Annotated in this window: 229 protein-coding genes, 1 tRNA gene and 5 pseudogenes (2 of these 235 cut by a window edge); 101 read left to right on the top strand and 134 right to left on the bottom strand. The window is 63.1% G+C overall.

Annotated elements, in window-relative coordinates:
- The 5 genes and pseudogenes from rsmA to V1286_RS13090 form a co-directional block, all read left to right on the top strand.
- Positions 1-207: the final stretch of a 16S rRNA (adenine(1518)-N(6)/adenine(1519)-N(6))-dimethyltransferase RsmA gene (gene rsmA, locus V1286_RS13110; RefSeq protein WP_334480119.1), read on the top strand. It extends 660 nt beyond the left edge of the window; only the last 207 of its 867 coding nucleotides appear in the window; the start codon falls outside the window, past its left edge; the stop codon is at positions 205-207.
- Between the two features lie 29 nt (positions 208-236).
- The gene (locus V1286_RS13105) at positions 237-1,295 is read left to right on the top strand and encodes an alcohol dehydrogenase (RefSeq protein ID WP_334480118.1); all 1,059 of its coding nucleotides are present in this window, start codon (positions 237-239) and stop codon (positions 1,293-1,295) included.
- Position 1,296: 1 nt separating this feature from the next.
- A complete protein-coding gene (locus tag V1286_RS13100; RefSeq protein ID WP_334480117.1) occupies positions 1,297-1,788 on the top strand; it encodes a DUF5958 family protein in 492 nt (163 codons plus the stop codon).
- Positions 1,789-2,256: 468 nt separating this feature from the next.
- Positions 2,257-2,670 (top strand): hypothetical protein, encoded by a 414-nt coding sequence (locus tag V1286_RS13095; RefSeq protein WP_334480115.1) that lies wholly within the window; start codon positions 2,257-2,259, stop codon positions 2,668-2,670.
- Positions 2,671-2,888: 218 nt separating this feature from the next.
- Positions 2,889-3,052: pseudogene (locus tag V1286_RS13090) on the top strand (alcohol dehydrogenase); the annotation flags it as partial.
- A 141-nt stretch (positions 3,053-3,193) separates the two neighbouring features.
- Here V1286_RS13090 and V1286_RS13085 read toward each other — a convergent pair.
- Positions 3,194-3,569 (bottom strand): annotated as a pseudogene (locus V1286_RS13085) (hypothetical protein).
- Positions 3,570-3,836: 267 nt separating this feature from the next.
- Complete coding sequence (locus tag V1286_RS13080; protein WP_334480113.1) at positions 3,837-4,085, bottom strand: hypothetical protein; 249 nt, start codon at positions 4,083-4,085, stop codon at positions 3,837-3,839.
- A gap of 290 nt (positions 4,086-4,375) precedes the next feature.
- Between V1286_RS13080 and V1286_RS13075 the strand changes: the two genes are divergently transcribed.
- The gene (locus V1286_RS13075; protein WP_334480110.1) at positions 4,376-4,603 is read left to right on the top strand and encodes a hypothetical protein; all 228 of its coding nucleotides are present in this window, start codon (positions 4,376-4,378) and stop codon (positions 4,601-4,603) included.
- A gap of 166 nt (positions 4,604-4,769) precedes the next feature.
- On the opposite strand, the pseudogene V1286_RS13070 reads toward V1286_RS13075, so the two are convergent.
- Positions 4,770-5,009: pseudogene (locus V1286_RS13070) on the bottom strand (HigA family addiction module antitoxin); the annotation flags it as partial.
- Positions 5,010-5,082: 73 nt separating this feature from the next.
- On the bottom strand, positions 5,083-5,556 hold the full coding sequence (locus tag V1286_RS13065) for an Lrp/AsnC family transcriptional regulator (protein WP_334480108.1): 474 nt from the start codon (positions 5,554-5,556) through the stop codon (positions 5,083-5,085).
- A 39-nt stretch (positions 5,557-5,595) separates the two neighbouring features.
- On the opposite strand from V1286_RS13065, the gene V1286_RS13060 reads away from it, so the two are divergent.
- Both V1286_RS13060 and V1286_RS13055 read left to right on the top strand, forming a co-directional pair.
- Positions 5,596-6,204, top strand: a complete 609-nt coding sequence (locus tag V1286_RS13060; RefSeq protein ID WP_417021135.1) for an RBBP9/YdeN family alpha/beta hydrolase — start codon at positions 5,596-5,598, stop codon at positions 6,202-6,204.
- 341 nt (positions 6,205-6,545) lie between these two features.
- The gene (locus V1286_RS13055) at positions 6,546-7,655 is read left to right on the top strand and encodes a hypothetical protein (protein WP_334480103.1); all 1,110 of its coding nucleotides are present in this window, start codon (positions 6,546-6,548) and stop codon (positions 7,653-7,655) included.
- Positions 7,656-7,673: 18 nt separating this feature from the next.
- Here V1286_RS13055 and gmk read toward each other — a convergent pair whose 3' ends face one another.
- The 10 genes from gmk to V1286_RS13005 form a co-directional block, all read right to left on the bottom strand.
- A complete protein-coding gene (gene gmk, locus V1286_RS13050; protein WP_334480101.1) occupies positions 7,674-8,327 on the bottom strand; it encodes a guanylate kinase in 654 nt (217 codons plus the stop codon).
- Positions 8,328-8,330: 3 nt separating this feature from the next.
- Complete coding sequence (locus tag V1286_RS13045; RefSeq protein ID WP_334480099.1) at positions 8,331-9,218, bottom strand: YicC/YloC family endoribonuclease; 888 nt, start codon at positions 9,216-9,218, stop codon at positions 8,331-8,333.
- A 127-nt stretch (positions 9,219-9,345) separates the two neighbouring features.
- Complete coding sequence (gene mltG / locus V1286_RS13040; RefSeq protein WP_108519336.1) at positions 9,346-10,626, bottom strand: endolytic transglycosylase MltG; 1,281 nt, start codon at positions 10,624-10,626, stop codon at positions 9,346-9,348.
- Positions 10,627-10,752: 126 nt separating this feature from the next.
- Positions 10,753-12,018 (bottom strand): beta-ketoacyl-ACP synthase II, encoded by a 1,266-nt coding sequence (fabF, locus tag V1286_RS13035; RefSeq protein ID WP_334480095.1) that lies wholly within the window; start codon positions 12,016-12,018, stop codon positions 10,753-10,755.
- Between the two features lie 103 nt (positions 12,019-12,121).
- A complete protein-coding gene (locus V1286_RS13030) occupies positions 12,122-12,361 on the bottom strand; it encodes an acyl carrier protein (RefSeq protein WP_008969609.1) in 240 nt (79 codons plus the stop codon).
- A 304-nt stretch (positions 12,362-12,665) separates the two neighbouring features.
- Positions 12,666-13,403 carry a 3-oxoacyl-[acyl-carrier-protein] reductase gene (fabG, locus tag V1286_RS13025; protein ID WP_334480093.1) on the bottom strand — a complete coding sequence of 246 codons (738 nt, stop codon included), beginning with the start codon at positions 13,401-13,403 and terminating at the stop codon, positions 12,666-12,668.
- A gap of 21 nt (positions 13,404-13,424) precedes the next feature.
- A complete protein-coding gene (gene fabD, locus V1286_RS13020; protein ID WP_334480091.1) occupies positions 13,425-14,378 on the bottom strand; it encodes an ACP S-malonyltransferase in 954 nt (317 codons plus the stop codon).
- A gap of 112 nt (positions 14,379-14,490) precedes the next feature.
- Positions 14,491-15,117 (bottom strand): LysE family translocator, encoded by a 627-nt coding sequence (locus tag V1286_RS13015; RefSeq protein ID WP_334480089.1) that lies wholly within the window; start codon positions 15,115-15,117, stop codon positions 14,491-14,493.
- 72 nt (positions 15,118-15,189) lie between these two features.
- Positions 15,190-16,215: a fatty acid desaturase family protein gene (locus V1286_RS13010; protein ID WP_334480087.1), complete on the bottom strand. Its 1,026-nt coding sequence runs from the start codon at positions 16,213-16,215 to the stop codon at positions 15,190-15,192.
- A complete protein-coding gene (locus V1286_RS13005; protein WP_334480085.1) occupies positions 16,212-16,922 on the bottom strand; it encodes a TetR/AcrR family transcriptional regulator C-terminal domain-containing protein in 711 nt (236 codons plus the stop codon). Before V1286_RS13005 ends, V1286_RS13010 begins: the two co-directional genes overlap by 4 nt.
- Positions 16,923-17,259: 337 nt before the next feature.
- Between V1286_RS13005 and rpsF the strand changes: the two genes are divergently transcribed.
- The 4 genes from rpsF to rplI all read left to right on the top strand — a co-directional run bounded on the left by rpsF (position 17,260) and on the right by rplI (position 19,711).
- Positions 17,260-17,736, top strand: coding sequence for a 30S ribosomal protein S6 (gene rpsF / locus V1286_RS13000; RefSeq protein ID WP_334489649.1), 477 nt, complete (start codon positions 17,260-17,262; stop codon positions 17,734-17,736).
- 5 nt (positions 17,737-17,741) lie between these two features.
- Positions 17,742-17,981 carry a 30S ribosomal protein S18 gene (gene rpsR / locus V1286_RS12995; protein ID WP_002711478.1) on the top strand — a complete coding sequence of 80 codons (240 nt, stop codon included), beginning with the start codon at positions 17,742-17,744 and terminating at the stop codon, positions 17,979-17,981.
- Positions 17,982-18,111: 130 nt separating this feature from the next.
- A complete protein-coding gene (locus V1286_RS12990) occupies positions 18,112-19,059 on the top strand; it encodes a hypothetical protein (RefSeq protein ID WP_334480082.1) in 948 nt (315 codons plus the stop codon).
- 52 nt (positions 19,060-19,111) lie between these two features.
- The gene (gene rplI / locus V1286_RS12985; RefSeq protein ID WP_334480080.1) at positions 19,112-19,711 is read left to right on the top strand and encodes a 50S ribosomal protein L9; all 600 of its coding nucleotides are present in this window, start codon (positions 19,112-19,114) and stop codon (positions 19,709-19,711) included.
- Between the two features lie 40 nt (positions 19,712-19,751).
- Here rplI and V1286_RS12980 read toward each other — a convergent pair whose 3' ends face one another.
- The 3 genes from V1286_RS12980 to V1286_RS12970 form a co-directional block, all read right to left on the bottom strand.
- Entirely contained in the window at positions 19,752-20,216 is a 465-nt protein-coding gene (locus tag V1286_RS12980) for a PaaI family thioesterase (RefSeq protein ID WP_334480078.1), read from the bottom strand.
- On the bottom strand, positions 20,213-20,818 hold the full coding sequence (locus V1286_RS12975) for a TetR/AcrR family transcriptional regulator (protein WP_334480075.1): 606 nt from the start codon (positions 20,816-20,818) through the stop codon (positions 20,213-20,215). The genes V1286_RS12980 and V1286_RS12975 overlap by 4 nt, the downstream gene beginning before the upstream one ends.
- A gap of 104 nt (positions 20,819-20,922) precedes the next feature.
- Positions 20,923-21,951, bottom strand: a complete 1,029-nt coding sequence (locus V1286_RS12970; RefSeq protein ID WP_334480073.1) for a hypothetical protein — start codon at positions 21,949-21,951, stop codon at positions 20,923-20,925.
- A gap of 251 nt (positions 21,952-22,202) precedes the next feature.
- On the opposite strand from V1286_RS12970, the gene V1286_RS12965 reads away from it, so the two are divergent.
- Positions 22,203-23,453, top strand: coding sequence for a cyclopropane-fatty-acyl-phospholipid synthase family protein (locus V1286_RS12965; RefSeq protein WP_334480071.1), 1,251 nt, complete (start codon positions 22,203-22,205; stop codon positions 23,451-23,453).
- 21 nt (positions 23,454-23,474) lie between these two features.
- Here the strand turns inward: V1286_RS12965 and V1286_RS12960 are convergent, their stop codons facing one another.
- Positions 23,475-23,681 carry a transcriptional regulator gene (locus V1286_RS12960; RefSeq protein WP_334480069.1) on the bottom strand — a complete coding sequence of 69 codons (207 nt, stop codon included), beginning with the start codon at positions 23,679-23,681 and terminating at the stop codon, positions 23,475-23,477.
- 589 nt (positions 23,682-24,270) lie between these two features.
- Between V1286_RS12960 and V1286_RS12955 the strand changes: the two genes are divergently transcribed.
- A complete protein-coding gene (locus V1286_RS12955) occupies positions 24,271-25,773 on the top strand; it encodes a replicative DNA helicase (RefSeq protein ID WP_334480067.1) in 1,503 nt (500 codons plus the stop codon).
- A 52-nt stretch (positions 25,774-25,825) separates the two neighbouring features.
- Positions 25,826-27,061 carry an alanine racemase gene (alr, locus tag V1286_RS12950; protein ID WP_334480065.1) on the top strand — a complete coding sequence of 412 codons (1,236 nt, stop codon included), beginning with the start codon at positions 25,826-25,828 and terminating at the stop codon, positions 27,059-27,061.
- A gap of 161 nt (positions 27,062-27,222) precedes the next feature.
- Here alr and V1286_RS12945 read toward each other — a convergent pair whose 3' ends face one another.
- Positions 27,223-27,444, bottom strand: coding sequence for a cysteine rich repeat-containing protein (locus tag V1286_RS12945; protein WP_334480063.1), 222 nt, complete (start codon positions 27,442-27,444; stop codon positions 27,223-27,225).
- 47 nt (positions 27,445-27,491) lie between these two features.
- On the opposite strand from V1286_RS12945, the gene V1286_RS12940 reads away from it, so the two are divergent.
- Positions 27,492-28,262, top strand: a complete 771-nt coding sequence (locus tag V1286_RS12940; RefSeq protein ID WP_334480061.1) for an exodeoxyribonuclease III — start codon at positions 27,492-27,494, stop codon at positions 28,260-28,262.
- A gap of 13 nt (positions 28,263-28,275) precedes the next feature.
- On the opposite strand, the gene V1286_RS12935 is transcribed toward V1286_RS12940, so the two are convergent.
- Both V1286_RS12935 and V1286_RS12930 read right to left on the bottom strand, forming a co-directional pair.
- Positions 28,276-30,540, bottom strand: a complete 2,265-nt coding sequence (locus V1286_RS12935; RefSeq protein ID WP_334480059.1) for a fused MFS/spermidine synthase — start codon at positions 30,538-30,540, stop codon at positions 28,276-28,278.
- 137 nt (positions 30,541-30,677) lie between these two features.
- The gene (locus V1286_RS12930) at positions 30,678-31,127 is read right to left on the bottom strand and encodes a cupin domain-containing protein (RefSeq protein ID WP_334480057.1); all 450 of its coding nucleotides are present in this window, start codon (positions 31,125-31,127) and stop codon (positions 30,678-30,680) included.
- Positions 31,128-31,292: 165 nt separating this feature from the next.
- Between V1286_RS12930 and V1286_RS12925 the strand changes: the two genes are divergently transcribed.
- Positions 31,293-32,021, top strand: a complete 729-nt coding sequence (locus V1286_RS12925) for an adenylate/guanylate cyclase domain-containing protein (RefSeq protein WP_334489648.1) — start codon at positions 31,293-31,295, stop codon at positions 32,019-32,021.
- A gap of 21 nt (positions 32,022-32,042) precedes the next feature.
- Here the strand turns inward: V1286_RS12925 and V1286_RS12920 are convergent, their stop codons facing one another.
- The gene (locus V1286_RS12920) at positions 32,043-32,411 is read right to left on the bottom strand and encodes a GFA family protein (protein ID WP_334480055.1); all 369 of its coding nucleotides are present in this window, start codon (positions 32,409-32,411) and stop codon (positions 32,043-32,045) included.
- 93 nt (positions 32,412-32,504) lie between these two features.
- Between V1286_RS12920 and V1286_RS12915 the strand changes: the two genes are divergently transcribed.
- The 9 genes from V1286_RS12915 (at position 32,505) to V1286_RS12875 (ending at position 43,298) form a co-directional block, all read left to right on the top strand.
- A complete protein-coding gene (locus V1286_RS12915) occupies positions 32,505-33,227 on the top strand; it encodes a sulfite exporter TauE/SafE family protein (RefSeq protein ID WP_334480052.1) in 723 nt (240 codons plus the stop codon).
- 137 nt (positions 33,228-33,364) lie between these two features.
- A complete protein-coding gene (locus V1286_RS12910) occupies positions 33,365-34,249 on the top strand; it encodes a prohibitin family protein (protein ID WP_334480050.1) in 885 nt (294 codons plus the stop codon).
- A gap of 213 nt (positions 34,250-34,462) precedes the next feature.
- Positions 34,463-35,866, top strand: a complete 1,404-nt coding sequence (locus V1286_RS12905; RefSeq protein ID WP_334480049.1) for an adenylate/guanylate cyclase domain-containing protein — start codon at positions 34,463-34,465, stop codon at positions 35,864-35,866.
- A 108-nt stretch (positions 35,867-35,974) separates the two neighbouring features.
- Complete coding sequence (gene radA, locus V1286_RS12900) at positions 35,975-37,450, top strand: DNA repair protein RadA (RefSeq protein ID WP_334480047.1); 1,476 nt, start codon at positions 35,975-35,977, stop codon at positions 37,448-37,450.
- Between the two features lie 164 nt (positions 37,451-37,614).
- Positions 37,615-38,244: a CvpA family protein gene (locus V1286_RS12895; protein WP_247778316.1), complete on the top strand. Its 630-nt coding sequence runs from the start codon at positions 37,615-37,617 to the stop codon at positions 38,242-38,244.
- 31 nt (positions 38,245-38,275) lie between these two features.
- Positions 38,276-39,781 (top strand): amidophosphoribosyltransferase, encoded by a 1,506-nt coding sequence (gene purF / locus V1286_RS12890; RefSeq protein ID WP_417021252.1) that lies wholly within the window; start codon positions 38,276-38,278, stop codon positions 39,779-39,781.
- A 133-nt stretch (positions 39,782-39,914) separates the two neighbouring features.
- Positions 39,915-40,655, top strand: a complete 741-nt coding sequence (locus V1286_RS12885) for an SDR family NAD(P)-dependent oxidoreductase (RefSeq protein ID WP_334480043.1) — start codon at positions 39,915-39,917, stop codon at positions 40,653-40,655.
- Between the two features lie 243 nt (positions 40,656-40,898).
- On the top strand, positions 40,899-41,966 hold the full coding sequence (locus V1286_RS12880) for an NHL repeat-containing protein (protein ID WP_417021251.1): 1,068 nt from the start codon (positions 40,899-40,901) through the stop codon (positions 41,964-41,966).
- Between the two features lie 93 nt (positions 41,967-42,059).
- The gene (locus V1286_RS12875) at positions 42,060-43,298 is read left to right on the top strand and encodes an ABC transporter substrate-binding protein (RefSeq protein ID WP_334480041.1); all 1,239 of its coding nucleotides are present in this window, start codon (positions 42,060-42,062) and stop codon (positions 43,296-43,298) included.
- 171 nt (positions 43,299-43,469) lie between these two features.
- On the opposite strand, the gene V1286_RS12870 is transcribed toward V1286_RS12875, so the two are convergent.
- Genes V1286_RS12870 through V1286_RS12855 form a run of 4 tightly spaced genes read right to left on the bottom strand, consistent with a single transcriptional unit; the run spans position 43,470 to position 47,369 of the window.
- Positions 43,470-44,729, bottom strand: a complete 1,260-nt coding sequence (locus V1286_RS12870; RefSeq protein WP_334480040.1) for a TCR/Tet family MFS transporter — start codon at positions 44,727-44,729, stop codon at positions 43,470-43,472.
- Complete coding sequence (gene der / locus V1286_RS12865) at positions 44,726-46,111, bottom strand: ribosome biogenesis GTPase Der (RefSeq protein ID WP_334480038.1); 1,386 nt, start codon at positions 46,109-46,111, stop codon at positions 44,726-44,728. Before der ends, V1286_RS12870 begins: the two co-directional genes overlap by 4 nt.
- A gap of 55 nt (positions 46,112-46,166) precedes the next feature.
- Positions 46,167-46,682: a hypothetical protein gene (locus V1286_RS12860; protein ID WP_334480036.1), complete on the bottom strand. Its 516-nt coding sequence runs from the start codon at positions 46,680-46,682 to the stop codon at positions 46,167-46,169.
- A 33-nt stretch (positions 46,683-46,715) separates the two neighbouring features.
- Positions 46,716-47,369 carry a tetratricopeptide repeat protein gene (locus V1286_RS12855; RefSeq protein ID WP_334480034.1) on the bottom strand — a complete coding sequence of 218 codons (654 nt, stop codon included), beginning with the start codon at positions 47,367-47,369 and terminating at the stop codon, positions 46,716-46,718.
- A 243-nt stretch (positions 47,370-47,612) separates the two neighbouring features.
- Between V1286_RS12855 and V1286_RS12850 the strand changes: the two genes are divergently transcribed.
- Positions 47,613-48,479, top strand: a complete 867-nt coding sequence (locus tag V1286_RS12850) for a hypothetical protein (RefSeq protein ID WP_334480033.1) — start codon at positions 47,613-47,615, stop codon at positions 48,477-48,479.
- 28 nt (positions 48,480-48,507) lie between these two features.
- Here the strand turns inward: V1286_RS12850 and V1286_RS12845 are convergent, their stop codons facing one another.
- The 7 genes from V1286_RS12845 to V1286_RS12815 all read right to left on the bottom strand — a co-directional run bounded on the left by V1286_RS12845 (position 48,508) and on the right by V1286_RS12815 (position 55,378).
- Complete coding sequence (locus V1286_RS12845; RefSeq protein WP_334480032.1) at positions 48,508-50,103, bottom strand: class I adenylate-forming enzyme family protein; 1,596 nt, start codon at positions 50,101-50,103, stop codon at positions 48,508-48,510.
- Between the two features lie 12 nt (positions 50,104-50,115).
- Entirely contained in the window at positions 50,116-50,937 is an 822-nt protein-coding gene (gene panB / locus V1286_RS12840; RefSeq protein ID WP_334480030.1) for a 3-methyl-2-oxobutanoate hydroxymethyltransferase, read from the bottom strand.
- 1 nt (position 50,938) lies between these two features.
- On the bottom strand, positions 50,939-51,523 hold the full coding sequence (locus V1286_RS12835; RefSeq protein ID WP_334480028.1) for an NnrU family protein: 585 nt from the start codon (positions 51,521-51,523) through the stop codon (positions 50,939-50,941).
- 86 nt (positions 51,524-51,609) lie between these two features.
- Positions 51,610-52,212 (bottom strand): hypothetical protein, encoded by a 603-nt coding sequence (locus V1286_RS12830; protein WP_334480026.1) that lies wholly within the window; start codon positions 52,210-52,212, stop codon positions 51,610-51,612.
- Between the two features lie 70 nt (positions 52,213-52,282).
- Positions 52,283-52,840 carry a TetR/AcrR family transcriptional regulator gene (locus tag V1286_RS12825; protein WP_334480024.1) on the bottom strand — a complete coding sequence of 186 codons (558 nt, stop codon included), beginning with the start codon at positions 52,838-52,840 and terminating at the stop codon, positions 52,283-52,285.
- Between the two features lie 61 nt (positions 52,841-52,901).
- Positions 52,902-53,462 (bottom strand): enoyl-CoA hydratase-related protein, encoded by a 561-nt coding sequence (locus tag V1286_RS12820; RefSeq protein ID WP_334480023.1) that lies wholly within the window; start codon positions 53,460-53,462, stop codon positions 52,902-52,904.
- Positions 53,463-53,758: 296 nt separating this feature from the next.
- Entirely contained in the window at positions 53,759-55,378 is a 1,620-nt protein-coding gene (locus tag V1286_RS12815) for a peptide chain release factor 3 (RefSeq protein WP_334480022.1), read from the bottom strand.
- A gap of 155 nt (positions 55,379-55,533) precedes the next feature.
- Here V1286_RS12815 and sugE point away from each other — a divergent pair, with 155 nt between their 5' ends.
- Positions 55,534-55,857: a quaternary ammonium compound efflux SMR transporter SugE gene (gene sugE, locus V1286_RS12810; RefSeq protein ID WP_334480021.1), complete on the top strand. Its 324-nt coding sequence runs from the start codon at positions 55,534-55,536 to the stop codon at positions 55,855-55,857.
- Here sugE and V1286_RS12805 read toward each other — a convergent pair.
- From V1286_RS12805 to V1286_RS12775, 7 genes are all read right to left on the bottom strand, one after another.
- A complete protein-coding gene (locus V1286_RS12805) occupies positions 55,849-56,853 on the bottom strand; it encodes an inorganic phosphate transporter (RefSeq protein ID WP_334480019.1) in 1,005 nt (334 codons plus the stop codon). The two genes, sugE and V1286_RS12805, sit on opposite strands and share 9 nt — an antisense overlap.
- A 14-nt stretch (positions 56,854-56,867) precedes the next feature.
- Positions 56,868-57,512 (bottom strand): DUF47 domain-containing protein, encoded by a 645-nt coding sequence (locus V1286_RS12800; protein WP_334480017.1) that lies wholly within the window; start codon positions 57,510-57,512, stop codon positions 56,868-56,870.
- Positions 57,513-57,653: 141 nt separating this feature from the next.
- Positions 57,654-58,622 carry a branched-chain amino acid ABC transporter permease gene (locus V1286_RS12795; protein WP_334480015.1) on the bottom strand — a complete coding sequence of 323 codons (969 nt, stop codon included), beginning with the start codon at positions 58,620-58,622 and terminating at the stop codon, positions 57,654-57,656.
- A gap of 1 nt (position 58,623) precedes the next feature.
- Complete coding sequence (locus tag V1286_RS12790; RefSeq protein WP_334480013.1) at positions 58,624-59,511, bottom strand: branched-chain amino acid ABC transporter permease; 888 nt, start codon at positions 59,509-59,511, stop codon at positions 58,624-58,626.
- Between the two features lie 89 nt (positions 59,512-59,600).
- On the bottom strand, positions 59,601-60,821 hold the full coding sequence (locus V1286_RS12785; RefSeq protein ID WP_334480011.1) for an ABC transporter substrate-binding protein: 1,221 nt from the start codon (positions 60,819-60,821) through the stop codon (positions 59,601-59,603).
- A 39-nt stretch (positions 60,822-60,860) separates the two neighbouring features.
- On the bottom strand, positions 60,861-61,604 hold the full coding sequence (locus tag V1286_RS12780) for an ABC transporter ATP-binding protein (protein WP_108517527.1): 744 nt from the start codon (positions 61,602-61,604) through the stop codon (positions 60,861-60,863).
- A complete protein-coding gene (locus tag V1286_RS12775; RefSeq protein ID WP_108517529.1) occupies positions 61,597-62,352 on the bottom strand; it encodes an ABC transporter ATP-binding protein in 756 nt (251 codons plus the stop codon). Before V1286_RS12775 ends, V1286_RS12780 begins: the two co-directional genes overlap by 8 nt.
- A gap of 373 nt (positions 62,353-62,725) precedes the next feature.
- Here V1286_RS12775 and V1286_RS12770 point away from each other — a divergent pair, with 373 nt between their 5' ends.
- Positions 62,726-63,328, top strand: a complete 603-nt coding sequence (locus tag V1286_RS12770) for a PAS domain-containing protein (protein ID WP_334480009.1) — start codon at positions 62,726-62,728, stop codon at positions 63,326-63,328.
- A 27-nt stretch (positions 63,329-63,355) separates the two neighbouring features.
- Here the strand turns inward: V1286_RS12770 and V1286_RS12765 are convergent, their stop codons facing one another.
- Positions 63,356-63,727, bottom strand: coding sequence for an ArsC family reductase (locus tag V1286_RS12765; protein WP_334480008.1), 372 nt, complete (start codon positions 63,725-63,727; stop codon positions 63,356-63,358).
- Between the two features lie 114 nt (positions 63,728-63,841).
- Between V1286_RS12765 and V1286_RS12760 the strand changes: the two genes are divergently transcribed.
- Together V1286_RS12760 and V1286_RS12755 are read left to right on the top strand one after the other, a co-directional pair.
- A complete protein-coding gene (locus V1286_RS12760; RefSeq protein WP_190241895.1) occupies positions 63,842-64,000 on the top strand; it encodes a DUF5993 family protein in 159 nt (52 codons plus the stop codon).
- 7 nt (positions 64,001-64,007) lie between these two features.
- Positions 64,008-64,565 (top strand): disulfide bond formation protein B, encoded by a 558-nt coding sequence (locus V1286_RS12755; protein WP_334480005.1) that lies wholly within the window; start codon positions 64,008-64,010, stop codon positions 64,563-64,565.
- On the opposite strand, the gene V1286_RS12750 is transcribed toward V1286_RS12755, so the two are convergent.
- Positions 64,562-65,266: a glutathione S-transferase N-terminal domain-containing protein gene (locus V1286_RS12750; RefSeq protein WP_334480003.1), complete on the bottom strand. Its 705-nt coding sequence runs from the start codon at positions 65,264-65,266 to the stop codon at positions 64,562-64,564. The genes V1286_RS12755 and V1286_RS12750 overlap by 4 nt on opposite strands.
- A gap of 78 nt (positions 65,267-65,344) precedes the next feature.
- Here V1286_RS12750 and V1286_RS12745 point away from each other — a divergent pair, with 78 nt between their 5' ends.
- From V1286_RS12745 to V1286_RS12735, 3 genes are all read left to right on the top strand, one after another.
- Positions 65,345-66,211, top strand: a complete 867-nt coding sequence (locus tag V1286_RS12745; protein ID WP_334480002.1) for an SDR family oxidoreductase — start codon at positions 65,345-65,347, stop codon at positions 66,209-66,211.
- Positions 66,212-66,232: 21 nt separating this feature from the next.
- The gene (locus V1286_RS12740; protein WP_334480000.1) at positions 66,233-66,868 is read left to right on the top strand and encodes an HAD hydrolase-like protein; all 636 of its coding nucleotides are present in this window, start codon (positions 66,233-66,235) and stop codon (positions 66,866-66,868) included.
- Between the two features lie 651 nt (positions 66,869-67,519).
- Positions 67,520-68,872 carry a S41 family peptidase gene (locus V1286_RS12735; protein ID WP_334479998.1) on the top strand — a complete coding sequence of 451 codons (1,353 nt, stop codon included), beginning with the start codon at positions 67,520-67,522 and terminating at the stop codon, positions 68,870-68,872.
- Between the two features lie 310 nt (positions 68,873-69,182).
- Here the strand turns inward: V1286_RS12735 and V1286_RS12730 are convergent, their stop codons facing one another.
- From V1286_RS12730 to V1286_RS12685, 9 genes and pseudogenes are all read right to left on the bottom strand, one after another.
- Positions 69,183-70,061, bottom strand: coding sequence for a 2'-5' RNA ligase family protein (locus V1286_RS12730; RefSeq protein ID WP_334479996.1), 879 nt, complete (start codon positions 70,059-70,061; stop codon positions 69,183-69,185).
- 93 nt (positions 70,062-70,154) lie between these two features.
- The gene (ilvD, locus tag V1286_RS12725) at positions 70,155-71,876 is read right to left on the bottom strand and encodes a dihydroxy-acid dehydratase (protein ID WP_334479994.1); all 1,722 of its coding nucleotides are present in this window, start codon (positions 71,874-71,876) and stop codon (positions 70,155-70,157) included.
- 90 nt (positions 71,877-71,966) lie between these two features.
- On the bottom strand, positions 71,967-72,317 hold the full coding sequence (locus tag V1286_RS12720) for a Lin0512 family protein (protein WP_334479992.1): 351 nt from the start codon (positions 72,315-72,317) through the stop codon (positions 71,967-71,969).
- Positions 72,318-72,444: 127 nt separating this feature from the next.
- A complete protein-coding gene (locus V1286_RS12715) occupies positions 72,445-72,648 on the bottom strand; it encodes a hypothetical protein (protein WP_334479990.1) in 204 nt (67 codons plus the stop codon).
- Positions 72,645-73,571 carry a DUF2167 domain-containing protein gene (locus V1286_RS12710; RefSeq protein ID WP_334479988.1) on the bottom strand — a complete coding sequence of 309 codons (927 nt, stop codon included), beginning with the start codon at positions 73,569-73,571 and terminating at the stop codon, positions 72,645-72,647. The genes V1286_RS12715 and V1286_RS12710 overlap by 4 nt, the downstream gene beginning before the upstream one ends.
- 219 nt (positions 73,572-73,790) lie before the next feature.
- Positions 73,791-74,653: pseudogene (locus V1286_RS12705) on the bottom strand (NAD(P)H-dependent oxidoreductase).
- Positions 74,654-74,776: 123 nt separating this feature from the next.
- Positions 74,777-75,493: an IclR family transcriptional regulator gene (locus V1286_RS12695; RefSeq protein WP_334479982.1), complete on the bottom strand. Its 717-nt coding sequence runs from the start codon at positions 75,491-75,493 to the stop codon at positions 74,777-74,779.
- Positions 75,494-75,738: 245 nt separating this feature from the next.
- Positions 75,739-76,689 (bottom strand): 5-dehydro-4-deoxyglucarate dehydratase, encoded by a 951-nt coding sequence (gene kdgD, locus V1286_RS12690; protein ID WP_334479980.1) that lies wholly within the window; start codon positions 76,687-76,689, stop codon positions 75,739-75,741.
- A gap of 95 nt (positions 76,690-76,784) precedes the next feature.
- Positions 76,785-77,678: a LysR family transcriptional regulator gene (locus tag V1286_RS12685; protein ID WP_334479978.1), complete on the bottom strand. Its 894-nt coding sequence runs from the start codon at positions 77,676-77,678 to the stop codon at positions 76,785-76,787.
- Between the two features lie 207 nt (positions 77,679-77,885).
- Between V1286_RS12685 and V1286_RS12680 the strand changes: the two genes are divergently transcribed.
- From V1286_RS12680 to V1286_RS38890, 4 genes are read left to right on the top strand one after another with little or no spacing between them, the layout of a single operon-like run.
- Positions 77,886-78,869 (top strand): Bug family tripartite tricarboxylate transporter substrate binding protein, encoded by a 984-nt coding sequence (locus V1286_RS12680; RefSeq protein WP_334479976.1) that lies wholly within the window; start codon positions 77,886-77,888, stop codon positions 78,867-78,869.
- Positions 78,870-78,906: 37 nt separating this feature from the next.
- On the top strand, positions 78,907-79,365 hold the full coding sequence (locus tag V1286_RS12675) for a tripartite tricarboxylate transporter TctB family protein (protein ID WP_334479974.1): 459 nt from the start codon (positions 78,907-78,909) through the stop codon (positions 79,363-79,365).
- Position 79,366: 1 nt separating this feature from the next.
- The gene (locus V1286_RS12670) at positions 79,367-80,866 is read left to right on the top strand and encodes a tripartite tricarboxylate transporter permease (protein ID WP_334479973.1); all 1,500 of its coding nucleotides are present in this window, start codon (positions 79,367-79,369) and stop codon (positions 80,864-80,866) included.
- The gene (locus V1286_RS38890) at positions 80,863-81,039 is read left to right on the top strand and encodes a hypothetical protein (RefSeq protein WP_417021134.1); all 177 of its coding nucleotides are present in this window, start codon (positions 80,863-80,865) and stop codon (positions 81,037-81,039) included. Before V1286_RS12670 ends, V1286_RS38890 begins: the two co-directional genes overlap by 4 nt.
- A 76-nt stretch (positions 81,040-81,115) precedes the next feature.
- On the opposite strand, the gene V1286_RS12660 is transcribed toward V1286_RS38890, so the two are convergent.
- The 4 genes from V1286_RS12660 to V1286_RS12645 all read right to left on the bottom strand — a co-directional run bounded on the left by V1286_RS12660 (position 81,116) and on the right by V1286_RS12645 (position 83,967).
- A complete protein-coding gene (locus V1286_RS12660) occupies positions 81,116-81,865 on the bottom strand; it encodes a DUF899 domain-containing protein (RefSeq protein WP_334479972.1) in 750 nt (249 codons plus the stop codon).
- Positions 81,866-81,905: 40 nt separating this feature from the next.
- The gene (locus V1286_RS12655; RefSeq protein WP_334479970.1) at positions 81,906-82,439 is read right to left on the bottom strand and encodes an SRPBCC family protein; all 534 of its coding nucleotides are present in this window, start codon (positions 82,437-82,439) and stop codon (positions 81,906-81,908) included.
- Positions 82,440-82,442: 3 nt separating this feature from the next.
- Entirely contained in the window at positions 82,443-82,796 is a 354-nt protein-coding gene (locus V1286_RS12650; protein ID WP_334489647.1) for an ArsR/SmtB family transcription factor, read from the bottom strand.
- An 85-nt stretch (positions 82,797-82,881) separates the two neighbouring features.
- Positions 82,882-83,967, bottom strand: a complete 1,086-nt coding sequence (locus tag V1286_RS12645; protein ID WP_334479968.1) for an adenylate/guanylate cyclase domain-containing protein — start codon at positions 83,965-83,967, stop codon at positions 82,882-82,884.
- Between the two features lie 118 nt (positions 83,968-84,085).
- On the opposite strand from V1286_RS12645, the gene V1286_RS12640 reads away from it, so the two are divergent.
- Complete coding sequence (locus V1286_RS12640) at positions 84,086-84,541, top strand: SRPBCC family protein (RefSeq protein WP_334479966.1); 456 nt, start codon at positions 84,086-84,088, stop codon at positions 84,539-84,541.
- Positions 84,542-84,576: 35 nt separating this feature from the next.
- Here V1286_RS12640 and V1286_RS12635 read toward each other — a convergent pair whose 3' ends face one another.
- The 3 genes from V1286_RS12635 to V1286_RS12625 form a co-directional block, all read right to left on the bottom strand.
- A complete protein-coding gene (locus V1286_RS12635) occupies positions 84,577-85,269 on the bottom strand; it encodes a GNAT family N-acetyltransferase (RefSeq protein ID WP_334479964.1) in 693 nt (230 codons plus the stop codon).
- A 40-nt stretch (positions 85,270-85,309) separates the two neighbouring features.
- Positions 85,310-86,287 (bottom strand): SDR family oxidoreductase, encoded by a 978-nt coding sequence (locus V1286_RS12630; protein ID WP_334479962.1) that lies wholly within the window; start codon positions 86,285-86,287, stop codon positions 85,310-85,312.
- Positions 86,288-86,350: 63 nt separating this feature from the next.
- Entirely contained in the window at positions 86,351-86,896 is a 546-nt protein-coding gene (locus V1286_RS12625) for a MarR family winged helix-turn-helix transcriptional regulator (protein WP_334479959.1), read from the bottom strand.
- A gap of 151 nt (positions 86,897-87,047) precedes the next feature.
- On the opposite strand from V1286_RS12625, the gene V1286_RS12620 reads away from it, so the two are divergent.
- The 4 genes from V1286_RS12620 (at position 87,048) to V1286_RS12605 (ending at position 89,352) form a co-directional block, all read left to right on the top strand.
- On the top strand, positions 87,048-87,725 hold the full coding sequence (locus V1286_RS12620) for a VOC family protein (protein ID WP_334479957.1): 678 nt from the start codon (positions 87,048-87,050) through the stop codon (positions 87,723-87,725).
- Between the two features lie 85 nt (positions 87,726-87,810).
- Positions 87,811-88,302 carry a cupin domain-containing protein gene (locus V1286_RS12615; RefSeq protein ID WP_202975787.1) on the top strand — a complete coding sequence of 164 codons (492 nt, stop codon included), beginning with the start codon at positions 87,811-87,813 and terminating at the stop codon, positions 88,300-88,302.
- Positions 88,303-88,753: 451 nt separating this feature from the next.
- On the top strand, positions 88,754-88,969 hold the full coding sequence (locus V1286_RS12610; RefSeq protein ID WP_334479954.1) for a hypothetical protein: 216 nt from the start codon (positions 88,754-88,756) through the stop codon (positions 88,967-88,969).
- Between the two features lie 50 nt (positions 88,970-89,019).
- Positions 89,020-89,352, top strand: coding sequence for a hypothetical protein (locus tag V1286_RS12605; RefSeq protein WP_334479952.1), 333 nt, complete (start codon positions 89,020-89,022; stop codon positions 89,350-89,352).
- Positions 89,353-89,365: 13 nt separating this feature from the next.
- Here V1286_RS12605 and V1286_RS12600 read toward each other — a convergent pair whose 3' ends face one another.
- The 11 genes from V1286_RS12600 to V1286_RS12550 all read right to left on the bottom strand — a co-directional run bounded on the left by V1286_RS12600 (position 89,366) and on the right by V1286_RS12550 (position 97,601).
- Positions 89,366-89,953 carry a histidine phosphatase family protein gene (locus V1286_RS12600; protein WP_334479951.1) on the bottom strand — a complete coding sequence of 196 codons (588 nt, stop codon included), beginning with the start codon at positions 89,951-89,953 and terminating at the stop codon, positions 89,366-89,368.
- Entirely contained in the window at positions 89,953-90,441 is a 489-nt protein-coding gene (locus V1286_RS12595; RefSeq protein WP_334479949.1) for a hypothetical protein, read from the bottom strand. Before V1286_RS12595 ends, V1286_RS12600 begins: the two co-directional genes overlap by 1 nt.
- 6 nt (positions 90,442-90,447) lie before the next feature.
- On the bottom strand, positions 90,448-90,804 hold the full coding sequence (locus tag V1286_RS12590) for a DUF6152 family protein (RefSeq protein WP_334479947.1): 357 nt from the start codon (positions 90,802-90,804) through the stop codon (positions 90,448-90,450).
- A 97-nt stretch (positions 90,805-90,901) separates the two neighbouring features.
- Entirely contained in the window at positions 90,902-91,123 is a 222-nt protein-coding gene (locus tag V1286_RS12585) for a hypothetical protein (RefSeq protein ID WP_334479945.1), read from the bottom strand.
- Between the two features lie 36 nt (positions 91,124-91,159).
- On the bottom strand, positions 91,160-91,384 hold the full coding sequence (locus V1286_RS12580) for a hypothetical protein (RefSeq protein WP_334479943.1): 225 nt from the start codon (positions 91,382-91,384) through the stop codon (positions 91,160-91,162).
- Between the two features lie 109 nt (positions 91,385-91,493).
- The gene (locus V1286_RS12575) at positions 91,494-92,591 is read right to left on the bottom strand and encodes an ABC transporter ATP-binding protein (RefSeq protein WP_334479940.1); all 1,098 of its coding nucleotides are present in this window, start codon (positions 92,589-92,591) and stop codon (positions 91,494-91,496) included.
- A gap of 80 nt (positions 92,592-92,671) precedes the next feature.
- Positions 92,672-93,958, bottom strand: a complete 1,287-nt coding sequence (locus V1286_RS12570) for an extracellular solute-binding protein (protein ID WP_334479938.1) — start codon at positions 93,956-93,958, stop codon at positions 92,672-92,674.
- Positions 93,959-94,003: 45 nt separating this feature from the next.
- Positions 94,004-94,840 (bottom strand): carbohydrate ABC transporter permease, encoded by an 837-nt coding sequence (locus V1286_RS12565; protein ID WP_334479935.1) that lies wholly within the window; start codon positions 94,838-94,840, stop codon positions 94,004-94,006.
- Between the two features lie 4 nt (positions 94,841-94,844).
- On the bottom strand, positions 94,845-95,738 hold the full coding sequence (locus tag V1286_RS12560; protein ID WP_334479933.1) for a carbohydrate ABC transporter permease: 894 nt from the start codon (positions 95,736-95,738) through the stop codon (positions 94,845-94,847).
- A 375-nt stretch (positions 95,739-96,113) separates the two neighbouring features.
- Positions 96,114-96,629 (bottom strand): transcriptional regulator LdtR, encoded by a 516-nt coding sequence (gene ldtR, locus V1286_RS12555; RefSeq protein WP_028345688.1) that lies wholly within the window; start codon positions 96,627-96,629, stop codon positions 96,114-96,116.
- Between the two features lie 498 nt (positions 96,630-97,127).
- On the bottom strand, positions 97,128-97,601 hold the full coding sequence (locus V1286_RS12550) for a DUF6163 family protein (protein WP_334479931.1): 474 nt from the start codon (positions 97,599-97,601) through the stop codon (positions 97,128-97,130).
- 195 nt (positions 97,602-97,796) lie between these two features.
- Between V1286_RS12550 and hemB the strand changes: the two genes are divergently transcribed.
- From hemB to V1286_RS12535, 3 genes are all read left to right on the top strand, one after another.
- The gene (gene hemB / locus V1286_RS12545) at positions 97,797-98,858 is read left to right on the top strand and encodes a porphobilinogen synthase (protein WP_334479929.1); all 1,062 of its coding nucleotides are present in this window, start codon (positions 97,797-97,799) and stop codon (positions 98,856-98,858) included.
- A gap of 339 nt (positions 98,859-99,197) precedes the next feature.
- A complete protein-coding gene (locus V1286_RS12540; RefSeq protein WP_334479927.1) occupies positions 99,198-99,788 on the top strand; it encodes an RDD family protein in 591 nt (196 codons plus the stop codon).
- Positions 99,789-99,948: 160 nt separating this feature from the next.
- Positions 99,949-100,725, top strand: coding sequence for an arginyltransferase (locus V1286_RS12535; protein ID WP_247786093.1), 777 nt, complete (start codon positions 99,949-99,951; stop codon positions 100,723-100,725).
- A 94-nt stretch (positions 100,726-100,819) separates the two neighbouring features.
- On the opposite strand, the gene V1286_RS12530 is transcribed toward V1286_RS12535, so the two are convergent.
- Positions 100,820-102,214: an Nramp family divalent metal transporter gene (locus tag V1286_RS12530; protein ID WP_417021133.1), complete on the bottom strand. Its 1,395-nt coding sequence runs from the start codon at positions 102,212-102,214 to the stop codon at positions 100,820-100,822.
- 122 nt (positions 102,215-102,336) lie between these two features.
- On the opposite strand from V1286_RS12530, the gene V1286_RS12525 reads away from it, so the two are divergent.
- The 6 genes from V1286_RS12525 to V1286_RS12500 all read left to right on the top strand — a co-directional run bounded on the left by V1286_RS12525 (position 102,337) and on the right by V1286_RS12500 (position 110,994).
- On the top strand, positions 102,337-103,467 hold the full coding sequence (locus tag V1286_RS12525; protein ID WP_334479925.1) for a PspA/IM30 family protein: 1,131 nt from the start codon (positions 102,337-102,339) through the stop codon (positions 103,465-103,467).
- On the top strand, positions 103,464-104,123 hold the full coding sequence (locus tag V1286_RS12520; protein WP_334479924.1) for an OB-fold-containig protein: 660 nt from the start codon (positions 103,464-103,466) through the stop codon (positions 104,121-104,123). Before V1286_RS12525 ends, V1286_RS12520 begins: the two co-directional genes overlap by 4 nt.
- 3 nt (positions 104,124-104,126) lie before the next feature.
- Positions 104,127-105,893, top strand: coding sequence for a flotillin family protein (locus tag V1286_RS12515; RefSeq protein WP_334479922.1), 1,767 nt, complete (start codon positions 104,127-104,129; stop codon positions 105,891-105,893).
- Between the two features lie 212 nt (positions 105,894-106,105).
- Positions 106,106-108,124, top strand: coding sequence for a peroxidase family protein (locus tag V1286_RS12510; RefSeq protein ID WP_334479920.1), 2,019 nt, complete (start codon positions 106,106-106,108; stop codon positions 108,122-108,124).
- A gap of 156 nt (positions 108,125-108,280) precedes the next feature.
- The gene (locus tag V1286_RS12505) at positions 108,281-109,525 is read left to right on the top strand and encodes an MFS transporter (RefSeq protein WP_334479919.1); all 1,245 of its coding nucleotides are present in this window, start codon (positions 108,281-108,283) and stop codon (positions 109,523-109,525) included.
- A gap of 245 nt (positions 109,526-109,770) precedes the next feature.
- The gene (locus tag V1286_RS12500) at positions 109,771-110,994 is read left to right on the top strand and encodes a multidrug effflux MFS transporter (protein ID WP_334479917.1); all 1,224 of its coding nucleotides are present in this window, start codon (positions 109,771-109,773) and stop codon (positions 110,992-110,994) included.
- Here V1286_RS12500 and V1286_RS12495 read toward each other — a convergent pair.
- From V1286_RS12495 to V1286_RS12475, 5 genes are read right to left on the bottom strand one after another with little or no spacing between them, the layout of a single operon-like run.
- Positions 110,991-112,250 (bottom strand): adenylate/guanylate cyclase domain-containing protein, encoded by a 1,260-nt coding sequence (locus V1286_RS12495; RefSeq protein WP_334479915.1) that lies wholly within the window; start codon positions 112,248-112,250, stop codon positions 110,991-110,993. The two genes, V1286_RS12500 and V1286_RS12495, sit on opposite strands and share 4 nt — an antisense overlap.
- 47 nt (positions 112,251-112,297) lie before the next feature.
- Positions 112,298-112,705, bottom strand: coding sequence for an arsenate reductase (glutaredoxin) (arsC, locus tag V1286_RS12490; protein WP_334479913.1), 408 nt, complete (start codon positions 112,703-112,705; stop codon positions 112,298-112,300).
- The gene (locus V1286_RS12485; protein ID WP_334479912.1) at positions 112,702-113,397 is read right to left on the bottom strand and encodes an MIP/aquaporin family protein; all 696 of its coding nucleotides are present in this window, start codon (positions 113,395-113,397) and stop codon (positions 112,702-112,704) included. Before V1286_RS12485 ends, arsC begins: the two co-directional genes overlap by 4 nt.
- Positions 113,397-113,924, bottom strand: a complete 528-nt coding sequence (locus V1286_RS12480) for an arsenate reductase ArsC (RefSeq protein WP_334479911.1) — start codon at positions 113,922-113,924, stop codon at positions 113,397-113,399. The genes V1286_RS12485 and V1286_RS12480 overlap by 1 nt, the downstream gene beginning before the upstream one ends.
- A complete protein-coding gene (locus V1286_RS12475; RefSeq protein WP_334479910.1) occupies positions 113,917-114,279 on the bottom strand; it encodes an ArsR/SmtB family transcription factor in 363 nt (120 codons plus the stop codon). Before V1286_RS12475 ends, V1286_RS12480 begins: the two co-directional genes overlap by 8 nt.
- A gap of 120 nt (positions 114,280-114,399) precedes the next feature.
- On the opposite strand from V1286_RS12475, the gene V1286_RS12470 reads away from it, so the two are divergent.
- From V1286_RS12470 to V1286_RS12450, 5 genes are read left to right on the top strand one after another with little or no spacing between them, the layout of a single operon-like run.
- Positions 114,400-114,717 (top strand): ArsR/SmtB family transcription factor, encoded by a 318-nt coding sequence (locus tag V1286_RS12470; RefSeq protein WP_334479909.1) that lies wholly within the window; start codon positions 114,400-114,402, stop codon positions 114,715-114,717.
- Positions 114,718-114,771: 54 nt separating this feature from the next.
- Positions 114,772-116,136: an NAD(P)-binding domain-containing protein gene (locus V1286_RS12465; RefSeq protein WP_334479908.1), complete on the top strand. Its 1,365-nt coding sequence runs from the start codon at positions 114,772-114,774 to the stop codon at positions 116,134-116,136.
- A gap of 52 nt (positions 116,137-116,188) precedes the next feature.
- The gene (locus V1286_RS12460; RefSeq protein ID WP_334489646.1) at positions 116,189-117,358 is read left to right on the top strand and encodes an MFS transporter; all 1,170 of its coding nucleotides are present in this window, start codon (positions 116,189-116,191) and stop codon (positions 117,356-117,358) included.
- On the top strand, positions 117,355-118,533 hold the full coding sequence (locus V1286_RS12455) for an MFS transporter (RefSeq protein WP_334479906.1): 1,179 nt from the start codon (positions 117,355-117,357) through the stop codon (positions 118,531-118,533). The genes V1286_RS12460 and V1286_RS12455 overlap by 4 nt, the downstream gene beginning before the upstream one ends.
- The gene (locus tag V1286_RS12450) at positions 118,534-118,929 is read left to right on the top strand and encodes a RidA family protein (protein WP_334479904.1); all 396 of its coding nucleotides are present in this window, start codon (positions 118,534-118,536) and stop codon (positions 118,927-118,929) included.
- Between the two features lie 3 nt (positions 118,930-118,932).
- Here the strand turns inward: V1286_RS12450 and V1286_RS12445 are convergent, their stop codons facing one another.
- On the bottom strand, positions 118,933-119,814 hold the full coding sequence (locus V1286_RS12445; protein ID WP_334479903.1) for a DMT family transporter: 882 nt from the start codon (positions 119,812-119,814) through the stop codon (positions 118,933-118,935).
- Between the two features lie 290 nt (positions 119,815-120,104).
- On the opposite strand from V1286_RS12445, the gene V1286_RS12440 reads away from it, so the two are divergent.
- The 4 genes from V1286_RS12440 (at position 120,105) to V1286_RS12425 (ending at position 122,573) form a co-directional block, all read left to right on the top strand.
- Positions 120,105-120,476 (top strand): sulfite exporter TauE/SafE family protein, encoded by a 372-nt coding sequence (locus V1286_RS12440; protein WP_334479901.1) that lies wholly within the window; start codon positions 120,105-120,107, stop codon positions 120,474-120,476.
- A 135-nt stretch (positions 120,477-120,611) separates the two neighbouring features.
- Positions 120,612-120,836, top strand: a complete 225-nt coding sequence (locus V1286_RS12435) for a hypothetical protein (RefSeq protein ID WP_334479899.1) — start codon at positions 120,612-120,614, stop codon at positions 120,834-120,836.
- A 211-nt stretch (positions 120,837-121,047) separates the two neighbouring features.
- Positions 121,048-121,302 carry a hypothetical protein gene (locus tag V1286_RS12430; protein ID WP_334479898.1) on the top strand — a complete coding sequence of 85 codons (255 nt, stop codon included), beginning with the start codon at positions 121,048-121,050 and terminating at the stop codon, positions 121,300-121,302.
- Positions 121,303-121,682: 380 nt separating this feature from the next.
- Positions 121,683-122,573, top strand: a complete 891-nt coding sequence (locus V1286_RS12425) for a DUF1259 domain-containing protein (RefSeq protein WP_334479897.1) — start codon at positions 121,683-121,685, stop codon at positions 122,571-122,573.
- Positions 122,574-122,588: 15 nt separating this feature from the next.
- Here the strand turns inward: V1286_RS12425 and V1286_RS12420 are convergent, their stop codons facing one another.
- Positions 122,589-123,815 (bottom strand): MFS transporter, encoded by a 1,227-nt coding sequence (locus V1286_RS12420; protein ID WP_334489644.1) that lies wholly within the window; start codon positions 123,813-123,815, stop codon positions 122,589-122,591.
- Positions 123,816-124,164: 349 nt separating this feature from the next.
- On the opposite strand from V1286_RS12420, the gene V1286_RS12415 reads away from it, so the two are divergent.
- Both V1286_RS12415 and chrA read left to right on the top strand, forming a co-directional pair.
- Positions 124,165-124,983 carry a chromate resistance protein ChrB domain-containing protein gene (locus V1286_RS12415; protein ID WP_334479895.1) on the top strand — a complete coding sequence of 273 codons (819 nt, stop codon included), beginning with the start codon at positions 124,165-124,167 and terminating at the stop codon, positions 124,981-124,983.
- A complete protein-coding gene (gene chrA, locus V1286_RS12410; protein ID WP_334479894.1) occupies positions 124,983-126,386 on the top strand; it encodes a chromate efflux transporter in 1,404 nt (467 codons plus the stop codon). The genes V1286_RS12415 and chrA overlap by 1 nt, the downstream gene beginning before the upstream one ends.
- A gap of 26 nt (positions 126,387-126,412) precedes the next feature.
- On the opposite strand, the gene V1286_RS12405 is transcribed toward chrA, so the two are convergent.
- The 12 genes from V1286_RS12405 to rpoZ form a co-directional block, all read right to left on the bottom strand.
- The gene (locus V1286_RS12405; protein WP_334479893.1) at positions 126,413-127,360 is read right to left on the bottom strand and encodes a cation diffusion facilitator family transporter; all 948 of its coding nucleotides are present in this window, start codon (positions 127,358-127,360) and stop codon (positions 126,413-126,415) included.
- 65 nt (positions 127,361-127,425) lie between these two features.
- Positions 127,426-129,363, bottom strand: a complete 1,938-nt coding sequence (locus V1286_RS12400; RefSeq protein WP_334479891.1) for a pyrroloquinoline quinone-dependent dehydrogenase — start codon at positions 129,361-129,363, stop codon at positions 127,426-127,428.
- A gap of 173 nt (positions 129,364-129,536) precedes the next feature.
- Complete coding sequence (gene parC / locus V1286_RS12395; RefSeq protein ID WP_334479889.1) at positions 129,537-131,792, bottom strand: DNA topoisomerase IV subunit A; 2,256 nt, start codon at positions 131,790-131,792, stop codon at positions 129,537-129,539.
- Positions 131,793-131,998: 206 nt separating this feature from the next.
- Positions 131,999-132,751 (bottom strand): DNA repair protein RecO, encoded by a 753-nt coding sequence (gene recO, locus V1286_RS12390; protein ID WP_334479888.1) that lies wholly within the window; start codon positions 132,749-132,751, stop codon positions 131,999-132,001.
- A 177-nt stretch (positions 132,752-132,928) separates the two neighbouring features.
- Positions 132,929-133,309, bottom strand: coding sequence for a hypothetical protein (locus tag V1286_RS12385; protein ID WP_334479887.1), 381 nt, complete (start codon positions 133,307-133,309; stop codon positions 132,929-132,931).
- Between the two features lie 26 nt (positions 133,310-133,335).
- Positions 133,336-134,262 carry a GTPase Era gene (gene era, locus V1286_RS12380; protein ID WP_334479885.1) on the bottom strand — a complete coding sequence of 309 codons (927 nt, stop codon included), beginning with the start codon at positions 134,260-134,262 and terminating at the stop codon, positions 133,336-133,338.
- Positions 134,252-135,070: a ribonuclease III gene (rnc, locus tag V1286_RS12375; protein ID WP_334479883.1), complete on the bottom strand. Its 819-nt coding sequence runs from the start codon at positions 135,068-135,070 to the stop codon at positions 134,252-134,254. Before rnc ends, era begins: the two co-directional genes overlap by 11 nt.
- A complete protein-coding gene (lepB, locus tag V1286_RS12370) occupies positions 135,067-135,825 on the bottom strand; it encodes a signal peptidase I (protein WP_108517686.1) in 759 nt (252 codons plus the stop codon). The genes rnc and lepB overlap by 4 nt, the downstream gene beginning before the upstream one ends.
- Positions 135,826-136,108: 283 nt before the next feature.
- Positions 136,109-136,528, bottom strand: coding sequence for a holo-ACP synthase (acpS, locus tag V1286_RS12365; RefSeq protein ID WP_334479881.1), 420 nt, complete (start codon positions 136,526-136,528; stop codon positions 136,109-136,111).
- On the bottom strand, positions 136,525-137,289 hold the full coding sequence (locus V1286_RS12360) for a pyridoxine 5'-phosphate synthase (protein WP_334479879.1): 765 nt from the start codon (positions 137,287-137,289) through the stop codon (positions 136,525-136,527). Before V1286_RS12360 ends, acpS begins: the two co-directional genes overlap by 4 nt.
- A gap of 88 nt (positions 137,290-137,377) precedes the next feature.
- Positions 137,378-139,666 carry a RelA/SpoT family protein gene (locus V1286_RS12355; protein ID WP_334479877.1) on the bottom strand — a complete coding sequence of 763 codons (2,289 nt, stop codon included), beginning with the start codon at positions 139,664-139,666 and terminating at the stop codon, positions 137,378-137,380.
- 294 nt (positions 139,667-139,960) lie between these two features.
- Entirely contained in the window at positions 139,961-140,353 is a 393-nt protein-coding gene (gene rpoZ, locus V1286_RS12350; protein ID WP_024512695.1) for a DNA-directed RNA polymerase subunit omega, read from the bottom strand.
- A 354-nt stretch (positions 140,354-140,707) separates the two neighbouring features.
- Between rpoZ and V1286_RS12345 the strand changes: the two genes are divergently transcribed.
- Together V1286_RS12345 and V1286_RS12340 are read left to right on the top strand one after the other, a co-directional pair.
- Positions 140,708-141,337 (top strand): LabA-like NYN domain-containing protein, encoded by a 630-nt coding sequence (locus V1286_RS12345; protein ID WP_108517696.1) that lies wholly within the window; start codon positions 140,708-140,710, stop codon positions 141,335-141,337.
- Positions 141,338-141,468: 131 nt separating this feature from the next.
- Positions 141,469-142,116, top strand: a complete 648-nt coding sequence (locus V1286_RS12340; protein ID WP_334479875.1) for a uracil-DNA glycosylase — start codon at positions 141,469-141,471, stop codon at positions 142,114-142,116.
- An 89-nt stretch (positions 142,117-142,205) separates the two neighbouring features.
- On the opposite strand, the gene V1286_RS12335 is transcribed toward V1286_RS12340, so the two are convergent.
- A complete protein-coding gene (locus V1286_RS12335) occupies positions 142,206-143,192 on the bottom strand; it encodes a GlxA family transcriptional regulator (protein ID WP_334479874.1) in 987 nt (328 codons plus the stop codon).
- A gap of 106 nt (positions 143,193-143,298) precedes the next feature.
- Here V1286_RS12335 and V1286_RS12330 point away from each other — a divergent pair, with 106 nt between their 5' ends.
- Both V1286_RS12330 and V1286_RS12325 read left to right on the top strand, forming a co-directional pair.
- Positions 143,299-144,006 (top strand): DJ-1/PfpI family protein, encoded by a 708-nt coding sequence (locus tag V1286_RS12330; RefSeq protein WP_334479873.1) that lies wholly within the window; start codon positions 143,299-143,301, stop codon positions 144,004-144,006.
- A gap of 52 nt (positions 144,007-144,058) precedes the next feature.
- Positions 144,059-145,312 (top strand): ABC transporter substrate-binding protein, encoded by a 1,254-nt coding sequence (locus V1286_RS12325; protein WP_334479872.1) that lies wholly within the window; start codon positions 144,059-144,061, stop codon positions 145,310-145,312.
- Between the two features lie 57 nt (positions 145,313-145,369).
- Here the strand turns inward: V1286_RS12325 and V1286_RS12320 are convergent, their stop codons facing one another.
- The 4 genes from V1286_RS12320 to dapA form a co-directional block, all read right to left on the bottom strand.
- On the bottom strand, positions 145,370-145,945 hold the full coding sequence (locus tag V1286_RS12320; protein ID WP_334479871.1) for a peroxiredoxin: 576 nt from the start codon (positions 145,943-145,945) through the stop codon (positions 145,370-145,372).
- A gap of 73 nt (positions 145,946-146,018) precedes the next feature.
- On the bottom strand, positions 146,019-146,492 hold the full coding sequence (smpB, locus tag V1286_RS12315; RefSeq protein WP_247786057.1) for an SsrA-binding protein SmpB: 474 nt from the start codon (positions 146,490-146,492) through the stop codon (positions 146,019-146,021).
- Between the two features lies 1 nt (position 146,493).
- Complete coding sequence (gene mscL / locus V1286_RS12310; RefSeq protein ID WP_334479869.1) at positions 146,494-146,904, bottom strand: large conductance mechanosensitive channel protein MscL; 411 nt, start codon at positions 146,902-146,904, stop codon at positions 146,494-146,496.
- A gap of 44 nt (positions 146,905-146,948) precedes the next feature.
- Positions 146,949-147,839 carry a 4-hydroxy-tetrahydrodipicolinate synthase gene (gene dapA, locus V1286_RS12305; RefSeq protein WP_334479867.1) on the bottom strand — a complete coding sequence of 297 codons (891 nt, stop codon included), beginning with the start codon at positions 147,837-147,839 and terminating at the stop codon, positions 146,949-146,951.
- A gap of 294 nt (positions 147,840-148,133) precedes the next feature.
- On the opposite strand from dapA, the gene V1286_RS12300 reads away from it, so the two are divergent.
- Positions 148,134-150,389 carry a lytic transglycosylase domain-containing protein gene (locus V1286_RS12300; protein ID WP_334489642.1) on the top strand — a complete coding sequence of 752 codons (2,256 nt, stop codon included), beginning with the start codon at positions 148,134-148,136 and terminating at the stop codon, positions 150,387-150,389.
- A 308-nt stretch (positions 150,390-150,697) separates the two neighbouring features.
- Positions 150,698-151,774 (top strand): SphA family protein, encoded by a 1,077-nt coding sequence (locus tag V1286_RS12295; RefSeq protein WP_334479865.1) that lies wholly within the window; start codon positions 150,698-150,700, stop codon positions 151,772-151,774.
- On the opposite strand, the gene V1286_RS12290 is transcribed toward V1286_RS12295, so the two are convergent.
- The 8 genes from V1286_RS12290 to V1286_RS12255 all read right to left on the bottom strand — a co-directional run bounded on the left by V1286_RS12290 (position 151,771) and on the right by V1286_RS12255 (position 163,675).
- On the bottom strand, positions 151,771-153,003 hold the full coding sequence (locus V1286_RS12290) for a cation:proton antiporter (RefSeq protein WP_334479864.1): 1,233 nt from the start codon (positions 153,001-153,003) through the stop codon (positions 151,771-151,773). The genes V1286_RS12295 and V1286_RS12290 overlap by 4 nt on opposite strands.
- Positions 153,004-153,088: 85 nt before the next feature.
- On the bottom strand, positions 153,089-154,063 hold the full coding sequence (locus V1286_RS12285) for an HAD family hydrolase (RefSeq protein WP_334489639.1): 975 nt from the start codon (positions 154,061-154,063) through the stop codon (positions 153,089-153,091).
- 144 nt (positions 154,064-154,207) lie between these two features.
- A complete protein-coding gene (locus V1286_RS12280) occupies positions 154,208-154,987 on the bottom strand; it encodes a hypothetical protein (protein WP_334479863.1) in 780 nt (259 codons plus the stop codon).
- A 52-nt stretch (positions 154,988-155,039) separates the two neighbouring features.
- The gene (locus tag V1286_RS12275) at positions 155,040-156,638 is read right to left on the bottom strand and encodes an arylsulfatase (protein WP_334479861.1); all 1,599 of its coding nucleotides are present in this window, start codon (positions 156,636-156,638) and stop codon (positions 155,040-155,042) included.
- Positions 156,639-156,741: 103 nt separating this feature from the next.
- Positions 156,742-158,337 (bottom strand): arylsulfatase, encoded by a 1,596-nt coding sequence (locus tag V1286_RS12270; RefSeq protein ID WP_417021250.1) that lies wholly within the window; start codon positions 158,335-158,337, stop codon positions 156,742-156,744.
- A 240-nt stretch (positions 158,338-158,577) separates the two neighbouring features.
- The gene (locus V1286_RS12265; protein ID WP_334479858.1) at positions 158,578-159,633 is read right to left on the bottom strand and encodes a formylglycine-generating enzyme family protein; all 1,056 of its coding nucleotides are present in this window, start codon (positions 159,631-159,633) and stop codon (positions 158,578-158,580) included.
- A gap of 519 nt (positions 159,634-160,152) precedes the next feature.
- Complete coding sequence (locus V1286_RS12260) at positions 160,153-161,733, bottom strand: porin (protein WP_334479857.1); 1,581 nt, start codon at positions 161,731-161,733, stop codon at positions 160,153-160,155.
- Positions 161,734-162,133: 400 nt separating this feature from the next.
- Positions 162,134-163,675, bottom strand: coding sequence for a porin (locus V1286_RS12255; RefSeq protein ID WP_334479856.1), 1,542 nt, complete (start codon positions 163,673-163,675; stop codon positions 162,134-162,136).
- A gap of 975 nt (positions 163,676-164,650) precedes the next feature.
- Here V1286_RS12255 and V1286_RS12250 point away from each other — a divergent pair.
- Positions 164,651-164,744 (top strand) — tRNA-Ser (locus tag V1286_RS12250).
- Positions 164,745-165,057: 313 nt separating this feature from the next.
- On the opposite strand, the pseudogene V1286_RS12245 reads toward V1286_RS12250, so the two are convergent.
- Both V1286_RS12245 and V1286_RS12240 read right to left on the bottom strand, forming a co-directional pair.
- A pseudogene (locus tag V1286_RS12245) lies at positions 165,058-165,895 on the bottom strand (alpha/beta fold hydrolase).
- A gap of 211 nt (positions 165,896-166,106) precedes the next feature.
- Entirely contained in the window at positions 166,107-166,388 is a 282-nt protein-coding gene (locus tag V1286_RS12240; RefSeq protein ID WP_334489637.1) for a nuclear transport factor 2 family protein, read from the bottom strand.
- Positions 166,389-166,480: 92 nt separating this feature from the next.
- Here V1286_RS12240 and V1286_RS12235 point away from each other — a divergent pair, with 92 nt between their 5' ends.
- On the top strand, positions 166,481-167,416 hold the full coding sequence (locus V1286_RS12235; RefSeq protein WP_334479853.1) for a pirin family protein: 936 nt from the start codon (positions 166,481-166,483) through the stop codon (positions 167,414-167,416).
- 3 nt (positions 167,417-167,419) lie between these two features.
- Positions 167,420-168,580, top strand: a complete 1,161-nt coding sequence (locus tag V1286_RS12230; RefSeq protein ID WP_334479851.1) for a DUF1186 domain-containing protein — start codon at positions 167,420-167,422, stop codon at positions 168,578-168,580.
- An 18-nt stretch (positions 168,581-168,598) separates the two neighbouring features.
- Here V1286_RS12230 and V1286_RS12225 read toward each other — a convergent pair whose 3' ends face one another.
- A complete protein-coding gene (locus V1286_RS12225; RefSeq protein WP_334479849.1) occupies positions 168,599-168,832 on the bottom strand; it encodes a hypothetical protein in 234 nt (77 codons plus the stop codon).
- A gap of 201 nt (positions 168,833-169,033) precedes the next feature.
- On the opposite strand from V1286_RS12225, the gene V1286_RS12220 reads away from it, so the two are divergent.
- Entirely contained in the window at positions 169,034-169,618 is a 585-nt protein-coding gene (locus V1286_RS12220; RefSeq protein WP_334479847.1) for a TetR/AcrR family transcriptional regulator, read from the top strand.
- A gap of 32 nt (positions 169,619-169,650) precedes the next feature.
- Entirely contained in the window at positions 169,651-169,935 is a 285-nt protein-coding gene (locus tag V1286_RS12215; RefSeq protein ID WP_334489635.1) for a YciI family protein, read from the top strand.
- A 138-nt stretch (positions 169,936-170,073) separates the two neighbouring features.
- Here V1286_RS12215 and V1286_RS12210 read toward each other — a convergent pair whose 3' ends face one another.
- The 6 genes from V1286_RS12210 to gatC form a co-directional block, all read right to left on the bottom strand.
- Entirely contained in the window at positions 170,074-170,340 is a 267-nt protein-coding gene (locus V1286_RS12210; protein ID WP_108517746.1) for a hypothetical protein, read from the bottom strand.
- 1,523 nt (positions 170,341-171,863) lie between these two features.
- Positions 171,864-173,348: an Asp-tRNA(Asn)/Glu-tRNA(Gln) amidotransferase subunit GatB gene (gatB, locus tag V1286_RS12205; protein ID WP_334479843.1), complete on the bottom strand. Its 1,485-nt coding sequence runs from the start codon at positions 173,346-173,348 to the stop codon at positions 171,864-171,866.
- Complete coding sequence (locus tag V1286_RS12200) at positions 173,345-173,638, bottom strand: hypothetical protein (RefSeq protein ID WP_334479841.1); 294 nt, start codon at positions 173,636-173,638, stop codon at positions 173,345-173,347. The genes gatB and V1286_RS12200 overlap by 4 nt, the downstream gene beginning before the upstream one ends.
- 1 nt (position 173,639) lies before the next feature.
- Positions 173,640-175,115 (bottom strand): Asp-tRNA(Asn)/Glu-tRNA(Gln) amidotransferase subunit GatA, encoded by a 1,476-nt coding sequence (gene gatA / locus V1286_RS12195; RefSeq protein WP_334479838.1) that lies wholly within the window; start codon positions 175,113-175,115, stop codon positions 173,640-173,642.
- Entirely contained in the window at positions 175,112-175,324 is a 213-nt protein-coding gene (locus V1286_RS12190; protein ID WP_334479835.1) for a hypothetical protein, read from the bottom strand. Before V1286_RS12190 ends, gatA begins: the two co-directional genes overlap by 4 nt.
- Before the next feature lie 24 nt (positions 175,325-175,348).
- Positions 175,349-175,636 (bottom strand): Asp-tRNA(Asn)/Glu-tRNA(Gln) amidotransferase subunit GatC, encoded by a 288-nt coding sequence (gatC, locus tag V1286_RS12185; protein WP_334479832.1) that lies wholly within the window; start codon positions 175,634-175,636, stop codon positions 175,349-175,351.
- Between the two features lie 401 nt (positions 175,637-176,037).
- Between gatC and V1286_RS12180 the strand changes: the two genes are divergently transcribed.
- The 3 genes from V1286_RS12180 (at position 176,038) to V1286_RS12170 (ending at position 178,099) form a co-directional block, all read left to right on the top strand.
- Complete coding sequence (locus tag V1286_RS12180; RefSeq protein ID WP_334360600.1) at positions 176,038-176,202, top strand: hypothetical protein; 165 nt, start codon at positions 176,038-176,040, stop codon at positions 176,200-176,202.
- 184 nt (positions 176,203-176,386) lie between these two features.
- Positions 176,387-177,178 (top strand): alpha/beta fold hydrolase, encoded by a 792-nt coding sequence (locus V1286_RS12175; protein ID WP_334479830.1) that lies wholly within the window; start codon positions 176,387-176,389, stop codon positions 177,176-177,178.
- 42 nt (positions 177,179-177,220) lie between these two features.
- Positions 177,221-178,099: an MBL fold metallo-hydrolase gene (locus tag V1286_RS12170; protein WP_334479827.1), complete on the top strand. Its 879-nt coding sequence runs from the start codon at positions 177,221-177,223 to the stop codon at positions 178,097-178,099.
- Between the two features lie 25 nt (positions 178,100-178,124).
- Here the strand turns inward: V1286_RS12170 and V1286_RS12165 are convergent, their stop codons facing one another.
- Positions 178,125-179,201 carry an NAD(P)H-dependent flavin oxidoreductase gene (locus V1286_RS12165; RefSeq protein WP_334479825.1) on the bottom strand — a complete coding sequence of 359 codons (1,077 nt, stop codon included), beginning with the start codon at positions 179,199-179,201 and terminating at the stop codon, positions 178,125-178,127.
- A gap of 38 nt (positions 179,202-179,239) precedes the next feature.
- On the bottom strand, positions 179,240-180,214 hold the full coding sequence (locus V1286_RS12160; protein ID WP_334479822.1) for an NAD(P)H-dependent flavin oxidoreductase: 975 nt from the start codon (positions 180,212-180,214) through the stop codon (positions 179,240-179,242).
- A gap of 104 nt (positions 180,215-180,318) precedes the next feature.
- On the opposite strand from V1286_RS12160, the gene V1286_RS12155 reads away from it, so the two are divergent.
- On the top strand, positions 180,319-181,200 hold the full coding sequence (locus V1286_RS12155; RefSeq protein WP_334479820.1) for a LysR family transcriptional regulator: 882 nt from the start codon (positions 180,319-180,321) through the stop codon (positions 181,198-181,200).
- Here the strand turns inward: V1286_RS12155 and V1286_RS12150 are convergent.
- Complete coding sequence (locus tag V1286_RS12150) at positions 181,187-181,402, bottom strand: hypothetical protein (protein ID WP_334479817.1); 216 nt, start codon at positions 181,400-181,402, stop codon at positions 181,187-181,189. The genes V1286_RS12155 and V1286_RS12150 overlap by 14 nt on opposite strands.
- 192 nt (positions 181,403-181,594) lie before the next feature.
- On the opposite strand from V1286_RS12150, the gene V1286_RS12145 reads away from it, so the two are divergent.
- The 3 genes from V1286_RS12145 (at position 181,595) to V1286_RS12135 (ending at position 184,035) form a co-directional block, all read left to right on the top strand.
- Positions 181,595-182,530, top strand: coding sequence for a cyclase family protein (locus V1286_RS12145; protein ID WP_334479815.1), 936 nt, complete (start codon positions 181,595-181,597; stop codon positions 182,528-182,530).
- Positions 182,531-182,620: 90 nt separating this feature from the next.
- Positions 182,621-183,103 (top strand): Holliday junction resolvase RuvX, encoded by a 483-nt coding sequence (gene ruvX, locus V1286_RS12140; RefSeq protein ID WP_334479813.1) that lies wholly within the window; start codon positions 182,621-182,623, stop codon positions 183,101-183,103.
- Positions 183,104-183,105: 2 nt separating this feature from the next.
- A complete protein-coding gene (locus V1286_RS12135; RefSeq protein ID WP_334479810.1) occupies positions 183,106-184,035 on the top strand; it encodes an AEC family transporter in 930 nt (309 codons plus the stop codon).
- On the opposite strand, the gene V1286_RS12130 is transcribed toward V1286_RS12135, so the two are convergent.
- The 3 genes from V1286_RS12130 to V1286_RS12120 all read right to left on the bottom strand — a co-directional run bounded on the left by V1286_RS12130 (position 184,032) and on the right by V1286_RS12120 (position 187,339).
- Complete coding sequence (locus V1286_RS12130) at positions 184,032-184,814, bottom strand: CPBP family intramembrane glutamic endopeptidase (protein ID WP_334479808.1); 783 nt, start codon at positions 184,812-184,814, stop codon at positions 184,032-184,034. The two genes, V1286_RS12135 and V1286_RS12130, sit on opposite strands and share 4 nt — an antisense overlap.
- A gap of 100 nt (positions 184,815-184,914) precedes the next feature.
- Positions 184,915-186,558, bottom strand: coding sequence for an acyl-CoA dehydrogenase family protein (locus V1286_RS12125; protein WP_334479806.1), 1,644 nt, complete (start codon positions 186,556-186,558; stop codon positions 184,915-184,917).
- Between the two features lie 22 nt (positions 186,559-186,580).
- On the bottom strand, positions 186,581-187,339 hold the full coding sequence (locus V1286_RS12120; protein WP_334479804.1) for a M15 family metallopeptidase: 759 nt from the start codon (positions 187,337-187,339) through the stop codon (positions 186,581-186,583).
- Positions 187,340-187,691: 352 nt separating this feature from the next.
- Here V1286_RS12120 and V1286_RS12115 point away from each other — a divergent pair, with 352 nt between their 5' ends.
- Genes V1286_RS12115 through plsY form a run of 3 tightly spaced genes read left to right on the top strand, consistent with a single transcriptional unit; the run spans position 187,692 to position 190,577 of the window.
- Entirely contained in the window at positions 187,692-188,645 is a 954-nt protein-coding gene (locus V1286_RS12115) for an aspartate carbamoyltransferase catalytic subunit (protein WP_214493129.1), read from the top strand.
- A gap of 4 nt (positions 188,646-188,649) precedes the next feature.
- Positions 188,650-189,951 carry a dihydroorotase gene (locus V1286_RS12110; RefSeq protein ID WP_334479802.1) on the top strand — a complete coding sequence of 434 codons (1,302 nt, stop codon included), beginning with the start codon at positions 188,650-188,652 and terminating at the stop codon, positions 189,949-189,951.
- A 35-nt stretch (positions 189,952-189,986) separates the two neighbouring features.
- Positions 189,987-190,577, top strand: a complete 591-nt coding sequence (gene plsY / locus V1286_RS12105) for a glycerol-3-phosphate 1-O-acyltransferase PlsY (RefSeq protein WP_334479800.1) — start codon at positions 189,987-189,989, stop codon at positions 190,575-190,577.
- Here the strand turns inward: plsY and V1286_RS12100 are convergent.
- Positions 190,574-191,821, bottom strand: coding sequence for an amidase (locus V1286_RS12100; RefSeq protein ID WP_334479798.1), 1,248 nt, complete (start codon positions 191,819-191,821; stop codon positions 190,574-190,576). The genes plsY and V1286_RS12100 overlap by 4 nt on opposite strands.
- A gap of 119 nt (positions 191,822-191,940) precedes the next feature.
- On the opposite strand from V1286_RS12100, the gene dprA reads away from it, so the two are divergent.
- Positions 191,941-193,065, top strand: coding sequence for a DNA-processing protein DprA (dprA, locus tag V1286_RS12095; protein ID WP_334479796.1), 1,125 nt, complete (start codon positions 191,941-191,943; stop codon positions 193,063-193,065).
- Here the strand turns inward: dprA and V1286_RS12090 are convergent, their stop codons facing one another.
- The gene (locus tag V1286_RS12090) at positions 193,066-193,467 is read right to left on the bottom strand and encodes a winged helix-turn-helix transcriptional regulator (protein ID WP_334479794.1); all 402 of its coding nucleotides are present in this window, start codon (positions 193,465-193,467) and stop codon (positions 193,066-193,068) included.
- A 100-nt stretch (positions 193,468-193,567) separates the two neighbouring features.
- Between V1286_RS12090 and V1286_RS12085 the strand changes: the two genes are divergently transcribed.
- Positions 193,568-194,176, top strand: a complete 609-nt coding sequence (locus tag V1286_RS12085) for an FMN-dependent NADH-azoreductase (protein ID WP_334479793.1) — start codon at positions 193,568-193,570, stop codon at positions 194,174-194,176.
- 48 nt (positions 194,177-194,224) lie between these two features.
- Here V1286_RS12085 and V1286_RS12080 read toward each other — a convergent pair whose 3' ends face one another.
- Both V1286_RS12080 and V1286_RS12075 read right to left on the bottom strand, forming a co-directional pair.
- A complete protein-coding gene (locus V1286_RS12080; RefSeq protein WP_190241909.1) occupies positions 194,225-194,365 on the bottom strand; it encodes a hypothetical protein in 141 nt (46 codons plus the stop codon).
- Between the two features lie 173 nt (positions 194,366-194,538).
- Complete coding sequence (locus tag V1286_RS12075; protein ID WP_334479790.1) at positions 194,539-195,312, bottom strand: glucose 1-dehydrogenase; 774 nt, start codon at positions 195,310-195,312, stop codon at positions 194,539-194,541.
- Positions 195,313-195,427: 115 nt separating this feature from the next.
- On the opposite strand from V1286_RS12075, the gene V1286_RS12070 reads away from it, so the two are divergent.
- A complete protein-coding gene (locus V1286_RS12070; RefSeq protein ID WP_334479789.1) occupies positions 195,428-195,904 on the top strand; it encodes a winged helix-turn-helix transcriptional regulator in 477 nt (158 codons plus the stop codon).
- A 169-nt stretch (positions 195,905-196,073) separates the two neighbouring features.
- On the opposite strand, the gene V1286_RS12065 is transcribed toward V1286_RS12070, so the two are convergent.
- Positions 196,074-196,328: a hypothetical protein gene (locus V1286_RS12065; protein WP_334479787.1), complete on the bottom strand. Its 255-nt coding sequence runs from the start codon at positions 196,326-196,328 to the stop codon at positions 196,074-196,076.
- Positions 196,329-196,560: 232 nt separating this feature from the next.
- On the opposite strand from V1286_RS12065, the gene topA reads away from it, so the two are divergent.
- From topA to rpmG, 6 genes are all read left to right on the top strand, one after another.
- On the top strand, positions 196,561-199,314 hold the full coding sequence (topA, locus tag V1286_RS12060; protein ID WP_334479786.1) for a type I DNA topoisomerase: 2,754 nt from the start codon (positions 196,561-196,563) through the stop codon (positions 199,312-199,314).
- The gene (rnr, locus tag V1286_RS12055; RefSeq protein WP_334479783.1) at positions 199,315-201,648 is read left to right on the top strand and encodes a ribonuclease R; all 2,334 of its coding nucleotides are present in this window, start codon (positions 199,315-199,317) and stop codon (positions 201,646-201,648) included. It begins immediately after the preceding gene.
- Positions 201,636-202,070, top strand: a complete 435-nt coding sequence (locus V1286_RS12050) for a DUF983 domain-containing protein (protein WP_334479781.1) — start codon at positions 201,636-201,638, stop codon at positions 202,068-202,070. The genes rnr and V1286_RS12050 overlap by 13 nt, the downstream gene beginning before the upstream one ends.
- A 40-nt stretch (positions 202,071-202,110) precedes the next feature.
- Complete coding sequence (locus tag V1286_RS12045; RefSeq protein WP_334479779.1) at positions 202,111-202,848, top strand: NUDIX hydrolase; 738 nt, start codon at positions 202,111-202,113, stop codon at positions 202,846-202,848.
- A 230-nt stretch (positions 202,849-203,078) separates the two neighbouring features.
- Positions 203,079-204,404: an LLM class flavin-dependent oxidoreductase gene (locus V1286_RS12040; RefSeq protein ID WP_334479777.1), complete on the top strand. Its 1,326-nt coding sequence runs from the start codon at positions 203,079-203,081 to the stop codon at positions 204,402-204,404.
- 123 nt (positions 204,405-204,527) lie between these two features.
- Positions 204,528-204,695 carry a 50S ribosomal protein L33 gene (gene rpmG, locus V1286_RS12035; protein ID WP_027537094.1) on the top strand — a complete coding sequence of 56 codons (168 nt, stop codon included), beginning with the start codon at positions 204,528-204,530 and terminating at the stop codon, positions 204,693-204,695.
- Between the two features lie 58 nt (positions 204,696-204,753).
- Here rpmG and V1286_RS12030 read toward each other — a convergent pair whose 3' ends face one another.
- Positions 204,754-205,986, bottom strand: coding sequence for an MFS transporter (locus tag V1286_RS12030; protein ID WP_334479775.1), 1,233 nt, complete (start codon positions 205,984-205,986; stop codon positions 204,754-204,756).
- Positions 205,987-206,119: 133 nt separating this feature from the next.
- Between V1286_RS12030 and V1286_RS12025 the strand changes: the two genes are divergently transcribed.
- Together V1286_RS12025 and V1286_RS12020 are read left to right on the top strand one after the other, a co-directional pair.
- Positions 206,120-206,728 carry a TetR/AcrR family transcriptional regulator gene (locus V1286_RS12025; RefSeq protein WP_417021132.1) on the top strand — a complete coding sequence of 203 codons (609 nt, stop codon included), beginning with the start codon at positions 206,120-206,122 and terminating at the stop codon, positions 206,726-206,728.
- A gap of 140 nt (positions 206,729-206,868) precedes the next feature.
- Complete coding sequence (locus tag V1286_RS12020; RefSeq protein ID WP_334479773.1) at positions 206,869-208,212, top strand: serine hydrolase domain-containing protein; 1,344 nt, start codon at positions 206,869-206,871, stop codon at positions 208,210-208,212.
- On the opposite strand, the gene V1286_RS12015 is transcribed toward V1286_RS12020, so the two are convergent.
- Both V1286_RS12015 and V1286_RS12010 read right to left on the bottom strand, forming a co-directional pair.
- A complete protein-coding gene (locus V1286_RS12015; protein ID WP_108517832.1) occupies positions 208,139-209,512 on the bottom strand; it encodes a PleD family two-component system response regulator in 1,374 nt (457 codons plus the stop codon). The two genes, V1286_RS12020 and V1286_RS12015, sit on opposite strands and share 74 nt — an antisense overlap.
- Positions 209,513-209,530: 18 nt before the next feature.
- Positions 209,531-209,896, bottom strand: a complete 366-nt coding sequence (locus V1286_RS12010; RefSeq protein ID WP_027538546.1) for a response regulator — start codon at positions 209,894-209,896, stop codon at positions 209,531-209,533.
- Between the two features lie 229 nt (positions 209,897-210,125).
- Between V1286_RS12010 and V1286_RS12005 the strand changes: the two genes are divergently transcribed.
- The gene (locus V1286_RS12005) at positions 210,126-210,425 is read left to right on the top strand and encodes a DUF3572 domain-containing protein (protein ID WP_247829494.1); all 300 of its coding nucleotides are present in this window, start codon (positions 210,126-210,128) and stop codon (positions 210,423-210,425) included.
- Positions 210,422-211,729, top strand: a complete 1,308-nt coding sequence (locus tag V1286_RS12000) for a DNA polymerase IV (protein ID WP_334479768.1) — start codon at positions 210,422-210,424, stop codon at positions 211,727-211,729. The genes V1286_RS12005 and V1286_RS12000 overlap by 4 nt, the downstream gene beginning before the upstream one ends.
- Positions 211,730-211,761: 32 nt before the next feature.
- On the opposite strand, the gene V1286_RS11995 is transcribed toward V1286_RS12000, so the two are convergent.
- The 8 genes from V1286_RS11995 to pdhA form a co-directional block, all read right to left on the bottom strand.
- Complete coding sequence (locus V1286_RS11995) at positions 211,762-212,163, bottom strand: RidA family protein (protein ID WP_334479766.1); 402 nt, start codon at positions 212,161-212,163, stop codon at positions 211,762-211,764.
- A 143-nt stretch (positions 212,164-212,306) separates the two neighbouring features.
- On the bottom strand, positions 212,307-212,600 hold the full coding sequence (locus V1286_RS11990; protein ID WP_334479764.1) for a GYD domain-containing protein: 294 nt from the start codon (positions 212,598-212,600) through the stop codon (positions 212,307-212,309).
- 129 nt (positions 212,601-212,729) lie between these two features.
- Positions 212,730-213,494, bottom strand: a complete 765-nt coding sequence (locus V1286_RS11985; RefSeq protein ID WP_334479762.1) for a slipin family protein — start codon at positions 213,492-213,494, stop codon at positions 212,730-212,732.
- Complete coding sequence (locus V1286_RS11980) at positions 213,484-214,893, bottom strand: NfeD family protein (RefSeq protein ID WP_334479760.1); 1,410 nt, start codon at positions 214,891-214,893, stop codon at positions 213,484-213,486. The genes V1286_RS11985 and V1286_RS11980 overlap by 11 nt, the downstream gene beginning before the upstream one ends.
- Before the next feature lie 115 nt (positions 214,894-215,008).
- Complete coding sequence (amaB, locus tag V1286_RS11975) at positions 215,009-216,526, bottom strand: L-piperidine-6-carboxylate dehydrogenase (protein ID WP_334479759.1); 1,518 nt, start codon at positions 216,524-216,526, stop codon at positions 215,009-215,011.
- 24 nt (positions 216,527-216,550) lie between these two features.
- A complete protein-coding gene (locus V1286_RS11970) occupies positions 216,551-217,651 on the bottom strand; it encodes a dihydrolipoamide acetyltransferase family protein (RefSeq protein WP_247785996.1) in 1,101 nt (366 codons plus the stop codon).
- A gap of 19 nt (positions 217,652-217,670) precedes the next feature.
- The gene (locus V1286_RS11965; protein ID WP_334479758.1) at positions 217,671-218,651 is read right to left on the bottom strand and encodes an alpha-ketoacid dehydrogenase subunit beta; all 981 of its coding nucleotides are present in this window, start codon (positions 218,649-218,651) and stop codon (positions 217,671-217,673) included.
- Entirely contained in the window at positions 218,644-219,729 is a 1,086-nt protein-coding gene (pdhA, locus tag V1286_RS11960; protein ID WP_417021249.1) for a pyruvate dehydrogenase (acetyl-transferring) E1 component subunit alpha, read from the bottom strand. Before pdhA ends, V1286_RS11965 begins: the two co-directional genes overlap by 8 nt.
- Positions 219,730-219,911: 182 nt before the next feature.
- Here pdhA and V1286_RS11955 point away from each other — a divergent pair, with 182 nt between their 5' ends.
- Positions 219,912-220,130, top strand: a complete 219-nt coding sequence (locus tag V1286_RS11955) for a hypothetical protein (protein ID WP_334479757.1) — start codon at positions 219,912-219,914, stop codon at positions 220,128-220,130.
- 30 nt (positions 220,131-220,160) lie between these two features.
- Here V1286_RS11955 and V1286_RS11950 read toward each other — a convergent pair whose 3' ends face one another.
- On the bottom strand, positions 220,161-221,027 hold the full coding sequence (locus V1286_RS11950; protein WP_334479756.1) for a cell envelope integrity EipB family protein: 867 nt from the start codon (positions 221,025-221,027) through the stop codon (positions 220,161-220,163).
- A 252-nt stretch (positions 221,028-221,279) separates the two neighbouring features.
- Between V1286_RS11950 and V1286_RS11945 the strand changes: the two genes are divergently transcribed.
- The 3 genes from V1286_RS11945 to V1286_RS11935 form a co-directional block, all read left to right on the top strand.
- Positions 221,280-221,747, top strand: a complete 468-nt coding sequence (locus V1286_RS11945) for a RidA family protein (protein WP_247785992.1) — start codon at positions 221,280-221,282, stop codon at positions 221,745-221,747.
- A gap of 14 nt (positions 221,748-221,761) precedes the next feature.
- A complete protein-coding gene (locus V1286_RS11940) occupies positions 221,762-222,514 on the top strand; it encodes a glycerophosphodiester phosphodiesterase family protein (protein ID WP_334479755.1) in 753 nt (250 codons plus the stop codon).
- Positions 222,515-222,620: 106 nt separating this feature from the next.
- Positions 222,621-223,270 carry the 5' portion of a GNAT family N-acetyltransferase gene (locus tag V1286_RS11935; protein ID WP_334479754.1) on the top strand. It continues 589 nt past the right edge of the window, so 650 of the gene's 1,239 nt are visible here — the first part of the coding sequence; its start codon is at positions 222,621-222,623; the stop codon falls past the right edge of the window.

The raw sequence follows: 223,270 nt of genomic DNA, 5'->3' as shown, positions 1-223,270 counted from the left end.
CTCGAACAGGTGGCGGCCGCAGCCTTCGGCCAGCGCCGGAAAATGCTGCGGCAGAGCCTTAAATCGCTGTCGGTCGATCCGGCCCGGCTGGCCGAGGCCGCCTCGGTCGATGCGACCCGGCGGGCCGAAACAATCCCCGTATCCGGCTTTGTTGCCATGGCCCGTGAATTGACCGATATACGAAGCACAAAAGCTCAAACGCTCTGAAGAAACTTCTGCTCAAGGGAGATATTGCCATGGCGCTGATGCGTCGCCAGTCGCTGGTCAAGTTCGATGCGCCATTGTGCGAAACCATTGTCGACACGCCGAAGCCGCAAGGTCGCGAAGTCCTCGTTCGCATCGAGCGCTGTGGTCTCTGCCATTCCGACCTGCACATCCAGGACGGCTATGCTGATTTGGGCGGCGGCAAGCGGCTCGACACCACGCGCGGCATGACGCTGCCGTTCACGCTAGGCCACGAGATCGCCGGCGTGGTCGATGAGGTCGGTCCCGATACCTCGAAGGAGCTGATCGGAAAGAAGCAGGCGGTATTCCCCTGGATCGGCTGCGGCCAGTGCCGCGACTGCGCCAATGGCGACGAGAACCTCTGCGTCAAGCAGCGCTTCCTCGGCGTCTCCATCGATGGCGGTTTTGCTACCCATGTGCTGGTGCCCGACGCAAAGTACCTGCTCGATTACGATCCGCTGCCGGTCAACCAGGCGGCGACGCTGATGTGCTCGGGCGTCACCGCCTATGGCGCGTTGAAGCGGCTGGTCGACCGTCCGCGGCAGCGCAATCTCCTGCTGATCGGGCTCGGTGGCGTCGGCATGATGGGGCTTTCATTCGCGCAAGCCATGTTCAAGCAGAACATCACGGTGGCCGATCTCAGCCCCGCCGCGCGCGAGACCGCGCTGAAGAACGGCGCCGCGGCCGCCTACGATCCGTCCGAGCCCGAAATCATCAGGCGCATCCTGAAAGAAACCGAGGGCGGCTTCGACGGCGTTGTCGATTTTGCCGGCAACGAGAAATCGATGGCGTTCGCGGTTGCGACGGTGGCGCGCGGCGGCAAGGTCGTGGTCTCCGGCCTGATGGGCGGCAATTTCAGCCTGCCGATGGTGCAATGGGTCTACAAGCGCATGACCATCGAAGGCTTCATGGTCGGCACTCTCGCCGAGGCGAAGGAGCTGATGGCGCTCGCCCGCGCCGGCAAGATCAAGCCGACGCCGATGAAGGAAGAGCCGATGGCCGACGTCCAGAAATGGATCGATGAGCTGCGGGCGGGCAAGGTCGTGGGGCGGATCGTGCTGAAGAACTGAGGTGGCGCGTTCGCGTCGTTGCCATGAATTTGCGGCGGCAGCGACGCTGAGGTTCCCGATGCTAAGCGTAGACGAAGAGATCTTGCTGAATCAGTTGGCGCAGGGGATCGTTAGTGATTCAGAGGGCGACGCATGGTTCCAGGCGCAGAACGAAGACGGCAAACGCAGGCTGCTGCTTGGTTTAAATGGTTTCATCTTGCAGGCTAGTCCGCGACAGGAAGACGCCGCCGTTGCGATTTCCGAAGCGGGGCTAAAGCCGACGCTCACCCCGAGCGTATTGATCACAAAGCCAGACCTCAAGGTTCAGTTAGCGAAGCTTGTGCGACTTCCGGAGTCTGAGCTACCCCGAGTTTTTAAACTCCTCATCAAGTTACTGGCAGTCGCAGACAATCGGCGGCGCAGGGAAAAGCCGTTGGATCTCGTGAACCATTGGTGGCACCGAGACTTGAGGGACCCAGAGGTCGTGAACGACATCAAGCGAACTAAAGCTTGAGAGATAGGGATACGCAGGGACAGTGCACTTAACTGCATGCGATGCTCGACGCGTCTGGAGCGCTTTATCATCTGGCGTTGGATCGCTCAAATGCAAAGCGGTGATCTAGATCAAGACGACTGACGTTGGCGCGAGTCGAAGGCGTTGCCTTTGCCGACCAATTCATTGAAGCGGCCGAGCGCCATTACATTGATCGTTTGTCGGTGAACGTCATTGAAATGCGGCTGCACCCTGCAGAAAAGCGGTAACGCGAATTGCGACAGCACGTAGGGTGGAGCGACCGGGACTGACCGCTAAGGGCCGGGCGGGCGGCGAGCGCATAAGGGCATTGCAACTACCGCCGATCACATTTGGATCGCGCGAAATCGCGGGAAGTTCATTCTGATCACCCGCGTCGATTGGACGCAGCCGGTGTTGTTCAGGTGGTCCGACAATGATGCCGGATTGCAAAGCAAAAAGGGAAGAACAATGCTCAGGAAGGTGCTAGGTGCAGCCGCAATAGCTGCAACGGCCTATGCTTTTGTGCCCGCCGCACATGCCAGGCACATCCATCACACCGCGCATGTCGGTGTCGGATGTAGCGGCGACCACTTCGCTAAAGCTGAAGGCGAGGTCGAGGCTATGGCCGACGGCCCCGCCAAGTTCATGGCGGAAAGGGAGATTGCTCAGGCGCAGGACGCGATGCTCAGCGGAAAGATGAGTGGATGCGCAATGCATCTTGGCCGAGCGTTGCGCGCTGAAAGCGTGGCCCAAACCCCTTATCCGGGGACGATGGCCCCCGCTCCGCTCGCAAGTACAGCCGCGCGAGCCCCGGCCGAAACCACACAAGAAGCGCTGCCGCAGCCGCATTGGAATTGGGCCCCGCTGCAAGGCGCGTATTAAGCCTCAGTAGAAGGGCCTGACCGCGCAGCGATCGGCCCAGCTAAACACACTCTCAGAGCGGCGCTCCTCGTTGCAAGCTTGTGGGCATCGTCCCAAGACAAGCGTCGCGCGCCGCTCCTTCTAGATCTGTGCATGGCAACCGCACTGTCACGGAAGTCAGCGTGTCTCATTCCAAGGGTGCAGTCCAGCACTGTCACCGAAATTCTTCACCGTAATTCTTCATGGTCGGGACCCTCGCCGAGGCGAAGGAATTGATGGCCCTCGCCCGCGCCGGCAAGATCAAGCCGACGCCGATGAAGAAAGAGCCGATGACCGGCGTCCAGGAATGGATCGACGAGTTGCGCGCCGGGAAGTCGTCGGGCGGATTGTGCTGAAAAACTGAGGTGGTGCGCTCGCGTCACTGCAACGATGGAGCCTTCGGCCCGCTCCGTCCTTTTGATTCCGATAGCTTCCCGTCGAGCTGCTTTCGTCGAAATGGCCTGAGAGGTGGGCACGGCGCGAAGTGCCGTGCCCACGCTTGAAACTACCTGCTGTACACCACGGGCGCGCGGCGGAACGCCACGCGCGGCGGCGGGCCGATATCGCGCTGCCAGACGCGGCCATCATCGAACTGAATGCGCATGCCGTCGGGCGAATAGACGGCGCCCTCGTCGCGCGCATCGATCCAGATTCGGCTGAAGGGCGCCGGTCCAGTCGGGCCAGGCCCGGTAGGATTCACCCGTTTCCGTCGTGAGGTTCACGGCGTCCCCGTTCTGCGTGACGAAGGTGGGAGCGCCGACCATGCCGTTCCGGCACATTTGGATGCACCGGTAGGTGCCGGTCAGGTTGACCGTTTCGGCTGACGCGGCAGTGGCGGCGCATGCAGCCAGGAGGCCCAGGGCCAGCGGCAATCGTCTCATAAGGATTACTCCATTGCTTGTATGAAGATGAGCCCGACCAAGCGGACAAGGAACAAGCGCTGATGAAAGCAGCTCGTTCCCCCTGTTCCCTGCAGTTCCAACACCTCTGCGTGAGATGGAACGAGAGGCGCCGCGGGTCAATTCACGAGGAACAGTGCACTTAACTTCATGATGATCGCAGGCGCGACGCGTCGATTTCCAGCACTATCACAGTAATGACGGAAACCACACGACATAGCGCGGCGCCCTTCCTCGACAGGTCAGCCCTCAGCGTCTGCCTGAGCGAAGGGTGCGCCCGGGTGCGGAAGGCGAAGTCGTCTTATCAATTGCCGCCGAGTCTGAGCGGCCGTCATGATCCTCGGCCATGTCGCTGGGCGCAGGCTCCAGTGAGCTCAACGCCGCATCGACCTTCTCCATAAGGCGTTCCAGTTCGGCGCGCTCATTGGGCCCCGGGTCCTCCTCCAACCTGCCCAGCAGTTGTTGCTTTTGAGTGAGAAGTTTCGCAAGTGAAGTCATGGTGTCCTCGTCCGAGTACGGAGCGGGAGGGCGCGGAGAACAAATCGATCAACCATTCAGAACGGCGTCAGGTTCCTCCGCTCGCAACCACGTGCGTGAAACCTGCGTCGAGTACGACAATAGCAGCGGGGTTCTGCCGGTACCGCAACGAGCGTTCGGAGATCGAAACCGAGACGGTTCGCTGCAATGTTCTTTGGCGGAACCTAAGATGACGGCGCCATCAAAATCTCCGCCAGGCGGAACGAATGCCTTTCGAAGCCTTTGATTCTGGTCGACAAGAGGAGGTATCTATGAAGCTATCTGCCTTGACGATTGCGACACTGCTTACGGTCGGAACCATCGCTTCGGCCAACGCTGTTGAGTTTGGCGTCGGTCCGGGCGGCGTCTACGTTGGTCCCGGCTATGATCGCCACTACTACCGCGATCGTGATTACAGAGATGACTGCCGGATCGTAATCCGCGAACGCACCAACCGCTTTGGTGAACGTGTCAGGATTCGCGAGCGCATCTGCGACTAAACACGCGCTCGACGGTAGCGACGATCAGCTCAGGGTCCGGCGGGGATGCTGGACCGATCGGTAGGTCAGGAATTGCAGGTGAGTGCACTTAACTTCATGATGATCGCAGGCGCGACGCGTCTGTTGGATACACACTGTAATTCCGAGGCGGATCATTCTCATCCGATCACGCGAGCGCCGGGCCCGGATCTCCAACCTTGCGAAACCGCGCAACCTTGATCTTCCCGGCACGGCGACGCGCCTGCGCAATGTCGTAGCTATTTTGCATGCGCATCAACGTATCCATGGATATGCCGAACGCCTTCTCGATGCGCAGCGCCATTTCAGACGATAGTGCCGCGCGCTCATTGAGCAGCGCCGAGAGCGCGGGACGGGTCACACCCAGCGCCTTGGCGGCGTCGGTCACGACATGTGTATGATCAGGGATGACTTGGAATTGCGGTGACGGTCTGGACTGCCGCTTGGGAGCATCTTCCTGGCTAGCGTTGGATCAACGCCCGCCCGATCGGCTTTGACGGCTCACTGCGCAGCACCAGCGACGTCGTGACCGAGCCGTGCCGCGCGACTGCATCCACGATCGTTTCAAGCTCCTGTGGCGACGGCACGAAAACCTTGAGAATGAAACAATCCTCGCCGGTCAGTCGCAGCACCTCCATGACGTGAGGCATTTCGGAAAATTGCTTCAGGCAGGACTGAATATATTCGTGGGTCGTGCGCAGGCGGATGACGGCCATCATCCTCAACCCGAGCGCGGTCGGATTGATCTTCGCGGTATAGCCCGTAATGATTCCGCGCTCCTCCAGTCGCTTGACCCGCTCCGAGGTCGCTGGCTGTGAGAGTCCGACCCGGCGGCCAAGTTCGGATATCGCGATACGCCCATCCTCCTGCAGGACTTCGATGATCGCGACATCAGTCGGGTCCGGCGCTGGGATGGAGCTTTCTCGAAATGACATGAAGACCTTGAATCCATCGGTAAGAGGACGTCTTTTCCGATGATTGCCCATTCCAGATCGCAGCGGAAGACGTCAATTTCGTCCGGTTACAAAATCAACGGAGCTGATATGACCGACATCGTTATTCTGCCGGGGATCGGAGGATCGGGTGAGTTGCACTGGCAAACCCGATGGGAAAGGAGCAACCCTCGCTATCGGCGCTTCCAGCCTGCCGACTGGAATCGACCTGAACTCAAGGACTGGATCTCAGCGCTGGATCGCGCAGTCGGCGCCGCTTCGAAGCCGCCGCTCCTCCTCGCTCATAGCCTGGCATGTCTTCTGGTTGCGCACTGGCAGCAGGTTTCCGCGGCGCCGGTCGCCGGCGCATTCCTCGTTGCCGTTCCGAATCCGGAAGCCCAGGCCTTCCCCGTCGAGGCCGCCAGTTTCGCCAATCCGCCACTCGGCCGGTTCAGGTTTCCCTCACTCATCATCGCAAGCGCGAACGATCCCTATGGCACGATCGAGCATGCCCGCGGGAGAGCGAGTCAGTGGAGAAGCGGCATTGTAGAAGTGGGAGAGCTTGGCCACATCAATGAGGCAAGCGGGCTGGAGGACTGGCCGCAGGGAAAGGCATTGCTCACGGCTTTTGCAGCCGGAGTCGCGAATTGACAGCCAGTCCGTGGAATGGAGTTCCGGTCAGGTCAGCCCAAATGGCTCCTTGAGGGGACACGGATCCGCCGGGGGTGTGAGCTGGACCAGTTCGGGCCGCATGTCGGCCCACAGCGGCTCCGGTTCATTCGTGCGATCCGACGGCTGTACCGGACGCTGGACCGCCCCCAGACAGTAGAAAAAACGCCGGTTTTCCACAGGTTTAGCCCGCCTCAATTGAGGCAGCGCGCAAGCCCCAATTAAACCCCATCCGCTCCGAAATTGCGGCTCATTGCCACCCAAGTCTCTGACCAGATTGGGGGCATTAAGCGTCGTGTTGCGTGCGTTGCCGGGGATACAGAATGTCGAACCGTTCCGTGAAATTCGTCCCGGCTCTCCTTGCCGGTGTGGTGGCAGGCGCCAGTCTGGCCGCCACGACGGATCTCCGGGCCCAGGTATTAACAACAGCCGCGGAAGCCGCCCCATCACAAGCGACCCAGGCCGCCGCGGACAGTTGCCTGTCCGCGCCGAAGGGCGCGAACCCCTCGGGCAGCCACTGGTACTATCGCATCGATCGCGTCACCAAACGCCAGTGCTGGTATCTCCGGGAGGAAAGCGACACGGCTGACGACAAGTTCGCACGCGCCGCGCCGCCAGCTTCAGCCCCTTCGGCAGCAGAGGAGCCGACGCAGCAACGAACGATCACGCGCAAGTCGATCTCCGACGCGCGTGCCGAATGGGTTTCCCAGCAACCCCGCGCCGAGCCAAATTCGCCCGCCAAAGTCGAGCGAACGGTTGCGGCAGCTCCCGCACCGGCCGTGCAGAATAGCCCGCGCGCAACCATGCCGAATGTGCTGGCGCCAGCGCCACTGTCGTCGGTGCGATGGAATGACGCTCCCACCACAAGATCTTTGACCACGCCAACCAATCTCCAGACGGCGGCAGCCGCGCCCGCAGCCCAGCCGCCACAGGCCGAGGAAGTGCAGCAGCCCGCGGCGGCGGATCAGGTTGCGCCCACGGCTGCGGACGCGGCGACGGCAAAGCCGACCGCATCGCTGCAGAAACTGCTTCTGGTGATGGCCGCCGCGCTTGCGCTGGCCGGCCTCACGGTAAGCGCGATCGTCAGGATCGGCCGCATGCGGGCGCGCCGCGCCATGCGCCGCAAGCGGCGCGCGATGTGGGATTCCGCAAAGACAAGGCGGCGTTCGCCGCAACCGATGTTCCATGACGAGGACGCCGGGCTGCGGCGCACCGGCGGCGTGCACAATCCGCGGATGCCCCAGGACCGGACACGCGTACCCCAGGAGCGAACGCGCGTACCCCAGGAGCGAACAACGCGCATGCCACAGGAGCGGCCACGCCCGCCGCAGGAACGACGACACGTGCCCCAGGGACACGCGCCCCAGGATCGGGAGCGGGAGCGGCAGGTTACGGAAATGCTGTCCCGGCTCGCCCGCAGCGCGCAGACCTGACCGAAATGGAAGCGGCGGCTATTTCTCCAGCTGGCGCTGTAGCTTGCGAACGAACTCGGTCAGGCCGGTGCGGCGCTCACGCTTGAGCCGCTCGGCCTTGAGAATCGACTGCACCTCGGCGAACGCGTCATCGACGTTGTGGTTGACGACGATATAGTCGTATTCCGCCCAGTGACTGAGTTCATGGGTGGCGCGGCTCATGCGCCCGCGAATAACCTCGTCGGAATCCTGCGCACGCGTGTGCAGCCGTTTCTCCAGATCGGCGGCCGATGGCGGCAGGATGAATACCCGAACGACATCGACGCTCGCCTTCTGATGCAGCTGTTGGGTGCCCTGCCAGTCGATGTCGAACAAGACATCCTGTCCCGCCGACAATGCCGCTTCGACCGGCGCACGCGGCGTACCGTAGAGATTGTCGAATACGGTCGCCCATTCGAGCAGTTCGCCCTGCTCCACCATCGTCTCGAACTTCTGCTTGTCGACGAAGAAATAATCGCGTCCCTCGACCTCGCCCGGTCGCATCGAGCGCGTCGTTGCTGAAACGGACATCTTCAGGCCCGGCTCGCGCTCAAGCAGCATGCGCGACAGCGTGGTCTTGCCCGCGCCCGAGGGCGACGACAGCACGAACATCAACCCTCGCCGTTCAACCCCGTCGAAACCTCCAGCCGTCATCGGTTACTCCAGGTTCTGGACCTGCTCGCGGAATTGCTCGACCACGTTCTTCATCTCGAGCCCGGTCTGGGTCAATTCCAGATCATTCGATTTGGAGCAGCAGGTGTTGACCTCGCGGTTGAATTCCTGGGCGAGGAAGTCGAGCCGCCGGCCGACCGGTCCGCCCTTGCCGATCATCTCGCGGGCCTGCGCGACGTGCGAGGCGATGCGGTCGAGCTCTTCGCGGATGTCGGCCTTGGTCGCGATCATGATCGCTTCCTGATTGAGCCTGTCAGCGTCGAAGCGTTCGGAAGTTTCCAAGAGTGCCGCCACCTGCTCGGCCAGGCGCGCCCTGATCGCCTCCGGCTTGCGGCCGGGCGCAGCCTCGGCCTTCTTCGCCAGCCTCTCGATCTCATCCATGCGCTGGATCAGAATTTGTCCCAGCGTCACGCCCTCGCGGCGGCGCATCTCGACGAGTTGGGCGAGCGCGTGCTCGAAGGCTGTGGCCGCGGCATCCCTCGCCGCCTTGTCTTCCGCCTCGTCGCTTTCGGGTTCGACGACCTCGATGACGCCCTTGATGCCAAGCAGACCGTCGATGCTGGGCGCCACGGCGTCGATCCGGCCGGCGAGTTCGCCCGCGACCTTCACGATCGAGGCGAGCACGTCTTCATTGATGCGCACGGTGGAGACCGCGTTGGCGCGCTTGACGCTGAGGTTGGCGTAGACCGTGCCCCGCGACAGCACCTCGCCGGCGCGTTTCTTGGCCAAGGCCTCCAGTTCGTCCCAGCCCGGCGGCAGGCGCAAGCGCAGGTCAAACCCCTTGGCGTTGACCGACTTCAGTTCCCATTCGAACGTATAGGGACCGCTGGCGCCGTGACTCCGGGCAAAACCGGTCATGCTCGATAGCGCCATCGCGTAACACTCTCCGAAAAACAGGGATTTCAAGACTCGAAAGGGACGGCGCGACCTTAAGCCGATTTCCGCCAAAGTGGAATTGCGTTCCGGCCGTAGCGGAAATGCCGACTTAACCGGCCGGGCGTCAGCGCTGAACCACCGGCGGCGTCGTGGTCGACTGCGCGGCGCCCTGGCGGGCAGGCGCCGTCGCAGGCGCCGCAGGACGGGCGGGCGGCTTCTTCGGCCCCGCCGGCCGCGGAGTGGTCGCGGTTGGATTGGTATCGGCCGGCCCTCCGGCCGACGTTGGCGGCGGCGCATCCTCTGATGGTTCGACGGTGTCGTTCTGAATCTGTTTTTCGAGCGCCCGCAGCTTGGCGACGTTCTTCTGGTGCTGGTCGTAGGTCTCGGTAAAGGCGTGCCCGCCGGTCCCGTCGGCCACGAAGAACAGGTCGCGTGTGCGCGCCGGGTTGGCGGCGGCTTCGAGCGAGGCGCGGCCCGGATTGGCGATCGGTCCGGGCGGCAGGCCTTCGATCACGTAGGTGTTGTAGGGCGAAGGCTGTGTAATCTCGGAGCGCTTGATCGGCCGGCCCAGCGTTCCCTTGCCGCCGACCAGGCCGTAGATGATGGTCGGATCGGACTGCAGCTTGATCCTCTGCCGCAGGCGATTGGTGAATACGGCAGCCACGCGGCTGCGCTCGTCGGCCCGGCCGGTTTCCTTCTCGATGATCGAGGCCAGCGTGATGAGCTGCTCCGGCGACTTGACCAGAACATCCGGATTGCGGCGTTCCCAGATCTCCGCGAGCACCCGCTTCTGGCTCTGTTGCAAGCGGTGGATCACCTGCTCGCGCGTGGTGCCACGCGGGAATTTGTAGGTTTCCGGCAGCAGCGTGCCTTCGCGCGGCATTTCCCGCACGCTCCCAGCGAAGATGTCGTTGTCGATGAGCCGCGCCACGATCTGTTCGGACGTCAGGCCCTCAGGGATAGTGACGGCGTGCTGCACCACCTTGCCCTCGACGATGGTGGCGATGACATCGCGCAGGCTGGCATTTTTCTGGAAGGAATATTCGCCCGGCTTGAGGTCGGAACTCGCCTTGAGCGCAAACACGCCGCCGATGAATACCCAGGGATTGACGTTGATCACGCCCTCACGCAGCAGCGCGTCGGCGATGTCGCGCTTGCCGGCACGTGAGGGAATGTTGACGATCTTGTCTTCCCGCAGCGGGCCCGGCGTCTCCAGCATTTGTCTGCCGTAGTAGTACACCGTTCCCGCCCCGATCATCAGAATGATCAGGATGGTGATGATGGCATTGCCGACTACCACGAAGGGATTGCGGGCGCGCTCCGACCGCTTCGGCGGCGGCGGCACCTGCTCGGGCTCCAGCGCAGCGCGCGGGCTTCGTGGTGAAATGGGCGGCCTCTCACTCATCGATGCAACCTGAATCCTGTCGGTTCAATCGCGGCCGGGCAATCCTATGCCCAGCCGATAGCATACGCCCACATGTAGAAGTCATCGCCGAATGCGGCAAAACGGTGGAGTAGTTATAAACACTTGCTAGTCAGCCACGCGCCGCACGATCACGGAAGCATTGGTGCCCCCGAAACCGAAGGAATTCGACAGCGCGACGTTAATCTCGCGCTTGCGCGCCGTCTGCGGCACCAGATCGATCGCGGTTTCCACCGACGGATTTTCCAAATTGATGGTGGGCGGAGCAATATTGTCGCGAATCGCAAGGATACTAAAAATGGCCTCGATCGCACCGGCAGCACCGAGCAGGTGACCGGTCGACGATTTCGTCGACGACATCGACACCTTGGAGGCGGCGTTGCCGAGTAGCCGCTCCACCGCGCCGAGTTCGATCTCGTCGCCGATCTGCGTCGAAGTTCCGTGGGCGTTGATGTAGTCGATATCGGCTACCGCAATGCCGGCGCGCTTGATCGCCGCGGTCATGCTGCGGAAGCCGCCATCGCCATCCGGCGACGGCGAGGTGATGTGATAGGCGTCGCCCGACAGGCCGTAGCCCACCACTTCGGCATAGATTCGCGCACCGCGCTTTTTCGCGTGCTCATATTCCTCAAGCACGACGACGCCGGCGCCCTCGCCCATCACGAATCCATCGCGGTCCTTGTCGTAGGGCCGCGAGGCCCTGTGCGGCGTCTCGTTGAAGCCGGTCGAGAGCGCGCGCGCCGCGCAGAATCCCGCCATCGCCAGCCGGCAGATCGGCGATTCGGTGCCGCCCGCCACCATGACGTCGGCGTCGCCGAGCGCAATCAGCCTGGCACCATCGCCGATTGCATGCGCACCGGTCGAACACGCGGTCACCACGGAATGGTTGGGGCCCTTGAGGCCGTGCTCGATCGAGACATAGCCGGAAGCGAGATTGATCAGCCGCCCCGGGATGAAGAACGGCGATACCCTGCGCGGCCCGCGTTCCTTCAGCAGCAACGCCGTATCGGCGATGCCGGACAGTCCGCCGATTCCCGAACCGATCAGGGTGCCGGTGGCGCATTTGTCTTCTTCGGTCGAGGGATGCCAGTCGGCGTCGTCGAGCGCCTGGCGCGCCGCGGCCATCGCAAAGATGATGAAGTCGTCGACCTTGCGCTGTTCCTTTGGCTCCATCCAGTGGTCGGGATTGAACGTGCCGTCACTGCCGTCGCCGCGTGGAATCACGCAGGCGATCTGGCTCGCCAGATCGGCAACTTCGAATGTATCGATCTTTTTGGCGCCGCTCTGACCGTTGAGGATACGCGCCCACGTTGTGTCAACGCCGCAGCCGAGCGGCGTAACCATGCCCAGCCCCGTGACGACAACCCGCCTCATGTCAAAAACTCCAACCCGAAACCAGTGGCGCAAAACAAGAAACCGGGGGACCGTTCGACAACGGCCCGTCCGGCTCTGTCTCTACCCGCCCGGGACGTCGACGTCAGCTTTTCGCGTTCTTCTCGAGAAACTTCGTGGCGTCGCCGACTGTCAAAATCGTCTCGGCGGCGTCATCGGGAATTTCGCAGCCGAACTCTTCTTCAAATGCCATCACAAGCTCGACGGTGTCGAGACTGTCGGCGCCGAGGTCGTCGATGAAACTTGCGTTGTCGACAACCTTATCGGGTTCAACACCGAGGTGTTCGACCACAATCTTCTTAACCCGCTCGCCAATCTCACTCATCGTTCAACCTCGTGCTTGTTCCATTGGACCCGACCCCAAGACGCTATAGAGACGCTACGAGCTATCGTGGTCGTTAAACTTCCTTCGCTATCGCGCATAGTCTTGATTCGGCCCGGTGGTAGCCGACAAAGCCCCGGCGAACGGCAGGCGTCGCCACGCCAATATACAGGGTTTCAAAATCCTGCAATGGCCTTGTTTGCCCATCCGTCGGGGGTTCGGTTACCATACTTCCCAAGTCCTGACTACAACCTCCACCACCCCGGCGAAACGGCCTTTGGCCGCATCGATCGGGGCAATAACTCGCTCAAAACATGGCCATTCCGCCGTTGACGTGAATCGTCTGGCCGGTGACGTAGGCGGCCTCGTTCGAGGCTAGATAGACAGCCGCCGCGGCGATGTCCTCCGGCGTCCCCAGCCGCGCCGCAGGAACCTTCGTCAGGATGGTTTCGCGCTGCTTGTCGTTGAGCGCGTCCGTCATCGGCGTCTTGATGAACCCCGGCGCGATGCAATTGGCGGTCACGTTGCGCTTGGCATATTCCGCACCCAGCGTCTTGATCAGGCCGATAATTCCGGCCTTCGACGCGGTGTAGTTGGCCTGGCCGGGGTTGCCGGTCACTCCGACAATCGAGGTGATCGCAATGATCCGGCCGAAGCGCTTGCGCATCATCAGCTTGGTTGCGGCGCGGGCGAGACGGAAGGTCGCGGTCAGATTGACCTGGATGACGTCGTCCCAATCCTCGTCACGCAACTGCACAAAAAGGTTGTCGCGCGTGATGCCGGCATTGGCGATCAGGATGTCGACCTGCCCCATCGCAGCTTCCGCCGCGGGCACCAGCGCCTCGACATCAGCGCTATCGGAAAGGTTGCACGGCAGCACGTGGACGCGATCGCCTAGCTTGCCGGCAAACGAATCCAACACCTCGCGGCGCGTTCCGGAAATAGCCACGGTCGCGCCCTGGCCATGCAACGCCTGCGCGATCGCCCCGCCAATGCCGCCGGTCGCACCGGTCACCAGCGCCGTCCTGCCCGTCAAATCGAACATCAATCTCTCCTTCCGGGAGCTTTAGGCCGAAGCCGCCAATGCGTCCTTGGCCGCGGCAATATCGTTGGGTCCCCCGATCGACACGCCGACGGCGCCGTCGGCGATGCGCTTGACCAGACCGCTCAGCACCTTGCCGGCGCCGATTTCGAAGAACCGCGTGGCGCCGTGCGCGGCCATGTAAGCCACCGACTCGCGCCAGCGCACGGTGCCGGTGACCTGCTCGATCAGGCGGCGGCGAATCTCGTCGGGATCGGTGATCGGCGCCGCCAGCACGTTCGACACCAGCGGCGAAGCCGGCGTCCTGATCGTCACGCCGGCCAGTGCCTCCGCCATCGCATCGGCCGCGGGCTGCATCAGCTTGCAATGGAACGGCGCGGACACCGGCAGCAGCATCGCGCGCTTGGCGCCCTTGGCCCTGGCGATTTCGAGCGCGCGCTCGACCGCGGCCTTGTCGCCGGACACCACCACCTGCCCGCCGCCATTGTCGTTGGCCGCCTGGCAGACCTGACCCTGCGCGGCTTCGCCGGCGACGGCCATCGCGGCCTCATAATCAAGCCCGAGCAGTGCCGCCATGGCCCCGGCGCCGACCGGCACCGCTTTTTGCATCGCAAGGCCACGGGTACGCAGCAGGCGCGCGGTATCGCTGACGCTGAGGCTGCCGGCCGCAGCCAGCGCGGAATATTCGCCGAGCGAATGGCCGGCGACGAAGGCCGCATCCCGCCCCACGGAAAAGCCCGCCTCGGTCTCCAGAACGCGCAGCGTGGCAATCGAGACCGCCATCAGGGCCGGCTGGGCATTTTCGGTGAGCTGGAGGGTTTCGGCCGGGCCGTCCCAGATGATCGCGGTCAGCTTCTCACCGAGCGCCGAATCGACCTCGTCGAATACCGCCCGCGCGGCCGGAAAGGCTTCCGCCAGGGCTTTGCCCATACCGACCGCCTGGGAACCCTGCCCCGGAAAAGTAAATGCAGCCGTCATCGGCGCTCCCTTATTTGATTGGGGCCGTAAGACACTGACCGAGGCCGGGATGTCAAGCCGCGGTGGGGGATGACGCATTCCGCAGGGAAGGCCGGGAATTGGGCGGACAGGCTCAGCGTTCCTGCAGCGCCAACCGGACGCCCAGAGCGCAATAGATGCCGCCAACCGCCTTGCCCTGCCACTTCAGCACGGTGGGATTTCGACGGAGAAAATTGCCCAATCCTCCCGCGCAGACCGCAAAAACCACCGTACTGACGAGCCCCAACAGCACAAAAAGGATCCCCAGGATCGTCAATTGAAGCACGACCGATCCGTTTTCGGGCACCACGAACTGGGGGAGGAACGCGAGAAAAAAGAGTGCGGTTTTCGGGTTCAGCACCTCGGCCAAAACAGCTTGCCTGAATGCTTTGCCGGCCGAGATTGGTAGTCCGCCGGGCGTCAGATTTGCCGGTGTTCTCTCAAGGATTGCGCGAATGCCGAGGTAAACGAGATACGCGGCGCCAATGTATTTGATGATGCTGAACAGCAGCGCCGAAGTGGCAATGATCGCTGAGATGCCGACGATCGCCATAAAGGTATGAATCATGTCGCCGGCCGCGATCCCGACGCCGGTCGCGATTCCCACCCTGGTGCCCGAACTCGTTGCCCGTGCAACGGTGAGGAGCGTGGCGGGACCCGGAATGAATACAAAGCCGAGCACAACCGCCGCATAAGCAGCCAAGGTGGTCAGATCGATCATACGCTCGCTCCTTCGCGGCTATTGTCGCCCAGGGAAGTTACCCTATGAGCGAAAGGGGATGTCCACCTCTAGCTAGAAGCCACCTGCGGCCTGATCACCGCCAACCTCCTTCCCGGCCCGGGCGCGGCGTGCGCTGCTCACGACGTTACCAGGCCGGTCCTCGTGGTCCGGCCTGGCAGTCGCGAGCCGCAGCACGGCGGCGTAATTCGGCTGCACCTCCATTCGGTCCGCATACCGGCTCGCGGAGAGAATGCGGTGGACACGCGGCAGGTTGTAGCAGGGCACGTAAAACAGCAGGTGATGCTCAAGGTGGTAGTTCACGTAATACGGCGCGATGAACAGCCGCTCAAGGAAATTGGTGTGCGTGGTGCGCGTATTGCGCAGGGGATCGTTCGAGTCGGGGACCACCGCATGCTCGGCGATGTTGCGGATGCGGGTGATGACCATCTGCCAGGTGAGCAGCGGCAGCAGCCACAACAGCGGATAGGCCCACCACACGCCGGCGGCGGCAAGGCCTGCGAACAGCACGGCATTGACGGCACACTGCGGACCGAGCTTTTCCCAAAAATGCGCGGCGCGCCGCGCGAGCGGCCATTCCTTGGGCCCAAGTGCATTTAGCAATTGCGCTTTGCGCTGCTGATAGCCGGTCTGCCCGGTGATATCGCGCACGAACTTGCGGCGGTAGCTCATCCCCGTGATCGGAAACGGCGCTGATAGCACCAGATCCGGATCGTCTTCCTGCTGCGTGCGCGCATGGTGCTGCAGGTGATAGCGGCGATAGGCGCGGGTCTCGGCGAAGATCGGATAGGCGCAGAACCACTGGCTCAGCGTCAGGTTGACCTTCTCGTCCGCCGACAGACATCCATGTGCGCCGTCATGCATCAGGATCGCGAGCCCGAGCTGGCGCGAGCCGATGATGCCGACCGCGAGCAAAAAGGTCAGCGGGTTGGGCCACCAGGCGGCCAGCGCGATCGATCCCAGGATCAGCGCCCATGCATGTGCGATCAGGGCGATGCCTTTCCACGTCACGCGCTGGCGCACGGCGATCAATTGGTCCTCGTTCAGAAAGTCACGGGCACGCATGCGTAGCGCGGTCATGATGAGGTCTCCCTGTCGGGCTTGTCGCTGTCGTCAACCACGCGCAGTCTGGCGCTGTCGACGCCAGGCGGTGTCGTGGCCTGATCGCCCAGCACGCGCAGCATCTCGTGGCACAAATCCTCTGCCGATCGTCCCATCGCATGACCCTCGACCATGACGCCGATCGCGACTGCCCAGAACCGGCGCGAGCTTTCCTCGGGCGCTCGGAGTGAGCGCCAGCCGTGCCGCTCGACCTGGCTCGCATAAGCGCGGGCGCCTTCGCTGTGCAGACGTTCGATGGTGCGTTCAACCAACGGAGCGAGATCCTGACGGCGTCTGGTCAGGGTCAAAGCCTCGGCAAAGAAGGCCACCGAATCCGTCGCCGTCACCGTCTCCGCCAGCGCGTGCGTATATTCCCGCGGCGTGTGCGCCCGAAGCGCCGCCTGCTCGGTCGCGCGCGCCAGATAGAGCATCTCGCGGCAGGCGGCCTCGACGAACAGCGCCTCCTTGGTGCGGAAGTAATAGGTGATCTGGCTCGGAAAGGCGTCCGCGGCCGCCGCAATGTCCGAAATCGAGGTTCCGGCGAGGCCCCGCTCCCTGAACAGGCGGCTGGCGCCGTCGAGGAGGCGCGAGCGCATCTGGCGTCCGGCTGTACGCGTGGCGCGGGCGGCATGCTTGGGATCGCCGGCTGGAGCTTCGGGAGCTGTCTGGACGAACTTGGGAGCCATTTTGCCCTCTCGTCCATTGTTTGTATGATATACAAACAAATATGTCAACCCGGCCCGGTGGCCTCACGGCCCTCGTTGGAGAGGCCAGGAACCCTTTCAAGTCCCCCCAAGAAGCCTTGCCAGCGCGCTGAAAATCCTTATAAACCGCGCCATCCGTGGATCCCGGCCGGGAGCTGAACGGACGGTCTCAGCAATCTCACCTTTTTGGCGATGTTGATGTGGCAGGGCCAGTTGGTCCGTCGTCCCGTGCTTCCGCCTTCTGAGCATTATCGAGTCCTTTCCGGAGGTCTCGAAGGGCTTGCCGCCGGGAATCGCGCCAACACAGGAAAGGACACCCATGCCTCTTTATGAGCATGTTTTTCTCGCGCGTCAGGATGCGAGCACCCAGCAGGTTGAAGAGCTGACCACCCAGATGACGGGCATCGTCGAAGGGCTCGGCGGCAAGGTCACCAAGACCGAGAACTGGGGCGTGCGTTCGCTCACCTACCGCATGAACAAGAATCGCAAAGCGCACTTCGTGCTGATGAACATCGACGCGCCCTCCTCCGCGGTCACCGAGATCGAGCGGCAGGAGCGGATCTCTGAAGACGTCATCCGCTATCTCACCGTCCGCGTCGAAGAGCACGAGGAAGGTCCCTCGGCGATGATGCGCAAGGCCGATCGTGACCGCGAGCGCGACGATCGCGGCGGCGGTTTCCGTGGTGACCGCGAAGGCGGCTTCCGTGGCGATCGTGAAGGCGGTGGCTTCCGCGGCGACCGCGGCCCGCGCCGTCCGCGCGAAGACGTCGCTGTTGAAGCGACGGAAGAGGAGTAAGAATCATGGCTGAAGCTGGTGCACGCCGTCCGTTTTTCCGTCGCCGCAAGACCTGCCCGTTCACGGGTCCGAATGCGCCGAAGATCGACTACAAGGATTCCAAGCTGTTGATGCGTTACGTCTCCGAGCGCGGCAAGATCGTGCCGAGCCGCATCACCGCCGTCTCCGCCAAGAAGCAGCGTGAACTCGCGCGCGCCATCAAGCGCTCGCGTTTCCTTGGCCTGCTGCCCTACGTCATTCGCTAAGACATGTTCGGCCGGCGGCGCTCGCGCCGCCGGTCGTTATTCATAAGATTCATAAGGCTTCCGGGTCGTCCGGTCGCCGATGGTTGGGGTCGAGACGACCTCTAACCGCTCGAAAGGGGCGGGACAGCTGATGATCGCGATCGTCCTCATTGGTATCGCTGCCGGCGCTGCATCGGGCCTGATGTTCGCGTCTGTAATTTCGCGCGCGCTGATTTCAGCGTTGTTGCTCTATCTGGCGTCGATGCCCCTGATGGTCGCGGCGATGGGATGGGGCCCCCTCAGTGCAACGATTGGCGGCATCGCTGCTGCCGTCAGCATTGGCGCGCTCTTCGGCCTGCATCATTGCATCGCCTATGCCCTTAGCGTGGCAGTTCCTGCGTGGTGGCTTGGCCACCTTGCAATGCTGGGCCGGCCGGTAAACGACGGCACGGAACAAACGCCCCCCTCGATGGAATGGTACCCGGTCGGTCGCATCCTGCTGTGGATCGCAGGCTTCGCCGCGCTCATCACGCTTACGACGCTCTTCGCATTCACCACCGATCCGGACGCGATCACGGCCGCCTTGAAGCGCGGTGTGACCCGGGTTTTTGCAATGCACCGAATCGAGACCAATGAGCGTGTGATCGACGCCGCGGCAACATTGGCGCCGGCGGCGATCGTCATCGGGCCGCTGATCATGCTGACGATCAATCTGTGGCTTGCGGCCAAGATCACCGCCACCTCCGGCCGCCTCCAGCGCCCGTGGCCCGATCTGAAGGCCACGACCCTGCCGCCGATGACACTCGTCGGCCTGTGCGTCGCCATTGCATTCTGTTTTACCGGGGGGCTGCTTGGCCTCGTCGCGAAGATTGCCGCCGGCGCGCTGTTGATGGCCTACGCGCTGACGGGATTTGCCGTCATGCATACGCTGACGTTGGCGCTGAAGAGTCGCGCGCTGTGGCTGAGCTGCATCTACGTCGTCACGATCGTTCTGGTCTGGCCCGGGCTCGCGATGGTCGCGCTCGGGCTCGCCGACGCCGTGTTCGGACTTCGCCAACGCTATCTGCGCGGCAAGCCTCCACCCCTGCCCGCATCCTGAAACTGCAACATCCAACCCAATCGAATACGAACGCTCAAAAAGGAGAACGAAAATGGAAATCATCTTGCTGGAACGCGTCGCCAAGCTCGGTCAGATGGGCGAAGTCGTCCGCGTCAAGGACGGGTTTGCCCGCAACTTTCTGCTCAAGCGCGGCAAGGCGCTGCGCGCCACCGCCGACAACCGCGCCAAGTTCGACGGCATGAAGGCCGAGCTCGAAGCCAACAATCTCAAGGCAAAGGGCGAAGCGACCAAGGTCGCGGAGAAGATCAACGGCCGCAACGTGGTCGTGCTGCGCCAGGCTTCCGAAACCGGTCAGTTGTTCGGCTCGGTCAGCGTGCGCGACATCATCACCTCCTTCGAGGCCGACGGCGTCACGATCAGCCGCAGCCAGGTCCTGCTCGATGCGCCGATCAAGACCATCGGCAAGCACGCGATCGCCATCGCCGTGCATCCGGAAGTCGAAGTCAGCGTCAGCGTCACCGTGGCGCGCAGCGCCGATGAGGCCGAGCGCATCAACCGCGGCGAGGACATCTCGACCCGTCAGGAAGACCAGGACGCCGCCGCCGAGGCGCTCGCCGCCGCTGGCGAGTTCTTCGATCCGGAAGCCCAGCACGAGGACGAGGCGCCTGCGCCTGCTGCAACCGAGAAGTAACGCCTCTATCGCGCTGCAACGAGTTTCAAGCCCGGCCCCTTCAGGTCGGGCTTGGGATTCTGGCAGCCGCTTTTTCGTCGAGCATGGCAATCGACGCCAACGCGGTCGCGGTGTGCTTCTCTTTGCCGTCGATCACGCAGAACACGTCGGCCGCAACCACGGCGACCTGACGTCCGGGCTTGATCACGCGCGCCCGGCAGATCAGGCGCTCGCCGGTCGCCGGCGACAGCAGGTTCAATTTGTATTCCGCCGTCAGCGCCGACTGCCCCCGCGATGTCGCGGCCGCGATCGTGGTAGCGTTGTCGACCAGGAAGGCGGTGACGCCGCCGTGGAACAGGCCGTGCTGCTGCAACAGTTCCGGCCGGCGGTCGACCTCAAGCGTACACGTGCCGCGTGTCAGCTCGGACAGCTCCGCCCCGATATGGGTCATGAAGCCTTGGCGGCCGACATTGTCGCGGATACGGGTCGCGATCGGCGCGAAGTCGGGATCGTTATTCGCACTCATGCGGTTTCTCCCGGTTTGTGGATCGCATCGGGCGCGACCACCGCGCGGATGGCGCAGGCGATCAGGATGTCGGCTTGCTCTCTCGGATCGGCGCGGTCGCGACCCGACAGCCATGCGCGGCAAAAAATCTGCGCCGGGCCGATGATCTGGCTGAAGAACACCGACGATGTCATCGGCAGCAATTCGCCGCGCTCAACCAGCGGCGCGCGCCATCGCTGGACGGCTTCCGCAAGACGCGAATTTTGCGCGCGCTGCGCGCCGCGGATCTCCTCGGTCCATTCGCTGCGGGAAATTTCGAACAGATAGCGTGCCTCGCGCCTGGAGCTGACGACCCATTCCAGATGCGCGCGGATCAGCCGCGCCACGCCTTCCCGCGCCCCGCAGGATTCATCGACCGCCGCGATGACGGCAGCGTGGTAACGGGCGAGAATTTCCAGGAACAGCGTACCGGCCAGCTCCTTCTTCGAGCCGAAGAAATGGAAGAAGCTGCCATTGGACGCTCGCGCGCGGGTTCTGATGGAGGCCACGGTAGCGCCCTCGAAACCGTCGCGGTCGAATACCGCCAATCCCGCCGCCAGCAGATCTTCGCGCGCCGTGGTCATTCGCGTCCGTCTTTCGAGGCCGTTGGATCTATACTCTAGAGCAACGCTCTAGAACTGGTCAAGCGATGTCGCACCGTCGACCGGCATTCGGAAATCTGAAAATCCTAGCGAGAGATGGGCGGCACGGGCGGGCCGGCGGGCGCTACCGGCGGCGATGCGGGCGCCGTAGCCGTTACCGGTGGAGGCGCCGCTGCGGAAGAACCTGCGGCCGGCTCAGACGCGGTGGCAGCGGAAGCTGGCGGCGCCGGCGCGACCGGCGGCACCGGATCTGGCCTGAGCGGCGCCGGCTCGCTACCGGTGCTCTCCTTGGGAGTATCGACTTTGGCGGTCTCGGACGCGCCGTCGCGTGCCGGCTTTTCCGTTTCGCCTACGGGCTTCGCTGCCTCGCTGGCCGGCTTGTCACCCTCGCCCTTGATCGCATCGGTCTTGATCGCATCGGTCTTGGCGGGATCGGTCGCGGCAGTTTCAGCCTTGGCGGCATCCCGCGACGCATCTTCTTCCTTTGCGGGTTCGCCGGGGGCTGCCTGCTCGGTTTTCGGCGGCTCTTCGACGGCGGGCTTGCCACGTCTGCCCTGTTTCTGCCTGACGCCCGATTTGCTGTCGGTCGCGGCCTGCAGCGGGGCCTGGCCATCTGCAGGCTTCGAGGCATCGGGCGCCGCTTGCGGACGCGCGAACCGCTTCGCGTCTCGGCCTGGACGCGCGCCCTCGCCTTGCGGCGGTGCTCCGTCGGCGTCCGGCCGGGAAACTTCCCGCGCAGGTGCCGCCGGTGGCTGCCGGCGACCGAGCCGGTCGGGCTGATCTGGTTTTCCGTCCTGCTTGGCGTCCTTCTGCTTCGGCTGATCCTTGCCCTGATACCGGGGGTCGGCGGCCCCGTTGGAGATCAGGTAGGACGAGAGCACCGAGGCCATGTCGGTGCCGGTCGTATAGTGCTGGCGCAGAAAACCCGGCAACGATGAAGCCGACACGTTCTTCAACAGGCCACGCGGGCTCTTGTGGCAGGCGTTGCACGTGTTCGAGAATATCTGGGAGGGGCTCTTGCCGGCGTCGAGATTTTCAGCCGCCCGTGCCGCGCCTGCTGTGAGGCAGCCGATCAGGAGCGTCACCGTCGCTAAACTGAGCGCTCGGCTCAACATTCCCTGCATCTCCAGAATCGCCGCGGCATCGCATCACGTGGCCGGCGGCGGGTCACCTTTTAGCCGATTGTGACGCGAATGGAAGCGCGCTTATTGCGCATCTGCGTGATTGCCGCATTTGAGAATATCCGCTTTGACTCCAACGCAATAGCGCCACGGCATCATCATACTTATGATAATTTGATCCAACCCTGGAACCAACCTTTCCTGGATGCGTCGGTATAAGGGTAGCTCGTTCCATTGGTGCTTCGATGGATCGGTTGTTGCGTTATTTCTTGGGTCAATTCATTCGCCGCGGCACGATGAATTTCACGGCCGCGAGTGGGACGAAGTTTACCTGCGGTGACGGAACCGGCCGTCCGGTGTCGGTGAAGTTCCTGACCGAGCGGACCCAGCGCCGCATTCTGCTCAATCCCGAACTGGCGCTTGGCGAGGCCTATATGGACGGCACCTTCGTGGTCGAGGACGGCTCGATCGCGGATACGCTCGAAATACTGCTCGGCCAGCCCGAAATGCTCCCACGTTGGGCCAAGCTGCAATGGTGGCTGCGCTATTTCAGCCGGCACGCCAGGCAATTCAATTGGCGCGGCCGGGCAAGAGACAATGTCGCCCATCACTACGACCTCGACGGGCGGCTCTATTCCCTCTTCCTCGACGCCGACAAGCAATATAGTTGCGCCTATTTCGAGACGCCGGATACGACGCTCGACGATGCCCAGCTCGCCAAGAAACGCCACCTTGCCGCCAAGCTCCTGATCGGGCACGGCAACCGCGTGCTCGACATCGGCTCGGGCTGGGGCGGTCTTGGCCTCTATCTAGCCGAAATGACCGGCGCCGACGTCACCGGCATCACGCTGTCGTCGGAGCAATTGCTGGCCTCGAATGCCCGTGCCGTCGAAAAGAACCTGACGGGGTCGGCAAGATTCCTGCCGAGCGATTACCGCGATGTTGCCGGGCCGTTCGACCGCATCGTGTCGGTCGGCATGTTCGAACATGTCGGCATCGATTTCTATGAGACCTTCTTCCGGCGCTGTGCCGAACTTCTCAGGGACGACGGCGTCATGGTGCTGCATTCGATCGGCCGTTCCACAGGTCCCGATGTGACGAGCCCGTGGATCACCAAGTACATCTTCCCGGGCGGCTATATCCCCGCCCTCTCCGAGGTCCTCCCCGCGATCGAGAAGGCGGGCCTCTTGGTCTGCGACATCGAAATCCTGCGGCTGCATTATGCCGAAACGCTGAAGGCCTGGCGGGACCGCTTCATGGCGCGACGCGAAGAGGCGGTGCGCCTCTATGACGAACGGTTTGCCCGCATGTGGGAATTTTACCTGGCGGCGTCGGAAATGTCGTTCCGGAAGCAAAACCTGATGAACTTCCAGATCCAGCTCACCAAGCGTCAGGGAATCGTGCCGATGACGCGGAATTATATTACCCGGGAAGAAGCAAGATTGCGCGCAATGGAACCCGGAAGGCAGCCACAGCTGCAGCTGGCGGGCGAATAGGCTCCGTCAAGCGCGGTGGCGTCAGTTCCGCAGGCTGTACGCCGAGGCATAAGGCGTACGAGCCAATGCCGGACGGGCGAGTTGGGCGCGCACCGTAGCAAGCAACTGCTCGTCACAGGGTACCGCACGCAGTTCCGGGCGCGAAATCGCTTCCATCGTGTCGATCAGCATCGACAGCCACAAACGCTGCGCGCTTGCCGATCGCCATCCCTGGATTTGCTGACCCATCGCCAGTCCTTCTGGTCCGTTATAACCGGCAACTCGAAAATCGCCGGCCCGTTCCGAATTTCGTAACCAATCCATACTGAGGTGAAGAAAATCACATCCGATGTGATCTACTTCACAGAAGCCCGTGGCGGCCCGTCGTAGATCTCCGCCATGAGCCGGCAGACCTACCCAGCCCCGTTCGATTCCGACATCAGGATCGACTACGCCTTGATCGCAATCGGTGTGGGCGCCGCTGTGTTCGCGTTCATCTACCTGATGCTGGTTTGATCAACGCTTAAGACGCTGCTCGAAAACACCCCGCGCGTCCGGATATGTCCGTCCAAGTCGTGGTAAGGTTCAGGCTCTCCTAAGATTTTACCTGGCATTTTCGGTGAAGCGTTCCCGCCTCGCCTGGCTTTGGTCGCCCCCGTCAAGGGGAGACGTCGACCGGCGGGGATTCATTCACACCTCACATGTGTGAATCGTGCATAAGGCAGCTTCACACTTCCACCGGGCCCGCGAGTGGCGCTTTATCGCCCCCCACCTCGGAGGATCGCGACCTTCCGGCGGAATCCCAACAACGCCAAGAATCTGAAGCATAATCCGACCCATGGCTCTGACTGATTCGAACGTCCTCAAACTCGCTCCCGACGCAGGAACTCCGGTCTATCGGAGCGCGCCGCACAATATCGAGGCGGAGCAGAGTCTGCTGGGCGCGATCCTGGTCAACAACGACGCGTTCTACCGGGTTTCCGACTTCCTGGAGCCGAAGCACTTCTTCGAGCCGCTCCACCAGACCATTTTCGAGACCGCCGGCAGCCTGATCCGGATGGGCAAGGTGGCTACCCCCGTCACGATGAAGACGTTCCTGCCCGCCGATACCGATATCGGTGGCATGACGGTTGGCCAATACCTCGCCCGCGTGGCGGCCGAGGCCACCACAATCATCAACGCGCAGGACTACGGCCGCACCATCTACGATATGGCGCTACGACGCGACCTGATCCGGATCGGCGAGGACATGGTCAACGTCGCCTTCGACGCGCCGGTGGACTTTGCACCCCGCGCGCAGATCGAGGATGCCGAGCGACAGCTCTATGAACTCGCCGAGTCCGGCCGCTATGACGGCGGCTTCCAGCGTTTCTCGCAGGCGATGAAGGTCGCCCTCGATATGGCGGCCAACGCCTATCAGCGCGACGGAAAATTGTCCGGCATCTCTACCGGCTTGCGCGATCTCGACTCAAAGATGGGCGGCCTGCAGCGATCCGACTTGATCATCGTCGCCGGACGCCCCGGCATGGGCAAAACCGCGTTCGCAACCAATATCGCCTATAACATTGCCGAAGCGCACCAGGCGGAAGTTCAGGCCGACGGCACCATGAAGTCTGTCAATGGCGGCATTGTCGGCTTCTTCTCCTGCGAAATGTCGGCCGAGCAGCTTGCCACGCGTATTCTCGCCGAGCAAACCGGCATTGCGTCCAGCATGATCCGTCGCGGCGGGATCAAACAGGACGAGTTTGAAAGGATACGCGACTACACGATCAAGCTCGAGCATTTGCCGCTATATGTCGACGAGACGGGCGGCCTTTCGATTTCGCAACTGACGGCGCGCGCGCGGCGACTGAAGCGGCAGAAGGGCCTCGACATGATCGTGGTCGACTACATCCAGCTGCTGCAGGGCTCGGGCAAGCGCGGCAACGACAACCGCGTGCAGGAAGTCACCGAGATCACGACCAACCTGAAGGCGCTCGCCAAGGAGCTGAATATTCCGGTGATCGCGCTGTCGCAGCTGTCGCGGCAGGTCGAAAACCGCGACGACAAGCATCCGCAATTGGCTGATTTGCGTGAATCCGGTTCGATCGAGCAGGATGCCGACGTCGTGCTGTTCGTGTATCGCGAAGAATATTATCTGCAGAACAAGGAACCCAAGCCCGGTACACCCGAGCACGAGAAGTGGAAACTCGACATGGAGCTCGCTCACGGCAAGGCCGAGGTCATCATCGCCAAGCAGCGCCACGGACCAACGGGTACGGTCCCACTGCAATTCGAAGGGCAATTCACGCGGTTTAGTGATTTTGTCGAAGGAGATAATCTACCCTACCGTGTGCCCTAGTCCGGCCTTCAGCGCGGTTGAACCATGGCGTTTCCCCGCGTAATACTGCGGCATGAACGTCGCCCCCGATCCCAAATCCATTCCGCAAGGCGCCCTGCTCTCGCCGGAGGCGAACCAGGCGGCTGCGCTCGTGACGGCCACCGGCGTGCTGACGGTCGATCTCGACGCCATCGTCGCCAACTGGCGCAAGCTCGAGAAGACGGCGGTGCCGGCCGAATGCTCCGGTGTCGTCAAGGCGGATGCCTATGGCTGCGGCGCCGAACAGGTGGCCCGCGCGCTTGCTGGCGCCGGCTGCAAGACGTTTTTCGTCGCCACCCTCGATGAGGCCCGCGTGGTTCGCGCCGCGGCGCCCGCGGCCGCCATCTACGTGCTCGACGGCTTCTTCCAGAACACCGGCGAGGCCTACGCCAAGATCGACTGCAAGCCCGTGATCGGCGACCTCAACGAACTCGCCGAATGGGACGTGTTCTGCCGCCGCTCGGGTTGGTCGGGCGGCGCCGCCATTCACATCGATACCGGCATGAACCGGCTCGGCCTGACGGTCACCGAGGCGCAGGGCATCATCCCGCGGATCAACGCCGGCGATCACGGCATTACGCTCGTGATGAGCCACCTCGCCTCCGCCGAACTGCTCAACAATCCCGCCAACGCCAGGCAGCTCACGGCTTTCCGCGAGATCGCGAGCCTGTTCTCCGGCGTACCGGCATCGCTGGCGAATTCGTCCGGCGTTTTCCTGGGCGGTCAATTCCAGTTCGACCTGGTGCGGCCGGGCTGTGCGATTTACGGCATCAATCCGACGCCTGAAGCCGACAATCCGATGCAGCCGGTCGTCGAATTGAAGGCGCGCATCGTGCAGATCCGCAATGTCGAGCGCGGCGATACCGTCGGCTATGGCGGCACCTGGACGGCGCGGCGTCCGACCAGACTAGCGATCGTTGCCGCAGGCTATGCCGACGGCTATTTCCGCGCCGCCAGCGCCAATGACGGCACCCGCGGCGCCGAGGTGGTGGTTGCCGGCAAGCGCTGCCCGATCGCGGGGCGGATTTCGATGGACCTGACGGCCGTCGACGTCACCGATCTGGACAAGAATGCCGTGCGGCGCGGCCATATGGTGACCCTGATCGGCGAAGGCATCACGGTCGACGAACTCGCCCACCATTTCGGCACCATCGGCTACGAAGTGCTGACCAGCCTCGGCAAGCGCTACGCGCGAATCTATAAGGGCGGCAATGCCACTGCAGAGCCCCCTGCTCCGCCCCCAGCGGAGGCGGCGGCTGCTTCCACCTAGACGGTGCATCGCAGGGCCTAGTTACAAAATCTGGAAAACAACCCCATGCAAAGTAGAATGAGCCCGGCTCGCAGCGCTCAGGCCGCTTGCGCACGGGGCACGAGAGGGTCCGTCGTCACGGCCCAACCTGATCTTATCCTGCTTTAGTGCGTTCGCTGCGCTTACTGCGCCTTCCGGCTGGCCAATACCTTCTTGCAGGCGTCGCTGAGCTGGTTCTGCTGCTTGGTCAGACATGCGACGACGCGACCGCCGCCGGGCGGCGTGCCGGCGCAATATTTGTCATAGTCCGCCTTGCAGGCGCCGCGCCCGTCGGCGGTTTGCGCAACTGCGGATCCGGAGCAACCCATGGCGAGCACAAGAACGGCGAAGCGCAGTTTCGACATGGAATCTCCAGATGTCCGCAAAGCACAGTGATGCCGGTTAGCTCTACATGAAGATCGCGACCTTCAACATTAATAATGTCAACCGCCGCCTGCCGAACCTGTTGCGCTGGCTGCGCGCGGCCAAACCCGACGTCGTCTGTCTGCAGGAACTGAAATCGACCGATGCCGAGTTCCCGATTCCGGCGATCGAGAAGGCAGGCTACGGCGCGGTGTGGCGCGGACAGAAGGCCTGGAACGGCGTCGCTATCCTGGCGCGCAATGCCGAGCCGGTATTGACCCGGACCGCGCTGCCCGGCGATCGCAGTGATGACGAGGCGCGCTATATCGAGGCCGCCGTCAACGGCGTCATCGTCACCAGCATCTATCTTCCGAACGGCAATCCGCAGCCCGGGCCGAAATTCGATTACAAGCTCGACTGGTTCAAACGGTTGCGATCGCATGCTGGCAAATTGCTCAAGCAGGACATCCCGGTCGTGCTGGCCGGCGACTACAATGTCGCGCCGACGCCGTCAGATATCTATACGACGAAATCCTGGGACAAGGACGCGCTGATCCAGCCGAAGAGCCGCGCGGCGTTCAAGGCGCTGGTGGACCAGGGCTGGACGGACGCGATCCGCACGCTGCATCCGGAAAAGCCGATGTTCACGTTCTGGGATTACAAGCGCAACCGCTGGCCGCGCGATGCCGGATTGCGGCTCGATCATCTGCTGCTCAGCCCGCAGATAGCGCCGCGCCTGCTCAAGGCCGGCGTCGATCGCAGGGTGCGCGGCGAGGAAGGCGCCAGCGACCATGCGCCGGCGTGGATTGTGCTGAACTAGCTGCCGCAAGCCGCTACCCGCCAAATTTCTTGCGCAGCATGATGCCGAGAATGTTGGAATAGTCGTCCGTCCACAGCGCGCTTGCCCGGTCCGGATGCAGCGGCGTCCAGTTTTCTGCGACGCTTCCGGCATCGGCGGCGTCGCGCGCCATTACCACAAGGCGGGCATTGGCCTTCAACGTCACCATGAGATCACCGGCACTGTTGTCTTCGCGGATGAAGGCGACCAGCCCGTGGGAATGAGCAACGTTCGCCACCACCGGCGCCAGATCGAGGTAGCGATTGGAGATGTGCGCGATGATAACACCGTGCGGCGAAAGCCTCGAAAGATAACCTGCAAGCGCGTCACGCGTGAGCAGATGCACCGGAATGGAATCGGACGAGAAGGCATCCAGCACGATCAGGTCGTAACGGTCATGCGATGCTTCCAATGTCAGGCGCGCGTCTCCGGCCACCACGGGCGCATCGGGCGCGCAGCGTGACAGGAACTCGAAGCGACGCGGATCACGTGCAATGCGAATTACTTCCGGATCGATCTCGAAGAACGTCCAGAGTTCGCCGCCCTTGCGATGGCAAGCAAGCGTACCGGTGCCCAGGCCTACGACGGCAACGTGGTCCAGATTGCCGCGAACAGCGCGCGCGGCGCCGATGGCCTCCGAGTACGGACCTCCCGGATAGTAATACGTCTGCGGCAACAGTGGACCGCTGATCGGCGTGCCGTCCTCGTTCCGCAAGCGCTGGGCACCATGAATCGTGGTGCCGTGATAAAGGACGCGGGCTCTGCCGTCGCCGACCTCGGCGACCTTATGGACGCCAAAGAAACTGCGTGCCGTTTCGATCGGCGCTAATCCAGGTCGCCACAGGGCGGTCACTGTAAAACTCAGGACGACCAGGCCGAAGAAGCGCATCGGCCGCTGCCGTTGAAACAGCATCGCGGCCGCCAGCAGCGCGAGCAGCACTTGAAACGGCAGCTCCAGCGTCGCTGGCGGCTGCAAGAGGGTGGCGTACCAGATCACCGCAAGCACCGCACTGAGCAGAAGCCACGGCGTCGTGTCTGTCAGCGCCTTGCGTAGCCCGCCGGCGAAGAAGCCGGGCATGCACAGCAGCGCCAGCGCGATCAGGATCGGATATTCGTAATTGCCGTTGAAAATCAGCGGCGCCACCAAGCCCGCGAAGGCGCCACCGATCACCCCGCCAAACGAGGTGCAGAGGTAGAATTCGGTCAATCGTCGAGGGTTTGGACGCCGGGCATAGAGTTCGCCGTGGCACATCAGCGTCAGCAGCGCGAAGGCGACGAGATTGAGGGCAATCGTGGTCAGCCAAAAGACCTTCTCCCCGCCGATCAGGCTCACCGCGAGCGGCGCCACCGCGAACGGAACAGACCGGACCACGCTGGCATGTGCGATCCATGGCCGCTCGCTAAACACCGCGACGAAAGTCAACAGGAAGATCGCAAGCGGAACCACCCAGAGGAATGGAGCGGCAGCAATATCGGTCGTCATGTACGCCGTAACGGCGATGACTAGACCCGACGGAATGGCGGCCAGCGCAATCCAGCGCAGCCGCTCCCCTGCACTCGTGCGAACATCATCCGCAACTTCGGCCTGGGCCGTGGCAGGCACCGCGCGTGTGGCAAACAATCCGACGACACTCAAGAGAATGGCCAGCAGCGCAAACCCGATGGACCAGGCCGCCGTCTGCGTTTTCAGCGTCAGGAACGGTTCGATGACGACGGGATAGGCGAACAGCGCGGCGAACGAGCCAAGATTGGATGCAGCGTAGAGCACATATGGATTGCTCGCCTGTCGATGTCCGCTCGCGGCAAACCAGCTTTGCAGCAGCGGCGCACTGGCTGACAAGGTAAAGAACGGAAGGCCGATGGAAGCCGCGAACAGGCCGAACAGCCAAAGCGCCGTTCCATCCAGCGGCGGAGCACCCCATTCGGGCGCAATCGCGATCGGAAGCATCATCGCGGTTACACCGACCAGCAGAAGATGGAACATGACCGCCCGCCCGGGTAGCAACAGACGGTTCAACAGATGGGCGTAGGCGTAACCTCCCAGCAGCACCGTCTGAAAAAACACCATAGCGACCGACCAGACCGCCGGCGCGCCTCCGAGTTTCGGCAGCACCATCTTCGCAAACATCGGCTGGATCGAGAACAGAAGCAGCGCCGAGACGAATAACGTCGCGGCATAGAGCCATGACGTCAGTCGAGTTGTCGCAGCCTGCCGATCAACGACAGGCGAGATCCGATCCAAAGCATTGAAGAGCGACATCGATATCCCCAGCACCGGCAATTTTGAGTTGCACGGTAGCCAGTGACTCCTGAGAAAGGCTTAATCCGATCGCCGGGAAGCGGCCTCCGCCATGGTAAACGCCGCCTTGACCGCCGCCCGGTTTCGACCAGCGGAAATCAGCCCTTTTTGGTGTGCCCCCAGGCCGCGTCCCAATCTTCGCCGGCGGCATCGATGACGCGGCCGTCGGCCTCGAAGAACTTGTTCGGCACCTGGAAAATCGCGAGCATCAGCCCGCCTTCGGGGCACCAGGCGACGTGGCGGCTGCCCTCCTCGCGCCAGATGAATTCGCCGGCCTTGCATTCGATGCCCTTCGCCGGCCCTTCCTTGTCGACGAGCGAACCTTCCAGAACATAGGTCTGCTCGATGTTGACATGCTCGTGGTCGGGCAGCACCGCACCCGGCGCGAACCGCATCAGCGCGGTCATCAGGCCGGTCTTGCGATCGAACAGCAGCGTCTTGGCTTCGCAGCCGGGGAAACGGGTCTTCTGCCATTCCATGCTGTCGGGGCGGACGAGATGGGAATGCGTGTCTGCGGTCTGCGCGCCCTTCGGTGTCACGGCGTCCATGGCGATCCTCCGTTCCCGGTTATTTTGACGCGATCCTAGCAGCTTTGCCTTAAGCCGCCAGCCGGCAGGTGTGCGCTGCGGCGCTGCTGCCTTGCTCGCGCCTGTTCCGGACTGTAGGATCAGCCGATCTGCCGCTCGCGTGGATCACGGTCGAAAATGGCAGCTTTGCAACATTCGCGAATTTGTAAGGGGTGCTGGGAGCAGATGCATCTGCCGGTGCCGATTCGCGGCGTGATCTCGGCGCCCTTCCGCGCGTTCGGCGTTCGTCCGAGCCGGATGAACCCCAACACCTGCACCATCTGCGAGCTGATGTTCACGAAGGTGATGCGGGCCCGCAAGATCACCATCGACGCGACCATCATGTTTGCCGATCTGCGGGGCTATACCAGCCTGTCGCAATCACAGTCGCCGGATGCCGTCTCAGGCCTGCTCGACGCATTCTATGACGAATGTGCGAGCGCGATCTGGGAGCATGACGGGCTCCTCAACAAAACGATCGGCGACGCCGTGATGGCGGTCTTCAATTTTCCCCTGAAGCGGGAGGCGCATGCCAGAAACGCCGTGCTCGCCGCACGCGACATTCAGAAGAACTGGCGCAACCGCCGGGAAGCTCTCGTTGCCGCGCACGGGCTCACTGTGAGCGAACTCGGGATCGGCATCGGCATCCACTCCGGCGAACTGAGTTTTGGCGAGTTCGGTCGATCGCACCGCGACCTGACGGCGATCGGCACGGTTGTGAACACCGCTTCCCGAGCCCAGTCGGTCGCCGAAGCCGACCAGATCCTCGTGACCAAGGCCGTCTTTGAGCGCGCCCAACCGGATTTGAAGGAGAGTCGTTCGAAGGCGTTCCAGCTCAAGGGATTCGACGTCCCGGTCGAGCTTTACGCCGCCTGACGCGAACGCGGCGGCCGCCTGTCACCACAGATTCTTGCCATCGATGACCGTCACCGGCACCGCATCGAGGTCGAAATCGTCGAACAGCCGCGCATTGACGCCGACCTTGGGGCTGTCGAAGTCCGGCTTGCCGGTCGACCAGTCCGGCGACTCCGAATAGGTGCCGCAGCCGCAGCCGGCGCAGAAATGATGTTTGACGGTGCGGCTGCCCCACAGGTAGGTCGCGACATTTTCCGGCGCCGACGTCAGGCGAAATTGCGCCGGCGTGTAATAGGCCCACAACGCGCCACGCTTGGAACACAGCGAGCAGGTGCAGCGTGTCACATCAGACGGCGCTTCGCTCACCTCGAATTGTGTGTTGCCGCAATGGCAGCTTCCCTTGATTGACACGACCGGCTCCTTTCCGAGTGATATTTAGACCTCGTAACCTGAGCCTGCTGCCACCATGATGTCAGCATCAGGGAATCGCGAAGGACAGCAACCTTGGGCTTCCTCTTCGTCCTCATCGTCGGCCTGCTCGCCGGCACCATCTCGGGCATTGTCGGCACCGGTTCGTCGATCATGCTGATGCCGGTATTGGTCTATCAATACGGGCCGAAGGAGGCCGTTCCGATCATGGCGGTCGCGGCCGTGATGGCGAACTTCTCGCGCATTCTCGCCTGGTGGCGCGAGGTTGACTGGCGGGCCTGCCTTGCCTATTCGGCCACGGGAATTCCGGCCGCTGCGCTGGGCGCGCGGACGCTGCTGGCGCTGCCGTCGCATGCCGTCGATATTGCGATCGGCCTGTTTCTGATCGCGATGGTGCCGGTGCGGCATTGGCTGGACCGTCACCAGATCAAGGCGCAGCTCTGGCACCTGGCGGTCGGCGGCGCCATCATCGGCTATATCACGGGCATCGTAGTGTCGACCGGGCCGCTTAGCGTGCCGTTGTTTCTGTTTTACGGGCTGAACAAAGGTGCCTTCCTCGCCACCGAAGCCGCAAGCTCGCTCGGGCTTTATCTGAGCAAGTCGGTCACTTTCGAACGCTTCGGCGCGCTGACCCCGGACGTTGCGCTAAAGGGCCTGATCGCCGGCTCCTCCCTCATGTTCGGCGCTTTCATCGCCAAACGTTTCGTGCTGCGGCTTAAGCCCGACGTCTTCCGCCTCCTGATGGACGGCATCATGCTCGTCGCCGGCATCTCCCTGCTGTGGACGGCCTTTTCATAAGATCCCGCCGAAGCAGGCGCGTGATCTGAACCAATCGCGGTGAACAACCGACCAAGTGACGCGTGTCACATCCGTCAGGCAAATGACCATAGATCAATGCCGCACGGATAGCATCACCTACGTCTGGAGAGACCGAAATGCCCAGGGGAATCATCGGCGCCATCGCAGCCGTCATTGTCATCGTCATCATCGCGGCGGGAAGCTGGTACACCGTCGATCAGACCGAGCGCGGGGTGAGACTGCGTTACGGCGCGGTCATCGGCACCGCGCAGCCGGGCCTGGGCTTCAAGGTTCCGCTGATCGACAGCGTCGAGAAGGTCAGCGTCAAGACCTTTACCTATGCCTGGGACAAGATGAACTCCTACTCCTACGACCAACAGCCCGCGGACCTCAAGATCAGCGTCACCTTGCGCGCCTCGCCCGACAAGGTCGCCGATCTCTATGCAAAATTCGGCGGACTGGACACCGCGGTCAAACAGGTGGTCAGCCCGGCCGTCAATCAGCAGGTCAAGATCGTGTTCGGCCGCTACACGGCGGTGAAGGCGATCCAGGAGCGCGGAATGCTCAACGCCGCGATCAAGGACGCCATCGCGGCGTCGCTGAAGGACGACCCGATGATCATGATCGAGAGCGTCCAGCTCGAAAACATCGAGTTCAGCGCGAACTATCTGCACTCGATCGAGCAGCGCATGCTGGCGGAAGTCGAGGTGCAGAAGCTGCAGCAGAACGCCGAGCGCGAAAAGGTGCAGGCGCAGATCACCGTCACCCAGGCCACCGCCAAGGCCAATGCCGTCCGCGCCGAGGCGCAGGCTGCCGCTGATGCCTTGCGGCTGAACGGTGAAGCCCGTGCCACCAACATCAAGCTGACCGGTGAAGCCGAAGCCGCCGCCATCGAGGCGCGCGCCAAGGCGCTCGGCACCAATCCGAACCTCGTTACCCTGGTGCAGGCCGAACGCTGGAACGGCGTGCTGCCGACCACCATGGTGCCTGGCTCGGCGGTGCCGTTCGTTTCGGTGAAGTGAGTCGAATAGTCGAGCGGACGATGCCGCACGAGCGCGGTATCGCTCTCGCCGGCCCAGACCGGCACCAAAGACCAACTTCCCGACCGCCTGACCACCGCCGCGTTTATCAGATATGACTCCGTTGATCGGTGGCCGCCGGTTCTCGGACGTGCCACCTTGATCGATGACTCCGTGCAAGTTGCACGATCTGATGCTCGACCGGGGAGAAGTGTCTTGAGCGTAGTAGCAGAAGCGGCTGATGTCCCCCATCCCGGTGGCCAACGGGCCGGGCGAACCGACGCCCAGCAAGACACCCAAAAGTTCGCCGAGGCGGCCATTGCGGACAGCAAGCGCGAGGGTCTGTTGCTCGCTGTCAGGGCCCGCTGGGTCGCGCTGGCGGTGATTGCCGTCAGCTTGCCGATCATCAACCCGAACTGGGACGTGATTTACTACATCATGATGCTCGGCCTGTTTGCCCTGATCGGCTGGGCCCAACTGAAGATCGGCAAGGTGGGGCGGTCGCAGCCGGAGCTTTTCCTGATCTTTTGCGATCTGGCGTTGATTACCCTCCTCACCGTCGTGCCCAATCCGCTGAGTGCCGAAAGCTGGCCGATCGGCATGCAATTCCGGTTTGATACTTTCATCTATTTCTTTGTCTTCCTGGCAACCGCGACCCTTGCCTATTCGTGGCGAACGGTCGTCGCTATGGGCTTCTGGACCTCGGCCGTGTGGGCGATCGGCGTCGGCTGGGCCTACCTGCAGCCCGAAACCCACGCCGAGCTGTCGGAACGCGTGCGGGCCGCAATCGGCTCCGACGTCAGAATGTTCGACATCATCAACCCCACGGCGATCGACATTCGGGCGCGATTCCAGGAAATCATGGTGTTCCTGATCGTCGCCATGACGTTGGCGCTGGCGGTGCGCCGCTCCAACGCCCTGCTGATCAGCCACGCCGGAATCGAGCGCGAACGAGCCAACCTGGCGCGGTATTTTTCTCCCAATGTCGTCGAGCAATTGTCTGGAAATGACGAACCTCTCAAGCAGGTCCGAACGCAGAATGTTGCCGTGCTGTTCGCCGACATCGTCGACTTCACCGCCTATACGGATGGCCGGAGCCCGATGGAGGTGATCGGGACGCTGCGACTTTTCCACGAGCGGATGGAACGGGAGGTGTTCCGGCATGGCGGAACGCTGGACAAGTATCTGGGCGATGGATTGATGGCGACGTTCGGCACGCCCTCCGCCAGCGATTCGGACGCCGGAAACGCGCTGCGCTGCGCGCAGGCCATGATCGCGTCGATCGGCGAGTTCAATCTCGAACGAGAAAATCGCGGCGAGCCGCCGATCAGGATCAGCGTCGGCCTGCATTACGGCCAGGTCGTACTTGGCGATATCGGCTTGAACCGGCTCGAATTCGCAGTCATCGGCACCACAGTGAATGCGGCAAGCCGGCTTGAATCGCTTACCCGCGAGCTTGGCTGCGCCATGATAGCCAGCGACGACCTGGTGCGGCAGGCGCGCGCGGAGGCCGCCAGTTTGGACTCCGACTTCGCGCTTCTCGCCGCCCAGCCGCCACGGACGATTCGCGGTCTCGAGCAGCCGGTTGGCATTTGGACGTGTGCCGACATCAATGCCTGACGCCCCGAAGACGATGGAGGCGTTTGCAAAGCGCTCTATCGCGTGGTGCTGCTTTTTTCGTGCTATGAAGTCCCGCCCGTTCCACCGAGACTGCGACTCACTCCCTCCATGGCCAAGTCCACCCTCTCCTTTGTCTGCCAGAACTGCGGCGCGGCGTATAATCGCTGGCAGGGCAAGTGCGATTCCTGCAACAAGTGGAATACGCTGGCCGAGGAGGATACGACCGGTGCCACCTCGATGCCGGTGTCGGTCCGCTCCCGCCGCAAGGGCCGGACGTTCGCACTGGAATCGCTGACGGGAAAAAGCAACGACGCCCCGCGACTGTCCTCCGGCATGACCGAGCTCGATCGCGTCACCGGCGGCGGATTTGTCCGCGGCTCGGTCTTGCTGGTCGGCGGCGATCCCGGCATCGGCAAATCGACGCTGCTCACGCAAGCGACCAGCATGCTGGCGCGCGCCGGGCATCGCGCGGTCTATATTTCGGGCGAAGAAGCCGTGGCGCAGGTGCGGCTGCGCGCCGAGCGGCTGGGATTGGCGGACGCACCAGTGCAGCTCGCCGCCGAAACCTCGGTCGAGGACATCGTCTCGACCCTGTCGGAGGGCGCGGTGCCGCGCCTGATCGTGATCGATTCGATCCAGACCATGTGGACCGATACGGTGGAATCGGCGCCGGGAACGGTGACGCAGGTCCGCGCCTCCGCGCAGGCGCTCATTCGCTTCGCCAAGAAATCGGGTGCAGCGATCATTCTGGTCGGGCACGTGACCAAGGACGGCCAGATCGCGGGCCCCCGCGTGGTCGAGCACATGGTCGACGCCGTACTGTCGTTCGAGGGCGAAGGCTCGCAACATTTCCGGATTTTGCGCGCGATGAAGAATCGTTTTGGCCCGACCGATGAAATCGGCGTGTTCGAGATGACGGGCCTGGGCCTTCGCGAGGTCTCCAACCCTTCCGAACTGTTCCTTTCTGAACGCGATCTGGGCAGCCCGGGCACGGCGGTCTTTGCCGGGATCGAAGGCACCCGCCCGGTGCTGGTGGAATTACAGGCATTGGTGGCACCGACCACGCTCGGCACCCCCAGGCGGGCCGTGGTGGGCTGGGACCCGAGCCGGCTGTCGATGGTGCTGGCGGTGCTGGAGGCCCATTGCGGGGTCAAATTGTCCGGCTACGACGTCTATCTGAACGTGGCGGGGGGCTTGCGGATCCAGGAGCCCGCGGCCGACCTCGCAGCAGCAGCCGCCCTGGTGTCATCCTTGGTGAACGCACCGTTACCGACAGATGCGGTCTATTTCGGCGAGATTTCGCTCTCGGGCGCGGTCCGGCCGGTGGCGCAGACCTCCGCCCGATTGAAGGAGGCCGCAAAACTGGGATTTGGCCGCGCCATTCTGCCCGAATCGGCTCGCGGCGAGATCGGCTCCGACGGCGGCCTGGTACTGAACAGCGTTGGTGGATTGACCAGCCTGGTCGCCGAAATCGCCGCGCGTGGGAGCCCAAGAAATGCCGGGGCCGGCAACCGGGAAGCCAATCGCGAGGGTGTGACGGAGAAAAATGCCACACCGGCGCGATTCCGTCGTGAAAACAGCTAAAGCGGCGTGACGCGCCCCGCCCTCGCCGCTATACAACGCGCGCGAAAGGCGGGCGGGATGGTACAATATCCGGCCTTGCGGGATGCGCCTTCTGCCCCTCACTTGGGGTGACCCTGACCCGTCGATTCGCTGCTTGAGAACTTACGAGCGGACCTGACCAGCCGATGCCGATAACGATACTCGATCTCGTCCTGCTCGGAGTGATGCTGATTTCGGGGCTGCTCGCCATGGTGCGCGGCTTCATGCGCGAAATCCTGTCAATCGCGGCATGGGGCGCGGCGGCGCTGGTCACGCTGTATGCCTTCTCGAAGCTGCTACCGACCGCCAAGGCCTATTTCAACAACGACACGGTGGCGTCCGTGGTGGTGGTGGCCGGCACCTTCATCGGCACCTTGATCGTGGTCTCCGTCATCACGGTGCGGATTTCGGACATGATCCTGGATTCCCGGATCGGCGCGCTGGATCGCACGCTCGGCTTCCTGTTCGGGCTCGGCCGCGGCCTCCTGATCGTGGTGGTCGCCTTCCTGTTCTTCAGCTGGCTGGTCCCGGACAAGCAGCGGCCGGACTGGATCACCGGTGCGAAATCCCGGGTGGTCCTGCAGGGAACCGGGGATTGGTTAATGTCGCTCTTGCCGGACGACCCCGAGAACACCATCTTAAAGAGATTCAAGAAGAATAAACCGGAAGACGACCAAACTGACGCCGACCAGGCAGCCCCTGCGTCCGGCGATGGCTACAGTAAACCTGCCCGCGACAGCCTCAAAAAGCTGATCGAGAAACCCGCGGCACGCTAATTCTGGCCAAGATAGAGAGGCGATGGACGCGATGCAAAACCCTTCCGATCCCGCCGGCCAACTCGATGTAAATGCTGGCATCGAGTTGCAGGACGATCTCGAAGGCGACACGCTACGCGAGGAATGCGGCGTGTTCGGCATTTTCGGCCACCCCGAGGCCGCCGCCATCACAGCGCTCGGGCTCCACGCCCTTCAGCATCGCGGCCAGGAGGCCGCCGGCATCGTCTCCTTCGACGGCAGCCGTTTCCATTCCGAACGCCGCCTCGGTCTCGTCGGCGACACCTTCTCCCGCCGCGAAGTGATCGAACGCCTGCCCGGCATCATGGCCGTCGGCCATGTCCGCTATTCCACGACAGGCGCGAACATCCTGCGTAACGTCCAGCCGCTGTTCGCCGAACTCAACGCCGGCGGTTTCGCGGTCGGCCACAACGGCAACCTCACCAACGGGCTGACGCTGCGCCGCGAACTGGTCAAGAACGGCGCCATGATGCAGTCGAGCAACGACACCGAAGTGATCCTGCATCTGGTCGCGCAATCCAGGCGTGGCCGTTTCATCGACCGCTTCATCGAATCGCTGCGCGCGATCGAAGGCGCTTACGCGCTGGTCGCGCTCACCAACAAGAAGCTGATCGGCGCGCGTGATCCGCTCGGCATCCGCCCGCTGGTGCTCGGCGACCTCGACGGCCGCCCGATCCTGACCTCGGAAACCTGCGCGCTGGACATGATCGGCGCCAAATATGTCCGCGACATCGAGCCCGGCGAAATCATCGTGTTCGACGAAACCGGCGCCAACAGCCACAAGCCGTTTCCGCCGAAGCCGCCGCGGCCCTGCATCTTCGAATACATCTACTTCTCGCGGCCGGACTCGATTGTCGGCGGCCGCTCGGTCTACGACGTCCGAAAAGCCTTCGGCGCGCAGCTCGCCCGCGAAAGCCATGTCGAAGTCGACGTCGTGGTGCCGGTGCCGGATTCCGGCGTGCCTGCCGCGCTCGGTTACAGCCAGCATTCCGGCGTGCCGTTCGAACTCGGCATCGTCCGAAACCACTATGTCGGCCGCACCTTCATCCAGCCGACCCAGAGCGTGCGCGAACTCGGCGTGCGCATGAAGCATTCGGCCAACCGCGCCGCCATCGAAGGCAAGCGCATCATCCTGATCGACGACTCGCTGGTGCGCGGCACCACGTCGAAGAAGATCGTCCGCATGATGCGCGACGCCGGCGCCCGCGAGGTGCACTTCCGGCTCGCTTCGCCGCCGATCCTGTATCCCGACTATTACGGCATCGATCTGCCGGACCGCGGCGGACTTCTCGCCGCGACCCACTCGCTGGAAGAGATGCGCGACATCATCGGCGCGGATTCGCTGGCGTTCCTGTCGATCGACGGCATGTACCGCGCCATGGGCGAGCCGGGCCGCGATCCCGCCAATCCGAAGTTCTCCGACCACTGCTTCACCGGCGCCTATCCGACCCACCTCACCGACCAGACCCAGGTCGAACCGCAGCCCCGGCAGTTGTCGCTGCTGGCGGAAGCGAGCTGAGGGCTCGCATACGGCGAATAGTCCAGTAATTTTCCGTCATGGCCGGGCTTGTCCCGGCCATCCACGTCTGTAATACCCGCCGCAAAGACGTGGATGCCCGGAACAAGTCCGGGCATGACGAAAGTGGCACGACATGACCAACCCCCTCGCCTCCCGCATCGCCCTCGTCACCGGCGCCTCGCGCGGCATCGGCTATGCCACGGCCCGCGCGCTCGCCCGCGCCGGTGCGCACATCGTTGCCGTCGCGCGGACGCAAGGCGGGTTGGAGGAGCTCGATGACGAGATCCGGAAAGACGGCGGCAGCGCTACGCTGGTGCCCCTCAACCTCACCGATTTCGACGGCATCGCGCGGCTCGGCGCAGCACTGCATGAGCGCCACGGCAAGCTCGACATTCTCGTCGGCAATGCCGGTATCGCCGGCCCCTCCTCGCCGCTCGGGCACATCGAACTGAAGCCCTGGAACGACGTAATGGCGGTGAACGTCACCGCCAACTTCCAGCTCATCCGCTGCATGGATCCGCTGCTCAGGGTCTCGGACGCCGGCCGCGCCGTGTTCGTGACCTCCGGCGCCGCCAGCAAGGCGAACGCCTATCAGGGGCCCTATGCAGCCTCGAAGGCCGCGCTGGACACGCTGGTGCGCTCCTGGGCCAACGAGACCGTGAGCACCAAACTGCGCGTCAACCTGTTCAGCCCCGGCCCGATCCGCACGCGCATGCGCGCCAGCGTCTTTCCCGGCGAAGACCCGATGACGCTGGATACGCCGGAGCAGGCGGCAGAATTCATCGTGCCGATGTGCGCGCCTGAGTGGGACGAGACCGGCAAGCTCTATGACTACAGGACGCGTAAGCTGATGAGCTTCCGCGCACCGGAGTGAGCGTTTCCGTCATTGCGAGCGCAGCGAAGCAATCCATTTCTCCGCTTGTTGAGGCATGGATTGCTTCGCTTCGCTCGCAATGACGATTTCCAACCGTTGACTCCTATTCCTCCCGACGATTGACTGCTCTCCCAAGCGGGATAACCCGCCAAGAAAAAACATCGGGAGGCACCTATGACGCCGACGCAGAATCGCGCCCGCCAAAATCTTTCCAATACCATCGCTGCCTGCTTCACCGCTGCAATGCTGATTGCGACGCCCGCGCCGTCACACGCCGGCGACATTCCGACCTTCGCGGTCGATGCGTCCTGGCCAAAACCGCTGCCGAACAATTGGATCCTTGGCCAGGTCGGCGGTATCACGGTGGACTCGCAGGGCCACATCTGGGTGATCCATCGTCCGCGCTCGCTCACCGACGATGAAAAGGGCGCTGCGCTGAATCCGCCGCGCTCGAAATGCTGCGTGTCGGCGCCGCCGGTGCTCGAGTTCGATACCGACGGCAATCTGCTGCGCTCCTGGGGCGGCCCCGGCGAAGATTACGAATGGGTCGGCCGCGAGCATGGCATCGAAGTCGATGACAAAGGTTTCGTGTGGGTCGGCGGCAATGCCGACAACGACAACGCGATCCTGAAATTCACCGGCGACGGCAAGTTCGTAATGCAGATCGGCAAGATCGCGCCGAGCAAAGGCTCTGGCGATACCACGCAGCTCGGCAAGCCCGCCGAGACCGCAATCGACAAGGACGCCAACGAAATCTTCGTCGCCGACGGCTACGGCAATCGTCGCGTCATCGTGTTCGATGCGACCACCGGCGCCTACAAGCGGCACTGGGGCGCCTACGGCAAGCCGCCGAGCGACGAAAAGCAGCCGCCCTACGATCCCAATGGACCGGCCCCGCAGCAATTCGCCAATCCCGTGCATTGCGTAAAACTCGCCAACGACGGGTTGCTCTATGTCTGCGATCGCATCAACAACCGCATCCAGGTGTTCAGGAAAGATGGAACCTTCGTTAAGGAATGGTTTTACGAAAAGAACACGCGCGGCAATGGCGCGGTGTGGGATATCGCGATCTGGCCCGACCCGAAGCAGACCTATTTGCTGAGTGCCGACGGCGAGAACAACGAAATCCGCGTGCTGAAACGGGAGGATGGTACCGTAGTCGGCAGTTTTGGCCGCAGCGGCCGCAATGCCGGCCAGTTCCACTGGATTCACGCTATGGCGGTGGACGCCAAGGGCAACGTCTACACGGCCGAGGTCGATACCGGTAAACGGATCCAGAAGTTCAAGCTGACCTCGGATGCGCTACGATAGGTGCATTGCCCGTCCCGGCGAGAAGGATTATCGCAAGATCGCTGGCAGGTTCCGCAAAGAGAGCCGGCGAACAACTATTTCCGGAGGAATACTATGACAAATAGAATTGCGCGGCGCTTCGCCGCCTCTGTGGCGCTTGCCGCACTCGGCCTTGCGACGCCAGCTTTGGCCCAAGACAAAATCTTGGAAAAGACCGTCAAGATTGGCGTGCTGAACGACATGTCGAGCCTCTACGCCGACATCGGCGGCCCCAATTCGGTGGTTGCGGTCAAGATGGCCGTTGAGGATTCCGGCCTGACCAAGAAGGGCTGGAAGATCGACGTTGTCAGCGGCGATCACCAGAACAAGCCCGACGTCGGCACCAATATTGCGCGGCAGTGGATCGACACCGAGAAGGTCGATGCGATCGCCGATACGCCGAACTCCGGCGTCGCGCTGGCCGTCAGCAATCTCGTCAAGGAAAAGAACGCGGTGCTGCTCAACTCGGGTGCCGCGACCGCCGATCTCACCGGCAAGGCCTGCACGCCGAATACGATCTCCTTTACCTATGACACCTATATGCTGGCGACGGGCACCGGCAAGGCACTGACCAAGGCCGGCGGCGATAGCTGGTTCTTCCTCACGGCCGACTATGCCTTCGGCCATGCGTTGGAGCGCGACACGTCGGCGGTCGTGACCGCCAATGGCGGCAAGGTGCTCGGCGGCGTGAAACATCCGCTCAATACATCCGACTTCTCGTCCTTCCTGCTGCAGGCGCAGGCTTCCAAGGCGAAAGTTGTCGGCTTGGCCAATGCCGGTGGCGACACCACCAATGCGATCAAACAGGCATCGGAATTCGGCATCGTCGCGGCCGGCCAGAAGCTCGCCGCGCTGCTGCTGTTTATCAATGACGTACACTCGTTGGGCCTGAAGACCGCGCAGGGCCTGACGTTCACGGAATCCTTCTACTGGGACCTGAACGATCAGACGCGCGCCTGGTCGAAGCGGTTCTCCGCGCTCGCCAACAAGAACGCGATGCCCTCGATGACGCAGGCCGGCAACTACGCCATGGTGCTGCATTATCTGAAGGCAATGGAAGCGCTCGGCGGCAATCCGCATGACGGCGCCAAGGTCGTCGCCAAGATGAAGGAACTCCCGACCGACGATCCCTTGTTCGGCAAGGGCCCGCTGCGCGCCGACGGCCGCCGTCTCATCCCGGCGTATCTGTTCGAAGTGAAGAAGCCGGACGAGTCGAAGGGACCGTGGGACTACTACAAGCAGATCGCCACGATCTCGGCGGAAGACGCCGCGAAACCGCTCGAAGCCAGCGAGTGTCCGCTGGTGAAGAAGTGACGGCGTAACAGGGAGCGCAGGGTGGGCAAGCAATCGCTTTGCCCACCCATTCTGTCAGACCTCATCCTGAGGAGCTTGCGCAGCAAGCGTCTCGAAGGATGAATGGCACGAGCGGGGCCTCGTGGTTCGAGACGGCGCTGCGCGCCTCCTCACCATGAGGGTTTAAGGTTGCTACGGCTTAGCGCCTTTACTCGGCGCCAGCGTGCGCCACGCGATCAAGAGCCCCAGCCCCAACAACGCGGCCGCTAGCAGGAACGGTGCGCCCGGCATTTTGAACGGCGCTCCATCGCTAATGAAGTAAGCAAAGGTCAGCGTAAACAGAAACGGTCCCGCCATCTGGGCGATGCTGTTGACGCTGTTGGTCGCACCCTGCAACTGGCCCTGCTGATCGGGTGCTACGAGCTGCGTCGTCAGCGCCTGGATCGCCGCGCCCGCCACGCCCCACAGCGCCATCACGGGAATGCCGATCCAGAACAACGGCCCGGTCGGGGCCGCGCCATAGATGAAAAAGCCCAACGCGCCGCACGCAAGCCCCAGCAGCAGCGCCCGGCGCTCGCCGAGGCGCTTGACGATCGGCCCGACGCCCGCGCCCTGCACCACCATGGCGCAGACGCCAACCAACGCCAGAGTGAGCCCGACCGTCGCCGTATCCCAGCCATAGCGGTACGTCGCATAGAGAACGAAGGTGGACGGCAGCACCACATGCGCGACCTGCCCGAAGAAATTCGCCAGCGACAGCCCGGCCAGAATCCGGTTGGAACGCAGCAGATGCAGCGCGCCGAGCGGGCTGGCGCTTTTCCAATGGAATGGTGCGCGGCGTTCCAGCGGCAGAGACTCGGGGAGGATCAGCCAGCCGTAGAGCGTATTCGCAAAGCTCAAGCCTGCCGCGATCCAGAACGGCAGGCGCGGATCCATGCCGCCGAGCAGGCCGCCGATGGCGGGACCGAGAATGAACCCGGCGCCGAAGGCCGCGCCGATCTTGCCGAACACCGCGGCTCGCCGTTCCGGCGGCGTCACATCGGCGATATAGGCAAAGGCCGTCGAGATGCTCGCCGACGTAATGCCTGAGATCACCCGGCCGATGAACAGCCAGGTCAGCGACGGCGCCAGCGCCATCAGCACATAGTCCAGCGCCAATCCGAAATTCGACAGCAGCACCACCGGTCGCCGGCCGAAGCGGTCCGAGAGCGCGCCGAGGATCGGCGAGAACAGGAACTGCATCAGCGCCCAGGCGGTGCCGAACAGGCCGAAGATCCGCGCCGCCGTCGCGGTGTCGTTGTCGACAAAACTTTCCACGAGTTTTGGCAGGATCGGCAGGATCAGGCCGAGCGCCAACATGTCGAGCAGGATGGTGACGAAGATGAAGGCCGCCGCGCCGCTGCGCACCGGCGGCTTGTCGTCGGCAACAGCGGTGGACGCGTGTTCGCTCATGACGGCCGTTTGCGCTTGTGGGCGAACGGATTGGCCTTTTCGCGCAGCGTGATCCGGATCGGCGTGCCCGGCAGGTCGAAGGCTTCGCGCATGCTGTTGGTGAGATAGCGCAGATAGGATTGCGGCACGGCGTCAGCCCGCGAGCAGAACAAGATAAAACTCGGCGGCCGCGCTTTGGCCTGGGTAATGTAGTTCAGCTTCAGCCGCCGGCCCGACACCGCGGGCGGCGGATTGGCGTCGACCGCCTGCTCGAACCAGCGATTGAGCGCAGCCGTGGGCACGCGCTTGTTCCACACCGCATAGGCGTCCTGGATCGCGGTCATCAGGCGATCGATGCCCTCGCCCATCAGGCCGGACACGGCGACGATGGGGGCGCCCTTGACCTGCGGCAGCCAGTGATCGGCATCGCTGCGCAGCGCCGAAATCAGATGGGTCTTGCGCTCCATCAGATCCCATTTGTTGACCGCGAGCACGATCGCCCGCCCCTCGCGCTCGATCAGATCGGCGATGCGCAGGTCCTGTTCCTCGAACCGGTTCTGCGCGTCCATCGTCATCACGACGACTTCGGCAAAGCGCACCGCGCGCAGCGCGTCCGCCACCGACAGTTTTTCCAATTTCTCCTCGATCCGCGAGCGCCGCCGAAGCCCTGCGGTGTCGAACACGCGGAACTCGCGGCCCTGCCAGGTGATCTCGACCGAGATGGAATCGCGGGTGGTGCCAGCCTCGGCGCTGGTCAACAGCCGCTCCTCGCCGAGCAGATGATTGATCAGCGTGGATTTTCCGGCATTGGGGCGGCCGACGATGGCGACGCGGATCGGACGCTGCGCGAGTTCCTCATCCGATACGATGATATCGTCGTCGTCGAACTCTTCACCCTCCTCGGCCGGCTCCGGCATCAGCGCGGCGAGCGCGTCGTAGAGATCGCTCAGGCCCTCGCCATGCTCGGCTGAAATCTGGATGGGATCGCCGAGGCCGAGCGCGTAGGATTCCATCGCGCCGACTTCGCCGTGCCTGCCCTCGCTCTTGTTGGCGACCAGCACCACCGGCTTGTTGGCGCGGCGCGCGAAATCGGCAAAGGCGCGATCGTTCGGCGTCAGCCCTGCGCGCGCGTCGATCACGAACATCAGCGCATCGGCCAGTTCGATCGCGGTTTCCGTCTGCTCCTGCATCCGTGCCGTGAGCGAGCCCTTGGCGCCCTCGTCGAGGCCGGCGGTGTCGATCACGGTGAATTCGAGATCGCCGAGACGTGCATTGCCCTCGCGGCGGTCGCGGGTAACGCCGGGCTCGTCATCCACCAGCGCAAGCTTCTGCCCAACCAGCCGGTTGAACAGCGTCGATTTGCCGACATTGGGTCGGCCGATGATGGCAATCGTAAAGGACATAAATGATCCAAACGCCCTTTTTTGAAGGGCGTGTCAATCGAACGAAAAGAAAGAATCAACGCGTGAACGTACCGCTCGGCATCGGCGCCGGGAACGCGGATTGTTGCGGGGACTGTGCAGGCGCCGTCGATTGATCGGGCGGCGGCGCGGTGGTCCGCTTGCGCGTGATCTTGGCCGGCTTGGGCGCCGGCGGCGCGGCGGCGGTGCTGCCTTCCTCCTCGGGTGCGGCGTCGGGGTCCGCAGCCGCAGGGGCGGCAGCCTGTTTGCCCTTGGATTTCGCGCCGCGCTTCGATTTCGGTTCTTCCGCTGGCGGAGGAGCTGTAGCGGCCTGCGCGTTCGGGTCGTCGACCTGCTGACGGGAGCCCTTGTAGAGATCCTTCGGCACGCCCTGCTCAAGGCCCGGCACGCCTTCGGGGAATACCGGCTTGCGGTCACCCGGCAGCTTCTTCTTGGTATCGAGGAAGTCGAGCAGATCGGACGGGTCGAAATTGCCCGTGCTGCCACAGCCTGCCAGCGCGCCCGAAAGCGCGATGAGGACGGCGGTTGCGATCAAACGTTGCGGGCGGCGCATACTGGGTTTCCCAATCAACTCGGTTTGTACGCGTCAGCTCTTGGCGACCGGCGGAAGCAAGGCCTGCAGCGCTTCGGCACGCGAGCGCAGGCTCGGCGGCGTTTCGCCGTCATTGGCGATCAGATCCAGCCATTGCCGCGTCGCCGCAGCGTCGTTGGCGCGCCATGCCGACAGCGCCAGCAATTCGCGCGCGGTATGGCGGAAGGTGGCGCCGGCCGCAGCAGCGGCCTCGAGGCGCTCTTTCATGTTGGGATAGCTCGTGCTTTCCAGCAGCAACTGGGCGGCGCGAATCCGCGCCAGATCCTGCTCGGCAACGCCGACGCTGCGATCGGCGGTGATCTCATCGAACAGCTTTGCCGCGGCCTGCGGATCGCGGTTGGCGACTTCCGCCGCCATGCGCAACCGCGCCAACACGCGATAGCCGAACGGCGCCTTCGCCGCGAGATCGGCGAAGGCCGCTTCGGCCTCGGCGTGCTTGTTGGCTTCTGAAAGCTCCACGGCCTTGTCGAACGCAGCCCCCGCCTCGACCGCCTTCTTGGCCTCCAGATACTGGTAGCCACGCCAGCCGCCCACGGCGGCGATGATCAAAATCATGCCGGCAATGATATAAAGCGAGTATCGGTCCCACAGCTTTTTGAGCTGATCGCGACGGACCTCCTCGTCTACTTCATCAAATAATTCAGACACTTAAAGGTATCCCATCCCCGAGGAACCGCGCCTTGGGCGGCAGCATCGTGCGCCCGATCCCCGCATCGCCGCGACGTAGCCTATCGATATGGCGGTGGCAAGGCAAAGTGAGGTGGATCAAAGCGTTAACAACGGCGCCGCCGCCCCGCGAAATCGCCTGGCAGCGTTGACATCGCGGTTCAAAGTTTGGCGTAATCCCGCCCGCTTCCATTTCGAATCTTATCCCAATTTCCTGGGTGTTTCATGCCTCGCCATGCGCTGGTTTCGATGCTTGCCATGGGGCTGGTCATGGGACTGGCATCCCTGTCCGCGGCCTCACTGGCCGACGATATCAGGCCGAAGGCGATCGAGACGGCATTCTCCGGCAAACTCCGCCCCGACATTTTGGGTATCTCGACCGAATCGAACGCCGAATCCGCGCGCGGCGTCTTTGATTCCCTGTTCAAGGGCCGTACCGACACCAAGACCGACATCCAGCAGCAGAAATTCGGCGGTGCCAGCTATGTCGCCGCGCTGAATTTCAGCCTCCCCGCCGGTTCGAAACAGAACGGCGAGATGCTCTCGACCAGCTTCTCCTCGCCTGCGAGCGCCAACCGCGCCTATTTCGTGGCGCGCAATCTGACCTTCGCGCAGGACCAGCAGCCGTCAAAGGCCGACATGATCAAGGAAGTCATGGGCAAATACGGCGTGCCTACCATCGTCGGCGATCAGCATCTGTATTACATCTACCGCAAGGGCTCGATCATGTCCGTCGGCGGCAAGTACAAGGAAGCGACCGCGCTGGAAGCGATCGACAAGCCGCTTGACCCCAGGGCCGCCGTCAAGCTCAACGGCGACACCGTCCGCGGCAGTTGCGTGGCGGTCGTCAAGCGCGCACAGACCAAGGCCAAGGAACCGAGCGCCATGCTGGCCGAGGCCAAGGGCGCGAATTGCGACGGCGTGTTGAGCGTGCAGCTCGTCCCGGGCACGCCGGCCGACCGCGTCGGCATCGCGCAATTCACCCTGCTGGACGTCAAGCAGTTCGTCAGTGCCGCCGCGATCGACAGTGCGGCGCTTGCCGCCGGGCCGAGCGAAGGCTCGATGCCCAAGGGCAGCGCGCCGAAACTCTAGCCGCCGGGTTTCAGCCCTGTGTCGCCGTTCAGGCCGCTGGCAAAGCCTCGCGGAGCTGCCGTTTCATCACCTTGCCATTGGCGTTGCGCGGCAACGGGTCTGTCCGCACATCCATGGTTTCCGGCACTTTGTAATCGGACAGCCGCTCGGCGCACCAGGCGCGCAGCGCCTCGGCCCCGACCGTGCCACGGGTGACGACGACCGCATGAACGCGCTCGCCCAGCACCGGGCACGGCTTGGCGATGATCGCGCTCTCCACCACGTCGGGATGGCCCGCCAGCACGGATTCGACCTCGGCTGAATAGATCTTCAAGCCGCCGCGGTTGATCATGTCCTTCTGGCGATCGAATACCCGAACGAAATTCTCTTCGTCGATCGAGCCGAGATCGCCGGAATGCCAGAAGCCGGCCGTAAAGCTCTCTGCGGTAGCTTTCGGATTGTTCCAGTAGCCTTTGATGACCGAGCCGCCATGAATCCAGATTTCGCCGATCTCGCCGCGCGGCAGTTCGCGGCCCTCGGCATCCACCACGATGATCTGCGCGCCCGGACAGGGCAAGCCGACACTGTCGATATGGCCTGCGGTCAGTTCGCCGGGCATCATGGTTGACGGCGACGTGGTCTCGGTCGCGCCGTAGCAATTCATCAGCTTCAGCCCGGGAATCTTGGCATCGAGCTTTTCGATCGTGGCGATCGGCATCGGGGCGCCGCCAAAGCCGCCGATCCGCCAGCTCGACAGGTCGTAGCTGTCGAAATCCGGCTGCAGCAGGCAGAGATTGTACATCGCCGGCACCATCACGGTGTAGGTGACACGCTCGCGCGCCGCCATCTTCAGATATTCCGCCGCCTTGAACTCCGCCATGATGATCAGCGCGCCGGCGCAGCGGACCATGGTCATGATGTTGGCGACCACGCCCGTGACGTGGCCGAGCGGCACTGCGGCGATCGATCGATCGGCAGCCGTCAGCTTCAGGCACGATACGAACACCATCGCCGAATGAATGATGTTGCAATGGGCGAGCATCGCGCCCTTGGGCTTGCCCGTGGTGCCCGATGTGTAGAGAATCATCGCGGTATCTTCTTCGCCGACCTCGACCGGCCCTGCGAGCTCCGCGTTATCGGCCAACTCCGAAAAGCGTGAAAGCCGCGGATCACCGTCGACCGCGATCCGGTGCACCACATCGGGAATGTCGCCCGCATCAGGCACACGGTCGGCCAGCGCCGCTTCGTGGATCAGAAGCCGCGCGCCGCAATCGGTGAGCACATAGGCGATCTCGGGCTTTTGCTGACGGGTCGAAAGCAGCACCGTCACCAGCCCGGCATGGGCCGCGCCCAGCATCGTCAGCACGAATTCGATCCGGTTGCCGAGCAGCACCGCGACGCGGTCGCCGCGCTTGAGGCCGAACTTCCCGAAACCTGCCGCGATTTGCGCAGACTGCTGCGCGACTTCGCGCCATGTCATTCGCGTGGCGCCGCAGACCAGCGCTTCGCCATCGGGATTTATAGCAACCGCATCGGCTACCATCGCCGGGATGCTTTTAGGCCGTTCGCAAAAAGCCGGAATGATACGATCGCCGAAGCGCGGTTCTAGCCGCATCGCCGGAATGGAATGCTGCGACCAGTCCATGGCGCGCGCCCGTCAGCTCTTTTTCATCTCGTAGACGTGCTCAGGCCCCGGGAAAGCGCGCGAACGCACGTCTTTGGCATAGCCCTGGATCGCCGCTTCGATCGCGGCGCCGAGATCGCCATAGCGGCGAACGAATTTCGGCGTCCGCGGCGACAGGCCCAGCATGTCCTCCAGCACCAGCACCTGGCCGTCGCAGGCCGCGCTGGCGCCGATGCCGATGGTCGGAATGGCAATGGTCTGCGTGATCTTTCGCGCCAGCGGCTCGGCAACCGCCTCGATCACGACCGAGAAGGCCCCGGCATCCGAGATCGCCTGGGCGTCCCTCAGGATCGGGTCCCAACTGCCTTCGTCGCGGCCCTGCGCGCGAAACGAGCCGAGCGTGTTGATCGATTGCGGCGTCAATCCGATATGGCCCATGACAGGCACGCCGCGTTCGACGAGGAACGCGACGGTTTCCGCCATGCGCGCGCCGCCTTCCAGCTTCACCGCGCCGCAATGGGTTTCCTTCAATATCCGCACTGCGGAATGAAATGCCTGCTCCTTCGAGGCCTCATAGGAGCCGAACGGCATATCCACCACGACCAAAGCGTGCTTCGAACCGCGCATCACCGCATGTCCCTGCAGGATCATCATGTCGAGCGTCACCGGCACGGTGGTCTCGAAACCGTGCATGACATTGCCCAGGGAATCGCCGACCAGAATGACGTCGCAGTGGCGATCCACCAGGGCTGCGGTATGCGCATGGTAGGACGTCAGCATCACGATCGGCTCGCCGTTCTTGCGCGCGCGGATATCCGGCGCAGTTTTGCGCTTGATGGCAGACTGAACCGACATGCTAGGCTCCAACCACGGGCACGCCGATCACGACCGGATGGAACGCGAATGCGAGCGCCAGATAGGCGACGAGGCCGACCGCGATCGCGATCAGGTCGTTGCCGGGACCACCGACGGGGATCGGCGGCGCGCCGGCGTCGGAACGAGATTTCAGCGAAATGCGGTCATATACCGCCCATGCGAGAAACGAGCCGAACAGGATGATCGAGCCGAGATCGCCGTTGGCGAGCAGATGCGCCGCAGCCCACAGCTTAATGCCCGTCAGCATCGGATGCTTCAGCGTCGTATAGATCCGGCCGCGGATGTAGGAAGCCACCACCATGATCACCGCGGGCAGCATCAGCGCCGACGTGATGTGCTTGAGCGCCGTCGGCGGGTTCCAGACGTTGTACCATCCCGTCGCGCGATAAAGCGCAAAGCCCCAGATAATCAGCGCCAGCCCTGCGAACGAGGCCAGCGCATAGCCGATCTTGTAGCCGCCCTCGCCGGTCGCGGCGATGACCTGCGCGCGCAGCTTGCGCTGGATGGTGAGCGTATGGACGCCGAAGAACAGGATCAAGCCCAGGATCAGCACCAGCAGTCCCATGATGTCCTCCCGCTGCGCGGCTGGTTTTGCCTGTTATCCGCGTATCATTTTAGGGGCTTGGTGCGCAATGCGCCACGCGGACGTGGTCACGGCTTCTCCGCCTGCTTTGCCGAATCGCGGTTATCGACGTAGCGGATCGCGATCGGCCGCCCGGCCAGCGCGCCGCCGAGCCCACTGGTGAATTTCAGAGGCTGGCATGCCTGCAGCGACGCATTGATCGCCTTCAGGTAGGTCGCGCGGGTATCCGCCGGGGCGCCGGCCGTGGCATAGGTCACGCGCGGGGTGGCGATGATCTCGCCCGAGCGCTTGAAGCTGAAGCGAACCGACATCTGCATGCCCGGCCGCGCGATGTCGGAAGGCGGCGGTGACCAGCAGGACCGCAACGCCGCGAACAGGTCGCCGATCGTATCGAGATCGTGGTCCGGCCTGCGGTATTTCGCGGCCTGGTCCTGCGGCGGTACACTTTCGATCGTGAGTTGCAGGTTCTGGCCGTACGGATAGTCGATCTCGGGAATGCACGGTCCGTCGTTGAACACGCTGCAAAACGACGGCGTGCAGGGCTGGCCGTCGAGCACGCTGCAGGGCGCATGCGAAAACGGCGTCGCGTCGATCTGGCGCCGCGACTGGGCATCGGCGGCACCCATCCCGACGAAGAGTGCGGTCAGACAAACGATGGCGAGCCGGAACATATAGTGGGGTCCTCACGGTCGACCCGACTAAGCTGATGCGCGCTAGAGGCGCTATCAAGGCTGACGGCGTTCACATCCCCGCGTTCATGGCCGACAGTTCCGCAATAAGGGCCTTCTCGCTGGGCTGGTCGAGGACGCCGGCCGTATAGAGCGAGATGCCGCCATAAAGCGTGATGTAGACCTTCATCACTGCGCGGCGGCGTTCGGCCGGGCTCTCGATATCCTGGCAGAATATCCGCATGGCCTGGGTGATGACCTTGTGGACCGCAGCCTGCAGCGGCGGGTTGTGCTTCATGGTCGCGTGCGGGCGGCTGGTCATCAGGGCGTAGAGCGCGCGATTGGCCAGGGCGAAGCGGACATATTTCGCGGTGTAGTCCTGTGGCGTGTCCGCCTTGACGAGGATGGCGGCGAGCCGGGTATAGGCCTCGGTCGCCACCGCATCAAGCAGCGCCTCGCGGTCCGCGAAATGATTGTACAGCGAGCGATGCGCGACGCCGACGGCCTCCGCGACCTCGCGCAGGCTTAACTGCTCGTGGCCGGCCGCCGCCACGAGGCGTGTGGCAGCCTTCAGTGCTGCGGATTTCAGATTGCCATGGCGATAGGTCGCCCGGCGTGGCTTCACCGTCATGCCTCCTTCATACAAAGGCACGGGACGCAACACCACCACCGGACGGGTCGAAGTTTGCGTCTCAGGCCGACGCCCGCCGGGCAATGCGGTCCTCGCCATATTGCGGCGTGATATCCTCGTCGATCATGTCGCGGATCATTTTGATCACGGCGCCCCTCGCCCGCGCCTTGGTGGCGGCGTGGGCCGCCATGTTGAGCGTGGCGAGCTTTTGCGCAGCCTCCTCGGCGCTGCGCTCCAGCGCATCCGCCGGGTAGTCGCCCTCGGCGGCGATGCGGTGGTCGCCGGACATGATGAGGAAGGCGCCCATCGGATAGGCGTTACCCTGGCAGGCCGCCACGACAGGTGTCGGGAACGAGAGAATACGTAGCGCCAGTTCGGCACCCGCTTTGAGCATCAGATACTGATCCTCGGCGCTGCCCTTGGCAAATACGTTGAGGTCGAAGCCGCCGGAAAAATGCTTGCCGCGGGCTTTCAGGATCACAACGGTTTTGTCTTTTTCCGCCTGGTCGAACGCCCCGTGCAGGGCGTTGAGCATCGCAAGCGACATTACATTGGCCTTGCCGTCGTCGATTACGATGGTGCCGACCGGGCCGGAACGGAAATAGGTCGCGAGATCAGTCATGGCTTGTTGCCTCCCTGTTTCCATAAGCATCCAGTGGATACTTTTACGGATGCCGATCCGGCGCAAGGGGTTTCACGCTCGCTAACGGTGCATGCAGGCATCCACTGGATGCATGAGCGGGATAGGCCGAGGCGAAACCCCACCCGTCATCGCCTGCCCTGTGCACAATTGCGCACTGGGGCGGGCGATCCAGTATTCCAGAGACCATAGTGATTTTACCGAGAAGCCGCGGCGTACTGGGTCCCCCGCTTTCGCGGAGGACGACAGCGGAGGTTGGCGCGAAAGGCGAGCCCGTCTTACGCTTTCTTCTTCACGTCCTTGACGTTGGAGAAGGTAATCCCCTCGGCCCGTTCGCGGGTATAGCCGAGATAGAATTCGTTCTTGGCCATGAACACGGGGTCGCCATCGACGTCATCGGCGATGCCGGAGCCGTTGGCGGCGATGAAGGCGTCGAGTTTCTTGCGGTCGTCGGATGAGACCCAGCGCGCGAGCTGGAACTCCGAGACCTCGAATTCCACCGGCAGCGAATATTCCGCGTCGAGCCGCGCTTTCAGTACGTCGAGCTGCAGCGGCCCGACGACACCGACCAGCGCCGGTGCGCCGTCGCGCGGCCGGAACACCTGCACCACGCCCTCTTCCGACATCTGCTGCAGCGCTTCTTTCAGCTTCTTCGCCTTCATCGCATCCGTCAGCCGCACGCGGCGGACGATTTCCGGCGCAAAACTGGGAACGCCGACGAAGGTGATGTCTTCGCCTTCGGTCAGCGTATCGCCGATCCTTAAAGTGCCGTGATTGGGAATGCCGACAACGTCGCCGGCAAACGCCTCATCAGCCACCGAACGGTCCTGGGCGAAGAAGAATTGCGGGCTGGACAGGCTCATGTTCTTGCCGGTGCGCACCAGCTTCGCCTTCATGCCGCGGCTGAGCTTGCCAGAGCAAAGCCGCGCGAACGCGATGCGGTCGCGGTGGTTCGGATCCATGTTGGCCTGGATCTTGAACACGAAGGCGCTCATGCGCGGCTCGGCCGCCTCGACCTTGCGCAGGTTCGAATCCTGCGCGCGCGGCGCAGGCGCAAACTTGCCGAGACCTTCCAGCAGGTCGCCAACGCCGAAATTGCGCAGCGCGCTGCCGAAATAGACCGGCGTCAGGTGGCCTTCGCGAAATGCCTCAAGTTCGAACGGCTTGCAGGCTTCGGATACCAGCGCGAGCTCATCCTTGATCTCGGCGACGTCGAGATTGGCGTTGCGGCCGGCGAGATCGGCGATGTCGATCTGCTCGGTCGCGCCGGTTTTGGCACCGCCGCCTTCGAGCAGGCGCACGCCGCCATTGACGACGTCGTAGGTGCCGAGGAAATCGCGGCCGCGGCCGACCGGCCAGGTCATTGGCGTGGTATCGAGCGCCAGCGTCTTTTCGATCTCGTCCAGAAGTTCGAACGTATCGCGGCTCTCACGGTCCATCTTGTTGATGAAGGTGATGATCGGAATGTCGCGCAGCCGGCACACCTCGAACAGCTTTCGCGTCCGCGCCTCGATGCCCTTGGCGGCGTCGATCACCATGACGGCGGAATCGACCGCGGTCAGCGTCCGGTAGGTGTCTTCGGAAAAGTCCTCGTGGCCCGGCGTGTCCAGCAGGTTGAACACCAAGCCTTCGAACTCGAACGTCATCACCGACGTCACGACCGAGATGCCGCGCTCGCGCTCGATCTTCATCCAGTCGGAACGGGTATTGCGCCGCTCGCCCTTGGCCTTGACCTGTCCCGCCAGATTGATGGCGCCGCCGAACAGCAGGAGCTTTTCGGTCAGCGTGGTCTTGCCGGCGTCCGGGTGGGAGATGATCGCAAACGTACGGCGGCGCGCCACTTCATCTGACAGTGGCGAGCGGGACGGCGATTCGGCTGAAACGGCAATGTCGGACATGAGGCTCGAGCGTTTGGCAGGGAAAACCGGGCTAATCAAGCCTCATTTGGTGGTTGCAGAGGCCGAGGGCCAGTCCCATATCGGCAGCGGAAGGACGGCCTTCCAATTTCACAGCTCATCCGCGGGGACGGCCCTGCCTGGTTCGGAGGGTCGTGATGGCCTGGATCGTGTTGTTCGTCGCCGGCCTCATGGAAATAGGCTGGGCGATCGGCCTCAAATATACCGAAGGTTTCACACGGCTCATTCCGTCCGTCCTGACGCTCGCATGCATGGCAGGCAGCATCCTCCTGCTCGGCCTTGCCCTGAAATCACTGCCGATCGGAACCGCCTATGCGGTATGGACCGGCATCGGCGCGGTCGGAACGGCAATCCTGGGCATCGCACTGTTCGGCGAGCCTGCCACCGCCGCCCGCCTCGCCTGCATCGCGCTGATCGTGGCCGGCATCGTCGGGCTCAAACTCGTCACCGGATCAGCGTAGCAACAGCACCGCCCAATAGGTCAGCGCCGCCACGATTCCGGAAGCCGGAATGGTGATCACCCAGGCATAGACGATCGAACTCGCCACGTTCCAACGCACCGCCGAAACCCGCCGTGCCGCGCCGACGCCGACGATCGAGCCGGTAATGGTGTGGGTCGTGGATACGGGAACCCCGAGAAAGGTCGCCATGAACAGGGTCGCCGCCCCGCCGGTTTCGGCGCAAAAACCCTGCATCGGCGTCAGCTTCGTAATCCGCAGCCCCATGGTGCGGACGATCCGCCAGCCTCCCATCAGGGTGCCGAGGCCCATGGCCGCCTGGCAGGAAATCACGACCCAGAACGGGATGTTAAAGTCCGCGCCGAGATGACCCTGCGAATAGAGCAGCACCGCGATGATACCCATGGTCTTTTGCGCGTCGTTGCCGCCATGGCCGAGCGAATAGAGCGACGCCGAGACGAATTGCAGGATGCGGAAGGCGCGGTCGACCGCAAACGGCGTCGAGCGCACCGATAGCCAGGACACGATCGCGACCAGCACCAGCGCCAGCAGGAACCCGACCAGTGGCGACAGCACGATCGCCAGCAGCGTTTTCGACAGACCGGTCCAGACCGCCGCCGAAATTCCGGCTTTTGCGACCCCCGCGCCGACCAGCCCGCCGATCAGCGCGTGTGAACTGGACGAGGGAATTCCGAGCGCCCAGGTAATCAGGTTCCAGACGATGGCGCCTACAAGTGCCGCGAATATCACGGTGGCATCGACGATATCAGGTTCGATGATGCCGGTGCCGATCGTATTGGCGACGTGGAGCCCGAACACCAGGAAGGCGATGAAATTGAAGAAGGCGGCCCAGAGCACCGCATATTGCGGGCGCAGCACGCGGGTCGATACGATCGTTGCGATCGAATTGGCGGCGTCGTGCAAGCCGTTGAGGAAGTCGAACAGCAGCGCGACCGCGATCAGGAAGACCAGAACCGGAAGAGCGAGGGTGGCATCCACGTGATGGCCCTGCCCTATACCTGTTCGATCACGATGGAGTTGATCTCATTGGCGACGTCGTCGAAGCGGTCGGATACTTTCTCAAGATGCTTGTAGATCTCGGCGCCCACGATGAAATCCATCGAGTTGCCGCTGCGATGCTTGAGAAACAGTTCCTTCAATCCAATATCGTGGAGATCGTCGATGCGGCCCTCCAGCTTTCCGATTTCCTCGGTAATGGCGGTGAGCATCGCGACGTTGTTGCCGATCGACTGCATCAGCGGCAGCGCGCGACCGACCAGATTGGCGCACTCGACCAGCAGCGTCCCGATCTCGCGCATCGGCGGCTCGAACGTGCGGACCTCGAACAGCACCACCGCCTTCGCGGTCTGCTGCATCTGATCGATCGCATCGTCCATCGCCGTGATCAGGTTCTTGATGTCGCCGCGGTCGAACGGGGTAATGAAAGTGCGCCGGACCGCCGTCAGCACCTCGCGGGTAATGCCGTCGGCGTCATTTTCGAACTGGTTGACGCGCTGGCAGAACACCGGTGTTTCGTCGCCGCCGCGCAGCATGTCCTGAAGCGCCAGCGCGCCCTGCACGACCGTCTGGCCGTGGCGGGCAAACAGTTCAAAAAACCGCTCCTCCTTGGGCAAAAAGGCACGAAACCAGCGCAGCATGGGCATTTTTCCGTCTTCAGAAACGGCCGCCCGGGCGGCCTGTCACAAAACTGTCATAGACCATTCGAGGGAAAAGCGCGCCACGAGGCGACCCGGCAACCGGGTCATCCACTGCTTTGTGAGGCGCCAAAACCGGCCGTTTTACAGGGATCGGCGGAAATAATGCGCGATCTCGCCGATCACGCCGCGGCGGAAGGTCAGCACGCAGGCGACGAAGATGACGCCCTGGATCACCGTCACCCACTGCCCGAACCCGGCCAGATATTGCTGCATGGCGATGATGACGAAGGCGCCGACGACCGGCCCAAAAATGGTGCCGAGGCCGCCGACCAGCGTCATCAGCACGATTTCACCCGACATCGTCCAGTGCACGTCGGTGAGCGAGGCGTTCTGCGCCACGAACACCTTCAGCGAACCGGCAAAGCCCGCAATGGTCCCGGAAAGGATGAAGGCGAGCAGCTTGTATTGGTCGGTCTTGTAGCCCAGCGAGATCGCGCGCGGCTCGTTCTCGCGGATCGCCTTCAGCACCTCGCCGAACGGCGAGTTGATGGTGCGGTAGATCAGGAGGAAGCCACCGAGGAAACCGGCCAGCACGACGTAGTAAAGCACCGTGGGCTTGGCGAGATTGAATATCCCGAACAGATAGCCCTGCGGAATGCCCTGGATGCCGTCTTCGCCATGGGTGAACGGCGCCTGCAGGTAGATGAAGTAAAGGAGCTGCGACAGCGCGAGCGTGATCATCGAGAAGTAGATGCCCTGCCGGCGGATCGAGATGAAGCCGGTCACGACCGAAAGCGCGGCAGCGCCGGCGACGCCGACCAGAATTCCGATTTCCGGCGTCACACCCCAGACCTTGAGCGCATGCGCCGTGCAGTAGCCCGCAGTTCCCAGAAACATCGCGTGGCCAAATGACAGCAGGCCGCCATAGCCAATCAACAGGTTGAACGCGCAGGCGAGCAGCGCGAAGCACAGGGCCTGCATCACGAAGAACGGATAGATGCCGGTCAGCGGCACCAGCCCCAGCAGCACCGCCATCGCCGCGAATACCATCATCTCGTCGCGCATCGCGCGCGGCGTTACCGGCAGTGTGTCGTCAGTCAATGCGCTCATGTCAGGCCGCCCGTCCGGTCAGTCCCGCAGGCTTCACCAGCAACACCAGCACCATCAGGACGAACACCACGGTGTTGGAAGCCTCGGGATAAAAATACTTGGTCAATCCTTCGATCACGCCGAGTGCAAATCCGGTGATGATCGATCCCATGATCGATCCCATGCCGCCGATCACCACCACCGCGAACACGACGATGATCAGGTCGGCGCCCATCAGCGGCCGCACCTGGTTGATCGGCGCCGACAGCACGCCGGCGAGCGCGGCCAGGCCGACGCCGAGCCCGTAGGTCAGCGTGATCATCCTGGGCACGTTGATGCCGAACGCCCGCACCAGGGTCGGATTTTCGGTCGCAGCGCGCAGATTGGCGCCAAGCCGCGTCTTTTCGATCAGGTACCAGGTAGCGATGCAGACGACGAGCGAGAAAATGACCACCCAGCCACGATAGACCGGCAGGAACATGAAGCCGAGATTCATGCCGCCCTGCAGACCGCGCCATTCGCCGATCTGCGGGTAATCGGGAATCGCGTAGGGCAGCCCGGATGAGCCGAAATAGTTCTGGAACACGCCCTGCACGATCAGCGCGATGCCGAAGGTCAGCAACAGGCCATAGAGGTGGTCGAGGCCGGCCAGCCATTGCAGCATGGTCCGCTCCAGGATCATGCCGAAGATGCCGACCACGATGGGAGCGATCAACAGCGCCCACCAATATCCGATGCCGGTCAGATGCAGGAGGAAATATGCGCAGAACGCGCCCATCATGTAGAGCGCGCCATGGGCGAAATTGATGATGTTGAGCATGCCGAAGATCACGGCGAGCCCGAGACTGAGCAGCGCGTAGAACGATCCGTTGATCAATCCCACCAAAAGCTGGGCGTATAGAGCTTGCATCGGTTTCGCACTCAATCTCGTTTAAGACGCGGAATCGCGCAGGGACGCGAGAGGAAGCCCGCCGGCACGGCGCCGGCGGGCTGTCGTTGTTACTTCTTTACCAGCGGACAAACGCTTTCCGAAAGCGGCCGGAAGGCCTGGTCTGCCGGGGTCGTTCCGACCAGCTTGTAATAGTCCCACGGTCCCTTGGATTCGGAAGGCTTCTTGACCTCGAACAGGTAGGCCGGATGAAGCTTGCGGCCGTCGGCGCGGATCGTGCCCTTCCCGAACAGCGGGTCGTCGGTCGGCGCCTCTTTCATTTTCGCCACCACCTTGGCGCCGTCATGCGGATTGCCACCCATCGCATCGATCGTCTTGAAATAGTGGATCAGGCCAGAATACACGCCAGCCTGCACCATGGACGGCATCGCCTTGTTCTTCATGCGCTCGGAGAAGCGCTTGGAAAACGCACGGGTGCCGTCGTTCAAATCCCAGTAGAAGGTTTCCGTGAAGTTCAGGCCCTGCGCCACCTTGAGGCCGAGCGAGTGAACGTCATTGATGAACAGCAGCAATCCCGCGAGCTTCTGGCCGCCCGCGACGATGCCGAACTCCGCGGCCTGCTTGATGGTGTTGGTGGTGTCACCGCCGGCGTTCGCCATGCCGACGATCTTGGCCTTGGAAGCCTGTGCCTGCAGCAGGAACGAGGAGAAATCCGACGAATTCAGGGGATGCCTGACGGTGCCGATAACCTTGCCGCCCGACTTGACCACGACTGCGGCAGTGTCGCGTTCCAGCGCGTGGCCGAACGCGTAATCCGCGGTCAGGAAGTACCAGGTGTCGCCGCCGGCTTTCACCAGCGCCTGTCCGGTGCTGTTGGCGAGCATGTAGGTGTCGTAGACCCAGTGAATTGTGTTCGGCGAGCACTGGGCATTGGTGAGGTCCGACGTCGCCGCGCCGGTATTGATCATGAGGGAGTTCTTTTCCTTCACCAGATTGTTGACCGCCAGCGCAACGCCGGAGTTCAACACGTCCACGAAAATATCGACCTTCTCGACGTCGATCCATTGGCGCGCGATGGTGGTGCCGATGTCGGGCTTGTTCTGGTGGTCGGCGGAGACGATGTCGATTTTCCAGCCCTTGCCCGCCAGTCCGGAATCCTCGACCGCCATCTGGGCGGCAAGCGTGGAGCCTGCGCCGCCGAGGTCGGAGTAAAGTCCGGAATTGTCGGTAAGCACGCCGATCTTGACGGTCTTGTCCTGCGCCATGGCGCCACCGCCTGCGGCAAGTGCGAGCGCGGTTCCGAGGAAGAGAGATGAAATGCGATGTTTCATAGTATCTCCATAAATCCAGAGTGCAGCGGGTAGTACTGATTAAACGCCGAGATAGGTGTGGAGCTTGTCCATGTTGGCCGACAGCTCCGAATTCGCAAAACCGTCGATGACCTTGCCGTGCTCGACGATGTAGTAGCGGTCGGCCACCGTCGAGGCGAAGCGGAAATTCTGCTCCACCAGCAGGATGGTGAAGCCTTCCGACTTCAGCCGCGCGATGGTGTGGCCGATCTGCTGGATGATGACGGGCGCGAGACCCTCGGTCGGCTCGTCCAGCATCAGGAAGCGCGCCCCGGTGCGCAGGATTCGCGCGATCGCGAGCATCTGCTGCTCGCCGCCCGAAAGCTTGGTGCCCTGGCTGTTGAGGCGCTCCTTCAGGTTCGGAAACAATTCGAAGATCTGGTCGAGCGACAGGCCGCCACCGCGCACGATCGGCGGCAGCAGCAGGTTTTCGCGCACGTCGAGGCTGGCGAAAATGCCCCGCTCCTCGGGACAGAACGCGATGCCCTGGCGTGCGATCCTGTCGGACGGGGCACGCGTGATGTCCTGACCGTTGAAACGGATCGAACCTGTACGCTTGCCGATAATTCCCATCACCGACTTCAGCGTCGTGGTCTTGCCGGCGCCGTTGCGGCCGAGCAGCGTGACCACCTCGCCGGCCTTCACATTGAAGTTGATGCCGTGAAGGATGTGGGATTCGCCGTACCAGGCCTGCAGGTCGGAGACGGAAAGAATTTCCGCGCCCGCCGGTTTGGCGGCGGCTTCGGCCATTTTCAACTCAGGCATGACCGGCCCCCAGGTAGGCTTCCTTGACGCGTTCGTCCTTGGACAGTTCAGAATAATTGCCTTCGGCCAGCACCTGCCCGCGCGTCAGCACCGTAATGATGTCGGACAGGTTGGCGACCACCGAGAGATTATGTTCGACCATCAGGATGGTGTATTTGGCCGAGATGCGCTTGATCAGCGCTGCGATCTTGTCGATGTCTTCATGACCCATGCCGGCCATCGGCTCGTCGAGAAGCATCATCTCCGGGTCGAGCGCCAGCGTCGTCGCAATTTCGAGCGCGCGCTTGCGACCGTAGGGCATCTCGACCGCCGGCGTGTTGGCAAATTCGCTCAGGCCCACATCATTGAGAAGCTCATGCGCACGGCCGTTGAAGCGGTCGAGCACGCTTTTGGAGCGCCAGAAATCGAACGAAGAGCCGTGCTGGCGCTGCAGGGCGACGCGGACGTTCTCCAGCGCCGTCAGGTGTGGAAACACAGCTGAAATCTGGAACGAACGCACCAGCCCGAGGCGGGCCACATCGGCCGGCGCCATCGCGGTGATGTCCTGCCCCTTGTAGAGGATCTGGCCGGCCGACGGCCGCAAGAACTTGGTCAGAAGGTTGAAGCAGGTCGTCTTGCCAGCGCCGTTCGGCCCGATCAACGCATGAATACTACCGCGACGCACTTTCAGAGCAACGTCGCGAACGGCGAAGAAACCCGCGAATTCCTTGGTCAATCCGTGGGTTTCGAGAATGAACTCATCAGCCAAACAAAACTCCCCCGTCAGCCGTCTCCGCGAGTTTGCTCGCGCGCGGCCAATTTTTCCCTGTTCGGGCAGGCTCTGCGGGACGTCCTGGAAACCGTCCCGAGCCCGCCGCCTCCGGGCCGGAATATGCCGTCAACGGTATGGGTTAGGCAAGGTGGAAAGCTGCCGCGGGGAAAACGCGCGTGCCGGTTCCGGATGCGCCATAGGTCGAATTGCGCCGACCGCCCGGCCCGGCCGGCTCGTCGTCCGCGCTCAAACGCGATCTTCGCTCCGGCAAGCCACCGTTAACGGTGTTTTGCTGCAATCAAGCCCTTTCACACAATATTTCTGCCTCCGGCGCATCATGACGCGATTTAGATAGCCAGGAATTGCCGCCTTGGAATTTCAAAGCGCCGGACCGTCGGTCGTCAAATCCATCAAGCAGCGCGACCTGCTGAACACCTGGCTGCGGCTATACGCCCGCGACCAGTCGATACCGCGCATGCCGGAATACCAGCCGACGCGGATCGAGGACGAACTTCCTGACCTGGTATTGTACACCGTCGATACCAGCACACAGCCGCCGCGCCTGACCATCCAGAGCGACGGCACACGGATGTCGAGCGCTTATGGGAATACCGGCAAGGGCCGCTATCTCAACGAGTATCTCGGCGCAAGGCTCGCTCCGATCGTGATGCCGGTCTATCATGAATGCATCGCGCGCCGCCTCCCCGCCTACACCATCGCCAATATCGATGACATCTACGGACGAATCGTCGCCTACGAGCGGCTGTTGTTGCCGTTCTCCGATGGCGGCAGCGTCACCCACATCATCGCATCGCTGAAGACCATCAGCGAGGATGGCGGCTTCGAGATCAAGAACCTGATGCGCGGAAACGACCAGCTTCCGGTGCCGAAGCTTCGCACCATCATCGACCGCGATCTCTTCCATCGCGCACCCGGCCGCATTCCGTCCGGCGACGTGCTGGAATTCGAATAGCCGTCCCGGCGAGCCTGTCGAGTTCGATCAGGCCTTACGTGCGCGCGACTTCGGTGCCACTTCCTTGCCGTAGACATCCGGCTTGAACCCGACCAGCAATTTGCCGCCGAGATCGAGCACCGGGCGCTTGATCATCGAGGGCTGCTCCAGCATCAGCGCCAGCGCCTTGCGCTCGTTCAGGCCTTCCTTGTCGCCATCCGGCAGCTTCTTGAACGTCGTGCCTGCGCGGTTGAGCAGCGTTTCCCAGCCGATTTCGTCGGACCATTGCTTGAGCTTGTCCTTGGCGATGCCCGCAAGCTTGTAGTCGTGGAAATCGTAGGCCACGCCGTGATCGTCAAGCCAGGCGCGCGCCTTCTTCATGGTGTCACATTTCTTGATGCCGTAGATGGTAATGGGCATTTTCGTTGCATTCCGGAAATAGCGTTACTGGTCCTGTCGGACCGTTTTTTATACAAAGCGGAACGGCGAATCTATCATAGACTCGCATACCACTCGCGAAGTTAGGACCAGCCGATGGAATTCACCCTTTTGTTTCTGGCCACGGCCATCGTGATGCTGGTCGCCTGGCGCGGTCAGCGTCCACTGGCGCTCGGCCTGTTTGGGGCTGTCCTGATCGCGTGCGTCGCCACCTATCTGCACCACGCGACCGATACGCTGAAACTGTCGTTCTGAGATACGCATGACCCAGACGCGCGCCATCACGCTGAATGCACTCAGCCTCTACGCGGTGGCGCTGGTGCTGGCGGCGGCCTATGCGGCGCAATTCATCCTTCGTGAATTGCCCTGCCCACTCTGCCTGCTGCAGCGCATCCTGTTCGCCGCGCTGGCCGTCGGACCGATCCTCAATATCCGCTTCGGTCCCCGCCCCAGCCATTATGCGATGTCGCTGCTGGCGGCGGTCGCAGGCGCGGTTGCGTCGACCCGGCAGGTGCTGCTGCACATCATGCCCGGCGACGCGGGCTATGGTTCCGCGTTGCTCGGCTATCACTATTATACTTGGGCGCTGCTCGGCTTCATTGCCGCCATCGTCCTGCTTGCCGTGATCCTGCTGTTCGACCGCCAGTTCGAAGAAGACAAAGCCGTGCTGCCGGCCACCGGCGGCGCCTTCGCGCAAATCGCGGTGTGGCTCGTGATCACGCTGACAGCAGCCAACGTGGTGACGACACTGCTCGAATGCGGCTTCAGCGCCTGCGCCGACAATCCTCTTGTTTATGAGCTGCTCAAGCGCGCCGCTTAGGGCCGCTTCGGTATGTCGAGCCCGCGCTGCACCGCCGGCCGGGCGAGCCCGCGTTCCAGCCATGTCGGCACCTGCTTCAGCGTATCGAATGCGACGAGATCGCGCGCACCGTAGAAGCCGATCAGGTTGCGGACCCAGCCGAGCATGGAGATGTCGGCGATGGAATATTCGTCGTCCATGATCCATTGCCGTCCGGCAAGCCGCGTCTCCATCATGTCCAGCAGGCGCTTCGACTCGGCGACGTAACGCTCGAGCGGCCGCTTGTCGGCAAATTCCTTGCCGGCGAATTTGTGGAAGAAGCCGACCTGCCCGAACATCGGTCCGATCCCGCCCATCTGAAAGTGCAGCCACTGGATGGTCTGGTATCGCCGCGCCGGATCGGCTGGCAGGAGCTTGCCGGTCTTTTCCGCAAGGTATTGCAGGATCGCCCCGGACTCGAACAGCGGCAGCGGCTTGCCGCCGGGCCCGTCCGGATCGAGGATCGCCGGGATCTTGCCGTTCGGGTTCAGCGACAGGAATTCCGACGTCTTCTGGTCGTCCTTGTTGAAGTCGACCAGATGCACCTCGTAGGGCAATCCGATCTCTTCCAGCATGATCGAGACCTTGACGCCGTTCGGTGTCGGCAGCGAGTAGAGCTGAAGGCGGTCGGGATGTTTGGCGGGCCAGCGTTTGGTGATCGGGAAGGCAGAGAGATCGGGCATCGAAACTCGTTTTGCATGGTTATTGTTGCGCGGCTAATGTACGGCTGATGCCGCATATAACAAGGGTCCGCGCCGTTCATGACCGATCAACCGTCTCCGCTCGGCCTCACCGATGAGGAGCTTGCGGCTCATCCGACCACATTCGCGACCGATGCGCTGAAGGATCAGGTCGTCGTCGTAACGGGCGGCGCCGGCGGCATCGGGCGGGCAATCGCCTGGCTGTTCGCACGGCTGGGCGCGCATGTCGCCGTGGTCGGGCGCGATGGGGCCAAGCTCGAAGCGCTCGTGGCCCAATTGGCCGGCCGCGGCCTCAAGGCATCCGCGCACGTCGCCGACATCAGGGAGCCCGATGCGGTCAGCACCCTGTTCGACACGATCTGGGCCGCGCAAGGCCGCGTCGACGGCCTCATCAACAGCGCCGGCGGACAATTTCCGCAAGCCGCAATCGATTTTTCCGTGAAGGGCTGGAACGCGGTCATCAACACCAATCTGAACGGCACCTGGTGCACGATGCAGGCCGCCGCGCAGCGCTGGCGCGACCACAAGCATCCCGGCAGTATCGTCAACATCGTGGTCGTGACGACGCACGGCCTGTACGGCATCGCGCACACCATCGCCGCGCGAAGCGGCGTGATCGGGCTCTCGCGCGCCGTCGCGGTCGAATGGGCGCCCTTGAACATCCGGGTCAATTGCGTGGCGCCCGGCGCGATCGAAACCGAAGGCTGGAACGTCTACTCGCCGGAAGCCCGCGCCGCCTACCCGCGCTCGAACCCGATGATGCGCGTCGGCTCGCCATGGGACGTCGCCGAGGCCAGCGTCTTCCTCGCCGGACCATCCGCGAAATTCGTGACCGGTGAGACGCTGACGGTCGACGGCGGCGGCCAGCTCTGGGGCGAAACCTGGACCACGGGCAAGCCCGCCTATTTCGGCGGCGATGACACGTGACACGCTGATGGTCCTTTTCTCATGACGCGTTACCGCCTCGCCATTTTCGACTTCGACGGCACGCTGGCGGATTCCCTTCCCTGGTTTCGTGCCTCCTTCCAGGACATGATTACGCGGTTCGATCTTGCGCCCGTCCGCGACGACGAGGTGGAAGGGCTGCGCGGAATGTCCGCACGTGAAATCATGGCGCGGCTCAACGTATCCATGTGGCAACTGCCGGCCATCGTCAGCGACATGCGAAAGCGCAAGCTCGCGGCAGCGAGCGAGATATCGCTATTCGCCGGCATCCCGGCGATACTGACCGACCTGCAACGCCTCGGCATCAAGACCGCCATCGTCAGTTCCGACAGCGAAGCATCCGTCCGGCAGGTACTCGGACCCGCCACCGCCCGGATCGCTCGCTTCGACTGCGGCGCTGCGGTGTTCGGCAAGCACAGGAAATTTCGACGCGTCGCACGCAAGCTTGGCGCGAAGCCTTCGGAGACGATCTGCATCGGCGACGAGATCCGCGACATTGAAGCCGCGAAAGCCGCCGGCATGGATTCCGGTGCGGTAGCGTGGGGCTACGCACTTCCGAGCGCGCTGCAGGCGGCGGGACCGACGCATCTGTTCAATTCGATCGAGGAGATGATCGAGCGGCTTGCCGTGGCGAAATAGTGCAGCCGAAAGCTTCCCCGCATTCTTTGTCAGCGCCGCGATCCAGGCATCAGGCATAAAGCAAAGCTGGAAGACGCGCGCTTCGAGCGTGGCAAAGATTTTGCCAGGATGATTGTGGGAGGGCGTGCCGCTCGCAAGAACCGAAGCCGTGGTAGCAACTCGATCTTGCGTTCGACCAAAAGCACCATATTCGTAAACGCTTCTGACAAAGAACCGCCCGGCCGACTGCTGGCAGTTCTTGTGTGTCAGGAGCAGGGCTTCTCGCCGCGGATAATCCACCTTGCGACTTTCAGCTGATCCCGCAACTCACTGAAATAGTGAAGGAAGCTTGTTTTTCGGAAATATCTGCGATCCTGCGGAATCCATCAGTGTCCTCCGCCCGCGACCCAGTAGATGACAACAGATTCTAGCGCCTCAGGCCTTTCTCAGGAATCTCTTCATCCGATTATCCTGTCTCCGATGCCTTGAAGCTAGCGTTGCAAACTGGTAACGAATGAACTTATAGTAGTGGCGCTGTGTATGCGGAGCTAGTCGCTACTATCGGGACTACACCCAAGGCAAACGCGAACGGCTTTCCCGGCATCGCGTTCCGTAAAATGACGTTCCGATTGATCCGGGCCCATGGCGGGCCGCAAATGAGGGCGGAAGAGCATGGGCAGGTTTCCGATAATTCTTCTCGGCGCCACCACCGGTGCGGCATTGACACTTTTCATAACCCAGCCGCGCGCCGTTCTGATGGGGGCAAGTGCGCATGCTGGAGCGTCGGATACCTATCGCCAACTCAATCTGTTTGGCGATGCGTTCGAGCGGGTCCGTAGAGACTATGTCGAGAAGCCCAATGATGGCAAGCTGGTCGAATCCGCGATCGGCGGCATGCTGTCCGGCCTCGATCCGCATTCGAGCTACATGGACGCCGCGAGTTTTCGCGACATGCAGGTCCAGACCCGCGGCGAATTCGGCGGGCTCGGCATCGAAGTGACGATGGAAGACGGGTTGATTAAGATCGTCAAGTTGATGAAGGACACGATAGAGGAAACCCCAGCGTCAAAGGCCGGCATCGTCGCCAATGACCTAATCTCCACAATTAACGACGAGCCGGTAAAGGATCTCACGCTCAGTGAAGCTGTCGATAGAATGCGTGGCCTTGTTAACACCAAGATCAGGCTGAAGATCATTCGGAAGGGGCAGGACAATCCGATCGACGTGACGCTGGTGCGCGCAAACATCCGCGTCAGTTCGGTGCGCTCCAGCATCGAAGGCGATGACATTGCCTACATCCGTATTATTACGTTCAACGAGCAGACTACCCAGGGGTTGAAACGGGCAATCAGCGACCTGACCTCGCGGATCGGCGCCGAAAGACTGAAAGGCGTGATCGTTGACCTGCGCAACAACCCCGGCGGATTGCTGGACGAAGCGGTGACGGTGTCTGAAACATTTCTTTCGCGAGGTGAGATTGTCTCGACTCGTGGCCGCAGCGCCGAGGAAACCCAACGCCGCGCTGCCCATGGTGGTGATCTGACCAAGGGCAAGCCGGTGATCGTTCTGATCAACGGCGGCTCGGCCTCGGCTTCCGAGATCGTCGCCGGCGCGCTGCAGGACCACAAGCGTGCGACCGTGGTCGGCACTCGTTCGTTCGGCAAGGGCTCGGTGCAGACGATTATTCCTCTCGGCGCCGGCAGCGGCGCGTTGCGTCTCACTACCGCACGCTATTTTACGCCGTCGGGCAAGTCGATCCAGGCCAGGGGCATAGTTCCCGACATTGAGGTGCTGCAGGACGTGCCTGACGAATTAAAGGAGCGCGCCGATACCAAAGGGGAAGCCGCGCTGCGCGGCCACCTGAAATCGGCAGGCGACGAGAAGACCGGTTCGCAGTCCTACGTGCCGCCGGACCCCAAGGACGACAAGGCCTTGAAGACAGCGACCGACTTGCTCCACGGCCTAAAGGTCAATGCAACTGGCGAAACCGCCACAATCGACAAACCCGGCGTCAGGCTGCGATAAGCTGATCGATCTAGATTAGAATAGCTGGGAGATAGACCAGCCCTTTCCGGTCTATGCACTATTTGCGTCGAACCGTATTGAAGCTGTCGAACCATAGGGAACCAACGTCGGAAGCTGGCTGCGCCGATGCCTCTTCATTGCGTCGAAGGACGAGATCAATGAGCAGGCGCCCCAGTACGATCCGTTGCCGCACTGAGAAGGCAGAGACCATATGGATCGCCTCTTTCGGGCCCTCGGTCTGACACGACCGCCGCGAGGTTTGCGATCGACCGCGATGACCACTGCAGGCTTCCAGCTGTGCCAATTCCCGTCATGCCCGCAACGGCCAGCGACCGTGATAAGCGTGGCCCTTCATGCTGTGGATGAGCACGAACTCCGTCACTGTCCAGAAGATCGGCTGAATCGGATGCTCGTCCACGCTACGCGCATCGTACAACAGCGTCACATGCGGCGTAAAATTCGTATTCGCCACCCGCTTCAATCCGCTTCGCGTCAGCGCGGCGCCGAGCATCCGCTGAAATGACTCCAATCGGCGCAATCCACTCTCTCCAATCAGAACGAACGGACGATTGCCCGGCCTGCCCCGGAAGCTCGCGGTGCGGTCGAACGAAACCTCGAACGGCTCGGTCCGCACCTCGGTGGCAGCCTCGCAAGCCGCCCGAATATGGCGCTCGGGCAAGCCGCCGAGGAAGAACAACGAAACGTGCAGGCGCTCGGGCGCGATGAGTTTGCCGTCGAATTTATGGGCGCGTTTCAGCACACCCGCCACGTCCAGCCTGCCCAACAAGGCCGGATCCCGCTCTGCCAGTTCCATGATCATTCCGGCGAGCGCATCGACGCTTTTTTGTTTCAGATGGTCGCGGATGCGCGCCAGCACACCCGCGCCTTCCGCCTCCGCATCGGGGCCCAAGGCATTGGCCGTCAGCGCCACGGCGACCATGTGCTTGCAGACTCCCCAATCCCCGAATGCGGGGCAGGAGCAATGGCCACCGATATTGCTGCCGCGTCCGGTGAGCTCGGTACGGTAATCCTCGGTGCCCGCGACTTGCGCCAACACGCGCTTCGGTTCGATCGTAAGAATCTGCACCTGACCGTCGCGATGATAGGTCTCTCCGCGCGCAAACACCTTGTCGCCCGCAAGGCCTCGCAATGCATCGATACTGAAGCGGGATTGATCCTTGGTTTTCATATGCGTCGTTGCAGCAAATGGCCGGGTCTCGGCCAAAGGACGGGTTGAAAGTCTAGCGAATTAGTTCTGATGCCGCCACTGTACCAAGCCCCCTCACAGCACGCAGCCATAGTGCGCCGACGACACCAGCCGGATGTATTTGTCATGCACGGATCCCGGCTGTACCGCCGCAACAGAAGCCGGCACGCGCCAGTCGGCCATGCGGCGCGCGATCTCTTCCGTGGACACTTCGAGGGTAACGGTGCGGGCGCCGGGATCGATGACAATGGCATCGCCGTCACGCACCGCGGCGATCGGGCCGCCGCGCGCGGCTTCGGGTGAGACGTGGCCGATCAGGATGCCGTGCGAGACGCCGGAAAAGCGGCCGTCGGTAATCAGCGCGACGTCCTCGCCAAGGCCACGCCCCTGCAACTGGATCGTCAACATCACCATTTCCGGCATGCCGGGCCCGCCGACCGGGCCGACATTGCGCACCACGATCACGTTGCCCGCCACGATCTCGCCGGCGCGGATCGCAGCCATTGTGTCCGCTTCGGACTCGAACACGCGCGCAGTGCCGCGGAACTGGCCCTTCTCCAGCGCCTTGCCCGAGAGCTTCAGCAAGCAGCTCTCCGGCGCGAGGTTGCCCTTCAAGACGCTGATGTGATTGTTCGCCGGCGCGATCGGCTTCGACACCGGAAGGACGATCTCCTGCGGCGGCATCTGTTCGAGCGTCGGAACATCGGCGAGGTTTTCCGCCAGCGTCCTGCCGGTCACCGTCATGACGTCGCCATGCAGAAGGCCCGCGCGCAGCAGTTCCTTCATCACGACCGGCACGCCGCCGATCGCATGCAGGCTGCCCATCGCGAACGGGCCATGCGGCTGCAGATCGGCCAGCAGCGGGACGCGCTCGCCGACCGCCTGAATGCGCTCGATCGTGATCGGCACCTGGGCCTCGCGCGCGACTGCCAGCAGATGCAGATACATGTTGGTCGAACCGCCCATCGCGTAGACGGTGGTAATCGCGTTCTCGAAGGCGCGCTCGGTCATGATGTCGCGCGGCCGGATGCCAGCTTCCATCAGCCGGTACAGGGCCTCGACCGAAGCGCGGGCCTGCGCGCGGACGTCGGCGTGGATGTCGCTGCCGGCGTTGTAATCGGCCGGATGCGAGGCGCCGCGCGGCAGCATCATGCCGATTGATTCCGCGATCGTGCTCATGGTGTTGGCCGTGAACATCGCGCCGCAGGTGCCGCTGCCCGGCATCACGTTGCGCTCGACTTCCAGCAGCTCCTCGCCGGAGATGCGGCCGGACTCGTTTGCGGCGCGCGCCTCGGCATAATCGAGGATCGTGATGTTGTTGCCCTTGCTGGCCCATGCCCCGAACGAGACGCGCCCCGGCGTGCCGGTGCCGGGATAGAGCACGAGGCCAAAGGCGTTGGTGCGCGCGAGCGGCATCAGCGCGGCGGCGCCGGTTTTGTCGCAGCCGGAAATCACGATCATGGCGTCGCCATGATGCGCGTAGTGGCCGATCTCAAAACAGTCGGCGACGACGTCGCGCGAGGCAAGGCTATATCCCGCCGTCGGCGTGCCCTGCGTCAGCGCATCCGACACCGCCGGCGCGCCGACGATCAGCCCCTGCCCGCCGCGCTCCGCCAGGATCTCGACCAGGAGATCGGTAATGGCGCGCACGCGGTTGTTGCAGCGATGGGCATTGGTGTAGGCGCTGGCAATCGTCACCACCGCGCTGGTCTGCGCGGCGCGGTCCGGATCGAATCCGGCGGCGCGCAACTCCACCCGCCCTCGCTTCCAATAAATGCTGCTGTCCTGCGTCGTCATGGGGCTCCAGGTCTTCCGGTTGATCGCGGACCAGGCGTCCGGCCTGCTTGGCACTGAACGAATTTAGCAAGTCTTGTTGGCCGGGCTTGTTTAACCAGTCTTGCCGTCGTCGAAACTCACTATCACGGCGGCGTTCGCGATAATGATGGAGTCGCTTCCGCTCTCGGCAGGCACTTCCAGCCCGCCCTTGACGGCCGTCACGTTCACGGTGCCGTACGGCAGCTCCTTGGCAACTGCCGCGGTGTCGACGCCGCTCGGGTCCGGCACCGCGACGGTGACCTCGACGAACATGTCGCTGGCGGTCTTGCCCAGCATCCGGAAGAAACCGAGGCTGGAGTGGCGGATGGCGTCGGAGACGGCGCGCTTGGCGGCCTTGGTGGCATCGCGCCCGTGAACGTCGACGCCCATGCCCATTTCGGTGATACAGCGCACGCGTGCCATCGGGTTTCCTCTTGTCGTTTATGCGTTTGATATTGCTCGGTGAAGACCTTGTTCTCAATCGTCGCTTGCGGTGGCGGCGTCAAGTCACAGCAGACATGCGTTCGCTAGACGGGCCGCGCGAACCGGCTCAGCATCCATAATAAGCGACGTTCTCAGGAGCCTTGGGATCGTACCGCCACGCCTTCACGAGTTCCGGGGCGGCGAGGATCGCGACGATCAAAAGCATCGGGCTCCGGCGGTAAAGCATCAACGCCAGCAGCATGCTTCCGCCGCCGGTGGCGAGCTTGCCCCATTTGAGGCCGGAGAAGAGAGGGAGAAAGAGCGCCTTCATGCCGAGCCGTCGGCCGAATCCCTGCGCGGCCTGCGACGGAAGAAATTCAGCACGCCCGCGCCCACGACCGCCAGGCCGATGAGGATGACCTTGGCGAATTTGAGCACGAACGCGGCCACGAGCGCAAACAGACCGAACTTCTTGGCCGCAACGCCCCCGACCAGCGCCATCAGGCCATATTCCGCGATGCGATCGGTCGAGGCGCTGAAGTCTTCGTAGCGCTTGCCGGCATTGTAGGCCAGATCGCCGAGCAGCTCATGGGCCACCGCCTTGTCGCCGGCGATGCGTTCCGAGTTCGACAGCAGATTGAGGCTGAAATAGCCGTCGCGCCCCAGCGCGTAGGTATTGTAATTGATGCTCTTCGCCGCGTTGTCCGCCTCGCCCTTGTCCTTGGCGAGCAGCGACCAGACCAGGCGATGGCTGCCGGCATCGTAACTCGGCGGCTGCACCCATCCGATCACCTGCATCTCGGGAAACCCACGCGCGATGCGGTCCTTGTTGGTCTCCTCCACTCCGTCCTTCAGATTTTTCAGGAGCTCGTCGGCATTCCAGTTCTTGGCATCATCATCCTTGATGTAGCCTTCCTTGACGTAGCGGACCACCACGATCCACTCGTCATTCGGCCCCGTGCCGACCACAAGGCCGACGAAGCCTGCATCGTTGACGACGTTGCCGAGCGCCCGCAAGACACGGGCGCCTTCAGCCTGCGGCACGAAGAAACGACCTGCCACAAGCTTCAGCGTGGCCTGGTCGATCAGGGAAACATCCTTGGGCCCGCCGACGCCAGCCTCGCTGGCGGCTTTCCACGCGGCAACCAATTCCGCCTTTCGCGAGGCCTCGCTCGGCGGGGACGCCTGAGCAAAGACCGGCAGCGACCCAAGCACGACAAGCAACATGACGACGGCGGAAATCACTTTTTGCACCGAACTCTCCTGGAACATTGCCTTCGACGGATCGGATGACACCAACAACCGTAAATAGCAATACTGAACGACATATCATTCAGCCCGTTCGATAACAAAAATTGCCGCGGATTGGATGAAGTGCCTCGTAAGGAAAGTGCACATTTCCGTCGTCACGGTTACGCCGGAAAAACACCAAGCTTTCTCCGCACAAGTGTCTTGCGGCTTATACCGCGCTCATCACGAGTCCGGACAAGCCGCCATTTCGCGCGTCGCGGCGGTGCTATCCGGACCATTGCCATCAAGAACCTCCTTCGGATCGCCCGGTTGGACGAGATGGATGCGCGCGCCGCTCTCGCCTAAACCCAGACCTGGTTTCAAAACCTGCTGGCCGTCATAGTGTCCACCATTCTGGGTGCGGTAGGCGATCGGCCGATCGCTGAAAAGTCCTGCGATGCGGCGCCGATAGGCCTCGGCAACGGCGGGCCATTCGGCCTCGGTCAGCCGGTCGCTCTGATAGACGGCGAAAGGCGGCAGGATCTGCATGCCCGGATAAAAGAGCATGCCATGCTGGATCGGCCACAGCAGATCGTCGAGCCGCCCATTCACGCCGCGCTCGCCATAGTGCGGCGCGCGTCCACCGATCGTGACCGACAGCATCGCGCGGCGACCGCTCAAGGTACCTTCGCCATACCGGTCGCCCCATCTTTCGCCACCATGAGTCCCGACGCCATATGCAAAACCGTAGGCGAAGACCCGGTCGACCCAGCCCTTCAGGATGGCCGGCATGCCGAACCACCACATCGGAAAACTCAGGAGAACGGCGCCAGCCCACAAGAGCTTCTGCTGTTCGGCCTCGACGTCGGCCGATTGGGTGCCGGTGGCGAATGCATGACGCGACTCGGCGGCATAGCTGAGGCGATCCGGTTGGCCTGACCGAGAAAATCTCCGCGATCGGCGACCGCCTTCCACTTGGCCGCATAGAGATCGGAGACCTGCACCGTGTGGCCCTGCGCGGTGAGGGTTTCGACCGCCAGATTCTTCAAGGCGCTGGTGAGTGATTTCGGTTCCGGATGCGCGTGAACGACAAGGACGTTGCTCAAAGACGTTGCTCCTGTTGAGGCTTGCGAAACGCGCGCGTGGCGCGACGGCCTCAACATGGTGCGCAAAATCGCAAAGGCGAACGATCGAAACCTGGAAACGCCATATGTTCAGCAATGCTGAACTCAGGCGCGCTCGACCTCCCTCATCATCATCCAGGCCATGTCCGTCAATGCCTGCGGCGACAAGCGCGCCGATGGCCCGCTCAGCCCGACGCTCGCACGAACCTCGCCACCCTCGCGCCAGGGAATGGCGACGCAGTGGAGGCCCGGCTGGTAATTCTCGAGATCGAGCGCGAAGCCGCGCGTGGCCACCGTCTTGATCTCGGATAGAATCTGCGGACCAAGCGCGTCGGCACGGCTGGCAAGGACACGCTTGCCGAGCCCGGGCATGAAGGCGAGGAACACGAGGCCGACCGCTGATCCTTCCAGAGGCTCGCGTATGCCGATAGGGCATGCGCCCGCTTTCACTGCGTGGGACGGTTCGATCGCATCGAGATAATAGACTTCATCACCGCTCGGCACGGCGAGATAGACCATCTCTCCGGTGCGCCTTGCGACGGCTTCGAGCGCCGGGCGCAGGCGGCTGCGAAGCGCGCCGTCGTCTCCGGCGATCCGCGCCAGATTGAGAATGCGGCCGCCGAGATGATAGCGCGTGTCTCCGGCGCGGCGGTGCACGTAGCCAAGCTCGTCCAGCGTCTTCAGAAGATTGTGCGCGGTCGTCTTGCCGAGCTTGGTGTGCTCGGCAATATGCTGCAGCCGCGCAGCACCACCCTCTTGTGCGATGATTTCGAGGATCGCGGTTGCGCGCTCGATGGATTGAATCAGCCTGACTTCCGACATTACGCGTTCATTGATGACAGATACTGCCCGCTAACATTGGCGTGGCGCCCCCGGACAACAAGTCCATCCATGCTGAATATTTGTGCTCCGATCGCACCTGTCGAAGCGTGTCTCGTTGCGCGAAAACGACGCGACAAGAGGCGTGAACGAGGTCGCAAGTTGAGTAATGTCGCCGGCTGTTGCCGAATTATCGTGCTTATCGGGTTGATGCGTGCCCGGACCAATTTTCAAGCACAGGATTGCCGTCAGGCGGCTGCGAACGATCGGCTGGCAAACTCGCTTGCTTTCAGCCGGCTGACCAGAACAGACAGTTCCTCGACTTCCCCTGATGTCAGGTCGGTCAGCGGCGACCGCACCGGGCCGGAATCGCGGCCAATCACCTTCATCCCGGCCTTGATCATCGACACTGCGTAACCGCGCTTGCGGTTGCGGATCGCGAGCAGCGGCATGATGAAGTCGCGCAGGCCCGCCTGGACGGTTTCGCGGTCGCGCCGCCGCACCGCCGCGTAGAATTTGGTTGAGAACTCCGGCACGAAGTTGAACACGGCGGAGGAGTAGGTCGTCACGCCCATTTCGAGATAGGGCAACGCGAAGGTTTCGGCGGTGGGCAATCCGCCGACATAGGTCAACCGGTCGCCCATGCGCAGATGGATGCGCGTCATCTGTTCGATGTCGCCGACGCCGTCCTTGAAGCCGACAAGGTTCGGGCAGCGTTCGCAAAGTTTTGCGATCGTATCCTCGGTGAGGATGGCGTTGTCGCGGTTGTAGACGATGACGCCGAGGCTGGTCGCCTTGCAGACCGCCTCGACATGCGCCGCCAGTCCCGCCTGCTCGGAGAACACCAGATAGGGCGGCAGCAGCAGGATGCCGTCGGCGCCGGCGCGCTCGACGGCGCCGGCAAGTTCGGTCGCCATCGCCGTGCCGTAGCCGACGCCGGCCAGCACCGGCACGCGGCCGGCGGTCTGCTGCACGGCAGTGGTCACGACCTCGACGACTTCCGCCGGCGTCAGCGAGAAGAATTCTCCGGTGCCGCCGGCCGCGAACAGACCGGCCACTTCATAGCTGCACAGCCAGTCGAGATTGGAGCGATAGCGCACGGCGTCGAATTTGTTGGAGGCGTCGAACGGCGTGACGGGAAACGACAACAGCCCGTTGCCGATCGTCAGCGCCATCTCCTTCGGGGTCAATCTGCTCATCGTGGCGGTCCTCGCTGTGGAAGCCACAGGATTAGACCAGGCTCGATGCCGCGGCAGACCAATTGCTGGATCGAATGATCCATTGATTGGATGACTCAGGCGCCGCCCACGAGGTTGCGGGCGATCGCCGCGATCACCGGCAACAGCGGATTGTCATTGTCGTCCCGCCAGACGAAGTAGAGTTCGGCCGCGCGTTGCTGCGGATCGGCCAGTGGCCGCAGCGCGACGCCGCTGAACTGCAGATTCTCCGCCGCTTCCGGCACCAGTGCGACGCCGACGCCGGAATGCACGATGGCCAGGATCGAGTGGATCTGCGCGAGGTGCTGGATATAGACCGGCGCCAGTGCGGCGCGCGAAAACAGCTCCACCAGCAGGTCGTGGAAGTAACGGGCCTCATAGGGCGCGTACATGATGAAGGGTTCGGCCGCGAGGTCCGGAAGGCCGATCGTCGCGGCCCGGGCCAGCCTGTGCCCGGCCGGCACGGCCGCGACCATCGGCTCGGCCTTCACCCGGAAGAATTGCAGACCGGTGCGCGGGATCGGCGGCCGCAGCAGGCCGATATCGATTTCGCCGGCGCCAAGCCGCTTGAGCTGGTCGCCGCTGACCATCTCCTTGAGGATCAATTCGACATCCGGCAGCTGCTGGCGGCAGGCCGCCACCAGTTCGGGCACATAACTGTAGGAAGATGCGGCGGTGAAGCCGATATTGACCGAGCCGGCCTTGCCCTCGGCGACGCGCCTTGCCAGCAAGGCCGCGCTCTCCGTGAGCGTCAAGATCAGCCGCGCCTCGGTGAGGAAGCTTTGGCCGGCCGGCGTCAGCCTGACCAGGCGATTGCCGCGCTGAAGCAGTTTTACGCCCAAGATCCGTTCGAGAATCTGGATCTGCCGGCTGAGCGGCGGCTGCGTCATGTTCAATCGCGCGGCGGCGCGGCCGAAATGCAGCTCCTCCGCCACGGCCACGAAACAGCGCACCTGGCTCAGTTCGAACATACCGCTCCCTTTTTCTCAATCGCACCGACGGTTTCCGCCCTCGCTACCCTATCGCATCCCACGATTTGATCCAAAATTGGTATCGGACCATCCTCATTCTAGTTCGCTATTGGATCGATGATCGCTTATCGTGCCACCAGCGCGGCCAAAGACCGCGATGCGCGACGCCGCAGAGCGCTTGTGCAATTTCGATCGGAGGAAAAATAAATGCTTCCACGTTTCGGGCGCCGCGCCGCCCTTGCCGCCGCCGCAGCCATCCTGCTCAGCCAACTGCCCGGTGTCGTTCACGCCCAAAACTTCGACCGGCCGGTGCGCATCATCGTGCCCTATGCACCCGGTGGCACATCAGACATCCTGGCGCGGCTGATCAGCCCGAAATTGTCGGCGGCGATCGGCCAGTCGGTGGTGGTCGAGAACAAGCCCGGCGCGGCCGGCAATCTCGGCGCGGACGCCGTCGCCAAGGCGACGCCCGACGGCACGACGTTGCTGCTGACGGATGTCGGTTCGGTGGCGACGGCGCCCAGCCTGTTTTCGAACCTGACCTATAATCTCGAAAAGGACCTCGCCCCCGTAACGATGGTGATGTTCGGCCCCTATGTGCTGGCCGTGCATGAATCGATCCCGGTCAAAACGGTGGCGGAACTGATTGCCTATGCCAAGGCCAATCCCGGCAAGCTCGCGGTGGCGAATTCCGGAGTCGGCGGCGCCAATCACATCACCGCCGTGGTGATGCAGAAGGAGCTCGGCATCCAGTTCAAGCATGTGCCCTACAAGGGCGGCGCGGCGGCGACCCGCGCCGTGGTCGCCGGCGAGAGCGGCGCCCTCATCAACGGCGCGTCGGCAACCCTTCCCTTCGTGACCAACAAGCAACTGGTCGGTCTCGCGGTGACCGGCGAGCACCGCGTCCCCTCCGCGCCCGACCTGCCGACCTTCAAGGAGGCCAAGCTGCCCGGTGGCGACGCCGGCACCTGGCAGGGCATCCTGGTGGCCAGCGGCACGCCGCCGGCGGTGATTGCGCGGCTCAATACCGAGATCGGCAAGATTCTGGAGTCACCGGAGATCAAGGCCAAGATCGCCGAACAGGGCGGCGAAGTCCGCGCCGGCACCCCGGACGCGATGGCTACCTGGCTGAAGGACGCCACCAAACGCTGGGGCGAAGTCATCCGCGAAGCCGGCATCAAGGGCGAATGACGGGACCCGAACTTGGGCTTGCGATGCGAGGCTTGCGATGAACGCCCGTCGAACGGACTGGCAGGATGTGCTCTTCGGGCTGTTCCTGATCGCGGTCGCCGGCATCGCGCTGGCGGCGACGCGCACTTTGTCGGGCGGCACTGCCGCCGACATGGGGCCGGGCTACATGCCGCGCGCCATCGCCATCATGCTGCTGGCCTTCGGACTCTGGTTCAGCATCCGCGGAATCCGCCGCCCGTTTGTCGGGATCGCGCCGGTCCGCCTGCAGCCCCTGCTCGCGATCACGGCGTCGGTTGCCGTGTTCGCGCTTACCGCCACGCGCTTCGGCCTTGCGCTGTCGTCGTTCGCCGCGATCCTGATCGCAAGCCTCGCGACGCGGGAAGCGCGGCCGATCGAAACCTTACTCTTCGCACTGGGGCTCTCGGCGGCGGCGGTGCTGCTCTTCGTCAAGGCGCTGGCCTTGCCGGTGCCGATCTGGCCTGGAGCATGGTTCTGATATGGAGCTTTTCGACAATCTCCTGATGGGGCTGACGACCGCCCTGCAGCTCAATAATTTGCTGTTCTGCCTGATCGGCGTCGTCATCGGCACCGCGATTGGCGTGCTGCCCGGCATCGGACCGATCCCGGCGATCGCGCTGCTGCTGCCCTTCACCTTCGGCCTGTCGCCTCCATCAGCCATGATCATGCTGGCCGGCATCTTCTACGGCGCACAGTATGGCGGCTCGACCACGGCCATCCTCGTCAACGTGCCCGGCGAAACCTCCTCGGTCGTCACCTGCCTCGACGGCCACGAGATGGCCAGGCAGGGCAAGGCCGGGACAGCGCTCGCGATCGCCGCGATCGCCTCGTTCTTTGCCGGCACCGTCGCTACGGTGGTGATCGCCGTGCTCAGCCTGCCGCTGGCCGCGCTGGCGCTGAAATTCACCGCGGTCGAATATTTCAGCCTGCTCGTGCTCGGATTGATCGCGGCCGTCGTGCTCGCCCACGGCTCCGTCGCCAAGTCGCTTGCGATGGTACTGCTCGGCATCCTGCTTGGCCTCGTCGGCATCGACGTCAATTCGGGCGCGCCGCGGATGACCTTCGGGATCGCCGAGATCTCCGACGGGCTCGACTTCGTGCCGGTCGCGATGGGCATGTTCGGCCTTGGCGAGATCATTGCCAATCTTGAACGTCCGGCGGTGATGCGCGTCGTCAGCCAGTCGATCCGCAGCCTGATCCCGAGCGGCGCCGATCTTCGCGCCGCCTTCCCGGCGATGGTTCGCGGCACCGTGTTGGGCTCCGTCCTCGGCGTGTTGCCGGGCGGCGGCGCCGCGCTGCCACCCTTCTCCTCCTATGCGCTGGAGAAGAAACTCGCCCGCGATCCCTCCCGTTTCGGCAAGGGCGCGATCGAAGGCGTCGCCGGACCGGAGGCCGCCAACAATGCGGGCGCGCAGACGAGCTTCATCCCGCTGCTGACGCTCGGCATCCCCGCCAATGCCCTGATGGCGCTGATGATCGGCGCGCTGATGATGCAGGGTATCCAGCCCGGCCCGCAGATCATGCGCGAGCAACCGCAGCTGGTCTGGGGCGTCATCGCCAGCATGTGGGTCGGAAACCTGATGCTGATCATCATCAACCTGCCGCTGATCGGCGTGTGGGTCTCGATGCTGAAAATTCCCTACCGGCTGCTGTTTCCGGCGATCGTGCTGTTCTGCTGCATCGGCACGTTCGGCCTCGCCAACAATTTGTTCAATGTCTGGCTGATGCTCGGCTGCGCGCTGATCGGATACTTCTTCATCAAGGTCGGCGTCGAGCCGGCGCCGTTGCTGCTCGGCCTCGTGCTCGGGCCGCAACTGGAAGAAAACTTCCGTCGCGCGATGCTGCTGGCGGACGGCGATTTCTCGGTCTTTCTGCGCCGCCCGATCAGCGCCACGCTGCTCGCGCTCGTCGCGGTGCTGTTTCTGCTGATGGTATTCCCGGCGATCCGGCGCAGCCGCCAGGAGGCGCTGGCCGAGTGAGCGCCAGCTTCAGCCAGGGCGCCGAATGGAAGACGCTCATCAGCAAGTACATCGGGACCATTCCGCCGAGCGGCGACGCGCCCGCGATCGAACACAACGCGTCCGACGGGCCGCCGCCAAGGACGCCCGTCAGGAGCGCCATCATCGCAAAGGTCGGCGCGGCCGCGAGATAGAGCCCATTGGCCACCCGATGCGCGGCGGCGTTCCGGCGGCGCGCGCCGCCGCCGGATCCGCCTGAGCAAGCATGGCTCATCGCTTTGCTCTCGCGGACTGCTCCCGGAACGCGGCCTCTCCGGCGTCCGACACCTCGACCCACCTCTTGTCGGGCGCGGCGCCTTCGACGTAGCTGTCGTGCCAGTTCCACCACTTGTAGGTTTGGGTTTGCGGATAGCCTTCGGGCGAATCCTCCCACTCCTCCTGGCGTCCTAGCGGCGTGATGTCGAGATAATTCCAGGTGCCCCCCATCTGCTCGTCGCCCCGGTTGTTGATGAAGTAGGTCCGGTAGATTTTGTCGCCGTCGCGGAAGAACACGTTGGTGCCGTGCCACTCGTCGACGCCGAAGTCGGCATCGAAGCTGTCCGTGACGGTGTACCAGGGGATCATCTCCCATCCCATTCGCGCCTTCAGGCGCGCAATGTCCGTTTGCGGCGCTCGCGAAACGAACACGAGCGTGGTGTCACGGGCGTTGAGATGGGCGATGTGGGCGACCTGGTCGGCCACCATCGAGCAGCCGCGGCAGGCATGCTCGGGCCAGCCAAACACCCCGGGCTCGTAGAAGGCGCGGTAGACGATGAGCTGATGGCGGCCTTCGAACAGATCGCGCAGGCTCGCTTCGCCTTTAGGTCCCTCGAACTTGTATTCCTTCTCCACGGCCAGCCACGGCATCCGCCGACGCTCGGCGGCCATGGCGTCCCGGGCGTGGGTCAATTCCTTTTCCTTCACGAGCAACTTCTGGCGGGCGGCTTCCCACTCTTGCGCTGACACGACGTTGGTCTGCATGGCTAGTCTCCTGTTTGTTGAGATGCTTGTTGCGTGCTCGTCAGGCCGGCAGCCGGCGATCGTATTCCTGCTGCAGGCGGGCCCAGCCATCCCAGAATGGCGCCGGTTCCTTGTCGTTGGCGCGGGCGACCAGGATATCGAGATGCATGTGCCAGCCGGCGCTGACCTTGAGCATGGTCGAGCGATCGGGCAGACGGCGATGGGTCACGGTGAGCAGCACGCCCGTGCCCTTCGGCTCCAGCTCGAACGTCACGTCGCCGCTGTTGTTCCAGGCGATCGAGAGCTTGCGGAGCGGTTCGAGTTCGGTGATCCGGCTTTGCATCCGGTGCTCTTCCGGGAACCCCTCCGGCCGCTTGCCTGGGGGATCGTTGAGTTCGTCGTTGCGCCAGACGAACTCAACGGGCGCGCCGACCTTCATCTCCATCGCGCCCGCTGCGAGCCATTTGCGGCGCAGCTCGCTGTCGGTGAGATAGGCCCAGATGCGTTCGATCGGGCCGGGCAGAAGCCTTTGGATCTTGAGCGTGGTCGGCTCGATCAACTCGCCATAGGCATCGGGCTTTGTCGTTGCATTCATTGTCTACTCCTTCACCTGCTTTGCTTTCGCCTCGTCCTCTGCACGCAGCAGGGCTTCCAGCGAGTCGAGTTTTGCGCTCCAGAAACGTTCGTAGCGCTTCAGCCACGCATCGGCTTCCGCGAGCCGTGCCGCCTCGAGTCGGCATAGATGGGTGCGGCCGCGGATCGTGCGCTTCACCAGCCCGGCATTCTCCAGCACCCGCACATGTTTCGACGCGCCGGCGAAGCTCATGTGGAATGGCGTCGCCAGTTCCCCGATCGTGAGCTCCCGCTCGGCCAGATGACCAAGCATCGCGCGGCGCGTCGGGTCCGCCAGCGCGTGAAAAACAGCATCGAGATGTGTCGAATACTCAACCATGTGGTTTAGTATAGGCACGCGGCATCGATAGTCAACCGATCGGTTTAACGTTTTCGTGATGGACCCGGCGGTTCCAGAACTGCGCCTAGTAGTCCGGCGCGGTGTAAACGGCGCAGGGAGATGCGATGCCGCGCAGCGCATGCGTTCCCAGCGGCATCAGCGTTGCGCTTGTCTCAGTGGCGACCGCGCCCGAGATCAGGACGGTTCGGCCAAGCGGCCGGCAGAGCCCTTCGAGCCGGCTGACCAGATTCACCGCAGGACCGATCGCAGTGAAATCCAGCCGGTCGGCCGCGCCGACATTGCCCCACAGAATTTCGCCAAGATGCAACGCCACGCCGAACGCCAGCGGCGGCAGCCCCTGCTCTCGCCGGCTCGTATCGAGATGCGCCATGCCGGCTTTCGCGGAAGCAACCGCGCGCAGCGCCGCGTCGCAGGCGTCGCGCGGCTTGTCGCCGACCGGGAAGATCGCGAGCACGCCGTCGCCGATGAATTTCAACACTTCGCCGCCAAAGGCGTGGACGGCGCCGCCGATGCAGTCGAACCAGCCGCCAAGGGCGGCGATGACGGCAGCAGGAGGCTCGGATTCAGACAGCGCCGTGAAGCCGCGCAGATCGCCATAGAGCAACACCGCCCGAATGGTCTCGCCGACTTCGCGCCGCAGCGGCCCCGCCAGCACGCGCGCGGCGCTGCGCCGGCCGAGATAGGCCTCGAGCGCGGCCGACAGCGTCGCGCGCGCCGAGAGCGCGGCGAGCGGCGCTGCGGCAAAGCGGGCGGCCTCGCGCAATCGATTGGCTTCCGTTTCCGTGAACCGGCGCGGCCCGATCCAGCCAAGCACCGGCCCGCCTTCTCCCGCGCCAACGCTGTTTTCATGCACCGCTCCGCCCGCGAGCCCGGCCAGCCAGCTCCGGCCTGCATCGCCCGACGAACTCGCCGCGCCGCCAAATCCCACTGGCGCAAATCCCACCGCCTCGATCACCTCACCGTTCCCGGCCCGCCACAACCAGGTGCGGCGGGCGATGATCGGGTGCGGCACGGCGAGCGTCAGCGCGCCGCCGGCGAGTGGCATGTCGTCCGCGATCAAGCGCGTGCCGAGTTCGGCGAGAAACCGGTCAGCGCCCGGCGACACGCCGGCCGCATCGACCAGCCATGTCAGCGTCGAACTCAGTTGCATGGTCCGATCCTATGGCAGGGGCAATTCATTATCGTCATCGGCACTTGGTAAATTCCCGCGCCGGCATATGTTGGCACGGTTGCAGCGCCCCTGATGCCAATAAGTAGCGAGGTTTTTGATGCCTGAATCGTTTGTGGTCCAGCGCGAGACCCAGATCGCCGCACCGCGCGCCAGCGTGTTCGCCTTCCTGACAGACCCAGAGAAGATCGTGCAATGGATGGGCAGCGAGGCCGTGACGGAGATGCATCCGGGCGGACTGTACCTTCTGAAAGGCGTCGGCAGCGCGACGGCGCGCGGCACGTTCCGCGAGGTGGTGCCGGTGCATCGCCTCGCCTACAGTTTTGGCTGGGAAGGCAATGAGGAGGTGCCGCCGGGATCGGGCCTGATCGAAATCGACCTGATCGAGCACGATGGCGGCACATTGCTGCGCATGACCCATAGCGGGCTTCCCAGCGCCGCTCACCAGGCGAGCCACGCCAAGGGCTGGATCCATTATATCGACAGGCTGACCAAGGCGGCCGCCGGCCAGGATCCCGGCCCGGATCGGGGGCCGAACGGCACCCGCAACGCGTGAGGATGATATCGGTCAGGGCGGGCATCGCTGGACCATCAATCCTCTTTCTTCAACACCGTCACGTGGAGACGGCGGCGGATTTCCATCCCCTGCCGCCGGTAGAGCGCGATGGCCGAGTGATTGCTGGTGAAGACGTGCAGGAAGGGAGTTTCGCCGCGCGCCACGATCTGGCGGGAGACGGCGGATAGCAGCATCTGCCCGTAGCCGCGGCCGCGGTGGGATGGATGCACGCAGACGGCGGTCATCTCGGTGTAGTGAGCGGGCTTCATCCGCTCACCGGCCATCGCGACAAGCTGGCCATCGACGCGGATGCCGAGGAACGTGCCGAGTTCATGGGTCCGCGCGCTGAACGGCCCGGGCTTGGTGAGCGCGGTCAGTTCGATCATTGCTGGAACGTCCTCGACACCGAGGGTGACGATATCGACACCGTTGGCCGGCGTTTCAACCGGCGTCCCGATCATCTGCTCGCCGGTGTCCGCCAGCGCGACCTTGAATCCGGCAGGCGGGTTCACGGCATCCGGCGTGAACAGCACGGCGATGTCCTGCGGCGACATCAGCGCACGAAGCGCTGCAAAGCTTTCGGGCGACATGTCCGCCGTCGCGGCGAACGGCGTGATCTCTGTCGGATAGCGCCACGCGCGGGCATCGCCTTCGGCCAACGCCTGCTGCGTGGTCGTCAGTGCGGTCCAGATCGGATAATCGAGGGGATGGCCAGGGCTGTCGGACATCAGGCTGCTACTTTCATTCTCACTCAAGTGCACGACAACTCTAGCGGTAGTCGCCAGGGTCTGCCACCTTGCCGCCCTCCCGGACTTCGGCGGTGTAGCGCCAGATGTCGGGCCGCGAGCCATCGATATCGGTAAAACCATAGTGGCGGGCGAGCTCGCCGGAGCTTACCGACTTCTGATTCCACTTGCCACGATCAGGATCGGCGGCAAGCGCAGCCACGGCGCGGCCGACATAGCGCGGCGATTCCGACAGCGCGAAATCGGGCGGCGCCGGTGGCCGGCCGCCTCCCCGCTCCGTTAGCGCCTCGCGCCAGTTGGTTTCGGTGACGCCGAAATTCTCCAGCATCATCTCGGAGCGCAGCCAGCCTGGCGTGATTGCAACCGCCGTCGCGCCGTGCGGCGCGAGTTCACGACCTTGCGAGAAGGCGAGACGATTCACGCTCTGCTTGACGAGGTCATAGAACACCGAGATCCGGTAATGCTGCGCGTTGTAGTCGGCGGTGCCGTCGGTGACTTCGATGAGCAGGCCGCCGGGCTGCGCGACCAATAGCGGCAACAGATAATGCGACGTCACCAGATGCGTCTCGATGCCGAGCCGCAGGATCCGCAAGCCCTTCTGCAGGTCCAGCTTCCAGATCGGGGTGTTCCATTGCGGCGGGGCACCTTTCAGCACTTCGGCACCCCAGATGTCGTTGACGAGCACGTCGATGCGGCCGTGCTCGGCGCGGATGCGTTCGGCCAGCGCCGCGACCTGCGCCGGTTCGAGATGGTCGACGGCGATGGCGACGCCCTTGCCGCCGAGTGTGGTCACAAGCTCGGCTGTCTCCTCGATCGTCTCGGGCCGGTCATAGTCGGATCGCGTCGGGGCATCGGCGCGCGTGCTGCTGCGGCCGGTGCAGATCACCGTCGCGCCGGCCTCGCCGAGCGCTGTAGCGATGCCGCGGCCGGCGCCGCGCGTCGCGCCTGCCACGACGGCGATACGTCCACGAAGCGAGCCCTCGTGTGGCGCAACATTCATCGCAAATTCCCCTTTATGCGTCGCCGACGGCCGATCACATCGAAGCGCCGATCGAGCGCACCGTCACGCCTCCTCCGCCGTTGCCTTGATCAGATTGTCGCGCAGCGTGACGACAGTTTCCTGCAGCCGCGCGAACTCGTCCGGCTTCAATCCGGTCGAGGCGACGAGGTTCATGTGCATGCCCTTCTCGCGCAGAAGCCGACCGGCCTCGGTGAGGCTGATGCGCACCTGCCGCTCGTCTGCAGGATCGCGCTGGCGGTGCACATAGCCCATGACCTCGAGCTTTTTCAGGACCGGCGTCAGCGTGTTGGATTCCAGGAACATCTTTTCGCCAAGCTCGCTCACTGTCTGGCCGTCCTGCTCCCACAAGGCCACGATCGCGATCCATTGCGGATAGGTCAGGCCGAGATCCTCAAGGCCCTTCCGGTAAGCCCGGCCGAAGGCGAGGTTGGCCGAGTAGATCGCAAAGCACAGGAAATCGCCAAGGCGCCGGTCGGCCCCCGGCGGTTTCGCCCTCTGGGGAGCCTTTGAATTGTCTTTGGAATTATCTCGGGAATTCTCCCTGGAACCGGCCGCCTGACCGGATTTGGGACCATCATTCGGTTTCATCGAGGTCGTCCTTTTCGACACGAACATGTGAAGTCTCGCATCCATATATATCGCATCCGATTAAATCGGAAGGGTTGACAGTCGGGTCCCCGGGGTATTTATAGACCGCACGCGAATATATCGCACACGATCTAATCAGAGGAGAAAAGCCATGACCACCACATCTGCAAGCCAGACCTCGAATGCGCCGGCGGTCGACCTGAAGCTCGAAATCGTCGTCATCCCGGTCTCCGACGTCGAACGCGCCAAGCAGTTTTATGCAAAACTCGGCTGGCGGCTCGACGCCGATTTCGCCGGCCCCGACGATTACCGCGTGATCCAGTTCACCCCGCCCGGCTCCAACACCTCGGTGATCTTCGGCAAGAACGTCACCTCCGCCGCGCCCGGCTCCGCGCAAGGCCTCTATTTGGTCGTCTCCGACATCGAGGCCGCCCGCAACGCGTTGCTGGGCCGTGGCGTTGCGATCAGTGAAGCGTTTCACGCCGGCGGCGATGTGCACGTTGGTACGGACGAGCCCTATCTGTTCGGGCGGGTCCGGCTGAGCGGCCCGGATCCGGCACGCGGCAGCTATCGTTCGTATGCCTCGTTCAGCGATCCCGACGGCAATGGCTGGCTGCTGCAGGAAGTCACCGCGCGATTGCCCGGCCGCATCGACGGCAACGGCACCTCGTTCACCTCGTCGGCCGATCTCGCCGCCGCGTTCCGCCGGGCGGCCGCCGCCCATGGCGAGTACGAGAAGCAGAACGGCGGCAAGCACGACGAGAACTGGCCGGACTGGTATGCCGACTACATCGTCAACGAACAGCACGGCCAGCAGCAGGCCGCATGAACAGCACTTGTGCGACAGGCATCGGCGGCAGGTCCTGGCGATTTCGCCGCCGATGCATCCAACCAACCCATCATGGAGATTTGCAATGCGTACGCTATCCAAGAGCTTCTCCCTTATTCCGGTAACCGCGCTCGCGCTGGCCTTAATGCTTTCAGCCGCACCGGCATCGGCTCAGACGACACAGGGCGCCGCGAGTGATCGAACCTCGGCGGCATCCGAGCGGCCGCGCGACGACCTGGCCGGCAAACTTGTCCGGCGGATCATCCAGCGCGCGCCGTCGTCGATCCCGGGCCGCGAGATCGTGCAGGTGGAGACGGAGATTCCCGCAGGCGTCGAATCCGGATGGCACGTCCATCCCGGCGAAGAGGTCGGCTACATCATCGCCGGCGAGGTCGAGATGAAGGTCGAGGGACGTCCCACCGTCATCCTGCGCGCCGGCGACGGTTTCCTCATCCCGCCGCGGACTCCGCACAATGCGCGTGACCTCGGTCCGGAAACGGGACGGATGCTATCGACCTATATCGTCGAGCAAGGCCAGCCGCTGGCGTCGTTCGTCGGGCAGCATGTGGAGAAGTAGGCGGCATTTCCGATTCAGTTTTCAAACAGCCCTGTCATCGGCCGGCTCGACCGGGCGATCCGGTACGTCGCAGCCTCTCCGCGTCATTGCGAGCGAAGCGAAGCAATCCATTCTTCTTTGTGCCGGGACATGGATTGCTTCGCTTCGCTCGCAATGACGGTGGATACATTTTTGCGTTCTCGCGGCCTGTCGGGCACCGCTTTCGATCTCTCACCCGATGAACGGCTCTTCCAGACGATCCGCGATCACTGCCTCGAACAAGCGCGGCTCCCGAATGTGTCCCGCTTGCCGCACAGTGTGGCATGCTTACCCGCATCAAGCGTACGCCAGGTCCTGTTACCTCGGCCGCAATTTTCGACACCGATCCTGCCCTTCATTTTATCGGCCTGACGTTGAACCACGCCGTTGTTCCCTTGACGTACAGTCATGGGCTGGGGAACGGAGATTTCCCATGACGAAACATCGAACGATCACCAGTTTCGTAGCTGTCGCTCTGCTCGCGGTCGTCGCGACAGCCGCCACGACGCGAGCGCCACTTCCTGCAAAGAATCATCCAAACGTCGTCGGCGGCATCATGTCGCTCAAGGAGCTTGCGGGTGACGTGAACAAGCTTGCGACGGATGACTACGACGACCAATCATTTGTTTATTCGGCGAAGCGCAATTAGCCGCATGCCCTGCAGCCTGCGCCGGCCGCGTAGCGCGGCGTCGTTGAAATATGCCCTTCGTGATCCAGTTCACAGCGCAATGCTTCGGGTGGGTCCATAAACGCCCGGGGCTGACAGATGGATTTCCCAACATGGAAAGCTCATTCCCACAGAAAGAGCGCCGGACCAATTCACGGTGCTGGCTGACAACGGCCTTCCTGATCTACGGGACGATGGTCGTCGGTCTGCTCGGATACTTTATCGTTTTTCCAGATACGAAGACCCATGGGACGCAAGGCGAAGGCGCGCCCACCCAGACTGCAGCGAAGGCGCTCAGATATGAGGCCGTGATCGCCAACTGGAACCGTTACCGCAACAAAGATGCGAGGGCGGACGCGCGATAATTCTCGCCAGCCATCAATCGAGAAGCAGGCGACCGACAGGTTCGGCGCGGTCGTTGCCGCCTTTGATAACGACGATCTCGCCGCTGGCGGGCGAGATACCGGTCAGCGCCTGAATGTTCGCGCCATGCGTCGCGACCAGCAGGTTTCCGCGCCCGGCCCATTTGGCGATGAGCGCGCGAGCGCCGGTGGTGAGCGCCTCTCTTTGATCTCGCAGCACCACGACATTGCCGAACGTCGCCGCGGTCTCGACTGTGCCCAGGTTCAGCAACCTGGCGGTGTCGATGCATCGGCACCACGGCGAACTCAGGATTTTCTCGAATGCAATCCCTTCCCTTTTGAGCTGCACACCAATTTTTGCCGCATCCGCCCGCCCCTTTTCGCTGAGGTTGCGCTGCGTGGCACAATCATCGACGCGGAATCCCGGCGGATCGCCGAAGCCACCCGGCGCATCGGCGTGACGCATCAGGGCGACGTGGCCGCCTGCCCGCAAGGCCTTCCAGGCATCGGCCGCGTCGTCGGCGTCGGCGACCTCTGCGGCGCTACAGAAGCCGAGAAGGAGCGCGAAGGTGGCAAAACGCATGCGACGCATGGCGGCCTCCATCAGAAATACGCGATCAGGCGGCCGGCGCAGATCGCACCGAGCCACAGCACAAGCGAGATCAGCGCCGTGGCTTTGGCGCCGCCGGAGGCTTTGTCATGCCAGCTCTCAACATGACGCCATGGGCCTGAATGCGCGATCACGACGTTGACCAGCGCCGCCGCAATCAGCAGCAGCTTGCTTTGGAACGCCGGGTTTTTCACGACATGCGATGCATCGGCGGAGAACAGCAAAAATCCCATGCTGATCGCGAGCACAAAGCCGGCGCGCGACAACGGCAACAGCAATCGCGCCATCGGTGGGATCGCAATCGCGCGCCCGAGCCCCAGCATCCTCAAATCGAGCGCCAGGATCGACCCCACCAGCACCACGAAGCCGATGATGTGCAGGATCTCGACCGCGGGATAGAGCGCGGGTGAAGAGCGCATCGCATGGCCCAGCGCGCTTTCCTGCAAAGTCAGGAAAATCGATGGGGCTGCCTGATGCTCCACGCCGCCCTACCGCAATTCGATGCGCTTGCCTTCGAGCACGATGTACTCGATCCGCGCCTCGTCCGGCTTGCTGGTATGGGGATAGCCGAACACGGTGCAGGTCTTGCCGACGGCGATCAGGTCAGCAGTCGCGCCCCGCGCCTGCATGCGCGCCGGCGGCGCCAGGACGAAGTGCCAGTGCTTGCCGTCGACCTCCATCTCGATCTCGCAATGCGGGTTCGCGAAGGTCGATTTCAGGATCTTGCCAGTGACGGTGAACGATTTCGACGTATCGTATCCACCCCAGCCGTGATGGGCGATGGCGGAAGCCGGTGCGAGGGCGGCTGCCAGCGACAGGAACAAGCGACGGGTGATTGAGATCATGGCGAGCCTCCATCGAGAGGATCAGCAAATCTATGGCGGAGCGCAAATGCCAGCAAGGCTCTCTCCGGCCCTCGTCCCGGTCAAGCTCGCCCAACCTTCACAGCCCCGTATACCCCGACTTCACCGGATCGTTGCTGCCGTCGAGCTGGCGCAAATAGGTCAGCCCGCACACGGTAAGCCGGTGCGGATCCTTCTCGCCCGCTTCCACCAGCGTGGTGAGATATTCGGTCACCTTGACGCGCGCCTCGTTGTTGGCCGCGGCGGAGCGGTTCACAAGCAGGTCATAGGTCTGCATGATGCGGTCGATCGCGGCTTCCATGGATTCCTCCTGAGTTGCGTGATGCGGGTGATGCGGTCAGGCCGGTATGTACGCTTCGAATTCGGCGATTGCCTTGTTGGCGAGCCTAAGCCTGTTGAATTCGCCGTGCTGGTACATCTTCACTATGATTTGGAGCAATCGCTCGTCGGTGACGAGGCTATCGGCAATGGCGCCGGTCTTGCGCAGGTAGTTCGACGCGATGGCGTAGGCATCGCCCACCACCTCGAAGTTCATGACCTGAATTCCGCGCTCGACCAGCATGCCTCACCTGTTCCGTGACAGGCCCGACAATGCGCGAGGGGCGCGATGGTTCCATCTTTTTTGGGGAGCCCTGCCTTTTGACAGCAAAAACAGCGCGTTTCGGCTTGATTCATCTCGAAATCGGCAACTCGGTCTCGGGATCGAAGAAATGCAGACGGCCGGCCTGTGCCGAAAGACGGACCTGATCGCCGCGCGCGATGACGGTTTCCGCAGGGACGCGGGCGGCGGTGACGCTGGCGCTGCCTACCCTCGTCTCCAGCAAGATCTCGGAGCCGAGCTGTTCGACGACCTCGACGCGGGCGTCGAAACCAAGGCCCGGCGCGCCCCCACCAAGCATGAGGTGCTCCGGCCGCACGCCCAGGATCACGCGGCGGCCGCTGTAGGCCGCGAGCGCAGACGCGTCCGCAGGCCCGACCGTGAGCCGCAGGCCTTCTGCCTCGACTGACGTCACACCCGCTGCGCTGCGGACGCCGACGTCGATGAAGTTCATCGCGGGCGCGCCGATGAAGCCCGCGACGAACTTGTTGGAGGGCTTGCCATACACCTGCAGCGGCGTACCGATCTGCTGAATCCTGCCATCGCGCATGATCACGACGCGATCGCCGAGCGTCATGGCCTCGACCTGGTCGTGGGTCACGAACACCGACGTGGTCGGAATCTCCGCATGCAGGCGCTTGATCTCGATGCGCATCTGCGCGCGCAGCTTGGCATCGAGGTTCGACAGCGGCTCGTCGAACAAAAACACCTGCGGATTGCGCACAATGCAGCGGCCGAGCGCGACGCGCTGCTGCTGTCCTCCAGATAATTGCCTGGGCTTGCGCTGGAGCAAATCATGCAGCCCGAGCATGCCGGCGGCGCGGTCGATCGCCGCCTTGATCTCGGCTTCCGCCGTCTTCTTGTTGCGCAGGCCGAACGCCAGATTGTCGTAGACGCTCATGTGCTGGTAGAGCGCGTAGTTCTGGAACACCATGGCGACGTCGCGGTCGCGCGGCGGCAGATGATTGACCACCTTGTTGCCGATGCGGATATCGCCGCTGGTGATGTCCTCCAGGCCTGCGATCATGCGCAGCGTCGTCGACTTGCCGCATCCGGACGGGCCGACCAGCGCCACGAATTCCTTGTCGGCAATCTCGAGATCGACGTCCTTCACGGCGTGGAACAGCGTGCCATAATGCTTGTTGAGCTTTTGGAGTGTGATCGCCGCCATTGCCCCGCCGTGACCTAACCTGATGATGCCTGTTTCAAAAAGCCCGCCGCGAGTTTGCGCGGCGGGCCTCGCGTTCGTGATTATTGCGCAGCCTTGCTGACCAGCGGCGCGCCCTCGGCAAGCACTCTTGCGATGTCCTCGCGCTTGCCGGTGACGGCCCTGGTGACGGTGTCGTTGAACGCCTTGTGCACGGCCGGCCATTGCGGGAAGTAATAGGCGCCGCGCACCTTATCCGGGGAATCCAGCACCGATTCCTTCAAGAGCTTCATGAAGGAGTCTTCGGCGGCAATCTTCGGCCAGAACGTCGTGTTGGGCGGCGGCGCGCCGGTCATCTTGAAGAGCCTTGTCTGGCCTTCCTCGTCGAGCATCATCGCTTCCAGCATCTGCTTGGCCAGCTTCTTGCGCTCCGGCGCAATCGACTTCGGGATCGCCCAGCCCCAGATATCGTCCCAGGCGAAGGGTTTGGCCCGCTTGGGACCGAGCGGGAAGCGCGCGGCTGCGACCTTGCCGGCCACCTTGGATTTGGCCGGGTCGTTGAACGTCCCCCACCACAGCGAGTCGGCGACGGTGAACGCGGCGTCGCCGGACATGAAGATGGCATTAGCCTCGTTACGGTCATAGGCCGGCATGCCGCGCGGCGAGATCTTGTGGGTGTTGATGGCGTCCCACCAATATTCGACGGTCTGCTGCATGCATGGCTCGGTCAGGCCGGACTTCCATCCGTTGGCTGCGAGTACCTTGTTGTCGCGCTCATAGGCCGGCATCAGCACGTCGCAATTGTTGCCCCACATCGACCAGAACCAGCTGAACCAGCTATGGTTCATCGACATGCCGCCGACATAGCCGAACTTGACCTTGCCGTCGGCCTGCAGCTTCTTGCTTGTTGTGATCAGTTCTTCCAGCGTCTTCGGCACTTCCTCTGGCTTGACCAGATCGGAGCGATAGAAGAACACGCTGAAGGTCTGGCCCATCGGCACGACGGTGTTCTTGCCTTCCGCATTGGCGAACACGACCGGTGCCATGCTCCATTTGTCGGCGTATTTATTGGCTTCGACGTCGTCGGTCGGCTCCAGCAGATGCGCCCAGGTCTGTCCCCAGTCGTCATTGTGCCAGATGACGTCGTACTGGTCGGCGTTCGACGTCAGCGACGCCGTCATTTTCTCGACATAGACGCCGTAGGAATTCGGCACCTTGACGATCTTGACGCCGTTCTTGGCGCCCCAGGCCTCGAACATCGCAATCGAGGCGTCCTGGATCGGGCTCGGCTGGTAGCCGATCCGCAGCTCCTTTACCTGTGCGGCGGCACCGCCGGTCGCAGCCGCCAAGGCCGCGGTCGCCGCAACGAACCATCTCGCCAGTCCCTGCATCGCCTCTCCTCCTCGTTTTTGTCGTTGTGTCGTGACTTCCCTCGGCTAAATCCTTAAACCCCGTATTACGTATTTCTGGCCGAACAGCGCGATCAAAAACGCCGGCACCAGCGCCATGACCGCGGTCGCCGCCATCAGGTTCCAGCGCAATCCCATCTCGGTGACGAACTGCGCCATCACAACCGTAATCATCGGCACGCGGTTGCCGGTCAGGATCAGCGCGAACAGAAACTCGTTCCAGGTGAACAGCCAGCACAACACGGCGAGCGCCGAAATCGCCGGCAGCGCCGACGGCACCGCGACGCGGATGAAGGCTCCCCATCGCGTGCAGCCGTCGATCATGGCGGCGTATTCCATCGACGGGTCGATGCCGTCGAAAAAGCCCTTCATCAGCCATGAGAAGAAGCAGATATGCACGGCGACGTGCGGCAGCAGCAGCCCGGTATAGGTGTCGTAGATGCCCCAGCTTTGCGTCACGAAGTACAGCGGCAGCACCCAGGAAATATAGGGCACGCAGCGGAACACATAGATCGTTCCGAACCAGATCCGCGAGGCCGGCCCGGTGAAGCGCGACAGCATGTAGCCGCTCGATACGGTGACCAAAAGCGAGAACACGGTCGCCAGCGTCGAGATCAGCGCGCTGTTGAGGAAGGCTGCGACGATCCGCTCGTCGCTCAGCACCTCGGCGAAGCTGAGAAGCGTAAATTCAGTGCCGCGATGGACGTAATAGACGCCGGATTCCGGCCGCAGCGAGGTCAGGATCAGCCACAGCACCGGAAAGGCGAACGCAAAGCAGATGAAAGCGACGACCAGCGCGAACAGCGTCTTGCGGCCGATCGGCGGCAGCCACGGCAGGAATTCGGAGCGACGTACCATGGCCATCGGGTCAGGCCTTTGCGATGCGATCGACGAGGCGGTAGAGCACCACGCCGATCACGAGGATGATGAGCCCGCCGACGATGGCGGCCGCCGAACCGCGGCCGAGATCGAGGTTGAGGAAGGCGTGCACATAGGCATAGAGGCTGAACAATTCCGTCGAGCGCCCGGGCCCGCCGCCGGTCAGCGTCCACACGATGTCAAACGTGCGGAAGGCGTCGATGGCGCGGATCACCACGCACACCACGATCACCGGGCGCAGCATCGGCAGCGTCAGGAAGCGAAACACGCGCCAAGTGGTGGTGCCGTCGATGGCCGCGGCCTCGAACGGCTCCTTCGGCAGGCTCTGCAGGCCCGCCAACAGCAGCAGCGTGAACCACGGCGTCCACAGCCAGATGTCGGTCAGAAGGATGATGCCGAACGCGCTCCAGCGCTGCACCAGCCAGGGCTGCCCCTCGAGCCCGATAGCCTCAAGCACCACATTCACGATGCCGAACTGGTCGTTGAAGATCCAGCGGATCATAATCGCGGCGATGACGGGCGCCACCATCAGCGGCACCAGCAGGATCGTCTGCACCAGCTTCTGTCCGCGGAATGGACGGTTGAGCAAGAGCGCCAGCATTAGTCCCGCCACCAGCGCACCGGCGACGCTGAGGACCATGAACAGGAAGGTGTTCGGCAGCACCACGTAGAGGAACGCCGGATCCGTTATCACGGCGACATAGTGGTCGAAGCCGATCCAGGTCTTTTTGGGATTATAGAGCGCCCAGTCGCGAAAGCTGGCGTTGGCGCCGATCACGATCGGCACGACCTGAAACAGCAGCAACAACAGCGCAGCCGGCGCGATCAGAAGCAGCACGAACCGCTGTTGCTCGCCGAACATGGGACGCCGCGATGCCGACAAGCCGGTTTCCCCTTTGGGCATCAAGCCGTCACGACTCTTCTGGCCGGTACGCGCGTGAAGCCTGCATTTTCGGGGGAGTATGGGCGGGGCGTCGAAGGCTAGTCAATCCGGATTGTGGCACGCGGTACAATCGGATTGTGCGAGCGGCACAATCGGATTGTGCGAGAGCACAATCGGATCGGCGAAGGCAAGCGATCGGGCAGACGCTGATTGAAAACGTCAACCAGAGGTACGCCAAAAAGCAAAACGCACCGGACCCGGAGAACCGGTGCCGATGCGCTTTCGGCAGGGCTTACTGCTTTGCCAGTTCATTGTCCGCTGTTGGCTGCCGGTCTTCTCGGATGGCCGGCTTGACCGCGAGTGGAAAAGAAATTCTCAGAGCCGGTACAGGATCTGGTCGGTCCAGAACCGCTCGAGCCGGTGCAGCGACTTGTTCAGCGTCGCGAACTCCTCGTTGGAGATGCCGCCGACCTGCTCCACGGTCTTGACGTGCTTCTGGTAGAGCGCGTCGACGATCTTGCGGATTTCCTGGCCCTGCGCGGTCAAGCGGATGCGGACCGAACGGCGATCGACGCGGGAGCGCTGATGATCGAGGAAGCCGAGCTCGACGAGCTTCTTGAGGTTATAGGAGACGTTGGAGCCGAGGTAGTAACCGCGCGTGCGCAGCTCGCCCGCGGTCAGCTCCTTGTCGCCGATGTTATAGAGCAGCAAAGCCTGCACCGAATTGATGTCGGCGCGGCCGCGGCGATCGAATTCGTCCTTGATGACGTCGAGCAGCCGGCGGTGAAGCCGCTCCACCAAAGTCAACGCTTCCAGATAGAGCGGCTGCACCGGAGTTTGACCGGCAGAGCGTTCAGCGGTTTCCACCGCCGTTGCAACGGCTTTGATCATGACACTTCCCCTGTCGTCGTTTTTGTCGACTTATTCGACGAAACTTTTGTCCCGCCTGATAGCCTCAACTTAAGGGGGCGGTTTGAAGATCCGCTTAAATAAGAGAATAAAGAGATCATGAATTTAACAGAGTGAATTGTCGATTAAGCCCGGTGGATCAAGGCTTTTTGCAATATTTCATTGACGGTGACAGCGCGATGTTCACGCTTCGTCTGCAGGCCCTGTCGCATTCGGAAACAGGTGCGTCTGAAATCGAAACGCTCGCGTAAGGTGTGTGGTGGAACCCTTTACGCCCCTTAACGGTGACTGAAGCGTTACCGGCAAAATATTTGAAAATTTTAGCGGATGGCGTCGCGGTTTCTGCACCCGGATGAATTATGGCGGGAAACTGACACACTCGGATTCGCGGTGACGCCCCTCACCCAACCCTCTAAGAGCAAGCTTCGCTTGTCTCGACACCGCAAGAGCGGGGCGAGGAAGCGCATCGGAGCAAGCCTCCTACGGCGGCCGTTCGCGCGCGGCCATCCAGGCGAGCGCCAGATACGCCGCCAGCATCACGGCTTCCAATCCCACCACTGTCAGGCTGCCGCCGTAGATGCCCGGAAACATCAGCTCGATCACCGCCATCGACACCACGGTGGTGAGCCACACCACCGCGCCCCAAGGCGTCGCGAGCCACAGGCCGACGGCCGCGACGAGTTCGATCACGGCGAAATAGACGGTCGCGGTCTGCCAGGCCATTGACTGGTTCTCGAACGCCTCTTCCTCGCCGCCGATGAATCCCGTTACCTGCGCCCAGTGGTACAGGCCCTTCAGGATCGAGATAACAGCCATGATGCGCAAGAACAGCACCAGGCGGCGCGTCCACACGTTCTCGTCGGGCTCGATCCGCTCCGACGACATCGCGGCCATCGACATCGCATTGTCCCTGGACTTGTCCCGCCCCTGATCGCGCGCCGAAGTATCAGACATGGGAGTTGACTTGGTCGCTGACCTCGGAATCGGGGCTCAACGCGTGCTGGAATGTCCTCATAGCCATGTCTTGGCCCGCCGGGACGGTAAAATCAATTGCCGATGAGATGGATCAAGCCTCGGTGACGGGCGACCTTCAAGGTGCTAGAACTGGAACAAATCAAAACTGACCGCGCCTTCAGGAGTACCCATCACATGGCGATCAAATTCGGGCGTCCGATCGAAATGCGCGACGCGCCGCGGCGGCCGACCGCCCTCGCCTCCACCCCGCTTGACCTCGCAATCCGCCCTCGCCGCAACCGCAAGGCGGAATGGGCGCGGCGGCTGGTGCGCGAAAACGTGCTGACCACAAATGATCTGATCTGGCCGATGTTCGTGGTCGACGGAAACAACATGCGCACGCCCATCACCTCGATGCCCGGCGTCGACCGCCTCACCGTCGATCAGGCGGTGCGCGACGCCGAGCGCGCGATGAAGCTCGACATCCCCTGCATCGCGCTGTTCCCCTATACCGAGCCGTCCTTGCGCGACGAGAACGGTTCCGAAGCGCTCAACCCGAACAATCTGGTCTGCCAGTCGGTGCGCGCGATCAAGAAGGAATTTCCTGAACTCGGCGTGCTCTGCGACGTCGCGCTGGATCCCTTCACCAGCCACGGCCATGACGGGTTGATCGAGGACGGCAAAATCCTCAACGACGAGACGGTGGCGGTGCTGGTGCGGCAGGCGCTGGTGCAGGCCGAAGCCGGCTGCGACATCATCGCGCCCTCCGACATGATGGACGGCCGCGTCGGCGCGATCCGCGAGGCGCTGGATGAGGCCGGCTTCCTCGACGTGCAGATCATGTCCTACGCGGCGAAATACGCGTCCGCCTTCTACGGCCCGTTCCGCGACGCCATTGGTTCCGCAAAAACGCTGACCGGCGACAAGCGCACCTACCAGATGGACAGCGCCAATTCCGACGAAGCGCTGCGCGAGGTCGAACTCGACATCACCGAGGGCGCCGACATGGTGATGGTGAAGCCCGGCATGCCCTATCTCGATATCGTGCGGCGGGTGAAGGACACGTTTTCGATGCCGACCTTCGTCTACCAGGTGTCCGGCGAATACGCGATGATCGCAGCCGCCGCCAACAATGGCTGGATCGACGGCGACCGCGCGATGATGGAAAGCCTGCTCGGCTTCAAGCGCGCCGGCGCTGATGGGATTTTGACGTACTTTGCGCTGAAGGCCGCGGAGAAGATCAAGGCGAATTCGTAGGTGGGCTAGGCGAAGCCATAACACACCAAGGTCTCGATACCGGACGGTCCCGCGGTGGACTACGCCTTCGGCTAATCCACCGGTACCATCGTGCGCGAGGCCCCTCCGCGTCTTTGCGAGCGCAGCGAAGCAATCCATGGCGCGGCATAACGGATAGATGGATTGCTTCGCGGAGCCGGTCATCGGGCGCGCATTCGCGCGACCCGTTGGCTCGCAGGGACGGGGTGGGAGTGACGTTCCTCACCCCCAGTATTGAACGCTGTTAATGGTCGCAGGCCCTTGGCGAGCGCTTGGCCGGTTCCCATGTTTCGTTCGGTAAATTCGGCCTGGAGGACGACCATGTCTTATAGCGGCTCTGGCGATACCGGTGGCGGCGCTTCAAATGCTGGCGGCCCTTCAAGTGCTGGCGCCGCCTGGCGGAACGACGGCGGGGTGCCGCCGCATGCGTTCGATCCGGATCTGCAGCCGGAACTGTTTCGCGGCCTGCTGACGCGGCGAGTATTTGCGTTCCTGATCGACCTCGTGGTGCTGTCGGTGCCCGTCATCCTCGGCTACATCTTCATCTTCGTGTTCGGCATCGTGACGCTGGGACTGGGCTTTATGCTGTTCTGGCTGGCGTGGCCGGCTACCATCGTGTGGGCGATCGTCTATTACGGCGCCTCGATCGGCGGCCCGCATTCGGCCACCATGGGCATGCGCGCGATGGATCTGGAGGTGCGCACCTGGTACGGCGCCCCGGGCTATTTCGTGCTCGGCGCCTGCCATGCCGTGCTGTACTGGGTCTCGATCTCGTTCCTGACGCCGCTGGTGCTGCTGGTCGGCCTGTTCAACGGCCGGCGCCGGCTGCTGCACGATATCATCCTGGGAACCGTGGTCATCAACAGCTCGGTTCGTACTCAGGTAGCGCCATCGGCACGCAGCAGCTACTGAGCGAGCAGCAAACCAATTGACCGTCAGCCCTCGGGGCGCGATGTTAGAGCCGGTCCGGCCTGGAATGAATCGGGGCCGGCCCGGCACTTTTTCGTTTTGACGCGTTTTCTTAACGGGAAAGCGCTATGGTTGATTTGTTTCGGAGGCCTGACGATCCGACGTGACCCAGCACTCGCGTGACACCCCGCAATTCTACCTGACGGCGCCCTCGCCCTGCCCCTATCTGCCGGGCCGGCACGAGCGCAAGGTGTTCACGCATCTGGTCGGCGACAAGGCCGGCGACCTCAACGACCTCCTGACCCACGGCGGCTTCCGCCGCAGCCAGTCGATCGCCTACCGCCCGGCCTGTGACCAGTGCCGCGCCTGCGTTTCCGTGCGCGTGATCGCCAACGAATTCCGCCCCTCGCGCAACTTCAAGAAGGTGCTGGCGCGCAATGCCGACATCGTCGGCGAGCAGCGCAGCGCCGTGCCGACGTCGGAGCAGTATTCCGTATTCCGCGCCTATCTCGACAGGCGGCACCGCCATGGCGGCATGGCCGACATGACCGTGCTCGATTACGCGATGATGGTGGAAGACAGCCATGTCGAGACCCGCATCATCGAATACCGCAAGCGCGGCGTCGATACCGGCATCACCGGCCGCGGCGAGGAGCTGATCGCAGTGGCGCTGACGGATGTGCTCAGCGACGGGCTGTCGATGGTATACTCGTTCTTCGAACCGTCGCAGCAGAGCCGCTCGCTCGGCACCTTCATGATCCTCGACCACATCACCCGCGCCCGCAGGCTCGGGCTGCCTTACGTCTATCTCGGCTACTGGATCGAGGGCTCCAAGAAGATGGACTACAAGGGCCGCTTCCTGCCGCAGCAGCGGCTGGCGCCGTCCGGCTGGCTGCGGGTCGACGCATCGGGCGAAATGCTGTCCGAGCCGCAGGATTAGCTCGCGCTTGTAGCCCGGATGTAGCGCAGCGAAATCCGGGGCCGTAATTCAAGATTCGCGGATTGCGCTTCGCTCCATCCGGGCTACGAACTCCTCAGCCGAAGAACGCCTCGAACAAGAGCTTCACGTTCAGCGCGACGATCACGCCGGCGACGACCCACGCCACCGCGGCGACCGAACGGGAGATGGCGAATTTGCCCATCTTGCGACGGTCGGAAACGAACTTCACCAGCGGGATCACCGCGAACGGCAATTGCATCGACAGCACCACCTGGCTGAAAACCAAAAGCTGGCTGGTGCCGCGCTCGCCATAGAGCGCGGTGACGATCACGACCGGAACGATGGCGATGCCGCGCGTCAGCAGCCGCCGCGCCCAGCTCGGCAGGCGCAGATGCAGAAAGCCCTCCATCACAATCTGGCCGGCCAAAGTCGCCGTGACCGTCGAATTCAGGCCGGAGGCGAGCAGCGCCACCGCGAACAAAGTCGAGGCGATGCCCAGCCCGAGTAGCGGCGATAGCAGTTCATATGCCTGGCCGATCTCGGCGACCTCGGTGCGGCCGGTCGCATGGAAGGTGGCGGCGGCGACGATCAGGATCGCGGCGTTGATGAACAGCGCCAGCATCAAGGCGATGGTCGAATCCGTCGTCGCCCATTTGATCGCCTCGCGGCGGCCCTTGTCGTTACGTTCATAGGCGCGGGTCTGCACGATCGAGGAGTGCAAATAGAGGTTATGCGGCATCACGGTAGCGCCGATGATGCCGATGGCGATGTAGAGCATTTCAGGATTGGTGACGATCTCGGTCGAGGGCATAAAGCCCTTCAGCACCCCGGCCACCGGCGGGGCGGCAGCCACGATCTGGATCGCAAAGCAGACACCAATCACGATCAGCAGCGAGATGACAAAGGCTTCGAGGAAACGAAAACCCTTGTTCATCAACAGCAGCAGCAGGAAGGCGTCGAGCGCCGTGATCAGCGCGCCGCTGATCAGGGGGATGCCGAACAGAAGTTTCAACGCAATCGCGGTGCCGATCACTTCAGCAAGGTCGCAGGCGATGATCGCGGCCTCGCAGGCCACCCAGAGCAGGAAGTTCACCGGTCGGGAAAAGCTGGCGCGGCAGGCCTGCGCGAGGTCGCGGTCGGTGACGATGCCAAGCCGCGCGGCGAGCGCTTGCAATAGGATCGCCATCAGGTTCGACAGCAGGATCACCGCGAGCAGCGTGTAGCCGAACTTGGATCCGCCCGCGAGATCGGTCGCCCAGTTGCCCGGGTCCATATAACCGACGGAGACCAGATAGCCGGGGCCGAGGAAGGCCAGCAGCCGGCGCGACCAATGCCCGCCAAAGGGCACCGAGATGGTCGAATTGACCTCGGGCAGGCTGCGCTGAGTGCCAGCGGCGGCATCAGCGCGCCAGCCGGCAGCAGTCGTGTCGGACATCGATACACTCTCAATCGGGGTCTTCGGGCCTACTGCGGGCGTTCGGGCGTCCATCTAAGCAAGATGGCCGATATCAACCTTTATTGCAACTCATTTGCAACTGCATCTAGCAATCACGAAAATGATACCTACTGAACTGATTGTAAAGCACTGAGGAAGTGCTTTAGGATGATCCTATGATCAAACTGCCGCTTGAAACCCCAACCGCTACGCTGCGCTACGCGCTTGCCCCTGACGAGGCTGGCATCGCCGCGATCGAAGAAACCTTCGCCGCGTATGAGCGGATGATGGCGATCCTCGCGGAAGTCGCCCCCGTCGGCGCAAACCTCGTCTCGCTGCACGCCCAGGCCTACGAGAAGATCCGCACCGAGACCGGCCTGCCGGCTCGCCTGGTGACGCTCGGCTTGCGCGACCGCGCCAATTACGCAGCGGGCACCGCAACGCGCCGCATCCCGCTCGACGACAAGTTGTTCGCGATCAAGGGACCAACTTCACTAACGATTAGCACTGTCCGCGGACGCATCTTGGTGCCGTTCGAAGTGCCGGGCTACCTTCCCGGCTGGGAAAGTCCCTTCCCGGCTCACCTGGTCTCGGACGGCCGTGCTTACGAAATCCACATCGCCGTCAAATCGAAATCCACAGCACCGGAGGAGAAGACCATGGTTCACGAGGGTATCCTTGCACGTATGGGTAGACTTCTTGCTGCGATTGCCAGCGAGACCATCGATAATGCCGAGAACAGCAACAAGGTCGCGCTGGTCAAGCAGGCGATCCGTGAAATCGACGCCGGCGCCGACGAAGCGCGTCATGCGCTCGGCAAGTCGCGCGCCGAGGAGTTTCGCCTGAAGCGTCGGCGCGAGGAACTGGACGTCGAAATTGGCGGGCTGACGGACAAGATTCGTCTTGCGGTTGCAGAAAGCCGTGAGGATCTCGCGCGCGCCGGCGTCGCACGGCAAATTGATCTGGAATCCCAGGGAACGGCGCTCGAACGCGCGATGGATTTCATCGAACTCGAAATCGACGAGCAGACCAAGGCCTTACAGGCAATGCTTGGCGCGCGGCGTGAAGCCGAAACCCGCCTTGCCGATCTCGAAGCAAGCCTTGCACAGCATTCGCCGCAGGAAACCGGACGCGGGGCTGGCGCGACTAAAACAGTAAGCCCTGATCGGGCAATGGCGGCGATCGCACGCGTCACCGGCGTGCCGGCGTCCGGCGTGCCCGGCGACAAGGAGCTCGACGAACTCGACCGGTTGCACCGCGAAAAGGAAATCGCGGCCCGCCTTGAAAGGATCAAATCACAGCAATGAGTGCCCTGACCGACATCCTGCTGGCGCCGGACGTGCGGCCCTTTGCCGTGGCCGCAGCAATCATGCTGGCGCTCGGCGGCATCGAATTGCTGGCAACGCTGGTCGGCTTCTCGATCAGCGAACTTGTCGGCAAGGAAGTCACCGTCGAGGCCGACCACGGCAACGGACTCGGCGGCCTGTTCCTGTGGATCAATGCGGGACGTCTGCCGCTTTTGATCCTGATCATCCTCGCGCTCGGTGTGTTCTCGATCGCGGGATTCTTCCTGCAAAGCCTCGCGCACGGTGTGGGACTCTCGGCACCTGTCTCGATCGCCGCGCTTGCTGCCGCAGCCTTGAGCCTCCCTGTCATCCGGGTCACCAGCCGCGGCATCGCCCGCATCATCCCGCGCGACGAGACCTATGCCGTGGAGGAGGCCGATTTCATCGGTCACGTCGCCGAAGTTTCGATCGGGCCGCTCGACCAGGGATTGCCCGGCCGCGTCCGTCTCAAGGATGTCTTCGGCAACTGGCACTCTCTCGTCGCACGCGCCAGTCCCGAGTCCACCCCGCTTCCGGTCGGCGCCAGCGTGTTGCTGGTCGACCGTGACGCCAAGAGCTTTATCGCCATTTCCGCTCCAACCGACCTCATTGCACAACAACGTTCAGACAGGGCTTAAAACATGTGGGAACTTGCAGTACCCGTCGCTATTGGCGTCATTGTCGTTCTTGTTATCGGTCTCCTGCTTGCAAAACTCTACCGCCGCTCGACGCGTGACGAGGCCTATGTCCGCACCGGCCTCGGCGGCCAGAAAGTCGTCCTCGACGGCGGCTCGATCGTCCTTCCGGTCTTCCATTCGACGGCCGCGGTCAATTTGAAGACGCTGCGGCTCGAGGTCGCCCGCGGCGGACCGGACTCGCTGATCACCAAGGACCGCATGCGCGTCGACATCGGCGCCGAATTCTATTTGCGCGTCAAACCCGACAGCTCGTCGATCGCGCTCGCCGCGCAGACGCTGGGCAGCCGCACCAACAACGCAGGCGAACTGCGCGAGCTGATCGAGGCCAAATTCGTCGACGGCCTGCGTTCGGTCGCCGCCACCATGAACCTCGAAGAGCTGCAGGAGCAGCGCGCGACCTTCGTAAAATCAGTGCAGGAAGCGGTCGGCGCCGACATCCAGAACAACGGCCTCGAGCTCGAGTCAGTGTCGCTGACGCGCCTCGACCAGAGCGACATCAAGCATTTCAACCCGAGCAATTTCTTCGACGCGCACGGCCTGACGACGCTGACCAAGATCACAAGGGAACGCGAACAGGAGCGCAACCAGATCGTCCGCACCACGGAGGTGAATATCGCGCAGCAGGACCTCGTCGCCCGCCAAACCACGCTGACGATCGAGGCTACCAAGCGCGAGGCGGAACTGGCGCAGCAGCGCGACATCGCCAACAAGACCGCCGCGATGCGTGCGCAGACCGCACAGGTCGAGCAGACCGCGGTGCAGAACGAAGCGGAATACCGCATCCAGCAGGAACTGGCGGTCGCCAACAAGCAGACCGAAGCCAATCAGTTGCGCGACACCAGAAAGATCGAGGCCGATCTGGCGGTGAAGCGCCGCAACACCGAAATGGAGCGTGACTTGCAGATCGTCGCGCAGGAAAGCGCCATCGCGGTCGCCACCAAGAGCAAGGAGCAATCCGAGGCGCAGACCGTCGCCGAGACCGCGCGTGCGCTTGCGATCGCGGCCGAGGAAAAGGTCACCACCGCCAAAGCCGTCGAAATCGCCGAACGCGACAAGATCATCAACGTGATCGCGGCGCGCAAGGCCGCCGAGACCGAGGCGATGCCGATCACCGTGATGGCGGAAGCCGAAAACCAGGCCGCCAACAACAAGGCGGAAGCCATCAGCGTGCTGGCCAAGGCCGACGCCGAGGCCGCGATCACCCGCGCGACCGGCGTCAAATCGCTCGGCCAGGCCGAGGCCGAGGTGGCGGCGCTGAAGGCGGAGGCCCGCAACAAGCTCTCTTCGGCGATGGTTGACTACGATCTCACGCTGGCGCGCATCAACATCATCCCGAACGCGCTGGCCGAAGCAGTCAAGCCGATCGAGAAGATTTCCGACATCCGGATCTTCGACACCGGCGGCATGCTCGGCCGCGGCGGCAACGGCGCCATGAACGGTCATGGCAACGGTCTTGGCCTCGGCGACGGCCTTGCCGCACAGTTGCTGTCAGTCTCGGCGTTCAAGCCGATCATCGACAAGATCCTCGCCGAGGGTGGCTTCGCCGCCGGCCCGGATGCGCTGACCACCCTGACCAACGCGCTGGCCGCGCAGCAACTGGCAGCTCCCGCCGAGCCGCCGGCCGCAGAAGATGACAATGACGATGACGAGATGACACCGCCCGCAACGATCTCGGGAACGGGCAAGGCGACGCTCGGCCCCAAGACGTAAGCGGCCAAAACGCCCGTACAAATCGACGTCAAGCGAGGCCTGCCGCCGTGACGCGGCAGGCCTCTTTCTTACCCTCCCCTTGTGCCTTGCCGGAACCAGAGGGGGACTCTTGCAGGTGAGGCCGACGGTCGCATGCCTCCTTGTTGCAAATGCCTCTCATTAGTGACAGTAATTGCGACTAATTCGCAATTGCAACTGAGGGGAGCAGCCGAATGCGCCAGTTCAAGCGGACTTTGGGAGACCGGACCTGGGGCGACCACGACGGAGACCGTGACGATTTTCACTTCGGCGATTTTCACGGCCATTCGCACCGGCCGCATGAGTCGCATGGCGGGCATGGCCATCACGATTTGCCGTGCCAACCGGGTCCGCAGCCGGCAAAAATCGAATACCGCAGCTTCGACGGCTCGCAGAACAATCAATCCGATTCCACCCTCAACGCTGCCGGCACCGAATTCGGACGCATCGGGGAAGCGCATTTCGCCGACGGCATCTCCGTTCCGCTCGGCGGTAATAATCCGCGCACCATCAGCAATCTTGTGGTCGGCGCCGGCGACCCTGATGTGGCGAACCCGGAAGGCGTCTCCGCCTTCATGTACGCCTGGGGCCAGTTCATCGATCACGACATGACGCTGACCCGGACCGACGGCGTCAGCGACATCAGCGTGGTGGTGCCCGCGGGCGATCCCGTGCTTCCCGCCGGCACCATCATTCCGATCACCCGCGCCGTCATCGATCCCACGACCGGTGCGGGCACGTCCAATCCAGCCATGGCGGTCAATTCCAACACCGCCTGGCTAGACGCCTCGATGGTCTATGGGTCCAGCGCCGCGACCGCCGCCAGCCTGCGCACCGCCGACGGCCACATGCTGACATCGCAGGGCGACAATCTGCCGATCGTCAACGGCATGGTGGTGGCCGGCGACGTCCGCGCCGCGGAGAATCCGGCGCTCACCGCGCTGCAAACGCTGTTCGTGCGCGAACACAATTATCAGGTCGACAAGCTGCACCTCGAGCACCCGAACTGGAGCGGCGACCAGCTCTACAATCACGCCCGCGCCATCGTGACGGCGGAAATCGCCAACATCACCTATTCGGAATTCCTGCCCAACCTCGTCGGCAAGAACGCGCTCACGCCCTATGACGGCTATGATCCCAATGTCGATCCCCATCTGTCGCTGGAATTCGTCGCCGCGGCGTTCCGCTTCGGACATTCGATCGTGTCGGGCGAAACCGAGGGCCTTGCGGAAAACGGCGAGGTCATCGCCGGCTCCGAGGAAGACCTGAAGGACGTGTTCTTCCAGCCGGCGGCAAACTTCATCGACAATGGCGGCGCCGACGGACAATTGCGCCACCTCGCCGCCGATCCGTCACAGGCGCTCGATGCGCGCATCGTCGACGACCTGCGCAATTTTCTTTTCGATCCGCCGGTATCTCTGGATCTCGCCGCGATCAATATCCAGCGCGCGCGCGACCTTGGCCTCGGCACGCTCAACCAGACCCGCGAAGCACTCGGCCTCGACCCCTACACGGATTTCAGCCAGATCACGAGCGACCCGGAGACGCTGGCCGGACTGAAAGCGGCTTACGGCAATGTCAACAATGTCGGCCTGTGGACTGGCGGCCTGTCGGAAAATCATGTCCCGGGCGCACTTGTCGGCGAAACCTTCCAGGCCATCCTTACGATGCAGTTCGAGGCGTTGCGCGATGGCGACCGGTTCTGGTTCGAGAGTCAGGGATTCGATTCCAAGACGTTGGCCGCGATCAAGGGCACGACGCTGGCGGACATCATTCTGCGCAATACCGACACCAAGCATATCCAGGACGATGTCTTCGTCACCTACGTGCGGCACACCGGCGTTGCCGGCGGCGTGGAGTCCGAAGATCCCGAAGCCCGCCAGATCGTCATCGGCTCCAACGGCAACGACACGCTGATCGGCGGTCCGCAGGGCGATTATCTGTTCGCCGGAACCGGCAAGCAGACAATGACGGGAAATGACGGTGCTGACCGATTCGTGTTTGATTTCGGATCCACCAAAGCTGAGATCACCGACTTCGATCCAGGCGTCGACATGCTGGTGTTTGAGAACGCCGGCCGTCTGGACTTTCGCGATGTCAAAATCTGGGGCGACCATGGCAACACGGTGGTTCAGGTCGGTGACGACCGGATCGAACTGACCGACGTGCGGCCTCATGAACTCACAAAGCACGATTTCCTGTTTGACGTTTGATGCGAGTTCAACAAACAACTTCGGCGGATCGGCCCACCCCCACACGTTCGCGTGTGGAGGTTTTTGTTTGTAGAAAGGCTTGTCGGGAAACGGGTGGGTTGGATCGTCCTTAGGCCGGACAATGGGCGAGAATCGAATCTCCCAGGGAATTCCGCCATGTCACCCGACGCGACGCCTCGCCTGCCCGCAACCTTCAACCGCCTGGCCTGGTCCAATCTGGCCGCCCAATCGGCCGAACAAATTGCGCTGGCCGCGGCCCCGATTGTTGCGGTGCTGCTGCTCGGCGTCGGCGAAGGCCAGACCGGCCTGCTGCAGACCGCGCTGACGCTGCCCTTCATCCTGTTTGCAATTCCGGCCGGCCTGCTCGCCGACCGCATCTCGCGGCGCTGGGTGATGGCGGGCTCCGAGGCGCTGCGGGCGGCCGCGCTGGCTGGAATCCTGTTGCTGATCTGGCTGGGGCAAATGACGCTGCCGCTGCTTTCCCTGCTCGGCTTCATCGCCGTCTGCGGAACAGTCGCCTACTGCGTCGCCGCGCCCGCGCTGGTGCCGTCGCTGGTCAGCTCAGAGCAATTGCCTGCAGCCAATGCACGGATTGAACTCGCGCGCACGGTGGCCTTTGCGAGCGGTCCGGCGCTCGGCGGCGTGCTGGTCGGATGGGTTGGCGCAGCCCCTGCCTTCGGCTTTGCTGCGGCGCTGTCCGTGATCGCGGTCGTACTGCTGTCGGGCATCTATGAACCGACCCGCGCCCCTGCCCCGCGCCGCCATCCGCTGCAGGAGATCAGGGAGGGTGCCGCGTTCGTGCTGCATCACCCGCTGCTGCGGCCGGTGTTCATCACCCAGTTCATCTTCAATACGGCGTCGTTCCTGCTGCTCGCCGTCTTCGTGCCTTACGCCGTGCGCCATCTCGGCCTGTCGGCCACCGGCGTCGGCGTGACGCTTGGGATGTATGGCGTCGGCATGGTGGTCGGTGCGCTGCTGGCAACGCGGATAATGCAGCGGCTCGCCTTCGGTACCGTGATCGGGCTCGGACCCGTGACCGGCTTCGTCGCCGCAATGGTGATGGCGCTGACGACCATCGTGCCAACGCCATGGCTCGCCGGCTTAAGCTTCTTCCTGCTCGGCGTCGGCCCGATCCTGTGGGTGATCTCGACCACGACGCTACGGCAATCGGTGACGCCGCCGTCGCTGCTCGGGCGCGTCTCCGCCATCAACATCATGAGCTATGGCGCCCGTCCGCTCGGCTCCGCGCTCGGCGCCATCGTCGGCGGGCTCTACAGCGCGGAAGCCTGCCTCTATCTCGCAGTCATCATCTTCGGCGCACAGGCGCTGGTGATCCTGCTGTCGCCGGCGGTCTCGCTGGCGCGGCAGCCGGACATGGTCGGCGAGCCGGCGCGCTGTTAGCGGACCGGTAGGCGCGTTGGCGAAATCGTCATTGCGAGCCACCCGGTCGGCGCCTAACGCCATCGGATGACAGGCTCAGCGAAGCTATCCATTCTTTCCTTGCGCGGCACGATGGATTGCTTCGCTTCGCTCGCAATGACGGGGTAAGCGTGTGTTTTATTCCAAATGCCCGTAGGAGGCCGATTGCTGCTTTCTGATCCCGTTTTATATGATATATATCATCTCATATTAAAACGGGAACCGCCATGACCGACCAGACCGCCGCGATCGACGCCAGCCGCCGTACCGAGGCCTCTTCGACCGTCCTGCAGATCGCTGTGTTGGCAGGCCTTGCCGCGACCGGGACGCTCGCCACCAACATCCTGCTGCCGTCGCTGCCGCAGATGGCGGCGTCGCTGAAGGTCACCAGCGCGGCGGTGACCTCGGCGATCACGATCTTTCTCGCCGTGTTCGCCGTCGGTCAGCTCGCGGTCGGGCCGATCTCGGACCGTTACGGCCGCCGCTGGCCGGTGCTGATCGGATTTGGAGTATTCTTTGCCGGCAGCGTCTGGTGCGCGCTGGCGACCGACCTGACCAGCCTCTTGATCGGCCGCGTGATCCAGGCGGCGGGCGCCTGTGCCACGTCGGTGCTGTCCCGCGCGATCGCCCGCGACATGTTTTCGGGCGCTGCATTGGCTCGCGCGATGGCGCTGATCATGATCGCGATGGCGGCGGCGCCCGGCTTCTCGCCGCTGCTCGGCGGCGCGCTCGACCACACGTTCGGCTGGCGTTCCGAGTTTGTCCTGGTCGCGGCCTTTGCGGCGCTCGGCGCCATCGCCTACGGCGCCGTGTTCGGCGAGACCCATCACGCAACGCGCATCCCGCTCGATCCGCTCGCCATCGCCAAAAGCTATTCTGGCTTGATCGCCGACCGCCGCTTCGTGGTGCCGGCCGCAACCGTCAGCCTGATCATGGGCGGGCTGTTCTCGATGTTCTCGGCCGCACCGCGCATCCTCATCGAGGCGATGCACCTCACGCCGATCCAGTTGGGTCTGTTCTTCGCAGGCACCGTGTTGATCGTGTTCGCCGCCGGCATGCTCGCAACCAGACTGGCGCCGCGCTACGGGCTCGACCGCTCGATCCGAGGCGGATTGATCGCGGCCGCGACCGGCAGCATCGCGATGCTGCTGGTCGCGCTGTACAGCCCCACGCTCCTTTCCTATCTGGGCGCGCTCAGCGTGTTCCTGCTTGGCATGGGCATCGTCAATCCGCTGGGCACCGCGCAAGCGCTGTCCCCGTTCGGCGACAAAGCGGGCGCTGCCTCCGCGCTGGTCGGCTTCTGGCAGATGATGACGGCGGCCATCGGCGTCTGGCTCGCCGCGACGATCTCGCACGAGGCGCTGTTCGCGCTCAGCATGGTGCTGACGGGGTTTTCGTTTGCCGCGGTTGGGCTCTACACGCTGCGGGCGAAGGCCGGCAACGCGGCCTAACCCGCCAGATACCGCTCGTACTTCCCCGCCACCACTTCATCCGCGGCAATATCCGGATCGAGCGTGTAGAGGTCCTGCGCGCGGCCGATGCCGCGCAGCGCATAGCGGCCGGTGGACACCAGATAGTTTCGCCCGGCGGCATCAAGGCCTGCGCGGAACGCCGACGACATCAACAATTCGCGGTCGACCGAGCGGCACATCGAGGCGATGCGGCTGACCTCGTTGACGGCAGGTCCCACCACGGTGAAGTCAAGCCGGTCGTCGCTGCCGATATTGCCGTAAAATACCTCGCCGACATGCAGGCCGACATGGGCCGTGGTGACCGGCCGGTTTTCGGCCGTGCGGCGGACGGTGAGCGCCTTCATGTTGCGGCGGAAACGATGCTCGGCGTGAAGTGCTGCGCGTTTTGCCACCGCCATGTTGTCATGGGTGAACATCGCCAGCACACCATCTCCGATCAGCTTCAGCACCTCGCCGCCGGCGTCATGGATGGCGTCGATCGAGGCTTGCGCATAATCGTTGAGGAACGGGATGATCTCGCCGGGATCGATGCTCTCGCTGATCGCGGTCGAGCCGCGCAGGTCGGAGAACCACAGCACCGCGTTGATGCGCTCAGTGACACCGCGCGCGATCCGGCCGCGCAGCACCTGTTCGGCCGCGTCGCGCCCGAGATAGACGCGGCCGAGCGTCTTGGTGATGTCGGCCTGCGCCGCGGATTTGATCGCCAGCCCCAGCACCGGCACGAGGTCGCGCAGCGCCGCCAGCCCCTGCGCGCCAAAGCCATCGTCGTGCCGGGTCACCCAATAGGAATAGACGCAGTCCATCTGCCCCATTGTGCCGGCTTCGCCGAACTGGTGCACATAGGCGACCAGATGCTTGTGGCCCTTCTCGGCGAGTTCGTTCACGAACTTGAACCTGTGAGTCCCGCCATCGGCGAGGTCGACCGGCAGTTCCTCATGACCGTTTTCGAGCATGTGGTAGAAGATCGAACTGCGCCAGGCCTGCGCGGCTTCGCCCTCGTTGGTCGAACCATATTCGAAGACGTCGCTTTCGTTGGTCTCGGCGTCGTTCCAGCGAAAGCCGCGGCCCTCGAAGATCGGGTGCAGCGTATCGATGAAGACCATCCCGCGCGATACGGGAAGGCCTTCGGCGCGGCAGCGTTGGCAGAAACCGCGGATCAGATCATTTTCGGGTAGGCCTGTGAGACCCTGGTTGACCAGCCAGTTCATCAGGCGCAGACGGGACGTGAGTTCCATGCCGCCATTATGCCGCGCAATCGTGACGGGTGAAAGCCTCGCGCCCCTCAACCCTTCGCGCGCGTCACCGCCTCGCCGTCTTCCTTGACGAAGGAATCGACCGGGTGATCGAGCAGATCAAGCACCAACTCCGACGGCCGGCACAGCCGCACGCCCTTCGGCGTCACCACGATCGGCCGGTTGATCAGGATCGGATGAGCAAGCATGAGGTCGATCAGCTCGTCGTCGCTCCACTTTGGATCGGCCAGGCCAAGCTCGGCATAGGGCGTGCCCTTTTCGCGCAACAGCTCCCGTGGCGTGAGGCCCAGGGCCTTGATCAGCTCGACCAGCCGGGCGCGGCTCGGCGGCGTCTTCAGGTATTCGATGACCTCGGGCTCCTCGCCGCTCTGCCGGATCATCGCCAGCGTGTTGCGCGAGGTGCCGCAGGCGGGGTTGTGATAGATGGTCACGCTCATGGCTGAGCCTCCTTGGTCGTTGCCGCCTCGCCTGCGCCGCGCAGCAGCCAGTTCATGAAGATCAGCGCCACGACCGCGCCGCAGAGTTCGGCCGCGATAAAGCCGGGAAGATCGGCGGGACGAATGCCCGAAAACGTATTGGTCATCGAGCGCGCGATGGCAACGGCAGGATTGGCAAACGAGGTCGAGGCCGTGAACCAGTAGGCCGCTGTGATGTAGAGGCCGACCAGCCAAGGCACCGCGGACCGGTTGAATCGGATGCCGGCGAGGATGGTCGCCACCAGGCCGAACGCGGCGACGCCCTCGGCGAACCATTGCGCGCCGCCGGTTCGCATTTTCAGCGAGGCGTCAATCAGCGGCAGCGCGAACATCGCATGCGCCACCACGGTTCCGGCGACCCCTCCGGCCACTTGCGCGGCAACGTAACCGAGCGCATCGCGCGCCGTCAGTTCGCCTTTCAAGGCGAAGACCAGCGATACCGCGGGATTGAAATGCGCACCGGAGACGGGCCCGAGAATGCTGATGAGAACCACCAGGATCGCGCCGGTCGGCAGCGTATTGCCGAGCAGCGCCAGTGCGACATCCTTGGTCAAGGTCTCGGCCATGATGCCGGAGCCGACCACGGTCGCGACCAATAGCGCGGTCCCGAGGGCTTCGGCCGCGAGCCGGCGTAGCAGATCGAATTCGGACATTAGCCAGCCCTGTCTTGACCGAACGTTGAGCCGTCGATACGGCCGATGTCGCGCAGCCGTGTCCCGAGCGACAGCCGGTCGATGCTAACCAAAGGCAGGCTGGTGAAGGCAGCAATTCGATTCTTGAGATACCGAAACGCCGCGACGAAGGCCGCTTCCTTCTCGATGTCCGTTCCCTCAACGGCCGCCGGGTCTTCAATCCCCCAATGGGCCGTCATCGGCTGTCCCGGCCAAACCGGACAAGACTCGCCCGCGGCGTTGTCGCAAACCGTGAAAACGAAATCCATCACGGGTGCATCACTACCTGCGAATTCTTCCCAGCTCTTCGATCGCAATTCGGCCGTGGGGTAATCGAGGCGATTGAGAACCTTGATCGCAAATGGATTGACCGTCCCCTTTGGTTGGCTGCCGGCCGAGAAGGCGCGGAAGTTGCGATGACCATCCTTGCGCAGGATCGATTCCGCCAGGATCGAACGGGCGGTGTTTCCGGTGCACAGGAAGAGAACGTTGTAGATGCAATCAGACATGCGCTTTCCTCCTTGTCTTTGGCGGACAGCAAGGCGCGAGGTCTTCGATCAGCGGTCCGCAGATCTCAGGACGCCCGTCGCAGCAATCCCGCAACATGAACAGGACTACGGCCTGAAAGGCCTTGAGATCGGCGCGGTAGACAATCGAGCGGCTGATGCGCCGCGCCGTTACCAGTCCCGCCCGGGAAAGGACGGCCAGATGCGAAGACATAGTGTTTTGAGGCACGGCGAGTGCCTTGGCGATGTCACCGGCAGCGAGCCCGTCCGGTTCGTGCTTCGCCAGCAGGCGAAACACGTCGAGACGGGTCGATTGAGCAAGCGCTGCCAGCGCGAGAATGGCTTGTTCTGATTCCATATATCCAGACTTATCGATATATTATCTTCTGTCAACCCAACCGCCAGAAGCACCGCGCTCTATTTCGATTATTCTAGAAATATAGTTGACGATACTCGAGTCGCGTGAGAGGATGTCGCCATGAAACTCGATGACGCCGCCGCCCATCTCGAAGCGCTGGGCAATCCGACCCGGCTGAAAATCTACCGCGCGCTGATCCGCGCCGGCGGTGCCGGGCTTGCGGTCGGACGCCTGCAGGAGAAACTGAAGATCGCGCCCTCCACCCTCTCCCACCACATCAAGGCGCTGGTGGTGGCGGGCCTGGTGACGCAGGTGCGCGATGCGACCACGTTGATCTGCCACGCCAACTACGAAGTGATGCGGGAGCTGGTGGGTTTTCTGGTCGCGGAATGCTGCACGGAGAGCGCTGAAACAAAGGATGCCAAGACGGCGGCATAAGCATCATCGTTTGCGACCCTTATTTCGATATTTCTAGTTTTATGGGAGAATGCCATGAGCAAAGCCAAGACCGTCGCGATCATCGGAGCCGGGCCGGTCGGCCTCGCCGCCGCCGCCCATGTTCTGGAGCGCGGCCTGCAGCCGATCGTGCTGGAAGCCGGCGACAATGTCGGCCACGCCATGCGGCAATGGGGCCATGTTCAACTGTTCTCGCCATGGGAATACAACGTCGACAAAGCGGCGGCGCGGCTGCTGGCGACGACCGGCTGGAATTCTCCCGAACCGGATCGGTATCCGACCGGCGCGGAGATGGTGGAGCACTATCTCGAACCGCTTGCGGCCCACGCCGCGCTCAAGCCGCACATCCGCACGTCGAGCCGTGTCACCGGTATCAGCCGGGCGGGCTTCGACAAGCTCAAGACCAAGGGCCGCGAAACGGCACCGTTCGAAATCCGGTATCAGAACGGGAAAGGTCCTGAGATCGTCAAGGCCGATGCGGTCGTCGACGTATCCGGCACCTGGCATTCGCCGAATCCGGCGGGCGCGAACGGCCTCCCCGCCATCGGCGAGACAGAGGCCACCGACAGGATCGCCTACGGCATGCCCGACGTATTGGGTAAGGACCGCGCACGCTATGCCGGCAAGACGGTCGCGGTGCTGGGATCAGGACATTCCGCGATCGGCACGCTGACCGATCTGGCGAAGCTTGCGGCAGAAGTACCTGAAACCCGACCGGTCTGGCTGTTGCGCGGCAGCGATCCCGCCAAGGCCTTTGGCGGCGGCGCCAACGACAAGCTGGTCGCCCGCGGCGAACTGGGTGCGGCTTTTGCCGCGCTGGTGACCGCCGGCCGGATCAAGCTGGAAAGCGGATTTCGTGTTTCGCATCTCATCGCCGACGGCCCCGGCCTTGTCGTGGCCGCCCTCTCCGGCTGCTCGGCCCGCCGGGTCAACGCCGACGAACTGATCGTTGCGACGGGCTTTCGCCCGGACCTCGACTTTGCGCGCGAGTTGCGCATCCGGCTCGATCCGGCGATCGAGTGCCCGGTCGCGCTGGCGCCGCTGATCGATCCCAACGAGCATAGCTGCGGCACCGTGCGGCCGCACGGTGCCCGTGAACTGGCGCAGGACGAACCCGGCTTCTATTTCGCCGGCATCAAATCCTACGGCCGCGCGCCGACCTTCCTGATGCTCACGGGATACGAGCAGGTGCGCTCGATTGCCGCCGACATCGTCGGCGACCGCGCGGCCGCAGAGCGCGTCGAACTGGTGCTGCCCGAGACCGGTGTCTGCAGCCGAGCGCTCGCGCCAGATGCCAGCAATTGTTGCGGCGGCCCTGCATTATCGGATGTTGACGCTTGCTGCGTCGCGGATGAGAAATCAAAGCAGGATGGCAAGACGGGGTGCGGCTGCGCCTCCTGATCAATAGGGAGTGAACGGAATTTTTCTGGAAGGCCGATCCGTCATTGTCGCGATGTGCCTGGGGCAACTCGGCAGCCTGCTCCCGCACGTCGTCGTGCCATCCATTCTTGCGGCGTTCCTGATTCCGGAGTGGCATCTTAGCGGCGCGCAAGCCGGCCTGCTGGCGGGCTCGGGGGCGGCAGGTTACATGCTGGCTGTCCCGTTTTTGGCGACGCTCACCGACCGTGTCGACGCGCGCAAGATCCTGATTGCAGGCTCCGCACTCAGCGCGCTCGGCACGCTGCTGTTCGGCATGTTCGCCACCGGCCTCTGGTCGGGCGCGCTCTTCAACGCGATCGCCGGTGTGGGCTTTGCGGGCGCCTATATGCCAGGCCTGAAAGCGTTGACGGATCGTCTCGCGCCGGGCGATTCATCCCGCGCGATCACGCTTTACACGTCGAGCTTTTCGTTCGGGGTCGGCCTGTCGTTTCTGGTTTCCCAACTCGTCGCCGAAGCCTGGGGCTGGCGCATCGCATTCTTCGTCACGGCCGCCGGGCCGCTCGTGATGCTCACCGTCTGCTTCCTGCTACGGCCGGTCGAGCCGAAGCCGGCGACGGGACGCCTGCTGGATTTCGCGCCGGTGTTCCAGAACCGGAATGCCATGGGGTTCGTGCTGGGCTACGGCGCGCATTGTTTCGAGCTCTACGGCATCAGAACCTGGATCGTGGCGTTCTGGACCTTTGTTTCGCTGAGAAATTCAGACGCCTCGATTTTGACGCCGATCGTGGTCAGCGTCGTGTTCTCGCTGCTCGCGATGCCCGCGAGCATTCTCGGCAATGAGCTCGCACTCAGGTTCGGCCGCCACCGTGCCGTCACGGCGGTGATGTTCTCCTCCGCCGCCGTTGCGCTTCTGATCGGTATATGCGCCGAGAGATCGCCGTGGCTGCTGCTGCCCTTGATGCTGGTCTATGCCATCACGGTTCCTGCCGATTCCGGTGCCTTGACCTCGGGCATGTCGATGGCCGCAGACCCGAGCCATCGCGGCGCCACCATGGCGATGCATTCGACCGTCGGCTTCAGCCTATCCGCGCTTGGCGCATGGGCGGTGGGTATAGCGCTCGATGCGGCGGGTGGCCCGCAGAGTGCGTCGGCCTGGATGGCCGCATTTTCGGTGCTGGCGGCGGGCATCCTCCTTGGACCCCTGGCGCTCTATTGGTCGAGAAGAGAGACTTCGCAGCCGTGAATCGCAGCCAGTTTTCCATCATTGTCGCGCTCGGCACCACGCAGACCTTGGCCTGGGCTTCCAGCTATTATCTGCCGGCGATCCTCGCCGATCCGATCGCGCGCGATCTCGGCGTCTCCTCGAACTGGATCTTTGCCGCGTTCTCCGCCTCGCTGGTGATTTCGGCGATGCTCGGCCCGCGCATCGGCCGGCAGATTGATCTGGTCGGCGGCCGCTCCGTGCTGTCGATTTCCAATGTCACGCTGGCCGCGGGGCTCGCCCTGCTCGGCCTCACCTATTCGATACCGGTGCTGCTTACAGCCTGGCTCCTGCTCGGCATCGGCATGGGTGCGGGCCTCTACGACGCCGCCTTCGGCGCGCTCGGCCGCATCTACGGCGACAAGGCACGGCGTTCCATTACCGGCATCACCTTGATCGCGGGCTTCGCCTCCACGGTCGGATGGCCGCTGACCGCGTGGGGACTCGAAACCATCGGCTGGCGCAACACCTGCTTTGCCTGGGCGGCGGCACACATCCTGATCGGGCTGCCGATCAACTGGTTGATGCTGCCGCCGGTCGCGGGCGCAAAGGCCGCCATTGCCGCAGCCATCAAGCCGCACATCCCGATCGACCGCACCATGATCCTGCTGGCGTTCGCCTTCGCCGCCGCGTGGACCGTCACCGGCGCGATGGCCGCGCATTTGCCGCGCATCCTGGAATCCGCCGGCGCGACATCGCTGCAAGCGGTCGCGGCCGGCGCGCTGATGGGTCCGGCGCAGGTGGCGGCCCGCATCTTCGAGGCGAGTTTCCTCAGTCGTTATCACCCGCTGGTCTCGGGCCGGCTGGCATGCCTGACGCACCCGATCGGCGCGGCGATCCTCGGCCTGGCGGGCGGCGGCGCGGCCAGCGTGTTTGCGGTCTTTTACGGCGCCGGCAACGGCATTTTGACCATAGCGCGCGGCACGATGCCGCTCGCGATCTTCGGCCCGCAGAACTACGCCTACCGCCTCGGGATCATCGGCGCACCGGCGCGGATCGCGCAGGCCGGCGCCCCGCTGGCGTTCAGCCTGCTGATCGACGTCATGGGTAGCCGCATCCTCATCGTATCGTCGGCGCTAAGTCTTGCGGCGCTGGCGGCGCTGTGCTTGCTGCGGGCGCCGCCGCCTCGAAGCGTGACGAAAGAAGAAGATGCCTGAATGATCACCCGCATCAATCCGCCTGAACTCGGCTCGCCACCCGGCTATTCGCAGATCGTCGAGGTGACCGCGGGGCGCATCATCTTCATCGCCGGCCAGACCGCGCTCGATCGCGACGGCAATGTGGTTGGCAGCAATGATTTCGCAGCCCAGGCGGAGCAGGTGTTTCGAAATCTCACGATTGCGCTGGAGGCCCGCGGGTGCACGCCGGCCAATCTGGTAAAGCTCACGGTATTCCTCACCGACATGGATAATCTCGGCCCCTATCGCGAAGCCCGAAACCCCTTCTTTGCCTCGGTGACGCCGCCGGCCGCGCCCGCGGTCACGCTGGTCGAGGTGTCAAAGCTCTACGGTCCGGATTTCCTGATCGAGATCGAGGCCATCGCGGCGGCGTGAGCATCAAGCAGGCTTCCTGACTTCCGACGTTGCGATCCAGATCCCGGCGAACACCGCGACAAGCCCGAGCACGAGATTCGGCGTGATCGGTTCTCCGACGAGTTGCGTGGCGAGCAGCCCGGCCGCGAGCGGATTGACGGTCATGGTGTTGGCGACGCGCGTCGGCGACGCCCGCTCCAGCGCCAGCACCCACAGGATGAACGCCAGCGCACCGCCGGCAACGCCGAGATAAATGCCGGCGATCCATTGCGGCGGACTGAACTGGCTCAATGCCGCGACGCTTCCCGTCGACAAGCCGACCAGGATCAGGGCCGCGGCACCGGTCCCTATGCCGACGGTGAGGAAGCCAAGCGCGCTCGATCGCTGGATGAAGGGGCGAGACCAGACATTGTAGAACGCCATGCACAAGACTGCCGCGGTCATGATCAGCTCGCCGCGCCAGGCTCCCGGCGGCGCGGCCGACAATCCCGTCGCGAGCGCGGCGGCGACACCGAGCACCGCGACGCAGACCCCGATCGATTTCCGCTTCGTCAGCGGCTCGATGCCGAGTATTGCGCCGACCACCATGGTGTGCAGCGGCAACGTCGCCAGCGCGAGCGAGGCGCGCGCCGCCGTCGTGTAGGACATCGCGATATTGTAGAGGACGAAGAATACGCCGAAGAAGCAAAAGCCCAGCGCGGCGACGGCCGGCAAATCCCGCTGTTGCGGCCATCGCGCCTTCAGCAACAGCGCCGCCGGCAGCACGCAACAAAAGCCGATCGCCCAGCGCAGGATCGCAAGCGTGATCGGATCGGTGTTGCCGGCGAGATAGCGCGTGATCGCCGCGGCGGTGCCGCCGAGACAACTCGAGACCAACGCGATCGCGACCCCAACCCATTCGCCCACGCCATCTCTCCGCATTCAACGCGCCATCGACTGCAGCGCTTGGCTGAACATATGGTCGCGACAGAGCAGCGTGCGAGCAAAAAACGTTTGTCGTGCGAATCTTTCTATCCGTTGGCGACAACTGTCAGCATGGCGGCAACTGTCAGCAGCACGATCATCGCGAGCAGGCCAGACGATACAGCTTGCGCGCCAGGACTTGCCGGGCATAACCTGAACACGGGGAAATCGCAGCCTCCCCGTCAAATGGCGATCCCATTCAAGCGTTGCTCGCTTTTCTGTGGAGCGGGCACATGGATGGAACGACACTCGAACTGCCGCTGTTTCTTCTCGCGACGTTCGCCGGCGCGCTGGTCGCCGGCCTGTCCGGCTTCGCCTTCGGCCTCGTCGTATTTGCGATCTGGCTCTACATCCTCACCCCGCTGCAAACGGCGACGCTGATCATCGCATTCGGGCTGCTCGTGCAGGGCTATTCGGTCTGGAAGCTGCGCGGCGCCCTGGACTGGCGGCAGCTCTGGCCGTTCGTGGCCGGCGCCGCGCTTGGCGTTCCCATCGGCGTCGGCATCCTGACCTGGGCGAATCCCGCCCATGTGCGCATGGCGTCGGCGCCTTCCTGGTGCTCTACAGCCTCTACGCGCTGCTGCGGCCGGCCATCCCCGCGGTGAAAGCGGGCGGCGCCGCGGCCGACGCCGGCATAGGTTTCCTCAACGGCGTGCTCGGCGGCATCACCGGGCTTGCCGAAATTCTGGTGACGATCTGGTGCGGCTTGCGCGGCTGGCCGAAAGGACGTGCAGCGCGCGATGTTTCAGCCAGTGGCGGTTGCGATCTTCGCCATGAGCGCCTTGTGGATCGGCGCCAGGGGCGCGATCACGCCGGATACGATCAAGCTGTTCCTGATTGGATTGCCGGCCTTGTTCGCCGCCACCTGGCTTGGGCTGAAACTGTTCGGGTGGCTCGACGAGGCAACGTTCCGGAAGATCGTGCTGGCGCTTCTTCTGGTCTCGGGCGCCCTGCTGATCGTGTAGGCGGGCATTCGCGAGCAATATCGCAATGGATTGGGGCAGCCCCGGCCAGGCCCATTAATTATCGCATCAATCCATTTCTAAATTTCAATCAATTGCCTCCGACCTGCATAGCAGGGCGTCAAGAAGTTTTTGTCATGACGAGGTGCCGGAACCCGTTTCCGGTGGTTTCGAGGCTCCGCTCTGTTGGAACTTCAAGGCTCTGGAATTGGCTATGAATGAAGCGACCCGCTTACGTGAATTGGAAGCCGAGTGCCGTCAGCGCGCGCTGAGCGAACCGGACAAGAAATGGTACTGGCTCGCACAGGCCGCCAAATACCAGGTGCAGGCAAACCAGAAACTCGCCTTTCACGCGGAAGAGGCCAACGCGCCCGACTCTCCGGAGATCAAGCTGGCGCAATGGTCGCATGTACGTGATGAGCGACGATTGATGGACCCCCTCCCCGACGGACGGCGACCGCCCTGGTAGCCGCGCTGAAGCCGAAGGCCAAGCGATCCTACCTCCATCGATCAATTGAAGGTGAACGCAGGTTCGTTTTTCCGAACGTTTCGCGGTAAATGCGCTTGTAATAAAGGCTCTCGCGCCGTTCTCATCACACCGTTACGGTTGCCGGCGTCTGGCCACGTTGACAGTCCACTTCAGTGTGGCTGAATACGGCCATGGGGGTTTGCGATCCCCCCACGAGGCGTCATGCCCAAGTATCGCGTCCCGGTTTCCCGGAGGCGCATACACATGCCCGAATGCTTACCCAGACTCACAATAATCCATCAATGCTCGGCCGCGCTGCGTCACGTCCCGCGGGAACCTTGCCATGTGCGGCCGAACATGGGCGCAAGAAGGAGAGCACCATGAAGCAATCTCTTACGCTACTCGCGCTCGGCACAGCGCTCCTGCTGTCACAGGCCGCCCGCGCCGATGCTATCGACTGGAAGAAGGTAGACGCTGCCATCGGAAAGATCGCCACGGTAAGCGGCGAAGTGCATCGTTACGGGCTGCCGCGATCCGATCTGCACGTCACGCTGGACGGCGTCGCGATCAAGCCGGCGCTGGCGCTCGGAGGATGGGTCGCCTTCGCGCCCATGCAAGGAGAGGCGATGCTGATGGGCGACCTGGTGCTGCTAGATACAGAAATCACGCCGGTCATGACCAAATTGCTGGATAGCGGGCTGGACGTCAGCGCGATCCACAATCACGTTCTCCGCGCTTCTCCCGCGACCTTCTACATGCATGTGGCGGGACACGGCGACCCCGAAAAAATGGCAACAGCGATCCGCGCGGCGCTTTCTTCGGCAAGCAAGACGCCCTTCGATCCACCAGCCACCACCGCCACCGCGGCGCCGGCGATTGATCTCGATACCGCAGCAATCGACGCTGCAATGGGCGCCAAGGGTACCGTGAATGGCGGCGTCTACCAATACGGCATTCCAAGGCGTGATCCGGCCAAGGAAAACGGAATGCAGGTCAACGCCGCTCTCGGCGGCGCGAACGCCATCAACTTTCAGCCGACCGGCGGTGGCAAGGCCGCCATAACAGGCGATTTTCTCGTGACCGGCAACGAGGTCAATCCCCTGATCCGGGCGCTACGTGCCGGAGATATCGAGGTCACCGCGATCCACAGCCACATGCTTGCAGAAGAGCCGCGCATGTTCTTCGTTCATTTCTGGGCCAATGATGACGCTCTGAAGCTGGCGCGCAACGTTCGCACCGCGCTCGACAAAACAGCCGTCGCGCAGCATTGAACCGTCGATCGACCGCTAGCGCTTCTCCTCCGGCGGCTTGATATGGCGGAACGAGAACAAGAGCGCGAGGTCGTAGGCGATCTTCAGCGTGCCGCAGACCACCAGCGGTAGCCCCGTAAACGCCGTCATCAGCAGCGCACCCGAGATCGCCGGGCTGATCGCGGATGCCAGGCTGCGCGGCACGGCGGTGACGCTGGCAGCCGCCGGCCGCTCGGCCGGCGTCACCACGGCCATGACGTAGGAGGTGCGGGTCGGCACGTCCATCTGCGACAGCGCCGAGCGCAACAGCAGCAACCCAAGCGCCAGATAGAGATTCGGCGAGAACGCCGCCAGGATCAGGAAGATGCTGGAGGGAATGTGCGTGAACACCATGGTGTTGACGAGACCGATGCGCTTGGCAATCCAGGCGGCGACCGGATAGGAAAAGGCGCTGAGCGTGCTCGACCAAAAGAAAAACAATCCGGCCGCGGACAATGACAGGTCGAAACGCTCGAACAGCCAGAGCACCAGCAATGACTGGGCAACGAAGCCGCCCGCGAACGCATCGATGCTGAACAGCGCGGCAAGTTTGTAGACTGTACCGCGCGAGGGCCCGAGCGGCGCTTGCTGTGCCCTCTCCTCGCCGCGCGCGTGTGGGACGTAACGGTAAAGCGCCGCGCTGAGTATCCCGAGCGCAGCATAGGCATAAAACATCAGGCGGAACGCGCCGAGCGTGGTGCCGCCGTGTGCAACCAGCAGATCGGGCAAGGTTGCCGCAAGCGAGCCGGCGGCGGTGCAGAGCGCCCCGATCAGGCTGTAGCGCGCAAACACCTGCGTGCGTCGGTCGTCGGTGGCGCTCTTCGCCAGCACCGCATGCTCGAGCGGAACCAGCACACCGAGATCGCCGCCCGAGGGGTTGATGGTGCCGATGAACGCCACAAGCACAATCAGGACAAAGTGCTCTACGCCCGGAAACGCAAGGCCGGTCGCCGCCATCAGACCTGCGCCAAAAATCAGGAGCGCACGCAGGTCATGGCGCGGCGCGACCCAGCCGACGACCAGGGTCAGCAACGCGGTTCCCAGCAGCGATGCGGTCGCGACGATGCCGACAGCGATGGCGTCGTAGCCCAGCGCCGTCATATAGGCCGGCAGAATGATGATGGCAAAACCGTCGCCGAAGCCGCGCAGGCCTCGCGCGACATAGAGCAATTTGATCAGCGCGTTGGCAGTGGAGGGTTTTGGTTCAGTCCCGATATCGGTCATCCCAGCGTCCATGCGCCATCCTCGACACGTCGAGAGGTGCGCAGACCTTGGACGGCGGACCGTCTGACGGGGAGCCTGCTTCGTCCCCGATGACGCGCAAGCTAGGACCGAAACCGGCAGTTCGCAAGCGCCCCTTGGGTAGGATTGGTAGAGCGAAGCGAAACCCATCGGTTGGTGCCGACGAACGAAATGATGGGTTTCGCTTCGCTCTTACCCATCCAACGTGGGCCCGCCAGCGGGTTGACAGAAGAAGCCGCACGCGATTAATTCGCCCCCATGGGGATTTTGCGATCTCCCCACGAGGCGACATGCCCAAGTATCGCGTCCCGTTTTTTACGAGGGCGCAGCCATGTCATCCTTCACAACGATATCTCCGGACAAGCTTTCCAAATTGATCGGCACGGCAAACACGCCGGCCCTGATCGACGTTCGCACCGACGAGGATTTCGCCGCCGACCCGCGGCTGATTCCCGGTGCTATCAGGCGCAACCACGAGCAAGCCGCCGATTGGGGCGAGGAATTTTCCGGCCGCCCGGCCATTGTCGTCTGCCTGCGCGGTCAGAAACTGGCGCAGGGCACGGCCGCCTGGCTGCGGCATCTCGATGTTTCGGCCGAAGCGCTGGAAGGCGGTTTTGAAGGCTGGAAAGCGGCCAAACTGCCGCTGGTGCCGGCGGAAAAACTGCCCGCGCGTGACGCGAAAGGTCGCACCGTCTGGGTCACCCGCGCGCGGCCGAAGATCGACCGCATCGCGTGCCCCTGGCTGATCCGCCGCTTTGTGGATCCAAACGCCGTGTTCCTGTTCGTCTCGCCGCCGGAAGTGCTGGCGGTCGGCGAGCGTTTCAACGCAGCGCCTTTCGACGTCGAGAACGTGTTCTGGAGCCACCGCGGGGAACTCTGCACCTTCGACGTGATGATCGAGGAATTCGGCCTGGCGACGCCGCCCCTGCTGCGGCTGGCGGCGATGGTGCGCGGCGCCGATACCGGGCGGCTCGATCTGTCGCCGGAAGCACCCGGGTTGCTCGCCGCCTCGCTCGGCCTGTCGCGCATGTTCGACGACGATCTCGAACAGCTCGAGGCCGGCATGACGCTGTACGACGCGTTCTACCGCTGGTGCCGCGACGCGTCAGGCGAGACGCACAACTGGCCGACCAACAAGGCGAAATCGTAATGGAAGCCACGATCGACAAGGCGGCCGAGGCCGGCGTAAGCCGCGACCTCGGTCACGGTATCAGCTTCGGCGAAGCGTTCCGGGTCTGGCTGCGGGTCGCCGTATTGAGTTTCGGCGGGCCGGCCGGGCAGATCGCGGTGATGCACCGCATCCTGGTCGAGGAGAAGAACTGGATCTCCGAGAGCCGGTTCCTGCATGCGCTGAACTACTGCATGCTGTTGCCGGGGCCGGAAGCGCAACAACTCGCGACCTATATCGGCTGGCTGCTGCACCGGACCACGGGCGGCATCATGGCCGGCGGCCTGTTCATCCTGCCCGGCATCATCGCCATCATGGGCCTGAGCTATATCTACGTGGCTTACGGCAATGTCGGCTTCGTCGAGGCGGTGTTCTTTGGGTTGAAGGCTGCAGTGCTCGCGATCGTGGTCCACGCGGTCGTTCGCGTCGGCAAGCGCGCGTTGCGCAACCGGGTGATGATTGCGCTGGCGGCCATCGCCTTTGTCGCGATCTTCTTTTTCAACGTCCCCTTCCCGATCATCATCATCGCGGCCGGCGTGACCGGCTATTTCGGCGCGAAGAGCGGACGGCCGGAATTTGCCGCCATCGAGCATGGCGGCGGCGGCAAGAAGTCGGCCGCCGTCGACAGCCTGCTCGGCGAGGAACTGCCCGACCACGTCCGCCCGAGCGTCGGCCGTGCGCTGCGCGTAAGCTCGGTGTGGCTGTTGCTGTGGGTGGTGCCGGTCGCGGCGCTGCTGATCGGGCTTGGACAGGCAAACGTGTTCAGCCAGATCGCGCTGTTCTTTTCCAAGATGGCGATGGTGACGTTCGGCGGCGCCTATGCGGTGCTGGCCTATGTCGCGCAGCAGGCGGTCGAGCATTATCACTGGCTGCAGCCGCGCGAGATGCTGGACGGCCTCGGCATGGCCGAGACCACGCCGGGCCCGCTGATCATGGTGCTGCAGTTCGTGGGCTTCATGGCAGCCTTGCGCGACCCCGGCGCGCTGTCGCCGATGGTTGCGGCCACGCTCGGCGGATTGCTGGCGACCTGGGTCACCTTCATTCCCTGCTTCCTCTGGATCTTCCTCGGCGCGCCCTATATCGAGACGCTGCGCGGCAACAAGGGGCTGGCGGGCGCGCTGTCTGCGATCACCGCCGCCGTGGTCGGCGTGATCCTGAACCTCTCGATCTGGTTCGGATTGCACACGCTGTTCCGGCAGACCACGCCGGTCCGCTCGTTCGGGCTCTCGTTCGACATGCCGATGTGGGGAAGCCTCGACCTCGCAGCCTTCGTGCTGGCGGCTGCCGCGGCGACCGCGATCTTCCGTCTCAGCATCGGGATGCTATGGGTGTTGGCAGGGTCGTGCGCGGCGGGCGTAGCGATGCGGTTTGCAGGGATGGTGTAAACGTGGCGTAACGCCGTCCTACGGCATTACACCCGTTCCGCCGGCGCAAGCTTGCAGACTTCGGCGGCGGCTTCGATCTGCAGCGTGGAATGGTGGATGTTGAAGCGGTGCGAGAGTTCCTCGCAGACCCCGTGCAGAAAGGCGTCGTCGGTGCCGCCGGGCCGCACCAGATGCGCGGTCAGGGCGGTCTCGTTGGTGCTCATCGCCCAGATGTGCAGGTCATGCACCTCGGCAACACCTTCGAGGCCGGCGAGATAATCCCTCACCTCGGCAAGCTCGATACCGCGCGGCACGCCGTCGAGCGCGAGGTTGACGCTGTCACGCGCCAGCCCCCATCCGCTCCAGAACACCACGGCGGCGATGACGAGGCTGATCGCGGGATCGAGCCACAGCCAGCCCGTCAGCATGATGACCCCGGCGGCAACGACTACGCCGAGCGAAACGCCCGCGTCCGCCACCATGTGCAGATAGGCGCCGCGAATATTGAGGTCGCCATGACGGCCGCGCATGAATAGCAGCGCGGTGAAGCCGTTGACGGCGACGCCAAAGGCCGCAACCACTACGACCGTCCAGCCCGCGACCGGCGCCGGGCTGTAGAGTCGGTTGACCGCCTCGACGACGATGCCGCCGACCGCGACCAACAGCAGGCCAGCATTGAACAGCGCCGCCAGGATCGAAGCCCGGCGATAGCCGTAGGTATGTCGCTGCGTCGGCTGCTTCTGCGACAGCAACGCCGCGCCCCATGCCAGCAGCAGCGCGATCACGTCGGAGAGATTGTGAACGGCATCCGAAATCAGCGCCAATGAATTGGCGGCATAGCCAAAGATCAGCTCCGCAATGACGAACGCGGTGTTGAGCGCGGCGCCAATGGCGAACGCCCAGCCGAAATTGTCCGGCGCGTGGCTGTGGCCGGCGTGACCATGGGAATGATCATGCCCGTGGGAATGATTGTGATGAGCGTGATCGTGCGCCATCCGCTGAGCCGTCGTCTCTGATGTTTCGACGGCGACTTATATAGCGCGCAGATTATCGAATACTATTACAGCGAGACCGCGATCAGTTCCTCCACCAGCGGACCGCCGCCGACCGGAAACACGATGAACTGCTTGCCGCCGGCCATGTAGGTCATCGGCGCGCCGACCGCGTTGGCCGGCACGGCAATCTCCGCCAGCATTTCGCCTGAAGTCTTGTCGTAGACCCAAAGATGCGGATTGAAATTGTTGAGATCCGCGATCCGGCGCGTGCCGCCCGGCGGCAAGCGCGGCGCGCTGAAATAACCGGATTGCACAACGATCATCACCGTTTTGGTGATCAGCGCCCAACTGCGGGTTGGAAATCCCAAGCGCTCACGGATGCCGAGCTGCTGAATGGTCGGAATAAGCTCGGCACGCCCAACCGGGATCCGCCAGCGGTGGTCTCCGCTGTTCATGTCGATGGCGAGCATGCTGCCGAATGGCGGCTTGAGCAGCGGCAAACCGCGCGGTCCGGACAAATAGCGGAACTCACCGATGAAGTCGTAGGGCGATTCACCCGGCCTCGGTCTGCGAACGGTGACGACAAACGGCAGACGATAGGTGCCGACATAGAGCATGCCGGTTTCCGGATCGATCGCGGCACCGGCCCAGTTGCCGCCGCCGGCGACGCCGGGCACCTGGATGGTGCCCCGCTCGGATGGCGGCGTGAACAGCGGACCGTGATCGTATTTCGCGACGATGTCCTTTGCCTCCTGGTGGAGCTCCGGCGTGAAATCGATCAGGTCTTCGTCTCGCACGCCCTGAATGTCGATCGGGGCCGGCCGCGTCGGAAACGGCTGGGTCTTCGATGCGCTTTCGCCGGGCACGCTCGAAGCCGATACCGGCTGTTCCTCGATCGGCCACACCGGCTGGCCGGTGACGCGATCGAAGACGTAGACGAACGCCTGCTTGGTCACCTGCGCCACCGCTTTGACCGGCTTTCCACCGACGGTGATGTCGATCAGGGTTGGCGCCGCCGGGGTGTCGTAATCCCACAAGCCGTGATGCACCAGCTGGTAGTGCCAGACTTTTTTGCCGGTGGCCGCTTCGAGACAGACGAGGCTGTCGCCATAAAGCCCGTCACCGGGACGGTGGCCGCCATAGTAATCATTGGTCGGCGTGCTTACCGGCAGATAGACATAGCCGAGATCCTCGTCCGCGCTCATCGGCGCCCAGACATTGGCGTTGCCGGCCTCCCGCCACGATTCCCGCTGCCAGGTTTCGACGCCGGGCTCCTCGCCCTGCGGCACGGTGTGGAAGGTCCAGAGCAGCCGGCCGGTCACCACGTCGAAGCCGCGCACGTCACCGGGCGGCGACGGGCTTTTCCGCCACCAGTCCATCACAGACGAACCGACCACAATGACGCCGCGCGCGATCACGGGCGGCGAACTCATGGTGTAATAGTCGCGATCGACCGGGCGGCGCAGCCCTTGCGAGAGGTCAATCCGGCCGTCGTTGCCGAAGCCCGGCACCGGCTTCCCGGTCTTCGCATCCAGCGCGATCATCTGCGCGAATGCCGTGAGCATGATGATGCGCTCGTCATCGCCATTGCGCCAATAGGCGACGCCACGGTGCAGCCAGCCGTCATTCGCCGGAATGCCAAGCCCGTTTTCGTAAACCCTGGGATCGAACACCCATTTGGTTTCGCCGGTCGCAGCATCGATCGCCGCGACCTGCGACAACGTCGTCGATGTGTAGAGCACGCCGCCGATCATCAGCGGCGTCGATTCGTGGGCGCGCGTCGGGCCGATTTTCGGATTCGCTTCTTTGATCGCCATGTCAGGCGATTTCCACCGCCAGGCGACGCGGAGGTTTTTTGCGCTTTCGCGGTCGATCTGCGTTAGTGGCGAATAGCGCGACGCGGCGTAGGTGCCGGCATAAGCCGGCCATTCGCCTTGGGAAAGTGCCTTGGCGGATTCAGGAATCGCGCCGGGGATCGATTGGGCGCGGAGCGTCGCGGGCATTGCGCACAACGTGAGCGCAAGGCCGATTGCTGTGATGAGCCGTCGCGATCCTGCTTTGCGCAATGCCGCCTCCCTGCCCCTCGGGCAAGCATCGGCGAGAACAAGAACGCCGTCAAAGGGGATCGGGAAAAATGGAGGCCGGATTACGAAACCGTAATCCTGCCTCTCGGGGCCTACTCCACCCCTCTCAAGAACTTGTTCGATTTCGGCAGGCCGTGTGCAAGACGGCCGGCGTCGGCGCGGTTGCCGCGCCAGTCGGACAATTCCTTGGCGCTCATGCTCTGCTCGCGGCCGGCGGAATCCTTCCAGGTCAGCCCCGCCTTGAGCTCGAACACGGCGACGTCGGACAGCTTGGCGCTGGAGTACTTCTGCAGCCGCACGCCACGGCCGCGTGCCATTTCCGGCACCTGGTCGAGCGGGAACAGCACCATCTTGTGGTTGGTGCCGATCGCGGCAACGGTGTCACCCTGCACGGTCGCGATCGCGCAGGCCTCGTTCGGCATGGTGACGTTGAGCACCTGCTTGCCCTTGCGGGTGTTGCCGACGCAATCCTCTTCCTTGACCACGAATCCCTGCCCCTCGCTGCTCGCGATCAGGAATTTGCGCTCGCCCTTGTTGACGAACAGCGACACGATCGCGGCGTCCTGCTCCATGTCGATGAACATGCGGATCGGCTCGCCATGGCCGCGGCCGCCGGGCAGTTTTGCGACGTCGAGCGAATAGAATTTGCCGTTGGTGGCAAACAGCAGAAGCTTAGAGGTGGTCTCGGCGAAGAAGGCATGGTCAAGCTTGTCGTCGGTCTTGAACGCAAGGCCCGAGATATCCTCGACATGGCCCTTCAGCGTTCGCACCCAGCCCTTTTCGGAGATCACGACCGTGCACGGCTCGCGCTCGACGAAGGCTTCCTCGATTGCAGCAAGGTCATGCTCGGGCGCATCGGCGAACATCGTGCGGCGCTTGCCGAGCGGCGTCTTCGGTCCAAAAAGGTCGCGGACCTTGCGAACCTGCTCGCCGACCTTGGACCATTGCTCGGTCTCGGAACCGAGCAGCGACTTGATGCCCTTCAACTCGCCGCGAAGGTTCTTGTCCTCGGTGCGAATTTCGAATTCCTCGAGCTTGCGCAAGGAGCGCAGGCGCATGTTGAGGATGGCGTCGGCCTGGACTTCCGTGAGCTTGAACGCCTTGATCAGCGCCGGCTTCGGCTCATCCTCGGTGCGGATGATCTTGATCACCTTGTCGATGTTCAAGTACGCGATCAGGTAACCGCCGAGAATTTCGAGCCGGTTCTCGATCTGCGTCTTGCGGTAATTGGAGCGGCGGACCAGCACGTCGCGCAGATGGTCGAGCCATTCGCGCAAACATTCCGCAAGCCCCACCACCTTGGGGATCTTGCCCTTGATCAGCACGTTGAGGTTCAGCGAAATCTTGCTCTCGAGCTCGGTGAGCCGGAACAGCGATTCCATCATCAGCGCCGGATCGACCGCGCGGGATTTCGGCTCGATCACGAGGCGGACGTCTTCGGCCGATTCGTCCCTGACGTCGCCGACCAGCGGCAGCTTCTTCTCGTTCAGCAGTTCGGCGATCTTCTCGACCAGCCGGGATTTTTGCACCAGCCACGGGATCTCGGTGATGACGACGACCCAGGTGCCGCGGGCGCCCTCTTCCTGGGTCCACTTGGCGCGGGTGCGGAACGAGCCGCGCCCGGTCATGTAGGCTTCGGCGATGCTTTCCTTTGAGTCGACAACAATGCCGCCGGTCGGGAAATCCGGGCCCTTGACCCATTTCAACAGCGACTTCGACTTGGCGTCGGGCTTGTCGATCAGATGCAGCGCGGCGTCGCAGAGTTCGGCTGCGTTGTGCGGCGGGATCGAGGTGGCCATGCCGACCGCGATGCCCTGCGAACCGTTGGCGAGCAGATTCGGGAAGCCGCCGGGCAGGACCACCGGCTCCTTACTCTGGCCGTCGTAATTCGGGCGGAATTCGACGCCGTCTTCGTCGATGCCTTCCAGCAGCAGCCGCGCGACGTCGGTCATGCGCGCTTCGGTGTAGCGATAGGCGGCGGGATTATCGCCGTCGATATTGCCGAAATTGCCCTGGCCGTCGACCAGCGGATAGCGTGAGGCGAAGTCCTGTGCCAGGCGCACCATGGCGTCGTAGATCGCCTGGTCGCCATGCGGATGGAACGAGCCCATCACGTCGCCGACGATTTTCGCGGATTTCTTGAACGGCGTGCCGGGGTCAAGCCGCAACAGGCGCATGCCGTAGAGGATGCGCCGGTGCACCGGCTTCAGCCCGTCGCGGGCGTCCGGCAGAGCGCGATGCATGATGGTCGAGAGCGCGTAGGCGAGATAGCGCTCTTCCAGCGCATCGCGCAGCATGACCTCGTGGATTTCGGCCGGTTCTTCCGGCGGCAGCTGTCGTTTTCCCATGGGGAGGCGTTAAACTTTTCGGCTGAATCGGGCAAGACGGGAATGGGGCGGCACCCCCAACCGTCGTCCCTGCGAACGCAGGAAACCATAACCACAGGTGTTTGTGGCGAAAAATGGCTGAGGCCGCCGCCCCATGGATGGGCTACGGCGTATGGGTCCCTGCTTTCGCATTGCTTTCGCAGGGACGACCGGCGGCAGGAGCCAAGTCACCCCGCCGAACTGATTCGCGCCCGATTCCTCGTCACCGCGTTGATGAACCCGTCCCGTGCGTCGGAATGGCCCTGCCCGCGCGGTTCCAGCACGTGGCGGAGCAGGAATAGCCCGGTCAGACGAAAACCGTCCTGCAGGTCCTGGTCCGACCAGCCGTTCGCCCCGCCCTCGCCTTCGCGCAGGAAAGCCGGCAGCCGCAGCAGCCGGTCCCGGTAGGGCTCGCCCGCCCGCCGCGACACCGCGCCGCCGGACTTTGGCGAGACGTAGATCAGGTCCGCGGTCTCGCCGGTGGCGGCGCAGTTTTCCAGATCGAGGCCGAAGCCGAGTTCGGCCAGCATCGCCAGCTCAAACCTGATGAGGTGGGCCGCCGCGCCGCCGGCATCGTCAAAGTCGTCGAGCGTGCGGTCGAGCATCTCGTAGATGTCCTCGTGCGGATCGCGCTCCGGCAGCAACCGCACCAGCGAGGCCAGATGGGTGACGCCATAGGTCGCGTGCGCCGACGCCAGCAGGGTGGCCGCGCGCAAGCGCGTACCCTCAATGGCGTAATATCCGAGATGCTCGTCGAGCCGCGCCCGCCACACCGTGGTGACGCTGTTGCCCGGCTGCAGCAAGGGCCGCATCCGCTTGCCCGCACCGCCGCGCACCAGGCCGAGATGACGGCCATGCGCGCGCGTCAGCAGTTCGACGATGGCGGAGGATTCGCCATGCCGCCGCACGCCCAGCACGATACCCTCGTCGGTCCATTCCATGGCTGGAGTTTACAGGATTTCGTGGTTACGCGCAGCCGTTCCGCAACGCCGTCATTCCGGGGCGATGCGAAGCATCGAACTATGGTGCGCCCTTGCGCACCTGAGAATCTCGAGATTCCCCGATGCGCAATTGCGCATCTGAGGTTCGCTTCGCGCCCCGGAATGGCAGCAAGAACGTCACGCGTTGAACCATCCCACCGCGTCGCCGGTGAAGGAGAAGTACAGCCCCGCCGCGGTCAGTGCGCAGGAAATCACCTCGATGCCGCTGTCGAACGCCAGGCCCTTTGCGCCGATCACCTGCACGAGCGAAATCACCGACAGCACCAGCGCTGCCGCCAGCACCCAGCGTGGCCAGTTCTTGCGGCGCTGGGCGGCGAGCCAGACGAAGTAGACCAGAAGCAGGATCAGGCCGGCCGCCATCAGAGTCGCCACGTTGACCATCTGCGCGGTCATGTCGGCTTTTGGCGTGCGGTCCTGAAACGCCACCGACACCGAGTCCAGCGTCAGCGACAAATACAGCAGAGCCTCAAACCACACTACGTTCCGGGGTACGTTCATCGGGCTTGTTCTTCTTTATTGCTTGATCATTCCTTGGGGAATTCCAGCCCCATTTCCCGGTAGCGGTCGGGGTCGTCGCCCCAGTTCTCGCGCACCTTGACGAACAGGAAAAGGTGCACGGGCACGCCCAGAATCTCGGCGATCTCCTTGCGCGAATCCGCACCGATCGACTTGATGGTGGCGCCGCCCTTGCCGAGCACGATCTTGCGCTGGCTCTCGCGCTCGACAAAGATGGTCTGCTCGATGCGAACCGACTTGTCGTTGCGCTCGGTCCAGCTATCGGTCTCGACGGTCGATTGATACGGCAGCTCCTGGTGGAGCTGGCGGTAGATCTTTTCGCGGGTGATTTCGGCTGCCAGATGCCGCAGCGGCGCATCCGACATCTGGTCCTCGGGGTAATGAAACGGCCCCGACGGCACCATCTTCGCAAGCGTCTTGCGCAGGTCGTCGACGCCATCGCCCGACAGCGCCGAGATCATGAAGGTGCTTTCGAAATTCATGCGCTCATTGGCGGCCTGCGCCAGCGCCAAAAGCTTCTCGCGCGGGATCAGGTCGATCTTGTTCAGCACCAGGATTTTCGGGTGTTGAACCGACGCAAGCTTGTTCAGGATCGCGTCGGCCTCGTCGTCGATCCCGGCCTTGGCGTCGAGCAGCACGCAGACGAGGTCGGCATCATGGGCCCCGCTCCAGGCGGTGGACACCATGGCGCGGTCGAGCCTTCGTTTGGGCGAGAATATGCCGGGCGTATCGACCAGGATGATCTGCGCATTGTCCTCGATCACGATGCCGCGGATCAGGGCGCGGGTTGTCTGCACCTTGCGCGAGACGATGGTGACCTTGGAGCCGACCAGCGCGTTGACCAGCGTGGACTTGCCGACATTGGGCGCGCCGATCAGCGCGACAAAGCCGCAAGCGGTCTCGGCGGGCGCGCCGGGTGTGGGTTCAACTGTCATTGCTGCCGCCGCCGACGCCTTCGCGTTCGATCATCACGGAGGCCGCGACCTTCTCGGCGGCGCGCTTGGAGCCGCCGACGCCTTCGGCGGGCACAAGGCCCGGCAGATCGACGGCGACGCGGAACTGCGGGTCGTGATGCGGCCCGGTGCGCTCGATCTCGCGATAGACCGGCGTCGGCAATCCCTTGCTCTGGGCCCATTCCTGCAACACCGTCTTGGGATCGCGCAGCGGCCGGCGCGGCTTGCGCATCCGCTCCAGCCAGTTGCGCTCGACAAATTGCGACGCCGCCGCATAGCCGCCGTCGAGATAGATCGCGCCGATCACGGCCTCGCAGATGTCGCCGAGCACGGATTTGCGCAGGCGCGCGCCCGCCCCTGCGCCTACCGCGCCGAGCTTGATGTCGTCGAGCAGCCCGAGCGATTTTGCGACGTCGGCGCAGCTTTCCTTGCGCACGAGATCGGCCAGACGCTTGGACAGTTCGCCCTCGTCGGCCCGCGGATAGGCGCGATACAGCATGTCGGAGATAATCAGCCCGAGCACGTGATCGCCGAGGAATTCCAGCCGCTGATAGCTGTCGGCGCGATGGCGGGTCGCGGGCTTCAAGGCGGAGACATGGGTAAAGGCGGTCGTCAGCAGCGCGGGATCGGAAAATTTGTAGCCGATGCGTCCCTCGATCGCGGCAGCGGCCGCCTTGGCCCCGGCCTTGCCGCGCCTCTTTTTCGGCGCAGCGACGCCGGCGGCTTCGGCCTGCTGGCCCGGCTCACCCGAGGTCGATGTGTCAGGAATGGTCGCTGTTTCGTCGATCATCGCACGATTGTGAATAGGCGATTCCAGCGCACGGCGGTCGGCCAGCGCCAGAACATCCAGGCATGTTCGCCCTCGGCAATGGAGAAGAAGATCATCTGCGCCCGGCCGACGATGTTCTCGAACGGCACATAACCCACCGCCGACAGCACGCGGCTGTCGGTCGAGTTGTCGCGGTTGTCGCCCATCATGAAGAAGTGGCCGGCGGGCACGGTGTAGACGTTGGTGTTGTCGTAGAAGCCGTTGTCGACGCAATCGAGCGATTCATAGCTGACGCCGTTCGGCAGCGTTTCCTTCCAGCGCTTGACGCGCGCGGTGGCATCCGAGCCGCAAGGGTCTTCGCCGATGAAATCGGACAAGCGCTCGCGCTTGATCGGCTTGTCGTTGATGTAGAGCAGGCCTTCCCGCATCTGGATGCGGTCACCCGGCAGGCCGATCACGCGCTTGATGTAATCGGTGGAGTCATCCTTCGGCAGGCGGAACACCACGATATCGCCACGGTTCGGCTCCGAGCCGAAGATGCGGCCCGAGAACAACGGCGGCGACAGGGGAATGGAGTAGTGGCTGTAGCCGTAGGAATATTTCGAGACGAACAGGTAATCGCCCACCAGCAGCGTCGCCTTCATCGATCCCGAGGGGATGTTGAACGGCTGGAACAGGAAGGTGCGGATCACGAGCGCGATCAGGAGAGCGTGGATGACGACGCGGATGGTTTCACCCAAGCCGCTTTCAGATTTTGTGCTGGAGGTCACGCTCATCGCTTTCCCAATTCCCGCGAGCCCTTGCCCGCACGGTGGCAGAACGTTTTCCGCACGCGAATCGCCTGAAACGTTCGCGTCAGGAAAATGGTCTCGATACTGAAGTTGAGAGCCAATTCCGGCGCTAACCTGAATCGGCCCTGGCTCGAACACGTTGCTTGCCGCGTTTTAGACGGTTGTTCGTGGGCGCGCAATCAAGCGCCCCGTAAAAACTTCATAATCCATTGATAAATCAATGATTTTTAGTTTTATATTGAACCCCCGGCGCAAACGCCTGCGCGGTTCAAGATTTGCCGGGAACGACCGCCGAAATTATGACGAAGGCCTGCGCCAGCGGCCAGTCGTCGGTGATCGACAGATCGATCCGCGCCTCGAACCCCTCCGGCGTCAGCGCCTCGAGCCGGGCCAGCGCGCCGCCGGTCAGTTTCATGGTCGGACGGCCGCCCGGCAGGTTCACCACCCCCATGTCCCGCCACCAGACGCCGCGCCGGATCCCGGTGCCGAGCGCCTTGGAACAGGCCTCCTTGGCGGCGAATCGCTTGGCGTAGGTCGCGACCACCATCTTTTCGCTGTTGGCGCGCCGCGCCGCCTTGGCGCGCTCGGCGTCGGTGAAGATGCGGTCGAGGAAGCGGTCGCCATGGCGTTCGATCACCTTGGCAACCCTTGTGATGTCGATCAGGTCGGAGCCGATCCCGATGATCATGTCCGGCCTGCGATTTTCTGGCGGCCGCGGTCCATGGCGGCCCGCATCTGCCGCACGGTCTCGCCAAGGCCTATGAACAGCGCCTCCCCCATCATGAAATAGCCGATGTTGAGTTCGGCGATCTCGGGCAGTGCGGCGATCGTCTCGGCGGTCTGGTAGTCGAGGCCGTGGCCGGCATGGACCTCCAGCCCCGCCGCGCGCGCCAAGGCCGCGCCCGCCACGATCCGCTGCCATTCCGCCTCGGCCTTTGCGGTGTGGCCGTCGACCACGGCGTCGCACCAGCCGCCGGTATGGATCTCGATCACGGGCGCGCGCAATCTTGCCGCCACCTCGATCTGTTGCGGGTCGGCCGAGATGAACAGCGACACCCGGATGCCGGCATCGTTGAGCCGCGCAATGAAGGGGGCCAGCGCATTGTGCTGGCCGACCACGTCCAATCCGCCCTCGGTGGTGAGCTCCTCGCGGCGCTCCGGCACCAGGCACACGGCGTGGGGCTTTGTGGCGAGCGAGATCCTCAGCATGTCTTCGGTGGCCGCCATCTCGAAATTCAGCGGCTTCGAGATTTCGGCCTTCAGGCGGGCCATGTCGCTGTCGCGGATGTGGCGGCGGTCCTCCCGCAGATGCGCGGTGATGCCGTCGGCGCCGGCCTCGATCGCGGCCAGCGCGGCGCGCACCGGATCCGGCCGCGCGCCCCCCCGCGCGTTGCGCAAGGTGGCGACGTGGTCGACATTGACGCCGAGGCGGAGCGGAGGAACGGGCATGACGGTCTCACAGACTGAATTGCAGCAGCAGAGATAGCACGGATGTCATGCGCGGGCATGACCCGCGCAGCCGCAACGACGATACCGCCTATCCATTGACGCGCTCAACCTTGGCGACGACGGCCTTGGCGCGCAATTGAGCGATAATTGCACTGAGATGCTTGAGGTCATAGACCTCGAGATCGATGGTCAGCTCGGTGAAATCAGGCGAGCGGCGCGACATGCTGATATTGTCGATATTGCCGTCATGCTCGGCGATCACGGTGGCGACCTGGGCGAGGCTGCCGGGCTCGTTGACGTTATGGACCAGGATCCGCGCCGGGAAACGCTGCGGCATGGTTTCGTCGATATCCCAGCGCACGTCGAGCCAGCGCTCCGGCTCCTCCTCGAAATCCTTCAACGCCGGCGACTGGATCGGATAGATCGTGATCCCCTCGCCCGGCGTGACGATGCCGACGATGCGGTCCCCCGGCACCGCACCGCCGTTCGGCGCGAACTTCACCGGCAAATCGGAATTTATGCCGCGCACCGGGATGACGGAGGCGCTGCGCGCCGGATGCGGCGGCGATTTGAGCTTCAATTTCACCGCGAGGCTCTTCTTGGCCCCGTAGCGCACCATCCGCTCTTCCTTGTAGTCCGGATACATGGCGCGGGCGACGTCGGAGGCCTTGAGTTCACCGCGCCCGACGGATGCCATCACGTCCTCGATCGAGGCGCGCGCCAGCCGGGGAAGCGCGCCCTTCAGCTTGTCGTCGGCGTATTCGATCTTGGCGCGGGCGAACAGGCGGTCGATGATGCGGCGGCCGAGGCCGGCATATTGATCGCGTACCGCGGTGCGGGTCGCGCGGCGGATCGCGGCGCGGGCCTTGCCGGTGACCGCCAGCGATTCCCAGGCCGAGGGCGGCGCCGACTGAGCGACCGAGGTCAAAACCTCGACTTCGTCGCCGTTCTGCAGTTCCGACGACAAAGGCGCGAACTTGCCGTTGATCTTGCAACCGACGGCCGAGTTGCCGACATCGGTGTGCACGGCGTAGGCGAAGTCGATCACATTGGCCTGACGCGGCAGCGCGATCAGCTTGCCCTTCGGGGTGAAACAGAACACCTGGTCATGGAACAGCTCGAGCTTGGTGTGCTCCAGGAACTCTTCCGGATTGGCGCTCTCCGAGAGGATTCCGACGGTGTGGCGGAGCCAGGCAAAGGCGTTGGATTCGTGCTTGAGCCGCTCGGTCGGCGATCCCATGCCTTCCTTGTAGAACGCATGCGCTGCGATGCCGAATTCCGCGATCTGGTTCATTTCCTCAGTGCGGATCTGCAGTTCGACGCGCTGGTTGCCGGGGCCGATCACGGTGGTGTGGAGCGAACGGTAGTCGTTCTGCTTCGGCGTGGAGATGTAATCCTTGAAGCGGCCGGGCACCACCGGCCAGGTGGTGTGCACGACGCCGAGCGCGCGGTAGCAGGCTTCGACATCCGGCATCACGACGCGGAAGCCGAAGATGTCGGACAGCTGTTCGAAGCCGACCGATTTACGCTCCATCTTGGTCCAGATCGAAAACGGCTGCTTGCGGCGGCCATAGACGCGCGCGGTGATGCCGTTCTTCTGCAGGTTCTTGGAAAGCTGGCTTTCGATCTCGCCGATCAAATTGCGGTTACGCTCGGCCAGCGCGTCCAGCCGCTGCATCACCACGGCATAGGCTTCCGGATCGAGCGTATGGAACGAGAGATCCTCGAGCTCCTCGCGCATCTCCTGCATGCCCATGCGGCCGGCGAGCGGCGCGTAGATGTCCAGCGTCTCCTCGGCGATGCGGCGGCGCGAGGCGTGCGGCACGAATTCCAGCGTGCGCATGTTGTGCAGGCGATCGGCGAGCTTGATCAGCAGCACACGAACGTCGTCGGCGATCGCCAGCAAAAGCTTGCGCAGGTTCTCGGCCTGCTTGGCTTCGCGCGAGACCAGTTCCAGCCGCTTCAGCTTGGTGAGCCCTTCGACCAGCGCGCCGATCTCGTGGCCGAAGATGTTGTCGATCTCGGCGCGCGTCGCCTCGGTATCCTCGATGGTGTCGTGCAGCAGCGCGGCTACGATGGTGGCGTCATCGAGCTTGAGGTTGGTCAGGATCGCCGCGACCTCGAGCGGATGCGAGAAATAGGGATCGCCGGAAGCGCGGGTCTGCGTGCCGTGCGCCTTCATCGCGTAGACATAGGCCCGATTGAGCAGGTCTTCGTTGGTGTCCGGATTGTACGAGCGGACGCGCTCGACCAGATCGTATTGCCGCATCATGCGCGAGCGCGATTTCGGCTTCTCCGTCACAGGCGAGGTCGGCGCGACCGCGACCTGGCCGGTTGCGGCCTGCATTTGCCGGGAACTGCGGCGCCAATACGCCATCCAATTACTGCCCTCTTCCACCAGACCCGGACGGGTCCCGCTGCTTACGTATCTAATGCGTTTTCGAACGGCGATGCACGCCGCTCGGGCCGCGAAACGGTTCAATTTCGCTTGGGCCAGCGGCTATCCAACGCCCAACCCGGTGACCCGCCGGACAGGCTAAGTCAGCCGATTTCTGCCGCGCCGGCCAAGAACGCATTGTAACCGCAAAATTGTCAACAAAAGCAAAGGCCCGGACGGATGTCCGGGCCTTTGACAGATCGGGGAGTTTGGAACGGTCCGGGATGTTCCGGATCACTCGTCCTCTTCGGGCTGCTCTTCCGGCGGCGCCAGGCCTTCCAGGCCCTTGAGGAGCTCTTCCTCGGTCATGCGCTCGACCGCGACCTCGGTGTCGTCGGCATCGACGCTGGCGCCGGCCGAGCCGATCAAGGGCACGGTATCGGGCTCTGGCTCGTCGACCTCGACGAATTTCTGCAGGGAATGAACCAGTTCCTCGCGCAGGTCTTCCGGGGAAATAGTGGAATCGGCGATTTCCCGCAGCGAAACGACCGGGTTCTTGTCGTTATCCCGATCAACCGTTAGTTGTGACCCGGACGAGATCATACGGGCGCGATGTGCAGCCAGCAACACCAGGTCGAACCGGTTGTCGACCTTGTCAATGCAATCTTCCACGGTGACGCGCGCCATAGACTGTCGCTCCGTTATTTGGGGCCAAATATGTCGGTATTGGGGGATAGTTATAGTGGCGGAGGCCGTTTCGCAAGACTAAATTTGTGATTTGCCTTCCTAATGGGCTCTGATACCCCAGCTTCGGGGCCAGAATGGCCGGAGCGTCCAGACGCGGCGAGGTTGCCGTACAGGACAAGTAAATCTCTTCATTGCACTGTCAAAAGTCTAGGTTTTTCGCCCTCGCCTCACCATAATTGCAGTGGTGACTGTCGTGGGGCACGATTCACCGAACTTTAGGCAACAGACCTAGAAAGTGCGCGCGGTCGATAGCCGCTGCGCTAGAAAAGCTAACAACAACGTGAGAACCATTTGATGTCACCCGCTTCCAACAAGATTGCGCTCTTCATCGACGGCGCCAACCTTTATGCAACCGCCAAGACGCTCGGCTTCGACATCGATTACAAGCGCCTTCTCAAGGAATTTCAGAGCCGAGGGACGCTGTTGCGTGCGTTCTACTACACGGCGATCATCGAGGATCAGGAATACTCCTCGATCCGTCCGCTGATCGATTGGCTCGACTACAACGGCTACACCGTCGTCACCAAAGCGACCAAGGAATTCATCGACGCTTCCGGCCGGCGCAAGGTGAAGGGCAACATGGACATTGAACTTGCCGTCGATGCCATGGAACTCGCCGAGCATGTCGACCAGATCGTGCTGTTCTCGGGCGACGGCGATTTCCGTTCGCTGGTCGAAGCAGTGCAGCGTCGCGGTGTTCGTGTCACGGTCGTTTCGACCATTTCGAGCCAGCCACCGATGATCGCCGACGAACTGCGCCGCCAGGCCGACGTCTTCACCGACCTCGTCGAGCTGCAATCAAAACTGGGCCGCGATCCGTCCGAGCGCCCTGCCCCGCGCGAACCGCGTCATCACTCCCCGCAATTCCTGCAGCGCGCGACCACGGTGGCGCCGCGGGGCGGCGAGGACGAATTCGACGATTGAGAATGAGCCAGTACACTGCTAGAGCCTCGGTTCTGATTGAAACAGAACCGGGGCTTTTTGTTTTGATGCGCGTTCTTGACGCGAACCGGATCAGCTCCGGGGCCTGGTTTTCGCTCGAAGCGCTTTGAAACATGACTGGCCTACCAACTTCTGCCGAACCTGACCGCAACTGCCCGCTCTGCCCGCGGCTCGCCGAATTTCGCGCAGAAGCCCGCGCGAAGCAGCCGGATTGGCACAACTCACCGGTTGCTTCATTCGGCGATGCCAACGCGCAACTGTTGATTGTCGGACTGGCGCCGGGCCTGCAGGGCGCCAACCGCACCGGACGCCCGTTCACCGGTGACTACGCCGGCGACTTGCTGTATGCGACCTTGCTCGAATACGGCTTTGCCAAAGGCGTCTATCAGGCACGTCCGGATGACGGACTGAAGCTGGTCGGTTGCCGGATCAGCAACGCGGTGCGCTGCGTACCGCCGCAGAACAAGCCGTTGCCTGCCGAGATCAACACCTGCCGGCAATTCATGGTCGCGACGATCGCGACCATGCCGAAGCTTCGCGCGATCGTGGCGCTCGGGCGGATCGCCCATGAATCGACATTGAAGGCACTCGGCCTGCGCAATGGCGCCGCCCCCTTTGCGCACGGTGCCGTGCATGGCGTGGGCGCCGTCAGGCTCTACGACAGCTATCACTGCTCGCGCTACAATACGAACACGCGAGTGCTGACGCCGGAGATGTTTCGCAACGTATTTGCGAAAGTGCGGAAGGATCTGGATTCGTAGGGTGGGCAAAGCGCAGCGTGCCCACCACTGACGCCAACGATTTCGGAGAGGTGGTAGACACGCTTCGCTTTGCTAATCCGCCCTGCCGGCTATTGCCTTTGCCCCTGATAAAATCGAACCCGATAATCCTGCGGCAACACGTGTAGACGGCGGCGGAAAGCGCGCCGCAAGTGCTCTTCACTTTGAAATCCCGCGCGCGCCGCGATTTCCTTGATGCTGGCAACGGATTCTTCCAGCGCCCTGCGGGCGGCCTCGACGCGAAGCTCTTCCACCGCTTTGCCGGGCGTCCGGCCGGTCTTTTGCCGAAATACGCGCGCGAATGTGCGGGGGCTCATTCCTGCTCTTGCGGCCAGACTCTCCACGCGCAAATCACGGCCGAGATTATCCTGCATCCAGGTCGAGATATTTTCGAACGCCCTGTCTTCGGAAGCCTGCAGTGACAGCGGCACGCTGAATTGGGCCTGCCCCCCGGGTCGCTTCAAAAACACCACCAAACGGCGCGCGATACGCATGGCTTCGCGGTGTCCGAGATCATCTTCCAGCAAGGTGAGCGCAAGATCGATACCTGCCGTCACCCCCGCAGACGTCCAAATTCCGCGGTCGTGAACGAAGACCGGATCGACCAACACCGAAACGTCGGGGTATTGGGCGCTGAGCAGCTCGCAGGAGCCCCAATGGGTGACAGCGCGTCGCCCATGCAGCAGGCCGGCTGCAGCCAAAACAAACGTACCGGTACAGACGGAGCAGACACGTCTTGTGTTCGGCGCAGCCAAGCGAAACCATTCGACGAGCGCGGCCTCCGCAGAAGCACGATGAACGCCGGGCCCGCCACCGACGATGAGCGTGTCGATGTTGACGCGGTCGCAGTCGGAGAGCGAGGTTGTCATCACCTCCAGGCCGGACGAGGTTCGAACTGGCCCGCCCTTCAACGAGCAGATCTGCCAGACATAGGGCGCACGGCCGGCCTCGGCGTTTTCGCAGGCAAGCTCAAATGCCTGCAGCGGCCCGGCGAAGTCGAGCAGCAGGCAATCCTCAAAGAGAACGAAGACCAGACGGCGGGCTTGGGAACGAGCCATGAGCGGGCTTTGTCAGAGCAAATCTTGGCAGGAAATGCGTGTATTATGACATTTCGGCAAACCCGCCGGCCTGTCAACCTGCCTTCGTTCAAAACGGAGGTGCACCATGTCCGGCAAGCCGATCGACATCGGAATTCTATTCTTTCCCGGGATGACCCAACTGGATGTCACCGGACCTTTCGAAGTCTTTGCCCGCCTTCCGAACGTTCGCGTGCATTTGCTTTGGAAACGCATCGAACCTGTCATCAGCGACGTGGGCCTGCCGCTGTTGCCGACCACCATTTTCGCCGACTGCCCGGATCTGGACGTGTTCTGCATCGGCGGCGGCCCGGGGCTGGTCGACTTCCTGGGTGATGACGAGGTGATTGCGTTCGTTCGCGACAAGGGCGGATCGGCTCGCTACGTCACCTCGGTTTGTGCGGGCTGCCTGATCCTCGGCGCCGCCGGCCTGCTCGACGGATACAAGTCGGCCTGCCATTGGCTGATGAGTGAGCAGCTTGCCGCCTTTGGCGCCATCGCGGTCAACGAGCGCGTCGTGATCGACCGTAACCGCATTTCCGGGGGTGGTGTTACCGCCGGAATTGATTTTGGCTTTCAGCTCGCATCCAAGCTGTGCGGCGAAGACGTCGCGAAGAAACTCCAGCTTATGCTGGAATACCAACCGCAGCCGCCGTTCGATATCACGGTGCAGAATGCGCCGCCCGAACTGCTTTCCCAAATGCGCCTTGAGGCCGAACCCTGGCTTCGCAAGCGCGCCGCCGCGGTGCAGAAGGCTGCTCTAAAGCTCAAATCAAATGCGATGACGGTTGCTTGACCCGTTGGTTAGAGGGCCGGAAACGTGGCGCCACACTTGGAAAGATACCCGCATGATTTGGAACGGCCGCGCGAACCCGAGAAGAGCGATACTCAAGGTCGCTGCTCTTTTGATCTTTGGGGCACCAATCGGATCCTTCGCGGCCGCCCGCGCTGCCGAACTCTCCGGTGGCGTCGTCCGGATCGGCATCATCAATGACCAGACCGGGCCATTGTCCGATTTGAGCGGACCAGGGTCGATCGCTGCCGCCAGGATGGCGGCCGAGGATTTTCAGAAATCGGTGCCGTCGATCAAGGTCGAGATCGTCGCCGCGGACCATCAGAACAAACCGGATATCGGCGTAGGAATTGTCCGGAAATGGTTCGACGTCGATGGCGTCGACATGGTCGCCGACGTGTCCAACTCGGCCGTTGGCCTCGCCATCCAGTCACTGGCGCGCGACAAGAACAAGATTGCCGTCTATTCGGCCGTCGCGACCACCGAACTTAACGGCAAGCAATGTTCCCGAAACGGCCTGGCCTGGCTCCACGATTCCTACAATCTGGTGTCGGGACCGATCCGTACGCTGGTCTCGCAAGGCTACGATACGTGGTTCTTCATTGCGGCCGATTACGCGTTCGGGAAGAACATGGTGCTGGAGTCGCAGCGCGTGCTCGCGGCGACAGGAGGCAAGTCGCTCGGCGCCGTGTATCACCCGATCGGCACGGCGGATTATAGTTCGTTCATTCTGCAGGCGCAGGCGTCCGGCGCCAAGGCCATCGCCTTCGCCAATGCCGGCGAGCAGCTGGTGACCTTGATGAAACAATGGAACGAGTTCGGCATGAATACGGGCAGTCAAAAGCCTGTCGCCGAGCTGATGTTCATCACCGACGTTCATGCCATGGGCCCAAAAATTGCCAAGGGCCTGACGACCCTCACGGCGTGGTATTGGGCGTTGAACGACGAGACCAGGGCCTTCGCGCAGCGCTTCTACAAGCTTCGGGGCGCAATGCCCACGGCACCGCAAGCGGCGGTTTATTCGGGTGTCGGTCACTATCTGAAAGCCGTTGCAGAGGTTGGTACGGATGCAACGGATCCAGTGCTGGAAAAAATGCGTTCGATGCCCGTTGACGACTTCTACGCAAGGGGCGCGAAGGTCCGCGAGGACGGAAAGCTGGTGCACGACTTCTACCTTGTCCAGGTGAAGGATCCATCCGACGTCAAGGCCCCCTGGGAATACTATAACGTCCTCGAAAGAGTTCCGAGCGGCGACATTTACTCCGCGTTGGCTGATAGTGAATGCCCATTGATCAAACGGGCCCGTTGACAGGCTTGGCATAGAGCAGATTAGTTAGTTTGCCCACCCTACAAGACTAAGACACGCTTACGCCGGATTTTCCCTCAGCCACGCCAGCACGTCGGCGGCATTTCGGTCCGGCGGAAACACCGGATAGAAGACCTGAGTGATGCGGCCGCCATCGACGATCAACGCGAGCCGCTTGATCAGCGTCAGTCCGGCCACCTGCATGGTCGGCAACTTCAGGGCGCGGCTCAGCACCAGCTTTTCGTCCGACAGGACCGGGAACGGCAGGTGCAGCCGTGACGCCATCTCGGTCTGGTAGACGTTGTCCTGCGTCGAGAGGCCGAACACGTGGTTCGCGCCGGCGGCCTTCAGCTCCGCAAACAGGTCACGGAACGAGCAGGTTTGCGGCGTGCAACCGCGTGCGCCGGGAATCATATCCCAGTCGTCGACGAGGCTGATCTTGCCGGGCTCGCCGGTGCGAGGATAGGCGAATACGACGGTGCGGCCGGCAAGCGCGGACAGCGTCACCGAACGGTCGTCGGTGGCGAGCAACGTGACCGGCGGAATCATCGTGCCGGCCAGATGCACCGCCGCGCCGTCGTCCTCCGGCGCCGGAATCTTGCTCCAGTCGACTTCAAGCAGGTTGGACTGTGCCATGCCTCTTCCCTCCAGTGGCGAACAGCGAATGGCGAAGCGAATGGATGGGCCTCCTATTCGCTATTCGCCCGCTTCATCCTCTTGCTCGCATCAGGCGGCCTTTTTCCCGGCCCCAATCGCGCTTCTTTTCGGTCTCGCGCTTGTCGTGCAGCTTCTTGCCCTTGGCGATCGCCAGCAACAGCTTGGCGCGGCCGCGTTCGTTGAAATAGAGTTTGAGCGGAATAAGCGTCATGCCTTCGCGGTCGACCGCGCCCATCAGCTTGTTGATCTGCTTTCGGTGCAGCAGCAGCTTGCGTGGCCGTTTCGGCTCATGGTTGAAGCGGTTGGCCTGCAGATACTCCGGAATATTGGCGTTGATCAGCCAGATCTCGCCGTCCTTGGAATCCGCATAGGATTCGGCAATCGTTGTCTTGCCGTTGCGGATCGACTTCACTTCGGTGCCGGTCAGCGCGATGCCGGCCTCGATTGTGTCCTCGATCGCGTAGTTGAACCGGGCCTTGCGGTTTTCGGCGACAACCTTGATCGGGCGCTCGTTCTTCTCGGCCACGTTAGCCCTTCTTGAGGAGATCGCGGATCTCGGTCAGCAATTCTTCCTGCCTGGTCAGCTTCGGTGCGGGCACAGCTTCATCCTTGCGTTTGAGCTTGTTCATGGCGCGAATGACCACGAACAGCACGAACGCGATGATGAGGAAGTTCAGCGTCAGCGTGAGGAAACTGCCCCAGGCCAATACCGCGCCCTGCTTCTTAGCATCGGCAAGATTGTTGGCAGTCACCGCCTTCGACAGCGGCGTGAAATAGTTCGAGAAATCCAGACCGCCGGTGATCGCGCCGATGATCGGCATGATCACATCGCCGACCAAGGAGGTCACGATCGCGCCGAAGGCCGCGCCGATGATGACGCCGACGGCGAGGTCGACGACGTTACCCTTCATCGCGAATTCGCGGAATTCCTTCAGCATGTTGGCTTCCCCTCTTCGTTCACCGCGCGAGGTCAGCCGTTGGCCTAGTTGATCAGGCCGGCATGCACCATGGCGCTACGCACGGCGACCCGCGTCGGCTCGGACACCGGCACCATCGGCAGCCGCAGCTTCTCGTCGATCTTGCCGAGCAGCGACAGCGCGTATTTCACCGGCGCCGGATTGCTTTCGATGAAGAGGTTGTTGTGCAGCGGCATCAGCTTGTCATGCAGCTTGAGCGCGGTGGCGTGATCGCCCTTCTGCCATGCCGTGTGGAATTCAGAACAGAGCCGCGGCGCGACATTTGACGTGACCGAGATGCAGCCATGGCCGCCATGCGCCATGTAGCCGAGGATGGTAGCGTCCTCCCCCGACAATTGGTTGAAGTCCTCGCCCATCGCCGCGCGCTGCTGCGACACCCGGACCATGCTGGCGGTCGCATCCTTCACGCCGGCGATGTTCTTCAGTTCGAACAGCCGCGTCATGGTCTCGACCGACATGTCGATCACCGAACGCCCGGGGATGTTGTAGATGATGATCGGAATCCCGATCGCATCGTTGATCGCCTTGAAGTGCTGGTACATGCCTTCCTGGGTCGGCTTGTTGTAATAGGGCGTCACCACCAGCACGGCATTCGCGCCTGCCTTCTCCGCGTGCTCGGCGAGCTCGACGGCCTCCTTGGTCGAATTGGAGCCCGCACCCGCGATGACGGGCGCCCGCCCCTTGGCCTCGTCGATGCACCATTCGACGACGCGCTTGTGCTCGTCATGGCTCAAGGTGGGGCTTTCGCCGGTCGTGCCGACGGGCACCAAGCCGTGGGTCCCCTCAGTGATCTGCCAGTTCACCAGGCCACGGAAGGCGGCCTCGTCGAGCGAGCCGTTCTTGAATGGCGTGACCAAGGCGGTGAACGAACCCCGGAATTTTGTCTTGGCTGCCATGGGCTTCCTCCAAACGCTTAAGAAACGGCACGACCGAAACTGGATTTCAATTCATATCGGGTCTGGCGATCAGGCGAAAGGGCTGTGCCGTGGTGCCCTAGCGCTTTGTTTTGACGCTGTTTCTCGACGCGGACCGGTGCCTGAATAGCTCGGAAGGCCTATAGCCGCGATTTTGCCGCGGTGATGGCGCAAACAGGACCGGTCACGACGTTTTAGCATTTTGTCCACATATTCAATCAAATAGACCTAAGGCTGGAACGATTGAATGATTCGCCGCCGCAAAGGAACGCCGTGATCCCTTCCGCCCGCGCCGCCGCCTTGCGATCGACCGCACTGGCCACGAGTGTGGTGCTGGCCGTCGGACTGGCTACGTTCCCGCTGGATGCCTGGGCCAAGCCAAAAGTTCCCCTGCCGAAGCCGCGGCCGATCGCCCGCAACGTTGTTCCCAAATCCACTGCACAGTCCGCGGCACAGACCAGCACGACCGCCGCCCACGCCCCGGCGGCGGCGGCCCCTGTGGCGGCGGCACCGGCTGCGCCCGCTCCTGCGCCGCCACTTCTCGCGCCTGCGACCCGCCAGCATGCCGCCTTGCCGCCCCCGCGCAAGCACGTGGCGCCGGCAGCGGTAGCTGCGACGTCCTCGACGTCGCAGACCGACAAGGACGCTCTGGAAAGCGTCATCGAACTGGTGCGCAAGCAGAAGCCTGGGGACGCCACCCAGGCCCAGGCCGCGATATCGGATCCGGTCGCCCGCAAGCTCGCGGAATGGCTGATCCTGCGCAGCGACAACAATGGCGCCTCCGTGGAGCGCTATCGCGCCTTTGTCTCGGCCAATCCGAGCTGGCCGTCGCAGACCTTCCTGCGCCGGCGCATCGAGGCAGCCCTGTGGGACGACCGCCGCGACGACACCGCGGTCTCGTCCTGGTTCGGAAACGAATCGCCGATCTCGGCCAAAGGCAAGTTCGCGCTGGCGAAGGCCCTGCTCGCGCGCGGCGATCGCACCAATGCCGAACGGCTGGTCCGCGAGGCCTGGCGCCATGATGGCATGTCGGAAGACACCGAGAGCGCGGCGCTCGATATGTTCGGCGCATTCCTGACGGCGGGCGACCACAAGACGCGGATGGACACGCTGCTTTACGGCACCGAGCAGGAAGCCGGCGGCATGCGCGCCGCCAAGCGGCTCGGTTCAGGCCATGTCGCGCTGGCCAAGGCGCGCATCGCGGCCAACAAGAAATCCTCCAACCTCAAGTCGCTGCTCGATGCGGTACCACAGGAGCTGCACAGCGATCCCGGCTATATGTTCGCCAGGATCCAGTGGCTTCGCCGCGAAGAGAAATTCCACGAGGCTGCTCGGCTCATGCTGGCGGTGCCGAAAGATCCGAACCGCCTGCACAATCTCAACGAATGGTGGATCGAGCGGCGCCTCCTGGCGCGCAAGATGCTGGACGTCGGCGAACATCGCACCGCCTATCTGATTGCGCGAGACGCCGCACTTCCCTCCCGCGACATCTACAAGACCGAGCAGGAATTCACCGCCGGCTGGATTGCGCTGCGGTTCCTGAAAGATCCGGCAGTCGCCGCCCAGCATTTTGCGCGCATCGGTGTCGGCAGCGCGAACCCGACCGCACTGGCGCGCGCCGGCTATTGGCAGGGCCGCGCGGCGGAAGCGGCGGGCCGCGCACAGGAAGCCCGCGCCGCCTATGGCCGCGCCGCCGAGCAATCGACCAGCTATTACGGCCAACTGGCGCGCGCCAAGCTCGGCCTGCCGCAGCTCCAGTTGAACGGCGTGCCGTCCGGTCGCGGCCGCGGGGTCGAGCGGCTGGAAATCGTCCGCGCCGTGCAGTTGCTCTATGAACTCGACGAACGCGAGCTTGCAATCCCGATTTTGGCCGACTTGGGCGAGAATGGCGATCCCGATGCCCTGGTTGGCCTCGGCGAGCTCACCTCGCGCTACAGCGACGCCCGCGGCATGCTCCTGCTCGGCAAGGCTGCGCTCAACCGCGGCCTGCCGTTCGATCACTATGCCTACCCCGTCAACGGCATTCCGTCGTTCAAGCAGATCGGCCCCGAGGTGGAGCCCAGCGTCGTCTATTCGATCGCGCGGCAGGAAAGCGCCTTCAATCCGTCCGTGGTCTCGCCGGCCCAGGCCTACGGGCTGATGCAGGTGACGCCGGACGCCGGGCGTTATGTCTGCAAGCGGGCCGGCGTCAGCTTCGACCTCAACCGGATGAAGACCGACTCGGTCTACAACGCCACGCTTGGCGCCGCCGAGCTCGGCGGGTTGCTCGAGGACTACCGCGGCTCCTACATCCTGACCTTCGCCGGCTACAATGCCGGCCGCGGCAGCGTCAAAAAATGGATCGAGCGCTACGGCGATCCGCGCGATCCCAAGGTCGACGCCGTCGATTGGGTCGAGCTGATTCCCTTCTCCGAGACGCGCAACTACGTGCAGCGGATCATGGAGAACCTGCAGGTCTATCGCGCGCGGTTCGGCGGCGGGACCAGGCTCCAGATCGAAGCCGACCTGCATCGCGGCGCCAGCGTCGAATAAGCAGGATCCCAAGGTTACGCTTCCGCCGGCCCTGACGGAGATTGCGGAGCGCGAACTCTCAAATGCTGGCCATATGCACGCTATGGGGAATTCGTCGCTCCACGCGAATTCGCACGGACTGACGAACAGATTTCAAAGCTTCGGCGAGTATTCAGTTCAGGCCGCAACCAAATAAATTTGGGTGTTACCAATCCATCACGCCCCCCCGCCGGCTTGTGGCTTACTATCAAAGCCGTGACGAGTGATTCCGATTCCGAGATAGAAGCTGAATTGCGCATCCTGTTCGAGCAGAGAGCTGGGGACGTTGCATGGCCAAGATTCAATTCAACATCGGGAAATTCGGTTACGCAGCAGCGACTGCGGCGATCTTCCTTTGCCCTGTAGCCTCATATGCCGATGAAGGCGGCGTATCGTTTTGGGTGCCGGGTTTCTTTGGAAGCCTGGCAGCCACGCCGCTGCAGCCGGGTTGGTCGCTGGCGAATATCTACTACCATACCTCCGTATCCGCCGGCGCCGACGTCGCGCGTGCGCGCGAATTCACGCTCGGCAGGGTTCCGGCCAACCTTACAGTCAACGCAAATCTGAATTTGAATCTCAACGCCACCGGCAATCTGGGCTTTGTGATCCCGTCCTATACATTCGAGACGCCGGTGCTCGGCGGCCAAGCGTCGGTGCTGCTCATAGGAGCCTATGGCGTCGTCGGAACCAGCCTGGCGGGGACCTTGTCAGGCGTGCTCACGGGCCCGTTCGGCGGCACCGTCCCCTTCGCGCGGTCCGACAGCATCAGCGACACGACATGGGGCTTTGGGGATCTGATACCGCAATTCAATTTGCGCTGGAATGCCGGCGTCCACAACTACATGGCCTATGTCACGGGCGACATCCCGGTTGGCGCTTACCAATCCACGCGCCTGTCGAATATAGGCATCGGACACGGCGCGATCGACGCCGGCGGCGGCTACACCTATTTCAATCCCCAGACCGGCCATGAATTCTCCGGTGTGCTCGGCTTCACCTACAATTTCAAGAACACTGCGACGCAGTATCAGAACGGCGTCGACATGCATTTCGACTGGGGTGCATCGCAATTCCTGTCGAAGCAGGTCATGGTTGGCCTCGTGGGCTATGTCTACAAGGAGCTCGGCTGCGACAGCGGTTCAGGCGACCGTGTCGGCTGCTTCCAGTCCCAGGTGGTTGGCGTCGGTCCCCAGATCGGGTTCCTGTTTCCGGTTGGCGACATGCAGGGCTATCTCAATTTCAAGGCTTACGGAGAGTTCGCTGCGGAGAACCGGCCAGCCGGTTGGAATACCTGGGTGACCTTCTCTATCTCGCCGCCCGCGCCCGGAGCGCCTCCAACGACTAAACCCGTCGTCAGAAAATATTAGCATCGACCAGGCTGGCCAGTCGTCAGACGACACGCAAACCGCTCAGTCAACACCGGACCAAGGACGGATGTTGCGAATACGAGCACAAGCACGACATTGAGCATTCGATCGTCGAGCAGCCGTTGACCGGCCGCACCGAGCGTTTCATGCGCGACCAGCGTCGCGGCAAGCGTCGCGGCAACTTGTGGCAGCGTGAGCGACCAGACCGTGAGCTGTTCATTCCGGCTGTAGCCAAACGCGCGACCCACGCCCCAGGCGGCTATCCACTTGCCGATGAGCAGGGCACCGATGATGCTGGCAACGAGCAAGAAGTTGTCGAAAATCCCGTAAACAAAGGTGATCGGGTTGATCAGGAATCCGGTAACGACAAAGAAGATCGGAATGAACAGCGATTTAGCCAGAAACTCAAGTTTGACACTAGCAGGCGCGTGTTGTGCCGAGGCGTTGATGGCGAGTCCCGCAAGGAACGCACCCACGATGCCCGGCAGCTGGATCGCTTCCGCAAGCACGCCCGCGATGGCCATGATGCTTAGCATGAGCACAAAGTAAGCGTCCTCCTCGTCCTTGACGCGCTTGAGTACATAGGCGCCGAGGCGACTCAGGCCGAACAGGACCAGCAAGATATAGCCGGCGATCTCGGCCAACAGGAGCGCCAGACCAGACGGAGAAAAACCGGTCGTGTAAATCGAGACGCAAATAGCGAACACCACGAGCGACAGCGTGTCCGACATCACCGTGGCGCCAACCGCTACCGTCACCGGCTCCAGGCTGCCCAGACCGAGCCTGCTCACTATGCTTAGCCCCAGCAGTGTATGCGAAGCCAGCAGCGAACCGATCACGATCGCCGGAATCGCGGCGTAGCCGAATGAGAGCCCAACGATAGTGCCGAGCACCAGGGGAAACAGGGTCGTGGCGACGCCGAGGGCAATCGAGCGGTTTCGGGCGCGCCGAAACAGCTCAAGGTTGATTTCCAGGCCCGCAAAGAACATCAACAGCAGCTTACCCAATTCCGCCAGGAAATCTGCGATAGGTCGGACCTTGCCAAAGATGTCCAGAACATACGGCCCAACTAAAACACCGCTCAGCAGCAAACCTACAGGTACAGGAACATGCAATCGCCGGGAGAGTCGAGGGATGACGACAAGCATGACCATCCCCACCGCGAACTTCGCGAGCACCGGCATGGTGAAGAGGTGATCCCGGAGAAAGCTGATCGTGTCAGACAGCATATTCCGACAGTCCCTCCTCTCCCAGCGAGCACGTCCATGCGTGGAGCTCGGGTCAATCCACCATCACCTTGATCGAACTCGGACGTCAATCGAATGCAAAGATTCGTTTCCAGTCCTTCTTCATGTCGACCACGGTCCACTTGTTCACCGCCGCCGCGTCCAGCGCTACGTCGAGCTTGCCGAAATGCGAATGGCGATCGTAAGCATATTCGCGTTCCGCGTCGGTGTGGTGCACGATCAGGCCGAACCGCGCGCCACTGGCGCCGAGTGTCGCCCATTGCAGCATTTCGAGATCGCCGTCGGAGTTGCCGAAGGCTGCAATCGGACGGCGACCGATGTGTTCGTTGATACCGATCGGCTTTCCCGTCTTGTCGTCGATGAAGTTGATGTCGGGCAGCCGGAATAGCGTTGGCGCGCCGTCCTTCATCTCGAACCGGGTCTTGATCGATGAGCCGATGACCTGCTCCGGCGGAATTCCGTAGATCCGTTCGGTCCACGGCCGCATGAACTCGATGCCGCCACCCGACGCGATGAAGGTCTTGAAGCCGCTGGCGCGCAGGTAGGCCAGCAACTCCAGCATCGGCTGGTAGACCAGTTCGGTATAGGGTCGCTTGAATCGGTGATCACGCGCGGTCGCCAGCCAATCCGTGACGATCTTCTCAAACTCTGCCGTGGTCATGCCGGCATGTGTCACGGCGATGATTTCGACCAATCCTTTTTCGCCTGAAGCCGCAAGCGCCTTGAGATCGCCGTCCAGCACCGCCGCGAACGGCTGCTTGGTCTTCCATTCCGGATGCATCGGCGCAACCGCCTTCACCCGGTCGAGCGCGAAGGCCAATTGAATATACATCGGCTGCTCGATCCAGAGCGTACCGTCATTGTCGAAGGTCGCGATGCGCTGGTCGACCGGGACGAAGAAAGGCCCGCCTTGCGTCGTGACGCGGGCGACAAAGTCGAGGATCGAGGCCTTGGTCGCCCCCTCGTTCCAGGACGGAAGTGGATCGCGTGCCTGTGCCAGCGCGGAGGTAGAGCGGAACGAGGCAGAGAGCAAGGGGAGCATCGCCAGCGACGAGAGGAGGACGCGGCGGTCCACGAGCGGAAATCGCACGATCGGTTTCATGGTCGATCCCTTTAGGTTCGTACACCAGCCAGTTTTCGATCATCAATGCTGCGCGCAAAGGCGCATGCATGGCTCGTGCAGTCCTCAGTAGCAGGGCGGGTAAGGATAGTAGCCGCAGTAGGGATAGGCGGCATTTGCTGCCGCCGCACCCAGCGCGGCCCCACCCACCGCGGCGGCACCGACCGCTGCAGCACCGTAGCCTCCGCGATACCAGGCGCCGCGCGCGACGTAGGGACGACGCCAGGCGCCGGCTGCGCCGACACCCCCGACCCGCGCGTAGCCGCCGTGGAAGCCGGCAGCGTGGAAACCGCCCATGCCGCCCGCGTGGAAGCCGCCGCCGTGGAAGCCGCCGAAGCCGAAGCGGTCGATGAAGAGCGCCGCTGGCCCGTCGCCGCCGGAAAGATCGCCTTCGAGCACATCGACATCGAAGGTCAGCCGGTCGCCCTCGAGCTTCGCGGTCTTCAGCACCACGACGGCATCGCGGATCTTCGACCCGTCCGTGCTGAACACCGAGACGGTGGCGTTCGGCGGATCCTTGGTAAAGCTCTCATCGCTGGTATTGTTTGGCGACCATTCCTCCATCAGGTTGGTCGTGAGCGAATGCCCTGCCGCCCGCACCGGGCGGTCCGCGAAAACGATCGAGTTGGACGCTACACCGGTGAGCGTCAATTTCCCGCCCTGCAGGCTGGCGCCGCGGGCGTTCATGACGATCAAGGACGGCACAATCTCCGGCTTGGCTTGGCCGATCGTCTTCTGCAGCGGCTCGTGCTGCGGCGTCGAAGGCGTGGTCTGGGCCAGCGCCGGTGTTGTCCCGCAGAGCAGGAGGGCGATGATCGTGCAGCCAACTCGACTCTTGGTGATCATGATAAAACTCCTTGCGTTTCGCTACTTGCGTTCAATCGGAGGCGTGCCGAATTCAATTGCTGGACGGCGGATTCCTTAGCTTTTCCATTGCCTGCTCGACGGAGAATGAACCCGGTCGTTGCCTCGGCGGAAACTGCTGGAAGCTCATGAGATGCTGCCCCACGATCGCCTGAGCGGGGACGAGCACAAAGGCATGCTCCACGAACCACCGGACGTAATCGCCGGCTTCATGCTGGGCTCGCTCGAACGGGTCGGATCGGAGGTTAAACAGCGACGGCAAACGAAGTTGAATCATCGGCTGCGCCCACACGTCAAACCCATGGGCCTTCTGTTCCATGAATACCGCCTTCCATTGGTCGTAACGAAGACCGGCAAGGTTGCCGTCGTCAGTCCAGTAGAAGAATTCGCGGCGCTTGTTGGCGCCCTTGCGGGCGAGAAGGTCACGCTGGTCGTACCCGTCGAGGTGGACCTTGAAGTTCTTGCCACCGGCATCGTAGCCCACCAGCAGCTTTGTCTTGACGTCGGGCTCGCCCGCCGCCGCGACCAGCGTCGTCGCCCAGTCCTCTGCCGAAAAGACGTCGTTGATCTCGGTTCGCGGGGGCACCAGCCCGGGCCAGCGCACCATCGCCGGCACGCGATAGCCACCCTCCCAGTTGGTGTTCTTCTCGCCCTTGAACGGCGTGGTTCCGCCGTCGGGCCATGAGAATGTCTCGGCGCCGTTATCGGTTGTGTAGATAACGATCGTGTTGTTGGCGATGCCGAGATCGTCGAGTTTTTTCAGTAATTGCCCGACTTGCCCGTCATGCTCCACCATGCCATCGGGATAGATACCAAGGCCGGTTTTTCCCTGGGACTCAGGCTTGAGGCGAGTCCAGATGTGCATGCGGCTCGAATTGAACCACACAAAGAACGGCTTCTTGTCGCGATTGGCGCGGTCGATGAAGTCCACCGAGGCGTTGAGGAATTCCTCGTCGACTGTCTCCATGCGCTTCTTGGTGAGCGGTCCGGTATCCTCGCACTTCTGCTTGCCCCATGGGCCGAAGCGCGGATCGTCGCCCGGTGTGTCGACGGTGGTCGCCACGCATTTCATGACGCCACGCGGACCAAACTGCGCCCTGAATGCCGGATTCTTCGGATAGTCCGGGTGCTCCGGCTCGTCCTCCGCATTCAAATGATAGAGGTTGCCGAAGAACTCGTCGAAACCGTGCACCGTGGGCAGAAATTCGTTGCGGTCGCCGAGATGGTTCTTGCCGAACTGCCCGGTCGCATAGCCCTGCGGTTTGAGTAGATCGGCAATCGTCGGATCCTTTCCCGACAGGCCTTCCTTCGCGCCCGGCAGGCCCACCTTCAAGAGTCCCGTGCGCAATGGGCTTTGGCCGGTAATGAACGCGGCGCGACCTGCGGTGCAGGATTGCTGTCCGTAATAGTCGGTGAAGATCGCGCCTTCGTTGGCGATGCGATCGATGTTGGGCGTGCGGTAGCCCATCATGCCGCGATTGTAGCCGCTGATGTTCCAGTAGCCGATGTCGTCGCCCATGATGACGAGGATGTTGGGCTTCTGTTGTTGTTGGGCGGAAAGGGGCGTGACCAGCGTCGTCGCGGCAGCGAGCGATGTGAGAAGACCGACACAAGCGTTCCTGACGATGCTCATGATAGGCAACCTCCCGATTCACTCAGCGCGTTTATCGCTAACCTGTCGTGTGCGGACGCCCGTGAGGGCGTCCGCCTAGTCGCATCATGCTCGTCTCACGCGGCTAGTCGCTGGCGTGGCGGCTGTTCTTGACCTGCTCGAGGACCTGACTGAGATTGTAGGTTTCCGGCGGCTGCAGCGGCGGGAACTTTTCGTAGGTCAACAAGTGCTCCAGCCACAGCCGCTGGCCGATTGGCAGCATGTTCCAGTCGTACTGGAAGGCGGTCGCCGGGGCGCCGAGTGCACCGCCCATGCTCATCGCCGACTTCTGGTCGGTGCCGACGCTCTGCTCGAAGGGATCACGCTTGATGTTCTGGACCAAGGTGAAGTGGAAGGGGATCAGAGGCAGGATCCACCCGGCCGGCCCGGGCTGCGACATGGTGTAGTACATCTTCCAGTTCTTGTAGCGCACCGCCGACGGCGTTGAGCCTGAGAAATAGAAGAAGTAGTCGCGTGCCGATTTGGCCGATTTGCCTTCCAGGAAGTCACGCTGGTTGACGCCGTCCAACGTCGTCTTGACGATGCCGGGATACCGGCCCGCCTCGATCTGCTGCTTCAGTTCGTCACCCTTGGGCCCGCCGCCGATGTCGGTCAGCGTGGGTACCCAGTCGAGAGCGGCGAACAACTGGTTGTGCACCGTGCCCGGTTTGATGACGCCCGGCCATTTGATCACCATCGGCGCGCGGTAGCCGCCTTCCCAGGCCTCGCCCTTCTGGCCCTTGAACGGGGTCACGCCGCCGTCCGGGAAGGAGATCGCCTCGGCACCATTGTCGGTGGTGAACACAACGATCGTGTTGTTGGCTTGGCCCATATCGTCCAGTTTCTTGAGGACGAGACCGATGTTGTCGTCCATCTGCTTCATGCCGGCTTCGTTGGTGCCCCAGTCCTTGCCGCCGCGCTCGCCCAGCATGGCCTCGTACTTCGGCGACAGAACGGTGACGACGTGCATGCGCGCCGGGTTGTACCAGACGAAGAATGGTTTGTTGGTCTTCTTCGGGTCGTTGCGGTCGAGGAACTCGATGACCTTCGTCGAGATCTCTTCGTCCACCGTCTTGGAGCGATCCAGCGTCAGCGGGCCCTCGTCAGCGCACATCTGGTTCTTGCTCGTGCCGTCCGAGGACTTGCACGACAGAACATTGCGAGGGGGCGTGAGGCACAGCGTGGTCTTGGGATCCACGGCACCGGGCACTTCCGGGATACCGGGAATCGGCGTGTTCCGGCAAGGCGGCGCAACTGTCTGCTGGAGCGGCGTCTTGTTGATGTCGGGGAAGCTCACCCCCTGCATTGCGTCGAGGTGGTAGAGATAGCCCCAGTATTCCTGGAAGCCGTGCGCGGTCGGCAGGGAATCGGTGTGGTCGCCCAGATGGTTCTTGCCGAATTCGCCGGTGTTGTAGCCGAGATCGAGCATGAACTTTGCGATCGCCGGCGTGCCGGGCCGCAGATAGGACGGGCTTCCGGGGAGCTGTGGCGGGATCATGCCCGTGCGCAGCGGATACATGCCGGTGAAGAAGGCGTTGCGGCCGGAGGTGCAGCTCTGCATGGCCACATAGTCCGTGAACATCGCACCTTCCTGCCCGATGCGATCGATGTTGGGCGTCTCGCCGACCATCAGGCCGCGATGGTAGATACTCGGCTGCATCCAGCCGATGTCATCGCCCATGATGAAAATGATGTTGGGTTTCTGCGCCGGTTGCTGAGCTGGCTGCGCCGGCTGCTGAGCCGGTTGCCGAGCCGGCTGCTGTGCGGTTGCCGGCGTGCCGGCCAGCGGCATCATCATCGTCGCGCTCAGCAGGACAGCGCATGAACGCTCAAGCAAACAACGCGTCTTGCGTGGCGGTGTTGCAATTAATGGTGGCTTGGCAGCGAATATGGTACTCAACATAGCTTCGCTCTCCCTTTTTCATGATGCATCAGAGGCTTCTCGCCTGATGCATCGAAAGCCAAGATGACTGGTGGAAGTATCGACCGGCTCTGCGTGTCGCGCAGCCGGCCGGTAGCGTCGGCAGTAGTTCGGCGCGCACAAATGCGAGCCGCCTTTGATGACCTTCTGTGGAATCTTCACGTTAGTCGTTCGGGGGTCGTAGCTGTTGTCCTCGCGCCCGCCGCGCGGGTTCTTTGGAATGCAGCAGGCCTTCGCCGCATCCGCCTGATGCTTTGGCGAATACCAGTCGGCAGTCCATTCCCAGACGTTGCCGATCATGTCGTGCAACTCATAGCCGTTGGGCGGGAATGCACTGACCGGCGAGGTGCGCTCGAAGCCATCGGCATTGGCATTCTGCCGAGGGAATTCTCCCTGCCAGGTGTTTGCCATGTGGCGGCCGGCCGGTGTGAATTCGTCGCCCCACGCGAATTCGGCGTCGTCGAGCCCACCGCGCGCTGCGAATTCCCATTCCGCTTCGGTTGGCAGATCCTTGCCAGCCCATTTGGCGTAGGCGAGCGCATCGCTGAAGGCCACGTGCACGACCGGATGATCGTCCAGCCCACGGATGTTGCTTCCGGGTCCGTAGGGATGCCGCCATTGCGCGCCCTTGGCGAAGGTCCACCACTGGCTGAAATCACGGAGGTTGACCGGGTGGTTGGGCGGCAAGAACATCAGCGAGCCCGCGTAGATCATATGCGGGAGCATTCCCGGATAATCCTTGGGGTCCGGTGTGATTTCGGCGACGGTGATGTGTTTGGTGGCCCTTACGAATTCCCTGAATTGCCGGTTCGTCACCGGATAGCGGTCCATCCAAAAACCGTCCACCGTGACACGGTGCGCCGGCGCTTCTTCGGGATAATGCTTGTCCGACCCCATGCGGAAAGTGCCACTGGGTATCCAGATCATCCCATCAGGCTGCGAGGAGAAGTCATCAACCGTGACATCAGCCTTAGCCGTGGAGGCAGAGAAGAGCGCCGTCATGTCACCCCCGGTGATCATCGCGGGATGCCGGCCAAGGGCCATTCCTGCGAGCATGAGCGCCATTTCACCCGCTGGGAAACCGGCGATCTTGATCTAAATCAATACGTCTAATTGCGACCATCCTTTCAATGCGCAGCCGCCGCATAACGGTGGAGATCTGGCATCCCAATCTTCCGTACAATTACACCAGGTCCTGCTCAATCTCGTTATGAACGCGATGCATGCGATGATCCCTCAACGCGTGAAGCGTTGCGTAGCCTCTGTACCGGGGCGTCATTCCAGTTTTGTAGCGACCTCTGGCCGAACAACCACAGGCTTTAGACCTCGATACTGATTTGCTTGGCTTGGTGCTCGCGCGCTTTAGCGGACGACGCGTCTGCTACGCAGCCTGCGGCCGCTTCGCGCCGCGAGGCCATACGCCTCGCCAGCGCTCCTATCCATCGAGCTTGCGGCGGTCGCACCGCGCGGCGCGCATGCACGATCAACCGGCCGGTAGCAGACCAGCACGCGGCAAAGAAAAACCCCCGGCAGTTGCCTGCCGGGGGTTCTCCGAGTGCTTCAAGTCTTTCGGGATCAGAAGTTACGCTGAGCGCGAAGCTGTAGCAGATACGTGTTCTGATCCTTGAACTCGTAGAGAGCCGTCGGCTTTGGAGCAGTCGCGGCGAACACGGAACTGCCCGACATCTTCTGGTCCAGGTGCAACCACTGCGCTTCGGCCGAGAACGTCAGGTTCTTTACCGGAGTCCAGCGCGTAAGAAGGCCAAGCTGCGAGACATTGAAGTCGGGATTACAGGAATATGCGCCGGCGGCATTGCCGACCAACGCCTGGCCTGGATGGTTGGCCGCGAATGCCGCACAATAGGCGCCCTTGGCCGAGGTTGTTCCCGCACCCCCCAGGTTGTCGTTAGCTCCACCATCATATCGTACGCTGGAGTAGCCTCCAAACAAGCTGGTCGACCAGTATGGGTTCCAGTTGTGATTGAACGCACCACGGAAGCCCCAAGCCGTCGTGAGCTTGATGCCGTCCGTGCCGCCAGCGCCAGGAAGATAGACGCCGTCAGTGGTCGCACCGAATCCAACGCTCTGATAGGCGGATCCGCTGCTGCCGAACATCGCAAAGCTGGGCGAGGATCCGCTTACACCGAGCACATTCTTGGTGTCGCCCTTTGCATAGGACACATCGAACTTGATGTCGTCGCCAGCACCGGTCGGGAGGTTCTTGATCTGCAACGCGGCCATCACCGAACCGCCCCACTTTGATTCGGGGTGGCCAGAGATTTCCGAAAATTCGTTCGCCGCACCCAGGGTCAGCGAGTTGTACGAAGCGTTAACTTCATGCAGCGCGCCTGAAATCTGGAACAGACCCCAGGCCTGATCGACACGGATTCTGCCGACGACGTCGGGAGCATGCACGCCCGCATAGGCGTTGGTGCCGACTCCGTTCGCGTTAAGACTCGCGAGCGTAACAACGCCGGCAGCCGAGGTCGTGGCCAGGTTGAACACGTTGGTGCGGTTGAAGGAGAGCGGATCGTCCAGGCCGATGCTGGCCGACACGCCATTGCCGAACTCAGCGGTGTACTGGATGTTGTTCAGGCCGGTGTCGGTGTTGTTGCCGCCGAGCAGGCTCGCACTGAGGTTGCCCGGGTAACCGTTCCAAGGGGTCGAGTAGGCCGAAGAAGACTTACCGAAGGTGAATCCGGCGAACTGGATGAAGAGATATTCGGTGTTGATCTGCTGCCCGTTGCTTGTGGTTCCAACGTCCCTGACGCTGCCGCTCGGCGAGGTGAACGACCAATCCAACTGACCGAAGGTACGGACCACGCCATATTCGGTGGCGGTGCGGGTATCAACGGTGAACGCCATACGTGAACGGGAAGCGAAGGAGTCGCGATAGCGATTTCCCTGGCCCAGATCGCCATTCCAGGCCGGCTGGCCGTGCGGTCCGCCGTTGAACGTGGTGTCGACACGCAGGTAGCCACCCAGCTTGATGCAGGTATCCGTGCCGGGGATGTAGAAGAAACCAGCACCGTACAGCGAGCAGACCCTCACGTACTCGACCGCCTTTGCCTTGACCGGAAGATCGGCCGCCTGCGCCGTGCCGACGGCGAAAATACCAGCGACCGAGCCAAGGATAAGTTTTTTGAACGTTGTCACTTTGTTTGTTCTCCTTTTGCGTCTGCAGGCTTTTGGATGCAGCAGCATGTTTATATGGCTGAAGGAATACCGCCAAAATCTGAGTCGGAGCGTGACATGACCGTGAACAGCGCTGGTTTTTCCGTGGCTGTGGGTCTTGTGCAACACGTCGAGGCGTTCGGCGTGAGAATCCAATGCTGATGACGCGGATCACGCTGCGCAACGTCAAGCGCCGGGGCCCTCCGGTGCCGTGGCCATCGCTCTTCGCTCGCAAAGCCTCGTATTCCGCCCGGCGATCAGAGCGCTGCAACCGGAGCGCACGAATTCAGGGCCCCCGGTGTCCTGAACGCGGTCGCACAACGAAAAATCCCCGGCAGTTTCCTGCCGGGGATTCTCCTAGAAAGTTGTCAGACGTTCGAGATCAGAAGTTACGCTGAGCGCGAATGTTCAAGCTGACCGTATCCTGATCCTTGTACTGGTAGATGGCGGTCGGCTTCGGATTCGCCGGCGTCAGGATCTTGGAACCGGAGAACTTCTGGTCGAGGTGGAAATAGAGCACTTCGGCCGAGAACGTCAGGTTCTTGACGGGAGTCCAGCGGGTGATCAGACCAATCTGCGAGAGATTGAAGTCGGGGTTGCAGCTGAAATCCACAGACTGGGCGCCGGTGTTGCTCGCAGCGTAGGCAGCACAATAGCTGGCCTTCGCCGTGCCGTCATACCGAATGGCAGCGTAGCCGCCGAACAGGCTGGTCGACCAGTAAGGATCCCAGTTGTGGTTGAACGCACCACGGAAACCAAAACCTTCGGTCAGATGGATCGACCCGTCACCGCCGGCAGATGTCGGCAGATAGACGCCATCGGTTGCGTTAGCGAAGCCGATGCTCTGGTAAGTGCCAGCGGCGCCGTTGCTGTACATCTGGAAAGGCCGTACGCCAGCGCTGGTGCCAACGATGTTCTTGATGTCGCCCTTGCCCCAGCTCACATCCATCTTGATGTCGTCGCCGGCACCGGTCGGGATGTTCTTGATCTGCAAGGCAGCCATCACCGAACCGCCCCACTTGGTCTCGGGATGGCCGGAGATTTCCGACAGGTTGTTCGCTGCGCCCAACGTCAGGTTGTTGTACGAACCGTTAACCTCATGCAGTGCGCCTGAAATCTGGAACAGACCCCAAGCCTGGTCGACACGAATGTTGCCGACGATGTCGGGAGCATGCACGCCCGCATAAGCGTTAACGCCGGCTCCGTTGGCGTTAAGGGATGCGAGCGAAGCCCCGCCCGTAGCCAGATTGTACACGCTGGTGCGGTTGAACGCGAGCGGGTCATCCAGACCGATGGTGCCCGACACGCCGTTGCCGAACTGAGCAGTGTACTGGATGTTGTTCGTACCGGTAACGGTGTCATGACCGCCAACCAGGAACGAGGTGTTGTTGCCTGGATAACCATGCCAGGGCGTCGCATAGGCCGAAGCCGACCGACCGAAAGTGAATCCAGCGAACTGGATGAACAGCATTTCCGTCGCGATCTGCTGGCCGTTGTTCAGGCCGCCGGCCTGGCCTGCAAATCCCACTTCTCTGACGCTGCCGCTCGGCGAGGCGAACGACCAGTCCAGCTGACCGAAGGTGCGAACCACACCGTATTCAGTGGCGGTACGGGTATCGACCGTCAGCGCCATACGGGAACGGGAAGCGAAGTAATCGCGATAGCGATTGCCTTGACCCTGATCACCGCTCCAAGCCGGCTCATCGTATGGCGAGCCGTTGAACGTGGTGTCAACGCGCAGATAACCACCCAGCTTGATGCAGGTGTCGGTGCCCGGGATATAGAAGAAACCCGCGCCATACAGGGAGCAGATCCTCACGTACTCGACCGCTTTGGCCTTGACGGGAAGATCGGCCGCCTGAGCTCCGCTCATGGCGATCAGACCCGCCGCTGAGCCGAGAATAAGGCTCTTAACCATCTTCATGTTAAACCTCCAAGTTGCTCTGTAGGGAAGGTTCCGGATCCGCTGGGTGTAAACACCCTAAGGTTGGTTCCCTTGTCCCCTGAAACCCGCTTAGTCGCTTCGCGCCTTCGGACACTCCCGCATGAACGCGAGGGACTTAAGCGAACCACCTAAAACGGGACGACCTCGGGATGCCCCCCTCCGTCGCTCGATCACAATTACCGAGGACTTCTGCACACGCAACAAAGGAACCGCCTCGAACGGCCCGGCTCCGGCCCTTTTCCAAAGGGTGTTGCACAAATAACACGTGTTCGTGATCGAAGTTTCTCTGCAAGATGCTGTTTCTATTCAGTGTTTTCGAATAGTTCCAATTGACACCACGATTGTCGGTGTGGGCACTGCAACAGGCGGCTCGTGCCCGCCAGCGTGCCTCTCTCGCATCGAATCGAAGACGAGGTCGCCGAATCCGCAGCGGGCGATTTCGCACCTATTATAGAGTCAACGGACGAGGCTCATCGCATGCCGGCCCAGGCCGCGACGCGCCTCTCACGGTCGACGGGCCCTCAACCGGGGCAAAAAACCGGCGGAAGACGATGGAAGCCTCGATATTTCTCGGGATCGGAAGGCATTTATAGCGTGCGGTAAAATCCGGCGCTTGCGCGCGGCGATCTGGAACCGGGATTGCGCGGAATCGAATCGGTCCGCCGGCGACATCGAATCAATTTCACGCGATTTCGACGCGGCGCGTGAGGCAAACAGACCGCGAAAACTCCCTGCGAAGGCCAGATCCCGCGTCGCGCACACCGTGCCAATAGCTGAGCCGTCTGCGTGTCCTCGATACCCACAGAGCCCGGAAACATGCGCCTAAACGCGCGATACGGGATATCGGCCGTTCGTGAGGAATGGGCGCGAAGCGCCGGCGCCTCTAAATGGCCTCGGCGTAATCTGAATCTGCCGCTTGCGGCTGGCCCTCGCCTCAGGCATATCCGCGCTGATGGAGCTGTGGCCGAGTGGCTGAAGGCGGCGGTTTGCTAAACCGTTATAGGGTTGTAAAGCCCTATCGAGGGTTCGAATCCCTCCGGCTCCGCCATCGCTCAGCCCCTGCGATATGGCCGCCGATGGCCGCATCATCACCAAGCAGCATACACACCGTCGACCCCCGCCGTTTCTACGCTACAGCCTCCCCTTCGCTTCTGTTGGCGAATAGGCTTGAGCATGACCGAATTCGGGCCGTCTGGTTTCGGCCCCACCACTAGGATTGGCTGACAAGCGCGCAGTGAGACCGCGATATGCGCGGCCGCTTCTGTAGTGCGAGATGGAGTTCTTGTGCTCCACCGACGCACGCACACCCTCTCAAGCGTCGACTCGAACTGCGGGGCCGGGAGCCGCGCCCTGCAGCCACTTCAGTTCGTGACGAACTTCAGAAGGTCGCCGTTTAGCACGTCAGCATTCACCGTCAGCATCCCGTGCGAGAAACCAGGATAGGTCTTCAGCGAGTTGTTCGGCAGCAGCTTGACCGCCTTCAAAGCCGAGGCGGCGATCGGAACGACCTGGTCGTCCTCACCGTGCAGCACCAGCGTCGGCACGGTGATCGCCTTGAGGTCATCGGTCTGGTCGGTTTCCGAGAAGGCCTTGATGCCGTCGTAGTGCGCCTTGGCGCTACCCATCATGCCCTGCCGCCACCAGTTCTGGATCACTCCTTCATGGACCGTCGCGCCCTCGCGGTTGAAGCCGTAGAACGGGCCTGACGGGACGTCGCGGAAGAACTGTGCACGATTACTGGCCAGTGCCGACCGAAAACCGTCGAAGACCTCCATGCGTGTTCCTTCCGGGGTTGTCGTCGGTCTTCAGCATCAGCGGCGGAATGGCAGCGACGAGGACGGCCTTGGCCACCCGGCCCGCAGGTTCGCCATGTCGCGCCACGTACCGTGCCACTTCGCCACCACCGGTGGAATGGCCGATGTGAACCGCGTTTTTCAAATCCAGCGCCTTGGCGACGGCAAACGCGTCGGCCGCGTAGTGGTCAATGTCGTGACCATCGGCGACCTGCTCCGAGCGTCCATGGCCGCGCCGGTCATGCGCGACGACACGATAGCCCTTCGACAGGAAGAAAAGCATCTGCGCGTCCCAGTCGTCGGAGCTGAGCGGCCAGCCATGGTGAAAAACGATGGGCTGGGCGTCCTTGGGACCCCAATCCTTGTAGAAAATCTGTACATCGTCGTCGGTCGTGACAAAGCCCATGGTGTGTTCTCCTTCTGGAACGTCGTGGGTGGCAGGCCCCGCAGCACGCGCGTTGCCCAGCGGAAAGGTGAAGCTTGCGGCGAGCGCCGAGGCCGAAATTAGGGCATCGCGCGGCAGACCGGCACGCCAAAGGCGGATGTGCGAGACATAGAAAAGCTCAGCGAGTTATTGGAAGGGACATCTAGTCGTTGTCGCCCCGTCAGCCATGATCTTATCCGGCACGGCTGGCACCTTCCTCGGGATCGAACATCGAGAGGCCGGCAACGCCTCCGCTTACCGACACCTCGTTCTGCAACACGTCCCAGTGTTCGACGAGTTTGCCACCCTCGACCCGGAAGATATCGACCACAACCTGAGGCTCGTCTGCCCAGCCGCGGATACGGCCGTGGATGGCGACCAGATCACCTTCGGCGATGATCAGGCCCGGCTCGTAGTGGACGGAAGGCGACAGGGTCTCGACGAGACCCTGCAACGCGTCCCGGCCTTGAGGAATGTTCGGATTGTGCTGGTCCGGATTAATCGAAATCAGGCATTCGCATCGGCAAGGGCGAGGCCCTCCCGGAAGCCCAAGAGAGGATGACGCTCATGAGTTGGAACCCGGCAATCGACCCCGGCTGCCCCGATGAGGTGGGCATCGACGCGATCGAAACTCTCATTGTTCCACGCGCTCGCGATCTCGGCGGCTTTGCGGTTCGGCGCGCCCTGCCGGCGCCGAAGCGGCAGATGGTCGGACCGTTCATCTTCTTCGATCAGGTTGGGCCGGCCGAACTCCTGATCGGACAGGGCGTTGACGTTCGGCCGCATCCGCATATCGGTCTCGGCACCGTTACCTATCTATATCGCGGCGACTTCCATCACCGGGACAGCACCGGGGCCGATCAGACGATCCGTCCGGGCGAGCTGAACTGGATGGTCGCCGGGCGCGGTGTCTCCCATTCCGAGCGCACATCAGCGGCTGCCCGAAGCGGTCCGAACAGCCTGTTCGGAATTCAGACCTGGCTGACGCTGCCCGGGCGTCACGAGGATATGGCACCGATGTTCGAGCATCATGGCAAGGAGGCGCTGCCGGTTATCGAGGATAGCGGCGTCTCGGTCCGGCTCATCCTCGGGGACGCCTACGGCGAAAAGGCCCCTGCGACGATGTTCTCGGAAACATTCTACGCCGATGTGGCGCTCGAAGCAGGAAGCCGACTGCCGATGCCGGATGATCACGAAGACCGAGGCATCTACATCGTCGAAGGTTCGATCTCCATCGCCGGCCAGGAATACGAGGCATCTCAGATGATGGTCTTCCGCCCCGGCGACAGGATCACGGTGGCGGCTGGCGACAGAGGCGCGCGGCTGATGATCCTCGGCGGCGCGACCCTTTCGGGTCCCCGCTACATCTGGTGGAATTTCGTCGCCTCATCCAGGGAGCGCATCGAAGAGGCCAAGGCCGAATGGCGCGCTGAGAACTGGGGCAAGGGACGTTTCGATCTTCCCGTCAATGATCGGGATGAGCACATTCCACTTCCGGACTGACCGGTGCTGACAAGTCGATCGCCCATATGCTACCGGGCGATTGCAGAAGACACGAACGACTTCGCGTTCCGCGTGATAGCCGAAGGGAAGGCGCAGAAATGGCAAACTATTGGCCAAAGCTCGACTACCTCGGCTGGCGCGAGACCTGTTCCGCCCCGGTTGGGGGAGTTCCGATCAGCTTTGCAACACGCAGCGGAGCGCAACATGAAAAAGGAAGAACTCGAAGCGATCCTTGGCAGTGGCGAGAACACGCCTGATCTCGGCCCGATCGAAGACTACCTTCATGCCATCGCGACGGAACGGAAGCTGCCGGATTTAGCCGTCGGAATGTGCACGGCGAGAATCGAGGAGGCCGCGCCGAAATTGCGCGCCGTTCTGCTGCAGGCTGCGGACGGCGAGGTATTGTCGGACGACGAAAGCCTGCTGCTGTTCCGCGGGCTTCATATCCTTGGCGGTGCGCGTGACCGGGAAGCCTGCCAACCGCTCCTGCGCCTGCTGCGCCGGCCCCAAGAAGAACTCGACGACCTGCTCGGCGATGCCGTCACTGAAAGCCTGGCCAAAATCGTCACTGGCGCGTTCGATGATGATGCCGACGCCCTGTTCGCCTTGATCACCGATCGCTCGATTGATGGATTCATCCGTGAAGCGTTGTTCGGCGCGGCGACTTTCCTGGCATGGGAGCGGCGCATCCAGCGCGATCAGTTTCGGGAATTTCTGGTCCGGTTCCATGAAGAGCGGCCGGCCGAAGACGGCGATCAGGCCTGGGCGGGCTGGCTGCAGGCAATCGCCTTGCTCGGTCTGCGCGACCTGGTGCCGCTCGTCGACGGTGCCTTTCGTGAAGACCGCATACCCGAAGAATGGATTGATCGTCCTCAGTTCGATGAGGACCTTGTCGCAGCCGAACACGCGCCCGACGACATCGATCGGTTCACGCAAGTCAACCTCGGTTACATCGAGGACGTGCTGGTGTCGCTGGATTGGGTGCGGGACAGCGAAGACATCTTCGACGAGGACGGCGAGGAAGCCCCCTGGACCGATTTCGCGTACCCGAGCGAGCCGGTCAGGAATCCCTGGCGTCACGTCGGCCGTAACGATCCATGCCCCTGCGGGAGCGGCAAGAAGGCCAAGAAATGCTGCCTTGCCAATGGCGAGCCGCCGGCGTGAGACCGGCCGCCCGGAATGTCAATGCGCCGTCATCCAGGCGCGGGCTTCGCGCTGTGCGGTGGCGATTTCGGCATCCGACATCATCTCGGCGACCTCGCGGCGCATGGAGATGGCATCCGCGCGTCCCTTCAGGGCTGCAAGATTGAACCATTTGTGGGCCGCGACGAGATTGACCACGCCGGAACGACCGCTCGCCCAGCAGACACCGCGTTCGAACAGCACTTCCGGATCGCGCCCGATCCCATCGTTCACGAAGCCCTCTAACGGATTGTTTGACGGATTTGGACAATCGTCCTAGGCTACGATTAGGACAACTGCCCTAGGCCTTTACCAGATTGATCGAGGTCCCACAGTATCGCCGGTTTTTAACCCGGCCACCCGTGCCGCCGGGTAGTCTGCGCGCGCATTCGGACAGACAGGTTCGGTGGCGCGAGCGGGAGAAAAGGTGACTTCATGAGCGGCAAGACCACCCGCGATCATATCGTCGAGGAAGCCGATCAGCTTTTTTACCAGCGAGGTTACGAGCACACATCCTTTTCGGACATCGCCGAGACCATGCAAATCTCGCGCGGCAATTTCTATTACCATTTCAGGACCAAGGACGAGATACTGGATGCCGTCCTCGGTTATCGGCTGGCGAATACCCGAGCGATGCTGGATCGGTGGGAGGCCGAAGGCGGCCATCCGGCGGATCGCATCCGCAGCTTCATCCATATCCTGATCACGAACAGGGCGAAGATCATGCTGTACGGCTGCCCGGTCGGCTCGCTTTGCAACGAGTTGGCGAAGCTGGATCACGGCGCGCAGGCACAGGCGAACGAGATTTTTACACTGTTTCGCGGCTGGCTGCGCCGACAATTCGCCCTGCTCGGCCGCAAGGCGGACGCCGATGCGCTGGCAATGCATCTTCTTGCCCGCAGTCAGGGCGTCGCCACATTGGCAAATGCCTTTCGCGACGAGGGATTCATTCGGCGGGAAGCCGAACAGATGTGCAATTGGCTGGATGCGCAATGCACCGGCAAACGCCGCACGAAATGAGACGCCGTTCGATTCAAAGGAGACGCCGCACGATGTTTGTCATACTGCTCAGATTTTCCAACAAAGCCCGCGCTTCCCAATTCATGGAAGGGCACAACGCCTGGCTCAAGCGCGGCTTCGAGGACGGTATATTCCTGCTGGCCGGCAGCCTGCAGCCTAATTTGGGCGGCGGCATTCTCGCCCACAATGCGTCGCTCCCGGATCTTCAGGCACGGATCGACGAGGACCCGTTCGTCGCGGAGAACGTCGTCACCGCGGAAATCCTCCAGATCGCACCGGGCAGGACCGATCAACGGCTTGCTTTTCTGTCGGGCTGACAATCGACGGGCCGACGATACGGGCTGTGCAGCCCGTCAGCGCGCGTTCATTAGCTGGACGAAGCCGCCCCGGCGAAGTGGCGCATGAGCGGCCGTCTGCAAATCACAGACGGGGTATCCGCCTGAAACGGCGGGATCTCAATGCGCCGTCATCCAGGCGCGGGCTTCGCGCTGTGCGGTGGCGATTTCGGCATCCGACATCATCTCGGCGACCTCGCGGCGCATGGAGATGGCATCCGCGCGTCCCTTCAGGGCTGCAAGATTGAACCATTTGTGGGCCGCGACCAGATTGACCACGCCGGAACGACCGCTCGCCCAGTACAGGCCGCGCTCGAACAGCACGTCCGGGATCGCGGTGGCCTCCACCGGAATGGCCGCGTCCAGATCAAAGTGCCCCTGAAACATCCGTAGCTCCCCTTTTTATCGTTGCCGCCCTCCCCCGAGCGCGGCCCCTGTCCACTGTCAAAACACATCCCCAACGCCGTTTTCCGGTCTGTTGTTGGGATGATCATGACCGATCAAATTTGAAGGGCAGTTTAAGGTTCGCGATGAACGGGATGTAAACGCGCGCCTTGTGCTGTCGAATGCGAAATCGCAGAAATGCCTGCGGCACAAGGAGAAGTTACCAATCGTGAAATTCGGTTTACCTTGCGGTTTCGCAGAACGATAACCATTGCTGCAAGGTCGGCATCATCATCATTCGTCACCGGGCCGGCCGCAACAGCCGTCGCGCAGTTGCTGCGACCATTCGGGGTCCACGGCGCGGCGGATACCGAATTCGCGAGCGACGACGCGCCTGGAACAACAGGCGGAAGCGAAACAACCGACACCTGCGAACGATCGATGATGAATCGGGGAAGACCTTGACGCCGGACGCCTGATGCGTCGGCTATCGGAACACTCCGGCGGAGGGCGTTCCGGGGGAACGAGGACGTTCCAGGGAACGAGGGCGTTCCGGGAACGATAGCGTTCCGGGAACGAGGGCGTCGGCGAACACGTCAGGACCAGATTTCATGCCGGGCTTTTGGCCCCACCGAAATTGCGGGTCGTAAGGATACCCGCACCGAACGAAGAAAAACTTGTTTCTTCTGCCGGACCGGTTTTGAAAGAGCGAGCCTCTTTTGAAAGAACGCTCTTCCGAAATGCGATCCAGCCGTTTGACCTGATGTCTCGCCGACACCCTCTTTTCGTCGACCAGAGCCTTCAGACTTTTATCCGGGGCTCTAATGACGTGCCGGCATCAAGTCGCCGGCAATCTTGGAGAAGCGAAGTTACTTCTTCTTCTTGGCGACCTTGCGGGTCTTCTTCGCAGTCTTCTTCACTGCGCTCTTCGCCTTCTTTGCCTTCTTAGCTTTCTTGGCCATGTTGCCCTCCTAATGTAAGTGAGATGGCTTAATCGCTGCGTGCACTCGGGAATCGAGATGCACTACATCCCGAATACACCAACACATTCAAAAAAACAGCGTCCCGCTTAAGGAAGTGTTGACGCAGCAATGTGAGAGCGCGCGAAGCACTTCATTCGACGGCACAACGACAAGCGCGCATGTCGATGCAAAAAGTGCCGCAACGACCGACATCGACGCTTGTCAATAGTGAAGGAAGCGCCTGTGCCGCAGGCATTTCTTGAATTCGCGCAAACGACGATCAACGTGCGCTCAATGCAGGCGCGACTCATTACTGCCGTCAAAAAGCCGCGTGCACGGACTCTGAGTCGCGAATTTTGGCAATAAAAAAATTTTCATGGTCACAGCGTTGGCGCCTCATCGGCGCTCGCCAAAACCGGTTCTCCGGACGAATCGCTGCGACCGATTCGCGTCCGCGTTTCCGTGCGTCATGGTAAATTTCGGATCGCGATGAACGATCGAAGCGCGCTCGCGCGCATCTCTCGTGGCTCATCGACGACAAGAGTCGTCCCGTTACGGGACGCTTCAGATGCCGAGCTTCGCCTTCAGCAGATCATTCACCGCCTGCGGATTGGCCTTGCCGCCGGACTGCTTCATCACCTGGCCGACGAACCAGCCGGCGAGTTGTGGCTTGGCTTTCGCCTGCGCGACCTTATCCGGATTGGCGGCGATGATGTCGTCGACGACCTTTTCGATCGCGCCCAGGTCCGTGACCTGCTTCATGCCGCGCGCTTCGACCAGCTCGCGCGGGTCGCCGCCTTCCGTCCAGACGATCTCGAACAGGTCTTTGGCGATCTTGCCGGAGATGGTGCCCTCGCCGATCAGGTCGACGATCGCCGCCAGCTGCGCAGCCGACACCGGCGAGCCCGTGATGTCGCGGCCTTCCTTGTTGAGGCGCCCGAACAGCTCGTTGATCACCCAGTTGGCCGCGAGTTTGCCGTCGCGCGCCTTGTCTCCAAGACCGGCCAGCACGGTTTCGTAGAACACCGCGCTCTCGCGTTCGGCCACCAGCACGCTGGCATCGTAAGGCGACAGGCCGAGGCTATCGATGAAGCGCGCCTTCTTCTGATCCGGCAGTTCCGGCAGCTCCGCTTTCAGCGCGTCGACATAGCTCTGCGTGAACTCGAGCGGCAGCAGGTCCGGGTCCGGGAAATAGCGATAGTCATGCGCTTCTTCCTTGGAGCGCATCGAGCGCGTCTCGCCCTTGTTGGGGTCGAACAGCCGCGTTTCCTGGTCGATCGTGCCGCCATCCTCGATGATCTCGATCTGGCGCCGCGCCTCGTACTCGATCGCCTGGCCGATGAAGTTGATCGAGTTCATGTTCTTGATTTCGCACCGGGTGCCGAGCGGCCCGCCCGGCTTGCGCACGGAAACGTTCACGTCGGCGCGCAACGAGCCCTTCTCCATGTCGCCGTCGCAGGTGCCGAGATAGCGCAGGATCGAACGCAATTTTGTTACATAGGCCTTGGCCTGTTCGGCATCGCGGATGTCGGGTTTCGACACGATCTCCATTAGCGCCACGCCGCAGCGGTTGAGGTCGACATAGGACATGGTCGGCGACTGATCGTGCAGCAATTTGCCGGCATCCTGCTCCAGATGCAGCCGCTCGATGCCGATCGTCGCGGTCCTGCCGCCGTCCAGTTCGACCACGACCTCGCCCTCGCCGACGATCGGCGATTTGTACTGGCTGATCTGGTAACCCTGCGGCGAGTCGGCATAGAAATAGTTCTTGCGGTCGAACACCGAGCGCAGGTTGATCTGCGCATTCAATCCGAGGCCCGTCCTGACAGCCTGCCTGACGCATTCCTCGTTGATGACAGGCAGCATGCCCGGCATCGCCGCATCGACCAGCGAGACATGGCTGTTCGGCTCGCCGCCGAATTCGGTCGAGGCGCCCGAGAACAGCTTTGACTTCGAGGTGACCTGGGCGTGGATTTCCATCCCGATCACGACTTCCCAGTCGCCGGTCTGGCCCTTGATCAGTTTTCCCGGTTTGACTGACACGTTCATGCTTTTCCACTCCCGAGCAGCGCGGACACGATCCGCTCCCATTCGGCTTCCAGAGAATCCTGCGCCGCCGGCTGGCCTGCCTGGCGGTACCAGTAGCCGGCATTGCCGAGATCACCTTCCACCCGGTGCAGATACGCGTGCACCCAGGCTGAATTCGCGTCACTCTCGTCCTGCACGATCTTGTGCGCACGATCCCAGTCGCCCTTGGCGGCCCACCATAGTGCAGCCAGCGGTGGCTCCAGGCCCGGCGCTGGCCCAGCGTCCGTCAGGCTGGCGCGGAAATCTGCCATGTCACCACCAGCGCGGCGGCGTGAAGCGGCCGGCCGCCTGCTCCACGACTTCGCCGAGCGAGAACAGTGACTCTTCGTCGAACGGACGACCGATCAGTTGCAGCCCGAGCGGCAGCCCCTGCGCGTCCTTGCCGGCCGGCACGGCAATGCCCGGCAGTCCCGCCATGTTCACCGTCACCGTGAAGATGTCGTTGAGATACATCTCGACCGGATCGGCGCCGCCCTTCTCGCCGACGCCGAAGGCCGCCGACGGCGTCGCCGGGGTCAGGATCGCGCTGACGCCCTTGGCAAAGCACTCCTCAAAATCCTTCTTGATCAGGGTGCGGACTTTTTGCGCGCGCAAATAATAGGCATCGTAATAGCCGGCCGACAACACATAGGTGCCGATCATGACGCGGCGGCGGACTTCGTCGCCAAAACCCTCGGCGCGGGTGTTCTCATAGAGTTCGCCGATCGAGCGGCCGGGCACGCGCAGGCCGTAACGCACGCCATCGTAGCGCGCGAGGTTGGACGAGGCTTCCGCCGGCGCCACGATGTAATAGGCCGGCAGCGCGTATTTGGTGTGCGGCAGGGACACATCGACCAGTTCGGCGCCGGCTGCCTTCAGCCACGCCGCGCCTTCGCTCCAGAGCTTTTCGATTTCCGCCGGCATGCCGTCGAGGCGGTACTCCTTGGGAATGCCGATCTTCATGCCCTTGACGGATTTTCCGATCGCGGCCTCGTAGTCCGGTACCGCGCGATCGACCGAGGTGGTGTCCTTGGGATCGTGTCCGGCCATCGAGCGCATCAGGATCGCGGCATCGCGGGTGGTGCGCGCGATCGGACCTGCCTGGTCGAGCGAGGACGCGAATGCCACGATGCCCCAGCGCGAGCAGCGGCCATAGGTCGGCTTGACGCCCACGGTCGCGGTGAACGCGGCGGGCTGACGGATCGAACCGCCGGTGTCGGTCGCGGTCGCGCCCATGCAGAGCAGCGCCGCCACGGCGGACGCCGATCCGCCGGATGAGCCGCCCGGCACCAGCGTGGTGTTGGAACCTTCGCGCCGCCACGGATTGACCACCGGGCCGAAGCACGACGTCTCGTTCGACGAGCCCATTGCAAATTCGTCGTTGTTGAGCTTGCCGAGCATCACGGCGCCATCGCGCCAGAGCTGCGAGGTCACGGTCGATTCGTAAGGCGGCACGAAATTGCCGAGAATCTTCGAGCACGCGGTGGTGCGCACATCTTTCGTTGCGAACAGGTCCTTGATGCCGAGCGGAATGCCGGCCAACGGCCCGCCCTCGCCCTTGGCGATCTTCGCGTCAATCGCGCGCGCCATGGCGCGGGCCTGATCCGGCGTCTCCAGGATGAAGGCATTGAGCGAACGCGCGGCTTCGATTGCGGCGAGATGCGCATCCGTCAGTTCGAGCGAGGTGAAAGACTTGTTCGCGAGGCCGGCCTTGGCCTCCGCGATCGTCATCGATGTCAGGTCGGTCATTTATTGATCGGGCTGCAGAAGAATGGAGAAAGCGTCTTGTCGTTGGCGGGATCGGTCGGTTTGGGCCGAGTCCTTTCATTGGCCTCGAGCTGATCGAGCACGGCGTCCATCGCCTTGTCGAGATCGGCGGCCTTTCCCTGCCGCTCCATCGCGTCGAGGTAGTTCATATAGGCCTGATAGGCCTTTTCATCGTCGCAGAGCAGACACATCGGGACTTCCGATCTTTAGGTAAGTTATTCGACGACCTTCGGCACCAGAAAGAAATGGTTTTGCGTCTCCGGCGCATTCCCAACGATGTCGTCGGGGATCTCGCCGTCATTGATCACGTCGGCACGCTTCTTCATTTCCATCGGGGTCACCGAGGTCATCGGTTCGACGCCGTCGACGTTCACCTCCGAAAGCTGCTCCACGAAAGCCAGCATGGCGTTCAGCTCGCCCTGCAGATGGGGAACCTCAGCCTCGGTGACCGCAATTCGCGCGAGCTGCGCGATGCGGCGGACGGTGGCGGCATCAACGGACATAAATATAGGCCTCGAATGGAGAATTCGCACCCGCCGTATAGCAGAGGCCGCTTTTGCGCCGCAACCACGGGAACAGGCGGAGCGGGCCTTCGGACGCCGAATACCCGCCTTTGGAGGTCAGAAGTCGACCTCGCCCCGACGCACGGGATTTTGAGCGCCAAGCGTCCATTTCCTGCGCAAACCAGCCCTGACGAAACCATTTTTGCCGCCTTACGTAGTCGTCCTGAAACAGTCGGGGGATGTAGTCGCGGCCAGACATCGGAGGCCGTGTCATGTCCACCATCGAAAATGACAGCGCCGGATCGGAAAGCTGGGATCCTGCCCTCTGGTCCATCGGGACCGTGCTCGGCGTCGCGATCATCTACCTCGCCTGCTTAACCTGACCAACGGGAGGGAGAGCCATGTCCCAAGCTAAAATCCTGCAGGAGAAGGCGGAAATGTTCGAGCGCCGCGCGGAAAGCGCGACCGATCCGATCTCAAAGCAGCATTACAAGGAGATGGCGGCGCATTACCGGTCGCTGGCGGCTGAGCATCTTGAGGTCCACCGCGACGAACCGGCACACTAGGAAGCCGCAAGCCAAGGCCCCGCGTCGCCCACAGGCGCCAATAAACCAACATGCCTCAGCTCGCGGACCTCAACAAATTTGAAATTCCTATTGTCTCCGGTATCGTGGACCTCGGATTTCGAGGCTGACCGGCCACTCGCTCTCCGTGACAAACAAGAAGATCAGAGAACGCGGGGGGCGCAGGATGGATTTCATTGAAGCCAATGGCGTCGGGCTACGCTGCGAGCTGAGTGGCAGCGGCGACCACACGCTGGTGCTGGTTCACGAAATGGGCGGCTCGCTCGAAAGCTGGGACGACGTTGCGCCAAGGTTCGCGAAATCGCGCCGCGTGCTGCGCTATGACACCCGCGGCGCTGGATTGTCGCAGAAGGTGCGCGGCGAGCTTACCCTCGATACGATGGCCGACGACATCGCAGCCCTGCTCGATCATTTTGGGATCGCCGGCAAGGTTGCGCTGGCGGGGGTGGCCGTCGGGGGTGCGATCGCATTGCACTTCGCAACCCGATACAAGGAACGTACCAGCGCCGTTGCGGTCGGCAGCCCGGCCACCGGCATCGCTGCGGAGCGCCGCGCGGCGGCATTGGAGCGCCTCGCACGGATCGAAGCCGCCGGCGTGGCGTCGGCGATCGAGGATTCCATGTTGAACGGCTATGCCCCGGAGCTTCGCGGTGACATCGCCCGGTTCGAGCGTTTTCGGACGCGATGGCTCGGCAACGATCCCTCAAGTTACGCAACGATCTGGCGCATGCTGGCGGCGGCCGACATGCAGGACGAACTCGCCAGGCTTGCTTGTCCGGTCCTCGTGATCGGCGGCAGCCTCGATCGCGTGCGCCCGCCGCCGTTGGCGGAAAGCGTGGCCAAAGCCATTCCCGGCGCCCGCTACGTCGAAATCCGCACCGGGCACTACATGGCGGTGCAGGCGCCCGATCTGCTCTCCGATTGCATCGACGAGTTCCTGCGATCCGTTGACGCCTGACAGAACCTGACGATCCCTCAACAGCCCGAAGGTCTTCCCCATATGAATTCGCAACCAGTAGCGCAGATTCCAGGCGTCTATCATCGCAGGATCGGCGATATCGTCGTCACCACCATCAGCGACGGTTATCTCGACGGCACCCTTGAGGTGATGCGCAATGTCGATGTCGAGAAGGCGCGTCAGATACTGACGGATTCGTTCCGGCCGGCACGGCGAACCAGCGTCAACACCTTCCTGATCCATTCAAAGGGACGCATCGCGATCATCGACACCGGATCGGGCAACTATTTGCAGCCCACGGCCGGCTTCGTGCAGCGCAACCTCGCTTCGGCCGGCATCGATCCGAAGTCGATCGATACGGTCTTGTTGACCCACATGCACCCGGATCATTCCGCCGGCCTGACCGACATGTCGAATGGGCAGCTGCTGTTTCCGAACGCGGAACTTGTGATGCACGAGAACGAACTGGCGCACTGGTTCGACGATGGCGCGATGGCGAAAGCCGACGAGCGATCGGCAAAACTCTATTTTCTATCCGGCCGCGAACAGGTCGCGCCCTACAAGAACCGGACGCGATTGTTCCGGGACGGTGAGCTGTTTCCCGGCGTGACCGCCGTGCCCAGCCTCGGGCATACGCCGGGCCACACTGCGTATCTCGTCGCATCGGGCAACGATCAGTTGATGATCTGGGGCGACACCGTGCACGTTCCGGAGGTGCAGACCGCGTTTCCCGAAGCCGGCATGGCCTTCGACACCGATCTCGCCGCAGCCGCAGCCGCGCGCAAACGCATGTTCGACCGCGTCTCCGCCGACGGCATTCTCATTGCCGGGATGCACCTGCATTTCCCGGCGTTCTCGCGACTGGCACGGCGGGGGGACGCCTACGCGCTCTATCCCGAAGCCTGGGTCCACGCGCTATAGCAGCACGCGGACGGCGAACGCCGCACTATCCGCCCAGTGCGCCCAGCCGCGCCAGCGCCGCACCCGCGAGCGCACGCGTCAGTTCCGCCGCCGGCATCTCGCGGCCCATCCGCACCGCCTGCCCGGCCCAGAGATTGGTGAAGTCGACCTTGCCCACCTTTTCGGCCGCCGCCTTGAGCGGCCCAAGCGCCGTCGCGGCGTGCGGGAACGCCGGCGCATCCGGCGAGATCGGGCCGACCTCGCGCATGACGCGATTGGCGACGCCGCGCGCGGGGCGTCCTGTCATGACATTGGTGATGACGGTGGAATCATCATGCGCCTGGGCCAGTGCGACGCGGGCCGGCGCGATCACCCTGGATTCCGGGCAGCGCAGATAGGCGCTGCCAATCTGCACGCCGGATGCGCCGAGCGCAAACGCCGCCGCGATGCCGCGCCCGTCGGCGATACCGCCGGCCGCGATCACCGGCACCCTCACCGCATCGACCACCTGCGGCACCAGCGCAAACGTGCCGGGCTGCTGGGCGATATTGTCGGTCAGGAACATGCCGCGATGGCCGCCCGCCTCCGCGCCTTGCGCGATGATGACGTCGGCGCCGTTCTCCTCCAGCCAGATCGCCTCCTTCACGATGGTTGCCGACGACATCACGATGCAGCCGGCCGCCTTGACCCGCTTGACCAGCGCCGCATCCGGCAAGCCGAAATGGAAACTGACCACTTCCGGCTTCAGCTCTTCCACCACGGCGCACATCGCCTCATCGAACGGCGCGCGGTTGGCGGCGCTGAAGGGCGCGGCAGGATCGATACCCAATTCCTTGTAGTAGGACCCAAGCCGGGTCTTCCATCCCGCCTCGCGCGCGGGATCGGCATCAACGGGCGTGTGGCACATGAAGTTCATGTTGATGGGTGCCGTGACCCGCTGGCGGATGATGTTGACCTGCTCGCGCGTCTTCTCGGCTGAAAGCATCGCGCATGGCAGCGAGCCGAGCGCCCCGCCCTGCGCCGCCGCGATCACCAGCTCCGCATCCATGACGCCGGCCATCGGCGCCAGCACGATCGGAAATTCGGTCTTGAAGAGGTCGATGATCCGGCGATCTGGCCACATGGTTCTGCTCGCTTGAATGAATGGAAGAGACGTAAGGATCAGGCGGCGAAGGAGTTCCGTCGCCCGTTCACTATCTGGTCGGCCTCGGTGACGATCCTGTCAACGATTTCGGCTGCCGGCGGGATATCATGGATCAGCCCGACCGCTTCGCCCGCGATGACGGCGGCAATATCGAAATTACCCGCGGCCCTCGCAGCCGCATATTCGGCGGCGACCGCTTTGACGTTTTGCATGAGCTCGACCTCGTGCCCCATCCAGCGCCGCGCGTGATCGTTGATCAGGCAGCGGCCGGTGAACGGCGCCGGCCAGACATTGTTGCGCGAGAGATCGAAGATGATGCCGCGGACGCTGTTGCCGCTGGTCGCAGCGCAGATGCGCCGTTTCGCTTCCTCCGCGCCGTCGCATTCCTGACTGGCATAAAAGCGCGTGCCCAGTAGCACACCGGACGCACCCAGCATCATCATCGCCGCGAGCCCGCGACCATCGCCGATGCCGCCGGCCGCCGCGACCGGTACCCGGCCGGCTGCAAGATCGACGATCGCCGGCACAATGTCGATCGTCGTCCGCGACGCGCCATGGCCGCCGGCCTCCGTTCCCTGCGCGATCAGAATGTCGGCACCTGCATCGAGGGCCTGCCGCGCCATCGTCTCGTCCTGCACCTGACAGATCAGCAGTGCGCCCGACGACTTGATGCGCGGCGCGAAGGGCCTTGGGTCGCCGAACGAAAGCATGATCGCGCGCGGACCGGCTTCAAGCGCGATGTCGAGCAGCGCCGGCTGCGTTGCAAGGCTCCAGGTGATGAAGCCGATGCCGAAAGGATCAGAGACATCGGCGAGCCTGGCCGTCTCCTGCTCGAGCCATGCCCGGTCACCATAGCCGCCACCGAGAATACCAAACCCGCCTGCGGTGCTGACCGCCTTGGTGAGACGCGCGCCCGCGATGACGTCCATCGGCGCCGACAGGATCGGATGCCGGATGCCCAAACGAGCGGTCAACGGTGTCGATATCGGCATGTCCCTTCCCCGAGGTCGTGGACAGCCAGATTAGACCGAACTATCATTCTCTAAAAATGAATACTAGAGAATTCAGACATCTCTAAAATGAAACGGAACGTCCCATGGAGCTGAGCGATCTCCTGACCTTTTCGACCGTCGCACGCCTGGGCGGCATCACCCGCGCCGCCGAAGAACTCAACACCGTGCAGTCCAACGTCACCCAACGCGTGAAGGCGCTCGAAGCCGAGATCGGCACCGCGCTGTTCGAGCGGCACAGCCGCGGCATGACGTTGACCGGCGCCGGCCGCCGGCTGCTACCCTATGCGCAGCGGATGGCCGCGCTGTCACGTGAGGCTCTCTTGGCCGCGCGCGACGATGGCGAGCCGAAGGGACCGCTCGCGATCGGGTCGATGGAGACGACGGCGGCGGTGCGCCTGCCCTCGCTGCTCGCCGAATTCCATCGCCGTTTCCCGGCGGTGCGGCTGAGTCTGCGGACCTCGACGACGGCCGAATTGGTGGCCGGTGTGCTCAATGGTACATTCGACGGCGCGTTCGTCGCAGGCCCGATCGATCATGCCGAACTCGATGCGACGGTTGCCTTCCGCGAAGAACTGGTGCTGGTCACAGCGCGGCGATGGGCGAGCCTCGCCGCCCTGCGCGCGGGCACGCCGGAATCGGGGCCGACCGCGCTGGTGTTCCGCACCGGCTGCACGTACCGCCAGCGGCTCGAGCAGATTTTTTCGGAATTCGGCTGGCCGTCTTCCGCGCGGTTCGAACTCGGTACGCTCGATGGCATGATCGGCTGCGTCGCCGCCGACATGGGCGTGACGATGCTGCCGCGCGCCGTGGTCGGGCGGAACGACACCGTCAGCATCCACACGCTGAATCCTGCGCAGTCCAAGGTCGAGACGCTCTTCATCACCCGCCGCGCTGCCCATCAATACAGCGCCCTGCAGGGCTTTGCTTCCTGCCTGAGCGGCAATGGCGAGGTTATTGCCGCCTGATACTCCAGCGCCGCGCCGCGACGCCGGCCCAGATCGCCTCGACCAGCCCGAACGGCCAGGCGCCCTGCAGAAATCCGTAAACTGAGCCGAGCCCGCAAGCTCCGGCGAAGGCGAGGATGTACCAGTGGCTGCGATCTTCCAGCGCGTAAGCCACCAGCATCGCGGTCACTGCGAACAGGCCGAACAGGCTAAGCGCATCCATCGTCTTCTCACTCCACTTTTCGTTCCGCCCTGCGAAACGACTTCGCCATATTTTCGCAACAAGCCGCTTTGCGCTGCACGCTTCCGCGCTACGGCGATTGTTTTCAAGCCAACTGAAGCGCTGCGCGCTGCGACGTTAGTATGAGGCGCTAGTTGCCAAAAACCATAACGTCAACATCTGGGAGGGACTGCGATGCGCCTTGCATTCGTATTGAGCTGTTCTGTTGCCTTGTTCGGTACGGTCGGAACGGCAAGCGCTCAGGATTGGACCAATTCGAAATGGGGACCGAACGACGAGATCGGCGCCGCCAATTACATGAAGCCTGAGCTCGTCGTGAAGGCGGCGGGTTTGGTCAAGACCGGCAAGACCTACGCGCTCGGCATTCCCGACGACACCAAGACTCCGGCCTACCCTCCTCGATCCTTCAAGATTACGGTGGTGCAGCCCGGTCAGGCCGGCATTCCCGGCTTGGGACCGAGTAAGACCACCTATAATGACGACATCATCGAGGGCTGGGTCGGCGTCGGCAGCCAGCTCGACGGCCTCGGCCATATCGGCGTCGAGCACGTTTATTACAACGGCAACAAGCTGCTCGATTTCGCCGATCCCACCGGATTGAAAAAGCTCGGTGTCGAAAAGATCCCGCCGATGGTGACGCGCGGCGTGCTGCTCGACATGGCGGCTCATTACGGTACCGACGTGGTCAAGGAAGGCACCGCCTTTAACACCAAGGAGATCGAGGAAGTTGCGAAGAAGCAGGGCGTCGAAATCCGCCAGGGCGACGTCGTGATCTTCCACACCGGCTGGCTGAGCCTGATCGGCAAGGACGACAAGCGCTTTGGCGCCGGCGAACCCGGGCTCGGCGTCGAAGGAGCCAAGTACCTCGCCGGCAAGGGCGTGGTTGCCATCGGTGCAGATACGTGGGGTCTCGAAGCGGTCCCGTTCGAGACCAAGAACATCTTCGAGGTGCACCAGATCCTGTTGCCGATGAACGGGACCTACATCCTCGAAAACATGGACACGGCCGAACTGGCCAAGGACAAGGCCTATGAGTTCCTGTTCGTGCTCGGCCAGCCGCGGTTCAAAGGCGGCGTGCAGAGCATGATCAACCCGGTCGCGATCCGGTAACACCACATCTGCAGGCGGCGTGGCGTTCTCGCATGGACGCCACGCCGTGATCGGCTTTGCGCGCATGACGGGCCGGTGTTATGCGGGGTCATGCCCGCCCCCATCCTTCCCCTGATCGAAGCTGTCACGCATTGGCCCGAGCGCGGTGCCCTGATCGGCCTCGATCTCGGCACCAAGACCATCGGCGTCGCCGTGTCCGACCCCGACCGGCGGCTGGCGACCGGCGTCGAGACCATCAAGCGCAAGGCCTTCAAGGCCGATGCGGCGCGGCTCCTGGCGATATCGGGCGAACGCAACGCGGTCGGCTTTGTGCTCGGCCTGCCCATCAACATGGACGGCAGCGAGGGGCCGCGTGCGCAATCGACCCGGGCCTTTGCCCGTAATTTTTCTGGCCTCACCGGTCTTGCCATCGCGCTGTGGGACGAGCGGCTCTCGACGGCTGCCGTTGAGCGTGAATTGATCGGCATGGACGTTTCCCGCGCCCGCCGCGCCGAGGTGATCGACGAGCATGCCGCGATCTTCATCCTGCAGGGTGCGCTGGACCGGCTGACAAAGCTGCGCAGGGACGCTTAAGCATGGCGGTCATCAGCGCGGCGCTACTGCCGGTGTTTTTTCTCATCGTGCTCGGCTTCTTCCTGAAGCGGACCTTGATACGGCCTGAGGCGCAGTGGCATGGGCTGGAACGGCTGACCTACTACGTGCTGCTTCCGGTCCTGCTGATCCAGACGCTGGTGAAGGCCGACCTCACCAGGGTGCCGCTGGCCGGCGTCGGAGGCGCGCTGCTACTGTCGGCGCTCGCGATGTCACTGCTGTGTCTTGCGCTGCGTCCCCTGCTCGCCCGCGCCGCAGTCGATGGTCCCGCCTTTACCTCGATCTTCCAGGGCGCGACGCGCTGGCAGACCTATGTGGCGCTCGCCGTCTCCGGCAGTCTGTTCGGCGACCTCGGGCTGGCGCTGGCGTCCGTCGCGATGGTCGCCATCATCCCGCTGGTCAACGTGCTCAGTGTCGCGGTGCTTGCCCATTACGCCTCGCCGGAAAAGCGCTCGGCCGGTTCGATTGTCGTGACGGTATTGAGCAATCCGCTGATCTGGGCCTGCGCGATCGGGCTGGCGCTCAACGTCATGCATATTCCGCTGCCCAAACTCTGGCACGAGGTGGCGGATGCGCTCGGCCGCTCCTCGCTCGCCATCGGGCTGCTGGTAACCGGCGCCGGCCTGCATCTCGAAGGCCTGTTCAGGCCGAGCCTTGCCGCCGGCGTCGCGGTGTTCCTCAAGCTGGTGCTGATGCCGGTGATCGCGGTCGCGTTGGCGTTGCAATTCGGACTTGCCGATTCCAACCTCGCGGTCGTGACAGTCTGTTCGGCGGTGCCTACGGCGTCAAGCGCCTACGTGCTGGCCCGGCAAATGGGCGGCGACGCACCGCTATTGGCGCAGATCATCACCCTGCAGACGATTCTGGCGGCGGTGACGATGCCGATCGCGATTGCGCTCGCTGCGATGTGCTAGCCCGATCCCGCCAGCCAGAACGTCTGGATCGTCGCGGCCAGATTATTGATGCCGTGCAGGACGATCGTCAGCCAGGTGGAGTTCATGCGGTAGCGGAGATAGCCCAGCAGCACGCCGATCGAAAACACCTCGCCGAAGAAGAACCAGTCGTACTGCAGATGCAGCGAGGTCCAGGCCAGCGACGACAGGAAGATGGCGCCGGCGACGCCGAGCTTTGATTCCGACCAGCCGCGGTAGAGAAACCCGCGCGAGAATATCTCTTCCCACATCGGCGCGGCGACGCAGAACGCGATCACCAGAAGCCACAGCGCGCCGTCGGCCTGCGCGGATTTCAGCACCTCGCCCATGAAGCCCGGCGTCACCTCGCGTCTGAGCGCCCGCGACAGCAGGTCCCAGACGCCGACAAGGATGGCCAGGGCCGCGACGCCGATGAAGAAATTGCGCCATGAGGTCCAGCGCAGCGCCAGATAATCGGTAAAAGATATGCGCGTCGGACGGATCGCGATCCATGTCGCCAATAGCACGGCGGGCAATCCCAGGATGACCGAGAGCGAGATGGTCAGGCCGCTGCCGACGACACGGATCGCTTCGGCGACATCGAACGACCCGCCCTGCCGCAGCACGAAGTAGACGATGACAGCGACCTGGCCGAGGAACATCGCGGCGAAGATGAACAGGCCCCACAGCGTCGTACCCCAGAATTTCCAGACGCGTGGCGGCCGCTGATCGGGGATCGCGGGCGGAACTTCGATCGGGCTGGCGGAAGTGAGGGAGTCCATCAATCAACTTTCCAGGTGTCGTCATGGCGGGCATCCACGTCTCGCTTCCGCGCGGAAACAAAGGACGTGGACGGCCGGGGCCATGACGGATGATACGTATTCACGGCAGCGCGCGCTTCAGCAGGCCGCTTATGTCGCCATGGGCCAGGTCCACCGCGCCGTACATGCCGGCGTGATTCCCGGCAAGGCGCGTGGCTGCGAACAAATGTGCATGCCGCGACGACACGGCATTGAGCGCGGCAGAAGCCGCCAGCAGCGCCAGCCTTTCGACCGCCAGCCGCGCCACACGCTCGCTGTCCGGCCGCCGGAACGCCTTGCCGATAAAGGTGATGACCTCACCCGCGCCAGGTAATCCAAGCGTCTCGCCGGTCAGTTCATGCACGATGCTGGACGCCACTTCCGGCTCACGCGACAGCGCACGGAGGACGTCGAGGCACATCACATTGCCGGAGCCTTCCCAGATCGCATTGACCGGCGCCTCCCGGTAATGCCGCGCCAGAATGCCCTCCTCGACGTAACCATTGCCGCCGAGGCACTCCATCGCCTCATAGAGAAAGCCCGGCGCGCTCTTGCAAACCCAGTATTTGATGGCGGGCGTCAGCAGCCGCATATAGGCGGCCTCCTTGGCGTCAACGGGCGCGCGATCGAACGACCGGCAGAGCCGCATCACCAGCGCGACCGTGGCCTCGACATGCAGCGCCATGTCCGACAGCACCGCCTGCATCAGCGGCTGATCGGCGAGATGTTTTTGGAACACGCTGCGATGCCGCGCGTGATGCAGCGCATGTGCGAGGCCCGATCGCATCAGGCCGGCGGACGCAATCGCGCAATCCTGCCGCGTCAACTGCACCATCTGGATGATGGTGCGGATGCCCTTGCCCTCGGCGCCGATGCGCTCGGCATAGGCGCCGTGAAACTCGACTTCGGACGACGCGTTGGAGCGGTTGCCGAGCTTGTCCTTCAGGCGCTGGAACCGGATCGCGTTGATCGACCCATCCGGCGCAAAGCGCGGCATCAGGAAGCAGCTCAATCCCTCCTCGGCCTGCGCCAGCACCAAGAAGGCGTCGCACATCGGCGCCGACATGAACCATTTATGCCCGGTGATACGGTAGGCGCCGCCATCGCGCTCCGCGCGCGTCATGTTGGAGCGCACGTCAGTGCCGCCCTGCTTCTCGGTCATGCCCATGCCAAGCGTCATGCCGCGCTTGGTCCACCACGGCGCAAACGCCGGATCGTAGGATCGCGCGCCCAGCACCGGCATCACCCTGGCCAGCAGATCGGGCTGTTCCGCCAGCGCGGCGACGGAGGCCCGCGTCATGGTGACCGGGCAGAGATGCCCGGTCTCGACCTGCGAGGCGATATAAAATTTCGCCGCGCGTATCACCTCCGACGCCCCGCCGGCGGGCTTGCCGTCGGCCGTCCACGTCGAATTGTGCACGCCCGCATGTGCACTACGCGCCATCAGCTCGTGATAGGCCGGGTGAAACTCGACCTCGTCGCGCCGGTTGCCGCGCGCATCGGACGTCCGCAGTTTCGGCGTGTTCTCGTTGGCGACGCGGCCGCGTTCCGCCATCGCCGCCGAGCCCCAATGCTTGCCGAACTCCGACAGTTCGCCCTCGGCCGAAGCCCCGCCATTGGCGGCGACCGCCTCGACCAGCGGCCGGTCGACCGCATAGAGATCGATATCTTCGAACGGCGGCGACTGGTTGAAGACCTCGTGGGTCGCGAATGCTGCCTGGCTCATGGCTGGTCCTGGAACCCGTGAATTACTTCCGCTGGGTGATCGGGAAATCATAGGCCTGCCTGCCCGCCCCGGGCAGCGAAAAGTGCCACCACTCCTTCGAATAGTTTACAAATCCTCGCCGCGCCATCACCTGAACCAGCTTCTCCCGCCAGCGGCGCTGGGCTGCGGTGATGGATTTCGCCGCCGTGTGCGACTTGACGTCGGAACAGTCGTAGCCCGTGCCCATGTCGACGCTGCCGTCCGGCGCGCGAAGGTTCACGTTGGCGGTGCAGTCGCCATAGTCCTTGGTGGAATTGAAGGTGGCCGAATTGTCGGCTTTCAAATCGACCAGCGTGAGATCGAGCGCGGCGCCGGTGGAATGACCGGAGCGTTCGGCGATGTAGCCGAGCCGAAACAGGTCGTCCTTGCTGAACGACGGGTTGTAGCGTTTTCCGGCCACCGTCTCCTTGCCATCGCGCGACCAGGCCACCATGTCGGCAACCGCGCGCGTCGGCCGGTAGCAATCGAACATCTTCAGCGACAGGTTCTGCAGCGCGAGCTCGTCCTGAACGCTCTTCAGCAGCGCGCCAACCTCGCGCTTCACCACGCATTCGGGCGCCTCATAGCCCCTGAGCGGACGGCCGACGAAGTTGTTGGAGCCGGCGTAACGCAGATCCTGGATGATGGTCGGATCGACGTCGCGCAGATAGACGAAACCGGACGGCAACTTCTGCGCCTGCGCAGCGGTGCCCGTGAGACAGCTTGCCGCCAATATGGCCGTGAGCACTATGCGCGCTCTCACTTCCTTACTCGTGCGGATCACTGCACCCGCTCCGAACTGACCACCAGCTTCGTGATCGCGGTATCCATGTATCTGTTGCCGGCCAACGCGCTTCTCGGCCATGGCCGGCGTGGCTGCTATCCCTGCGAGGCAGGCGATGGTACCCGCCAGCATCCGCGAAGCGATCCGGATGCATTGAATGAAATGCCGCACGTTTTGCCCAGCCCGATGCACCGTGCGCCATCCTAGCTGAATCGCTCGTCAGGGCCTACCGTCCGGCCGTCTACCCTGCCGCCGAAGCGCTAGTGGATAAGTCCGGACGCCGGATTTGACGCTTGCCCTGCATGGCATCTCTGCCTATAGCAAGGCTTTAATGACCCCTGCATCGAAATCGACCTTCGTCCTCGGTCACCGGCATCTGCTGGGAATCGAGGGACTTTCCGCTGCCGATATTACCGGCCTGCTCGACCTTTCCGAGGAATATGTCGAGCTCAACCGCCAGGTGGACAAAAAGCGCACTTCCTTGCGCGGTCGCACCCAGGTGAACCTGTTTTTCGAGGCCTCGACCCGCACCCAATCCTCGTTCGAACTGGCGGGGAAACGGCTCGGCGCCGACGTCATGAACATGTCGGTATCCTCATCCTCGATCCGCAAGGGCGAGACGCTGATGGACACCGCGGTGACGCTCAACGCCATGCACCCGGATATCCTGGTAGTGCGGCACCACGCCTCCGGCGCGGTGGAACTTCTGGCGCGCAAGGTTGACGGTTCCGTGATCAATGCCGGCGACGGCGCCCACGAGCATCCGACCCAGGCGCTCTTGGACGCGCTGACCATCCGCCGGAATAAAGGCCGGCTGGAAGGGCTCGTGATCGCGATCTGCGGCGACGTGATGCATTCCCGCGTGGCGCGCTCCAATATCCTCTTGCTCAACACCATGGGCGCTCGCGTCCGCGTCGTCGCCCCCTCCACGCTGTTGCCGCGCGGCATCGAGCGGATGGGCGTCGAGGTCGCGCGCGACATGCGCGAGGGCCTCAATGGTGCCGATATCGTGATGATGCTGCGGCTGCAGCGCGAGCGCATGAACGGCTCCTTCGTGCCGTCGAGCCAGGAGTATTTCCATTATTTCGGTCTCGACCAGAAGAAACTGGCTTACGCCAAACCGGATGCGCTGGTGATGCATCCGGGGCCGATGAATCGCGGTGTGGAGATCGACTCGATCGTGGCGGACGGCGCGCAATCGCTGATCCGCGAACAGGTGGAAATGGGAGTGGCGGTGCGGATGGCGGTGCTCGAAGCGCTCGCCCGCAACCTGCCGAACGCGTGAGACCATGCTGACTGATCGACGCCCCATTCTGCTCGCCAATGCCCGCGTCGTCGATCCCTCCCGGGATTTCGACGGGCCCGGCGACGTCCTGATTGCCGACGGTACGATCCGCGACTCCAAGCGCGGCATCGGCGCGGCCGGCGTGCCCGAAGGCACCGACATTATCAATTGCGCCGGCAAGATCGTCGCCCCCGGGCTGATCGACATGCGCGCCTTTGTCGGCGAGCCCGGCGCCAGCCACCGCGAAACCTTTGCCTCCGCCAGCCAGGCGGCTGCCGCCGGCGGCATCACCACCATCATCTGCCAGCCGGATACTTCGCCCGTCATCGACAATTCGGCGACGGTGGACTTCGTGCTGCGCCGTGCCCGTGACACCGCGATCGTCAACATCCACCCGATGGCCGCGCTGACAAAAGGCCTGGGCGGCCAGGAGATGACGGAGATCGGGCTGTTGAAGGCCGCCGGCGCGGTGGCCTTCACCGATGGCGACAAGAGCGTCACTAACGCGCAGGTGATGCGCCGGGCACTCACCTATGCCCGTGATTTCGACGCGCTGATCGTGCACCACACCGAGGATCCTGATCTGGTCGGCGAAGGCGTGATGAACGAGGGAGAGTTCGCAGCGAGGCTCGGCCTGGCCGGCATTCCCAATGCGGCCGAAGCCGTGATGCTCGAGCGCGACATGCGCCTCGTGGCGCTGACCGGCGGGCGCTATCACGCCGCCTCGCTGTCCTCGCTGGAGTCGCTGGAAATCCTCAAGCGCGCGCGCGACGCCGGCCTCTACGTCAGCGCCTCCGTGTCGATCAACCATGTCACGCTGAACGAAAACGATATCGGTCCCTATCGGACCTTCCTGAAACTGTCGCCGCCGCTGCGCACCGAGGAGGACCGCCTCGCGCTGGTCGCCGCCCTCGCCTCCGGCCTGGTCGACGTCGTGATGTCCGACCACAACCCGCAAGACGTCGAGGTCAAGCGGCTGCCGTTTGCCGAGGCCGCTGCCGGCGCGGTCGGGTTGCAGACCATGCTGCCGGCGGCGCTGCGGCTGATTCACAATGGCGAGATGGATTTCAAGACGCTGATCCGGGCGATGTCGACCCGGCCTGCGGAACTGCTCGGCCTGCCCGGCGGCTCGCTGCGCGCGGGTTCCCCGGCCGACGTCGTCGTGATCGATCCCGATACGCCATGGGTGCTCGATCCCGCCGACCTCAAATCGCAGTGCAAGAACACGCCGTTCGATGAAGCCCGCTTCTCGGGGCGCGTCGTGCGTACTATCGTGGGCGGGCGGACGGTCTATGAACATGTCTGATTCGTGCGAAACGGGCCGCGGTGGGAGCTACCGCCATGTCTGACGCATTCCTCATCGTCGCCTTCCTGCTCGGCTATCTCTTCGGCTCAATCCCGTTCGGCATGGTGCTGACCAAGCTTGCCGGTACGCAGGATCTGCGCTCGATCGGAAGCGGCAATATCGGCGCCACCAACGTGCTGCGCACCGGCCGCAAGGGCCTCGCCGCGGCCACCCTGATCGGCGACATGCTCAAGGGCACGATCGCGGTCATCATCGCCGGCTATTACGGCGGCGCCAATGCGGCGATGCTGGCCGCGCTCGGCGCCTTCCTCGGCCACCTTTTCCCGGTCTGGCTCAAATTCAACGGCGGCAAGGGCGTTGCCACCTATATCGGCGTGCTGATCGGCCTGTTCTGGCCGGCAGCCCTGATGTTCTGCCTGATCTGGCTCGCCACCGCCGTCACCACTCGGTACTCCTCGCTCTCGGCGCTGGTCGCAGCCTTCGTCACGCCGCTGTTCCTGTGGTGGTTCGGCCACCCGGCGCTGGCGTCACTGTTCGTCGTGCTGACGCTGCTCCTGTTCTGGAAGCACAGCGAGAACATCAGGCGGTTGCAGGCCGGGACTGAGGGACGGATCGGGGCGAATTAGCGCCACTTCCGCCGCAGAGCCACCTCCACAAACCGCGCCGCCGCCAGCGCTTCGGCATCGGCGCCGTATCGTGCAATCACCTGCACGCCGACCGGCAAGCCACCGTCCGCGATGAGCGCGGGAACATTGACGCAGGGCACGCCCATCAGCGTCCATAGCCGGTTGTAACGGGCGTCACCGGTCGAATCCAAACCCTGTGGCGCAGCGCCGGGCGCCGACAAGGTCAGCAGCACATCGACCTCTTCGAACACTTTCGCCAGTGCGTGTCTGGCGCGGCTCGCAACACCCATGGCCTCGTCATAGGCGGCCGGTGCCGTCCCCTTGCTTTCGTCGAGCCGTGCGCGCAACAGCGGCGCCATCGCGTCGTAGTTTTCGCGGTACTCCCAGGCGAGCGCCTGATGCGCCTCGAATTCCTGGATCACCGAATGGGCCTGCCACGCCTCCGCAACGATTTCGTGCAAATCAACCCCATGCACAGTAGCGCCGGCGCGTTCCGCCGCGCGCGCCGCAATCTGCAGCGCCTCCCCGCCCGACACCTCCGGCGCACCGGCGAAATCCTGCGTCACGATGCCGATGCGCGGCGTCGGAATGCTTGATGGCAGCAACAATTCAGGCCGGCCGGTCATAGCGGCAAGCCCGCGCGCCACGTCGTCGACGCCGGCAGCGAACAGGCCGACCGTATCGAGCGTCCACGAATAGCACTTCACGCCGACCGTCGGCAGCAGGCGGTACGACGGCTTGATCGCGGCGACGCCGCAGAATGAGGCCGGCCGGATCACCGAGCCGCCGGTCTGTGTTCCCAGCGCGAGCGGGATCATGCCGGCCGCCACCGCCGCCGCCGAACCCGATGACGATCCACCGGGCGTGTGGCCGTGGTTGTGCGGGTTGAGCGTCGGTGTCGGATCCACGGAGGCGAATGCCGTGGTCGTGGTCTTGCCCACGATGGTTGCGCCCGCCTGCTTCAGCATCATTACCACAGCCGCATCGCCGCGCGACCGATATCCCCGGTAGATCGGCGAGCCCATCTCGGTCGGGAAATCCGCCGTATCCATGATGTCCTTGATGCCGACCGCAATGCCGCGCAGCGGCCCGGCGCTTTGCGCGCGCGGATTTTCGTCCCGGCAAACGAAGGCGCCGATGGACTTTTCATGCGCACTGGTTGCTGCGAGCGACTGCGCGATGGCGTCGTCGGGTGAAAGTTCGCCGGCATCGATGCGGCGCTGAAGTTCGGCGAGTGAGATCATGAAGGCATTCCTGTGATGAGGACGCAGGTTACGGAGGGCCTTGGCATGGAGCAAGCGTAACACCCATCACAATCAAACAGGTTGATCACAATCTCAGGTTGGGCAATGCTGCTACCCGCATGCATGACCGGACACAACTCACGCCCCATCTCACCGAGACCGACCGGATCGACCGGCTGCGGCTGATCCGCAGCGACAATGTCGGGCCGCGAACCTTTTATTCGCTCCTCAATCATTTCGGTAACGCGCGCGCGGCTCTGGAGCGGTTGCCCGATCTGGCGCGCCGCGGCGGTGCCGCGCGTTCAGGGCGCATCTGCAGCGAGGAGCAAGCGCGGGCCGAGATCGCCGCGGCGAAAAGGATCGGCGTCACGCTGGTCGCGCCCGGCGAAGCCGCCTATCCCCCGCGGCTGGCGACGCTTGAGGATGCGCCTCCTTTGCTCGGCGTGCGTGTGCGCGCCGCGCCCGACGTCCTGATCCGGCCGATAATCGCGATCGTCGGCTCGCGCAACGCTTCCGGGGCCGGGCTGAAATTCGCCGGCCAGTTGGCGCGCGAGCTTGGCGAGGCCGGCTTCGTCGTCATCTCAGGCCTGGCGCGCGGCATCGATCAGGCCGCGCATCGCGCGACGGTCGAAAGCGGCACAGTCGCGGTGTTGGCCGGCGGTCACGACCGGATCTATCCGCCGGAGCACGGCGACTTGCTCGCCGCCCTGCTCGATCAAGGCGGCGCGATTTCCGAAATGCCGCTCGGCCATGTGCCGCGCGCCCACGATTTTCCCCGGCGCAACCGCCTGATCTCGGGCGCGTCGCTCGGCGTCGTCGTGATCGAAGCCGCGCATCGCTCGGGATCGCTGATCACGGCGCGGATGGCCGCCGAACAGGGCCGCGAAGTGTTCGCGGTGCCCGGCTCACCGCTCGACCCGCGCGCCGCCGGCACCAATGATTTGATCAAGCAGGGTGCAACCCTGGTTACGGAAGCCAGTGACGTCATCAACGCGGTGGGGCCGATCATGGAGCGGCCGGTCGTGCTCGAGGCGCGCGAGGGCGATGACGAGCCACTCGATTTCGACATCGATCCGGGCGTGCGCGCACGCATCGTGACGCTGCTCGGGCCGAGCCCGGTCAGCCTCGACGATCTGATCCGGATGTCGGGCCTCTCGCCCAGCATCGTGCGCACGGTGCTGCTGGAGCTCGAACTGGCCGGCCGGCTGGAGCGCCATGGCGGCGGGCTGGTGTCAATAGTCTGATCAAGCCTTGCTGTCGCGCGCGTCGAACTTGGTCCGCGCACGCTGGATCTCCGGCTGATGCTCGATGGCCCACTTGCCGAGCGCCTTCACTGGCGTGGACAAGCCGCGCCCGAGATCGGTCAATTCATAGTCTACCCGCGGCGGAATGGTCGGAAACACCGTTCGCGTCACGAGACCATCCCGTTCGAGTCCGCGCAGCGTCAGCGTCAGCATCCGCTGCGAGATGCCGCCGATCATGCGCTTGATCTCGTTGAAGCGCTTCGGGCCATCGCCGAGCATCATGATCACGAACACGCTCCATTTGTCGCCGACGCGCGCCAGGACGGAGGCCGCGCCGCGGCAGTCACTGTCGAGGTGAGGACCGGGTGGAAAGGCAGGCACAATCTTGTGCTCGGGTCTCATGGCTGTGCTCGGGTGTAAAAAATGTGCGTTCTTGCAGGGTTTTGCCACGGTCACTCATATAGCGCCAGTTACAAATCTATACCAAAGGGTGACACCAACCATGAAACTTCTGCACATCGACTCCAGCGTTCTCGGGCCCCACTCGGTCAGCCGCCAGGTTTCCGCCGCCATCGTCGAAAGGCTGCGCAATTCCAATCCGGGCCTTGAGGTCAGCTATCGTGACCTCACGCTCACACCGCTGGCCCATCTATCTGGCTCCCACCTCGCCGCCGGCCAAGGGGCGACGCCAGAGGCCGGCCTGCAGGCTGACATCGCCGCTGGCCAGATCGTGCTGGAAGAGTTTCTGGCGTCAGACACCGTCGTGATAGGCGCCCCCATGTACAACTTCACGATTCCAAGCCAGCTCAAGGCCTGGATCGACCGCATCCTGGTCGCGGGCAAGACGTTCAAGTACGGCGCGCAAGGCGTCGAAGGTCTGGCCGGCAACAAGCGCGTCATCGTCGCGATCTCGCGCGGCGGCTTCTATGGCCCCGGCACGCCGGCCGCGGTCGGCGAGCACCTGGAAACCTATTTGCGCTGGGTGTTCGGCTTCATCGGCATCAAGAATCCGGAATTCATTTCCGCCGACGGCATCCAGGTCGGTCCCGAACATCGCGAAAAGGCCGTGGCCGGCGCGCTGAAAGCCGCAGGCGATCTGAACGCCGCCTGAGTTGAGGCAATGGCGGCTGCCGTCGCCGCCCGACGGCAGCCGCTCAAATCAGAAGACGCCGTTCATGCGCAGCAGCACGATAATCAAGGAGACCAGGAGACCGACACCGGAAAACAGCGCGATCGAAACAAATTGCGCGGTGTCCGAATTTTCCGCCGGGGTCGAGGAGATGCCAGTGGTTTTCGGCACGGTTGCACCCACCCGTTTTTGGTTGCGAGACTCCTGCCTCGAAATCTCCAACAGCCAAACCCATGGTTCAATGCGCGTTCTGGCTCAGCGCCAATCCGCCGCAGGGCATCGAAGCGGGCCAGCGACCGAGATCATGAGACCGCCGGCCGGCTTCGATATTGCCGGGATATGCCCTACCCCCGATAGATCGGCGCGCCGCTCGGCGAGGCCGTGGCGCCGCCGTCGACGAACAGTTCCTGCCCCTGCACATGCGCGGAATCGTCCGAAGCGAGGAACAGCACCGTCTTCGAGATATGATCGGGTTCCCCGATGCGGCCGAGCGGCGTGGTTGCGCCGATGCGCTTCTCGAATGCCTTCTCGGCTTCGGGCGTCGCCAGCGCAGCGCCCCAGATCGGAGTACGGATTGCCCCCGGCGAGACCACGTTGACGCGGATATTGCGTGGCGAGAGTTCGGACGCCATCACCCGCGCCATTGCGCGCACACCGGCCTTGCTCGCCGCATAGGCTGAATAGCCGGGATTCCCGAGCACCGAGATCACTGAACCGTTCAGGATGATGGAGGCGCCGTCGTTGAGATGCGGGACTGCGGCCTGCACGGTGAAGAACACGGCAGTGACGTTGGTTTGGATCACCTTCTCAAAGGTTTCGAGCGTAGCGGCACCAAGCGGCGTACCGCCCGCGATGCCGGCATTGGCAAAAATGACGTCGAGCTTGCCGAATTTCGCAACCGCCTGCTTGATTGCAGCTTCCGTCGCCGCGATGTCGGTGGCATCGGCGACGATGGCGAGCGCATTCGGACCAAGTTCTTTCGCAGCCGCTTCCAGCGTCTCCTTGTTGCGCCCTGTTATGGCGACCCTGGCCCCCTCGGCCACGAACAGTCTTGCGGTCGCAAGCCCGATGCCGCTGTTGCCCCCTGTGATCAACGCCGTCTTGTTTGCGAGCCTCATGGCCGCCTCCAATGGTTGCATTATTAAACTAGGTTGCCTACCTAGGGCATCTGGTTTAATATTGCAACTGCACAAGACTGTGATCTACGCGCAGCGCGTTTTCGACGGAGCCGCCATGGTGAAACGGACCAGCTTTGAACACGATGACTGCCCAGTCGCGCGCGCGCTGGATGCGATCGGAGATTGGTGGTCGATTCTAATCATTCGCGAAGCGCTGTTCGGGGTCAGCCGCTTCAGCGAATTCCAGAAGAAGCTGGGCCTCGCCAAGAACATCCTCACGGTGCGGCTGCGCGCGCTGGTCGACCAGGGCATCCTGCAGACCGCGCCCGCCGCCGACGGCAGCGCGTATCAGGAATATCTGCTGACGCCGAAGGGGCGCGGCGTCTTCCCGATCCTGGTCGCTTTGCGGCAATGGAGCGAGGAGTTCGACGAGCGCCCGGAAGAGATCGCCACCATCCTCGTCGACAAGGAGAAGGGCCGGCTGGTTCGCAAGCTCGAACTCCATTCGCAGGACGGGCGGCTATTGGGTATGGACGATACCGCGCTGAAGCCGCGGCCGGCGGGCAAGCAAGGCAGGCGGGCTATAGCCTAATCGGATTCTTCTCCCTCTCCCGTTCTGAACATTCTTACGGGGAGAGGGTTGGGGTGAGGGGCCGCCGCGAGCACCACCGCCAATTGATAGACCGGTACCCCCTCACCCGGATCGCCGATGGCGATCCGACCTCTCCCCGCAAGCGGGGCGAGGTAAACGAGGTGCGCACTCACGACAGCTTGTGTTTGCTCCTTGTGCGCAGGCGCTCTTCCGCCTCGAGTTGCGCCATGCCAAGCAGATGACTGAGCACCTCCAGCCGATGGCGCTCCGCCAGCTTGACCAGTTCGGCAACGGTCTCCGCTATAAAGGCAACGGCCTCGTCGGGGCCGCCCTCCTCGCCTCGTTGATCGCTTCGTTCATCGGTTGGCGATTTCCGACGCTTGCCTGAAGCTTTTCGCTTCCGGCCGCCTGCAGCCTTGCTCAAAAAATTTGCATCCTAACGCGACACAAAGTATTGCCCAGAAATAACCCCTTTGATGGCGCAACTCTAGGGCGTATTTCGCAACTCCACAGATATAAGTCGACCCCAAAAGGTTCCCTAACGGCATTTGTAGATTTGACAGGGGCCGCCTCACCACCCATGTTCGGGTCCAATCGGTGGGCCGCGAGTCTCGCGGAACCCGCCTTTATCTTTTCCCGTAAGCCATTGGAATGACATGAATATCGTCATCGTGGAGTCGCCGGCGAAAGCCAAGACTATCAACAAGTATTTGGGCGCCTCCTACGAGGTTCTGGCCTCGTTCGGCCATGTCCGCGACCTCCCCGCTAAAAATGGTTCCGTCGATCCGGACGCGAATTTTCAGATGATCTGGGAGGTTGACCCGAAGGCGGCCGGCCGACTCAACGACATCGCCAAGGCGCTGAAGGGCGCCGACCGCCTGATTCTCGCAACCGACCCTGATCGCGAGGGCGAAGCGATCTCCTGGCACGTGCTGGAGGTGATGAAAGAAAAGCGCGCGCTGAAAGATCAAAAGATCGAGCGCGTGGTGTTCAACGCCATCACCAAGCAGGCCGTGACCGATGCGATGAAGGCGCCGCGCCAGATCGACGGCGCGCTGGTCGACGCCTATATGGCGCGCCGCGCGCTGGATTATCTGGTCGGCTTCACGCTCTCGCCGGTACTGTGGCGCAAGCTGCCGGGCGCGCGCTCGGCAGGCCGCGTGCAGTCGGTCGCGCTGCGGCTGGTCTGCGACCGCGAACTCGAGATCGAAAAATTCGTTCCGCGCGAATACTGGTCGCTGGTGGCGACGCTGACCACGCCGCGCGGCGACAGCTTTGAGGCGCGCCTCGTCGGCGCCGACGGCAAGAAGATCCAGCGTCTCGACATCGGTTCCGGAGCCGAAGCCGAGGACCTCAAGAAGGCCATTGAAGCCGCGAACTTCACGGTTTCGACCGTCGAAGCAAAGCCCGCGCGCCGCAATCCGCAGGCGCCCTTCACCACCTCGACGCTGCAGCAGGAAGCCAGCCGCAAACTCGGCTTCGCGCCCGCGCACACCATGCGGATCGCGCAGCGGCTCTATGAAGGTATCGATATCGGCGGCGAGACCACCGGCCTCATCACCTATATGCGAACCGACGGCGTGCAGATCGACGGCTCCGCGATCACGCAGGCCCGCAAGGTGATCGGCGAGGATTACGGCAACGCCTACGTGCCGGAGGCACCGCGCCAGTACCAGACCAAGGCCAAGAACGCGCAGGAAGCGCATGAAGCGATCCGCCCGACCGATCTGTCGCGACGGCCTGCTGAGATGCGCCGCCGCCTCGATACCGATCAGGCCAAGCTCTATGAGCTGATCTGGATCCGCACCATTGCGAGCCAGATGGAATCGGCCGAACTCGAACGCACCACCGTGGACATCGCCGCGAAGGCCGGCTCACGCGTGCTGGATCTGCGCGCCTCGGGCCAGGTCATCAAGTTCGACGGCTTCCTCGCGCTCTATCAAGAAGGCAAGGACGACGACGGCGAGGACGAGGATTCGCGCCGCTTGCCCGCCATGAGCGCGGGCGAAGCGCTAAAGCGCCAGGCGCTCGCCGTCACGCAACACTTCACCGAACCGCCGCCGCGCTTCTCCGAAGCATCGCTGGTCAAGCGGATGGAAGAGCTCGGTATCGGCCGTCCCTCGACCTACGCTTCGATCCTGCAGGTCTTGAAGGACCGCGGCTACGTCAAGCTCGAAAAGAAGCGGCTACATGGCGAGGACAAGGGCCGCGTCGTGGTCGCGTTCCTCGAGAATTTCTTCGCGCGCTATGTCGAGTACGACTTCACGGCGGCGCTGGAAGAACAGCTCGACCGCATCTCCAACAACGAGATTTCCTGGCAGCAGGTGCTGCAGGATTTCTGGATCGGCTTCATCGGCGCGGTCAACGACATCAAGGATCTGCGCGTCGCCGAAGTGCTGGACGCACTCGATGACATGCTGGGACCGCACATCTACCCCGCCCGCGCCGATGGCGGCGACATCAGGCAGTGTCCGACCTGCGGCACCGGCAGGCTCAACCTCAAGGCCGGCAAGTTCGGCGCCTTCGTCGGCTGCTCGAACTATCCGGAATGCCGCTACACGCGTCCGCTCGCCGCCGACAGCGAAGCGAGCGCCGACCGCGTTCTCGGCAAGGACCCGGAGACCGATCTCGACGTGACGGTGAAGGCCGGACGTTTCGGGCCCTATATCCAGCTCGGCGAACAGAAGGACTATGCCGAGGGCGAAAAGCCCCGGCGCGCCGGCATCCCGAAGAACATGTCGCCCGGCGACATGGAGCTTGAGCTCGCATTGAAACTGCTGTCGCTGCCGCGTGAAATCGGAAAACATCCGGAAACCGGCGAGCCGATCACTGCCGGCATCGGCCGCTTTGGCCCGTTCGTGCGTCACGAAAAGACCTATGCGAGCCTGGAAGCCGGCGACGAGGTGTTCGACATCGGCCTCAATCGCGCGGTGACGCTGATTGCCGAGAAGATCGCAAAGGGCCCGAGCGGCCGCCGCTTCGGCGCCGATCCCGGCAAGCCGCTCGGCGAGCATCCGAGCCTTGGCGGCGTCGCTGTCAAGAACGGCCGCTATGGCGCCTACGTGACGGCCGGCGGCGTCAACGCCACGATCCCGAGCGACAAGACGCCGGACACTATTACGCTCGCTGAAGCCGTTGCGCTGATCGACGAGCGCGCCGCCAAGGGCGGCGGCAAGCCGAAGCGCGGCGCCAAGAAGAAGGCCGCGCCAAAGAAGGCAGCAGCCAAAGCTGCCGATCCCGGCGCGCCAAAGCCGGCCAAGAAGGCGGCAGTGAAGAAAGCCGCGGCGAAGCCGAAATCGGAAGCCGTCAGCAAGGCGCGCGCCCCGGTCGCATCCGCCGCCAAGACATCGGCGGCAAAGCCCGCACCCAAGACGCCTGCGAAGAAGAGCGCGGGCAAGGCCCGGGGATAAGTGAAGAGAAAACACGACAATGGTTTTCCAGGCCGGGACGCCATCGTCGCCTTTATCCGTGCGAATCCAGGCAAGATCGGCACGCGGGAAATCGCCCGCGAGTTCGGCCTGAAGAATGCCGACCGCGCTGAGCTAAAGCGCATCCTGCGCGAACTCGCCGACGAAGGCGCCATCGCCAAGCGCGGCCGGAAAATCCACGAGACGGCTCTCCTGCCCCCGACGGTGATCGCCGACATCACCGGCCGCGACACCGATGGCGAATTGCTCGCCACTCCCACCGAATGGGACACCGAGGAAAACGGCCCCGCGCCGAAGATACGCATCCACGTCCCGCGCCGTCTGCAACCCGGCACCGCCGCGGGTGTCGGCGACCGGGCCCTGCTGCGGATCGAAAAGGCTGATGATGGGGAGGTCGCCCCCTATCGCGGGCGCATCATCAAGATCATCGATCAGGCCCGCACGCGCCTGCTCGGCATTTTCCGCGACCTGCCTGGCGGCGGCGGCCGGCTCGTACCTGTCGACAAGAAGCAGGCCGGACGCGAATTGAACATCGCGCCGTCGGACACCGGCGGCGCCGAGGATGGCGACCTCGTCAGCGTCGATCTCATTCGCGGGCGCGGCTATGGCCTCGCCTCCGGCAAGGTGAAGGAGCGGCTGGGCTCGCTGTCGAGCGAAAAGGCGATCAGCCTGATCGCGATCCACGCCCACGAAATCCCGCAAGCGTTCTCGCCGAGCGCGGTGCGCGAGGCCGAGGCCGCCGAGCCTGCGGCACTGAAAGGCCGCGAGGACTGGCGCGAGCTGCCGCTCGTCACCATCGATCCGCCCGACGCGAAAGATCATGACGACGCTGTGCATGCCGCGCTCGACCCCGATCCGAACAACAGAGGCGGCTACATCGTCCATGTCGCGATTGCCGACGTCGCCTTCTATGTGCGGCCCGGCTCAGCGCTCGATCGTGACGCGCTGACGCGCGGCAACTCGGTGTATTTCCCCGATCGCGTGGTGCCGATGCTGCCCGAGCGCATCTCCAACGATCTCTGCTCGCTGGTGCCAGGCCAGCCACGCGGCGCGCTCGCGGTGCGGATGGTGATCGGCCCCGATGGCCGCAAGCGTTCGCACAGCTTTCATCGCGTGCTGATGCGCTCAGCCGCCAAGCTGCACTATGCGCAGGCGCAGGCCGCCATCGATGGCCGTCCCGACGATACCACCGGCCCGCTGCTGGAACCGATCCTGAAGCCGCTCTACACAGCCTATGCGCTGGTAAAACTCGCGCGCGACGAGCGCGATCCGCTCGACCTCGATCTGCCTGAACGAAAAATCCTGCTCAAGGCTGACGGGTCAGTCGACCGCGTCATCGTACCGGAGCGGCTCGACGCGCACCGCTTGATCGAGGAATTCATGATCCTCGCCAACGTCGCCGCGGCCGAAATGCTTGAAAAGAAGGCGTTGCCGCTTATCTATCGGGTGCACGACGAGCCGACCCTGGAGAAGGTTCATAACCTCCAGGAATTCCTGAAGACGCTTGACCTGCCGTTCGCGAAGACGGGTGCGTTGCGCCCTTCCTTGTTCAATCGAGTGCTCGTTCAGGTTCGCGGCGAGGACTACGAACCGCTGGTCAACGAGGTGGTGCTGCGCTCGCAGGCGCAGGCGGAATATTCGGCGGAGAATTACGGCCATTTCGGCCTCAACCTTCGCCGCTACGCGCATTTCACCTCACCGATCAGGCGATACGCTGACCTGATCGTGCATCGCGCGCTGATCCGCGCGCTCGGCCTCGGCGAAGGCGCGTTGCCGGAAGCCGAAACGCTGGAGACGCTCAGCGAAGTCGCGGCGCAGATTTCCGTGACCGAGCGTCGTGCCATGAAAGCGGAACGCGAGACAGCGGATCGGCTGATCGCGCATTTCCTCGCCGACCGCATCGGCGCGACGTTTCAGGGCCGTATTTCCGGTGTGACCCGCGCCGGCCTGTTTGTGAAGCTTTCGGATACCGGCGCCGACGGGCTAATCCCGATCCGCACGCTCGGCACCGAGTACTACAATTACGACGAAACGCGTCATGCGCTCGTCGGCTCACGCAGCGGTGCCATGCACCGATTGGGTGACGTTGTCGACGTGCGTCTGGTAGAAGCAGCGCCAGTGGCCGGCGCGCTGCGGTTCGAGTTGCTGTCGGAAGGCCAGGTCATTCCGCGCGGCAGAAAACGCGACGGCCCGAAAGCGCCGTCAAAATCGCATCCGGGCCGTAGCCCGCGCGACAAGGTTCGCAAGCCCCACAAGGGCAAGTCCGGCAAAGCCAAGCCGGGCAAATCGAAGAAAGGCAAGTCATGGAAACGGTAAGTCCTGCGACATGGACCCGGGATACCGGACACGCCGAGAAGCGCGATCTGTGGGCTGCGATGAAGCGCGGTTTTCGTTGCCGCTGCCCGCGCTGCGGCGAAGGCAAGATGTTTCGCGCTTTCCTGAAGACCGCCAACAATTGCTCGAAATGCGGGCTCGATTTCACCCCGCATCGGGCCGACGATTTGCCGGCCTATCTCGTGATCGTCGTCGTCGGCCACATCGTGGTACCGGCGGCGCTGTGGATCGAAACCAATTACTCGCCCGCGGTGTGGCTGCAACTGGCGATCTACCTGCCGCTCACCTTCATTTCATCGCTGCTATTGTTGCAGCCGATCAAGGGCGCGGTGGTCGGCTTCCAGTGGGCATTACGCATGCATGGCTTTGACGAGAATGCCCCTGGCGACATTCCGCCGGTCTAGCTAAAGCGGGCACAACAAGAGCACCAAAAATGGGGATGGGATGAACGACGCCGCGACCGCCGTACAAGAAGGAAAAGAAGCCGATCACCATCCCTATTTCCGGCCCAAGGATGCAGCCACGCTGATCCTGATCGATCGCTCCGGCGACAAGCCGAAGGTTCTGGTCGGCAAGCGCCACGACAAGGTGGTGTTCATGCCGGGCAAATATGTTTTTCCCGGCGGCCGCGTCGACAAGTCGGACAATCGCATTCCTGTTGCCGCGCCGATTTCCGGAGAACTCGAAACCAACCTGCTCAAGGGTAGCCCGAAGATCGCACCTTCCCGCGCGCGTGCGCTCGCGGTTGCCGCGATCCGCGAAGCCTGCGAGGAAACCGGTCTCTGCCTCGGCCGCAAGGTTGAAAAACCCGTAAAACTCGAAGGTGCCTGGAAGCCGTTCACGGAAGCGGGCCTGCTGCCCGATCCATCCGGCCTGTTTCTGATCGCGCGCGCCATCACCCCGCCCGGCCGCGTCCGCCGTTTCGACACACGCTTCTTCACTGCTGATGCTTCGGCCATTGCCCATCGGGTCGAAGGCGTGATCCACGCCGATGCCGAACTCGTCGAACTGGTGTGGGTCGAGATTGGCTCGCAGCCGCTCGCCGATGCGCATGCCATGACCAAGAACGTGCTCGCCGAACTCGACCGCCGCCTCGCCACCGGTCCGCTGCGCCACGATGCACCGGTGCCGTTCTTTCATTTCTACGGCGGCAAGATGCAGAAGGACGTGCTGGGGGCGTAGCCTAGCCTTCGCTCCCTCCCCGTCATTGCGAGCGCAGCGAAGCAATCCATCTATCCCCGGGCGGAGGCATGGATTGCTTCGCTGCGCTCGCAATGACGGTACTGGCGTCACGGCAAATATCCTCCCCCAGTCCCCTAAATTGCAAAATCCTTCTCACGCTGACTTGATGGCGCTGCCCTGATCGCCTCCCTATCTCTTCCCCAACAACAACAACAGCTACGGATCGGGCAATGGCACAGCGGCAACTCAAGCTCGGCGCGTTCATGCGGCCGGTCTCCATCCACACCGGCGCGTGGCGCTATCCCGGCGCCTGGCCCGATGCCAATTTCAATTTCGCGCGCATCAAGCAACTGATCCAGAAGCTGGAGGCCGGCAAGTTCGACGCCTTCTTCATGGCGGACCATCTCGCGGTGCTGAACATGCCGGTCAATGCGCTCAAGCGCAGCCACACCGTGACCTCGTTCGAGCCGTTCACGCTGCTGTCGGCGCTGGCCGGCGCCACCGAACATATCGGCCTGATTGCGACGGGATCGACGACGTTCGACGAGCCCTATCACGTCGCCCGGCGTTTTGCTTCGCTCGACCACATCTCGGGCGGGCGCGCGGGCTGGAATATCGTCACCACCTCCAATCCGGACGCCGCGCTCAATTTCGGGCTCGACGACCATATGGAGCACGCCGAGCGCTACAAGCGGGCGCGCGAGTTCTACGACGTGGTCACCGGCCTCTGGGACTCATTTGCCGACGACGCCTTCGTGCGCGACGTCGAGGCGGGGCTTTATTTCGACCCGGCGAAAATGCACGTGCTCAATCACAAGGGAAAATATCTCTCGGTGCGCGGGCCGCTCAACATCGCCCGCCCTGTCCAGGGCTGGCCGCTGATCGTGCAGGCCGGCGCCTCCGAAGACGGCAGGCAACTCGCGGCGGAGACGGCGGAAGCCGTCTTCACCGGCGGCGGCCCTCTCGCCGACGGCCAAAAACTTTATGCCGATATCAAGGGCCGCATGGAGAAGATCGGCCGCAACCCCGAACACCTGAAGATCCTGCCCGGCGCCTTCGTGGTGGTCGGCGACAGCGTCGACGAAGCCAAAGAGAAAAGGGCAAAACTCGACAGCATGGTGCATTACGACAGCGCCATCGCCTCGCTCTCGGTGCAGCTCGGCACTGACGCCTCCGGCTTCGATCCCGACGGCCAGTTGCCGCCGATCCCCGAAACCAATGCGAGCAAGAGCGGCCGCCAGCGCCTGGTCGACGTCGCCGCGCGCGACAAGCTCACGGTGCGCCAGCTTGCCCAGCGCGTCGGCGGCTATGGCGGGCTATCGTTCGTCGGCACGCCGCAAACCATCGCCGACCAGATGGAGGAATGGCTGATGAGCCGCGGCAGCGACGGCTTCAACATCATGTTCCCGTTCCTCCCGGCAGGCCTCGACGATTTCGTCGACAAGGTGGTTCCGGAACTGCAAAGGCGCGGGATTTTCCGCACCGAGTATGAGGGCCGGACGTTGCGGGAGAATTTGGGGCTGCCGAGGCCGAAAAACCGGTTCTTTGAGGGTTAATCCCGCTAAATCTGGCCGGTTTTTGCCCCGAAAACCTTGACTTTGGGCGATCAGAAGCTAGGTTGCGCGCAAATGCAGGCCGATTTGGCCAGCGCCCGATATCCCCTATTTGAGGTTCTGAACATGGCCAAAGCGGTCACCATCAAGGTCAAGCTCGTTTCCACGGCGGATACCGGCTTCTATTACGTCGCCAAGAAGAATTCGCGCACCATGACCGACAAGCTGGTCAAGAAGAAGTACGACCCGGTCGCGCGCAAGCACGTCGAGTTCAAGGAATCGAAGATCAAGTAATTCGTAGGCTCATCGCCGACGGATTTTGACGGGGCCCTTTCGGGCCCCGTTTTGATTCTTACGCCGTCTGCATCTGTGGCGGCCCGCTCGGCCGGATCAGCGCGAACGCGACCTGGATGATGCCGCCGGCCAGCCCGAGAGCTACGCCGATCCGCCACGCCATGGTGTAGGAGCCGAGCGCGTCGTACAGCACTCCGCCTCCGAAGGCGCCGAGGAAGCTGCCGACCTGGTGGCTCATGAAGGCGAGCCCCTGGATCATCGCCTGCCATTTCAGGCCGAACATCTCGGCGACCGCGCCCGCGACCAGCGGGCCGACGCCCATCCACAGAAAGCCCATGATGGCGCCGAACAAGAGCGTGGTCGCCGGCGTCGGCGGCAGCGTGAAGTACCAGGCGAGCGCAATCGAGCGGAAGATGTAGATGCCGCCGAGCAACGCGAGCTTGTTCCAGCGCTCGCCGGCCCAGCCAAAGAAGATGCTGCCGAGCACGTTGAAGCCGCCGATCATGCCGAGCGTCTGCGCGCTCAGCATCGGGTCCATGCCGCAGATCGCCAGATATGACGGCAGATGCGTGGTGAGAAATACGAGCTGCATGCCGCAGACGAAATAGGCGCCGGTCATCACCACGAAGGAGACGTTGGAGAACGCTATCCTGGTGGCGACGCTGGCCGAAGAGTTGCCGATTTCGTCGTCAGCAGGCTTGGGCAGCGGAATCTTGTCCACCCTGCCCGCGTACAAGGCGGCCGGAATCATCAGGAGCGAGAGCACCACAAAGCCTGCGAGCCCCATTCGCCAGCCGTACCCTTCATTGAGCATCTGCCCAATCGGCGCCGACAGCAGCGCGCCGAGCGATCCCGCGCCCGACACCAGGCCGAGCACCGTCGAGCGCACCGTCGCCGGCACGGCGCGGGCGGCTACCGACATCGCAATGGCCGCCGCGGTACAGGCGAGCGAGGTGCCGATCAAAATGCCGCCGCCGATCATGACGCTGAGAAAACCGTTCGCGCCCGCCATCAACGCAAGGCCGGCGACATAGAGCAGCGCGCCTGCCACCATGATGGCCCGAAAACCGTAGCGCACCGTCAGCGCGCCGGCGAACGGCTGCAAAAATCCCCAGGCAAGATTTTGCACCGCGAGCGCCAGCGTGAAATCGGACACTGAAATCCGGATGTCCTGCGTCAGCGGCTGCATGAAAAGGCCGAGCGATTGCCGCAGGCCCATGCTGAGCGTGAGCATGACGGAGGCGCCGATCAGGATGGGAAGCGTGGGCCGCAGGACTTGCAGCAGAGCCATTGTTTTTATTCTCCCGATCGGCCGCGATTCGAATGCCGCGTCCCGCAATTGATATCTGAAATAGGTACACAGACCTGTGTACCTAGGCTATAAGGAGGCCCCGCTGTCAAGCTAAGGTGACCCGCGCATTCGCATGGCTACTCTGCCCGCCAAACCCGACATGAAGGACCGGATTCTGGAAACCGCGGATAGGCTGTTCTATCTGCAGGGAATTCGCGCGGTCGGCGTCGACACCATCGCCGCCGAAATCGGCATCAGCAAGCGCACGCTCTACAATCATTTTCCGTCCAAGGACGCGTTGATCGCGGCCTACCTGGCGCGGCGTTTCGTGGCCCCGCGGCCTTCCGACAAGTCGCCGGTCGAGCAGATTCTCGGCACTTTCGATTCGCTGGAGCGACGTTTTTCGGCGAAGGATTTTCGCGGCTGCCCCTTTGTCAATGCGGTTGCCGAACTCGGCGAAGACCGGTCGGTCCGAAAGGTTGCTGTCGCGTTCAAGGAAAGCCGCCGGCTATGGTTTCGCGACCTGTTGGTGCAGCTCGGCGTCGCGGATGCAGAAGCTTTGGCGACGCAGCTCGCCTTGCTGGTCGACGGTTCGATCGCGCAGGACCTCGTCCGCAACGACCCGGCGATGGCGCGGGCGGCAAAGGAAGCCGCAACGGTACTCCTGAGGAATGCGGGGGTGAAGGTCGGTGAAAGCAGCGCCGCAACGAAGCCACAACGCTCGAAGAAGCGAGTTACTTGAGATCACCGCCCCGCCCGCTTCCTGAAGCCGTCTTTAGCTGTTAGCGTTGACCGCGAGTTCAATCCAAAAAGCGAAGTATTCCGTCCGGCGAGATGCCGGCTAAGCCGTGCAAAATCTGGCTGCGGAAAAAGGGAGCGACCATGGAAGACCTGAAAGTGACCGCCAACGGTTACGATTTCAAACCGGCACGCGCGGCGATGCAGCGCTATGTCGACAACAACCTGCTGTCAGGCATTTCCTGGGCGGTCATGGTCGGGCGCGACCTCGTCGACGTGAATTGCGTCGGATGGGCCGACAAGGAAGCGCAGACGCCGCTCCGCACCGATCACATCTTTCGCGTTTTCTCCAACACCAAACTGATCACCTCTTGCGCCGTGCTGCTGCTGTTCGAGGAAGGTAAATTGGGACTCGACGACGGAATCGAGAAATTTATTCCGCAGCTCGGAAATCGCAAGGTGCTGCGGCCCGGCGCTACCTCGCTTGATGATACCGAGCCCACCAAGAGCTCGATCACCATCCGCCAGTTGCTCAGCCACAGCTCCGGCCTGAGCTACGGCTTTTTCGATCCCGGCACTGCCATCTACAAGGCGCTTAACGAGCGTGGCGTCCACAATCCCATGACGACGCTGGCCGACATGGTGGACGTGCTGGCCGGCCTGCCGCTGATCTATCAGCCGGGCACCTCGTGGGAATATTCGCTTGCGACCGATGTGCTGGGGCGGCTGATCGAAGTCATCAGCGGCCAGAGTTTTGACAAGTTCATCAAGCTGCGGATTCTCGATCCGCTCGGCATGGTCGATACCGGCTTCGTCGTGCCGGAAAAGGATCAAGGACGGCTCGTTGCCTATTATGCCGGTGCGGACCTGATGGAGCCGATGAAACCGGGATTGACCCGAACCGACAACTCGCCCTTCCCCGGCGCCTATCTGCGCCCGATCGCGCGGCTCAGCGGCGGCGGTGGCCTGGTTTCGACGCTGCATGACATGGTGGCGCTGATCCGAAGCCTGCTGCCCGGCGGCCCGACGCTGCTCAAGCCGGAGACGATTGCGCAGATGATGACCAACCAGCTGCCCAAAGGGCAGTGGATCCGCTTTGCCACGATGGGCGAACAGCCCGGCAAGGCGTTTACCCTGGCCGGCGGCCTGATCGTGAAGCCGACGCCGTTCGATCATCCCGACGCGGCAGGCGAGCTCTATTGGGGCGGCGTCGCCGGCACCCAATGGTGGATCTCGCCGAAGCACAACCTGGCCGGCGTCATGATGGCGCAGCGCCAGATGGCGTTCGTGCATCCGTTCGCGTTCGAGTTCAAGCGGCTGGCGTATGAGGCGGTGAAGCAAGGAAGCAAGGCGCCGAGGTTGTGGCTTGAAATCTATCGATCGTCGTCCCTGCGAACGTTCGCAGGGACGACAATCACGCCGCCGTCGAAACCACCCTGTTCCGCCCGTCGTGCTTGGCCTGATACAGCGCCATGTCGGCGCGCTTGAGCACGTCGGCGACCGGCTCGCCCTTGTGGTCCAGCGTCGCCAGTCCGATTGAAATCGTGACGTCGATCCGCTTGGTGCCCTTGTTGACCGCAAAGGTTTCGCCGGCGATCGAGCGGCGCAGGCGCTCGGCGACCATGCCGGCGACGGTCAGGTCGGTTTCCGGCATCACGATCACGAATTCCTCGCCGCCGTAGCGGCAGGCGAGATCGATGCCGCGGATCGATTTGCGGATGCGCACCGCGAATTCGCGCAGCACGTCGTCGCCGGCGTCGTGGCCATAAGTGTCGTTGATGGATTTGAAAAAGTCGATGTCGAGGATCATCAGCGCGAGCGGCTTGCCGCGGCTCGAGGCCTGCTCGGCCAGCGTCGCCAGATGAGTTTCCATATAGCGGCGGTTATGCAGGCCGGTCAGCGCGTCGGTGATCGCCATTTCGATCGAGTTCTGCACGTTGTCGCGCAGATGGTCGGTATAGCGCCGCTTGCGGATCTGGGTGCGCGCCCGCGCCAGCAATTCGTTCTTGTCGACGGGACGCAGGAGATAATCGTTGACGCCGATTTCGAGCCCGCGCAGCAGCCGCGCATTGTTGTCGGCATCGGAGATGGCGAGGATCGGCAACTGGCGGGTGCGCTCCAGCGAGCGCGCCTGGCTGCACAGCCGCAGGCCATCGTAATTTTCAAGGCCGAGCGAAACGATCAGCAAATCGTAATTACCCTCGGCGGCGTGAAACAGCGCTTCCGCCGGATTGATTTCGACGTCGACGGTGTGCTCGGCAGAAAGGATCGGCGCCAGCCGCTCATAGGACGATGGCCGGTCGTCGACCAGCAGGATCCGCCCGCCGACGCCCTTGTCGGCGATCGCGCTACGCTCGGGCGCCTCCATGCCGATCTCGAGCGAGGTGATGGCGCGCATCCGCAGTTCGTCGGTCATCATCTTCAGCCGCGTCAGCGACCGGACGCGCGCGATCAGGACGATGTCGGACACCGGCTTGGTGAGAAAATCGTCGGCGCCGGCTTCCAGCCCGCGCACGCGATCGGACGGACTGTCCAGCGCGGTGACGATCACGACGGGAATGTAATGGGTGGCCGGGTTGGACTTCAGCCGCCGGCAGACCTCAAAACCGTCCATGTCGGGCATCATGACGTCGAGCAGGATGATGTCGCATTCGGAACGCGAACAGAGATCGAGCGCCTCGGCACCATTGGATGCCGTCAACACGTCGAAATATTCGGCCGACAGACGGGCTTCCAGCAACTTGACGTTCGCTGGGACGTCATCGACGACGAGGATACGCGCAGACATCGAAACTCACTCCTACCCCTACCCGATAAAACGCCGCACGGTTTCGATAAACTTGCCGACGGAAATTGGCTTGGACAAATACGCCTCGCAGCCGCCCTCGCGGATGCGCTCTTCGTCGCCCTTCATCGCGAATGCCGTGACGGCAACCACCGGAATGGCGCGCAACTCCGGATCGTCCTTGATCCAGCGCGTCACTTCGAGGCCGGACACTTGGGGGAGCTGGATATCCATCAGGATCAGGTCGGGGCGCAGCTTGCGGACGAGATCGAGCGCCTCGAAACCGTTGCTGGTGCCCGAAGTCTGATAGCCGTGCGCTTCCAACAGGTCGCGAAAGAGCTTCATGTTGAGCTCGTTATCCTCCACGATCAGGACGGTTTTTGCCATCCCGTCCTCCCCTCGTCCCAGGAAACAGGTCCGGCCTTTCAGTACGATCCTGTACTGCCGCCGGGCTGTCGAAAAGTGAATTCAACTAGCGTCAGATTTCGCTCTAAGCCGTTAAATCGATGCCCTACTTTTGCGGTGTGGTTTCCACTTGCTTGAACACACTGCGCAGACTCGGGCATGATGGTTCCAAACTAGACACCATAAGTTAACGGAAAGGCAAACCCATCTGTTGAAAAAGCCTGTTCACAACCCTCGCGAAGTGGCTGAAATCGTTGCAGTTCAGGCGCTGAGTTTTATTGCTGGCGATCCCGAAAGGCTAGGCCTTTTCCTAGCCGAAAGCGGCATCGGTCCGGAGACGCTGCGCACAGCTGCTGCCGACCCGCAATTTCTGGCCTCGGTGCTGGATTTTGTGATGCGGGACGATGCAACCGTGAACGCGTTTGCGAGCGCCTCGCAACTGCACCCGACCAATATCGCCGCCGCCCGCCAGGTGCTCGGCGACCCGCACTGGGAGCGCGACGTGCCGTGAGCGCGCCCGCGCCAGCCCTGGATGGTCCGCGCGCGTTCTGCCGGGATTGCCTCGGCGACCTCGATATCAAGGCCAGGCGGTGCGGCGAATGCGGTTCCCCCCGCCTCGTCCGCCACCATGCCCTGCCCTCGCTGACGCTGGCGCATATCGATTGCGACGCGTTCTACGCTACCGTCGAGAAGCGCGACAATCCGGAGCTTGCCGACAAGCCCGTGATCATCGGCGGCGGCAAGCGCGGCGTGGTGTCGGCCGCCTGCTATGTCTCGCGGACCTATGGCGTGCGCTCGGCGATGCCGATGTTCAAGGCCCTGGCGCTGTGCCCCCAGGCTGCCGTAATCCCGCCCGATATGGCGAAATACGTCCGCGTCGGCCGCGAGGTGCGCCACGCCATGCAGACGCTGACGCCGCTGGTGGAACCGCTGTCGATCGACGAGGCGTTTCTCGATCTTTCCGGCACCCAGCGCGTTCACGGCATGATTCCGGCAAAAGTGCTGGCGCGCTTTGCCCGCGACGTCGAGCGCGACATCGGGATCACGGTGTCCGTCGGCCTGTCCTGCAACAAGTTTTTGGCCAAGATCGCCTCCGATCTCGACAAGCCGCGCGGCTTTGCCGCCCTCGACCAGATCGAGGCGCGCGAAATGCTGGCGGACAAGCCGGTCGGCTTCATCTATGGCGTCGGCCCCGCGACCCAGGAGAAGCTGGTGCAGCGGGGCTTTCGCACCATTGCGGACCTGCAGCGCGCCGACGAGGTCGAGCTGATGAAGCAGTTCGGCGGCGAAGGCCGCAGGCTGTGGCGGCTGGCGCGCGGCATCGACGACCGCAGCGTGGTGGCGGACCGCGGCGCCAAGACGATTTCCAACGAGACCACGTTCGAGAACGACATCAAGGATTTTGCAACGCTGGAAAAAGTGCTGTGGCGGCTGTCCGAAAAGGTGTCGTCGCGGCTGAAGAGCAGCGATCTGTCGGGCCTCACCATCACCTTGAAGCTGAAGACCGCTGATTTCAGGCAGCGCACCCGCTCGCAATCGATTCACGCACCGACGCAGTTCGCCGCGAAGATTTTTGCGGTGTCGCGCGAAATGCTGGCGAAAGAGATCGACGGCACCGCCTTCCGCCTGATCGGCACCGGCGTCAGCGCGCTGCGCGAGGGATCGCAGGCCGACGACACCGACATGCTCGACCGCCGCTCGGCCCATGCCGAGCGCGCGATGGATGATTTGCGCAAGAAGTTCGGCAATGCCGCTGTCATCAGGGGCATCGCGTATAAAGGGCCGGCGAAGGAGGACGACGAGGAGGAAGAGTAGCGCACCGACCTCTCCCCGCCATGACGGAGTGATCAACTGACGACGGCCACGGCCTCAATCTCGATCAGCCATTCAGGGGCCGCAAGCGCCGTTACACCGACAAGCGTGCTCGCCGGCGGCTCCATGCCTTCAAAGAACGCTGAGCGCGCCTTGCCGATGATGGGACGGAGTTCCGGCTTGTAACCGACGACGAAAGTAGTGATCTTCACGATATCGGCATAACCCGCACCGGCGGCTTTCAGCGCCAAACCGATATTGTGCATCACTTGCGTCGTCTGTGCGGCCAGATCACCTTCGCCGACGACCCGTCCCTCGTCGTCGGTGGCCACCTGTCCCGCGATATAGATCGTGCGCGCCCCTGACGCCACGACGACGTGGGAGTAAGCCGGATTGTGGTGAAGGCCGCTTGGCCGAAGATGTTCGAGCTTGCTCATGTTTGTGCTTCCCGACGTGCATGGTTGGGCCGAAGCGTATCCGGGTCCGGCGCGCTCGACCAGACTGATCCGCGCAAGGGTGCTCAGCACGCAGTGCCGGACGACCAGGCGGCGGCTTGAAGGGATGAACTGCGGAGCCGCCGTCAGAGCATCTTGTCGACAACCTTGGTCATGTCCGCCGCCGAGAAGGCACGCAACGACTCGGTGCGAACATTGCCCAGGGCGCCAAGACTCAAGCTAAGCGTCATGGCGGAAAATTCATCCGGCGCTTCGAGGACTGTCACAACATCATATCGTCCCTGCGTCCAGAACAACTCCTTTACGGTGATCCCGAAGGTCTCGGCCATTTTTTTGAAAGCCTCTGCCCGCTTCGGCGAGTCCTTGGCGGCGCGGATTCCCTGGTCGGTGAAGTTGCCAAGCACGACGTAAGTTGCCATCGTGGCTCTCCCTGGTTGTCGAAATTCAGCCGAACTTTCTGGTCGATTATCCGGCTGCATCGATAGATCAGCGCTATTGCCCCTTCGGGCGGCATCGCGCGATTGGCTTGCCGCCGGCAACGAGCAAGCTCACGTTGCTTCGTTCCGCCGCCCGGGCAGATGGCCGAGCAAATCCATCGGCAGCGGAAAGACCACGGTCGATGATCGCTCGCCGGCAATGTCGTGCAGCGCCGCGAAGTAGCGCAACTGCATCGCCTGCGGCTCCCGCGCAAGCGTTCGGCCGGCCTCGACGAGCTTCTCGGCGGCTTGCTGCTCGCCCATCGCATTGATCACTTTGGCGCGCCGCAAGCGCTCCGCCTCGGCCTGCTTGGCAATCGCGCGCACCATGGTTTCATTGAGATCGATATCCTTGATCTCGACGGTGGTGACCTTGATGCCCCAGACGTCGGTCTGCTGATCGAGGATTTCCTGGACATCGGCATTAAGCCGGTCCCGTTCGGCAAGCATCTCATCCAGCTCGTGCTTGCCGAGCACCGAACGCAGCGTGGTCTGCGCCAGCTGGCTGGTCGCGGCCATGTAATCGCCGACCTTGATGATCGCCCGCTCGGGATCGATGATGCGGAAGTAGAGAACGGCATTGACCTTGACCGAAACGTTGTCGCGCGAAATCACGTCCTGCGGCGGCACGACCTGCACCATCACCCTGAGATCGGCCTTCACCATCTGCTGCACAACCGGGATCAGGATGATGAGGCCCGGGCCCTTCACGCCGGTGAAGCGGCCGAGCGTGAACACGACGCCGCGCTCGTATTCCCGCAGGATACGAATGGCCGAGGCTAGAAATAGGATTACGATCACCGCAAACGATGCATAGGTCAGATATTCAAGCATCATGACGTACCTCCTTGCCGGTCAGCGCCGGTCGGCGCCGTACCACCAGCGTCAAATCTATGATGTTGGCCACCTCGACTACCTCTCCCGGCTTGAAGGTCTCAGCGCCGCGCGCTTGCCAGCGTTCACCTTGCGCGAAGACGTGGCCCTCGTTCTCGGACCAGTCTATGACCTGGGCAGATAGGCCACGCATGGCTTGTGCACCGACCGGTACCGGACCCTTGCCGGCGCGCTGGAGCGATCTGAGTACGACGAGAACAAGACCAATAAACATTGCCGCCGTGATGCCGACAACCGGCCATGATAGCCGGTAGCCCGGCGCTTCGACGTCGAAGAGCATGATCGCCCCGAGCACAAAGGCGATGACGCCGCCGAGGCCGACAACCACGGTCGGGTTGAAGACTTCGATGGTCAGAAGCACGATCCCGAGCACCATCAAGGCGAGGCCGGCGTAGTTGATCGGGAGCAGGTTGAGGGCATAGAGGCCAAGCAGCAGGCAGATCGTGCCTACAACCCCGGGGGCGACTGCGCCGGGTGAAGTGAATTCGAAAATCAGACCGTAGACGCCGACCAGGAGCAAAATCAGCGCAACGTTAGGATTGGTGATGACCGCGAGGAATCGTGAGATCCACCCGGGATCGATTGCTTCATGCGCGGCCTCCCTGGTTGCCAGATGCCGCGTCTCGCCACCCGTAACCTCGACTACGCGACCATCGATTTGCCTGAGCAGTTCGGCCTGGTCGCGTGCGACGAGATCGATGACTTTGGCCTGCAAGGCAGCGTTGGCGGAAAGGCTTTCGGCCTCCCGCACTGCCTTCTCACCCCAATCGGCATTGCGGCCGCGCAGTTCGGCAAGACTGCGGATCAAGGCGACGGCGTCGTTCGTTGCCTTCGCCGTCATGGCGTCCTTCGTCTTCGGCTTCTGGTCGCTGCCGTTCTTCTTGTCCTTGTCGCTCTTGTCAGGGGTAGCGTCCGGCAGACCCGGCAGCGGGCCGCCAATCTGCACCGGCGTCGCCGCTCCGAGATTGGTGCCCGGCGCCATGGCCGCGATATGCGTGGCGTAGAGGATATAGGTTCCGGCGCTGGCCGCATGGGCTCCGGAGGGCGCGACGTAACCGACGACGGGAACGCGCGACGCCAGCACGTCTGCGATAATCTCGCGCATGCTGGTTGCGAGACCGCCCGGCGTATTCATGCGCAGAACGACGACCTCGGCGTGTCGTTCTTTTGCCTTGGTCAGGGCCTCCTTCACGTAACGGGCCGTTGCCGGCCCGATCGCTCCGTCGACCGAGATGGTCAGCGCAAGCCTGCTCTTGTTCTCCTCTGCTGAAGCGGCAAGAGGAGAAATAACCAGAGCTGCCGCTGCAGCGGCCGCAACAAGAGTCGCCCGTACGGTCTGCACAGCAAGGACTCCCTTATCAAAATGATATGGGGTATCCTCATCGAACCTCAATATGCCCGGGATTAGCGGCCCGCAGCATCCCTCGCTCAAGCCCGCAACCATGCCGGGCTGGATCTCAGCCAACTTCAAACTTGACGCCTTGGGCGAGCGGAAGATCTTTGCCGAAATTGATGGTGCTGGTGACCCGGCGCATGTACGCCTTCCACGCGTCGGAGCCGGCTTCGCGTCCGCCGCCGGTTTCCTTCTCGCCGCCAAATGCGCCCCCTATCTCCGCGCCCGACGGTCCAATATTGACGTTTGCGATGCCGCAATCCGAACCTGCCACGGAGAGGAATTTCTCGATCTCATGCACGTCGGTCGAAAAAATTGACGAGGAAAGGCCTTGCCGCACTGCATTATGCAGCGCCAGGGCTTCGTCAAAGTCGGAATACTTCATGACGTAGAGGATCGGCGCGAAAGTTTCCTGCAGTACCGGACCGATCTGTCCTGGCATCTCAACCAGCGCGGGCCTGACATAATGGGCGGCGGGATATGGCGCCGTCTCGAAACGGTCGCCGCCAACAACCTGTCCGCCAAGCTTTCGAGCCTCTGCCAGGACTTCCTGCATTCGATGAAAGGCTACTCCGTCGATCAGCGGGCCAACGAGAACAGTGCTACTCGTAAGCGGGTTGCCGATCTGCACCGTGGCATAGACCTGTTTCAATCTGTCGACGAGCGCATCATAAGTATCACGATGCACGAACAGCCGGCGCAACGACGTGCAGCGCTGGCCTGCCGTGCCAACCGCAGCGAAGGCAATCGCCCGAAGCGCAAGGTCTAGATCAGCCGACGGACACACGATCGAAGCGTTGTTGCCGCCCAACTCCAGGATGGCTCGCGCAAAGCGCCGCGCCAGCCGGCGACCCACGATCTGGCCCATGGCGGTGGAGCCGGTCGCCGAGACCAGCGGCACTCTCGGATCATCGACCAGCATCTCTCCGATCTCCCGTCCCCCGATCAGCACCGTCGACAGGCCCGCCGGTGCGCCGCCGAACCTCTCCACAGCACGCCGGACCAGCGCCTCCACCGCGAGTGCCGTCAGCGGAGTCTTCTCCGACGGCTTCCAGATCACCGGGTCGCCACACACCAGCGCAAGGGCGGCGTTCCACGACCAAACCGCAACGGGAAAATTGAATGCGGTGATGATTCCCACCGGTCCGAGCGGATGCCATTGCTCCATCATCCGATGGTGAGGACGTTCGCTGGCGATGGTGAGGCCATAGAGCTGACGAGAGAGACCGACCGCAAAGTCGCAGATGTCGATCATCTCCTGGACCTCGCCGTGCCCCTCGGACAGGATTTTCCCGGTTTCGATGGTGACGAGGCGGCCGAGCTCGGTCTTGGCCGCGCGCAACTCCTCGCCGAGAACCCGGACGAACTCGCCACGTCGGGGCGCCGGAAGCGACCGCCACGCGAGGAACGCTTTTTCCGACTGCCCGATTGCTTCGGTGACGCTATCCGGGTTCGCGTCCTCGACCTGGGCAATGGTCTCGCCGGTCAACGGCGATCGCACCAGGCGTTCACCGCCCCGATACCGGTCGCGGTAAACGCCCACGCCCTGGAGAATTGAATCAACGTCGGCCAAGAGTTTCATATGGATGCCCTCCGCACGGCTATCTTACGAAACCTGCTCAAGATCCGATTTGAGCGCTACCAGGAAGCGCGCGGCTTCGCCGCCCGTCACGACGCGATGGTCGAAGGTGAGCGACAACGGCAGCACGCGCCTGACGGCTGGCTGGCCCAAATGTGCAACCACCCTTTGGGCAATCCGGCCGGCGCCTATGATCGCCACTTGCGGCGGCACGACGATCAGGTTGGCGAACCGGCCTCCGATCATGCCGAAGTTCGACAGCGTAATAGTCGCGCCACGCAGCTCGCCCGGAGGTATCGAGCGCGCGAGCGCGTCAGCCCGCATCCGATCGAGCCCGGCTCGCAAATCCGATGCGTCCCGCTCTGCGACATTGCGCAAGACCGGAACGATCAGGCCGCCCCCGGTATCAACGGCGATGCCGAGGTCGACGCGTCCGATCAGACGCCGTTCTCCCGCGCCGGCATTGTACCAGGCATTGAGTGCAGGCTCCGCCTTGCAGGCGGCAGCGATCGCGCGCACCAGGCGGATGGTCGCGTCCTCGCCCTTTCGCCAGTCGTCGATATCGGCGTCATCGGTGACGCTGGCGGGGACGATCTCGGCATGAGACGCCGTCATGCGTTGGGCCATCGCGCGCCGCAAACCGCGCAGCGGCTCGGCGGGTCCGGTATGCGACAAGGTCTTGGCAGCTCGTTCCACATCCGCACGCGTGATGAAGCCGCCGGGTCCCGTAGCTTCGACGAGCTCGAGATCGACGTCGAGCTTGCGTGCGAGCGCGCGCACCGCCGGAAACACCTGGGCTTTCTGTCCGGCTGCGGGCCCGGGAAGTGTTGCTGCCACCGGCGGCGGCTCGCTGGTACCGAGTTCGCCGACAATTGTACCGGTGTCTTGCTCGGGGCCTTCGGCAAACTCGACCAGCGGTACGCCTACTTTCACCACATCTCCCTTGGCGCCAAACAGGTGCAGGATACGTCCGCTTGACGGTGACGGCACCTCGACGACGGCTTTGTCAGTCTCGACGGAAACCAGCGGCTGATCGGTGACGACGTGATCGCCTTCATTGACGTGCCAGTTCACGATCTCCGCCTCTTCGAGGCCCTCTCCCAGATCCGGCAATACGAACTGGCGCATGGGACAAGTCCGCTGACAATCAATTGAACTGGCACGCTTTGCGAGCAGCCGCCACGATACGGCCAACCGACGGCATGAACTTCTGCTCAAGACGCGCCATCGGAATGACCGTATCGTAGCCGGTGACGCGGGCCACGGGTGCGAGCAGAGAGGTCAGGCCGCGCTCGGCGATCAGCGCGGCGATCTCGGCTCCGAATCCGCCAGTCCGTGTCGCCTCGTGCACGATGACGCAACGTCCGGTTTTTGCGATCGAACCGAGCACCGTGACTTCATCGTAGGGTTTGAGCGTGGCGAGATCGATGACCTCGGCGGCGATGCCCTCGGCAGCCAGCGCCTCGGCGGCCGCCATGGTTTCCTTCAGCATCGCGCCCCAGCTGATCAGGGTGATGTCGCGGCCTTCCCGCAGGATAAACGCGACATCCAGCGGCAAAGCCTCACCGTTGTCTTCCACCTCGCCTTTCGCCGCGCGGTAGATGCGGGTCGGCTCCAGAAACACCACCGGATCGGGATCGCGGATCGCGGCGAGAAGCAAACCGTAGGCGCGTTCCGGCGACGACGGGATGACAACGCGCAAGCCGGGGATGTGGGCGAGCATCGCCTCGGTGCTTTCGGAATGGTGCTCGGGTGCGCGAATGCCGGCGCCATGCGGCGTGCGCAGAACCATTGGACAGGTGAGCCGTCCCTGGGTGCGGTTGCGGATTCGGGAGGCGTGGTTCACCAGTTGATCGATGCAGGGATACAGAAATCCCATGAACTGGATCTCGCCGACGGGCTTCAGCCCCTGCGCCGCCATCCCGACGCAGAGCCCGCTAATCAGGAGTTCGGCAAGCGGTGTATCAAGGACGCGCTCCGGACCGAAACGCGCTTGCAGCCCGACGGTCGCGCGGAAAACGCCGCCATTGATGCCGACATCTTCGCCAAGCACGACGACATCGGGATCATCCTCCATCGCGCGGACGAGCGCCAGATTGACGGCTTCGACCAGCGTTACCTCAGCCATCGCCCTCTCCCGCGAGTTGGCGGCGCTGCGCGACATAAACCTCGGGCAGATCGGCATAGAGATGATCGAACATGGTTTCGGCCTCGCGCGGCCCGGCTGCCAAGTAGCGCTCGACCGCCGCCTCGACGCGCTCATGGCACTCCGCAGCGAGCTGTTCCTCGTCTGCTTTGCTCCAGATCTTCTGCCTGGCAAGAAAGGCTCTCAAACGCGCAATCGGCTCTTCCTTCCAGCGAGCCTGGACTTCTTCTTCCGGACGATAGCGTGATGCGTCGTCAGAGGTGGTGTGATCGCCGAGCCGGTAGGTGAGCGCCTCGATGAAGCGTGGCCCCTGGCCGTCGCGGGCTGCGGCAATGGCGTCTTCGGCCGCGGCACGCACAGCCACGACGTCGCTGCCGTCCACCTGCTCGCCGATGAAACCGGCGGCGATGGCCTTCTGCGCCAGGGTTTCGGAGGCGGTCTGCAGCCGCAACGGCACGGATATGGCCCATTGATTGTTGGTGGCAACGAACACGACCGGCAACTTGTGTACACCGGCGAAATTCATCGCTTCGTAGACGTCACCCTTCGACGTGGCGCCGTCGCCGAACATGCATACGGCGACACGCGGCTGCTTGCGCAGCTTGAAGGCATAGGCAACGCCGGCGGCATGCGGCGCCTGCGATCCCACGGGTACGCAGAACGGGAAATCCTGGACCGGCCCGGAGAAGTGATTGCCCCGCTCGTCCCCTCCCCAGAACAGCAGAATTTCCTCCAGCTTGACGCCACGCCAGATCAGCGCGCCATTATCCCGATAGGAGGGCAGCAGGACGTCTTCCTCCCGCATCGCACTGGCGATGCCGACGGACACCGCCTCCTGGCCGAGCGAAACGGCATAGGTCCCCAGCCGGCCGGTGCGCTGCAATGCAACAGCCTTTCGGTCAAAGTTGCGCAGCAGCACCATCGCCCGATAGAGCGAGGCGAGCAGGCTTGCATCGGAGGCGAACGCGGGGAGCGGCCTGTTTATCGAGCCGTCTGGCGCGAGGTAATTGCGGTGGCGCACCTCAAAGCGCGCGATCACCGGGAGCCCACCGTCTGCCATTTTCTTACTGGCCACGTCATCGCTCCCTGAGCGATTGTGCGTCCCACAGCTCGTAATTGGTGTTGGGCCGGAACAATGCAAGATGGGCGCGCCCAATCGCATCGCCATTTGCTGCACCGCGGGCTCGCGAGATCAGCCTTCGCCATCGTGGAAACGGCGCCGCGTCAGTGGTATATCAAACCATGGCAAATGGTCAGGTTGTCCTCATCACAACTGAACCGTTGGGAGGCGGTTTGCCTGTTCGCTCGGTCTACTATGTGGCTGAGCAGGATCCGGCAAAGGCCGAGGCCATTATCGCCGCAATGATGGCCCCGAACGAAAGGGTCGAGGCCTTTGGGGCGCTTCCGGAGCCAGCCGTCAAAGCGCTCGGATTGAAGCCCGGTGACTTCACGCGCGGATGACGTTCGAGAAGCTCCAGCTCGACTGCACCCTCACTTGCACGGCTTGGAGTCCCTGACGTCGAACCGGCCCATCGCGCCCGCGATCACGAAATCGTTGTAGTCGAGCACCAGCGCGCGGGAGACGCCGTTCTCGAACAGCTCGAACGACATCGCGTAAACCGGCGTCTGCTCGCCTTCCTTGGTCTTGGCGTCGCGATCGTAATAGCTGACGGTCACGGGCCAACGGGTCAGCGTCTTCATCTGGTCGTTGGCGGTCGAGGGATCGGGCGATGCGATGCTGCGGGTGCCCGGAATCGGCTGCCCGATCACCGACAGCGTGTTGTAGACCTTCTCGCCATTGTCGGAGCCATCATAGACCATCAGTTCCAGCACCGATTTGCCCTCGCGCGCGGCGGCGATGATGTGCTGGATCTGCTCGGTCGGGAACACGACCTTGCCGTCGAGTTCGAACGTCTTCGCAACCGGCTGTTTCAGCTTCACCGTGATCCGGTCGCCGACCCGTTCAGCCACACCGTCGATCGGAGCGGAATCGGCATCGTTCATCCGCGTATCGATCTTGAAGCGGTAGCTCTTGCCACCAGCATCTTCCCAGGAATGCGAGCGCAGATCGCTCAGCGTCAGCTTGCCCTCGCCGCTGTCGAGTTCCGACACCTGGCGAAATTCGGACGTGTAGCCCTCGCAGGCGCTGCCCGAAAAATTGTAGAGAATGCGCCCGCGCGCACCCGATATCGCGTTGGTCCCGCGCGACTTGACCAGCTTCAATTCATACAGCGCCTGATGGGCGAGAAACGGCCCGCTGGCGCCGGCCAGCGCCGGTCCGCTTGCGAAGCCGGATATCAGGGTCGCGGCAGCCGAGAACGCCAAAGCACGGACCGGAATCGGGAACGAGCTAGCCATGTCCAGTTTTTTCCTCGAGGGAGATTCGCTTACTTTAGTGATGGCTCCATTGCGTCGCAACTAGGGCGGCGTCACGAAAACGCAAGAATTAGATACCGAAGCGTCCTGTTTTTCGGCATTTTCGGCAGGATGGCGCTCGGTCACGGCAAGGGACGTCGAGCCACCGTCGCTTGCAAGTGAAAGCGCGATGCGCGAAACAATGCGCGCCTGACTGCTGGTCGGGCTCGGTCACATCAAGCGGGGACGAAAAACATGGCGGGTACGGTCGAACAGAAGCTGGCGGCGCAAGGCATCGTGCTGAACGAGCCGCGCACGCCCATGGCGAACTATGTCGGCTTCGTGCGTACCGGCAATTTGCTGTTCGTTTCCGGTCAGGTCTGCGCCAATGCGGAAGGCAAGCTGATCGCCAAGGGCAAATTGGGCGCCGGCGTCACCATCGAACAGGGCTACGCCGCGGCACAGGGCTGCGGCGTCAACCTGCTGGCCCAGGTCAAGGCAGCGCTGGGCGATCTCGACAAGGTGGTCCGTGTGGTCAGGCTCGGCGGTTTCATCAATTCCGCGCCTGACTTCCTCGACGGACCCAAGGTGCTCAACGGCACCTCCGACCTGATGGTCACGGCTTTCGGCGACAAGGGCCGGCACGCCCGCACTACCGTCGGCGTAGCCTCGCTGCCCTCGGATGCCGCCGTCGAGGTCGACGCCATCTTCGAGGTTTCCTGAGCGGAGTAACGCCCGTGCGTGCCCCGGACTGGCTGACGGCACGGCCGGTCGCCCATCGCGGCCTGCATGATATTGCGCGCGGCATCGTCGAGAACATGCCGGCGGCGGCGCAGGCCGCCGTCGATGGCAAGTTCGCCATCGAATGCGACATCCAGCTTTCGTCTGACGGTGAGGCGATGGTGCATCATGACAACGCGCTCGGCCGCCTCACCGAGGGTTCCGGCGCGCTGCTCGGCAAGACCGCGGCCGAGCTGAAGGCGGTTGCGTTCAAGAATACGCCGGAGCGGATGATGACGCTCGGCGATCTCTGCGCGCTCGTCGCCGGCCGCGTGCCGCTGGTGATCGAGGTCAAGAGCCATTTCGATGGCGACCGCCGGCTGGTGAAACGGATGGCGGAGGTGCTCGCCTCGTATGACGGCCCTGCCGTCGGCATGTCCTTTGATCCGGACCAGGTGGTGGCGCTGCGCGAACTGATCCCCGGCCGCGCGCGCGGCATCGTGGCCGAGCGCGAATATACCGCCGAGGAATGGCCGGAAGCGTCAGCCGAACAGCGCCACGGTATGACGCATCTGCGCCACGCCTTCCGGAGCCGGCCGCATTTCGTCGCCTATTGGGTGGATGAACTGCCCGCAACCGCCCCCTGGGTCGCCCGCAACATTTTTGGGCTGCCGCTGCTTGCCTGGACCGTGCGCACGCCCGAGCAACGCGCTCGCGCCGCGCGCCACGCCGACCAGATGATCTTCGAGGGGTTCCTGCCGGGAACCTGATGCGCGCCGTCCCACCTTGAACTCGTCCGCCCGATGCACGATCTTTGCATCGTTGGCCACCATGCGCGATGGCTGATCGCACGATGGGACCGGTCCGAATTTCTAGATGGCGTCATCCGAAATCACCCTCGAAGCCGTTCCCTCCGTCAGCGACATCAAGGCTGCGGATTGGGACGCCTGCGCCAATCCGAAGCCTGGTCCGGACAGTCTCGAAAATCTCGACACGCTGGCTGCAAGCGGGTCCCAAAGTGATCCGTGCAAGGGCGCCTATAACCCCTTCGTTTCGCACGCGTTTTTCGCAGCCGCCGAAGCCTCCGGCTCGGCCTGCGCCCGCACCGGCTGGGGTCCGCGGCATCTTCTGGCACGGCTCGACGGCGAAATCGCCGGCATCGTGCCCTGCTATCTGAAATCGCATTCGCAAGGCGAATATGTCTTCGATCGCGGCTGGGCGGATGCCTATGAGCGTGCCGGCGGACGCTATTATCCAAAGCTGCAGGCCTCGGTGCCCTTTACCCCCGCCACCGGCCCGCGGCTGCTGATCCGCGACGGCGTCGATCGCGAGCGGATCGGAACCGCGCTGGCGAGCGGGCTGATGGCGCTCTGCAACGCGACCAACGCTTCCTCGGTGCATGTAACCTTCGCCCCGGAGACGGAAGCAAGGTTTTTGGGGACACATGGCTTCCTGCTGCGCAACGACCAGCAGTTTCACTGGCACAATGAGGGCTACGGGACTTTTGACGATTTCCTGACCTCGCT

The sequence above is a fragment of the Bradyrhizobium algeriense genome (assembly GCF_036924595.1).
GTDB lineage: Bacteria > Pseudomonadota > Alphaproteobacteria > Rhizobiales > Xanthobacteraceae > Bradyrhizobium > Bradyrhizobium algeriense.
The sequence above is the reverse complement of the archived record's forward strand: the minus strand, read 5'-3'. Positions and strand labels throughout refer to the sequence as shown.

Excerpts from the sequence above, each read along its gene's own strand:
- V1286_RS13105 (WP_334480118.1), top strand. The coding sequence starts at position 237 with ATGGCGCTGATGCGTCGCCAGTCGCTGGTCAAGTTCGATGCGCCATTG.
- V1286_RS13095 (WP_334480115.1), top strand. The coding sequence starts at position 2,257 with ATGCTCAGGAAGGTGCTAGGTGCAGCCGCAATAGCTGCAACGGCCTAT.
- V1286_RS13080 (WP_334480113.1), bottom strand. The coding sequence starts at position 4,085 with ATGACTTCACTTGCGAAACTTCTCACTCAAAAGCAACAACTGCTGGGC.
- V1286_RS13075 (WP_334480110.1), top strand. The coding sequence starts at position 4,376 with ATGAAGCTATCTGCCTTGACGATTGCGACACTGCTTACGGTCGGAACC.
- V1286_RS13065 (WP_334480108.1), bottom strand. The coding sequence starts at position 5,556 with ATGTCATTTCGAGAAAGCTCCATCCCAGCGCCGGACCCGACTGATGTC.
- V1286_RS13060 (WP_417021135.1), top strand. The coding sequence starts at position 5,596 with ATGATTGCCCATTCCAGATCGCAGCGGAAGACGTCAATTTCGTCCGGT.
- V1286_RS13055 (WP_334480103.1), top strand. The coding sequence starts at position 6,546 with ATGTCGAACCGTTCCGTGAAATTCGTCCCGGCTCTCCTTGCCGGTGTG.
- gmk (WP_334480101.1), bottom strand. The coding sequence starts at position 8,327 with ATGACGGCTGGAGGTTTCGACGGGGTTGAACGGCGAGGGTTGATGTTC.
- V1286_RS13045 (WP_334480099.1), bottom strand. The coding sequence starts at position 9,218 with ATGGCGCTATCGAGCATGACCGGTTTTGCCCGGAGTCACGGCGCCAGC.
- mltG (WP_108519336.1), bottom strand. The coding sequence starts at position 10,626 with ATGAGTGAGAGGCCGCCCATTTCACCACGAAGCCCGCGCGCTGCGCTG.
- fabF (WP_334480095.1), bottom strand. The coding sequence starts at position 12,018 with ATGAGGCGGGTTGTCGTCACGGGGCTGGGCATGGTTACGCCGCTCGGC.
- V1286_RS13030 (WP_008969609.1), bottom strand. The coding sequence starts at position 12,361 with ATGAGTGAGATTGGCGAGCGGGTTAAGAAGATTGTGGTCGAACACCTC.
- fabG (WP_334480093.1), bottom strand. The coding sequence starts at position 13,403 with ATGTTCGATTTGACGGGCAGGACGGCGCTGGTGACCGGTGCGACCGGC.
- fabD (WP_334480091.1), bottom strand. The coding sequence starts at position 14,378 with ATGACGGCTGCATTTACTTTTCCGGGGCAGGGTTCCCAGGCGGTCGGT.
- V1286_RS13015 (WP_334480089.1), bottom strand. The coding sequence starts at position 15,117 with ATGATCGATCTGACCACCTTGGCTGCTTATGCGGCGGTTGTGCTCGGC.
- V1286_RS13010 (WP_334480087.1), bottom strand. The coding sequence starts at position 16,215 with ATGACCGCGCTACGCATGCGTGCCCGTGACTTTCTGAACGAGGACCAA.
- V1286_RS13005 (WP_334480085.1), bottom strand. The coding sequence starts at position 16,922 with ATGGCTCCCAAGTTCGTCCAGACAGCTCCCGAAGCTCCAGCCGGCGAT.
- rpsF (WP_334489649.1), top strand. The coding sequence starts at position 17,260 with ATGCCTCTTTATGAGCATGTTTTTCTCGCGCGTCAGGATGCGAGCACC.
- rpsR (WP_002711478.1), top strand. The coding sequence starts at position 17,742 with ATGGCTGAAGCTGGTGCACGCCGTCCGTTTTTCCGTCGCCGCAAGACC.
- V1286_RS12990 (WP_334480082.1), top strand. The coding sequence starts at position 18,112 with ATGATCGCGATCGTCCTCATTGGTATCGCTGCCGGCGCTGCATCGGGC.
- rplI (WP_334480080.1), top strand. The coding sequence starts at position 19,112 with ATGGAAATCATCTTGCTGGAACGCGTCGCCAAGCTCGGTCAGATGGGC.
- V1286_RS12980 (WP_334480078.1), bottom strand. The coding sequence starts at position 20,216 with ATGAGTGCGAATAACGATCCCGACTTCGCGCCGATCGCGACCCGTATC.
- V1286_RS12975 (WP_334480075.1), bottom strand. The coding sequence starts at position 20,818 with ATGACCACGGCGCGCGAAGATCTGCTGGCGGCGGGATTGGCGGTATTC.
- V1286_RS12970 (WP_334480073.1), bottom strand. The coding sequence starts at position 21,951 with ATGTTGAGCCGAGCGCTCAGTTTAGCGACGGTGACGCTCCTGATCGGC.
- V1286_RS12965 (WP_334480071.1), top strand. The coding sequence starts at position 22,203 with ATGGATCGGTTGTTGCGTTATTTCTTGGGTCAATTCATTCGCCGCGGC.
- V1286_RS12960 (WP_334480069.1), bottom strand. The coding sequence starts at position 23,681 with ATGGGTCAGCAAATCCAGGGATGGCGATCGGCAAGCGCGCAGCGTTTG.
- V1286_RS12955 (WP_334480067.1), top strand. The coding sequence starts at position 24,271 with ATGGCTCTGACTGATTCGAACGTCCTCAAACTCGCTCCCGACGCAGGA.
- alr (WP_334480065.1), top strand. The coding sequence starts at position 25,826 with ATGAACGTCGCCCCCGATCCCAAATCCATTCCGCAAGGCGCCCTGCTC.
- V1286_RS12945 (WP_334480063.1), bottom strand. The coding sequence starts at position 27,444 with ATGTCGAAACTGCGCTTCGCCGTTCTTGTGCTCGCCATGGGTTGCTCC.
- V1286_RS12940 (WP_334480061.1), top strand. The coding sequence starts at position 27,492 with ATGAAGATCGCGACCTTCAACATTAATAATGTCAACCGCCGCCTGCCG.
- V1286_RS12935 (WP_334480059.1), bottom strand. The coding sequence starts at position 30,540 with ATGTCGCTCTTCAATGCTTTGGATCGGATCTCGCCTGTCGTTGATCGG.
- V1286_RS12930 (WP_334480057.1), bottom strand. The coding sequence starts at position 31,127 with ATGGACGCCGTGACACCGAAGGGCGCGCAGACCGCAGACACGCATTCC.
- V1286_RS12910 (WP_334480050.1), top strand. The coding sequence starts at position 33,365 with ATGCCCAGGGGAATCATCGGCGCCATCGCAGCCGTCATTGTCATCGTC.
- radA (WP_334480047.1), top strand. The coding sequence starts at position 35,975 with ATGGCCAAGTCCACCCTCTCCTTTGTCTGCCAGAACTGCGGCGCGGCG.
- V1286_RS12895 (WP_247778316.1), top strand. The coding sequence starts at position 37,615 with ATGCCGATAACGATACTCGATCTCGTCCTGCTCGGAGTGATGCTGATT.
- purF (WP_417021252.1), top strand. The coding sequence starts at position 38,276 with ATGCAAAACCCTTCCGATCCCGCCGGCCAACTCGATGTAAATGCTGGC.
- V1286_RS12885 (WP_334480043.1), top strand. The coding sequence starts at position 39,915 with ATGACCAACCCCCTCGCCTCCCGCATCGCCCTCGTCACCGGCGCCTCG.
- V1286_RS12880 (WP_417021251.1), top strand. The coding sequence starts at position 40,899 with ATGCTGATTGCGACGCCCGCGCCGTCACACGCCGGCGACATTCCGACC.
- V1286_RS12875 (WP_334480041.1), top strand. The coding sequence starts at position 42,060 with ATGACAAATAGAATTGCGCGGCGCTTCGCCGCCTCTGTGGCGCTTGCC.
- V1286_RS12870 (WP_334480040.1), bottom strand. The coding sequence starts at position 44,729 with ATGAGCGAACACGCGTCCACCGCTGTTGCCGACGACAAGCCGCCGGTG.
- der (WP_334480038.1), bottom strand. The coding sequence starts at position 46,111 with ATGTCCTTTACGATTGCCATCATCGGCCGACCCAATGTCGGCAAATCG.
- V1286_RS12860 (WP_334480036.1), bottom strand. The coding sequence starts at position 46,682 with ATGCGCCGCCCGCAACGTTTGATCGCAACCGCCGTCCTCATCGCGCTT.
- V1286_RS12850 (WP_334480033.1), top strand. The coding sequence starts at position 47,613 with ATGCCTCGCCATGCGCTGGTTTCGATGCTTGCCATGGGGCTGGTCATG.
- V1286_RS12845 (WP_334480032.1), bottom strand. The coding sequence starts at position 50,103 with ATGGACTGGTCGCAGCATTCCATTCCGGCGATGCGGCTAGAACCGCGC.
- panB (WP_334480030.1), bottom strand. The coding sequence starts at position 50,937 with ATGTCGGTTCAGTCTGCCATCAAGCGCAAAACTGCGCCGGATATCCGC.
- V1286_RS12835 (WP_334480028.1), bottom strand. The coding sequence starts at position 51,523 with ATGGGACTGCTGGTGCTGATCCTGGGCTTGATCCTGTTCTTCGGCGTC.
- V1286_RS12830 (WP_334480026.1), bottom strand. The coding sequence starts at position 52,212 with ATGTTCCGGCTCGCCATCGTTTGTCTGACCGCACTCTTCGTCGGGATG.
- V1286_RS12825 (WP_334480024.1), bottom strand. The coding sequence starts at position 52,840 with ATGACGGTGAAGCCACGCCGGGCGACCTATCGCCATGGCAATCTGAAA.
- V1286_RS12820 (WP_334480023.1), bottom strand. The coding sequence starts at position 53,462 with ATGACTGATCTCGCGACCTATTTCCGTTCCGGCCCGGTCGGCACCATC.
- V1286_RS12815 (WP_334480022.1), bottom strand. The coding sequence starts at position 55,378 with ATGTCCGACATTGCCGTTTCAGCCGAATCGCCGTCCCGCTCGCCACTG.
- sugE (WP_334480021.1), top strand. The coding sequence starts at position 55,534 with ATGGCCTGGATCGTGTTGTTCGTCGCCGGCCTCATGGAAATAGGCTGG.
- V1286_RS12800 (WP_334480017.1), bottom strand. The coding sequence starts at position 57,512 with ATGCTGCGCTGGTTTCGTGCCTTTTTGCCCAAGGAGGAGCGGTTTTTT.
- V1286_RS12795 (WP_334480015.1), bottom strand. The coding sequence starts at position 58,622 with ATGAGCGCATTGACTGACGACACACTGCCGGTAACGCCGCGCGCGATG.
- V1286_RS12790 (WP_334480013.1), bottom strand. The coding sequence starts at position 59,511 with ATGCAAGCTCTATACGCCCAGCTTTTGGTGGGATTGATCAACGGATCG.
- V1286_RS12785 (WP_334480011.1), bottom strand. The coding sequence starts at position 60,821 with ATGAAACATCGCATTTCATCTCTCTTCCTCGGAACCGCGCTCGCACTT.
- V1286_RS12780 (WP_108517527.1), bottom strand. The coding sequence starts at position 61,604 with ATGCCTGAGTTGAAAATGGCCGAAGCCGCCGCCAAACCGGCGGGCGCG.
- V1286_RS12765 (WP_334480008.1), bottom strand. The coding sequence starts at position 63,727 with ATGCCCATTACCATCTACGGCATCAAGAAATGTGACACCATGAAGAAG.
- V1286_RS12760 (WP_190241895.1), top strand. The coding sequence starts at position 63,842 with ATGGAATTCACCCTTTTGTTTCTGGCCACGGCCATCGTGATGCTGGTC.
- V1286_RS12755 (WP_334480005.1), top strand. The coding sequence starts at position 64,008 with ATGACCCAGACGCGCGCCATCACGCTGAATGCACTCAGCCTCTACGCG.
- V1286_RS12750 (WP_334480003.1), bottom strand. The coding sequence starts at position 65,266 with ATGCCCGATCTCTCTGCCTTCCCGATCACCAAACGCTGGCCCGCCAAA.
- V1286_RS12745 (WP_334480002.1), top strand. The coding sequence starts at position 65,345 with ATGACCGATCAACCGTCTCCGCTCGGCCTCACCGATGAGGAGCTTGCG.
- V1286_RS12740 (WP_334480000.1), top strand. The coding sequence starts at position 66,233 with ATGACGCGTTACCGCCTCGCCATTTTCGACTTCGACGGCACGCTGGCG.
- V1286_RS12735 (WP_334479998.1), top strand. The coding sequence starts at position 67,520 with ATGGGCAGGTTTCCGATAATTCTTCTCGGCGCCACCACCGGTGCGGCA.
- V1286_RS12730 (WP_334479996.1), bottom strand. The coding sequence starts at position 70,061 with ATGAAAACCAAGGATCAATCCCGCTTCAGTATCGATGCATTGCGAGGC.
- ilvD (WP_334479994.1), bottom strand. The coding sequence starts at position 71,876 with ATGACGACGCAGGACAGCAGCATTTATTGGAAGCGAGGGCGGGTGGAG.
- V1286_RS12720 (WP_334479992.1), bottom strand. The coding sequence starts at position 72,317 with ATGGCACGCGTGCGCTGTATCACCGAAATGGGCATGGGCGTCGACGTT.
- V1286_RS12715 (WP_334479990.1), bottom strand. The coding sequence starts at position 72,648 with ATGAAGGCGCTCTTTCTCCCTCTCTTCTCCGGCCTCAAATGGGGCAAG.
- V1286_RS12695 (WP_334479982.1), bottom strand. The coding sequence starts at position 75,493 with ATGTCGGAAGTCAGGCTGATTCAATCCATCGAGCGCGCAACCGCGATC.
- kdgD (WP_334479980.1), bottom strand. The coding sequence starts at position 76,689 with ATGAGCAGATTGACCCCGAAGGAGATGGCGCTGACGATCGGCAACGGG.
- V1286_RS12685 (WP_334479978.1), bottom strand. The coding sequence starts at position 77,678 with ATGTTCGAACTGAGCCAGGTGCGCTGTTTCGTGGCCGTGGCGGAGGAG.
- V1286_RS12680 (WP_334479976.1), top strand. The coding sequence starts at position 77,886 with ATGCTTCCACGTTTCGGGCGCCGCGCCGCCCTTGCCGCCGCCGCAGCC.
- V1286_RS12675 (WP_334479974.1), top strand. The coding sequence starts at position 78,907 with ATGAACGCCCGTCGAACGGACTGGCAGGATGTGCTCTTCGGGCTGTTC.
- V1286_RS12670 (WP_334479973.1), top strand. The coding sequence starts at position 79,367 with ATGGAGCTTTTCGACAATCTCCTGATGGGGCTGACGACCGCCCTGCAG.
- V1286_RS12660 (WP_334479972.1), bottom strand. The coding sequence starts at position 81,865 with ATGCAGACCAACGTCGTGTCAGCGCAAGAGTGGGAAGCCGCCCGCCAG.
- V1286_RS12655 (WP_334479970.1), bottom strand. The coding sequence starts at position 82,439 with ATGAATGCAACGACAAAGCCCGATGCCTATGGCGAGTTGATCGAGCCG.
- V1286_RS12650 (WP_334489647.1), bottom strand. The coding sequence starts at position 82,796 with ATGGTTGAGTATTCGACACATCTCGATGCTGTTTTTCACGCGCTGGCG.
- V1286_RS12645 (WP_334479968.1), bottom strand. The coding sequence starts at position 83,967 with ATGCAACTGAGTTCGACGCTGACATGGCTGGTCGATGCGGCCGGCGTG.
- V1286_RS12640 (WP_334479966.1), top strand. The coding sequence starts at position 84,086 with ATGCCTGAATCGTTTGTGGTCCAGCGCGAGACCCAGATCGCCGCACCG.
- V1286_RS12635 (WP_334479964.1), bottom strand. The coding sequence starts at position 85,269 with ATGTCCGACAGCCCTGGCCATCCCCTCGATTATCCGATCTGGACCGCA.
- V1286_RS12630 (WP_334479962.1), bottom strand. The coding sequence starts at position 86,287 with ATGAATGTTGCGCCACACGAGGGCTCGCTTCGTGGACGTATCGCCGTC.
- V1286_RS12625 (WP_334479959.1), bottom strand. The coding sequence starts at position 86,896 with ATGAAACCGAATGATGGTCCCAAATCCGGTCAGGCGGCCGGTTCCAGG.
- V1286_RS12620 (WP_334479957.1), top strand. The coding sequence starts at position 87,048 with ATGACCACCACATCTGCAAGCCAGACCTCGAATGCGCCGGCGGTCGAC.
- V1286_RS12615 (WP_202975787.1), top strand. The coding sequence starts at position 87,811 with ATGCGTACGCTATCCAAGAGCTTCTCCCTTATTCCGGTAACCGCGCTC.
- V1286_RS12610 (WP_334479954.1), top strand. The coding sequence starts at position 88,754 with ATGACGAAACATCGAACGATCACCAGTTTCGTAGCTGTCGCTCTGCTC.
- V1286_RS12605 (WP_334479952.1), top strand. The coding sequence starts at position 89,020 with ATGCCCTTCGTGATCCAGTTCACAGCGCAATGCTTCGGGTGGGTCCAT.
- V1286_RS12600 (WP_334479951.1), bottom strand. The coding sequence starts at position 89,953 with ATGGAGGCCGCCATGCGTCGCATGCGTTTTGCCACCTTCGCGCTCCTT.
- V1286_RS12590 (WP_334479947.1), bottom strand. The coding sequence starts at position 90,804 with ATGATCTCAATCACCCGTCGCTTGTTCCTGTCGCTGGCAGCCGCCCTC.
- V1286_RS12585 (WP_334479945.1), bottom strand. The coding sequence starts at position 91,123 with ATGGAAGCCGCGATCGACCGCATCATGCAGACCTATGACCTGCTTGTG.
- V1286_RS12580 (WP_334479943.1), bottom strand. The coding sequence starts at position 91,384 with ATGCTGGTCGAGCGCGGAATTCAGGTCATGAACTTCGAGGTGGTGGGC.
- V1286_RS12575 (WP_334479940.1), bottom strand. The coding sequence starts at position 92,591 with ATGGCGGCGATCACACTCCAAAAGCTCAACAAGCATTATGGCACGCTG.
- V1286_RS12570 (WP_334479938.1), bottom strand. The coding sequence starts at position 93,958 with ATGCAGGGACTGGCGAGATGGTTCGTTGCGGCGACCGCGGCCTTGGCG.
- V1286_RS12565 (WP_334479935.1), bottom strand. The coding sequence starts at position 94,840 with ATGGCCATGGTACGTCGCTCCGAATTCCTGCCGTGGCTGCCGCCGATC.
- ldtR (WP_028345688.1), bottom strand. The coding sequence starts at position 96,629 with ATGATCAAAGCCGTTGCAACGGCGGTGGAAACCGCTGAACGCTCTGCC.
- V1286_RS12550 (WP_334479931.1), bottom strand. The coding sequence starts at position 97,601 with ATGTCTGATACTTCGGCGCGCGATCAGGGGCGGGACAAGTCCAGGGAC.
- hemB (WP_334479929.1), top strand. The coding sequence starts at position 97,797 with ATGGCGATCAAATTCGGGCGTCCGATCGAAATGCGCGACGCGCCGCGG.
- V1286_RS12540 (WP_334479927.1), top strand. The coding sequence starts at position 99,198 with ATGTCTTATAGCGGCTCTGGCGATACCGGTGGCGGCGCTTCAAATGCT.
- V1286_RS12530 (WP_417021133.1), bottom strand. The coding sequence starts at position 102,214 with ATGGACGCCCGAACGCCCGCAGTAGGCCCGAAGACCCCGATTGAGAGT.
- V1286_RS12525 (WP_334479925.1), top strand. The coding sequence starts at position 102,337 with ATGATCAAACTGCCGCTTGAAACCCCAACCGCTACGCTGCGCTACGCG.
- V1286_RS12520 (WP_334479924.1), top strand. The coding sequence starts at position 103,464 with ATGAGTGCCCTGACCGACATCCTGCTGGCGCCGGACGTGCGGCCCTTT.
- V1286_RS12515 (WP_334479922.1), top strand. The coding sequence starts at position 104,127 with ATGTGGGAACTTGCAGTACCCGTCGCTATTGGCGTCATTGTCGTTCTT.
- V1286_RS12510 (WP_334479920.1), top strand. The coding sequence starts at position 106,106 with ATGCGCCAGTTCAAGCGGACTTTGGGAGACCGGACCTGGGGCGACCAC.
- V1286_RS12505 (WP_334479919.1), top strand. The coding sequence starts at position 108,281 with ATGTCACCCGACGCGACGCCTCGCCTGCCCGCAACCTTCAACCGCCTG.
- V1286_RS12500 (WP_334479917.1), top strand. The coding sequence starts at position 109,771 with ATGACCGACCAGACCGCCGCGATCGACGCCAGCCGCCGTACCGAGGCC.
- V1286_RS12495 (WP_334479915.1), bottom strand. The coding sequence starts at position 112,250 with ATGGAACTCACGTCCCGTCTGCGCCTGATGAACTGGCTGGTCAACCAG.
- arsC (WP_334479913.1), bottom strand. The coding sequence starts at position 112,705 with ATGAGCGTGACCATCTATCACAACCCCGCCTGCGGCACCTCGCGCAAC.
- V1286_RS12485 (WP_334479912.1), bottom strand. The coding sequence starts at position 113,397 with ATGTCCGAATTCGATCTGCTACGCCGGCTCGCGGCCGAAGCCCTCGGG.
- V1286_RS12480 (WP_334479911.1), bottom strand. The coding sequence starts at position 113,924 with ATGTCTGATTGCATCTACAACGTTCTCTTCCTGTGCACCGGAAACACC.
- V1286_RS12475 (WP_334479910.1), bottom strand. The coding sequence starts at position 114,279 with ATGGAATCAGAACAAGCCATTCTCGCGCTGGCAGCGCTTGCTCAATCG.
- V1286_RS12470 (WP_334479909.1), top strand. The coding sequence starts at position 114,400 with ATGAAACTCGATGACGCCGCCGCCCATCTCGAAGCGCTGGGCAATCCG.
- V1286_RS12465 (WP_334479908.1), top strand. The coding sequence starts at position 114,772 with ATGAGCAAAGCCAAGACCGTCGCGATCATCGGAGCCGGGCCGGTCGGC.
- V1286_RS12460 (WP_334489646.1), top strand. The coding sequence starts at position 116,189 with ATGTGCCTGGGGCAACTCGGCAGCCTGCTCCCGCACGTCGTCGTGCCA.
- V1286_RS12450 (WP_334479904.1), top strand. The coding sequence starts at position 118,534 with ATGATCACCCGCATCAATCCGCCTGAACTCGGCTCGCCACCCGGCTAT.
- V1286_RS12440 (WP_334479901.1), top strand. The coding sequence starts at position 120,105 with ATGGATGGAACGACACTCGAACTGCCGCTGTTTCTTCTCGCGACGTTC.
- V1286_RS12435 (WP_334479899.1), top strand. The coding sequence starts at position 120,612 with ATGTTTCAGCCAGTGGCGGTTGCGATCTTCGCCATGAGCGCCTTGTGG.
- V1286_RS12430 (WP_334479898.1), top strand. The coding sequence starts at position 121,048 with ATGAATGAAGCGACCCGCTTACGTGAATTGGAAGCCGAGTGCCGTCAG.
- V1286_RS12425 (WP_334479897.1), top strand. The coding sequence starts at position 121,683 with ATGAAGCAATCTCTTACGCTACTCGCGCTCGGCACAGCGCTCCTGCTG.
- V1286_RS12420 (WP_334489644.1), bottom strand. The coding sequence starts at position 123,815 with ATGACCGATATCGGGACTGAACCAAAACCCTCCACTGCCAACGCGCTG.
- V1286_RS12415 (WP_334479895.1), top strand. The coding sequence starts at position 124,165 with ATGTCATCCTTCACAACGATATCTCCGGACAAGCTTTCCAAATTGATC.
- chrA (WP_334479894.1), top strand. The coding sequence starts at position 124,983 with ATGGAAGCCACGATCGACAAGGCGGCCGAGGCCGGCGTAAGCCGCGAC.
- V1286_RS12405 (WP_334479893.1), bottom strand. The coding sequence starts at position 127,360 with ATGGCGCACGATCACGCTCATCACAATCATTCCCACGGGCATGATCAT.
- V1286_RS12400 (WP_334479891.1), bottom strand. The coding sequence starts at position 129,363 with ATGCCCGCGACGCTCCGCGCCCAATCGATCCCCGGCGCGATTCCTGAA.
- parC (WP_334479889.1), bottom strand. The coding sequence starts at position 131,792 with ATGGGAAAACGACAGCTGCCGCCGGAAGAACCGGCCGAAATCCACGAG.
- recO (WP_334479888.1), bottom strand. The coding sequence starts at position 132,751 with ATGGAATGGACCGACGAGGGTATCGTGCTGGGCGTGCGGCGGCATGGC.
- V1286_RS12385 (WP_334479887.1), bottom strand. The coding sequence starts at position 133,309 with ATGAACGTACCCCGGAACGTAGTGTGGTTTGAGGCTCTGCTGTATTTG.
- era (WP_334479885.1), bottom strand. The coding sequence starts at position 134,262 with ATGACAGTTGAACCCACACCCGGCGCGCCCGCCGAGACCGCTTGCGGC.
- rnc (WP_334479883.1), bottom strand. The coding sequence starts at position 135,070 with ATGATCGACGAAACAGCGACCATTCCTGACACATCGACCTCGGGTGAG.
- lepB (WP_108517686.1), bottom strand. The coding sequence starts at position 135,825 with ATGAGCGTGACCTCCAGCACAAAATCTGAAAGCGGCTTGGGTGAAACC.
- acpS (WP_334479881.1), bottom strand. The coding sequence starts at position 136,528 with ATGATCATCGGGATCGGCTCCGACCTGATCGACATCACAAGGGTTGCC.
- V1286_RS12360 (WP_334479879.1), bottom strand. The coding sequence starts at position 137,289 with ATGCCCGTTCCTCCGCTCCGCCTCGGCGTCAATGTCGACCACGTCGCC.
- V1286_RS12355 (WP_334479877.1), bottom strand. The coding sequence starts at position 139,666 with ATGGCGTATTGGCGCCGCAGTTCCCGGCAAATGCAGGCCGCAACCGGC.
- rpoZ (WP_024512695.1), bottom strand. The coding sequence starts at position 140,353 with ATGGCGCGCGTCACCGTGGAAGATTGCATTGACAAGGTCGACAACCGG.
- V1286_RS12345 (WP_108517696.1), top strand. The coding sequence starts at position 140,708 with ATGTCACCCGCTTCCAACAAGATTGCGCTCTTCATCGACGGCGCCAAC.
- V1286_RS12340 (WP_334479875.1), top strand. The coding sequence starts at position 141,469 with ATGACTGGCCTACCAACTTCTGCCGAACCTGACCGCAACTGCCCGCTC.
- V1286_RS12335 (WP_334479874.1), bottom strand. The coding sequence starts at position 143,192 with ATGGCTCGTTCCCAAGCCCGCCGTCTGGTCTTCGTTCTCTTTGAGGAT.
- V1286_RS12330 (WP_334479873.1), top strand. The coding sequence starts at position 143,299 with ATGTCCGGCAAGCCGATCGACATCGGAATTCTATTCTTTCCCGGGATG.
- V1286_RS12325 (WP_334479872.1), top strand. The coding sequence starts at position 144,059 with ATGATTTGGAACGGCCGCGCGAACCCGAGAAGAGCGATACTCAAGGTC.
- V1286_RS12320 (WP_334479871.1), bottom strand. The coding sequence starts at position 145,945 with ATGGCACAGTCCAACCTGCTTGAAGTCGACTGGAGCAAGATTCCGGCG.
- mscL (WP_334479869.1), bottom strand. The coding sequence starts at position 146,904 with ATGCTGAAGGAATTCCGCGAATTCGCGATGAAGGGTAACGTCGTCGAC.
- dapA (WP_334479867.1), bottom strand. The coding sequence starts at position 147,839 with ATGGCAGCCAAGACAAAATTCCGGGGTTCGTTCACCGCCTTGGTCACG.
- V1286_RS12295 (WP_334479865.1), top strand. The coding sequence starts at position 150,698 with ATGGCCAAGATTCAATTCAACATCGGGAAATTCGGTTACGCAGCAGCG.
- V1286_RS12290 (WP_334479864.1), bottom strand. The coding sequence starts at position 153,003 with ATGCTGTCTGACACGATCAGCTTTCTCCGGGATCACCTCTTCACCATG.
- V1286_RS12285 (WP_334489639.1), bottom strand. The coding sequence starts at position 154,063 with ATGCTCCCCTTGCTCTCTGCCTCGTTCCGCTCTACCTCCGCGCTGGCA.
- V1286_RS12280 (WP_334479863.1), bottom strand. The coding sequence starts at position 154,987 with ATGATCACCAAGAGTCGAGTTGGCTGCACGATCATCGCCCTCCTGCTC.
- V1286_RS12275 (WP_334479861.1), bottom strand. The coding sequence starts at position 156,638 with ATGAGCATCGTCAGGAACGCTTGTGTCGGTCTTCTCACATCGCTCGCT.
- V1286_RS12270 (WP_417021250.1), bottom strand. The coding sequence starts at position 158,337 with ATGGGCGATGACATCGGCTGGATGCAGCCGAGTATCTACCATCGCGGC.
- V1286_RS12265 (WP_334479858.1), bottom strand. The coding sequence starts at position 159,633 with ATGCTCGCAGGAATGGCCCTTGGCCGGCATCCCGCGATGATCACCGGG.
- V1286_RS12255 (WP_334479856.1), bottom strand. The coding sequence starts at position 163,675 with ATGAAGATGGTTAAGAGCCTTATTCTCGGCTCAGCGGCGGGTCTGATC.
- V1286_RS12235 (WP_334479853.1), top strand. The coding sequence starts at position 166,481 with ATGAGTTGGAACCCGGCAATCGACCCCGGCTGCCCCGATGAGGTGGGC.
- V1286_RS12220 (WP_334479847.1), top strand. The coding sequence starts at position 169,034 with ATGAGCGGCAAGACCACCCGCGATCATATCGTCGAGGAAGCCGATCAG.
- V1286_RS12215 (WP_334489635.1), top strand. The coding sequence starts at position 169,651 with ATGTTTGTCATACTGCTCAGATTTTCCAACAAAGCCCGCGCTTCCCAA.
- V1286_RS12210 (WP_108517746.1), bottom strand. The coding sequence starts at position 170,340 with ATGTTTCAGGGGCACTTTGATCTGGACGCGGCCATTCCGGTGGAGGCC.
- gatB (WP_334479843.1), bottom strand. The coding sequence starts at position 173,348 with ATGAACGTGTCAGTCAAACCGGGAAAACTGATCAAGGGCCAGACCGGC.
- V1286_RS12200 (WP_334479841.1), bottom strand. The coding sequence starts at position 173,638 with ATGGCAGATTTCCGCGCCAGCCTGACGGACGCTGGGCCAGCGCCGGGC.
- gatA (WP_334479838.1), bottom strand. The coding sequence starts at position 175,115 with ATGACCGACCTGACATCGATGACGATCGCGGAGGCCAAGGCCGGCCTC.
- V1286_RS12190 (WP_334479835.1), bottom strand. The coding sequence starts at position 175,324 with ATGTGTCTGCTCTGCGACGATGAAAAGGCCTATCAGGCCTATATGAAC.
- gatC (WP_334479832.1), bottom strand. The coding sequence starts at position 175,636 with ATGTCCGTTGATGCCGCCACCGTCCGCCGCATCGCGCAGCTCGCGCGA.
- V1286_RS12180 (WP_334360600.1), top strand. The coding sequence starts at position 176,038 with ATGTCCCAAGCTAAAATCCTGCAGGAGAAGGCGGAAATGTTCGAGCGC.
- V1286_RS12175 (WP_334479830.1), top strand. The coding sequence starts at position 176,387 with ATGGATTTCATTGAAGCCAATGGCGTCGGGCTACGCTGCGAGCTGAGT.
- V1286_RS12170 (WP_334479827.1), top strand. The coding sequence starts at position 177,221 with ATGAATTCGCAACCAGTAGCGCAGATTCCAGGCGTCTATCATCGCAGG.
- V1286_RS12165 (WP_334479825.1), bottom strand. The coding sequence starts at position 179,201 with ATGTGGCCAGATCGCCGGATCATCGACCTCTTCAAGACCGAATTTCCG.
- V1286_RS12160 (WP_334479822.1), bottom strand. The coding sequence starts at position 180,214 with ATGCCGATATCGACACCGTTGACCGCTCGTTTGGGCATCCGGCATCCG.
- V1286_RS12155 (WP_334479820.1), top strand. The coding sequence starts at position 180,319 with ATGGAGCTGAGCGATCTCCTGACCTTTTCGACCGTCGCACGCCTGGGC.
- V1286_RS12150 (WP_334479817.1), bottom strand. The coding sequence starts at position 181,402 with ATGGATGCGCTTAGCCTGTTCGGCCTGTTCGCAGTGACCGCGATGCTG.
- V1286_RS12145 (WP_334479815.1), top strand. The coding sequence starts at position 181,595 with ATGCGCCTTGCATTCGTATTGAGCTGTTCTGTTGCCTTGTTCGGTACG.
- ruvX (WP_334479813.1), top strand. The coding sequence starts at position 182,621 with ATGCCCGCCCCCATCCTTCCCCTGATCGAAGCTGTCACGCATTGGCCC.
- V1286_RS12135 (WP_334479810.1), top strand. The coding sequence starts at position 183,106 with ATGGCGGTCATCAGCGCGGCGCTACTGCCGGTGTTTTTTCTCATCGTG.
- V1286_RS12130 (WP_334479808.1), bottom strand. The coding sequence starts at position 184,814 with ATGGACTCCCTCACTTCCGCCAGCCCGATCGAAGTTCCGCCCGCGATC.
- V1286_RS12125 (WP_334479806.1), bottom strand. The coding sequence starts at position 186,558 with ATGAGCCAGGCAGCATTCGCGACCCACGAGGTCTTCAACCAGTCGCCG.
- V1286_RS12115 (WP_214493129.1), top strand. The coding sequence starts at position 187,692 with ATGACCCCTGCATCGAAATCGACCTTCGTCCTCGGTCACCGGCATCTG.
- V1286_RS12110 (WP_334479802.1), top strand. The coding sequence starts at position 188,650 with ATGCTGACTGATCGACGCCCCATTCTGCTCGCCAATGCCCGCGTCGTC.
- plsY (WP_334479800.1), top strand. The coding sequence starts at position 189,987 with ATGTCTGACGCATTCCTCATCGTCGCCTTCCTGCTCGGCTATCTCTTC.
- V1286_RS12100 (WP_334479798.1), bottom strand. The coding sequence starts at position 191,821 with ATGATCTCACTCGCCGAACTTCAGCGCCGCATCGATGCCGGCGAACTT.
- dprA (WP_334479796.1), top strand. The coding sequence starts at position 191,941 with ATGCATGACCGGACACAACTCACGCCCCATCTCACCGAGACCGACCGG.
- V1286_RS12090 (WP_334479794.1), bottom strand. The coding sequence starts at position 193,467 with ATGAGACCCGAGCACAAGATTGTGCCTGCCTTTCCACCCGGTCCTCAC.
- V1286_RS12085 (WP_334479793.1), top strand. The coding sequence starts at position 193,568 with ATGAAACTTCTGCACATCGACTCCAGCGTTCTCGGGCCCCACTCGGTC.
- V1286_RS12075 (WP_334479790.1), bottom strand. The coding sequence starts at position 195,312 with ATGAGGCTCGCAAACAAGACGGCGTTGATCACAGGGGGCAACAGCGGC.
- V1286_RS12070 (WP_334479789.1), top strand. The coding sequence starts at position 195,428 with ATGGTGAAACGGACCAGCTTTGAACACGATGACTGCCCAGTCGCGCGC.
- topA (WP_334479786.1), top strand. The coding sequence starts at position 196,561 with ATGAATATCGTCATCGTGGAGTCGCCGGCGAAAGCCAAGACTATCAAC.
- V1286_RS12050 (WP_334479781.1), top strand. The coding sequence starts at position 201,636 with ATGGAAACGGTAAGTCCTGCGACATGGACCCGGGATACCGGACACGCC.
- V1286_RS12045 (WP_334479779.1), top strand. The coding sequence starts at position 202,111 with ATGAACGACGCCGCGACCGCCGTACAAGAAGGAAAAGAAGCCGATCAC.
- V1286_RS12040 (WP_334479777.1), top strand. The coding sequence starts at position 203,079 with ATGGCACAGCGGCAACTCAAGCTCGGCGCGTTCATGCGGCCGGTCTCC.
- rpmG (WP_027537094.1), top strand. The coding sequence starts at position 204,528 with ATGGCCAAAGCGGTCACCATCAAGGTCAAGCTCGTTTCCACGGCGGAT.
- V1286_RS12030 (WP_334479775.1), bottom strand. The coding sequence starts at position 205,986 with ATGGCTCTGCTGCAAGTCCTGCGGCCCACGCTTCCCATCCTGATCGGC.
- V1286_RS12025 (WP_417021132.1), top strand. The coding sequence starts at position 206,120 with ATGGCTACTCTGCCCGCCAAACCCGACATGAAGGACCGGATTCTGGAA.
- V1286_RS12020 (WP_334479773.1), top strand. The coding sequence starts at position 206,869 with ATGGAAGACCTGAAAGTGACCGCCAACGGTTACGATTTCAAACCGGCA.
- V1286_RS12015 (WP_108517832.1), bottom strand. The coding sequence starts at position 209,512 with ATGTCTGCGCGTATCCTCGTCGTCGATGACGTCCCAGCGAACGTCAAG.
- V1286_RS12010 (WP_027538546.1), bottom strand. The coding sequence starts at position 209,896 with ATGGCAAAAACCGTCCTGATCGTGGAGGATAACGAGCTCAACATGAAG.
- V1286_RS11995 (WP_334479766.1), bottom strand. The coding sequence starts at position 212,163 with ATGAGCAAGCTCGAACATCTTCGGCCAAGCGGCCTTCACCACAATCCG.
- V1286_RS11990 (WP_334479764.1), bottom strand. The coding sequence starts at position 212,600 with ATGGCAACTTACGTCGTGCTTGGCAACTTCACCGACCAGGGAATCCGC.
- V1286_RS11985 (WP_334479762.1), bottom strand. The coding sequence starts at position 213,494 with ATGATGCTTGAATATCTGACCTATGCATCGTTTGCGGTGATCGTAATC.
- amaB (WP_334479759.1), bottom strand. The coding sequence starts at position 216,526 with ATGAAACTCTTGGCCGACGTTGATTCAATTCTCCAGGGCGTGGGCGTT.
- V1286_RS11970 (WP_247785996.1), bottom strand. The coding sequence starts at position 217,651 with ATGCGCCAGTTCGTATTGCCGGATCTGGGAGAGGGCCTCGAAGAGGCG.
- V1286_RS11965 (WP_334479758.1), bottom strand. The coding sequence starts at position 218,651 with ATGGCTGAGGTAACGCTGGTCGAAGCCGTCAATCTGGCGCTCGTCCGC.
- pdhA (WP_417021249.1), bottom strand. The coding sequence starts at position 219,729 with ATGGCAGACGGTGGGCTCCCGGTGATCGCGCGCTTTGAGGTGCGCCAC.
- V1286_RS11955 (WP_334479757.1), top strand. The coding sequence starts at position 219,912 with ATGGCAAATGGTCAGGTTGTCCTCATCACAACTGAACCGTTGGGAGGC.
- V1286_RS11950 (WP_334479756.1), bottom strand. The coding sequence starts at position 221,027 with ATGGCTAGCTCGTTCCCGATTCCGGTCCGTGCTTTGGCGTTCTCGGCT.
- V1286_RS11945 (WP_247785992.1), top strand. The coding sequence starts at position 221,280 with ATGGCGGGTACGGTCGAACAGAAGCTGGCGGCGCAAGGCATCGTGCTG.